The sequence below is a fragment of the Sideroxyarcus emersonii genome (assembly GCF_021654335.1).
Taxonomy (GTDB): Bacteria; Pseudomonadota; Gammaproteobacteria; order Burkholderiales; family Gallionellaceae; genus Sideroxyarcus; species Sideroxyarcus emersonii.
In genome coordinates this window covers 449,858-680,543 of record NZ_AP023423.1, presented here as the reverse complement: position 1 = coordinate 680,543, position 230,686 = coordinate 449,858, and the positions used below count along the sequence as shown (strand labels likewise).

Sequence of the window (230,686 nt, the reverse complement as noted above, 5' to 3'; positions counted from 1 at the left end):
ACCTTCAAACGCGAAGTGATGCGCAAATGATCGACCCCAAAGATTCCCTTATCGAATACCCTTGCGATTTCCCGCTCAAGATCTTCGGCGCGACGCAGCCGGATTTTGCGCAGGCCATCGCCAAAGTGGTGCAGGCGCACGCGCCGGATTTCGACAGCGCCACCATCGAGATGCGCAGCAGCAGCAATGCGAAATATCTCAGCCTCACCTGCACCATCCGGGCCACCTCGCGCGAACAGCTCGACAACCTGTACCGCGACCTGACCGCGCATCCGATGGTTAAAATGGTGCTCTGACGACCCGGCCCCCGGCTGGACACAGCGAAGGATAGAGCCATGCAACATCCCGCCATACACATCAAGGCACTGGGCCAGGTCGAGTACGAACCGACCTGGCGCGCCATGCAGCAGTTCACCGCCGAACGCACCGCCGATACCGTGGACGAGATCTGGCTGTTGCAGCACCCGCCCACCTACACCCAGGGCCAGGCTGGCAAACCGGAACACCTGCTCAACTCGGCCGGCATCCCCGTGGTGAAGATCGACCGCGGCGGGCAGATCACCTATCACGGTCCCGGCCAGATCGTCGCCTACCTGCTGCTCGACCTGCACCGGTGGAAGATCAACGTGCGCGAACTGGTCCGCCTGATGGAACGGGCCGTCATCGACCTGCTGGCCGAATACGGCGTCGCGGCAGAAGGCCGCGAAGACGCGCCCGGCGTATATGTCGGCGACGCCAAGATCGCCGCGCTGGGCCTCAAGATCAAGCATGGCTGCAGCTATCACGGCCTGTCGCTCAATGTGGACATGGACCTGTCGCCGTTCGACAACATCAACCCCTGCGGCTACGAAGGATTGCGCGTCACGCAATGCATCGAGCTCGGCATCACCATCCCGATAGAAGAACTGCAGGCGCAGCTCACGCAGAATCTGGTGCACGGATTGCAGCGCCACCTCGACAGCAAGCGCCGGCTGGAACAGTGACTGCATCCCTCCCGCCCTCGCTCACCAATGCAGTGCATCGGGCCGCTTGTTGGTGCAGTACTCCGCATTTCGCAACGCCACTCCCCGGCTAAGCCGTTGATAAATAGCACTGCCCGATCTGGCATGCTGCTTGCTCACTCCCTGATTGAAAGTTGCATGGATAGGCTCTCTGCGACTTTCATGTGTCTCTTCCCACCTTTGGGCATCCTCCGGGATGCCCGTTTTTCATCGGACAAAGGACCCGTTCATGAATCGCAGCGATCTGATCATCAAACTGGCCGAGCAAACCCCGAACCTGCAAGCGAAAGATGTCGAGCTGGGGGTGCGCATCATCATCGAGCAATTGGCAACGACCATCGCCAACGGCAACCGGGTGGAGGTACGCGGCTTTGGCAGCTTCGGCCTGAATTACCGCAAGCCGCGCAACGGACGCAACCCGAAGACAGGGGAAAAAATCGCCATCTCCGCCAAATACCATCCGCACTTCAAACCGGGGAAAGCGCTGAAGGAACTGCGCCGCCAGGAAGCAAAATGAAAAAAGCACATGCCCGATTGGTCGAGATTTTCTGCCGGCTGATGGAAAGCAGCATGCCCTTGATAACGGCCATCACGCTGGCCGATGCGATCAACCTGCCCGAATGATGCCCACCTATCCTGGCTAGAACAGGCTCTGCTGCCCGCTCGCACTCGGCCTGATGAATCTCGACGTATCGAGCAGCACAGGCTCGCGATTGAAGCCCAGGCGTTCGCACGCAAGGTGAAAACGTCTGGACAACAGCTGCGCAAACAGGCCCTGGCCGCTGAAGCGCGAACCGAACTTGGGATCGTTCTCGCGCCCGCCGCGCATTTCGCGCAAACGGCCCATCACATGCTCCGCCTTCAGCGGGTAATGCACGGCAAGCCAATCCTTGAACAGGTCTTTCAACTCGTAGGGCAACCGCAACAAGGTATATGCCGTTGTGCGCGCACCGTGCTCGTATGCCGCCTGCAGCACGCTCTCCAGCTCCGCGTCGGTGAGGAAGGGAATCACCGGCGCAACCATCACCCCGCACGGCACCCCCGCCTCGTTCAGCCGTTGGATGGCCTGCAGCCGACGGCGCGGCGAAGCAGCGCGCGGCTCCAGCTTGCGCGCCAGCTCGGCATCCAGCGTCGTGACAGAAATGAACACCTGCACCAGATCCTCGCGCGCCAGCTGCGCCAGCAGGTCGATGTCGCGCTCGACCAGCGCCGACTTGGTGACGATGGACAGCGGATGCCTGCACTCCGCCAGCACCGCCAGGATCTGCCGCGTGATCTTCCATTCGCGTTCGATCGGCTGGTAGGGATCGGTGTTGGATCCGAGCGCGATGGGTGAACATCGATAAGCGGGTTTCGCCAGCTCCGCGCGCAGCAGCTTTGCCGCCTCCGGCTTGGCAAACAGTTTCGTCTCGAAATCCAGTCCCGGCGAAAGATTCAGATAGGCATGCGAAGGCCGCGCATAACAATAGATGCAGCCATGCTCGCATCCGCGATAAGCGTTGAGCGAATGATCGAACGGCAGGTCCGGCGAAGCGTGGCGCTGGATCACGCTTCTCGCCTTTTCTGCCGTCACTGTCGTCCTGAAGGGCGGCAACTCTTCATCCGCCGCGCCCCAGCCATCATCGACACGCTCGCGCGCAACATGCTCGAAGCGCCCCTCGATCTGCAGCGTCGCACCACGCCCTTTTGTTACTTTATGTTTCACCCGATCCTGCACCGCCGGTAGTTTTGCCGGCACCTCCCCTATTCCCGACCAAACAGAACGTTCGTTCTGCTGCGACTATAGGGCGCACAGGACGGTGATGTCAAACTGTATATGAATGGAATGCCGGTTCAGCCGTATAAGAATCAGCACTGAGTGGCGAATAGATGGCAGGTTCAACAAACGTCTCCAACTCGGCCAAAGCGGACTGCGGTGATTTGCTAGAAGTGCTGTTTGCGCAGGTTGGGGAGAGGTCCGTTTATCACTCAGAAGCGGACATTGCCTGGCAGTGTTTTGATGATGTTCGAGTGTCGCTTCCTAACCCACAACGGCCCTTTAGCACCCAAAATACGCTGCCTTATAACGGTCACTCACTATGTGCAGATTTGCGTCAACGCTTATTCGGAAGCAGATATTCTTTTGTTGATCGTCAGCAATATTGTATGCAAATTATTTGATCGCTGCCCACTCGGCGACACCGTCTCGCAAATGAACAGCCTTGTAGCCCTCCTGCTTGAGCAATTCGACTGCATCCGGAGCCATCAGACAATAAGGACCACGGCAATAAGCAACGATGGCTCGGTCTTTAGGCAGCTCCGACAATCTTTGCCGCAATTCATCCAGAGGAATCGAACGGGCAAACGGCAGGTGCGCGTTTAGATATTCTTCTGTCGGCCGGACATCAAGCACCACAATTTCACCCTTGCGCGCAGCCTTTAACAGACTCTCACGGTCATTGGCTACCAGATCATCCGGCTGAGCCGCAATCTTCTGCAATGCCAGCTGCAAATCGACCAGGCGTTCTTCTGCCAGCATATGAACCTGCACCCACAGGTCGGCCACCGATTTGTCCGCAAGGTGATAAACAATATTTTTCCCCTGCCGTTCGGTTTCGACCAGCCGAGCCATGCGCAACTCGCGCAGATGCGAACTGGCTAGCTTCAAACTAATTGAAGCTTCCCGCGCCAAGGTTTCAACCGTTTTATCGCCTTGGCAAAGCAATTCGATTAGTTCTAGCCGCTTGGGACTAGAAAAAACCTTACCAATCCGCGCCACTTGCTCATACAGCAGATCTTTGATCTTGCGTCCGCCTCTCATTTATTCGGTCCATTAAGTATTGGAATAAATTTGCAACACTCTAAACCAGATTGACATGAGTAAACAATAGGTGCTTTAATCATTCCAGCAATTGTTGGAATGTAATGCATTCCGGGGGGGTACCCATGAAAACTCTGTTCATCCTCAACGAGGCTCCTTACGGGAGCGAACGCACCTATAACGGCCTGCGCCTGGCAGGAGCACTTTCCAAGCAGGAAGGAAGTTCGGTCCGCGTCTTCTTGATCGGCGATGGGGCATCTGCTGCACGCAAGGGGCAGAAAGTCCCGCAAGGATTCTACAACGTCGAGGTGATGCTGGGTAACGTGAGCCGGCATGACGGCGAAATCGGTATCTGCGGCACTTGCATGGATGCGCGCGGCATAACCGATGGCGACATTGCCGACCAGACACATCGCAGTACCTTGGCGGAATTGGCCGAGTGGACGGCGTGGGCAGACAAGGTTCTGGTGTTTTAATTTCAGGGAGAGCGTTATGTTTTTCAAGCAATTGGCAACGAAAGAAGCTTCACTGTCGTACTTCTTCGGCTGCGGCACCAAGGGTAAATCCATGGCCGTGGATGTGGTCGCGGGCGATGAGGAATGGTTCATCGAGGAAGCAAAGAAGGCCAACGTCACCATCAATTACGTCATCGACACCCATGTCCATGCGGATCACTACTCCGGCGGCAGAAAGCTTGCTCAGATGGTCGGTGCGCCGTACTGCCTGCATGAATCCGATAAGGGGCTCGTGAAATTCGACTTTGAACCCTTGAACGACGGGCAGTCGCTCAATCTTGGCAACGTCAATGTCGAGGTGCTGCATACGCCAGGCCATACGCCGGACAGCGTCTGCCTGCTGGTGACGGATATGCGCCGCGGGGAGTTACCCTGGTTCGTTATTACAGGAGACACGTTGTTCGTGGGCTCCATCGGACGCCCGGATTTGTTGGGGCGAGAGAAAGAAATGGCGGCCCAACTCTATGACAGCCTTCATTCCAAGCTGCTGCAGCTTTCCCCTGAAATCGAACTATTTCCCGGCCACCAGGCTGGCAGTGTTTGCGGTGCCGGCTTATCCGGTAAACCGAGCTCGACCATTGGCTTCGAGAAGCGCTGGAACCCGGGATTGTCGATGGAGAAGGAAGCCTTTATCGAATACCTGACCAAGGAAATCCCGCCTCGCCCGGCCGAGATGGACAAGATGGTTGCTGCGAACATCGCGGGCTGATGATGACGCATCACAACCTGACTCACGGCATTCGTGCCAATCTTGACCAATTTCTGCATCAATTGCTGCAAGTCATGCTGGTGGGTTTCACCATCGGCATGATGCGCACGGTGGTACCCGCACTATCCGAATCCGAGTTCGGCGTGCCGAAAAACTCATTCATGTTGCTGACCGCTTTCGTGGTGGCATTTGGTCTGGTTAAAGGTACGCTCAATTTCGTGGCCGGACGATTGTCGGAGCGCATCGGTCGCAAAAAGGTCTTGTTGCTGGGCTGGGCTGCCGCACTGCCCATTCCCTTGCTGGTTTACTTTGCGCCGTCGTGGAGCTGGATCGTCGCCGCCACGGTGTTGCTCGGTATCAACCAGGGGCTGACCTGGTCGATGACGCAGACCTCCAAGCTGGATATCACCCGCTCCGACCAGCGCGGCCTGACCATCGGCCTGAATGAATTCTCTGGCTATATCGGGCTGGCACTCGCGGGCATCATAACTGCATATCTGGCGACCATGCTGGGCGCGCGCACCGGATTATTGGCATTCGGGTTGACGACAATCTTACTGGCGTTGTTGCTTACCATTTTGTGGGTCAAGGACACGCTGCCTTGGGCGAAAAGCGAAGCGGCAAAACACAAGGCCGGCATCGGCACGGGAGCACTGCCACGCTATCCGACCAACATCAGCGCGCAGCCGACGACGTGGGAAGTATTTACGCTGGTGTCGTGGCGCGACAAACGCCTGTTCGCCATCAGCCAGGCCGGACTGGTGGAGAAATTCGTCGATGCGCTGGTGTGGGTGTTCTATCCGGTATTCCTTTATCGGCACGGACTGAGCTTGCCCAACATCGGCTGGATCGTCGGTGTGTACGGCTTCGTCTGGGGTGGTTCTCAGTTCTTTACGGGCAAGTTGTCCGATCACATCGGTCGTCACAAGCCAAACGTCATTGGCATGTGGATATGCGGTGCGGGTGTGGCAATGATGCTGCTTGGCGAGGGCATGGCATGGTGGTCGCTCTCTGCCGCCGTTTCCGGATTCGGCATGGCTTTGCTGTACCCGAACCTCTCCGCTGCCGTGGCCGACATTTCACACCCGGACTGGCGCGGCTCGGCCATTGGCATCTATCGCTTCTGGCGCGATCTGGGATACGGCATCGGCGCACTCGGACTCGGTATCACGGCACATTTCAGCGGTACGGTAGAGGCTGCCTTCTGGTTCGTGGCGGTCTCGATGTTCCTGTCGGGGGGAATTCTTTGGTGGTTTGGTGAAGAAACACATCTGCGAATCGGATAGCTTGAGCAAACTATTTTAATTGCCCAACACAAGCTGCTCTAGAATTCCTCTCGCCATCATCTGATGTTGGGACGCAGCTGAACTCCATTTCGCCAGGTTGCTCGCCGCAAAGCGGACATCCGTATAAGTCTGCTTGTGGCCGACTGGCGTCCTTCGGTCATCCCGTCGGCACATGTCTGCTTCGTTCCGCATAAGTGACGCACGCTACATGAGGGGGCATCAAAGGACAATATGCCGTTTGGCCTAGATATTCTTTTTAGTTGTGCTGTCCGTATGTATATTGCAGGATTCGGACTTTAGAGATGACTGCTTCAGAGCGCAGAACAGACATGCAAGTTAGCAAAGACAAACGGTCGCAAGTCGGCCAGTAACGGTCATTCGCGGGCTTCCTCCAATGTTGACTGCGCTGAAAAAAGGGGCTGTATGAAACGTCTGATTCGGATATCAACGATAGCAATGCTGCTTATCTTGGGAGCATGCTCAGAGAAAGTTCACACAAAAGAAACGTCCGACGGGAAGCCACATAAGGGGAGTATTTTTACTGGAAATTATGCCAACTTGGGATCACAAAATCTAAGAGACGGCGAGTTAAAGGGGACGCCTTATGTGGTTCACTTAGTCGGACAATTTAATACAGCTAGCACAAGAATTCCGACAGATACTGCAACTATGGTCTGGTTAACACGAAAGCTAGAACAGATACCATGTCTATATCCTGATTATCAAAAAGATTGCCATAAGGAATTAATTGTAGATATAGCAACAGTACCGCCTAATAAGCTGATGGGAACAAAGATTGTCATGCCTGAACCTCTACAGGATGTACCCTGTGTTTGGAATAATTCACCTCTCTTAGCTCTTCGCACTAAACCAATTGATAAAGCAACTGGAGCCGTCATTGCGGCTTGGCGTTTCGATATTTCCAATGAACGAATCATACCGGTACAGCTCAATGAAGTTGATTGTAAGAGTAATGATGATGAGGAAGTTAGCAAGGCCCGTGCTTATGAATTCTTGAACAACGGTTGGTTTGGAGATATGAATCACGGAATTACTGGCTTGCGCCAAATTGGTAAAGTAATTAATGAAAGTGTTAGGCAAATACCGCGTAAAGATGATCCATCTATGAAGGATGAGATTCACGATATTCAATTCGATGGACTGACGATCTCTGCATATCTGGCTCATTTTGGAGATGTTGAGAAAATGATGGTTACTGACGTTGTCATAACAAGCCCAAAATGGCCCGTGAAATACAACTTGAATATCGGGTCATCCAGGAAACTAGTTGAGCAGACTCTTGGGACAGATATGAAGCTACATAACATAATTGGCGAGTGGTCTTATGGAGATGGGCCTGAAGATGTTTCTTTTATCTTTGATAAAGAAGATAAAGTCACAACTATCAAATGGCATTCTGACCTAGATTAATGTTTCCTTAGAATAGAAGGAATGTCCGGTTTCGGGAAGTCGCCATGTCCGGTTAGGGTTAGGAAGAGACCTCCGATCACCATCAAAACGCTGCTTGGCAACGACCGCTTTTCTGTGGGAAGCGGACGTCACCTCAACCTTCACAGCAAGCATTTTCAGCAAACCACCGCAGTCTGCTTTGGCCGAATAGCAGGCCACATGGCGCACCCGTCTTGCATGCTGCTCACTGCCACTCGGACAGCCGGTCATTACACCACTTCGCTCAGAACCCCATCCGCGAACACCAGCGCGCAGCGCACCTGCCTGCCTTCATACACCGATTGCATTGCCGATTGATATTCCAGCATCTGCGCACGGTAGCGTGCCGTGCTTTCGCTATCGCCCAGCTTGTAATCCAGCACCCACACCTCATCATCGAATTCCACCAGGCGGTCGATGCGCTTAAGCTCGCCCTGCGCATTGATGTAGGGCATCTCGTTGCAGGCATTGCGGTATTGCCGGGCATCGAAGAAGCGCGCGAGCCGGGGCAGCGCGAGCAGATGCAGGGCTTGCTGCCAGAGTGACTCGATCTCTTCGGCGGGGATGGAGAGGCGCTGTTTCAGTTCTGCCTTGTCCGCCATGCCTTCCGTCAGATGTTGCAGCAAGCCGTGCAGCCAGATGCCGCGCTGTTGTTGCGGTGTATTGCGGGCAGCGCGTTTCCCGGTGGGTATGACGGACGGAAGATTTTCCGTTCGGGCTGCACCCGCAGGGGGCAGGCCATGGCTGGGCGCATGCACCATAGGGCCACGATCTGCCGGCGTGTGCAGGACGAGCGGGTTCAATGTTTCCTGCTGGCCAACCACCGCCGCAATGCGTTCATACCAGGTCTGCGTCTTGTTCTCCCTGCCTCCCTTGCTGCCACTGACAATCAACGCCTGCTGCGCGCGGGTCATGGCGACATAGAGCAGGTTCATTTCTTCGCGCGCCTGCTGTGCTGCGTCCTGCTCGAACAGCGGCGCGCGTTTCTTGCCGCGCGAAGCCTGGTCGGCATAGAGCGAGAAATGTACGGGCCGCTCGGCATGTAGCGGCCAGTCGAGCAGCACATCGTGGTCGTCCCTGGCTTTCTTGTCCGCATTCGCATCCAGCAGCCAGACGATGGGCGCTTCCAGCCCCTTCGATTCGTGCACGGTATAGATGCGTACCGCGTTGCCGGCCGTGCCGAGCCTGCCTTCGTCCGGCGCGTCGTCGGGGCTGTCGCGCAGTTCGCCCAGTTCCTGCAGGAAGCGCGGCAGGCTGGGATAGCGGCCCGCATCCACGCTCAACGCTATCTCCATGAACGCATTGAGGTTGGCGGCGACCTTGGCGCGCATCTCGGGTGGCAGCACGGCGGTGTAGCGCGCGATCACCTCGCCCTCGAAATAGACGCGATCGAGCAGGTCATGCACCGGGAGCTTGTCTGCCAGCGCAAGCCAGTTCCGCAACAAGCCGGCAGCGCGTTGCAGGGCCGGCGACGGCTCGGCAAGCTGTTGCAGGCATTGCCACCATGAAGTTCGAGCGCCGGGCGCCGGGGGCTGCGTAACGCTCTCCGCGCCACACTCGCCACTCGGCACTCCGAACCCAGTACTGTTCTTCGACAGTCGCATCAGGTCGGCATCGCTGCAGGCAAAGATCGGCGTGCGCAGCACTTGCGCCAGCGCCAGGTCGGCAAAGGGCGTGATGAGGAACATCAGCAGCGCCTGGATATCCGCAGCCTCCAGCGTATCGAGCAGTCCGCCGCGGCGCGAACTGATGAAGGGAATGTGTTTTGCGCGCAATGCCTCTTCATACACCTGCAGGTGGGTGCGGCTGCGCACCAGCACCATGATGTCGCCGTAAGTGGCGCGCCGCTCTTCCCCTCCGTCGCTCACAGCCCAGTCGCCGACGATGGTCTGCAGCCACGCGGCCAGCTGTTCGGCCTCCTGCTGGCGCGCACCGTCTTCGGCTTCAGCCCTTTTCACAGTGAGCGGATCGCGCAGGGCAAGCGCGCTGCTTTCTGCCGCATCCTCTTCCTTTGCCTCCACGGCAGCCAGCGGCAACACCATCACATGGCCGGGCAGGTCGCGCTGGAAAGTCTGATGCTCGACAAACTCGAAGCCGTCGGGCTGTTCGCGGAACACGGCATTCACCGCATCCACCACGGGCTGCGCATTGCGGCGCGTCAGGCTGTTGCCCAGCGTCGCCGCGCCGAAATGCGCCCTGAGGTATTCGCGCGCCACGCCGAACAGGCGCGCATCGGCGCGGCGGAAGCGGTAGATGGATTGCTTGGGGTCGCCCACGACGAACACGGTGGGCTGCGTCTCGACCGCCACGGCAGCATCGAACCATGCGCGCAGGATCTGCCACTGCAGCGGGTTGGTGTCCTGGAACTCGTCCAGCAGCACATGGCGATAGCGGCTGTCGAGCTTGTATTGCATGGTCTCGGCATGTTCGCTCTGCTGCAGCAGACGGCACAGCTGCCATTCCAGATCGGAAAAGTCCATCTGCTGTTTTTGCGCCTTCAATGCCTGGTAGCGCTCGAGGAAGGCGATGCCGCAATGCAGCACCGCCTCGTTCAGGCGATAGGCCTGCTGCTCGGCGAGCGCGTCGCGCACCGCCTGCAGGCGGGACTGCAGCACGTCCCGCACACGGCAATGCGCATCCTGATCCTGCAGTTTTGTCGGCTTCAATGCCTTCGGCTCGCCCTTTGCCGTGAACAGCAGATTCCACAGCCGCTCGAAACGCTCTTCCTGCGCCGAGTCGGTCCACGCCTGCTCCAGCTCGCTCGCCTGCTTTTTCTGCGTGTCGGTCCCGCTGGCGAGTTGCCGCGTGAAATCGAACAGCGCATCGCGGCTGTCGCTGTGCGCATGCCAGGCTTCGACCGGATCGCTGTCCATGTCCACCGCGAGCTCGTCGAGCAGGTTCTCCAGTGCGAACGTCAGCATCCCGTCCGCCCCCTGGGTATAGGCCCACCATTCCGCGCGCTTGGCGAGGAAGTTGAACAGCAGTTTGCGCGTGTTGCTCAGCCCGCATTCGCCAAACAGCCACTGCATGTTCTGCGCCTCCGGGCTGTCCGGTTGCTTGCGCATCTGTTCCAGCAGCTCTTCCCAGGCTTCTTCCTGCTCGCTGCCTGCACGCTCCAGCAGGCTCATGCCTTGCATCACGTCGGCGTTCAGCGGGGCGCGCTGCATGACCTGCATGAACCAGCCGTGGAAGGTGCTGATGGTGATACCCGGCTGCGCCAGCAGCACGCTGCCGTACAGGCTGCGCGCGCGCTGCAGTTGCGCGGCGTCCGGTTCCTCCACGCCGCGCTCGGCCAGGAAACGCCGCACCGCATCGTCGTCGCCCATCGCCAGGTCGCGCAGCCACTGCTGCAGCCTCGCCTGCATCTCCTGCGCCGCCTTGCGCGTGAAGGTGATCGCCAGTATCTGCGACGGCTGCGCACCGTCCAGCAGCAGGCGCACGATACGCGACACCAGCAGCCAGGTCTTGCCGCTGCCGGCGCAGGCCTCGACCACGACGCTGCGCTTGGGATCGAGGGCGATGTGGCCGGTCATAACCACTCCCCCTTGCGGCAGACGCCGCGCATCTCGCAATGCATGCATGCCTGGTCGATGCCGTTCGCGGGCAGGCAGGCACCGCCGCGCATGCGCTGCATCACCTGCACCAGGCGCTCGGCATTGAGCTGCGCCAGTTGCGCGACATCGTGCGCCGGCGCGACCGTCTTCACCTTGCCGCCCTCGATGCTGACGAACGACGCGTCATCGGTTTCGTGCGCATAGGCATAGCAGGCGAGCTGCACGTCCTCGCCCGGCTCGCGCAGTTTGTGGCGCAGGATCTGGTCGCCCTGCGTCTTGTAATCCAGCACGCGTATCGCCTGCTCCCGGACATCGAGCCGGTCGATGCGCCCGCGCAGCTGCACGCCGTCCAGCTCGATTGAAAATGCACTCTCCGCCTCGGCATAGCGCCAGCCCTGCGCCTCGTTCTCGGCCTGCCAGGCGAGATAGGCCGGCAGCGACCGGTACCAGCGCGCCAGCCAGGCGCGCGCCGCGAAGTCCTGCTGCAGCAGGTCGGCGAACACATCCTCGCTGATGCGGCGCAGCGCGGCCTCCATCTCCGCCGCGTCATGCCCGCCGACTTGCCGATAGCGCTCATGGAAGCGCTGCAGGATGCCGTGCACGCGCTCGCCGTAGTCGCGCTTTTCGATGGCTTCCTGCACTTCGTCCAGCTCGTTCAGGCGCAGGATGTAGCGCGCATGGAACTGATAGGGACAGGCGACCAGGCTGTTGTATGCGCTGATGGAAACCTTCGCTGGCACCGCCTCCGCCGCCACGCTCGGGGCAGGCTGGGCCGCCTGCGACAGTTCGACGCGATGCGCATCCTCCGCCGCCAGGCAGGCAAGCAACTCCGGCTCGCTGCGGTCGTCGCCGTGCGCGCGCTGATGCTCGTCGCGCAATATCTGCAGGTAAGGGCTGAGCAGCCCGTGTTCGCCGTTCTTGTCCTTCTGCCAGGTGACCAGCACGCAATCGTTGAGCGCCAGCAGCCCCAGCAGGTCGTCGTGCTGCCTTGCCGCATGCGAGCCGCGCGTGGACAGGTCGAGCGCGGCACGCACGGCATCGTTGAACCAGCGTCCGCCATTTGCGGCACTGGGCAGGTGGTCGGCATCGCAACCCAGCAGCAGCACGGCATCGAAGGGGCGCCAGCGCGTGGCCGCCAGGTGGGTGAAGCGCACCGTGCTGTCGATGCTGCTGTCGCGGTAGGTTTGCGTATCGAGTTGCTGCGCCAGCCAGCGCCGCCATTCGCTAAAACGGTAGCTGCCCGCGTCCGCCGCCAGTTCACGCTGCCATGTCTCCAGTGCGAGCAGCAACTGCCTCCCTGCATCGTCCTGTTGCAACCCGGCATCGATGCCCAGCACGCGCAGGCTTGCCTGCAACGCCAGCAGCCATCCGGCCAGCGTTTTTTTCCGGTTCTGCTCCAGCAGCGCGGCAGCCTGGCGCAGCCGCACGAGCAGTTGCAGCAACGCCGTCTCGTGCCCGGCGAGATCGATGAATTTCTCCAGGCCGGCCACTATCCCCTGTTTGCGCAGCAATTGTTCGAGCTGGTACACCGCCGACTTGCGCTCGGAGGCCGTCAGGTCGGCGAAGATGAATGGGGATTTGAGCAGGTCGAGCAGGTCGCGATGATAGAAATCGCTCTGCAGCGAAGTGAGCCAGCGGTCCAGCACCGTGCTGACCGACAGCGTGGCGAAGGTCCAGCCGGTCTCGTCCGCCACCAGCACCTCGGCCCGCTCCAGCAACGCCCGCATGCGCCTTGCCACCACGCGGTCCTGCGCCACGATGGCGATGTCGCGCTTGCCCGCGGCCAGCCAGCGGCGCACCTGCATGGCGGCGGCGCGGGCTTCCTGTTCCAGAGAAGTGGCGGCGAAGAACAGCGGCGCACCGATCTGCGCCTCCATCACGCGCAGGTCGAACACCGTCACTGCCGCATGCTGCGCATATTCGTCGAGGAAGCGTTGCTCCAGCGCATCCCAGTCGGAGGCGCGCAGCACATACAGCGGACGATCGGCCTGTTGGGCCAGCCTGGCCAACTGCTGCTGATAGACCCGCGCCTGATCCGATTCGGTGCCGGCCTGCATCGCGTGCCACAGCTCGAACACCAGCCTCGCCTCCAGCTGCAGCGTGCTGTTCTGCCGCGCCTGGTAGGCCTGCTGCACGAGGGCGGCGAAGGATTCGGCATCGCCCGGCAGCTCATGCAGGGAATGCGTCAGTTCGTCGAACAGCTTGAGCAGTTCCTGCGTCATGCTCCACAGGTCGGCCTGTTCGAACCATTTCGATTTGCGCAGCTGCTGGTACAGCAGGGCGCTGCGCTGGCTGTCCGCCACGACAGGCGTGTCGAGACGGACGCTTTGCGCCCAGGCGTTGAGCGTGACCATCTGCGGCAGCAGCAGGGCAGGCCGCTGCGCGCCCCGCATCAGCGCCTGCGCCAGCGGCTGCGCGGCATGGTAGTTAGGCAGCAGGATGGTGACGCCGCGCAGGTCGGGCGCGGGGTGCGCAGTAAGGATGCGCTGTGCGATGCGGTCGAAAAAGGGGCCGGAAACGCTCACCGCTTCAGCAGATGGAGCTTGTCTTTCACATGAAGCCATTCATCCGCATCGGCCGGCGCATCCTTCTTCTCGACGATGGGCTTCCAGAGCTTGGCCAACTCTGCGTTGAGCTTGATGAAATGGACCTGATCCGCCGGCACATCGTCCTCGGCGAAGATCGCGTTTGCCGGGCATTCCGCCACGCACAGCGTGCAGTCGATGCACTCGTCCGGATCGATAACCAGGAAGTTCTCGCCCTCGCGGAAACAGTCCACCGGACACACTTCCACGCAATCGGTGTATTTGCAGCGTATGCAATTCTCGGCAACGACGTATGCCATATCCCCTCCCCTATTTCGCCAGTCCGTGCAGCCAATGCCGGTAGAGCCGATCCGCCACCCGGTGAAGTCCGGGCAATTTGTCGCGCATCTGCGCCTGCATCGTTGCGGCCGATTGTACTGCCGGACTGTGCAGATTGGCAGCGATCTCGTCCGCCCCGTTCTCGCACCAGTCGCGGATCATCTGCTCGGTCATCTCGACATGGCATTGCATGCCCAGGTGCTTGCCGATGGCATAGGCCTGATTGGCGCAATGGGGACTGGAGAGCAGCAGCTCTGCCCCCGGCGGCAGCGAGAAGGTCTCGCCGTGCCAGTGGAAGGAATCGAACTCGCGGATATCGCCGAACCACTCGCGCGCCGTGGCACTTTCCGCCACCGTCACCCTGCCCCAGCCCAGTTCCTTCACCGGATTCTTCGTCACCACCCCGCCCAGCGCCTTGGACATCAACTGCCCGCCGAGGCAATGGCCCAGCAAGGGGATATCCCGGGCATGGGCAGCGCGGATCAGCGCCAGCGCCCTGGGTATCCACGGCAGGTCGTCGTTGACGCTCATCGACCCGCCCATGAACACCAGGCCGGAGAACGCCGCGGCATCCGCCGGCACCGCTTCGCCCTGGTCGATGTGGATCATCTGCCACGGAATGGCATGCTCGGTGAGGAATAGCGCGAAGTGGCCTGCGCCTTCGGTGGGGGAGTGGCGGAAGATGGCGACGGGTTTCATGGCATCGATGGATACATCAGATTGTTTTCAACCAAGCTGCAAGTCCAGCCGCCGGAACAACCTCAACATCAGGCGCAAGCGGATAGACACATTCAACTGGCGCGACAACACAAGCCCGCTCCAGGTCCAGGTCGTTTTTCGCCGACCAAAAGCCTTTGCTCAATACCGGGGCGCTGGAAAATTTAACCTCGAACCCGATCCTGCGTTTTCCTCGTTCGGCGACGATGTCCATTTCCGCCCCGCTTGCTGTGCGGTAAAACGAAAGCTGCCACTGCGGCCCGAGCAGTTGGGCGATTTGTTCGAGCGCCCAGCCTTCCCAGGAGGGGCCAACGACAGGATGTCCGGCCAGCTCATCCAGGCTCTGGATACCGAGTAACGCATGCAATATGCCACTGTCCCGCAGATAAACCTTGGGTGATTTCACCAGCCGTTTGCCCAGATTTGCCTGCAAAGGCGGCAGGCGTCGCAGCATGTAGGTCGCTTCCAGAATATCCAGATAATGCTGAACCGTGGGCGCGGAGGTGCCAAAACTTGATGCAAGGCGCGATGCATTCCAGAGTTGCCCATGCAGGTGGGCAAGCATTTGCCAGAAGCGGCGAAGTGTTGCGCCCGGTACGCGAATGCCGAATGAGGGAATGTCCCGCTCCAGATGGGTGGCGATGAAAGATTCGCGCCATGCAAAAGAAGCGTCTTCGGTTTGAGCAAGCCAGCTCAGCGGGTAGCCCCCGCGCAACCAGAAATTCTGCAACTCGGCATGATCAACCTGAACCTCACTGATATCGAACGGCGCAAGCTCGCGGAAAGCAATGCGGCCTGCCAACGATTCCGAAGCCTGCCGCAACAACTGGGGGGATGCCGAACCCAGCAGCAAAAACCTGCCCGGCCTGCGGTTATCGTCGATCAATGCGCGCAACACCGCAAACAGTTCGGGCTGGCGCTGTATCTCGTCCAGTATGACCAGCCGATCACCCTGCCGCGACAGGAAGAGTTCAGGATCGGCCAGCTTGGCCAGATCGGAAGGCCGCTCCAGATCAAGGCGGATCGCACCCTGCTGCATATCCGCGATGATTCTGGCCAGCGTAGTCTTGCCAGCCTGCCTGGGGCCAAGCAGCGCCACTGCCGGAAATTCAGCCAGCGCACACATCACATCGGGAAGGAGGCGGCGATTAATCATTGCCGCATATTAAATGGCTATCTTTTATTTTGCAAGGTTGAGGCCATCGCATGAAACAGTGCGAAGTGGCAGCGCCTTCGGTGGGGACATAAAAATAACCTTATCTGGCAACGCCAAATTTGTCCATATATCGGTCATGGCTATATATGATTGACGGGCAACTTTGAGAGTAGCTGGTTTAGGTTGGCCTGATTCTCCAGCCCGCACACCTCAAATGAAAACGGACATCCCAAGATGCCCGTTTCCTTTCCAACAGCCAACCCTCACCTCACTCAGGCGCTCATCTCCAGCATCAGCTGGTTCATGCGCTTGACGAAGCTGGCCGGGTCGTCGAGCTGGCCGCCTTCGGCCAACAAGGCCTGGTCGAACAGCACTGCCGCCCAGTCGTCGAAGCGTTTCTCCTCGCCCTTCAGCCGCCGCACCACCGGGTGGTTCGGATTGATCTCGAGGATGGGTTGCGAGGTGGGGGCCTTCTGCCCTGCTGCCTTCATCAGGCGCGCGAGGTTGCCGCTCATGTCGTGCTCGTCGACCACCAGGCAAGCGGGGCTGTCGGTGAGGCGATGGGTGATGCGCACTTCCTTCACCTTATCCGCGAGGCTGGTCTTGATCTTCTCGGTGAGCGGCTTGAATTCATCGGCCTGCTTTTCCTGTTCCTTCTTCTCGGCCTCGTCTTCCAGCGAACCCAGATCGAGGCCGCCCTTGGCAACGGAGGCGAGCTGCTTGCCTTCGAATTCGAACAAGTTGCCCACCAGCCATTCGTCCACGCGGTCGGAGAGCAGCAGCACTTCGATGCCTTTCTTGCGGAACACTTCGAGGTGCGGGCTATTCCTGGCGGCGTTGAAGCTGTCGGCGGTGACGTAGTAGATCTTTTCCTGGCCGTCCTTCATGCGGGCGATGTAGTCCTTGAGCGAGACGGTCTGCTCGGCGGTGTCGGCTTTGGTGGTGGCGAAGCGCAGCAGTGCGGCGATCTTGTCCTTGTTGGCGAAGTCTTCGCCCACACCCTCTTTCAGCACCTGGCCGAATTCGCCCCAGAATCTGGCGTATTTCTCCTTGTCGTTCTCGGCCATGTCGGCCAGCAAGCCCAGCACCTTGCCGGTGCAGCCCTTGCGGATGGCTTCGATGTCTTTCGACTCCTGCAATATCTCGCGCGAGACATTCAGCGGCAGGTCTGCGCTATCCACCACGCCGCGCACGAAGCGCATGTATTGCGGCATCAGCTGCTCGGCGTCGTCCATGATGAACACGCGGCGCACGTAGAGCTTGATGCCGTGGCGCGCCTGACGGTCGTAAAGGTCGAACGGGGCATGGCCGGGGATATACAGCAGCTGGGTGTATTCCTGCTTGCCTTCGACGCGCGCGTGGGTCCACGCCAGCGGGTCATCATAGTCGTGGCCGACGTGTTTGTAGAATTCCTTGTACTGTTCTTCGGTGATCTCGTTTTTGGATTTGGACCACAGCGCCGAAGCCTGGTTGACGGTTTCGTCCTCGTCGGTGGTGACATAGCCGCCGTCCTTCCACTCTTCCTTCTTCATCAGGATGGGCTGGACGATGTGATTGGAATATTTTTTGATGATCTCGCGCAGTTTGTAACCGGCCAGCAGGTCGTCCTGGCCTTCGCGCAGGTGCAGGGTGATCTCGGTGCCGCGCGCGGCCTTCTCCACCATCTCGACGGAGAACTCGCCGCCGCCGTCGGATTCCCAGCGCACGCCCTGGTCGGCCTTCTCGCCCGCGCGGCGGGACAGCACGGTGACCCTGTCCGCCACGATAAAGGCGGAATAAAAGCCCACGCCGAATTGGCCGATCAGGTGGGCGTCTTTCTTCTGGTCGCCGGAGAGCTTGCTGAAGAAATCGCGCGTGCCGGATTTGGCGATGGTGCCGAGGTTGGCGATCACTTCGTCGCGGTTCATGCCGATGCCGCTGTCGCTGATGGTGAGCGTGCGCGCGGTCTTGTCGAAGCTGACGCGGATGCCCAGATCGGACTGGTTCTCGTACAGCGCATCGTTGTGCAGCGCCTCGAAGCGCAGCTTGTCGCAGGCATCGGATGCGTTGGAAATCAGTTCTCGCAGGAAAATCTCGCGGTTGGAATACAGCGAGTGGATCATCAGGTGCAGCAGCTGTTTGACTTCGGTCTGGAAGCCCAGCGTCTCGCGGCTGGCGGTGGTGGTTTCGGTCATTTTTTATCTCCTGTTGCGAAGTGGTTTGACGACGCGGGGGGAGATGGGGATGGTTGGGAGAATTTCAAGGGGAGACTGGAGGCGGGGCAAAACCTGAGCCCCCTGAATCCCGCATCCCGAACCCTATTCTTTGGTTTTGTCCCGTTCGATCAGGGCGTAGGCCGAATGGTTATGGATAGACTCGAAATTCTCGGATTCCACGACGTAAGCATCGATGCGCTCATCCGCATTCAGCACGGCCGCCACGTCGCGCACCATGTCCTCGACGAACTTCGGATTGTCATAGGCGCGTTCGGTGACGAACTTCTCGTCGGGACGCTTCAGCAGGCCGTACAGCTCGCTCGACGCCTGTTCTTCGGCAACCCGCACCACCTCTTCGATCCAGACCGAGCGCTTGGTGCGCACGGTGATGGTGACATGAGAACGCTGGTTGTGCGCTCCGCGTTCGGAGATCTCCTTGGAGCATGGGCACAGGCTGGTGACCGGGATCTGCACCTTCATGGTGAAGCGGTACTTGCCCTCGACGATCTCGCCGATGAACGTGACATCGTAATCGAGCAGGCTCTGCACGCCCGACACCGGCGCGGTCTTGTTCACGAAATACGGGAAAGCCATCTCGATATAGCCGGACCTGGCCTCCAGCTTGTCCGTCATCTCGCGCAGGATGCTCTCGAACGATTCGACCGTGATCTCGCGCCCGTGCTGGTTGAGTATCTGCACGAAGCGGGACATGTGCGTGCCCTTGAAGTTGTGCGGCAGGTGCACGTACATGTTGAAAGTTGCGATGGTGTGCTGCACCCCCACGCTCTTGTCCCGAACAACGACGGGATGACGGATGCTCTTGATGCCGACCTTGTTGATCGCCAGCTGGCGGGTGTCTGCACTGTTTTGCACATCGGCGATGGGTGTGACGGCATTCATGTCGAATTCTCCGTGTTAGGTCAGGGGAGGAATTATACCCAATGCCCGACTATTATTGTCGGGAAATATTATCCGGCCAGCTTTTCCCGGATGGAACGGACGATGCCCGCCGCATCCAGGCCGCAATCGGCCAGCATCCGGGCTGGATCGCCCTGTTCCAGGAACTCGTCCGGCAGGCCCAGGTGCAGCATGGCCGCAACGATGCCGTGCCGGGCCAGGCATTCGGCCACCGCGCTGCCGGCCCCGCCCTGAATGGCGTTCTCTTCCACGGTGACCAGCAGCGCATGCTCGCGCGCGAGCTGCTGCACCAGTTCCTCGTCCAGCGGTTTGATGAAGCGCATGTTGACGACGGTGGCATCGAGTTGGTCGGCCGCCTGCAGCGCGGGCGCCAGCATGGAACCGAACGCCAGGATGGCGACCTTGCCACCCTTGCGCCGCACCTCGCCCTTGCCCACCGCGATCGCCTGCAGGTCCTTGCGCACTGTCACGCCGGGCCCTGTTCCGCGCGGATAACGCACTGCGGTGGGCGTGTCGAGATGGAACGCCGTGCTCAGCATCTGCCGGCATTCGTATTCATCCGCCGGCGCCATCACCGTCATGTTGGGGATGCTGCGCAGATAGCTCAGGTCGAAGCTGCCCGCATGCGTGGCGCCGTCGGCGCCGACCAGGCCGCCGCGGTCGATGGCCAGCACGACCGGCAGGTTCTGGATGGCGACATCGTGGATGAGCTGGTCGTAGGCGCGCTGCAGGAAGGTCGAGTAGATCGCCACCACCGGCTTGAATCCGTCGCAGGCGAGGCCGGCCGCGAAGGTGAGCGCATGCTGCTCGGCGATACCCACATCAAAATAGCGCTGCGGGAATTTCGCGGCGAACTCGACCATGCCGGAGCCTTCGCACATCGCCGGGGTGACGCCGACCAGGCGCGCATCCTGTGCCGCCATGTCGCACAGCCATTCGCCGAACACCTGCGTATAAGTCAGCTTGCTGCTGGGCTTGGGCGTGATGCCCTGGTTCGGGTCGAACTTGCCGACGCCGTGATACAGCACGCAATCGTCCTCGGCCTGCGGGTAGCCTTTGCCCTTCTGCGTGACGATATGCAGGAACTGCGGCCCTTCCAGCTTGCGGATGTTGCCCAGCGTCTCGACCAGCACATCCAGGTCGTGCCCGTCGATGGGGCCGATGTAGTTGAAGCCGAACTCCTCGAACAGTGTGCCCGGCGTGACCATGCCCTTGACGTGCTCTTCGGCCCGTTTGGCGAACTCCAGCACCGGCGGCATGCCTTTCAGTATCTTTTCGCTGCCGCGCCGCATCGCCGCATAGAAACGGCCGGACATCAGTTTCGCCAGGTAATTGTTCAGCGCGCCCACGGGGCGCGAAATAGACATGTCGTTGTCGTTGAGGATGACCAGCAGGTTAGCATCCATGGCACCGGCATTGTTCAGCGCCTCGAAGGCCATGCCGCCGGACATCGCGCCGTCGCCGATGATGGCGACCGAGCGGTTGTCCTTGCCGGCCAGCCGCGATGCCACCGCCATGCCGAGTGCGGCGGAGATCGATGTGCTGGAATGCCCGGTGCCGAAGGCATCGTATGGGCTTTCGCTGCGCTTGGGGAACCCGGCGATGCCGTCCTTCATGCGCAAGGTGCTCATCGCCGCACGGCGTCCGGTGAGTATCTTGTGCGCATAGGTCTGATGGCCGACATCCCATACCAGCCGGTCCTCCGGCGTGTTGTAGATATAGTGCAGCGCGACGGTCAGTTCCACCGTGCCGAGGTTGGAAGAAAGATGGCCGCCGGTCTTGCTGACCGACTCGATCAGGAAGGCGCGCAGCTCGTCCGCCAGTTGCGGCAATTGTCCACGTTCCAGCTTGCGCAGGTCGTCCGGGGTATCGATGGTCTGGAGCAATGGGTACATCAGAATTTTCTCATCACGATGAAATCGGCCAATTCGCGCAACCGCCGGGCTTCTGCGCCGAATCCGGCCAGCGCCTCCAGCGCATCGCCATGCAGGTCTGCGGCCATCTTCCTGGCCGCCTGCACACCCAGCAAGGTCACATAGGTCGGCTTGTCGTTGTCGGCATCCTTGCCGGCTGTCTTGCCCAGGGTGGCGGTATCGGCCTCGCTGTCGAGGACGTCGTCCACCACCTGGAACGCCAGCCCGACGCACTTGCCATAACGGTCGAGCTGATCGAGCTGTGCCTGGTGCAGGGTGCCGCAATGGGCACCGAGCAGGATGGCGGCGCGGATCAACGCGCCGGTCTTGTATATGTGCATCTGCTCCAGCTCGGGCAGTGCCAGCTGCTTGCCCACGCTGGCCAGGTCGATGGCCTGGCCGCCCGCCATGCCGCGCGAGCCGCTTGCTACCGCCAGCAATTTCACCATCTGCAATTGTTTGGCCGCATCGTCGCTCAGCCGGTGCTCGGACAACAGCTGGAACGCCAGGCTTTGCAATGCGTCACCCACCAGCAGCGCAGTCGCTTCATCGTATTCGACATGGCAGGTCGGCTTGCCGCGGCGCAGCACGTCGTCGTCCATGCAGGGCATGTCGTCATGCACCAGCGAATAGGCATGGATCAGTTCAACCGCGGCGGCGGCGATCTCGACGCGCTCGACGGTCGCCCCCGCCAGCTCACCGGCCGCATAGGCCAGCAAGGGGCGCACGCGCTTGCCGCCCTCCAGCACGCTGTAGCGCATGGCGGCATGCAGGCGCTGCGGCAGCACATCGGCCTGCGGCAGCAGGCGCATCAATACTTCTTCAAAACGGGATTGGCGGGCGGAAACCCAGGAGGAAAAATCGGACATTATCTATCTGCGCCGGCATCGCCAGGTACGGTGAAATCCTTGAGCGTTCCTTCTTCCAGCATGCGCACCTGCTGTTGCGCCTCGTCCAGGCGGGTGCGGCAGAACGACAGCAATTCGGCGCCGCGCTTGTAGGCAGCCAGCGAATCTTCCAGCGCCAGCTTGCCGGACTCCATCTCCGCCACTACGTGTTCCAACTCTGCCAGCGCCGCCTCGAAACTTTGTGTCTTGCCGGATTTTGCCGCCATCTCGATTCCCATACACGTCAATTTTGCGTAAGGGCGGCATTTTACCCAAGCCCCCGACGCAGAGCCAATTTTTATTGCCCCCCCCTCGAATTTCGGGGACAATCCCACCCCCCTGAAAATCGTATTCACAGAAAGAGTGGGTATGTCCGAAATCGCCAAACCGCAACAGTTCGCTCCGGTATCTGCGCAACCGCCATTGAGCTGGTATTTCGATCCGAAAGTGCTGGAGGTCGAGCAGCGCGTGCTGCTCGATGCGGGGCCGAAATACGTCGGGCATGAATTGATGGTACCCAACCTCGGCGACTATCACGTGGTCGAATGGATGGACAAAGCCAAGATGCTGGTACGCAACGAAGGCGGCGTCGAGTTGCTTTCCAACATCTGCCGCCACCGCCAGGCCACCATGCTGGAAGGCCGCGGCAACGCGAAAAACATCGTGTGCCCGCTGCATCGCTGGACCTACAAGACCAGCGGGGAACTGATCGGCGCCCCATATTTCCCCAACAACCCCTGTCTGCACCTGAACAAGACCCCGTTGCAAAACTGGAACGGACTGCTGTTCGCCGGGCAGCGCGACATCGCCAAGGACCTGGCGACCATGCCGGCATTCAAGGAGATCGATTTTTCGGGCTACATGTTCGATCGCGTGGAAGTGGATGAATACAACTTCAACTGGAAGACGTTCATCGAGGTCTACCAGGAAGACTACCATGTCGTGCCATTCCATCCCGGCCTCGGCCAGATGGTCGATTGCGACGACCTGAAGTGGGAATTCGGGGAGCAATACAGCGTACAGACCGTGGGCATCCACAGGGATCTGCGCAAACCCGGCAGCGCCGTGTACGGCAAATGGTCGGAACAGATATTGCGCTACAACAACGGCGAACTGCCGAAGTACGGCGCGATCTGGCTGACCTATTACCCCAACATCATGGTCGAGTGGTACCCGAACACGCTGGTGGTGAGCACCGTCGTGCCGCGGGGCACCGATGCCTGCACCAACATCGTGGAGTTCTACTACCCGGAAGACATCGTGCTGTTCGAGCGCGATTACATCGAAGCCGAGAAGAAGGCCTACCACGAGACCGCGGTGGAAGACGACATCATCTGCATGCGCATGCACCAGGGACGGCGCGCCCTGTACAAGCAGAGCATCGAGGAAGTCGGCCCCTACCAGTCGCCAACCGAGGACGGCATGCTGCATTTCCACGAATTCCTGCGCCGCAACCTGGGACCGCACCTGAAGTAATTCGCAGTGGGCGCGCTATGGATGCTGGTCGCCGGTTTGCTCTTCGCCGGCATGGGTGTGCTGGTCAAGCTCGGCGCCCAGCAGTTCTCCAGCAGCGAGCTCGTCTTCTACCGTTCTTTCTTCGGCCTGCTCATCGTCTATGCCATGCTGCAGCGCGCCCGGGTCACCCTGTATACCCGGCACTGGCGCGGCCATCTGTGGCGGGGCCTGTCCGGATCGGTTGCGATGATGCTGTTTTTCTATTGCATCAGCACGCTGCCGCTGGCGACAGCCATCACGCTGAACTACACCTCATCGCTGTTCCTCGCGGTGCTGACCGTGCTGGTTTTGAAGGAAAAGTTCCACATTCCCTTGAGCAGCGCCCTGGCGCTCGGCTTCGTCGGGGTCGCGCTGTTGCTGCACCCGACTCTGGCAAAGGACCAGTTGCTGCCCGGTTTGCTCGGACTGAGTTCCGGCCTGCTCGCCGCAGTGGCGATTCTCAATGTGCGCCAGCTCAACGAACTGGGCGAGTCGGGGATGCGCATCGTGTTCTATTTCAACCTGATCGCCTCGCTGTCCAGCGGCGCATGGGTGCTGCAAGACCAGCTGCACGCGGTTGCGGCGAGCGACCTGCCGCTGCTCGTCTCCATCGGCGCTTCGGCCACCTTCGCCCAGCTCGCCCTGACCCGCGCCCACCGCACCGGGCAGACACTGGTGGTCGGCAGCCTGGCCTACAGCACCATCGTGTTCTCGGCACTATTCGGGCTGATCATCTGGCATGAGCTGCCGAGCTTCAGCGCATGGATCGGCATCGCGCTCATCATCGCCAGCGGCATGTTAAGCTTACGCCTAGCACCCACCCACACAGAGGCCCGCAAATGATCACCATCGAAGAAGAAAACAACCTCGTCAACATCGCCGTGATGGGCGAATTCACCATCGCCGATTTCAAGCAGTTCGAAGAACACGCACTGTACAAGCTCACGACGCCCGGCAAGGTGAACCTGCTGTTCGATTTGCGCGGGATGCTCGGCTATACGCCCGATGTCGCCTGGGAGGAGCTCAAGTTCTTCCGCCGCGAGCATAACCACGACTTCAACCGGATCGCCGTGGTCACCGACGACCAATGGCTCGCCTGGCAGGCATGGCTGTCGCGCCTGTTCGTCGATGCCGATATCCGCGTATTCGACGATTACAGCGAAGCGCAAACCTGGGCCGAACAATAGCGCCCCGCCCTCGCGCCAGATGGGCATCCTGAGGGCACTTCCGGTCGGCTTGCTGGCGCTCCCGCTGGCGGCCTGCGTCGTTGTCCCGGTGGTCGACCAGGAAGAGGCGATGAATTCTTCGTGCGAGACCTACACCAAAAGCATGACCCTCAGGGCGGTCGATTTCAATCCGAACTGCTCCAGCAACAACGGCGATTGCCTGGCTGCCGCGCTGGCCGTTTCTGCGGGAAGCGCCATCATCTCCGGCAGCATCGTTCTCACCAACAACACCGTTCACTGGCTGGAATATCAGGGCTCGTGCAGCGACAGCTACCTGAATGCCGCCAAGCAGAAGTTCCTCGCCACCTTCAGCAGCACGAAGCCTCCCCCCGCCAGCGGGCAAAAGCAATAAAAAAGCCCGCAATGCTGCGGGCTTTTTCCGGATTCAAGCCTGGATCACTTCAGCTTGGTTTCCTTGTATGCCACATGCTTGCGAGCCACCGGGTCGAACTTCATGAATTCGAGCTTTTCCGGGGTGGTGCGCTTGTTCTTGTTGGTGGTGTAGAAATGCCCCGTACCGGCGGAGGATTCCAGCTTGATCTTTTCGCGTGCGCCTTTTGCCACAGTATTTCTCCTTTATACCTTCTCGCCGCGGGCACGCATCTCGAACAGGACAGCGTCGATGCCGTTCTTGTCGATGGTGCGCAGTGCAGCATTAGTCAGGCGCAAAGACACCCAACGGTTCTCAGATTCCACCCACAAGCGGCGACGTTGCAGATTCGGCAAGAAACGACGCTTGGTTTTATTGTTCGCGTGGGAGATGTTGTTGCCCACCATGGGCTTTTTCCCAGTTACTTGACAGACGCGTGCCATGACAATTTCCCCAACCAGTTTTTCAAAGAGGCGCGATTCTACCTAAAGCCCCCCAAAGACACAACCCTACTTTCCTTTTCTGTACAGGGCGGACTGGGCATGGGCCTGCAAACCCTCCCCAAAAGCCAGAATCGAGGCGATTTCGCCCAATTTTTGGGCACCCTGGGGTGAAACCTGGATCAGGCTGCTGCGTTTCTGGAAGTCGTACACCCCCAGCGGCGAGGAAAACCGTGCCGTGCCGGAAGTCGGCAAAACGTGATTCGGCCCGGCGCAGTAATCGCCCAGCGACTCGGAGGTGTAACGCCCCATGAAGATGGCTCCGGCGTGTTTGAGCTTGGGCAGCCAGGTCTTGGGGTCGCCCACCGACAGTTCCAGATGCTCTGGGGCGATGCGGTTGCTGATCCGGCAGGCCTCGTCCATATCCGCCACATGGATCAGCGCCCCGCGGTTCTGCAGCGCGGTGCGGATGATGTCCTTGCGCGCCATCTGGGCCAGCAACTTGTCGGCGCTGGCCGCCACCGCCTCGATGAAGGACTCGTCCGGCGACAGCAGGATGGCCTGCGCCAGTTCGTCGTGTTCGGCCTGCGAGAACAAGTCCATCGCCACCCAGTCGGGGTCGGTCTTGCCATCGCAAATGACCAGTATCTCGGACGGACCGGCGATCATATCGATGCCGCACACCCCGAATACGCGACGCTTGGCCGATGCGACATAGGCATTGCCGGGGCCGACGATCTTGTCCACCTTGGGAATGGTGTCCGTGCCATACGCCAGTGCCGCCACAGCTTGGGCGCCGCCGATGGTGAACACGCGATCCACGCCCGACAGGTACGCTGCCGCCAGCACCAGCTGGTTCTTCACGCCGTCCGGCGTGGGCACCACCATGATCAGCTCGGCCACCCCGGCCACTTTGGCAGGCAAGGCGTTCATCAGCACGGAGGAAGGATAGGCGGCCTTGCCGCCGGGCACATACAGGCCGACGCGATCCAGCGGTGTGACCTGCTGCCCCAGCATGGTGCCATCGTCGTCCAGGTAATTCCAGGAAACCTGCACCTGCTTCTTGTGATAATCGGTGACGCGCCCGGCAGCCTGTTCCAGCGCGCCTTTCTGGTCCGCCGGCAGGCCGTCGAACGCGGCTTTCAGTTCGGCTTTCGGCAGTTCCATCGCAGCGGCATCGGCCAGCGGCAGGCGGTCGAATTTGCGCGTGTATTCCAGCACGGCCTCATCGCCGCGTTTCTTCACATCGGCAAGGATGGCGGCGACGGTCGCTTCCAGTTTCTCGTCTGCAGTTTCTTCAAAGGCCAGCAGCTTGCCCAGCCTGGCTTCGAAATCGGGTTGCCTCGATGATAGTCTGGTGATGTTCATGACGGGCTCGCTTATTGTTTGACCGCTTGGGCAAAGGCATCCAGCATCGGCTGGATCGTCGCCCGCTTGAGCTTCAGGGAGGCCTGGTTCACCACCAGCCGCGAAGAAATCGGCGCGATCTCCTCCACTGCCTTGAGGTTGTTGGCCTTCAGCGTACCGCCACTGCTCACCAGGTCGACGATGGCATCGGACAAGCCGACCAGTGGCGCCAACTCCATGGAGCCATACAGCTTGATCAGATCCACGTGCACGCCTTTGGCGGCGAAGTGTTCGCGCGCGGTCTTCACATATTTCGTCGCCACGCGCAGGCGCGCACCCTGTTTAACAGCCGATTCGTAATCGAAATCGTTGCGTACCGCGACCATCATGCGGCACCTGGCAATATTCAGGTCGATCGGCTGGTACAAGCCTTCGCCGCCGTGCTCGTTGAGCACATCCTTGCCCGCCACTCCCAGATCAGCGGCACCGTACTGCACATAGGTGGGCACATCCGAGGCGCGCACGATGATCAGGCGCACATCGTCGCGGTTGGTCGGCAGGATGAGCTTGCGCGAAGACTCCGGGTCTTCCAGCGCAGTCACGCCGGCCGCCTTCAACAGCGGCAGCGTTTCCTCGAAGATGCGTCCTTTGGATAAGGCGATGGTGATCATTTCCCTGCTTCCAGTCATTTCAAACGGCGCCCGCAGCGCCCAATTGTGTTATTTGATCCGGCGAATGTTAGCACCGAGCTGCGACAGTTTGCTTTCGATGTGCTCGTAGCCGCGGTCCAGGTGGTAGATGCGGTCGATGACCGTCTCGCCCTGCGCCACCAGTCCGGCGATGACCAGGCAAGCGGAAGCGCGCAGGTCGGTCGCCATCACCGTGGCGCCTTCCAGCCGCTCCACGCCGCGCACCACGGCGGTGTTGCCTTCCACATCGATCTGCGCACCGAGTCGGCGCAGCTCCTGCACGTGCATGAAGCGATTCTCGAAGATGGTCTCGACCACCATGGCGCTGCCAGCGGCGATGCAGTTGAGCGCCATGAATTGCGCCTGCATGTCGGTGGGAAAAGCCGGGTGCGGTGCGGTGCGCACGTTGACGGCTTTCGGGCGCCCGCTCATCTCCAGATGGATGGTGTCGCCCGCGACCTTGATTCGGGCTCCCGCTTCTGTCAGTTTTTCCAGCACCGTTTCCAGGATATCGGCGCACGTTTCGTGCAGGGTGACGCTGCCGCCGGTCGCCGCTGCCGCCACCAGGAAGGTGCCGCTTTCGATGCGGTCCGGCATGATGCGATGTGTCGCACCGTGCAATTTTTCGACGCCGGTGATCGTGATCGTATCGGTTCCGTCGCCGCTGACTTGTGCACCCATGGCGCGCAGGCAGTTCGCCAGATCCACCACTTCCGGTTCGCGCGCGGCGTTCTCCAGCACGGTCACGCCGTCCGCCAGTGCGGCCGCCATCATCAGGTTCTCGGTGCCGGTAACGCTGACGATATCGAAGAAGATGCGCGCCCCCTTGAGCCGCTTGGCCTTGGCATGGATGTAGCCGTGTTCGATGGCGATCTCGGCGCCCATCGCCTGCAGGCCCTTGATATGCAGATCGACCGGGCGCGAGCCGATGGCGCAGCCGCCGGGCAGCGACACCTTGGCATCGCCGAAGCGCGCCACCAGCGGCCCCAGCACCAGGATGGCCGCACGCATGGTCTTCACCATGTCATACGGCGCTTCCCAGCTGTCGACCTTGTCCCCCCTGAAGGTGATCTCGCCCGTCGCCGTGTCTGCCGCGACCCCCATCTGCTGCAACAGCTTGCGCATGGTACCGACGTCGTGCAGGTCCGGCAGATTGGTCAGACGCAGGGTCTCCGCAGTCAGCAGGCTGGCGCACATGATGGGCAGGGCTGCATTCTTGGCACCGGAGATGCGCACTTCGCCGCGTAACGGGATGCCGCCTTGAATGGCTAATTTTTGCATTGGGTGATCTTCTTCGCCGTCGACGCGGCGCTTATGGTGTGGATGAGTGGCTCAAAGGCAGCGTGTCGGCCACCCCATACAAGGCGGCGAGACTGCGCAACCCGTCGGGAGCGTTGACGATGACCAGTTTCGCCTGATGGCGCTGGGCGTTGCGCAGCCACCCCAGCAGCAGGCTCACCGCAGCAGAATCGGCCGCTTCGACCTGGGCCATGTCGATGGTCCAGTCCTTGCCTTCCAGCGGCTGCATGGCCTCGGCAAAGCTGGCGCCGATGGTATCCATCGTCAGCCGGCCGGACACCCGCATCAGGCTGCCTTCGCGCTGGATCACTTGTTGCCCGCCTTCTCGGCCACCGCAGCATTGGAGGCGGCGGACTGGTTCTTCTCGACCAGCGTCTTGATCAGGCCGTCGATGCCGGCCTGCTGGATCTGGTCGGCGAATGTGCTGCGATAGCTGGTCACCAGGCTCACGCCTTCCACGGTCAGGTCATACACCTTCCAGCCGTTCGGCATCTTTTCCATGTCGTAATCCACCAGCACCGGCTGTTGCGAACTGCCCGGCTTGACGATGGAAGTCTTGACGGTCACTTCGGTCGCAGCGGCATCCAGCTTGAGCGGCTTGATCTCGACAACCTGGTCGCGATAGGAAGTGAATGCCTTGGTATAGGTGCGCACCAGCAGGATGCGAAATTCGTTCATCAACGCCTGCTTCTGCTCCGGCGTCGCGGTACGCCAGGACTTGCCCACCGCCAGGCGCGTCATGTGCTCGAAGTTGAAATGGGGCAGGACCTTCGCATCCACCAGTTCCAACATTTTTTTCTGGTTGCCGGCGCGCAGCTCCTGATCCTTGCGCACGACATCCAGCACCTCGCGTACCGTTTCCTTGATCAGCACATCGGGATCAGGCACATCGGCGCGCACCGTCTGCGCCAGAGACAGCAGCAACACACCGGACAACAGCACGAACATCTTTTTCATGGTCTTCTCTTTCCGTTCCGTAAATCACTTCTTCGAGTCGGTACTGTTATAGAGGAACTTGCCGATCAGATCCTCCAGCACCACCGCCGATTGCGTCTTCTTGAATTCGTCGCCATTCTGCAGCATCTTGTCGTCCCCGCCGGGGATCAGCCCGATGTACTGCTCGCCCAGCAATCCGGAAGTCAGGATATTGGCGAATGTGTCCTTGGGGAACTGGTAACGCTTGTCGATGCTCATGGTCACCTTCGCCTCATAACGGTCGGTATCCAGCACGATGCTGGTCACGCGCCCGACCAGCACGCCGGCACTCCTGATCGAAGCAGTCGGTTTCAGGCCGCCGACGTTGGTAAAGTGCGCCTGCAGCTGATACGTATCCGACACGTTATACGTGCTCAGATTGCCGACCTTGAGCGCCAGCACCACCAGCGCCGCAATGCCCGCCACCACGAATGCGCCTACCCATAAATCCAATGTAGTCCGTTCCATAACACTAATCCCCTCGAAACATGAACGCGGTCAAAATAAAATCCAGCATCAGGATGACCAGCGACGATTGCACCACCGTGCGCGTGGTCGCCCCCGAAACACCCTCTGCCGTGGGCGGCGCGTCATAGCCCTCGAACAGCGAAATCACCGTCACCGCCACGCCGAACACGAAACTCTTGATGACGCCGTTCAGCACGTCATGCTGGAAATCCACTGCCGATTGCATTTGCGACCAGAACGAACCCTCGTCCACGCCGATCAGCACCACCCCCACCACGTAACCGCCGAACACCCCCATCGCGGAAAACATGGCGGCCAGCAAGGGCATGGAGATCACCCCCGCCCAGAAACGCGGCGCCACCACGCGCGCGATCGGGTTCACCGCCATCAGTTCCATCGCGTCGATCTGCTCGGTAGCCTTCATCAGGCCGATCTCGGCCGTCATCGCCGACCCCGCACGGCTGGCAAACAGCAGGGCTGCCAGCACGGGCCCCAGTTCGCGCACCAGGCTCAGCGCCACCAGCGACCCCAGCGCCGATTCGGAACCGTAGCGCTTGAGCGTCTCATATCCCTGCAGCCCCAGCACCATGCCGACGAACATGCCGGCCACCAGGATGATGATGAGCGACATCACGCCGGAAAAGAACATCTCGCGCACCGTCAGGCGGAAGCGGCGGAAGCTCATGCCGGAGTAGAACAACGTCATCAGGAAGAACCGCGCGCCGTAACCGGTACGCCAGACGGCGTTGATCACGCGTTTTCCGATGCCACGCAGACTGCGGACTATAGCCATCAGGCATGCACTCCCAAATCGGTGTTGAAATCGTTGCCGGGATAATGGAACGGTATCGGCCCGTCCATCTCGCCGTGCACAAACTGCTTCACGAACGCCTCGCCGGAGGCGCGGATATCGTCCGCCGAGCCTTCCGCGATGATCGCGCCGTTGGCAACAAAATAGACGTAATCCACGATCTTCAGCGATTCCTGCACGTCGTGCGTCACCACGATGGAGGTCGCTCCCAGCGCATCGTTCAGCTTGCGGATCAGCTCGCCCACCACCGTCAGCGAGATCGGGTCCAGCCCGGCAAACGGTTCGTCGTACATGATCAGCATCGGGTCCAGCGCGATGGTGCGCGCCAGCGCCACGCGTCGCGCCATGCCGCCGGAAAGCTCGCCCGGCATCAGGTCCTGCGTGCCATACAACCCCACCGCGTGCAATTTCATCATCACCAGGTCGCGGATGATCTCTTCCGGCAGATCGGTATGCTCGCGCATCTGGAACGCCACGTTGTCGTACACCGTCATGTCGGTGAACAGCGCGCCGAACTGGAACAGCATCCCCATCTTGCGACGCATCGCGTACAGCCCCTCCCGGTCGAGTTCGTGGATCACCTGTCCATCCACCTTCACATACCCCCCGGTCGGCTTGAGCACCCCGCCGATATGGCGCAGCAAGGTCGTCTTGCCGCAACCGCTCAGCCCCATGATGGCGATCAGCTTCCCTTTCGGAAAGGACATGTTGATGCCTTTCAGGATCGGACGGCTGTCATAGGCGAAATTGACGTCACGGACTTCCACCAGAGGTGCGGACACTGGATAACCTATCGCTCGTTGAAAGAGGGGCGCATTCTAAACTACGCCACCGCAACTTGGAAACACGCCGAAACTTGAGCTCCATGCGATTGCGGGCTATCCTGCATGCGTTACACATATCTCATTGGCCACTTTCAGGATAACAGCGTGACACTCCCTGCCCTACTCATCGTCGATGACGATCCGCTCATCCGTGATTCCTTGCGGCTCATTCTGGCCGATGAATTCGACATACACCTCGCCGAAGACCGCGCGCAAGCCATCCGCCTGCTGCGCGACATGAGCAGCCCGCCGCAACTGGCGCTGGTCGATCTCGGCCTGCCGCCCACGCCGCACCGCCCGGAAGAGGGCTTCCGCCTCATCACCGAACTGCTGGCGCATGCACCCAACATCAAGGTCATCACACTGTCCGGACAGAACGAGGAAAGCAATGCGCGGCACGCACGCACCCTCGGCGCCATCGAATTCGTCGCCAAACCCTGCGGGCCGGAGACCTTGCGCGCCCTGCTGCGCGATGCGCTGCGCATCCAGCAAAGCGAACAGTCCGGCCTCACCGACAGCCAGTCGCTGTTCGGCATCATCGGCAACAGCCAGCCCATCCAGGCGATGCGCAGCCAGATCGAGCTGTATGCCCAGACGCCTTACCCGGTGCTGATCGAAGGCGAGTCGGGCAGCGGCAAGGAGCTGGTCGCTGCCGCCCTGCAACGCCTGAGCGGCAAACCCGACACGTCCTACGTCGTGCTCAACTGCGCCGCCATCTCGCCCAACCTGCTGGAATCCACGCTGTTCGGGCATGCCAAGGGATCGTTCACCGGCGCGACCAGTGCGCAACCGGGCTTTTTCGAAAGGGCCGAGAACGGCACCCTGTTCCTCGACGAGATCGGCGAGATGCCGCCGGAACTGCAGGCCAAATTGCTGCGCGTACTGGAGAACGGCGAATACCAGCGCGTCGGCGAGGCAATCACGCGCAAAAGCAATGCGCGCATCGTCGCCGCCACCAACCGCGACCTGAAGCTGGCAGTACGCAGCGGGACCTTCCGCAACGACCTGTATCACCGCCTGAGCATCTTCACCATCCAGGTGCCGCCGCTGCGCACACTGGGTGAGGACAAGATGCTGCTGCTGGAGCACTTCAGCAGCTTCTACGCCATGCAGGCGCAGCGCCCGCCGTTCAAGCTCGATCCGTCCGCGCAGCAAGCCTGGAAGCTTTATTCCTTCCCCGGCAACACCCGCGAACTGCGCAACATCGTCATCCGCCTGACCACCAAGTATCCCGGCATCGAGGTCAATCTGCATCAGCTGGAGGCCGAATTCGACCCGCAGCCGGAAGGCGCGGGAAGTACTCCGTCCGACCAGTCCGCCGAAGCCCGGCAAGTCTTGCTGCAAGGCGGATTCGATCTGGACGACCTGCTGATGGGCTATACTTCCCGCTATATCGACGCCGCCATGGAGCTGGCGCACGGCAACGTCAGCGAGGCGGCCAAGCTGCTGGGAATAGCGCGCACGACGCTGTACAGCCGCATGGAAGCGGTGCAAAAACACAAAGCGCAGAAATCACAGTAAAGCAGAATTCACAGCATAAAGGGGACAGCAGATGTATCTGGAGCATTTCGGCCTGACCGAGCCGCCTTTCAAGATTACTCCCGTCACCGAATTTTTCTTCTCCGGCGCCAATCGCGGCGAGATACTCGATGCCCTGGTCTACGCCATCACCGACGGCGAAGGCATCGTCAAGATCAGCGGCGAAGTCGGCAGCGGCAAGACCATGCTGTGCCGCATGCTGCTGGAACGCCTGCCCGCCAACATCAAGGCCATCTACCTGGCCAACCCCAGCATGTCGCGCGACGAACTGCTCTATGCCATCGCCGACCGTCTCGACCTCAACCTCGAGGGACAGCGCGTCAACGTCATCCTGCAGTCCCTGCTCAACCAGCTGGAAGCCATGTACGAACGCGGCGAGCGCTGTGTGGTGCTGGTGGACGAGGCGCATGCGATGCCGCTGGAAACGCTGGAAGAGTTGCGCCTGCTGTACAACCTGCAGGTCGGCAAACACAAGCTGATCCAGATCGTGCTGTTCGGGCAGCCCGAGCTGGACGAAAAGCTGGACCAAAGCAACATGCGCCAGCTGAAGGACCGCATCGTGCACCACTTCAGCATCCTGCCGATCTCGCGCAAGGTAATCGACGACTACCTGATGTTCCGCATGCGCGCCGCCGGTTACAAGGGCCCGGACATCTTCTCTCCCGCCGCCGTGCTGCTCATCGGCAAGGCCTCGCAGGGACTGATGCGCCGGGTCAACATCCTGGCCGACAAGGCCCTGCTCGCCGCTTTCGTCGAAAACACGCACAAGATCGAAGTGCGCCACGTCCAGGCCGCCATCCGCGACAGCGAGATGGTGCCGATGAACAGCTGGCTCAACCGCAAGAGCATCTCGATGGCAGGCGGCACCGCCCTGTTCGCCGCCACCCTGGCGGGGGCAGGCTGGTTCATGGGACAAAGCTCCCACCATCTGGAGCCGGCAGAAACGCAACGCATGGCCGCAACGCAGCCGATCACCGTCACTCCCTCCCAGCCTGCACCAGCCGCTTCCTCGGTCATAGCGGCTTCCGCTGCAGCCCCCGCGTCCGAAGTTGCACCAGCCTCCGCCGTCGCCGAGGTTGCCAATGTCGTACTGCCCCTCGACCACACGCTGACCCTTCCCGCCGAGCAGGAGCATGCGGCACAGCAACGCAATGCCCAGCCCAGACAGGCTGCCGCAGCCGTCGCAGCAAAACCGGCAGCCCACAAGGACATCTCGCTCATGCAGCAGCGGCTCGACGCAACGCGCGACGCACTGTCGGCGGCCACCGCAGGAGAGACCAGCATCCAGCTGTTCTATACCGATGACGTTCGCCCAGAACGCATGGAACGTTTCCTCATACGCGCTCAAAAACTGGGGATACTTGCCAAGATATACATCGTACCGATCAAGCTCAGCGGCAAGGATGGATACCGCGTGCTATATGGGCTCTACGGCAGCAGCAACGAAGCACGCGCAGGCATGGAACACTTGCCGCAACGATACAAGGAAGCTTTCGCACCGACCCTGTACTTGCTAGATGGCTCGCAGAATATGCCCTAAGCGATTGTATATAGGCCAAATGACATATTGCCCTACTCGGAAAATGATGTTACTTTGCGCCATGTCAAGGGGGATATCGAAAAAATGAAGTTCACGCGCGTACCATTGTATCTGGCCTGTATCTCGCTCGCCGCCTGCGGCACCAAGACGTTTACCCCATCCGACAAACATCTCCAGCAGAGCGACGAAGCCCATATCCCGGCTGGCGCCATCCCCCCCACCAGCAAGCTTTCAGTCGTCCTCCCGCCCCCCAAACCCGCAGCGAAAGTCGAAACCTACAGCGTAGTCGTCACCAGTACCCCGGCGCGCGAAGTGCTGTTCGCACTGGCGCGCGATGCCAAGATCAATATCGATGTCGGCCCCGGCATCGAGGGCCTGGTCACGCTCAACGCCATCGACCAGACCCTGCCGCAGATACTGGATCGCATCTCCAAACAGGTCGACATGCGCTACACCATCGAGAACGGCAACCTGTTCGTCGAGGTGGACAAACCGTTCCTGAAGACCTACAAGATTGATTTCATCAACATGTCGCGCTCGGTCTCGAGCAAGATATACACTTCCAGCCAGATCGGCGGAACGGCCGGCGGCGCTGGCGGAACTGCGGGATCCACCACCGGCGGGAATACGGCGTCGACCATCGTTTCCAGCGAAACCAAGAACAACCTGATGGACAGCCTGGTCGAGAACGTCCGCGCCATCATTGCCGATGAAGACCGCATCCGGTACACCGAAAGAGTCGAGCTGCGCAACGAAATGGCTGCCGCCGCCCGCGGCACCGGCGGTGTCTCCGCCAACAGCAGCATCGCCTCCGGTTCGGGCAGCGGCAAAGGTCCGGCCAGCAAGACCGGCGGCGGCGTTTCCGGCTCCGGGAACGAGGACGTGAACAGCCAGGCATCGACAGTGCAGCAGACCGCCAAGTACGAGCCTGCCGTGAACATCAATGCCAACAAGGAAACCGGCGTGCTGATCGTGCGCGCCACCGCTCGCCAGCACAAGAAGATTCAGGAATTCATCGACAAGGTCATGTCGACGGCGCGCCGGCAGGTGCTGATCGAAGCGACCATCGCTGAAGTCACGCTGAGCAGCAACTACCAGCAAGGCATCAACTGGTCCGCGCTGGCCACGGGCGGAAAAGGCTTCTCGCTGGTCCAGCAAGGCACGGCCGCTCTGCCGGCCGCCAATACCGGCAGCATGGCGGTGTTGAGCTACAGCAATCCCACCTCCAAGTTCGGCAATTTGTCCGGCGCCGTGCAGTTGCTCGACTCGTTCGGCGATGTGAAGGTGCTCTCCAGCCCCAAGCTGAGCGTGATGAACAACCAGACCGCGACCCTCAAGGTGGTGGACAACAAGGTCTATTTCTCCATCACCGTCACCCCCGGCATGACCTCGGTCAACGGCAATACGCCGCCGGTTTATACGACCACCCCGATTCCGGTTGCGGTCGGCTTCACCATGAACGTGACCCCCGAGATCAATGACTCGGACTACGTAACGATCAATGTGCGTCCGACCATCACGCGCATCATCGACTATGTGAACGATCCCAATCCGAGCCTGGCATTTCCATGCGGTACCGGCACAACATGCTCCGTAGCCCCCATTGTTAACAGGGTCCCGGAAATCCGCACCCGCGAAATGGAATCCATCATCCGCGTGAACAGCGGCCAGATCGCCGTGCTGGGCGGCCTGATGCAGGACGAGATCAACAACCTGTCCGACGGCATCCCGGTGCTGGACAGCATCCCCTTCCTCGGCAACCTGTTCAAGAACCGCAATGACACCAGCGCCAAGACCGAACTAGTCATCTTCCTGCGCCCGGTGATCATCAAGGATGCCAGCATGGAAGGCGATTACAGCGCATACCGCAGCAACCTGCCGGATGCGAACTTCCTCAAGCCTGAAGACGAGAAAGCGAAGCCATGAGCCTGCTACTCGACGCACTCAACAAGAAGTCCGGAGACAAATCGCAAGGCACCGGCCTTTCCAACCTGACGCTGGAGGATGCCCCTGCACCGCGAGCCGCGGCCGCCTCGACCTCATCGTCGGCCAGTGCATCGAGCCGCAGCGCCGGCGAGACCATGTTCGCCGCCAAGAAGAAGAAACCGGCCGGGCGCAGCTGGAAGCTGGGACTGGTGCCCACGACCCTGCTGATCGCGCTGGTGTTCGGCTCCGGTTATGGATATTACGTCTGGCTGCAGATCTCTCCCGCCAGCCAGCCCAAGCTGGTACAGCGCGCTGCGCCCCCGCCAGCGCCGCCCGTGGCAGCAGCAGCGCCCGCACCGGTCAAGGTCGCCACGCAGGCACTGGTTCCGTTCATTCCGCCACAGGAGAAGACGGCGCCGGCCGAGCCCGATCAGCCGATGGTTGCAGCTCGCAACGAGGAATTCGATGCGCCGCGCAACAAACCGAAAGTCAGCACCCCCTACAACAGGCCCGCGACAAATGACATCGTAGTCAAGCGCAAGGTGGAAACGGACACGATCACGCCGGCACTGCTCGACGCCTATCAGGCCTACCAGCGCAGCGACTACGCCACAGCCACGCAAGGATACCGCGAGGTACTGAGCAAGGACGCGCATAACCGCGATGCCCTGCTCGGCCTGGCCGCCATCGCACAACAGCAGGGCCAGAACGAAACGGCACAGCACTATTACCGCGAACTGCTGGTGCTCGATCCGCGCGACCCCGCAGCCCAGGCCGCCTTGATGACTTATTCGAACGATACCGGCAATACGGAAAGCCGCCTCAAGCTGTTGCTGGCCGAACAGCCACGTTCCGCCGCACTGCATTTCGCGCTCGGCAACTACTACGCAGAACAGTCGGGATGGGGCGATGCGCAGCAATCCTATTTCAACGCACACACGCTGGAACCGGCCAATGCCGAATTCACTTTCAACCTGGCGGTCAGCCTGGATCATCTGGGACAGCGCAAACTCGCTGCGCAATACTATCAGCAGGCATTGCAGCTCGACGTTTCCGGTCGCTCCGGCTTCGACCACGCACAGGCACAACAACGCCTGAACGAGTTGACGGCCGCCAAATAAGGAAGAAGATGGCTGCACCGCAACAACAGACCCAGCAGCCCATCGGGCACCTGCTGATAGCGAAGGGGGTGATCAGCGAGGATCAGCTTCGCATCGCCACCCAGGAACAGAACAAAACGCCGCAACCGCTGGGGCGCCTGCTGGTTCGTCTCGGCTTCCTTTCCGAAGCGACCATACGCGACGTGCTGTCCGAGAATCTGGGGCAGGAAAGCGTCGACCTGGCCAATGTCCTCGTCGATCCCGCAGCCATCGGCCTGGTACCCAAGGAAATCGCCCGCCGCTACATCCTGTTGCCCCTGTCTGTCGACGCAGCCAACAAGATCCTGACCATCGCAATCGCCGATCCGGACAACATCATCGCGCTCGACCAGGTGCGCGCCCTGCTGCGCGACGAATACCGACTCGTCACCCAGCTCGCCAGCGAATCGGACATCCTGCGCTCCATCGACCAGTACTACGGTTTCGAGCTTTCCATCGACGGCATCCTGCACGAGATCGAGCCGGGCGAGATGGACCACCAGAACCTGCAGCAGGGCGTGAACGAGTTCAGCCAGCCGGTGGTCCGCCTGATCGACGCCCTGCTCACCGAAGCCGTCCAGATGGGGGCCTCGGACATCCACTTCGAACCGGAGAGCAGCTTCCTGCGCATCCGTTATCGCGTCGACGGCGTACTGCGCCAGGTGCGCAGCCTGCACAAGAGTTTCTGGCCGGCGATGGTCGTGCGCCTGAAAGTGATGAGCGGCATGAACATCGCCGAGACGCGTGCGCCGCAGGACGGACGCATCTCGCTGCGCCTGTCCGGACGCCCCATCGATTTCCGCGTCGCATCGCACCCCACTTCCTACGGCGAGAACCTGGTGCTGCGTATCCTCGACCGACAGAAAGGCATCGTGCCGATCAACCAGATCGGGCTGGATGAAGCGGCCCTGAACACGCTCAAGGCCATCGTCGCCAAACCCGAAGGCATCGTGCTGGTCACCGGCCCGACCGGCAGCGGCAAGACCACCACGCTGTATTCGGTGCTTAACCACGTCAACACCGAGTCGGTGAACATCATGACGCTGGAGGACCCGGTGGAATATCCCATCCCGCTGATCCGCCAGAGCTCGGTGAACGAAGCGGCGAAACTGGATTTCGTCAGCGGCATCCGATCCCTGATGCGCCAGGACCCCGACATCATCCTGGTCGGCGAGATCCGCGACCAGCCGACCGCCGAAATGGCGTTCCGCGCGGCCATGACGGGCCACCAGGTGTATTCGACACTGCACACCAACTCGTCCATCGGCGCGATCCCGCGCCTGCTCGACATCGGCATCCTGCCCGACATCATGGCGGGCAACATCATCGGCATCATCGCCCAGCGCCTGGTGCGCGTGCTGTGCAAGCATTGCAAATACCCGTACCACCCGGACCACTCCGAATGCAAGATGCTCGGCGTGCGGCACGACGAGAACATCACCATCTATCGCGCCGCCGGCTGCGACATCTGCCAGCACCAGGGTTATACCGGGCGCCAGGCGATCATGGAGATACTCAGGATGGACAGCGACCTGGATGACCTGATCGCGCGCCGCGCCAGCATCCGCGACCTGAAGAACGCCGCGCTGGAACGCGGCTTCCGGCCGCTGGCCCAGGACGGTATCCGGCGCATCCTGCAAGGCGTCACCTCCATCGCCGAAGTGGCGCGCGTGGTCGACCTCAGCGACCGGATGTAACCAGGATCATGGCGCTCTACTCCTACAAGGCCATCGACAGCAACGGCAAGTCCGCCAAGGGATTGCAGGACGCCGCCAACCTGATCGACCTAGAGCAGCGCCTGAAGCGCGCGGGACTGGACCTGATCAGCGGCAAGGAAGAAGAGAACAAGGTCAGCTTTGGCAGCAGCAGGATCAAGCGCGCCGACCTCATCACCTTCTTTTTCAACCTCAACCAGCTGGTCCGTGCCGGCGTACCGCTGCTGGAATGCCTGGCCGACCTGCGCGACACCATGGAAGAAGCCACTTTCCGCGAGATCATCGCCAACATGGTGGAATCCATCGAGAGCGGCAAGAAACTCTCGCAGGCCATGGCGGAGCATCCCAACGCCTTCGACAAGATCACTGTCAGCCTCACGCGCGCCGGCGAGGACAGCGGACGCCTGGTCGACGTGTTCAACCATCTCACCGAGTCGCTCAAATGGCAGGACGAGATGGCCTCGCAGACCAAGAACATGATGATCTATCCCGCCTTCGTCGGCACGGTGGTGCTGGCCATCACCTTCTTCCTGATGATCTACCTGGTGCCGCAACTGGTCGGCTTCATCAAAGGCATGGGCCAGGATATCCCGATACAGACGCGCATGCTGCTGGCGACCTCCGCCTTCTTCGTCAACTTCTGGTACGTCATCCTGCTGACGCCGCCAGTGCTGTTCGGCATCTACAAGGCAGCCCTCATCACCAATCCCGGCCTGCAGTACCACCTGGACAACCTCAAGCTGCACATCTGGCCGACCGGCCCCATCCTGCGCAAGATCATCCTGGCGCGCTTCGCCAACACCTTTGCCATGATGTACAGTTCCGGCATCACCATCCTCGACTGCATCGCCAACTCGCGCGACCTGGTGAACAACCAGGTCATCGCGCAAAGCCTGCAGAACGTGATGCGGGAGATCGAGGCCGGCAAGAATCTGACGCAAAGCTTCCAGCAGACCGGCATCTTCCCGCCGCTGGTGGTACGCATGCTGAAAGTGGGCGAAGCCACCGGCCAGCTCGACCAGGCACTGCTCAATGTCAGCTACTTTTACGACCGCGACGTGAAAGACTCGATCAAGAAGGTACAAGTGATGATCGAGCCGACCATGACCATCATCCTCGGGGCACTGCTGGGATGGGTTATGCTGTCGGTGCTCTCCCCCATCTACGACATCATCAGCAAGGTGAAAATCTAAATGGCCCGCACCCTGCTCTTCCTCAGCGCCGATTCCTTCCACGCCTCCATCTGGCAGGGCGGCAAGCTGGGCGCACCGCAATATTTCGCCAACAACTCGAACGGACGCGAGGATTTCTCCAATTTCCTGAAAGATCATCGCGACCCGGCCTACCTGCTGGTGGACGTAATCGAAGAAGACTTCCGGCTGGAAGTCGTACCGCACCTGTCCGGATCGGCCCGCAAGAGCCTACTGGAACGCAAGTTCGAACAGTTCTACCGCGGCACCCAGTTCCACCAGGCCACCCTGCTACAACGCCAGGCAGAAGGCCGCCGCGACGACGAGATGCTGTTCTCGGCGCTGACCAACCCGCAGCGCATCTCGCCCTGGCTGGACGCCCTGCAGGCGAACCACATCCCGCTGATCGGCATCTATTCGCTGCCCAACATCAGCGCCCCCCTGATCAAGGCCATCCACTCGGACCATGTGCTGCTGCTCTCGTGGGAAAAAGATGCCGGACTGCGGCAAACCTACTTCAACGCCAAGCGGCTGCATTTTTCGCGCCTGATCCCGATCAACAGCAATAGTTCGTTCAACGAATCCGTGGTGAACGAAACACCGCGCACCCAGCAATACCTGAAGAGTCTGAGCCTGCCCCCGCCGGGAGAAATCCTGGACGTCTACATCATCTGCGATGCCAACGACCGGCTCGTCTTGCAGGGACGCCTCGAAGACGACAGCGAACTGCGCTACACCTATCTCGACATCCACGATCTCGGCAAGCGCTTCAAGGCGAAGAACGATTACACCGATTCCGATGCCACACCGCTGCTGCTGCACCTGCTCGCCAGCAAACCGCCGGCCAGCCATTACGCCAATTCCGAACATACGCACTTCCATTGGTTATGGCGGTTGCGCCGCATCCTGTTTGGCACTGCCGCAGCGATCACGCTGGTCAGCCTGCTGCTGAGCGGCACCGAATTCATGCAGAGCCGCGACTATATCGCGCAGACTGAACCGCTCAACATGCAGACGGCGCACGTCAAACAGCAGACGCAGGAGATTCAGCGCACGTTCGCCAACACCACCGTTCCCGCCGCCGACATGAAGACGGCCGTACTACTGGCACGCAAGCTGAATCAGTATGCGGCGTCACCGGCCGACATCCTGCGACCGCTGACGCTCACGCTGGACAAGTTCACGCAGATCAAGGTCGACAAGCTTGCCTGGCAGAGCAGCGCGGCCGATGCCGCTCCTTCCGCCTACCCGGCACAGGTAATCACGTTCGACGGCAGCCTTGTCGACTTCGGCAGCGAATACCGCAAGGCCATCAACTACCTCGACAGCTTCCAGCAAGCGCTCACCGCACAGGGGTATACTGTCAGCGTGCTGAAACAGCCGCTGGATGTCAGCTCGAAAGGCAGCATCAGCGGGGACGCGCAAAAGAACGATGGCAGCCCCGCACAGTTCACGCTGAAGATCATCTGGAGACAGAAAGAATGAAACTCTCCAAAGCCGACCTGCCGGAACTCAAATGGAGCCTGCTCGCCTTCCTGCTCAGCCTCGTGCTGGCCGGCGCGCTCATTAGCGCCAGCGAAGGCTATCTGGCGCAATCGCTAAAGGACCGCCAGGCCGCACAGAAACAGCTGACCGATGCACGCACCCAGCTCATCGCCGCGCAGAGCGACCAGGAAAACATGTCCTCCTACGCCATGGAATACAACGCCCTGCAGGCACAGAAAGTCATCGGAAACGAACAGCGGCTGGACTGGATCGAAGGGTTGGAGAAACTGCGCCTGCAAGGCACCGTGCTCGACCTCAAATACACCATCGCGCCGCAGCAGGCTTTCGTGCCAAAACCGCCGCTGGATAGCGGCAACTTCCAGCTCAGCCGCAGCAGCATGACGCTGCATCTCGACCTGCTGCATGAAGAACAGCTGCTGCACCTGCTGAACAACATGCAGCAGCAGATGAGCGGCTGGTTCATGCTGGACGGCTGCACGCTCTCGCGCAACGGGACGGCGGACGAACTCGCGCCGCTCAAGGCCGAATGCACGGGCGGCTGGTTCACCATGAAGAACAAGGGGGCGCCATGAATAACCTATGTCATTCCGGCCCTTCGACAAGCTCAGGACAGGCTGCCCTTCGGTCAGGCCGGAATCCAGCGAACAAAACAATGCTTCTGGCTTTCATGCTAATAGCGGCTTCCATATGGCATGAAAGTGTTAACGCGGCCGAGCTCGGCCGCCTGTTCTATACCCCGCAGCAGCGCCAGCAACTGGACGTCGGTGAACGCAACAGCGGCGGCGGTGGCAGCACTTCGGACAACGTGCGCCGCAACTACATCATCGTCAACGGCGTCGTGCAGAAGAAGGGCGGCAACCGTACCGTATGGATCAACGGCACTGCGCAGGCTGCCGAACGCGGCAACGACAGGAACCCGGCCAGCGTGCCCGTCACCGTACCCGGCAAGCCGCGGCCTGTGCAGCTCAAGGTGGGCGAACGGCTCATGCTCGAAGCACCCGCACCTGAAGAGCCTCAATAAACAGGGCGCGCACCATGCTTTACTTGCGCACATCTCGGCTCGTTCAGCGTCAACATGGGGCGGCATTCATCATCATGCTGGTCATCCTGATCATGGGCGTGTCAGCATATCTGGTCAGCGCCCTCAGCAAAGTTACCCTACAAACTGCTCGCAACGAGAAAAGCAGCGATCTGCTTGCTCAAGCAAAAGAAATCGTGATTGGTTATGCCGTCAATGGTACCGGCGGAACGCGGCCCGGCGATCTGATGATACCGGATGTCTTGAGCTCAACAGAAACACCACCATACAACTACGATGGCGCAACCGAAGGCGGTTGTCTTGATGCCAGTAAGACCTCAAGCACGCCCATTCCCGGATTGCCCGTCATAGGCGGCGGGGCGTCCAATTGGACCAACATGCGTTGCCTGGGCCGCATGCCATGGAAAAGCTTTAATGTCCCCCTTGGATCGCCCTCCGAGAATGACCCAACTGGTTTCATGCCTTGGTATGCCGTTTCAGCCAATCTGGTCGATCCCACTCACGTTACCCCCCTCAACTCAGAGCTGCTAAATACCGACAACACCCTGCACGGCCCCAACAATTACCCGCCCCCTCCCCATCCCTGGCTGACCGTGCGCGACATGAACGGCAATGTACTCAGCGATCGCGTGGCTTTCGTCATCATGATCCCGGGAGCCACACTGCCCGGCCAGTCGCGCCCTCTGTCGGCCAGCCAGGGGGGGCCTGGACTGGGAGGAGCGAATCAGTATCTCGACAGCATCACTGTTCCACCGACCTGCACTGCACCCTGTGTGCCCGGAACCTACAATAATTTTGACATGGACGATGATTTCATCATGGGGGACGAACACCGCTGGATAGCCTCCCCATCCAACCCCAGTCAACAGATTGAAGATCCCAACTATCATTTCAATGACAAGTTGCTCTACGTCACCATCGACGAATTGATGCCCCTCATCGAGAAGCGTATTGCCCGTGAAGTGAAGGGTTGCCTGGATAGTTATGCATCCGCCATCGGCAATACGAATTACAGATACCCTTGGGCGGCTCCTGTCACTGATAACACCCTATTTCCAGTAAATCTTGGTGACCCGAGTCGCCCTGGTGCATATGGCACGAATTTCGGCAGGATTCCGGAAAGTCTGGACACTAGCACCGGCGGCGGCGGCCCCCCTCCGACCGGAATCTTGCTCACTTACATTCAAGCCGTGCAAACCGCGTTGAACAACTATCTCGCCAATCCGAATTCGACGACGCTATCAACTCTTCGAAACAAAGGCGATACGTTAAAAGACTACGCACAGTCAATAGGCCAAGCCACCACCGATCCTGCACGCGCAGCCGGAATCACGGCCGACAATTGCACAGGCATGTCTTGCACCTCGACACTCCAGAGCCAACTCAATACAGCCATGGGTGGCGGAACACCGGACTCATCCATGCCTGCAAACTGGACCACAACGGCGTGCATCTCATTATTCACCTCACCGGGATCATATTGGGCTGACTGGCGCAACCTGGTTTTCTATCAAGTTTCCACAAACTACCAGCCGGGCGGTGGAGCAAATGCGCTATTGCAGATTAGTGGCTCAGGCAATCCGAATGGCGGGAACGGGACCTACCGCGCAAGCGTTATCCTGGCCGGGAAGAAACTGGGAACGCAAACACGCGCCAACCCTTACGTCGACCCACCGAATGACTATCTCGCAAATCCAATCTCGGAATTTTCAACCGACCCGCTATTCGTGACCAATGCGCACAGCGATTCGACCCTGACAACCACATTCATAACCTACAAGACTTCCGATCCCTATTACCAGAACGTCAATGATTTGGCGTTATGTCTGGATGGCAAAGGGATAAATCCGACTTCACAATGTAACTGATATGAATCTGAGACCTGCTCCCCCCTGGCACCAAAAAGGATTTAGCCTCATCGAGATGGCGATAGTGCTAGTCATCGTCGCCGTATTGCTTGCCGGATTGCTGCCCACGATCTCCGGCCAGATGGAACAGCAGCGCCGTGCGGAAACACGCAAACAACTGGAGGAAATACGTGCGGCCCTGATCGGCTATGCCGCCACCCAGACCCCTCCCAGACTGCCTTGCCCAGCAAAACCGACACTTGCCACCGGTACTACCGGCGCTGGGGTGGCCGATTGCACCATTACCCCAACAAGAACGGGAGTACTGCCCTGGGTAACGCTGGGAACCAACGAAACCGACGCCTGGGGCAGACGATTTACTTACACTGTTGCATATTCCGGGGGGGGGGATTTCGCTACGTCGTTCACTCTCTCATCAACAGGCAATCTGAATGTGTTGAGCACTTCAACCGGAGTGTGCCCGAATGTTGGCTGCGTAGGCAGCAACATACCGGCCGTCATCATTTCGCACGGCCCCAACGGATTGGGCGCCTACACCCCGCAAGGAACCAAGCTCCCGAACAGCACCGACACTGGCGAACAAACCAATTATGCGGGTGGAATCACCTTTGTCAGCCAGGATCCCTCAGCAACCTACGACGATCTGGTCGTCTGGGTTTCACCCAACACGCTGTTCAACCGCATGGTCTCGGCCGGCAAGCTGCCTTAGGCCTTGCGCCAGACGGTGCCCTGCGGCCTGTCTTCCAGCACGATGCCCGCCTCCAGCAGCTCCTTGCGAATACGGTCAGCCTCGGCGAAGTTCTTGGCTTTCTTGGCGGCGATACGCGCTTCGATCTGGACACTGATCGAGGCGTCATCCAGCCCGCCCGCATTGGTCCCGCCTTGCAGGAATTCCTGCGCATCGCGCTGCAGCAGGCCCAGCACGCTGCCCAGCGCCTTGAGCTGAGCAGCCATTTGCGCCGACTGGCTGCGATTCGCTTCGTTGGCCAGGTCGAACAGCACCGCGACTGCTTCCGGCGTGTTGAAATCGTCGTCCATCGCAGCCTTGAAACGTTGTGCGTGTTCCTCTTTCCAATCCACTGCCGGTGACGTGGCAGGCGCCAGCTTCAGCGCAGTATAAAGCCGTGTCAGCGCACCCTTGGCATCGTCCAGATGCGCATCGGAATAATTCAGCGGACTGCGGTAGTGCGCACGCAGGATGAAGAAGCGCACCACTTCGGCATCGTACTTCTTCAGCACTTCGCGGATCGTGAAGAAATTGCCCAGGCTCTTGGACATCTTCTCGTTGTCCACGCGCACGAAGCCGTTGTGCATCCAGTAGTTCACGTAGTGGCACTGGTGCGCCCCCTCGGACTGCGCGATCTCGTTCTCGTGATGGGGGAACTGCAGGTCGGCACCGCCACCGTGGATGTCGAAATGGTTGCCGAGGATGTCGGAAGCCATGGCCGAACATTCGAGATGCCAGCCGGGGCGCCCCTTGCCCCACTTTGAATCCCATTTCACCTCGTCCGCTTCGCTGTCCTTGGCATGCTTCCACAACACGAAGTCGAGCGGGTCGTGCTTGCCGGAAGCCACCTCTACCCGTTCGCCGGCGCGCAGGTCTTCCAGCGATTTGCCGGAGAGCTTGCCGTAGCCGTCGAACTTACGCACGGCATAATTCACGTCGCCGTCGGCCGCCTGGTAAGCCAGCCCGTTCTTTTCGAGTTGCGCAACCATCTCCAGCATCTGCGGCACGTACTGCGTGGCGCGCGGCTCATGATCCGGGCGCTGCACGCCGAGCGCATCGGCATCCTCGTGCATCGCGGCTATGAAGCGCTGCGTCAGCGCATGAATGGATTCCCCGTTCTCCGCCGCACGCTTGATGATCTTGTCGTCGATGTCGGTGATGTTGCGCACGTAGGTCACGTCGTAACCGGAAGCCTTGAGCCAGCGATAGACCATGTCGAACACCACCATCACGCGGGCGTGACCGAGGTGGCAGTAGTCGTACACGGTCATGCCGCATACGTACATGCGCACCTTGTTCGCTTCGATGGGCCTGAATTCCTGTTTGTCGCGGGCGAGGGTGTTGTAGATCTTCAGCATTTCTCTTTCCTGTGCCGTCATTCCGGCGCAGGCCGGAATCCAGCGGTTTTGATCAATATGCAGCTGGTTTTGTCCGTGCGTTGCACGGGTTGTTTTTATTGACTGGATACCGGCGTTCGCCGGTATGACGGGCCTAACATATCGAGTCGTACAAATCCTTCCAGTCTGGGTTGCTCTCTTCGATCAACTTCAATTTCCATGCACGCTGCCATTCCTTGATCGCCTTCTCACGCTGGATGGCCGACTCCATGGCTTCATGCACTTCGTACCAAACCAGTTGATCCACACCGTACTGTTTGGTGAAACCATCGACAACATGGCTCTTGTGCTCCCACACCCGTTTCACCAGATCCGAAGTGACTCCGACATACAAAGTGCCATTGCGTTTGCTGGCTAGCAGGTACACGCACGGCAGTGTGTTCATCAAGCCACCTGTCGGCAATTCCGTCATACCGGCGCATAACCAGCGACTTTGCTGGCGTTGTCTGCCAGCTTAGTCGAATGGCTAGTAGTTCCATCAGGCCGGTATCCAGCGGTTTTATTCAAAATGCAATTGGTGTTGTATCCGCTTCGCGGATGTACTTTCTTTCTAACTGGATTCCGGCCTGCGCCGGAATGACGATTACACCTGCTCCTTGGTCCACGAATCCTTCAGCGTGACGGTACGATTGAACACCAGCTTCTTGCCGGGCTGGTGATCGCGGCGGTCGGTGCAGAAGTAGCCCAGGCGCTCGAACTGGTAACGTGTTTCCGGCGCAGCATCTTTCACGCAGGCTTCTACCCAGCCCTGCACCACTTCCAGCGAATGCGGGTTCATGAACTCGAGGAAATCCTTCTCCTTGTCGGCATCCGGTTCCGGCACGGTGAACAGGCGGTCATACAAACGGATCTCGGCGGGCAGCGCATGCTCGCGCGACAGGAAATGGATCACGCCCTTCACCTTGCGGCCTTCCGGGTTCTTGCCCAGCGTGTCGTGGTCGATGCTGCACTTGAGCTCGACGACCTTGCCGGAAGCATCCTTCACCGCTTCGTCGCAGCGCATCACATAGCTGTGGCGCAGGCGGATCTCGCCGCCGAGCGTCAGGCGCTTCCAGCCGGCAGGCGGCACTTCGGTAAAATCGTCGGCCTCGATGAACAGTTCGCTGGAGAACGGCACCACGCGCTTGCCCAGCTCGGGCATGTTGGGATGGAAATCCGCCTCGCGCGTCTGCGCGCCGTCGGCATTGGTGATGGTGACCTTGAGCGGGTTGATGATGGCCATCACGCGGGGCGCGCGCAGCTCCAAATCCTCGCGGATCGCGCCTTCCATGATCGCCATGTCGACGATGTTCTCGCTCTTGGAAACGCCGATGCGCCTGGCGAATTCGCGGATGCCTTCCGGCGTGTAGCCGCGACGGCGCATGCCGCTGATGGTGGGCATGCGCGGGTCGTCCCAGCCGCTCACCTTCTTCTCGTTCACCAGTTGCAGCAGCTTGCGCTTGCTGGTGATGGTGTAGTGCAGTTCCAGGCGCGAGAACTCGTACTGGCGCGGGTGGCAGGGGATGGTAATGTTGTCCAGCACCCAGTCGTACAGCGGACGGTGATCCTCGAATTCCAGCGTGCAGATGGAATGGGTGATGCCTTCCAGCGCGTCGGAGATGCAATGGGTGTAGTCGTACATCGGGTAGATGCACCACTTGTCGCCGGTGCGGATGTGGTGCGCGCGGCGGATGCGGTAGATGACCGGGTCGCGCATGTTGATGTTGGGCGAACTCATGTCGATCTTGGCGCGCAGCACCATGGCGCCGTCGGCGAATTCGCCCGCCTTCATGCGCGTGAACAGGTCGAGGTTCTCGGCCACCGGACGGTCGCGGTTGGGGCTGTTCTTGCCCGGCTGGATCAGCGTGCCGCGGTATTCGCGCATCTGCTCCGGCGTCAGGTCGTCCACATAGGCCAGCCCCTTGTTGATCAGCTCCACCGCGTAGCTATACAGCGCATCGAAATAATCGGAGGCCCAGCGCACTTCGCCGTTCCACTGGAAGCCCAGCCAGCGCACGTCGTCCTGGATGGACTGCGCGTATTCCTCGCTCTCCTTCTCCGGGTTGGTGTCATCGAAGCGCAGGTTGCATTTGCCCTTGTAATCCTGCGCCAGACCGAAGTTCAGGCAGATCGATTTGGCATGACCTACGTGCAGGTAGCCATTGGGCTCCGGCGGAAAACGGGTGACGATGCTGTTGTGCTTGCCGGAGGCCAGGTCGCCGTCGATGATCGTGCGGATGAAGTTGGAAACGGGTGCGGCTGGAACGGGGGCATTGCTGCTCATGTTGTCTCAAGAAGTATCGACGATGAAGGTGCGGAATTCTACCCGAAAACAGCCCCAGCCACGCCGTCGCGCAAACCGTGTAAGGACGCCGCTTATTTGATAGAATCGCCCCCTCTTTGAATCGGCAGTGCCATTGCAACTTTTCCGGAATTCACCAACGATGAAAATGCTTAACCTGTTTAGCCGCGTCGCCGCATTGGGCATCCTGTTAGCGATCGCCATTCCCGCCCAGGCAGATGACCTGCAAGACGCCAACAAACTGTTCAAGCAGGGGCAGAACGCCCAGGCGCTGGAGAAGGTCAACGCCTTCCTCGCCACCAAGCCCAAGGATGCCCAGGGGCGATTCCTCAAGGGCCTGATCTTCGCCGAGCAAGGCAACACCGCCGACGCCATCACCGTCTTCAACGGCCTCACCGAAGACTATCCCGAACTGCCCGAACCCTATAACAACCTGGCCGTGCTCTATGCCGGCCAGGGCCAGTACGAAAAGGCCAAGAACGAGCTGGAAATGGCGATCCGCACGCACCCGAGCTACGCCACCGCGCACGAGAACCTGGGCGACATCTACGCCAAGATGGCCAGCCAGGCCTATGACCGCGCGTTGCAGCTGGACAAGGGCAACACCAACACACAGACCAAGCTGGCGCTGATCCGCGAACTGTTCAGCAAGAACGCACGCACCTCCGCCAAACCGGCCGTGATCGCAGCGGCCGATCCGGCACCGGCCACCGTCCCTGCTGCCGCGGTTTCTGCGCCGGTCGCCGTACCTGCCAGCGCGGTGACCGTCGCGCCGGCCGCAGCGACTCCGGCAGCCTCGCAGGTGGCCGCAAAACCGGCGGTGGCAACCGCAGTGGCCAGCGCCGATCCGGGCGCGGACGTGCTGAAAGCAACCAGGGACTGGGCCACCGCCTGGTCAGCCAAGAACAGCAAGAAATACCTGGCCTTCTACGCCAGGGAATTCAAGGTGCCGGGCGGCGAAAGCCGCAGTGCATGGGAAGCACAGCGCAAAGCGCGCATCGCCGCCCCCAAGACCATCCATGTCGAAGTGCATGACGCCAAGGTCAAGATGGCAGACGACAGCCATGCCAGCGTCAGCTTCAGGCAGACCTATCGCGCCAGCCACCTGAACGTCACCTCCAGCAAGACGCTGAGCTGGGTGAAGTCGGATGGCGCATGGCTGATTGCAGAAGAACGTTCCGGCAAGTGAACATGCCCAGCCGTTTGCTTCCGCTCCTGCTGCTCTGCTTTGCCGCACCCGCCCTGGCTGGGGAGTCGGTGTCGCGCGAACTGGAGCAGGGATTGGCCAAGAGCCTGCAGGCCGTAGGCGAGAACCACCTCGATGTGGCGCTGAACGAAGTCGATTCGCTGCTCAAGATCAATCCCAATTTCAAGCTGGCGCAACTGGTCAAGGGCGACCTGCTGCTGGCGCGCGCCAAACCGATCAGCGGCTTCGGCGATGCCCCGAACGCACCGCGCGACCGCATCCAGGACCTGCGCGAGGAAGCCGAGGCCAGGCTGCAACGCGTACAGCAGCAGCAGCCCATCGCCGTGCCCAAGTACCTGTGGCAGCTTTCACCCAGGCAGCGTTACGCAGTGGTGGTGGATACCGGCAAGTCCACGCTGTACCTGTTCGAGAACGTGAATGGCGAACCGCGCTATGTGTCCGATTTTTACATCAGCGTGGGCAAGAAAGGCGCGGACAAGGTCTCCGAGGGCGACCAGAAGACGCCGCTCGGCGTGTATTTCGTCAACGGCCGCCTGACCAAGGACAAGCTCACCGATTTCTACGGCCCCGTCGCCTACCCGCTCAGCTACCCCAACGAATGGGACAAGCGCGAAGGCCGCGACGGGCACGGCATCTGGCTGCACGGCACCCCCAGCGACACTTTCAGCCGCCCGCCGCGCGCCAGCAACGGCTGCGTGGTGCTGGCCAACAACGACCTCAACGAGATCGGCAGCCATCTGCAGATCGGCATCACGCCGGTGATCATCGCCAGCAAGATCGACTGGAGCAACGAGGCGGACCGCGCGGATCGCGCTTCCCTGCTAAAGGAAATCGAGCAATGGCGCAACGACTGGGCCAGCCGCGACACCGAAGCCTACCTCGCGCACTACGCGCATGACTTCTCCGCCGGCAACATGAACCTTGCCGCATTCGCGCAACAAAAACGCCTGGTCAATTCCGGCAAGACCTGGATCAAGGTCAGGCTGTCGGACGTCAGCATCTTCCCCTACCCCAGCCAGCCGGATCTGGTGGTGGTGAACTTCGAGCAGGATTACGACAGCAACAACCTTTCCAACCACATGAACAAGCGCCAGTACTGGATGAAACGCAACGGACGCTGGCAAATCGTCTACGAAGGAGCCGCCTGAAATGAACCTGATTCGCATCGCACTCGCATTCCTGCTGGCCGGACTGTGCGTCCTGCCGGCCCAAGCCGCATCTACACCCGCAACCAAAGGAAAAATGAAAATGGTAAAACTGCATACCAACAAAGGCGACATCACCCTGCAACTCGACGCGGAGAAGGCCCCCGTCACCGTCCAGAACTTCCTCGACTACGTGAACAGCGGCTTCTACAGCAACACCATCTTCCATCGCGTGATCCCCAACTTCATGATCCAGGGCGGGGGTTTCGAGCCGGGCCTGATCCAGAAAAAAACCAATGCTCCGATCAAGAACGAGGCAGCGAACGGCCTGAAGAACGACATCTACACCATCGCCATGGCGCGCACCGGAGATCCGCATTCCGCCACCGCACAGTTCTTTATCAACACCAAGAACAACAGCTTCCTCGACTATCCCGGCCAGGACGGCTGGGGCTACTGCGTATTCGGCAAGGTGGTCGCGGGACAGGAAGTGGTCGATGCGATCGGCAAGGTGAAGACCGGCAGCAGCGGCTTCTATCAGGACGTGCCGAAAGAGGACGTCATCATCACCAAGGCGGAAGTCATCCAGTAATCACAAACGGCGCCTCGGCGCCGTTTTGCTTTATGCCGCACAGCCTGTTCATTTCCGACCTGCACCTGAGCCACGACCATCCGCACAGCACGGAGATGTTCCTGCGTTTCGCCGCCGATATCGCACCGGCAGCCGAAGCGCTCTACATCCTGGGCGACCTGTTCGAATACTGGGCCGGCGACGACGACGCGGACGACCCGTTCCATCTGCGCATCACCGGCATGCTGCGCCAGCTGGATGCGCAGGGCACGCGCATCTACATCATGCACGGCAATCGCGATTTCCTGATGGACGAGGAACTCGGTGCCGCCTGCCATGCCACGCTGCTCGACGACCCAACGCTGCTCGACCTGTACGGCACCCCCACCCTGCTCACCCACGGCGATGCCTTGTGTACCGACGACATTGAGTATCAGCGCTTCCGCAGCCTGGTGCGCAGCAGCGATTGGCAGGGGCAATTTCTCGCGCAACCGCTGGCCAGGCGCAAGGCCCAGATCGAACAGTTGCGGATGCAAAGCAGGGACGAGAAAAAGCTCAAGGCGATGGACATCATGGATGTGAACGTGGCGGCAGTAGACGACCTGCTGCGCCAATACCATTACCCGCGCCTCATCCACGGCCACACCCATCGTCCGGCAAAACACCTGCACCATCCGGACGGCCACACCTGCGAACGCTGGGTACTGGGCGACTGGGACAGCGGCAAGGCAGCCATCCTGCGTTGCGATGCGAACGGAATCGAGTGGCTGCAGGTGTGAACCTGCGCTTTACAGGAATCGATCCAGCAAGCGCCGGCTGTGGCGATCCAGGGCGCCGGTATCCCGGATCATGAACGACATCCCGTATCCGTCGGTGATCAGCAGCGTCGCATTTGCGAGGCGGCGGATGTGATCCTCTGCCTTGAGCAACAGTTCGGTATCGCCGCGATTGGTCGACACCTGCCATTTGCTCGGAGTGGCAAAGCTGGAAACCTGCCTGATATGGGTGATTTCCGGCATGAACTCGCGCAAGGCGAGTTCGTCTTCGATCAGCTGGCGCAAGGATCCGGGCAAGTCGATTGACCGACTTATCCATCGCAACTCGTGCCCATCCTCGCCGAGCAATGAAACGCCCTCTTCCGGCGCGCTGATGGGAAAGGCTCGCACCGGAAAAACTCCCTCGTGAATATCGCCTTCCGCACCGGTGAGCACGAGGCGCCCGGCGGCATTTCTGGTCAGGTTGAAATTCGGGCCGTTCGTCATGCAACTGCCTCCTTGATATCGTCCGGAGCCAAGGCGTTCTGGTCATCCAGGTCGGTGTCGACGTTGCGTGCCTGCGCCTGGTACAGCCGGAAGTAGGCGCCTTCCTTGCGCATCAGTTCCTCGTGGTTGCCTACTTCGACGATCTCGCCGCGATCCAGCACCACAAGGCGGTCTGCCTTGCGCAGTGTGGACAGCCGGTGCGCGATCGCGATCGTGGTGCGACCGAGCACCAGGTTGTCCAGTGCTTTCTGGATCTCCTTCTCGGTCTCGGTATCGACCGAAGCCGTGGCTTCGTCGAGGATCAGGATGCGCGGATCGATCAGCAGGGCACGCGCGATGGAGATGCGCTGGCGCTCGCCGCCCGACAGGCCCTGCCCGCGTTCGCCCACCAGCGAATCGTAACCGTGCGGCAGGCGCAGGATGAATTCATGCGCATGGGCAGCCCGTGCCGCGGCGATGATCTCCTCGCGCGTCGCATCCGGTTTGCCGTAGGCGATGTTCTCTGCGATCGAGCCGAAGAACAGGAACGGCTCCTGCAGTACGAGGCCGATATTGCTGCGGTATTCGGCGATCGGCAGCGAGCGGATGTTGATGCCGTCGAGGCTGATGGAGCCTTCGCTGACGTCGTAGAAACGGCATAGCAGGTTGACCAGCGTGCTCTTGCCGGAGCCGCTGTGTCCAACCAGGCCGATCATCTCGCCCGGCGCAATGGTCAGGTTGAAATTCCGGATGACGGCGCGATTGCCATAACGGAAGCCGGCGTCGCGGATATCGATGCGCCCCTCGATGCGCTCCAGATGCTGCGGCCTGGCGGGTTCGGGCACGCTGGAGACGCGATCGAGGATGTCGAAGATGCGCTTCGCGCCGGAAGCGGTCTTTTGCGTCACCGAGACGATACGGCTCATCGAATCGAGCCGGGTATAGAAACGGCTGATGTAAGCCAGGAAGGCGGTCAGCACGCCCACGCTGATGCGGTTGTGCGTGACCTGCCAGATGCCGAAAGCCCATACCACCAGCAGCCCGATCTCGGTGAGCAGCGTCACGCTGGGGGAAAACAGCGCCCAGATCCGGTTGATGCGGTCGTTGACGGCCAGGTTGTGCTGGTTCACCTGGCGAAAGCGATCCGATTCGCGTTTCTCCTGGGCAAAGGCCTTGACCACGCGGATGCCGGGAATGGTGTCGGCCAGGATGTTGCTGACCTGCGACCAGACGCGGTCGACCTTTTCGAAGCCGGTACTGAGCTTGTGCCGGACTTGATGGATCATCCACACGATCAGCGGCAACGGCAGCAACGTGACCAGCGCCAGCCACGGATCGATGGTGAACAGGATCACCGCCGTCATCAGGATCATCAGAACGTCGGTGGCGAAATCCAGGAGGTGCAGCGACAGGAACAGGCAGATGCGGTCCGATTCGGAACCGATGCGCGCCATCAGGTCGCCGGTGCGCTTGCCGCCGAAGTACTCCAGCGAGAGGTGCAGCAGGTGATCGTAGGTGATCGTGCGCAGGTCGGTGCCGATGCGTTCGCTGACCAGGGCGAGGATGTAGGTCTTGGCCCATCCCAGCGCCCATGCCAGCAAGGCCGAGAGCAGCAGTCCGCCGAGCAGCAGTTCCACCATGTCGACATTGATGGCTTTGCCGTTCTCATAGGGAATCAGCACATCGTCCATCAAGGGCATGGACAAGTAGGGGGGAACCAGCGTGGCGGCGGTCGAAGCCAGCATCAGCAGGAACCCTGCCAGCAGTTGCCAGCGGTAGGGCCGGGCAAAACGCCACAAGCGCAGCAACACCCAGCTCGATGGCGGTGCTTCCGCTTCGATGTTGCAGTATGCGCATTCCTCCTGATCCGGCGCCAGCGGAGCCAGGCACTGCGGACACAGCCGGGGTTGCGCCACATCGGCGGGACGGCCACCGAGCATACCGTTGAGCGCCTGCTCGAACTGGCGGACGAAACGCGTCGCATCGGCGCCATGCGCCATGGTATAGCGCCAGCACGCCAGCCGCGTCCCGCCGGCAAACAACCCGATGCTGCCGACACCGGCATGGTCGTATTGCCTCAGGGTCTGCCCTGCCGCCAACCGGTATTCGCTGCACTCCTGGGTCGCCGATGCCAACGCAAGTACCCGCCGGTCGGTAAGCAGCAGCAGGCCCTTGCTGAAGTTCAGCCGGTCGTCCAGGTCGATCTCGAACCAGGCATGAATCCGCTCCTGATCGGCCAGACGCGTTTGCAGCGCCTGGTGCCATGCATCGGGAATCGGACTGCCGGAAGAAAGGGGAAAAATGGTAGAGACGTCCACAGGGTTTGAAGTTTACTACAGGCGCCATCTTGGATAAACCGCAAACCCTCTGTAAACTGGATACCTTTTTGAATGCATTGCCCTATGGCGCTCCGAGTCGCGCTTGCGGCCAATCCAAGTTCGCCCGGGAAGTTCGATGGAGTTTCTTAAAATTTTGCCGCTGCGCGGCCCGAACATCTGGACCTACCGTCCCGTTCTGGAAGTCTGGCTGGATATCGGCGATCTGGAAGACTCGCCGTCCAACACCATTCCCGGCTACTACGAACGCCTGTCGGCCTGGCTGCCTTCGCTGATCGAGCACCGCTGCAGCATCGGTGAGCGCGGCGGTTTCCTGCAGCGGCTGCGCGAAGGCACCTGGCCCGGACATATCCTCGAACACGTCACCATCGAATTGCAGAACCTGGCCGGCATGCAGAGCGGTTTCGGCAAGGCACGCGGCACCTCGGTGCGCGGCATCTACAAGGTTGTCGTACGTTCGCGCAACGAACAGGTAACGCACGCCGCCCTGCATGCCGCCCGCGACCTGATCCTGGCTGCGATGCAGGACAAGCCGTTCGACGTGGCGGGGGCGGTCGCCCAACTGCACGAGATGGTGGATTCCCTGTGCCTGGGGCCCAGCACCGCGTGCATCGTGGAGGCGGCCACCGACCGCGGCATACCTTCGATACGCCTGAACGACGGCAATCTGGTGCAATTCGGCCACGGCGTGCACCAGCGCAGGATCTGGACCGCGGAGACCGACCAGACCAGCGCCATCGCCGAGGGCATCTCGCGCGACAAGGACCTGTCCAAGAGCCTGCTGAGCGCCTGCGGCGTGCCGGTGCCGGAAGGCCGCATCGTGGACAGCCCGGCGGATGCCTGGGAAGCCGCCGAGGAGATCGGTGTGCCGGTAGTGGTCAAACCGAGCGACGCGAACCACGGGCGCGGCGTCTCCGCCGAATTGACGACGCGCGAAGAAATCGAGGCCGCCTTCCATCTCGCCGATGCGGAAGGCAGCGAGGTGATGGTCGAACGATTCATCCGCGGCAACGAGCATCGCCTGCTGGTGGTGGGCGGCCGCCTGGCGGCGGCAGCGCGCGGAGAATCGGTATCGCTGGTGGCGGATGGACACTCGACCATAAGGCAACTCATCGATACCCAGATCAACACCGATCCGCGGCGCGGACCGAGCGAAGAGTTTCCGCTCGACCTGATCATGCTGGATGAGGACGCGGCGATCCGGTTCGAGCTTGAACGGCAGGGCTACACTGCCGACTCGGTCCCGCCGCAAGGCAAGCGGGTGCTGGTTCAGCGCAACGGCAACGTATCTATCGACGTGACCGACGCGGTCCATCCGGAAGTGGCGGCAACGGTCGCCCTGGCGGCGCGGGTCATCGGCCTGGACATCGCCGGCGTCGACCTGGTGGCGGAGGATATCTCCCGCCCGCTCGCCGAACAGGGCGGCGCCGTCGTCGAGATCAATGCCGGCCCCGGCCTGCTCATGCATCTCAAGCCGGCCGAGGGGCAGCCGCGCCCGGTCGGCAAGGCGATCATCGACAATCTGTTCGCGGAAGGCAGGAATGGACGCATCCCGGTGGTCGGCATCAGCGGCACCAATGGCAAGAGCCTGACCGCCCGCATGCTGGCAAGGTTGCTGCATCTGCGCGGCAGCCATGCCGGCCTCGCCTGCGCCGACGGCCTGTATTTCGCACAACGCCTGATCGACCAGCACGACGCCGCCAACTGGGCCAGCGCGCAAAAGGTATTGCTCAATCGCAGCGTGGAAGTCGCGGTGATCGAGAACGGCAGCGATACCATCTTGACCGAGGGGCTGGGCTACGATCGATGCCAGATCGGCATCGTCACCAATATCGATGCCGCACGGCATTTCGGCAAGTACTACATCGAGACCCCGGAGCAGGTATGCAATGTGTTCCGCACTCAGGTCGACGTGGTTCTGCCGGAAGGTGTCGCCGTGCTGAACGCCGCCGATCCGCTGGTCGCGCCGCTGGCCGAATACTGCGATGGCGAAGTGATCTTCTTCTCGCGCACTGGCGAGACCGAATTGATCGCCAGCCACTTGCGGCAAGGCGGCCGGGCGGTGCTGGTCAAGGCAGGCCATATCGTCTGCATCGCGGGCATGGACGAATCCGAAGCGATCGGGCTGGCACAGGTACCGGTGCTGGCGAACATGCCCGACCCGCAGCAACTGGACAGCGTACTGGCCACAGTCGCGGCGGCCTGGGCGCTGGCCGTGCCGGTGGAACTCATCCGCGGCGGCCTGGCGACGTACACACCTTAGGATCGCCAACGGCCATGATCAATGCAAAGGGTATCGTCTGATGGAAGTGTCTCGCATCCGCGCGCTACGCGGCCCGAATTTGTGGAGCCGGCACACCGCCATCGAGGCCATCGTCCACTGCGACGAGGTGGAGCAGGATATCGCCCGGATAGACGGCTACGAAAAACGCCTGCGCGCCCTGTTTCCCGAGATCGCCTTCCTGCAAGTGGCAGGCCGCAAGGAAGCGGTCCCGTTGGCCCGCGCCCTGGAACTGGCCGCATTGGATTTGCAGGCGCAAGCCGGTTGCCCGGTCACCTTCAGCCGAACCACGGCCACCTTCGAAAAAGGCGTCTATCAGGTAGTGGTCGAATACAGCCAGGAAAAGGTCGGACGCAGGGCTTTCGAATTGGCGCAGCAGTTGTGCAACGCCGCATTGCATAACGCCGACTTCGACCTGGCTGCCGCCCTGGCCGAATTGCGCGAACTGGACGTGGATGAACGCCTCGGCCCCAGCACCGGCGCGATCGTCGAAGCGGCCATCGCACGCGGCATTCCCTTCCGCCGCCTGACTCGCGGCAGCCTGGTGCAGTTCGGCTGGGGCAGCAAGCAACGCCGCATCCAGGCTGCCGAAACGGATCGCAGCAGCGCCATTGCGGAATCGATCGCCCAGGACAAGGACCTGACCAAGAAACTGCTCGATGCGGTCGGCGCTCCCGTGCCCGGCGGCCGCCCGGTGTCCAGTGCGGAGGATGCCTGGGCAGCCTTGTGCGAAATCGGCGCGCCGGTGGTGGTCAAGCCGCAGGACGGCAACCAGGGCAAGGGCGTCACCGCCAATGTTGTCACGCGCGAGCAATTGAACATCGCCTACCATGCGGCGAACGAGATCAGTTCGGAGATACTGGTTGAACGCTATATCCCCGGCTACGATTTCCGCCTGCTGGTGGTGGGCAACCAGGTCGTGGCTGCTGCGCGCCGCGACCCGCCGATGGTCGTGGGCGATGGCGTGCATACCGTGCGCGAATTGATCGACCAGGTGAACAGCGACCCGCGCCGCGGCGATGGGCACGCCACCTCGCTGACCCGGATCCATATCGACGAGATCGCGCTGGCAAGGCTGGGTGCACAGGGCTACAACACCGACTCCATCCCGAAGAAAGGCGTGCGCGTCGTGCTGCGCAACAATGCCAATCTCAGCACCGGCGGCTCGGCCACCGACGTCACCGACGACGTGCATCCGGATCTGGCCGCCAGCGCAGTCGCCGCGGCGCAGATGATCGGCCTGGACATCTGCGGTGTCGACGTGGTGTGCAACAGCGTGCTCAAACCGCTGCAGGAACAGGAAGGCGGCATCGTCGAGGTGAATGCCGCCCCCGGCCTGCGCATGCACCTGCAACCCTCGTTCGGCAAGGGCCGTGCGGTGGGCGAAGCGATCATCGCCATGATGTTCCCGCAAGGCGAGACTGGCCGCATCCCGCTGGTGACCGTGGCTGGCACCAACGGCAAGACCACTACGGTGCGGCTGATTGCACACTTCCTGGGGCGCAAGGGCTTGCGCGTCGGCATGACCAATTCCGACGGTGTGTACATCGACGGCAAACGCATCGATACCGGCGATTGCAGCGGCCCGAAGAGCGCGCGCAACGTGCTGCTGCATCCCGACGTCGACGCGGCCGTGCTGGAAACCGCGCGCGGCGGCGTATTGCGCGAGGGACTGGCGTTCGATGCCTGCGATGTCGCGGTGGTCACCAACATCGGCATGGGCGATCACCTGGGCCTCAACTACATCAGCACCGTCGAAGACCTCGCCGTGGTCAAGCGCGTGGTCGTGCAGAACGTCGCGCCGCATGGCACCGCTGTACTCAATGCCGCCGACCCGATGTGCGTGCAGATGGCGAATGTGTGCCCCGGCAGCGTGACGTTCTTCGCCCACGACCGGCATCACCCGGTCATTGCCATGCACAGGGCACGCGGCCAGCGCGTGGTCCACGTCCACGACGGCCATATCGTCGCTGCCCAGAATACCGAAGAACACCGCTTCCCGCTCTCCGGCATCCCCCTGACACGCAACGGCACGATCGGCTTCCAGGTGGAGAACGCGATGGCCGCGGTGGCGGCGGCCTGGGCAGCGAAGGTGGAGTGGGAAACGATACGCGCCGGCCTGGCCTCGTTCGTCAACGATGCGCAAACCGCTCCCGGCAGATTCAACTTCTTCGATTATCGGGGCGCCAGCGTCATCGCCGACTACGGCCACAATCCGGATGCGATCCTCGCGCTGGTACCCGCCATCGAGAGCATTCCGGCCAACAAACGCGTGGCGGTGATCAGCGGCGCCGGCGACCGCCGCGATGTCGACATCATCCGCCAGACCGAGATCCTGGGCGATGTGTTCGACGAGATCGTCCTGTATCAGGACCAGTGTCAGCGCGGCCGCGCAGACGGAGAGGTACTGGCGTTGCTGCGCCGCGGACTGGTTCATGCCCAACGGGCCAGGCTGGTGGACGAGATCACGGGAGAGTTTCTGGCGATCGATACCGCCCTGTCGCGCCTGCAACCGGGCGACCTCTGCCTGATCCTGATCGATCAGGTCGACGAGGCGCTTGTTCATATCGCCAGGAGAGTAGCAGAAGCCTGACCGACAGCATCATGTCCATGCGGCATCCGGGGAAACCTGCGGAGCGACCGGATTCCGATCCGGCAAGCCGTCAAACCGTCAAACCGCAACGACAGTCAAACGAGATGCCCCCAGGGGTCTCCCGTATCAATCTCGGGCATCAAGGTGGCGTGATGCTCATGCAGCCGTATCAATGCAGTCAGCACATGCAACGGGAAGCCCTGGCGCCCCCCGCGTTCGTCAAGGATGACCCTGCTGAGGTAATTCTGCAATGCGACCGCGCCCCACATCTGCGAAATCTTTGCACCGATGTTCGGGAAATGCTGCTGGACCAGCGAAAGATCGGATGCCAGATCGGCCGGCAATACTGGCGGACTGGGTGCTTTGGGCGCGACGATCTTGATAGCCATAATAACCTTCCTCTTCATCTGACTGGAAACAGAAACCGGCGCACGGGCGCCTTTCGTCATGAGGAGATGCATGGGAAATTACGACATCATCTGGCGGCCCGGCCATTCTCCCGCATGAACCGCCATGAATCTAGCACCAAGAGCGATATCAGGGTATATGCCAAAAGATATAGTCCGGGGTATATACCCTCGCCGCCCCGCAGCGGACGGCATGCAGATCAAGCGACTCCGGTCTCAAGCTTCAGCCGTGATGTCCGACTTGCGCCTGCGCTTGTTGGCGTACATGCGCTCGTCGGCAATGCGCATGAGATTGTCTTTGGCCGGGTTCTCGTGCACATGGACCGACCCGAAGCTGGCACCGGCGAACTCGAACCCTTCGCGGCGCAATTCGCCCATCGTGGCCTCCATGATGGCGTCGATGGCGAAGAGATCGCCGTTCCGGCAGGTGATGGCAAATTCGTCACCGCCCAGGCGATGCAGGTTGGCATGCTTGGGCAACCGCCCATCGAGCACGTGGGCAAAGCGTCGCAACAGCTCGTCACCGCGCTCATGCCCGAAACGATCATTGTAATACTTCAGGCCATCGAGATCGATGAAGGTCAGGCTGCCTTGCAGCGGCAACTGTTCCAGTTCGTTTTCCAGCACATAGCGGTTGGGCAAACCGGTCAGTGTATCGGTACGCGCGATCTGCTGGCTACGATGGAGCCGTTGCAAGGCATCCTCCTTTTCGCGGTGGAGCCGGGCAAACTGCTGCGCCAGCACCAGTGCCAGCAATAGCGCCTCCACGGTGACCGCTGTCAGGCCGAGGTGCTCCATGTAGATGGTATAAACGTCCTGCAGCCTGCTCATGGAGATCGAGACCGCACCCAGCGCAAAGAAGGCGAGTATGGCAACCAGATACATTCGGGCCAGGGGATGCCCCTGCCGTGCCCGCACAATGCCGGCAACCAGACCATAGCTGAGGAACAGTCCAACGCCATAGCGATCGAGCTCCAGCGACCAGTTCGGCGCCAGCATTGCCAGCACGATGAATGCTCCCAGCAGATACAGCAGTCCTCTGCCCGCCCGATACAGGAAGGGGTTGGAATCGCGCCCGATGTTCAGCAGGGCGATGACGAACACGACATAGGCGCAATTCGAAAACAGGATGGGCAGGCTGATCAGGTAGAACCAGTGCAGGCCGAACAGATCCGGATACACCAGCAGTGCGGTACCGTTGTAGAACAGGTTGCCCAGGATGAACAAGGCATACATGCCTTCCACGGCACTATGGCGAGCCAGTGCCAGTATCGCGTAATAGATCCCCAGTCCCAGCAAGACACCCAGACTGGTGAGTACCAGCGCATTGCCCAGTTTTATGCTTTGCTGGTAATGCGGCAGGTCGTCGAGATAGGGTTGCGGCTGCGCAAGGAAGAAGGGCGAGGAGAGTTCGCTGACCAGCCTGTACCGGCCGGGCGGCAATTGCAGAACCCGGCCGTGACGCAACAGGAAAGGATTGTTTGCCGTGCTTTGGATGCCCCCTTCTGCCACCGCAACCTGCCTGCCCGCGCTGTCGAATATCCAGTGATGGAACCGGCCGATGACGCTGGAATTCTTGAAATCCAGCACGAGGGGCTCGCCGGCCTGGATCTCGAAATCCGCCCGATAGATGAAGCGTCCGCCGGTATGCGCAACTTCGCTCACCGCCGAGAGGGAAACTTCATCGGGCCGGGATTCGCCGTGATAGCTCCAATGCTCAGGTTCCTGGAACCAGCTTCCATCGAGTCTCTGCGGGTAGGCCTGGCATGCGGTCGATGTTGCCACAACAGCAAACAGCACCAAGCCGAGTGGCGCTGCGAAGCTGAAAATGGAACGTGCAAGTCTCAAAAACATCCGGGCTTTATGCGTACCGCAAACCATCCTTGCGGCGGTCAGGGGCAAATTATAGAACCAACAGGGCTGCGTCGCCCAATCCCAGCAATTACGACAATGAAACGGATAACTTTAATTATTCCGAACGGATGACATTGACATGAACGAGACGAGATGCCGCCGCATGCCAAGTCAGGCGCTTTTGCATTCTGCCGCAAGGAGCGCCGTCAGAACGTGCCGGTGATCATGACCCTGCCGCCATAATCCGGGCTGCCATCGGCAAAACCTTTCAGCAGGCTGGCTTGCACGCTTGTTCCGCGGGAAAGGTCCTGTGATGCATATACGGTCACATCCCGCTGAGCGCCGCCGGTCGCGAATGCGCTTTGTGCCGCGTTGACCATCGCTCCTGCGTTTGCACCGTCGCGCAACTGCTGGTTGACACCCAGCGTACCGAAGGCCACGTTGTTCGTGGCAATGCCGACCGGCGCGCCCACCACTTTGTACCCCGCCGTTGCAAAAAGCGAAGTTCGATCATGCAGCCGGAAAGAGCCATCGACTTGCGCCGAATAATCGTTCTGGCCGGTACCCAGCCCCTTGTTTTCATCGGCCGTACCGAACTTGATCTTGCCGACCACATCGAGCGACAGCTCATCGGCTGCGTAGACCAGATAACCGGCCGAAGTGACGACATCCCCCAGTCCGGAATTGGTAGTGGTGGCAAGGCCGCCCCCTCTGGCAGAGCGTCCGAAGCCAGTGCCGCCCGCGGGAGAGACCACCCGCCCGTAGCCTTGAATGACGCCTCCCGGGCCGGTAACGCTGATATACGGGAGCGTCAGCATCAGGCTCAGCCTGTCCGCCGTATATTTACCGATGACGGGGACATACAGGATATCGGTCGATACAGCATTGCCGTATTTGCCCGTGCTGTAATCCAAGCCGGCACTCAGACTGAAACCATCATCCGCCAGAGCCCGTCCGGCAATTATCAGCAACAACAAACCAGCAAGCAGTTTCTTCATATGCGACCGATTGACTCCATAGTAAGGTGCAGCAGGCCCGCTGACCGATGAGCAATGAAACATGGCGCAACTGCCTCCTTGCCTGCGGATGCCATTGTTGCACAATCAGGCCCCGCGGGAAGACACGCAGCGTCCGCACCTTCCCGCCACCTGGCCACATCCAGCCGGGAACGAATCACGGACGGCTGCTTCCTCCCATGCCACCACCAGGCCCCATGCCGCCGCCTGGCCTCATCCCGCCTCCGGGCCCCATACCGTTCCCCCTCGCCGGCGGCATATCCGGGAGATTCACGCCACGTTCCCTGGCGCGCGCTTTCATGCGTTCGTGATGTTCGTTGCGGATCTGCTCGCGCTCCTGCTCCGTCTTTGCTGCACGGATCCGGGCACGATATTCGGTACGCTCCTGCCGAGTCATCAATTGACTGCCATAGATGCGATCCTGATCCCGCAAACGGTCCTGGGTCTGGTCCCGATCCTGAGTCTGGTCGCGAAGACGATCGCGATCCTGATCCGCAGCCAACAGCGATCCTGCCGAAAGCGCCAGCGCACCGGCCAATACGGACATCGAAATAGCCTTGTTCAACATGATCTTCTCCTTTAGGTTAATGATGCAGCCCCATACTTCACGCGCACCCCGAGATGCAGACCGATGTCACAATCGCTGCAGCAACAAGGCCGCGGGTGCAAGGATTGTCCGGTGACCGGCAGCCCCGAACAATACGTAGAAGTATCTAGGCCACACCAGAATCCATATAGGCTGTTGTACTTGCAGACTCTTTTTTAGCTGTAGACAAGCGACCTTCGACAAACGATCGCCCACAGTTTGACCCCGGCAGTAATTGTGACACCCTGCAGATCCTGGAAATAATCACCTGAAGGCTGGCAAATGCGATTCGTCCTGATGGCGGGGCTGGCGGCGTACTCGACCTGTCTGATCGTGAAGAGCATGAACAAATCAGACCAGCGCCGACAGGAATCAGTCGTGCTCGGCTAGCTGGCCTCAATCTGGTTGCCGCCGACCGACTGCTGCATGGACGAAGCCGAAGAGGCGCCCCGTGCCCGATAAAAATAGCGGCCGGTAATCAGGAATGCCGTAAATACGGCCACGGCAAATGACAGGCTGCTGACGGCCAGTTGCATCCCGCCTGAAATAACATGTCCAGAAGTGCATCCACCGGCCATGCGCGCACCGAACAGCAGCATGAAGCCGCCGATAAATGCCCAGAAGAAACGCTTGCGCGGATTATCCCCGTAGTAGCGCTGCCATAATTCCGGCACACTGCTAATGCGGAATGTGCCGTTGTATATGGAAAACACCAGCCCAGCCAGGAAAGCTCCCGCGAGGAACCACAGTTCCCATGCCCCCGGCCCCGCAATCTTGTGCCAATAGGATTCTGCCCCCATGCCAGTCAGGAACATGGCGACATAAGGGAAAGCCGTCGATGCCCCCATGGGATGGTTCGCAACTGCAGGCAAAGCAAGCAACAGGTTCAGCAATGCCAGCCCCATCGCAGCGTGCAGCCAGCGCCAGCCCTGGGGTTGCAATCGATGCAGGAACAACGCCACACCCATGAACAGGATGGCTATCACGCTGGTTGCAACCCAGAACGCGGCATCGCCGGGCAACAGGCTGCGGACGGATAGCGCACCAAAATCCGGGCCGAGCATGGATGTCATGGCAGGGTAGGCGATGGCAAATACCAGCGATCCGCACACGCCGCCGAGAATGCCGACCAGCGCGTCCAGATTGCCCTGTCCCAGCGAAATCACGACGGTACCCGGGCAATAGCCGAGGATGGCCATGCCGATGCCGAACAGCAAACCGCCCGCTACGACACCGACCAGGATGAACGGTTTGACATGGTATTCCGCCCAGCCGAAATAGATCTCCGCCTGCAACAAGATCGCCCCCAACCCCATGGCAAACGAAATCGTCTTGGCAATGGTCAGATTCTGCAGCACCGCCATCCCGGCGATGGTATCGAATCGATTCAAGCGTGCGTATTGCAGGATTGCTCCAAATGCAAATCCCCAGATGATGGTTCCCATACGCCACTCCTTCCTGTTATCCAAAACGCATCCATCATTTCCCCGGCCTAACGATGCACACACCATCGTTTGCAGGACACGCACGCCCTGCCAGGTCCCGCTTCTCGCAGCTGCGACGACGCCGCTGCGGATTCTTGCAGCGACATTCCCGGGTCAGTTCACCGGGTCCACCACATAGTGTTTCCTGGCCTGCAGATAGGCCACTTCGGCAAAGCCGGAGGGAACGATGTCAGCCTCGGTCACGTGGTAAAGATTATGGAAGTCGATACCTTGCTCACGCAAAGTGTTGTCGCACACCTTGAACTGAACGCCCATCGCTTTGAGTTCATCGATCTTCTTCTGAACCTGCTCGTCCGGATTCTTGAGCAAGGTCACCCCCTTGGCATACAGCACCACAGCGACGTTCATCTTGCCCTTCCAGGTATCGACCGCCTTCAGGCCGTTGGTGATGTTGCGCAGTTTCATGCCCTGGATACCTTTGTCGTCCGATGTCAGCGGCACGACGATGTTCATCTTGCCGAACGAATCATGCTTGACGTTCGGCTTGACATATTCGCTCTTGACCTCGGCAGCTGGAGCCGCCGCAGTTGCATCGGCGGCGAATGCGGCGGGGACGAACAGCGCCGCCAGTGAAGATGTGATGAAAGCGAGTGCCAATTTTTTATGAGCTTGCATGTGTTTCTCCTCGTTTATGACGTTTAAGAACATCGACCGCCGTGCAGCGATACTCCCCGGTCGGCCAGTCAGCGCCGATCCTTACAGCGGCGCCCCCGGGACTATTTCGGTGTTTCACCTTGATACGACTTGAAGCCGAAGCGCCCGAAGATCTGCTGCGCCTCAGGCGACTTGAGGAAGTCGATCCACTTCTTGCCTTCGGCGCGATGCGGCGCTCCCTTGACCATTGCCACGGCGTAAATGCCGGTGGCATTCTGCTCGTCCGGAATGGCCACGTGGCCGATCGGATTGCCCGCCTGCTCCTGGAAGATCGCCTCGGACTGCCAGGTGACGCCCGCATCCGCCTTGCCCTGCATCAGGTAAAGCGGGGACTGGCGATGGTGGATGTGGGTCAGCAGGGTCTCGCCATTCTTGACCTTCGTCTCATACACGGCACGCACCAGCTCTTCGCCACCGGCCTTGGCCAAGCTGTTCTTGATCTGGCGACCGATCCCCTCGAATGCCGGATTGGGCATGACCAGGCGCACACCGGGTTTGCCCAGGTCGCTGAGGCTGGATATCCGGGCGGGATTGCCCTTGGGCACCATGATGGTGAGCGTATTGGTCGCATAGGGAATCGCCGGGCCTGTCGCATAGCCGTCCTTGATCGTGCTGTCGATCCTTCTCAATCCTGCGGCATACACATCGGCACGGACGGTCCAGGTCATGTTTCCCACGGTGATGGTGCCGCCCTGCCTGATTTGTTCGGCAAGCAGGCCGGGTGGAATGGTTTCGTAGTAGATCTTGCCCTTGAGTTCGGGATGCTTTTTCTCGAACGCCTGAATCAGGGGAGCCATGGCAAAGAAATAATTGCCGCCAACAAAAATCGACAGCCGCGGATTGATCGGGTTGCCGTGGAAGTCAGGCAGGTTGTCGACTTCAGGCACCGTGAATTCCAGCCCCCTGGATTCGACCGGATTGTTCTCGCCATGGCTCCAGGGCGGATACACACCCAGATCCTGGTCAGCCGCACAGGCGGATGAAACCCCCCAAATGGATTGGACCAGAACACCGGCCGCAATCACTGGCAGGGACGCTGCAACGAGTTTGCGACGGAATGCATTTGTTGCCGTGAAGACTACGCCAGCTGAAATCATGAACTTCCTCCGTTCTACATTGAATGATGAACAATCACCGACCGCTCAATAGCGAGCGTCCGTCGGCTTGCCGCCTTTCGGCCAGTCCTTGCGTTTATCCGCGAAATCCGGCCGCGACATATGCGTGAAATATTGCGCAACGTCGACCGCCTCCTGGTCGGTCAAGCCGCCTTGGCCAAGCGGGAAACTCTGGGTATTGGATATCGGCATGTTGTTCTTGACGAAGGCTGCTGCGGTATAGGTCTTCGCGATACCAGCACCAATGTTGAATGACTGCTTGCCCCAGAGCGGCGGGAACACATACCTGCCGTTCGCCTGCTTCATTCCTTCCCCCTTGTCGCCATGGCACACGGCACATTGATCCTTGTAGATCTTCTTGCCGTTCTCCACATTGGGCACGATCGACTTGTCGATCTTGCCGACCCCGCGCCCCGGAATTGCCTCGTTCTCCTTGAAGTTTCCTTTCATGTTGTCCATGTAGGCGATCATGGCCAGCATTTCCCTGGAATCCTTGTCCAGCGGTTTTCCGTTCATGGAGCGGCGCATACACCCATTCACCCGGTCCTTGAAATCGATGATCTTGCCGGCACGCGGCGCATAGGATGGAAACAAGGCTGCGATCCCGACATAAGGCGCCGCATGCTCCATGGTGCCGCCGTTCAGGTGGCAGCTGTTGCAAACGAGCTCGTCGCCCACATGCGTGGGCAACAGCGCCTTGGTTTCCGTCATCAACCGCATGCCATAGATCAACTGGTCGGCATTCGGGCTCGACAGCATCGCGGCATAGCGCGGCACGTTGAACTTGGTTGGCTCTGCAGGTTTGATACCGATCGCTGCACGCACTTTCCTGATTTCGTCAGCAGTGACAGGTACGCCCTGATTGCCCCACTGGGTACGCACGAAGGACACAATCTCCGCCAGCTCCTCATCGGTCAGCTTGTTATAGCTGGGCATGAAGAACGCGCGTTTGGCATCGGCCGTCTCGGCCGATTTCCAGCCGCTCAGGACCACATGGATGACCGATGTCGGATCGTGGGACTGCACCGAAGAATTGTTGGCCAGCGGCGGGAAGAATTTATCCATGCCGCGCCCATCGTTCTGATGGCAGGTGGCACAGAACTGCACATAACCCAGGCCACCGCGCGTTTTATACAGGTCGCCTTCCCCGATTTGCGCAACCGTTTTCGGCTTGATCGCATCCGACTCCGCATTGGCCGGCAGGGCGTTCAAATACTCGCCGATGGCGGACAGATCTGCATCGCTGAAATGCTGGGTGCTGAAATGCACGACTTCGGTCATGGTGCCATAGGCGGTGGCATGACTGTTATGACCAACCTTGAGGAACCTGGCGAACTCGGATTGCGGCCACTGGTTGCGCAGATTGACCGCATGCCAGTTTTCGATGGTCGATCCGGCAAGGAAATCCTTGCCACCATCGCCATCCTGCGTCATGGTTTTTTCCTGCATCGCAAACCCGCGCGGCGTGTGGCAGGAACCGCAATGACCCAATCCCTGGACGATATAAGCCCCTCGATTCCATTGAGCCGATTTAGCCGGATCGGGTCTGAAGGGCTTATCGTCGAGGAATGCCGCATTCCAGAATTTCAGCCCGAAACGCATGCTGAACGGCCATTGCATATCGTTCTCTTTATTCTGCTGGCTGACCGGGCTGACCCCATGCATCACGTATGCATATAGCGCCTTCATGTCCTCCACATCGATCTTGGCAAAGGAAGGGTAAGGCATCGCCGGGTACAGGTTATGGCCATCAGCCGCCACGCCTGTGCGCATTGCGCGATCGAATTGCTCGAAGGTGTAATTACCGATCCCGGTTGCGGCATCAGGAGTGACATTGGTCGAATGAATGACGCCGAAGGGCGTCTTGAATTCCTGCCCCCCCGCCATCAGCTTGCCGTCCTTCGCCGTATGGCAAGCGATGCAATCGCCCAGACGGGCAAGGTATTCGCCGCGCTTGACCTGCTCGCCCGACGGCACTTCCTGCGCTGCGGCAAATGCCGGCTGTGCCGAGAGGATGGTCATCAGCAGCATGCCCGCATAGTGTGTTCGCCCAATTTCGAATGCCATTTGTCTCCCCTTGTTTTTTCACGACCCGACATGGGTGTTGCACGATACTCCGGGAGAAATTCAAGCCAGCACCAGGCGCACACTGCACAACGTCCGAAGCGATTTATTTTCCTGCTTGACCGACTTGCCTGCATCGACCCGCCTTGCCGCAATCGCAGCTGTCAATGCGATGGAACCGAACGAAACCTCCCGCAATGCGCAGACACCTGCATATTCGTTTCTTATTTTCTCCCTTGCTGCGGACCGGCATGTTAGGTAATCGAAATACCGCGGGTCTGTGACATACGTCACACACTTGCCCTCAAATGATCGATTACCCGTGCAGCGTAACAAGGTCATTCCGGGCTGAAGGGCAATGAATGGAATGAGAGCGTGAAGATTTGGTAAAGAGCTCGTTAAGGTCGCAACCGGGATGCCGAACGACAGATCGCGCGAACAGCACAAGTCGAAGCTCGACATGCTCGCACCATCCAGATGCAACAATAAATCCTATTGAAGAGAACAGTATTCAGTCAGGGAATTCGCCTCGACTATCTCGATCTGTTCGCGCTCCAATCTGATCCAGCCTTTCTCTGCAAAGCTCTTCAACAACCGGCTGACAATCTCGCGCACGCTGCCGAGTTCGTCGGCCAGCGCTTGATGCGTGGTCTGGAACGGACTGGGCTTATTGGCCAGAAGTGCAGCGAGACGCTGATCCAGCTTCTGGAAAGCGACGGCAGAAAGCAATTGCATCAGGTCCGCCAGTCGTTCGGAAAACATGCCGAAGATGTAATCCTGAAATGGTTTGTGTACCGCGAGCAGCTTCTCGAACATGTCCGGCGATAAGGCCACCATCACGGTATCCAGCTCGGCTATTCCGCGCGCCTGATAATTCGCGCGCCCCAACAGGCAACTGCTGGAAAGAATGCAACTGTCGCCGGGAGATACGCGATACAAAGGCAGCTCGCGACCATTTGCCGACGCCTTGATGATGCGAATATTGCCGGACAGCAGCAATGGAAAGCCCTGACACGGCTGACACTCGTCGAATACGATTGCTCCGGCAGGGACGTTCACCACGTTTGCCGTTGCAAACAATGCATCCCGGTCTGCAGTACTCAGTTCGCGCAGCATCGGGTATTGCGACAACAAGCGGGATGTTGTATCGATATCAAGCATGGCAACCCAATCTCATGTGGCGGTCATGGCAGCCCAGGGGATCTGGGGCCGCAAAGTGGATGATGATATGACATTGCCGAGGCCAATAGAAGTTCGACACCTCGCGCAAACGCGCATCGCCCAGGTGGTGGAAATGGAGAAGCAGAATGAGTTCCCAGAATTGCAAGAATGCGAACATCCCATGAATGTCTGCATATCAGGGCTGAAGCCGTCGATGAATCCGGAAATGAACTTGCCGGCTGATCAAGCCGCAGTCACGCTCTACCGGTATAGCGCAATCAACCCTCGATCGCCTTGATCTTGGCCACGGTCTGATCGATGGCATCTTCGCTCAAGCCGAACGCCTTGGCGATCAGATCGCGGTGTTCCTCGATCAGGCCCAGCACATCGTTGATGGATGTGCAGGCCTGGATCTCGGCCTTGATGCTCATGATCTTGGGCAGATCGAATAGCCCCGGAATCTTGTCGCCGCTCTTGAGTGCATTCTCGATGATGCGGGTGATTTCTTCCCTGTTCATATTTTGCTTCCCGTACGTTAGATCAAAAAACATTTCCCGCTACCGAATCGGCAAGTCCGCATCCCATTTGCCACCCGGCTGGAAAGGTTGTCCAGCGCAACCGCTAACGCCCTTTCGACCCCGGCGGGGCGGCGCGCAGGTATTGCGGCGGCCATGATGCCACATGCCCCAATGCCTGTGCGGCCCCCAGCGGCCAATAGGGATTGCGCAGGATCTCGCGCCCCAGCAACACCATGTCGGCCTGCCCGCTGCGCACGATGTGATCGGCTTGCGCCGGTGATGTGATCAGCCCGACGGCCGCGGTGGCGAGGTTCGCCTCGCGTCGCACCCGCGCCGCGAATTCTGTCTGGAAGCCCGGCCCGGCGGGAATCTGCGCGGTCGGCAGCAGGCCGGCGGACGAGACGTCCGCCATGTCCACGCCCAATCCCTTCAGCACACGGCATAGCTCGACCGTTTCGTCGGCATTCCAGCCTCCCTCGATCCAGTCGGTGGCCGACAAGCGGATCAGCAGCGGCAATCGCCCGGGCCATTCCGCGCGCACCGCAGACACGACCTCCCGCACCAGACGGGTACGGTTCTCGAAGCTGCCGCCGTAGGCATCCTTGCGCTGGTTGGAGAGCGGGGACAGGAACTGGTGCAACAGGTACCCGTGCGCCGCATGTATCTCCACGGCCTGGAAACCGGCCTCGCGAGCACGGCAAGCTGCGGACACGAATTGCGAGATCACCCGGCGGATGCCGCTCTCGTCGAGTTCATCCGGTACGGCGTAGCCTGTACCGAACGGCATTGCCGACGGCGCGACCGTCCGCCAGCCGCCTTCGCTCTCGCTCAGCGATGCCTGCGCCTGCCATCCCAGCCCGACACTGGCCTTGCGGCCGGCGTGCGCCAGCTGTATGGCCATGACGCAGCCCTGCTGCCGGGCGAAGCTGGCGATACGGGCCAGCGGCTCGATCTGCCGGTCTTCCCAGATGCCCAGATCGCCCAGGCTGATGCGCCCTTCCGGCGAGACTGCCGTGGCTTCGACGATCAGGAGCGCAGCACCGCCCACCGCACGACTGCCGTAATGCACGAAATGCCAGTCGGACGCCATGCCGTCATGCGCGGAATACTGGCACATGGGCGGGATGCCGATGCGGTTGTTGAAGACGATGTCGCGCAGCTTGAGCGGCTCAAACAGATGGGCCATGGCTATCCTGCCAGACGATCGATTCCGATGCCCTGCCGTTGCGCCACGCTATTGACGGCATCGACGATGCGTTCGTCCATCTCCGGACTGCGCACGGCGTCGGCAGGCAATGGAGCCAGTACGTCATGGGTAAATTTCCTGATCGTCTCCGGGTAGTTGCCGGGATCGTCGGATACAGCCTGCGTCCCATGGAAATGGAGCATGCCGTTGCGGCAGGAGATCGCCAGCAGATACACATCCTTGTCGTTTCCGCTGACCTGCTTGTCGCGTACCGCAAAACATTGTGTCTCGCTGTTCTGCATCGCCCCTCCGGGATTGCCAACGCGTTGCGCAATGGCCTCGATGAACGGTTGCGCCAGATTCAGTTTCGGCGCCAGAACGATCTGATAGCGTCCGGGCCGCTCGATCGTCAGTCGGCTTTCCAGCGGCGGAGTCTTGCCGGGACGGAAAAAGATCAGGAATAGAGTAGCCAGGGTAATAAGGGTAAGGGTTTCAATCATAATGGTTAAAGATCAAACAGCCACAGGGAACTGGCCTGACTCAATGGTTGGAAGACATGATCACGGGTTGTAGCAACTAACTGGCTGCAAGCGCCACGAAGGATATTGTGCCATAAACATCGCGCCATACATTTATGGCAATGTATATCGTCTAAATCCGCCCTGCAAGACATATAATGATCGCGTGCACACAGTAGTCATCAGCACAAAGGGGAATAAATTGGCCCGTCGCAGCAAGAACCAGCTTTCGCTTCAGGTGCTCAAAAAGTTCCGGATCATCTTCGGCTCGGTGCGCCAGCATTTCCGCGAGGTCGAACAGACCTGCGGCGTCACCGGTTCGCAATTGTGGATACTGCAGGAAATATGGAAAACCCCGGACATCGGGGTATCCGAACTGGCCGAGCGCCTGTCGATCCACCAATCCACCTGCAGCCAGCTGGTCGAAAAACTCGTCGCCCGCAAGCTGATCGTCAAGGAGCGCAGCAAGGAAGACCAGCGCAGGGTGGGCTTGCGCCTGACCGCAACCGCGGTAGGCATTCTCGAGTCCGCTCCCGGACCTGCGGAAGGCATCCTGCCGGAAGCGCTGCAGACCCTGCCCGAATCGGCATTGCTGAGCCTGGACAAGTCGCTGGTTGAACTCATCGGACAGCTGCGCATACGCAACGACAAGCTGGCGGACAAACACCTGTCGGACCTGTGACGCCGCGGATCGCACCGACGGCACCGCGGACCCGCCCAGTCGACACCTGCCTCAACCGGGACCGGCTCGACTCAGTGGTTGCTGCCGCACAGATCCTCGCACGGCCTGCCGTCGTGATTCCCGTCCAGCGTCGCCACGCCGCAATAAGTGAAGTAAAAATACGCCTCGTCGCATGACCCCATCTGCGAACAGCGGCGCTTCCTGCCGCAACCCGCGTCGTAGAACATCGTCGGCATACTGCGACTGGCACCGTACTGCCTGGCCTGCGGGGCCGGTTGCATGGGCGGATGATGTTTGCGCCACAGCCATGGCGCCTGCGGGCTGGCTTGTGTCCACAGGCCGCGATGTGCCTGCTGCGCCTCCCGTTGCAAGGCAACATAGGTATTGTCGGCATGGTAATGCGAATATTCCCACGCCATGCCGCGCCGGACCTGCTCCTGATTGACATCGCGGCCGTCCACCGACACCAGGGCCACGGTGCGTCCGTATTGGTCTGCAGCGAGGCTGTCGATCCGTACCTGTTTCCCGCCCAGCATCTGCAGCAGCGAATCGCGCGATTGCATGCCGAAGGCCTGGTCCTTTTCCGGCGCATCGATGTTCGCCAGGCGGATCTTTATCTTCTGCCCTTGCCGCAGCACCATGACGGTATCGCCGTCCATCACCGCGATCACCCTGGCGCTGAAGGTCTCGGCCTGCGCATTCAGCGCCAGGCAGAACAACAACACCCCCAGCCGTTTCATACCAGGACGCTCTTGATCGCCGCCAGGCACAGCAACGCATACCCCGCAGCGAGGATGTCGTCGAACATCACGCCGAGGCCGCCATGCCAAGTCTGGTCGAAATGGCGAATGGGTTGCGGCTTGACGATGTCGAAGAAACGAAACAGCGAGAATGCCAGCAACTGCCAGATCAGTCCTTCCGGCGTAAAGAACAGCACCAGCAGGAAAGCGACAATCTCGTCCCACACGATGCCGCCATAATCCGCCACCCCCAGCGCCTTGCCGGTCTTGTCGCATACCCAGACACCGAAGGCGAATGCCCAGATCAGCACCAGGATGAACATCGCATCGTTCAGCCGCGGCGCCAGATACCAATACATGGGAAAGGCAACCAGCGTACCCGCCGTCCCCGGCGAACGCGGGAACAGGCCGGCACCGAAACCGAAGGAAAGGAAGTGTGCCGGATGGCTGAACAGGAAACGCCAGCTCGGCTGGAACTTCAGTTGGTCATGCGAAGTGGTCATAGCCTGCTTCCTTTGTGGTCATCACGCTGCCATCCGTCGAACGCACCGTGCAGCCCTGCCCTGCCGCAATAGCTCCGATGCGCGCGAGCGGCAGCGACAGCTTCGCCGCAAGCGTTTCGACCTCGCCGCGTTTTGCTGCGGGCACGGTGAAACATAATTCGTAATCGTCGCCACCCGACAGCACGCAATGACGCAGCAGCGACTCGTCGACACCGCGCAATGCATCCGCCGGAATGGCCGCATATTCGACCTCGGCAGCAACATGCGAAGATTCCGCTATATGCCCGAGGTCGGCAAGCAACCCGTCGGAGATATCGATTGCGCTGTTGGCGATGCCGCGCAATGCCAGTCCCAGATCGACCCGCGGCTGCGGCCGATGCAAGGCGGCAAGGCAGCGGCTACGGACATCGCCGGCCAGATCGATGCGGCCTTGCAGGTGCGCCAATCCCAGCGCCGCCCGGCCCAGCGCCCCCGACACCCACACGTCGTCGCCGGCCCTGGCACCGCTGCGCCGCAATGCCATCCCCTGCGGTACTTCGCCCATGATGGTGACGCTCAGGTTGAGCGGGCCGCGCGTGGTGTCGCCGCCGACCAGTTCTACGCCGTACTCATCGGCCAGGGCAAAAAAACCGTCGCTGAAACGCTGCAGCCATCCATCATCCGCATCCGGCAACGACAAGGCCAGCGTAGCCCAGCGGGGAACCGCCCCCATGGCCGCCAGATCGGACAGGTTCACCGCCAGCGTCTTGTGGCCCAACAGGAACGGATCGGCATCGGGAAAGAAGTGCGTGCCGCTCACCAGCATGTCGGTGGAAACCGCCAGCTCCATGCCCCCGGCCACATGCAGCAAGGCCGCATCGTCGCCCACGCCGAGGACCGCCCCGGAAGCGGGGCGGGTGAAATAACGGCGGATGAGATCGAATTCCGACAAGGCGGCCCCGATGGATTATTTCGCGGCGACCTCGGTCGCGCGCACCTGCGCCGCCAGCTTGTCCAGCACGCCGTTGACGAACTTGTGCCCGTCGCTGCCGCCGAAGGTCTTGGCCAGTTCCACCGCTTCGTTGATGACCACGCGATAAGGCACCTCGGGATGATGGACCAGTTCGTACGCACCAAGCAGCAGCACGGAATATTCGACCGGGCTCAGTTCGTCCAGTTTGCGGTCCAGATGCGGCGCGATCTGGGCCGACAACGCTTCGTGCTGGGTGATCGCGCCTTTCAGCAGCTGTCCGAAGAACTCCGTGTCGTACCGCCCCAGGCTCTTTTCGTCGCGCGTGCCCCGTTCGATCAGCGTTGCGCTCTTGCCGGAAAGACGCCATTCGTAGACGCCCTGCATGGCCAGTTCGCGCGCACGATGGCGCAGGCTCTTGGCCGGATTGTTCTGCTTGACGTCGCTCATGCCAGCGCTTTCAGCAGGTGCACCATCTCGATGGCGACCAGCGCCGCTTCAGCGCCCTTGACGTTCATGCGCACCTCCGCCTGCTCGTCGGTATCGGTGGTGAGGATGGCATTGGCGACGGGCACCCCGCAATGCAGCTGCACCTCGCCGACGCCGCGCGCGGACTCATTGGACACGACCTCGAAATGATAGGTATCGCCGCGGATCACCGCGCCCAGCGCGATGAGTGCATCGAACTTACCGCTCTGCGCCATGGCTTGCAGCACCAGCGGTATCTCCAGGGCTCCGGGTACGGTGGCCAGGGTGATGTCGCTCTCGCCGACCCCGCTCTGCACCAGTTGCGCACGGCAGGCGGCCAGCAAACCTTCGCACACCACTTCGTTGAAACGGCTCTGCACGATGCCGATACGCAGGCCCTTGCCGTTCAGGTTCTGTTCGATCTCTCTCATTTGTTGTCCTTGCTTTGACAGTAACGCACAACTTCCAGGCCGAAGCCCGCCATGCTGGGCAGCTTGCGCGGGGTGGCGATAAGGCACATCTTGCCCACATTCAGGTCGCGTAGGATCTGCGCGCCGATGCCGTAGCTGCGCGGATCCCACTGCGCATGGCCGGATTCGGGTTTGGCCGCCGCACGCGCCAGCAGGCTGGCCGAAGTCTCGGTGTGGTGCATCATCACCAGCACGCCGGCTGCGGACTGGCTGATCTTCTTCAGCACGTCATGCACGCTGGTGGTATTGGGCAGGCTGACCTGCTCCAGGAAGTCCATCACCGACAGCGGCTCGTGCACGCGCACCAGCGTCTCGTTCTGCGGCTGGATGTCGCCCTTCACCAGCGCCAGGTGGGTACGCTGCGTGGTCTTGTCGTTGTAGGTCACCAGGTCGAATTCGCCATACGCGGTCTGTACCGTACGGCGCGCCACGCGTTCCACCAATGCCTCATTGTGCATGCGATACTCGATCAGGTCGGCGATGGTGCCGATCTTCAAGCCATGCTCCCTGGCAAACGGGATCAGGTCGGGCAGGCGGGCCATCTCGCCGTCCTCCTTGATGATCTCGCAGATCACTGCCGCCGGCATCAGCCCTGCCATGTGCGCCAGGTCGCAACCCGCCTCGGTATGTCCGGCGCGCACCAGCACGCCGCCCTGCCGCGCCATGATCGGGAAGATGTGGCCGGGCTGGACGATATCCGCGGGGCCGGCATTCTTCTTCACCGCCGCGCGGATGGTGGTGGCGCGATCGGAAGCCGAGATGCCTGTGGTCACCCCTTCCGCGGCCTCGATGGAGACGGTGAAATTCGTGCCGAGCGGACTTTTGTTGTCCCGCGCCATATGCGAAATGCCAAGCTGGCGGCAACGTTCCTCGGTCAGCGTCAGGCAGACCAGGCCGCGCGCGTGGCGGATCATGAAGTTGATCGCTTCCGGCGTGACGAATTCGGCGGCGAACAGCAAGTCGCCCTCGTTCTCGCGATCCTCTTCGTCCACCAGCACGACCATGCGCCCGGCACGTATTTCGTCGATGATCTCGGTTATCGGTGCGATGTCTGTCATGTGTGCGGTTCTGTCTGTTGTGTCGCGAAATCGCGGGGGGCCGATTTTAACACCATCGGCGGCAATCCTCCCCGCCTACGTCCGAACCATTGGCGGCGATGCCACAACCATGGCGCCGGATGCTTTTCCTGCTGTGCCGCGCCAGCCTGATCCCCCTATAATCCGCCCATCTGTCTCAACGACCGTTTCCATGCCGCAGCTCAACCTCTCAAAATGGGCAATCCGCAACCGGGCCATCGTGCTCTACCTGTTGCTTGCCTTGCTCATCTCCGGCGCCACGGCCTACCTGGAATTGCCGCAAAACGAGGATCCCGCCTTCACCTTCAAGGTGATGACGGTCAAGGTGCAGTGGCCGGGCGCGACGGCGCGCGAAGTGGAACAGCAGGTCACCGACCGCATCGAGCGCATGCTGCAGGAAACGCCATGGCTGGACAACGTCTCCAGCATTTCCAAGCCGGACGAGGCGGTCATCTTCGTCACCCTCAAGGAAGGCATGCCGCGTTCGGAACTGCGCAATGCCTGGGCAACGGTACGCAAGAAACTCTGGGACATGCGCCGCTCGCTGCCCGACGATGCCGGCAGGCCCATCATCAACGACGAATTCGGCGATACCTATGGCTCCATCTACGCCTTCACCTCGGATGTGATGAGTCCGGCGGAACTCGAACGCGAAGCCAGCTTCGCCCGCCAGGAATTGCTCAAGATCGCCAACGTCGACAAGGTCGACCTGATCGGCGAACAGGAAGAGAAGATCTATATCGAGTTCGACAGCAACAAGATCGCCGCCTTCGGCATCGATCCGATCAGGATTGCGACCATCCTCAAGACGCAGAACGCGATGGAGCCGGCCGGCGAGATCGTCTCCCATGCCGAGGTCATGAAATTGCGCGTCAGCGGCGATTTCCACTCGGTGAGGAGCATCCAGGACATCGGCATCCCTGCCGCCCACGGCAAGGTGTACCGCCTGGGGGACATCAGCCGCGTCTATCGCGACTATGAGGATCCCCCGCACTTCAAGATGCGCTACATGGGCAACGAGGCAGTCGGCCTCGCGATCTCCATGACCAAGAACGGCAACGTGATCAAACTCGGCAAGGCGCTGGACAAGGCCATGGCCGGCATCCGTACCCAGCTGCAGCCCAAGGGCGTGGAGGTACACCAGGTCTCTGACCAGCCCAAGGTCGTCAAGCAGGCCGTCAGCCGGTTCATGAAGTCGCTGCTGGAGGCATTGCTCATCGTGCTCGCCATCAGCTTCGCCAGCCTCGGCTGGCGCGCCGGCATGGTGGTTGCGCTCTCCATCCCGGTGGTGATGGCGGGTACCTTCCTGCTGATGAAACTGTTCGGCATCGACTTGCAGCGGGTCTCCATCGGCGCACTGATCATCGCCATCGGCCTGCTGGTGGACGACGCCATGATCGCGGTCGAGATGATGAAGGTGAAGCTGGAGCAAGGCTGGAACAAGAGCAGCGCCGCCATCTTTGCCTACTCCAGCACCGCTTTCCCCATGCTCATCGGCACCTTGATCACCGCCGCAGCCTTCCTGCCGGTGGGCCTGGCGAAATCCTCGGCCGGCGAATACACCATCTCGATCTGCATCGTGGTCACCATCTCGCTGCTGGTCTCCTGGCTGGTCGCAGTCGTGTTCACCCCCTATATCGGTTACCGGATCATGGCCGAACACCCCAATGTGACGGAGAAGCTTTACCAGAACTGGTTTTACACACGCTTCAGGAAGCTGCTGGTCACCTGCATCGAATACCGCAAAACGGTGATTGCCGCCACGTTGCTGCTATTCGTCCTGTCATTGCTGGGTTTCGCCAAGGTCGAGCAGCAATTCTTCCCGCCGTCGGAACGTACCGAGTTGCTGGTGGATGTGTGGCTGCCGGAAGGAACGGCGTTCTCGTTGACCGAAGGCGTGACGCAGGAGATCGAACAGAAACTGAAGGACGACCCGAATGTGTCGAGCTATGTCAGCTATATCGGCGGCAGCACTCCCCGGTTCTACCTGCCGCTCGACCTGCAGCTGCCGGCCTTGAATTACGCGCAGATCGTCATCACCACGCGCGACCTGCAGGCCCGCGAAGCCGAACTGAAAAAACTGCGCAATATCCTGGATAGCGAATACGCCGCCCTCGGCATCCGCGTATCGCGCCTGGAAAACGGGCCGCCGGTCGGCTATCCGGTGCAGTTCCGCATCATCGGGCAGGAGCTGGACAAGGTGCACGAGATCGCCGATCAGGTGCTGCAGACCGTCAAGCAATCGCCGGATACCAAGAACGTCAGCCAGGACTCCAGTGAACCGATCAAAACGATCGACATCGAACTCGACCAGGGCAAGGCGCGTGCGCTCGGCATCTCCTCCCAGGCTCTGTCGCGCTACCTGCAGATGCTGCATTCCGGCATCAGCGTGACCCAGTACCGCGAGGGCGACAAGCGTATCGAAGTGGTGATGCGTGCCGAGGAGGAAGACCGGCGCAGCGAGACATTCCTCAAGCATGTCCGCATCCCCACCGCCAACGGCAAGTTCGTGCCGCTCTCGGACATCGCCACCCTGAGCGAACATACCGAGGAGGGGATCGTCTGGCGCCTGAACCGTATGCCGGTAGTGACCGTCCGCGCCGACGTGACCGATAACGTCCAGGCCTCCGAAGTCAGCCACGCCATCGAACAGAAGCTCGACCTTCTTCGCGCCAGCCTGCCCAGCGGCTACCGTATCGAGACCGGCGGTGCCGACGAAGACAGCGACAAGGCCACCGAGTCCATCATCGCCGTGCTGCCCTTGATGAGCTTCATCATCCTCACCTTGCTGATGTGGCAATTGCGTCAGTTCAGGCTGGTGGCGCTGGTGTTGCTGACCGCCCCGCTCGGCCTGATCGGTGTCTCGGCGGCATTGCTCGCCTTCCACGTGCCGTTCGGCTTCGTGGCCATGCTCGGCATGATCTCGCTGGCCGGCATGATCATGCGCAACTCGGTGATCCTGGTCGACCAGATCGAACAGGACATCAAGCTGGGACTGTCGCGCTACGCCGCCATCGTCGACTCGACGGTGCGCCGTGCCCGCCCGATCGTACTGACGGCCGCCGCCGCCATTCTGGCCATGATCCCGCTGACTACCAGCGTCTTCTGGGGGCCCATGGCCATCGTCATCATGGGCGGCCTGTTCGTCGCAACCCTGCTCACGCTGCTGTTCCTGCCGGCACTGTATGCGGCATGGTTCAACGTCAAACGGGAATGACGGGACGGATCGCGCGACGACAGTCCGGGTTGCGGGATAACTTGCGTTTGACCAGCGGCAGGCACTGGTAACGTGCGGCCTGCATTGCAACTCCCGAAGCCGGGCCGGCTTCCGGTTATTTCGTTTCCGCTGTCAACATGCGCTCGACGTAACGGGCGATCAGGTCGATCTCCAGATTCACCTTCGCCCCGATCTTCAGTTCATTGAGCGTCGTCACTTCCAGCGTATGCGGGATGAGGTTCACCTCGAACTCGGCACCCGATACCCGATTCACCGTGAGGCTCACGCCATTGATGGTGATGGAGCCTTTCACCGCAATATACTTCGCCAGTTGCCTGGGGGCTCGCACCACCAGGCGCCAGCTTTCGCCGATATCGTTGAAGGCGACCACGTCGCCTACGCCATCGACATGCCCGCTGACCAGATGTCCGCCCAGACGATCCGACAGGCGCAGCGCCTTTTCCAGATTGACATGGCCGCCCTGAGCCTCAAGCCCGGTGGTGCAATTCAGGGTTTCGCGCGACACGTCGACCGTGAAATCATTACCCGCTCGCTGTACCACGGTCAGGCATACGCCGTTCACCGCGATACTGTCGCCCAACTGCACATCGTCCATGCCGAGCATCTCGGTCGCAACGGTCAGGCGCAAGCCCCCCTCCCTGTCCTGTGCCGATTTGATTAGGCCGACATCGGCCACGATCCCGCTGAACATGGTCACTTCCCCTTGTTAATTGTCGCAATGATGCGCAAATCATCGCCTACTTGCCGCACATCCTGCCATTTCAAATCCGTGCCCTGCTGCAACTGCGTCAGCGCGCCCAGTTCCGCCAGGCCGCGCGCTGCGTCGCCCAGCAGTTTCGGCGCGAGGTACAGCACCAGTTCGTCCACCAGTCCGGCTTCAAGCAGCGCACCGTTCAGGGTACGTCCCGCTTCCACCAGCACCTCGTTGATACCGCGCCGGGCAAGGTCCTGCAGCACGGCAGCCAGATCTACCCTGCCCCGCTCTCCCGTCAGCAACGCCACCTCGGCACCAACGGCCTGCAGTGCCTGATGCCTAGCGGCATCCGGGATTGCCGTGTAAACCAGCGTCGGTCCGCCGCGCAATACCCTGGCCTCGGGTGCAATGTGCAGGCTGCTGTCCAGCACCACGCGCAATGGTTGCCGCCCGACCTCGACCTCTCGCACATCCAGCCGGGGATCGTCTGCCCGCACCGTCCCGCTGCCGGTCAGCACCGCGCAGGAACGCGCCCGCCAGTGCTGTACGTCGCGCCGCGCCGCCTCACCGGTGATCCATTTGCTGACCCCGTTGGCCAGTGCGGTGCGGCCATCCAGACTGGCCGCGATCTTGCTGCGCACCCAGGGCATGCCGCGGGTCATGCGCGAAATGAAACCGATGTTCAATTCCCGTGCTGCCGCTTCCATCAGACCGCATTCGACCGCGATCCCGGCGGCGCGCAGTTTATCGAGTCCCTGTCCGGCAACCAGCGGATTGGGATCCTGCATCGCCACGACCACGCGCCGGATTCCCGCCGCGATGAGCGCATCGGCGCAGGGCGGAGTACGTCCGTGGTGGCTGCAGGGTTCCAGTGTCACATATGCGGTCGCGCCCCGTGCCGCCGCACCCGCCGCCCGCAGCGCATGCACCTCGGCGTGCGGTTCGCCGGCACGCACATGCCAGCCTTCGCCGATGCTCTTCCCCTCCTTTACCAGCACGCAGCCGACACGCGGGTTCGGGCTCGTCGAGCACAGCCCCCGCTCTGCCAGACGGAGCGCCCGCGCCATCCACTGGCTGTCCGCTGCATTCATTGCTTGTCGCTCTTGCGCCGCCTGGTGTTCTTGACGGCATCGATGGCTTCGGAGAAATCCCCGACGTCCTGAAAGCTTTTGTACACGGAGGCAAAACGGATATAGGCGACCTTGTCGAGCTTCAACAGCTCCTTCATCACCATCTCGCCGATCTGGCGCGAACCGATCTCGCGTTCGCCGACGGCAAATATCCGCTGCGTGACATGGTCGATGGCAGCATCAACCAGTTCGGTGGGGACCGGGCGTTTGTGCAACGCCCGGGTGAAACTGGTGCGCAACTTCTCTTCGTCGAATTCGCTGCGCATGCCGTTCTGCTTGACCACCTGCGGCATGCGCAGTTCCACTGTCTCGTATGTGGTGAAACGCTTGTCGCACGACAGGCAGCGGCGGCGGCGGCGGATGCTGTCGCCTTCCTCGCTTTCACGCGTATCCACCACTTGGGTATTGGGACCTTTGCAGAATGGACACCGCATGATTGCAACTCAGGCGCCGTAAACCGGGAATTGCGTGGTCAGCTTCTTCACTTCGCCAACCACGCGTGCGATCACTGCGTCGTCGTTCGGCGCATCCAGCACGTCGGCGATCAGGTGCGCCAGTTTCTCGGCTTCCAGTTCCTTGAATCCGCGCGTGGTCATGGCGGGCGAACCGATGCGGATGCCGGAGGTCACGAAAGGCTTCTCGGGATCGTTCGGGATCGCATTCTTGTTCACGGTGATGTGTGCCTTGCCCAATGCGGCCTCGGCATCCTTGCCGGTGAGCTTCTTGGCGCGCAGGTCGACCAGGAACACATGACTGTCGGTGCGACCGGAGACGATGCGCACGCCGCGCTCGGTCAGCACCTTCGCCATCACGCGCGCGTTGTCCACGACCTGTTTCTGGTATTCCTTGAACTCCTTGCTCGCCGCTTCCTTGAATGCGACCGCCTTGGCTGCAATGACGTGCATCAGCGGGCCGCCTTGCAGTTGCGGGAAGATGGCGGAATTGAGCGCCTTCTCGTGCTCCGCCTTGGCCAGGATCAGGCCGCCGCGCGGACCGCGCAGTGTCTTGTGCGTGGTGGTAGTGACAAAGTCGGCGATGCCGACCGGATTGGGGTAATAGCCCGCCGCCACCAGGCCCGCGTAATGCGCCATGTCCACGAACAGGTAGGCACCCACACTGTCGGCGATGGCACGAAAACGTTTCCAGTCGATGACCAGCGAGTAGGCGGATGCGCCCGCCACGATCATCTTGGGTTTGTGCTCGTTGGCCAGTTTCTGCACCTGGTCGTAGTCGATCTCTTCCTTGTCGTTCAGCCCGTACTGGACGGCGTTGTACAGCTTGCCGCTGATGTTCACCGTGGCGCCGTGGGTCAGGTGTCCGCCATGCGCCAGGCTCATGCCCAAGATGGTGTCGCCGGGTTTGAGAACGGAAACGTACACGCCTTGGTTGGCCTGCGAACCGGAATGCGGCTGCACGTTGGCGTATTCCGCGCCGAACAGCGCCTTGGCGCGATCAATGGCCAGCTGTTCCGCAACGTCCACATATTCACAGCCGCCATAGTAGCGCTTGCCGGGATAGCCTTCCGCATACTTGTTGGTCAGCTGGCTGCCTTGCGCTTCCATCACCGCCGGGCTGGTGTAGTTTTCCGAGGCGATCAGCTCGATGTGATCTTCCTGGCGGCGGTTTTCGTTCTGGATCGCGGCCCACAGTTCGGGGTCGGTCACGGCGATGGTGTTTTTGCTGGAGAACATGGATTGCATCCCTAAATAGTTGAAAAACAGGAAGGCGCGGATTCTACCATGCCATGCCGCAGGCCTTACTGGCGCGCTTGAATAAAGAGGAAGACAAGTAGCCTAAGATAATCAAAGCATTCAAATATGCCTGATTATTCCTTATCTCTTGTAAAGGAGGAGACACACGACAGGTGATTCAGCCAAAATAGCCCGTCAACACCACTTCGATGCTTGAGCCCAATTTCGGCCATTTTCTGCCCCAATAGCCGACTTTACACTATGGGGTTTTCTGCCGATCAATGAACCCTATACCGCCGCTAAGATCTGAATCCTTGGGGATACATACTCTTCGGGCCTAGTCTTTCTCGCCAAGACCTCACCAAAGAGTTTCTTCTGGGGGGATTGCCGAGTTTGCGTTTCTTCTGCCTTTTGCCTAAGGCTCGCTGTTCCTTCAAGCCACTCTTCGACGGTCTCTGACTTGCAGACTTTGTGGTAAAGATTTGCCAGATCGCCTTCCAGCACAACAGGAGATGCGAGACGTACAAAGCCGGCACCATGCAACTTTGCACGAAAGGTAACTGGGTAATGCTTTTCGGGCAGTTCATCACAGGCTGGTTGATATCGAACAACTGCCGTGACCTGAGACGCGCCAAGTGGATTTAGACTGGCAAAATTTTTTGCTCTATTTGCGTCAATTACACCCAGATTCACTGGAACGGTTATGTCGCGCTGCCCCTCACACAGTAGAGCGTAATGAGAGCGCCGTCCCCCAACTCGCCCTTGGCTTCCTCGGCTTGTTATTACCATGTGACTTGGCAGCCGAGTCTCAACCCCATCTTCATTATGGTAACCAAGCCATAACAACACTTGAGTCGGTGAAACATCCGCATGCTTTGCCGCACTTCGCATGGGCGTAAATAGCACCTCTACCCCATTACCCCGCGCCTCTTGCCTCGCGAGCGTTGCTGCAACGCCAAGTGAATTCCCAATACCCCAAGCAAAAAGCCCTTGGCCAGATCTTCTTTCCAGTTCCTTGCGACGCAAGATCAGATCCAAGGACTGACCTGCTTCCGTTCCCATCTTCGTCCAACAAAAAACGGAGGGGATACCTTCGTGCGCTACTTCTTGGCTTGTCGCGTTCAACGCGGGACGAAGGTCAGAGAGATGCATAGTCATTCCTTTATTTGCAATTTTGCGCTATTGTAGCATCCGATTATGAAAAAAGTGCAAAGAAATTGGCCCGACGTAGCCAGGGAATTAAATGAGCAGCTAACCCAAAGCAAATTGAGTTATGACAAACTCGCAAGTGCTTCAGGCGTTGGCTATTATGCAATTCGCCGCTTTAAGTTGAACGGTGTGCACAATCAATCAACCAATGCCACGAAGCTTTGCAGTTTTTTCAATATAGCTCTTGAATTTGAAGTAAAAGTGCAACCAGACCAATTCACGAAGCTTGTATCGGAATTGGCATCCGTATGGGACGGATCAGAGTCACATGCCAAGCTACTCGCCAAGTTGATTCGCAGTACGAAATCATTTAGGGTTGAGGGCCGCAAGGAAGTCTAGAATGTGGCGCTACAAACAATCTTGGACTATAGGTGACCCCTTTCCCAAATAGTGCTGACGAATTCAAAAGAAGGCTTATTAAGTCTACCGGGCTGACTGAGTCCATGATTTCGGCTGCCTGGCCGGAATGGTGGAGTGAGGCCGCTGACGCGTCACCTTCATCACAAGCAGACCTGCGATTTACACTTGCGCGCAAATTAGGCCTCGACCCCCGCTCCCTTCTGGAAGATGAGACGCCAAAATTCATATGGGAAGACGCCGCCAAGTTCAAGAATTTCCGCGGCGACATGCAGGCCGCTCGACCGGCGATCAGTTCCTTTGGAATAGCTTTCGGCAGAATGCTCATCAATGGTCTCCCGCACTACACCCCCCTGCATGAGCTCGATCCCATCGGGTTAAGAAAAAGCATCCTGGCTTCGCGCCGATTTGTTGATCTCACCGGATTGATTGGATTTTTGTGGGGAGTTGGTATTCCCGTGATTCATTTGCGCGTTCATCCGCTTGCCGCCAAGAATATGTGCGCGATGTCTGTAAGGATCGGCGATCGCTATGCGGTACTTCTCGCTAGGGACGCGAGCTACCCGGCCTCAACGGCTTTTCATTTGTCCCATGAAATTGGACATATTGCGCGAGGACATCTTGCAGATGGCGGCGCACTAATTGACATGGATGATCCGACTGAGAGAGTTGAAGAAGTAGACCCAGAAGAAACTGAAGCAGACGAATATGCACTGAAGCTATTAACAGGCTACCCGAAACTTGAAGTGGAAAATACCGGGGCTGGCAGGGGTGCGCGTCAACTTGCAAACGAGGTTATGCGTGTTGCAGACCAATCCCGTATTGAACCAGGGACCTTGGCATTGTGCTACGCCTACACAAACAAGGATTGGGCGACTGCGCAAAAATCCCTGCAGTACATTTATGAAAAACCTTTGCCTGTATGGGAGGGGGTAAACAAAATTGCAGCGACGCAACTCAAGTGGGATTTGATGAGTGACGAAACGTCCAATTTCGTCAGAGCAGTAATGGGAGGCCTATAGATTGGTCACTTCCCTAATGGACAACGATGTTCTCCATAAAACAACTGCATATGGATTATTTGCCGACATGCTTGCGATACCGCGACTGCAAAAAGAAGTTTATGGCGCACTTGGTACAGCCAAGTTTGTTGTTCGCAAGAAGCTAAGCAAACGTCCACCCTCACGTGGTGTAGATGCAGCACTTACTGAGTTTACTGCTGCGCTGGGGATGCTGAAAGAGATTGAGCCGACCCCCGAAGAAGTGGAAACGGCTGCTAATATTGAACGCTTGGCGCAACTACAAAATCTGGAACTTGATACGGGCGAAAGTATTCTTTGCGCGGTATTGCTTGCGCGTCATCTCGGCCACATTCTTACGGGTGATAAGCGCGCCATCAAGGCCCTGGAAGTGCTGAACGCCGCCGAGCCGTATTTGAACAATTTCAAATCAAAAATAATTTGTTTGGAGCAATTATTCTATTGGCTCGCAAACAACCATGAAATTCAGAAAGTCCGGAACGCAGTGTGCGCCGACAAAACCGTCGACAGCGCATTGGCAAGCTGCTTCGGTTGCTATTCTCCCGAGGTACAGAACGAAACGTGTATTGAGGGGCTTAATAGCTATATTCAGGACCTGAGACAGGATGCACCCAACGTTCTTGCGTCAGAAGACTAATTTTTCAAGAAGACCGCAAAGGGATCACAAAGCTCCGCCACCAAGCTGATTTGTATATTGGTTGCCTCTTCCGGCGCTGAAGGGATGTCAATCTGATCCGACAAATCAAGACATGCTTTATCAACGCGGCCAGCAATGTAGTTATGGCCAAACGTTCCCTTGCTATTCCCAACTGCCACCCTTGTTTTGTCCAGCGGCAGTATAAATTTCTCTTCGTGCAGATCCTTAATCGCCAGAGCAAATCGGGAGCCCAATACATTAATTGCCTCCGGTACATCTTGCCAATGGTCACCGTCGACCGAGTACTGCTCCGCTCTGACCGGCTCGGCAAAATGGTGGGACTCCATCTCCTGCATGCAAAGAAATATCTTTCCACCCATCGCCTGGTGCATCTTTGCAAATGGCTGAACCATCGAGCGCGGATGGCAGGTATTACCCCCATAACCCCAGAGCGCAAAGCCGGCCTGTTCAATTTCCAAGGTTTTTCTCTGGATAATATCTTCCAGAGACTCATTGGCGTGGACGCCGACTTTCATGAAGAGAACACCCTGCTGCGGCGTAAGTATTTTGGTCATTTCGGCTCCTCAAAATATTCGTATTTGTATTCGTCGTCGTGTGCTTTCCCATAATCGACGCGCTTCTTCTCACGCACATATTTAATCCTGGGGTGCTGGTCTTGTCCGTAAAAGTTTGCTAGCCGTACAGGATCGACGACAGCCACTGATTTTCCCGGCGGGGTTATCCCTGGCAATGACTTAAAAACCAGATTGCAGGATCGCAGGTTGGGGTTGTCATCAAGGTGGTACAAGTGCAATTTGGAAGACATCTTTTGCACATAGAACCCAGACTCAAGTGAAAATGATTGGGTTGCTGCAAGGACCCGCTGTGGCCACTCCAACTCGTGGTCATCAGCTATGACCACCGTACCCTCTCCTTGGTAGCCGACGGCTTCCATACCCCGCTGAACGAATACGTTTACACTCGCACCATCGTTACTCGCACCCCATGGGGGATTAGTGTAGTAACAGTCGAACTTTCCTTCTTCCGGGAAAGCATCCAGGCAATTGTAGAGTACGGAGCGAAGATTCGTGATTTTCTCTTTATCGGCGAACCTTGCTATCGCTCCGCAAATTCTCTCGTCGAAATCAAATACCGCGATCTCAGTGGGACCGAAATCGAAAATTTCGCGATGCTTAAGGTACGCAACGCAGATACTGATCGCGTCACCGTCGCCAATAAAAGCAAGTCTCTTACCATCAGCCCACTTGGCAATCAACTCGGACTGCAGAACCATATCCCCAGTCTTCATGTAAATTTGATCAAGTTCACGCAATGGACGCGGCCTATTCTGAACCACATCCGATATCGCATTGATCGCCGCGCGTAAATCTATATTGTTTTTCTTTGACATCCAGCCCCCTGGAGTTGAAATTACTATTTGTTGTTCGGACTTCCAATTCCCGTAACGCTCATAAAATTACCGAGCAAGTCGTCTGGCGAGCACGATGCGTTCAAGTAGTAGAGCGATGCTCCCGTCTCAATGGCGTAAATACTGGCAACCTGACATTGAAGTTGAGTATGCAAATCGATCTCATAGTGAGACGGCATTGGACGACCTGCGGCATTCCTTGAAATGCGCTCAATAATTGTCTCGGCGTTGGCGTACAGACAGACGATCACATCGGGAGCAAGTGCACCGAGCTGTTTCTTTGTAAATAGAGTTACCCGAAATCCGAATTCCTCGATCGTAACCGGGTGGGAATCAACTACCACCGTTCGCTGCCCCCTGCAGGAATTGACCAGCTCTACGAGCTGACTATCCACAGCCTGCACATCTTCTCTCGTGATCATTTTGGCGGACTCACGCCTTAGGTCATCTTGAGTGGCAATCAGCTTTGTGCGCTTTTGGACCCAATCCAGCAATTCCTTGCTATAGGTAAACACTGCCGCGTCAGGTAGCTGCTGACTCAGATTTTCGGTAAGTGTCGACTTTCCTGTGGCAGGCGCACCAGTCAGATAGATAATTTTGTTTGTCAGGGCAACTCCCGCAACAGCAAAAATACAAATTTGGAATCCAAAGCCTTAAACGCAGACGATTAACCCTTTGCTATCGCAGGACAGGGCGCCTAGTCGAATAAGAATTCGCTTGAACGAGATGCAATAAAGGCGACCGAATAAAGCTAGCATTAAAATATTCGTTTGGGTATATGCCATTTGGCCTATACATTCTCTATATAACCCAGTCTAGCGATATGCCATGAGCGTCTTTTTCTTGGCCCGGTTTATGCACGTTTCTCTACCCAATGTTCAAATTGGGTATCGATGAAGGAACAATGAAAGCCAGAAAGACATTGGCGGCAATCTGCAACCGGGAATGGCGAAGAATAAATCTATTAGACTCCCGCTTTATTACTCATCCTTCGTTTCAAGGAATATCTGTTGACTTTAATGGAGTAAGCCGAAGAATGTCTTCCCGCAACAAATTAAATCTTGAATGTCGGCGGCTCTGTCCTAGGTTTCGGGGCTTCTCGAGTACAACAACAGATATGTCCGCAATTTGGACAAGCGCAGGACTGTAAACAGGATGGCATGCCACGAGGTGGCGTATGTGTCTGTAAGTGCTCTTCGTATAGATGTCCGTTACAGGCAGAACAATAGCAGTTACCGCTATCGTCATACAGACACTCACTAGATGGCTCATTCATCATTAGTCCTTTCAAGTCTGAAAATCATCACAAGCCCAACTCATGGATAAGCATTAAATAATACCAAGGACGCAATGCATCTCGCTTCATGCTTTGGTGGTAAGTGCCGCTATAGATTCAACTCGCCTAATACTCCGTCGAAATGCTGAACGCGCCAAATTGGTCGCTCCCACCCTGCGTTTTGAATTCTCGCGTACGCACAACGTGCGTGTAAGTCAAATGCACTCCGTTCCACACCGTGACGACTCCCCATTGAAAATCGCTAACGAATGGCTTCTTTTCTACACTGCGGCTACTCTGAAACGTATTGCCATCGAGAAAGATATTGCGGGCAACTGCACGCATTTCGAACCCAGTGAATAAATACCAAGTGAAATTTTCCTTCGTTGCAAAATAGCCAGTGCCAAGCGGGCTCGGTTGGATCCGAGGCGGACCATAATCCATAGTAAGGTTCTTGCCATAGCGCAATGTCAATCCCGCGCTTGCATAGGTATACACGTTGCCGAGCGCAAACCCAGCGTCAGGGGTCAGATCGATCGCCAGCCCATCCAAGGTCGAGTCTGCCAACGCCCTCCAGCTACGCTGATATGTCAACAGAATTCCGAGTTCATTCTTTAGTTGGGTGTTCCAGCCTTGGGGCTGGGGTGATCCGACAATCTTGTGAACAGCCTTCTGAGCTTGTTCGGCTTGCGAGGCCGGCCCGACCACTCCCAGCGTCAGAGTGACCAGATCAAGCTGGCGTCCTGTCTCAGTTCCCATTCCCATGCTCCCATACAGCCATCCCCCGTACGGGCGATCATTGAGCGGAGGATTGGCGACCGTAATATCACGTGGCGTATACATGTTCTGCCCGATGGTATAACCATGGCCAACTTCGCCTTCCTTGGGAAACCAGGGTACCAAACGAGCCATGGTCACTGCCCAATCCGGCGTAGGCTCCGGCGACGGTCCCCATACCAGCGCTATCCCGTTCGTATAGTCTCGGTCGCTGTGGTAAAAGAGGTCGTTCTCCACCATGAGAGTCAGTACACTTGTCTTGGTTGTCTCTGAGGCAATTGCTGGAGGCGCGGTAAAAATGATCGCCAGTGAAACTGTCAGGATTGCGGTTGATTGCGAAATCACTCGCGTCCGCGTATCCCAAGATGTCATATTTCTACGATGCCACTCTATTCCACAGCGCATAGTTCTCATCTCTTTTGTACGCTGTCGACCGATTTGCCCAGCTGTTCTTTCAGGATGTTTATGACGTAGGGCCGGGCAGCCTCGCTGAGTACTTGGTACAGCGTCGTTCCCTGTTGATTTACGGCAGCGAATAGTGACTGTACCAAGGGCTCAAATGCTGTTACCAGAGCCGGGTCAAAATGCTGCCCAGCCCCTTGGTGCAGTATCTCCCAGGCTTCCCCGGGCGTAACAGCTTTCCTGTAGGGGCGTCTCGATGTTAGCGCATCGAATACGTCAGCGACGGCGAAGATCCGCGCGGTGATGGGTATGGCCTCACCTGCCAAGCCATTCGGATAGCCACTGCCGTCATATTTCTCGTGGTGGCAGCCGACTACTTGGACGGCGTCTGCCAGCCATTCCGAATTTCCGAGGATTTCCAGTCCTTGTTGGACGTGGCTTTTCATCTCAGCGAATTCATTCTGGTCCAAGCTGCCAGACTTTAGCAGGACAGAGTCACGTATAGCTATTTTGCCGACGTCGTGTAGAAAGGCTCCCTTGATCAGGCTGCGGATGGCGGTCTCGTCCAGCCCAACTGTTTCAGCCAGACGTATTGAATACACCGTTACGCGATAGTTGTGAGCGTCAGTATCTCTGTCCCGTTTGGCGACAGCGCTACCCAACACCTTGATAGTGTCAAAATTAGCATAGGCCAACTGGGTGGCCTGCATTTCCAGCTTCACTATGAGCCCACGGATGACGGGGTAGATGATCAAGGCAGTGATAAGCACGAATAAGACGGCCAGCAATGACGCTCGCTGCCCGGCGCGGAGAATGTCAGCTTCTGTTTTTGGCGACGGCACGAAGATACCTTTGATGTAGCCGATGGTCTGTTCATGGTCATCGGCAATAGCCAGGACGAACGGCATGCCGTGTTCCTTGCCGATGCGGAACACACTCCCTAATTCAACGTGTGTCGGCGAGCGGCCCGGCTGAAGCTGAGCGAGTATTTCAGTAAAGCGCTGGATATCCGCGTTGCTGCTGTCAGTTGCGTATCCCACCTCGCGTTGCGAGGTGTCAGAGAGAGTCGCGAACGCGAAGCGGCCGAGCTCTGTGTGCGGCAGAAAGTGGGAAAGGTTACCCATATCTTGCTTGGTCGATTGCATGGCGCTGGCATCGGCCATAGCAGCTAACTCCCTGGAAATCTCGGTCCTGCGCACCTCAATCCCAATCTGCGCCATTTCCATTATCTGTCCTTGCAGTTGACTCCGCTCGTATAGGAAGGCGACTGTGCCAAGTACAGTCGCAAGCAAGACGGCAGAAAAAAATACCCGGAAAATCAGTTTTCGGTGAATTGCATTGAGGTGGGTAAACATGGCCGATTAGAACCTAATTGACTGATATGAAATATCCATCGACACTGGCATGACAACTTGGAATGTGTGCTCACGCCATCGTTGCCAGCGTCTTCCGAAAGCGCGCGAGCGACAACACGAACAAGACCGTCCCGATCACGGCAAGCGCGGCGAATTGCGGCCACACCACCGAAAAGCCCGCGCCGCGAAACAGGATGGCTTGGCCTAGGATGACGAAATGTGTATTCGGCGCCGCAAGCATCAGGGTCTGCACCAACTCGGGCATACTCTCGCGCGGCGTTATGCCGCCCGAGAGGATTTGCAACGGCATGATCGTCAGGAACAGCAGCAATCCCAACTGCGGCATGGAGCGTGCGATCGTGCCAAGGAATATCCCCATCGAGGTGGCCGCAAAGACGTGCAGTGTCGCACCCACGAGAAACAACAGGACGGACCCTTCGATGGGCACCGAAAGCACGCCCTGCACGATGAAGACCAGTGAGAATGCGGCGGCCAGCAACACCGCGAGCCCCATCGACCATACCTTGGCGGCCATGATCTCGAAGGGGGTGACCGGCATTACCAGCAGGTGCTCCACCGTGCCGTGCTCTCGCTCCCTGAGCAGCGCGGCGCCGGTGAGCATGATGGAAAGCATGGTGATCTGGTCGATCACCTGCATCATCGCGGCGAACCAGGAGGCGTTCAGTTCGGGGTTGAAGCGCGCCCGCAGTGCAAGATCGACAGGCAGCGTTGGAACAGTGCGGTACCTCTGTGCAAATTCACTCACCTCGCCGTTGATGATCGCCTGAATATTGCCGCTGCCCGTGAAGGCTTGGGACATGCGTGTGGCGTCGACGTTGAGCTGGATCGCAGGGCTGCGACCGGCCAGAACATCACGCTGGAAGTTGGGAGGAATGTCCAGCGCGAAGGTGTAGAGCCCGGCATCCATGCCGCTGTCGACCTGGGTGGCGGTAATCATCGTCGGTGGCATAAAAGCAGGCGGATAAAATGAGCTTGCGATGCGTTGCGAGAGCTGCGAATGATCCTCGTCAACGATGGCAATGGGCGCCTTGCTCAGGACCTCTGGCGCTGCTGTCGCGGCCGCATAAACGGAGACTGTGAAGATGAGGATGATCAGCGTGAGCAGGATCGGGTCACGCAGCAGGCTGCGCAGTTCCTTGATGCCCAAGTGCAGAATATTGTGTGCCGCTCGCATGCCTAGCCCTCCTGTTTCTTGAGCAGGACCGTGCCGAGCCCGATCAGAACCGGGATCGCGATCAACAGTGGAATGAACGATGTTTGTAGGTCCGCAAAATCTAGCCCTTTGGAAAAAGTGCCACGGGTGATGGTCAGGAAGTAGGTGGTGGGGAATATATCCCCGATCACGCGGCCTATCCCTTCCAGCGATGAGACCGGATTGATCATGCCGGAAAACTGTATGGCGGGAACGATGGTAAAGATGGCTGCCCCGATCAGCGCTGCGATCTGGCTGCGCATGAGGGTCGAGATCACCAGCCCCATGGCGGTGGCGGTAATTACGTAAAGGAATGCCGCAAACGTGAGCGTGAGGATGCTGCCCGTGATCGGTACGCGAAACAGATAGACCGTCATTGCAACGAGTACCACGAAGTTGAACATGGCAAGCACGATGTAGGGAATCTGCTTGCCGAGCAGGAACTCCAAGCGCGTGACCGGCGTGACGTAGAGATTGACGATGGAGCCGAGTTCTTTTTCGCGCACCACCGACAGGGCGGTGAGTATCGCCGGAAGCATGAGCAGCAGCAGCGGGATCACCGCCGGCGCCATGGCCGGCAGGCTTTTCACATCGGGGTTGTAGCGGAAGCGAGTCTCGATGCTGACCAGTCCCTTGGTGGCCGCCTCACCATAGGCTTCACGCATCTTGGTGGCAAGCCAGTGGTAGTGCATGCCCTGCACGTAGCCGCTCGCTGTCTCGGCGCGCATGGGCATGGCGCCGTCGAACCAGGCGCCGATCTGCACCGGCGTGCCACGTGCGATGTCGCGCGCGAAACCGGGCGGTATTTCCAGCGCAAGGCTGAGCTCGCCGTCGCGCATGCGCTGGTCCAGATCGGCGTAGTCGCGGATGGGTGGACGTTCGATGAAGTAGCGCGAGCCGGCAAGATTGAGGGTGTAATCACGGCTTACCGAAGTCTGGTCCTGATCGAGCACAGCGAACCTGAGGTTTTCGACGTCCATGCTGATACCGTAGCCCAGCACCAGCATGAGCAACACGCTGCCCAATCCAGCCAGCGCAAGACGAATCGGATCACGCCGCAGTTCCAGCGACTCGCGCCGCGTATAGCTGAGCAGGCGACGCAGGTTGAAAAAGCCTTCACGGCTGGAGACGGTTGCTGCTGCAGGAGCCGGCGCTGCTACAGTGACCGATTGCGGTTGCGGTATGTCTCCCCCTGCCGCCGCCTCTTCAAGATGACTGATGAATGCTTGTTCGAGGTTGTGCGCTCCGCGCTTTGCCACGATGGCCGCAGGAGTGTCGCTTACCAGCACGCGCCCCGCATGCATCAGCGATATCCGGTCGCAGCGCTCGGCTTCGTTCATGAAGTGAGTCGAGATGAAGATGGTGACATTGTCTTTGCGCGCCAGTTCGATCAGCACGTTCCAGAAGTTGTCGCGTGCTACCGGATCGACACCCGAGGTTGGTTCATCCAGGATCAGCATCTCCGGCCCGTGGATCATCGCGACAGCAAGCGATAAACGCTGGCGTTCGCCTAGGGGCAGTGCATCGGGGAGGCTGTCCATGATCCCGGCGAGATCGAAACGGTCGGCCATCTCCTGCACCCGCAAGGCGATGCGCTCAGGCGGTATAGCGAAGAGCCGTGCATGCAACACCAAGTTCTGCCGCACTGTGAGTTCGCCGTAGAGCGAAAACGACTGGGTCATATAGCCGACGCGGCGGCGCGTGTCGATATCGTGCGGATTCACTGGATGGCCGAACAGTCGTGCCTGTCCCTCGCTCGCGGGCAACAAGCCGGTGAGCATCTTCATGGTGGTGGTCTTGCCGCAGCCGTTGGAACCGATGAAACCGAAGATCTCGCCGCGACCGATGCGGAAGCTCACGTGGTCGACCGCAGTAAAATCGCCGAAGCGCATGGTGAGATCGTGCGCTTCGATAGCGGCCTCCCCTCCTGGACTGGCCTCGCGAGGCTCAATCATCACGGGCCGATAACCCTCTCGCTGTACCGAGGGCAGCAACGCGATGAAGGATTCTTCCAGCGTGCGCGTCCCGGTGCGCGCCAGAAGTTCATTTGGCGTGCCACTGGCAAGCACTTTCCCGTCATTCATGGCGATCAGCCAGTCGAAGCGCGCAGCCTCTTCCATGTAGGCGGTGGCAACCAATACGCTCATGCCGGGGCGATTGGCGCGGATACTCTCGATAAGCTCCCAGAATTGGCGGCGTGACAGCGGATCAACACCGGTGGTGGGCTCGTCCAGGATCAACAGGTCGGGGTCGTGGATCAACGCGCAACACAGGCCAAGCTTCTGCTTCATGCCTCCGGACAGCTTGATTGCAGGGCGGTCGGCAAAAGGGGCAAGCCCGGTGGCGTGCAACAGCTCATTGATACGACGTGCGCGCTCGCGGCGGCCATGACCGAACAGGCGGGCAAAGAAATCCACGTTTTCGGCAACCGAGAGCGTCGGGTAGAGGTTCCTGCCCAGTCCCTGGGGCATGTACGCGATGCGCGGGCAGACATTCTTGCGGTGCTGTGGATCGGCCATGTTGCCACCCAGAACCTCAATTGTTCCTGATTGAATCGCCCGCGCACCGGAGATGAGTGAAAAGAGACTGGACTTACCTACCCCATCCGGCCCGATGATCCCCACCATGCAGCCGGCAGGCAGGTCAAGCGTTATCCCGTCCAGCGCCTGCACTTTGCCGTAGCGCAAGCTGAGTTCATTTAGTCGAACAACAGATGTCAGGTGCGGAGACGAAGCCACTTCGTCGCTCCCGTTCATTGCGGCAGTTTCACCTTGAGGCGATCAGGCCAAGCCGCGTTGGCGTCTTGTCGGACATAAGCAACTCCGGGCAACCCCGTTTTTACCTGGAGAATATATTTCTTCAGTAATTCGGGAGCGATCTTCGCCCTGACCCGGAACATCAGTTTCTCACGCTCGCTTGCTGTTTCCACCGTCTTGGGAGTGAACTGCGCGACGTCGGCGACAAAGGAAACCTGTGCAGGTATCACATATTGGGGTGCGGCATCGAGTACGAGGTGAACCTCGCTACCGATCGTCACACGCCCGGCGGCCGCGGTGGGCAGGAAGAAAGTCATGTAGACGTCACTGAGGTCGACTAGGTTCAGGACCCTGCCGCCGCCGCTGACGATTTCCCCCGGATGGGCAACCAGATATTGCACGCGACCATCGCGCGGGGCCTTCAGCGTGCTGTCGTCGATGTCAGCCTGAATCTTCGCGACAGAAGCGCGTGCGGCGGCTGCCGCTGAAAGTGCGCCGTTGATCTGGCTGCGTGCGGTCGTAATCGCGGAATCCATTGCAGCCGCCTGCGCACGAGTGGCACTCAGCGCAGCATTAGCACTGCTCACTGATGCACGAGCGTCATCTGCCGCCTGTGCAGTGACAACGCCTTTAGAAGCAAGCTCCATGACGCGCGCTGCGCGCTTGCTGACCAAGTCAACCTCGGTTTCCCGCTGTGCCACGATGGCCAGCGCTGCCGCTTTTTCGCTTTCCCGCTGGGCCAACTGACTGCGTGCAGTCGTGACGGCATCCTGAGCCTGGCGCAACTGGGCCTCGGCTTGTTGACGTTGCGCATCCAGCGACTGCGTATCCATCTGCGCGACCACTTGCCCTGCCGTGACGAACTCACCTTCTTTCACGAAGATGTCTCTCAATCGGCCTGCCGCTTTCGCAGCAATATCGATTTCCACCCCCTCGATGCGACCATTACCGCTGAGGATTCCGTCTTCGCGACTATTGGTACCAAACTTTTGCCAGCCCAAGCCAGCAATCACGGCTAACAGAATTACGCCGGCAGATAACCGTAACCAGAGTTTTTGTTGTCTATTCATGGCCGTGCGTGCTCTATAGAAAAGTAGTCAAATTGCAGCTTGTTACCGTCGACGCGCTAGGCAAGTCGCTCCTATTTACATCCTCAAGCTGCGCTAAATCACCCTGCGACTAACTACATCACCTCCAACACCTCTCAACCGGTCGGTAGCCTTCCCGACAAGACAAAGAGTACCACCACGACAAAGACGCAATTCAAGTTCCCATGCTTAAGTGGTAAGTATAATATATCTACTATATATAATGTATATTATCGAAAGAGGAATGTATGTTTTCTGAAAATTTGTGGTTCGTGCTGAGAAATACATCACAGCTACTGGCTCGTAACATTCGGCAGGACATATCTGGCATGGCGCTTACCTTTTTGCAGATACGGGTCTTGATAGGCATCTCCTATCGAGAAGGTATACGCCAAGTTGACCTTGCAGACGGGATGGATGTTCAGCCAATCACATTGGTGCATGCAATCGATCAACTCGCGAAGATCGGACTGGTCGAACGCCGCAAAGATCCAGATGATCGGCGCGCCTACCAACTGTTTCTGACCCCAGCAGCATCTCCATATTTGTCTGCCATCGAGGAAGTCGTGGCAGCAATCCAGACAGATATGCTTCGCGGCCTCAGCAAGGAACAGGTCTCTCTGCTTTCTTCAGCCCTGCAAATCATGCGTGACAATCTTGCGTCGCGGCTTTTAGAGCAGGCTAAGTAAAGGGGTGAATCATGGCACTTCATGTTCAGGCAATAAGAAATCTCGCTCCCGAAGACTACTTGCTAATCGAGGAAGAACACTTACGATTGCATCGTTTCCTAGAGAACCTTCGCAGTACTTGTCGGAACCTAAACAATCAACAAAATTGCCAAAGCTGCCCCCGTGAACAGTTGGGCACGTGCCGAGGGAGATTAGCTTCGTTCTTCCTCAATATTATCGATATCTCCTTCAATCATTTCACTCACGAAGAATCCGTCATGTTGAGGCAGGGTAGCGTTACAGAAGAACATGAAGACTTTCGCACTCATCAGCAAGCACACAGAGAAATTTTGCATGCGTTGGATACGATCATTAGTGAGTGTGCTTCGCTTGACGCCCAAGGTAAAACTGCTGAAGCCTATCGCCAACTCTACAGAAGGTTGTCAGAAATGTTTAATGAGCATGATCGCTTGTTTGACAACCCATTTATTCAGTCGACAAAACCTCTGGAACAGTGAAGCCGAAGTCAAAACTGCATACCCTCTCCGAAGCCGCTCCGCCACTTGCAGTTCAGACTCAACGTCTCTATTAAAAACGGTAAAGATAACCAACTGCAACCAGGTGGGTCCTCTTTTATATGGACGAGGGGGCTATCCGTTATTCCTTTGCCAAAGGCAGTCGGGGACGATGCTCCCCAAGACTAAATAAAAAAAGCGACCTCAGTCTACTCAGGCGGGCTTTGAAGTGAGCATTTTTTATTGCTCACCATTTATTCCTTCATTACGTATCTCAGTGGGTGCGCTTCAACTGCCAGCATGGCAGTACCTAAGACCTCATTTGCGGTTAGACCGAGTTCAGCCAATTGACACTGGTATATTTCTCTTGCGCGGTTGAATATTGAAAATGTTTCCTCGGTCCATTCAGCATCAAGTTGCGAAATTGCTCTAACTATTTCAGTATTGCTTGCGTCCAACGGTTCTGAGGTGAAAAAAATTTCCTCGAACGCTATCCAATAGATCAGTTCGTCAGGCATTAAATCATCAAAGGTTGTATATCGATCAGACCAAGCTAAGGCATGCATCGCTAGAGCGGCAGTTGCCAGGTCAAGCGACCAAGTAACCAGCCGATCCGCTTTCAAGAATCGTGTATCTGCCGCCAATGAAAATAGAGCCTTGTAAATATGCGTTGAAGACACATCAGCGCCTATACCAGTTCTGGCCCAAGCAGGATGAGGAACTTGATTTAATGCATTCTCAAATAGATCTGGCTTGAAGCGCGCATAACCCTTGCGAATTTCGGCGCGCCTATCAGCGTCGGCCGCTTCCCAATCCAAGCTTAAGTCAGAGGAAAACTCCAAATAGGCTGTGCCATGTCGAGGCCCCCATCGTTCGGCCAATATACTGAGAATTCTTTCAGCACCAACACGCTTAACCGTTTCCCATGAGATATCACCATAGCCTTCGGAAAGTGCATCCACCTCGATCGCATCAAGGTGCAGATGTAATGGGGAGATTGGTTTGTAACTCTCCGCCCTGTCTCTTAACGCAATCAATGGATGTTTGGATTTGGAAGCTTGCATCATCCTTTTAACCAGACCGCCATGAACCAACTGTCCAAAGAATCCGGATGGCAGCGCTTTCTCTTCGCCATCCCTCTCGGACACAACGCGAATGGCGCAAGAAGCGAGCGCATCCAGAGTTCGGATAGTCTTTAATCGAGGGATTATTTGAGGTTCTTCAAACCATGACTTCCATGTCTTTTCCGCGATATTGACATCCCTGCATCTCGGGGCAAGCTTCTTAAATACCTCCGTTTCCTGGTGAACGGCGGCAACATGCAGATCCCCCAACAATAGGTGTTTGAAATGATTAACGGCCACCTTCATGCGTAGCATCGCAATGTCCACCTGTAGCCCTCCTGCTTCTTTAATCCGTATCCAATAGAGCCGACACTCACTTCGGAAATATCCCTCGCCCAAATTGCCCAGATACTTCCTACCGTACCCCAAAGAACCGAACTATGCTGGCGACGGAATGCATTTTCAACAGAAAAAGGAACTGTCGTGGCCAATCAAACAGAAATCCAGATAGCCTTGAGTCAACGGCTTAAGCGCCGTCGCCTTGAACTCGATAAGACACTAGCCGAAATTGCGACAAAGTCCGGGATTTCGGTCAGCTATTACTGCGAAATCGAAAACGGACGGGGTACGCCACCTCCTACCAGCAGAATGGAAAAGATCCTCTCTGCGCTTGAGTTTTGTGAGACTGAAGCATATGAGCTCTTACAACAGTCTTCAGTCTTGAGGGGGCTTGTCTACGGAGAATCAGAGTTATCTCCAGATATACAGGCGCTCATACGTGACATCAGGCTTCATGCAAACCAATTGCCCGCAAGGTTCATCAAGGGATTGCGAACAACAATTCGGGAGGTCGTTAGCTGAATAGCGCTGCGATCCATTGCCACCCGCCAATTGCCTAGAAAGGAAAACATCATGGACTAAAAACAAAAGCCGCACCCATTTTCATGGCTACGGCCTTGGTCACTCGAGAGACGCCCTGCGCTAACAGGACGACATACTGAAAGGACATTAAAAGTATCTCTCTCTTTGTGCCCGAGGTCAAGGGGACTCCTGTCCCTAATCCAGACCCCATGAACATCGCGGATGCGCCAATTCCGCGCCAGCAATTTGCCGGCACCCGGATATCCGCATGTTCGTTGGAGCTAAACACTTCGGAGGGAGATATGCATCGCGCTGCGATTACAGAAACACGCTTGGTCAATTGGCTCAAGGATGGCCGTGGCCAGGGCATTGGCAAGAATTACCGCTCGTGGATCCAAGTCACCAAACAAGACTATTCGTCCCACGGACAGTCCCACATCCTGTTTGACCCCTTCATCAATCGGCAACATCACCTGGTGTCCAACCTAGAGCGAGCCCATTGCGTCCCAAATATGGCTCAGCCCTGCATCACGGATATTCGCGAGAACTATCCACTGTGGACGGCCACCCATCCCCATCCGATGCTGGAAATCCTGGATTCTAAGACGGCCGCATCTCATGATCTTTGGCTGGACAGCCCTGGCACGGTGGCCATTGCGCAGGAGTTGAAGTTTCGCCATGCGAAATACGTGGGCCTTAAAGTGCCGTTCATTTATTCGACAGATCAGGTGCTGACAGTTGAACTTCCGCGTAAGGCTCCTTTCCTTGTCGCGGTTTCGATCAAGTACTGGAAAGACATGCGAGGGGATCCCAATAGGGAGCCTTCCAAGGAAAAGCGCGTCCGACGGCGTAAAAAGATATTCCGGATTCTCAGGCTGGAAAGAGCGTACTGGACGTCCCTTGGCATTCCCTGGCTCCTGGCGACCGACCGAATGGTCAATCAGCAGGTGTATCTCAACCTGGAGTGGGCCTTGAGCGGCGCTATCCAGCGCTTCTCTGAACGTGATGTTGAGTTACTGAACAAGTTCCTGTCTGCATGGAAAGCCGCTCCTTGGCGTGGTCGCTGCATCGAGCAAGTCGAAATGGTCAGCCACGCCATGGAAATTGATTTTCACACCGCTGTTCGACTTCTGAAGTTCGGGATCATGCGCGGCTTGATTCCTGTGGACCTCACACGTCCAGTACATCTCCAGTTGCCATTCCCTCATGGTGAAACACGCTCGCCCATGAGCATCCCAAGTTGGTCCATTCTGAATAAATTAAGGAGGCTGCCATGAATGCAAATGACAAATTCTTCAGGGACGGAAATCATTTCCAACCGACTACGATGACGGAAAGACTTGGCCGTCATAATGTCATCAACGTCATCAAACCCACTGAGCTACCAATCGATCCCGGCCTATACAGAATCGTCTGGGCCAATCGCGTCAGCGATTGTGCATTTGTCCTGAGATTTCCTGATCGATTGCCGGAATCCGAAGTCAGCACCGGCAACAAGCGTGTGAAGCTAAAGCTTCACCGTCCTACACGTGTCAGCCTCTCAGTTCTTGAGGATGTGTTCAGCAAACGCCTGATCGTCAAAACGCGCGCTTTCGTTCCGAAGCGCCTGAACAAGAAAGAACATGAGCTTTCCGCCGCCGAAAAGAAGGTTAAGGGACGCCGCAAGGGATTCACTGACGACTTCCTGCATGAAAAGGATCTCATCCGCATATTCGAGAGTGGCGAGTTGGGGCGCTATGTCGCGCGGACCGTGGAGCACCACAATAAGACACTATCGCAGGATCAGAAAAAGCTAACGCGTTATACGGTCTACCAAATCGTCTATCGGCTCTGGCTCTATGAGTGCAAAGAGTCAGCGTTAATCTCGGACAATGCAAATTGTGGTGCCCCGGGGAAATACCGCAATCCGGGTCTGAGGAAGCGCGGCAGGACTCCAAAACGCATCAAGACAGGCCACGCGCCAGAACGAATCGGAGTGAATACAGGTCCGGATGATAGGGCACTAATCTGGCTGGCATGGGACCTGTACGGTGGCAGCCTCGGCAAGTATGAACACGCCTATCACAAAATGATCGAGGATCACTTCACGGACGGCTGGTGTGAGAACGAACAAGGAGTCTATGAGCCCAGCAAAACGTTACTTGAGAAGCGTCCGTCCCTTGAAACGTTTCGCTATTACGTAAAAAAAAAATACACCCCGGTGGAACTGCTCAAGCAGATGATTCCAGCTATCACTTGGGAGCAGACCAAGCGTGCCATTCTAGGCAAGGCGTTTGACAGGTTGTTCGGCCCTGCGCAGGCCTACATGATCGACTCCACAGTGGCGGATGTGTACCTCGTCAGCTCGTTCAACCCCTTTTGGATTATCGGCAGACCTGTTGTCTATCTGGTGAGGGACGTCTGGAGCGGAATGATAGTCGGCGTACATGTCGCGCTTGAAGGCCCCAGTTGGCACACGGCACGACTGGCACTGTTCAATGCCTTTTCTCCCAAGGGAGAGTTCCTGAGATCATTGGGATTTAAAATGACCGATTCAGACTGGCCATGCGCTCATGGATGTTTGGACATCGTACATGATCGCGGCGAGCAACTTTCGATTCCCAGCACTGACAGCGCCCATGACCTCAGGTTAAACCTGAGTCCCTGCCCTCCATTCCGCCCTGACAAAAAGGGACCGATCGAGACCCTGTTTCACTGGCTTCGCGATCTGACCGTGAAGTGGATGCCGGGTGCAGTGCTCTCCCGGGCACGTGAACGTGGCCAAAGGGATTGCAGGCTGGACGCTACCCTCACCCTTCACCGCTTTACCCGCATCCTGGTTCACGCCATTCTCACGTTCAACAAAACTACTGATGTTAGTGATCGCCTAGTCGGTCCCTTGAGTGGACTGGAAATCAAGGCAACGCCAATCAACCTGTGGAACTATGGCCTCGACAATCTTCACGGGTCTCCACCCCAGTGGGATCAGGACACCCTATACACCGCCCTGCTTCCCAGCGCCAACGTATCTGTTCGAGAAGCTGGTGTGCACTTTGCCGGGCACGCCTACAGGGGCCACATGGTGGACAAGCAACAATGGCAAGAGTTTGTCCGGACGTTTGGCAACAAGAAACTCAAGATCAAATACCACCCCAATGATCCGCGCCGCATCTTTTGCCTGAATGACACGACCGGGAATTACGAAACCCTTACAGTAACCGTTCCCTCAAAAATTCCGGAACATGCCCGCCTGGAGGAGATTTTTGACTGCATGGTGTACCGAGATTTGGTACGGGAAGACGACGCTGACATTCGCCTTCTGGACCGGGTTGCCCACAATCGCTTCCGGGACGAGGAGATCAAAAAGGCCGCCGAAGCACGAGATCAGGCAATTCCTCCCGCATCGAAGGCCGAGCACCTGTCTGACATCAAGGACAAACGAGCATTCGAGGCAGAGGTGGAACGCGTAAGGGAAGCTGTCCAACGCAATCGCCGGGATGTCGATGAGTATGTCGTTGCCGAAGATTCAGACGGTTCCGACGCACCGCCCGACCTGCTATCCAAGCTCTTGGCTCAAACTGAGGAGTTGATCGATCATGACTAAACCACTTAAACAAATCACGGCCGAGTATCATTCGATTGCTGCACCAGCCGCCTATGCCGGTAATCCCTTGATCGAGGCCCTCCCCAATATCTTCAGCGAAGATTATGTAACGAAGGAACTGCGTTACATACCAGATGTTGGCACCGCACTCGAACTAGCTCTTCCGCCACACGAGCGTATTCATTGCGTTTCCGCCATCGAGGACCTGGTCATTCCTCTGCCGCTTGCATTCGACGTCGAAGTCGCCCTTTCGGTTCTGATCCGTCGTGGCTATGCCGCACGGAACCCTTTCAACCGCGAGTGGCGTCGTCTGCACTGCAAGATCAAGAAGACCATGAGCGAACCACTTGAGGAGTATCAAGTGAGGTCCAAAAGCGTGCCTGCAATCATGACTACAGCAGTGAGCGGAAATGGCAAGACTACCCTCATTGAATCTCTGCTGGAGATGTATTCGCAAGTTATCATCCACACCGACTACAAGGGTGAGTCGTTTGCCGTCAAGCAATTGGTTTGGATCGGCGTCAACGCAAGCTTCGATGCCAGCCTCAGGGGGTTGATCCTGTCCATGTTTGGAGCTGTCGATGACGCACTAGGTACAGATTACCGGCAGCAATATGACAAGGGCACGCGGACCCGCGACACGATGATTGGCAATCTGGCGCAAGTGTTCGCCACCCACCATCTGGGTGTACTGTTCGTCGACGAAATTCAGTGCCTGTTGCTGCGAGGCGACCATGAGGCTGAGCTCGCCTTGAGCTTCTTTCTCAAGATCGCCAACGTATGTAAAGTACCCATCGTTTTCAGCGGAACCTATGCCGCTGTCAGGCTGTTTTCCAAGGTCGCCCGCAATGCGCGCCGTGTATGCAGCGGCGGGTATTTCGATCTGGCGCTGCCATCCAGGTTCGATGATGTAGTGTGGGACAAACTGGTCGTAGAAGTGGTCTGGAAGAAATTTCAGTGGGTGAAGAAACCAGCCCCGCTGACGGATGAACTGCGTAAACAGATATTCAATCTATCCCAGGGCATCATGGCGATCTTCATTGCCCTGCATCGCGCTGCCCAAGTTTATGCAATCCGCCACAACCTAGATACGGTCGACAGCAAGGTTCTGAAGGACGTCTATGACCGACAGTTCATTCCCATGCACCAAGCCCTTGCTGCATTGCGTTCCGGGAAAAAGAACCGTCTGGAGAAGTTCGAGGACCTGCTTCCTCCAAAGGAGCAATTGGATGCATTGCTTCGACCAGACAACAGCGAACTTCTGGCCGAACGTATTGAGCGTCTTTTGGCGGCCAATCATAAGGCTGCTGAAAATGCTTCCGCCCAGGCCCCCAGTCCGGAACTCAAAAAGCAGAACGATGCAGCGCAAGCTACGGCTGAACTGCTAAAAAAAATCGGCTCCAATGCAGATCTCCGGGAACTCGCGAGACGAGCCGGATTGATGGAAGGATGAAATGGAGATGCTAACCGCAGAAGAAAGGATCAATAACACATTGGCTCTGGCCTTTGCAGGACTGAGGCCTCTGGGACACAGGATGGAATCCATTGTGTCCCAGAGGCTGAATATTCACGATTCTTTTCCAACTTGAAGTCAGGAAGTAATTGAGTGGCATTGAACGAACGACAAATTGATACAAAATCTGCCGGGAAAACGAACGGAAGCCAGATATCTCTTTACCCTCTGATTCTGCCAGACGAACTGCATATTTCGCAGGTATCCAGATATCACCATGACAGTGGCAATCTATCCACCCGAGTCAGCTTTCAACAGCTCTACGATTCGGCGCCATTCCGTCTGACACACTGGATTCCAAAATATCTCGAACGATTCGCGGCCAAGCTTCCAGGAGATGCTACCCAGAATGTCGAGAGGTTGCTAAGGGATACGACACTCTTCCCTCTATTTGAAGTGTACGGCAATGCGCGTCTCAGTCTTTCTGGTGACGCGATACCCATCGCAAACCAAATCATCAACATGCCCAAAAGGATCGTTGGAGAAAGCGGAGAGACACATCTATGTGTCGATTGCCTGCGATGCGACGCGGATGAATGGGAACAGCCTTACATTCACAGGGCACACCAGATCCCGGGGGTTCAGGTCTGCTGGCGCCACGAAGCCCGACTGCTCTCGAGTTGTCCCAATTGTGGCTGTCCGTTCGAGCGCAAGAATGAATTCATTCTTGCGCCATGGGTGCCTTGTGAAGGTTGCGGGCTAAGCCTCACCGAAGGCGTCTTTTATACACCGGTTCATGATGCAAGCGCTTCAGAGTTGCGTTATGCCCAATTCGCCCGAGACATGTTGCTTGCACCCACGGTGCCTCTGGATGCCGCAACACTGGCGTCCGCCTATAAGGCTCGGTTGGTTGAGTTGGGATTTTCGAGAGGATCCACGATCAATCGTAAGGAGATTGTTGAGGCTCTTGAAAAACACTTTGGGAAAGAAACGTTAGGTCGCATTGATTCAGCTTATCGCCTCAATAAGAACCAACATTGGTTCCGTCTTGCGGGAGAATCTACCGTTTTCGATGCCCCACTGCCACGGCACTTGGCTCTATCCCAATTTCTTTTTGGTAGTGCGGCAGCATTCTGGGAGTTTGCCACGAAACCTTCTCCGCAGCAGCCAGCGCCAGCCACTGCAATCGAGACCATCGCCATACCTGCGACACAAGATATTGGCTCGGCGGCTATTCCACGTATCGAAGCCCAAGAGTCATCCCATGAATTTGCGTCAGAGCGCAAAACCTCCCGTACTCGAATCGAGGAAATTCTCCGCCAGCACCCGAATTGGGCTATGGATGATCTGTGGAAAACATACTCCAGTTTGATGAAGAAGCTGCTGCGGGACAACGATGACGGGTTTGTCTGGCTAAAAGCCATTCTTGATAACAGAAATTCAAAGGATGGTATAAAGCCTGCGTCGTTGATAGTGACGCAACATCCCGATGACTTGCGGTGGGCACGGAATTTCGCCAGCACTGCAGTTGTTCTATACAACTCAACCGACATGCCAAAGAAAATCACCCGCAACTTCCTGATGCGCGAAGCGGGTTGGAGTCGCACGAACATGCCGGATCCAGCAAGATATCCGTTGGCACGGCAGCAGTTAGAACTTCTCAAGGAGTCCGACTGGCATTTCTATGCAAGGCGAATGCTTTGGGCGAAGTTGTGTGCAGGAGCAGTCGGTGCGTCAGAGCGTAGCGTGCTAGGTGCTTCTGGAATCGAACACCATCAGGGCCTTCTGGTGCTTCAATACTTCTCGTTTGTAACGCCAACTCGCATCTTCAGCCCCGGCACGATCATGGAAATTCTTATGGAGTATCAAATTTCCAAGGATTGGGCTGGACCCGCACGAGAACTGGAATTTCTCAAGCCAGGGCGGAACTCTACCCGTGGAGGACGTCTAGTTGGCTAGGACTTAACTGTCTGATCTAACATCCTTCGAAGATCGATAGATATCTTTTACAATTCGGCCAAGCGAGCGCCGTTGCCACACAGAATGTTATGCAATATAGGGAAGCGAATTGGACTAATGAAAACTTTCGATATAGGTGATATCCGTAAATACACAAAGAGGTCCGCACCTTTGGCCAACTTTGATGGCGCATATACGTTTTACTATGATGAAACGAACAACATAAGGAAATTTCACGTAAGAGAGTTTGATTTTAATTCCGCGTTCACAGATAACTTTGTGTTAGGTGGGCTAGTACATGAAGGAACTGCGCCAGATGTTCAATCCCTAATTGATAGTTTCAATCTACAAGACTCCGTCAAAGAGGTTAAGTTCAAGCATATTGCTAAAGGGGACTTTCTCGATTGTATGAAGTCGCAAAGACTTACATCCTTCTTCAGATTCATCGGCAGTAACGATTTGTACGTCCACTACTCAAGTATAAATATCCTTTATTGGTCGATTGTAGATATTGTTGACTCAGCAATCTCGCATTCTGAGATAAGCCAACAATTGGGACCTCCATTTGCGAACATGCTAAAGAATGATTTGTATAAGCTGTCAAAAATTGAAATTGATTCGATGATTTCGCTATTCCGCAGATTTGGATACCCAAACATCAAGCAAGATGAGGTCTTGCCGTTTATCGAATCAATAAGCAATCTGTTTGTCGACTATCTCGATGACATGGAATTTCATTTGGGCCTTGAGTCGCTCAGGCAGATATTAAAAGAAGCAAAGAATAAAGGCTCTCTGCCATTTGTTACGGGTGAGGAGGACTTTGTTCTAATAAGAGACTTTTCTCAATTCTATTTGCGCCCAATTTGTATTTTCAAAAACTCTACACATATTTTCGATAACGAAAACTCTATAGCGGAATCGTTGGCCGAATACAAAATTTTGGATGGTTCGCAAGAAATTAGAAACTATTCATTTGTTAACTCACAGTCAAACCAGTTTACCCAGTTGTCAGATATATTGGTTGGGGTTGTTGGGAAATTGCACAGCTACTTAAACACTAGCACCAGGGATAAAATCCAATCCGATTTCTGCAAATTGAACACGACTCAAACCGAAAACATTGACTTGTTTCTGAATTCAATCGATGAGTCACATGATAAGAATATGGGATTTCTACATTCAACGGACAGTTATGAAGAAATGTCCAAATTCGAAGTAATCCGGGAAAGCAGGATTAGAGCCTAACAAAGCGTCAGTTGGATCGCTCATTTCGTTGCGCGCCTACAGCATAAGCGTTTGTGATCCTCATCCTCGGCAAATGCGAAGGTCCGCCAAGCTGGATAGCGCAGTCCTTTAGCAATCAAGGTGCAGAGTCCGATGCGGCCAAAGACTGGAATCTCGGCCGAAGCGGAACTAAGCGGCGATACTTTGGAACTTCCGCTTTGCGCGCAATATCGGCATCATGTTGACAGATAGCCAGTCCATTTCCAAAGTCCAGATAGCAGTAAATTTACTCGCAGCTGCGAACCTATGATGTCAGCAATAGCTGAGATTTGCCGCCAAGCCCAAATCGATAGCCCCGGGCTTTTCCTATTAGCTCGGTAATTAACATCTTGCCACCTGTTCCTAGAGTAAGTCTCCCTTGAAATAGGTCAATAAAAATCCGCACCCCATCTTGGGAGATATAGGTAATCCGTGTATTTGGCTCATCATCCTCCAGCGTCCCTCCATGCTGTTCTTCCAAATTCTCAAACATGTCGACCAATTCGTCGTAGTCGTTGGCGTCAGGTTTGACTTCTATGACAACAAGCTCAAACATCTTGCCGAAGATAAGGTCAATTTCTTTGGATTTGGCTTCCCATCCATTCCGCAAAATCAAACGTCGAACAAGTTCGTAGTCGGCAAAGTCTTCGCTATGCTGGTGTACCTCCACTGAAAATCGAAAATAGTCGGTGTCAATACTACCTTCACCATCACCACAAGACTGGTCAACTTCTTTATGTCGCAATCCGAGCTCTGATTTTATCGACTGATAATAATTCTGAATCTCTTCATCGATTTGATCCCCTATCAGTGTTCGTATGAATGTAGTAGCACTCTCACTCTTATATGTGGGAACAAAATGGGTTTTTCTATTAAAACCAGGCAGCGATTTAATACTGCCTGTCTTGACTGACTCAAGATATTCTTTCTTGGCGACCAATCGAATTGCAGTTAGATCGCTTGCGTCACTAACGGTGATGGTTGGTTCTGGAATGTATCGGATTGAAAACGTATTACTTGCGTTGATTAATGCGCACGGCTTTTGCACCTCACTTACCGTCATAGATTTTGTCACATAATTACGGACAGCAACCTGTAAATAATCCCTCAGGCTAATATCGGTGAGGTGACGATTGTGACCCAACGCCTCTTCGGATTCGCCCCGCAAAGCCTTGAGCAAGAAGTACGTCCATAGCCCGTGCTGATGCTCATTAGATGGATAGGACTTCTGGCCAGGTTCACATGAAAGAAATGTGGCGCAATAGGTAGCCGAATTCAGGAACATCTTGAGTTCGTTTTTATCAAACGCCGTTAGTACATCGCGAGCATGGATACTGTTGTTGAGTTTTGTTGCGCACGCGTCAATGAAAATCAGAGCTCTCTGACAAGGGCTTCGCCCTAACGGATCGATAAGAATTTCGCGCAACGAGAGAGTGGTTCCATCGAGTCCCCCAGCATGAGTATCCCATGCTGTGATGCGGTTTCCCTGCGAGTCATGAAAACCATGGCCTGCATAGTAAAAAATGAAAAGGTCATCTGCCCCCAAAGACTGAATTGCTTGCTTTAGACCGTATTGGAGATTTCCAAGTGTCGCATCACTGTCCAAGTTCACGACAATATCGAGCTGATCTCCTTGGTAAATTCCACTTATCGCGTCGGCGAACTCGTTAGCATCGTTGTGCGCAAAATCCACACTAGGCAACGTCGGTCCGCCGCGCTTTTGGTAGTGCTCTATTCCAACGACAAAGGCAATGACTCGAGCACCGTCAGGCAATTGCACAGGCGGGGTATTCGACGGTGCAACTGATTTCTTTCTTGTAACCATAGTCTATTTCGTCCCTAAACAACCACTGTGACAGTTCGAACGTCCTTGAAGGCTTCGCTGGTTTGAATCGCAGCTGCCCTCCGGTCACCCATATCCACGAGGGCGTCCAGCGCTCGCAGTAGCGCCCTTGCCATTTCTTCAGATAGCGGATGGACCTTTTCAGAGAACAGTTGAATAATTCCCGCAAGCCGTGCAGGGACGGTTGTTCCCCGCCAACCGAGCGGCATTCCACCGCCTCCGCCGAGTACCATAGGGAGCTTGGCAACGAACAGTTCCAGTGGATAAGCCTGATAGGCGCGCTCGCATAAGGTCAGATAGGATGAGATCACCGTCGGATTCTGACCTTGGGCCGCGAGGATGGGGTCTATGACCGAATTGATGTTCGTAACATCGGTCCAATCGCCGTTCGCAAAACGCGCGGCACCCATCGCCCTTTCAACATCAATAAAGAACAGTGCCCGAATCATGCTGTATAGGTCGGAATCGTGTATCTCCCCGTCATTCCATCTTGATTGTTCCCACCTTCTATGTGCCAGTACTCTCGGAACGATCTTTTCCAAAAGGACTATCAGGTTTGTCGGGAATACCGGCTCATCCATTATGGTATGCGTAATGTATGAAACATACGATGACATGAGCGAACCGAAGGTGTCGTCATTGGTTCCCGCCGCAGGTTCCACAAAACGACGGGCGCTTTCGTCGGGATCGAGGTGCAGCGACACCCGAGCAAAGAATCGAAAGAGATCGCGCCGCCATTCGTAGTGTTCGGAAGACGCGGCCTCGAAATCCTGCCCGCCTTCCTGCCGCGCCCACGAAGGATGAATTCGTTCGATAGTCCAGCCGACGAGTCCGTCACACCACGTAAGGAACTGGTCGCGCCGCGGAACGTCCCCCATCGCAGAATCTGCGGGGATTTTAGTCAAGACTTTTGCGAGAAACTGAGTATGAACGTCAGTCGACGGATGCTCCCACTCGATTATCACCTCCCTGCCGCGACGACCACGTGCGATTCTTCGTCCGTTGGTAGCGGGCACCCATGCCGGAGGCATTCCGGGCAGTGGGTGGGGCGGTTCATCCAGAGCGTCGAGTCGGGAAAGGGCCGTGGCTACCTTCTCCCAGATTCCGCGTTGAATTTGTTCTTCGATCTGTTCTCTTGGAGTGTCATATGACGGACGCTCGAAGATTGACAGGGATGCCGCAAGTTCGAGAGCGAGCCAAGCTACTTCGGGACATAGCCCCCACAGAGCCAATAATCCCGCCAGTGCCTCGACCATTATCTGTTCGTATGGATGACCAGCTAGTTGTATCAGCGCTTCCAGAGCGTCACGCCGTGTAGGGTCATGATTGTCCATCGCAGCAAGTCCGTAAGTCGCGAAGAGCGTGGGATGGTTGAGCAGGATGGAGCCGCTGAAGAACATGTCGTCACGAACCTCCCGCGTTCTCCAAGCCCTTAGGCATACATCTGTGGACCAATCCAGATCGGCAAGCGGGAGGGCCCGTCCATAACGGAGCGCAACGGCGGCAACACAGGATACGGCGGCCTGTCGTTCGTGTCCGGGACTGACGTGTTCGAACGCCTCTTCAAACAGGTCCGCAGAATCCAGTCTTCGAGCACGTTCGACCGCCTGTTCGAGCGTCAATGCATTGTTTAGCACGCCATTCTGAAAGGTGGCATTTGCCCAATTGAGCAGGGGGAGGTGCTCCGCCATCTCTGCTTGTCGTTGGTTGATGGCATCGATATCGGGGCCTTGGGCTACCGGGTTGTCCAGCTGGATGATCAAACCATCACCGTTCTCGGTTGGTGTCGCACGGTAGTTTGTGCGTCTACCCACTTCGGCCCAGATTTCTGCCGTTCTCCGAAGTTGCCGTACAGTTTCGGGGTTCTCCCGTTGTTCCGCATATCCGAATGGGAGGTCGTCGGTGAATCTAATGATCGCTTCGGATGTTCTGGTTCCCAAGTCGCCGCCACCGATAACGCACATTGATGCAAGATCACGCACATCCATCCGACGCCCCCGACGCTCGTTCCCTTCTACTACTGCCTGGTAGTGACGTCTGTCATGCGGTAGGAAACCCATGAGATTTACATTGAAGCCAAGATCAGATGTATGTCGCTGGATATCCCAATCCCATAACCGCTGACTCGTGAGCAGTGGCAGGGTAACCTCGGAGATGTGCTTGCTCTCCAGCATGACAGCGATGGCAACCCCAAGTGCCGCAACGCTCTCGTGCCCCTCCAGCACATCGCGAATGACATCGTCTACAGGACGCCCATTTTCGACTTCTTTCAACGCCCACAGCTCAAGTGCCATCAGGCCCGAACCGACGGCGTGCGAGCCCCAAGTGCCGCGTGACCAGACATATTGCTGCGCTCCACCCCAGAAGGTTTGCTGCCCCCAAGGGAAATCGAGCGTCAGCGGAATCGGTGTTCCGCGTTCCTCGTAGTCGTAAACGTGAAGCTGACGCCAGGCGGTAATCGCATGGTTGGTGATTTCCCGCACCAGGCGTCTGGCCTCATCGGGGGCGTGTGCGAACAGAGAGGGAAATGGTTCCCGCGTGGGGGCGCAGGGGAAAAACCCGTGCTGGTCATCGATGGATAGGGATTGCCAGTCATGGCTACTGATCCCAATTCCGAAAGGTGAATCCGATGAACGGCGCACCACCTCTTCTGGAAGTGGACGAATCATTATGCTCAACATGAAGTCGACGAGTTGGTCTGGGCAAACCTCACTAATGATGAAGGCATATGTCATCACCTGTTCAACCGCCTGCCGTGGCAGATATTCCAACGTCATTAAATGCGATAGGTGTTCGCGCACGGGGGTGCGGTAGGCGCGTCCCGCCCGCAGGATCACCGCCCTCAATCGTTCACCCAGCTCCTCCAGCTCTCCATGCCTAAGCCGGTCCCATCCGGTGCGGGAATTTGCTTGAGTGCCATCCTGTTCACGGGCCTCGATGTCCGCAAGCCACAAACCGGCAAGTCGAACTATTTCCTTCGATACCGGATTGACCAGATCGGCGAATGCGTTCTGCCAGACCTCGAAAACTGCCACCACGTCGGGAAGAGTCGACGTAGGAATATTGTGGATCCATCGTATCAGCCAAGAATTGAAGCGCGCCCAAGTGCTCATGTCTGAGGGCCAAGCCATGGAATCGGCAAGGCGGATGCGCTCGATCAGGCCGAGATCTGGAAGGGCTCCATTGCCCAATATGTTCGGATTCGCCTTGGTCTTTTCCGCCTGGAACCAGACGACGAGCTTGGCAACCCTTCTCGCCCCCTCGGCAAACATCGCTGCGTTATACGTTTGCTCGTAGTTCTGAAACGAAGACAGGCCGAACGGACCGACCATCCATGCCCGCAACCACTGCGATCGGACATCGGTCGCGCTTTCAAGCCGTTCCAGAAATCCTTGCCAGTCGTTTCCATCTTTGAGCTCGCTTTGAGAGAACAGCTCGACCGTTCGCCCCAGTATGGGGGGCTCGCCTACCTGACGGATAACATCGAGCCATTGCCCACCTTGGGACACCAGAAGCTGGAGAAATGACCATTCAAAATAGATGTCGTGTACGAAGTCGACAGTGTGTCCTGCTCTAACTTGCCGGATGATTCCATCGGCTTCGAGTTCAACCAGCACCTGAGGGTCCACTCCCAATATCTGGATACGTTTGCCCAGTGTTGGAGCTCCGCGTCTGGCGAGTTCGACGAGCACAATGCGACGGTGTCCCGCACGGGTGGGGTCTGCGCCATACCCGCCACCCGTCCACCAGGCTGTGGCAAGTTCTATCTCCGAACTCGGGGCGTTCGTGTCGGCCGGATGTCGCCTGATCAGGACTCCAGCAAAGAACGGCCGGCGCACGATGGCTCTGACCTGCTCCGTTCCGAAGAGAAGCGGCTTCAGTGCGGGTTTGCTTTGGGCCAACGATGCGGCCTCGTCGTCGTCGAACCCGGCCACATCTATCACGGCAGCACCAACGACCAGAAGCTTGCGGGGCAGCCAAGTCCGGACTGGTTCGATGCCCGTATCCCTAACGGTGGCAACCACCTTCCAGTTCGCGAGGAGATCCGAGTCCAGTATGGTGTTGAAGATGTCCGTGAGGATTCCGCGATGGTGCGCATCAATTCGGTCGAGACCATCGACGAACACGACCGGAGTCCCCACCGAAGCAAGCTCGACCAGGAGATCACCCAACGGGGTGGGACCGATACCCTGACTGGTCGAGTATTGTGACCATGTCACACCATTCAACCGGTCGGCCTTGAGGAAGAGCACGGGTCCGTCTTTGAGCGCCTCTTCGACGAGGGTCCGAAGCACAACCGATTTACCGGTTCCTGGCAGTCCACCTATCTGAACGAACCGATGCTGGGTAAGTGCCGTGCGCGAGCTTTGGACGAAACGCCCACGGGAGATGCTCACGCCACCGATGTCGTTCGGAATCTCGTTGGCGGCATGGCGCGCCTCGGTCCCGATCCGGGCAAGAGCTTCCTTCAGGGAGGGAGCGCCTGCGAGTCTGAAGGCTCCGTTCAAGCGAGCGACTAAGGTCTTCCTGTCGAATGAAGCAGCGTGTCCCTCGGCTACCCTAACCAGTGCGAGGAGTCGTCTCCAAAGGTCGTCCGCTCGAGAGCGCTCGGATGGTTGAAGGTGATTCGCCAGGCTTGCGACGGTCTGCGGTTCTGTCACCGAGCCTTCATGCATCAGGTCGAACCGTATCAAGACGAAATGGGAGAGCAGGCTATGGGTGGCGGCGTCGAGCTCGCCTTCGGGCAGCTTGGTGGAAAGGATGCCCCGGACGGCATCGAAGAAGGTTTGCTTCTTCCCCGCAACACCATCGGTGTGGAGCTTCGTCCTAAACTGGGCAGTGTCATGCTCTGACCGTGCCCATTCGCATAGGGTCTCGAAGTCGCGCTTGCTGCCCTCGGAGATCTCGCCCGTGGCTATTCCCACCCGGTCCAGCCGGACGTGAAATCCCGCACCTGTAGCGGTCGCATGGGCGCGCAACACGGTGTCCCTGAAGTCAGTGTTTGTGGCTGCGGCACTTATGGTGATGGAGCGCTTGACTTGGAGGCTGAGACGTATTGAGACTCCGTCGGCTCCCTCGCCCTCGACGATCACGTCATCAAGAGGATGGCCGAGTGGTCCATGTTGAACTGACAAACTCCTCACCAGCCTGCCCGGGAGTCCGGGTGCGGTGGTCTCGGAAAGAAGTGCCGCCGCGTATACGGCGGCCACACCATCTTCAAAAGTGAATCCTGCTCCGCCGGTTAGTTCGGGACTTGCAGCAGCGGTTAGGCCGCCATCAACATGGCCTTGAGCTTGCCCATCGGCAGCAGGAGTAGTTGGAAGATCGGTTGTCATCTCAAAAGTATATCTTGTCGACTAACCACCGCGATAAATTATCAATCTAGAAATTATTCAGAATAGCGCATTCTAAACTTTGAAGAGCGGACGCTTGAGAATGACATTTCTCGGTTAGTTACCACTGTCCGCTAAGGCTGAGGAGCGATTTTCCGCAATCGCTCCAAATCGATTTTGTAATGCTGGACGAACTCTTCGGTCGCTTCCTCCATGACCAATTCGTTCCTATGAATCCAGGCATCCAACGTATATTGGGCATCCGGATTTACTCCAGGCAGGCCTAATAGCTGATAAACACGACCGCTTCGCGTAACTCCGCACATCGTCACCGGATCAAATTTATCAATCTTGCTAGAGACTGCTCCATGACCACCACGAATATCGTAGCCAACAAAGTGATATCCGAAGAGTTCTGGCTGGATTCTCGCTTCGACTGTTTTGTAAATCTGCCAGCTGCTTAACCATTTTTCAGGCTCAGATTGGACAGAGCTTGCGCTCCAAATGTTGGGAATACTAGACAAAGCCGATACTAGTGCGGCCAACTTCCTGCTCTTTTTCTTAGCTGCTTTCATGGGGCTATCTCCTTAGGAATTCAATTGCGGCCCACCAATCTCATGCATCTATTGATCTTTCATATGCCTTTCGAAATGTCGCCCAATCTCCAAACAGCCAACCAATGATCAACATCCACTCCAAGGGGTGTGTACGGTGCTCGTTGCCGCCTAGAAGGAATAGGACGGGCTCAATTGACCGTTGTAAGGAAGAGGTAAATTCTGGGAGTCCCTTGAGAGGGGCGTAGTGGTCCCCGTAGTCTCGCAATGCATGTGAAAGGTCCAGTGATCTATCAGTCGCGATCAGATTTCGTTCTTGTAGGGCCGATAGGCAAGTGTTCCTCATCTTCTGCATTGAATACCCGCCGTCCAAATGCCCTCCTGCCATGTCTGCGGCAAGTTGCGCGAGGTGCTGCAACGCATTCAGCGTTGCATCCGACCAGTTCAGTATTAACTGAGCTTCCCTTAAATTCCAGTCATCGTTTGGCCATAGGAATATTTCTCTTTGAACTGAATCTCGGCCATACGGTAATTCCAAGAGTGGCTTTCCATGTGTCTGACATACCAGTACCCCAGGCAATTGATGGTCTCGCCTCCAGTAAGCAAACCCGTATTTATCTTCGTCGGCGAGAACACATTCATTGCAGCTACGCCTTGGAGGATGTGCGGTGGATGCCGACCTGGTCATCCCAATATCCCTAGCCAGTCCTCCGATGCTGTTACGTCTGACCTGATCTAAAACATTGGCTGCAACGCTTGGGTCACGAAACTGGGTGTAATAAGGGATTATGGTTGCGTCCCGAACTATGATCTCAGGCGTACCTAAACGTAGCTGGGTGCTCGAGCACAACTCGTTCAGATGTGATGGGATGTGGAAATCCCATCTGCCTCTAGCCGTACCAAACAGCTGTAGGCGCGTTTGGTCGACGGTTGAATTCCCTGACATCTCATGGAAGACTGATCCCCAAGAGTAAATAGTCTGGTTTGGTAACAGAGGCGGCACAAATGACAACATTGGGCGTTTTGAAGTCATAGCAACGCCCCCATTCGTCCAACTTCCCGCCATGAAATCATGCAATTGCTATGCGTTTTCATGGCAGCCAAAGGGAGACAATTGTCTTCCACTGTATTTTTTTGTCTTCCGCTGTATTTTCGCGGGCCACTTACAAATGGCCCCCCGCCCGGTTGCCATCGAACTTTTTCGATTTCTGGCACTCGAATCGCCCGAGTGCTAGAATTGCTTTAAGAGGAGGAAATGCCATGAATTCAGCCATGAGTCTACCAATACCGTCCGCCATCGGCAGTATTGAGGGGTATGTGCAGGCGGTGAATCGCTTTCCCGTACTTACCCATGAGGAAGAGTTGTCTTTGGCAACACGCCTCAAGACACAAAACGATCTGGACGCAGCGCGTCAGTTAGTGCTTTCTCACCTGCGCGTCGTCGTCAGCGTCGCACGCGGGTATGCCGGCTACGGCCTGCCGCAGGCGGATCTTATCCAGGAAGGGAACGTCGGCCTGATGAAGGCCGTGAAACGCTACGATCCGTCGCGCGGGGTTCGTCTGGTGTCGTTCGCGCTGCACTGGATACGCGCCGAGATCCACGAATACGTGATCCGCAACTGGCGCATGGTAAAGATCGCCACGACCAAGGCCCAGCGCAAGCTGTTCTTCAACCTGCGCAGCATGAAGGAAGGTCTGGAACCGCTGCGGCCGCAGCAGGTCAGCGAGATCGCTACTCAGCTCAACGTGAGCGAGCACGATGTGGTGGAGATGGAAGCACGCTTTGCCGGGCATGAAGTGGCACTCGAGCCGCTGGCCGGCGAAGAGGACGACAGCTATGCCCCCATCAACTATCTGGCCGACAATGCCGAACATGAACCTTCCAGTATCCTGGAGGCGGCCGAACGTGAGCACCTGCATACAGCGGGATTGGCGCAAGCCCTTGCCAGCCTGGATGAACGCAGCCGCCGTATCGTGGAAGCTCGCTGGTTGCGCGACAACGATGAGCATGCCGCCACGCTGCATGAGCTCGCTGCCGAGTTTAATGTGTCCGCCGAACGCATCCGCCAGATCGAGCAGAAGGCGTTGAGCAAGATGCAGACGCTGCTGAGCTTGCCCGCTGCCGCCTGATCCGGTTGTTGCACGATAAAAAAAGCCGCAGAGTCTTCTGCGGCTTTTTTGTTACTTCACCACCCTCAGGGTCGGCTTGCCTTGTGGCTGCGGATCGTCAGGCGGCTCGTCCGGGCTGGTGACCGCCGAACCGATGGGAGAGGATTCCTGCCCCTGGAACACTAGGCCCTGTCCCGTTTCCTTGGCGAAAATACCGATCACGGCGGACACTGGAACGATGAGCTGGTGTGCGACGCCGCCGAAGCGGCCGCCGCAGGTGATGTCTTCATTCCCCAGCTGCAGGTTGCGCACGGCATCCATGCCGATGTTCAGCACGATCTTGCCATCCTTGACGTAAGCCATCGGTACTTGCGTGTAGTCGTCGACCTGCACCGCCAGATAAGGCGTGTAGCCGGCGTCGGCACACCAGTCGTAGATGGCTCTGATCAGATAAGGCTTGGTGGACGGTTCGCTCATGCCGAGCCTGCTGCGATCACTTACGCATCGCCTTTTCGGCAGGCGTCATCGCCTCGATGTAGGCAGGGCGCGAAAACAGCCGTTCGGCATATTTCATCAACGGCGCCGCTTCCTTGTCCAGCTGGATGCCGTAGTGGTCCAGGCGCCACAGCAACGGGGCGATCGCCACATCGAGCATGGAGAACTCGTCGCCCAGCATGAATTTCTGCTTGGAAAACACCGGCGAAATCTGCGTCAGGTTCTCGCGTACCGCAGCCCGCGCCTTCTCCGCAACCTTGGCGTTGCCGCTCTCCAGGCCGGGGATATGGCAGAACAGCTCATTCTCGAAGCGATGCAGGAACAAGCGCGCCCGCGCCCGCATCACCGGATCCGGCGGCATCAACTGCGGATGCGGGAAGCGCTCGTCGATGTATTCGTTGATGATGTTAGCCTCGTACAGGATCAGGTCGCGCTCGACCAGCACCGGCACGGTGTTATACGGGTTCATCACCGCCAAGTCTTCCGGTTTGTTATAGACATCCACGTCAATGACCTGGAAATCCATACCTTTTTCGAACAAAACAAAGCGGCAACGGTGGCTATAGGGATCGGTCGTCCCCGAATACAAAGTCATCATGTAGCAAATTATCCTTTTATCAATTGGTTACGCACCATTGTGCTGCGCACCAGTTGATACCCTACCATGATGACACCTATGCTGACCAGTCCTCCCCACAGAACCGGTATGGATCCGGTGCCGTTGACGCCCGCGATCCAGACGAAACGCTCAAGCAGCGTGCCGACGATGATGCCGGCGGCAACCGCCACTGTCGCCTTCGGGCTGTGGCGCGTTACCGGGAAGCAGAGCGACACGAACGGGATGACGAATTTCAACGCAATCATGGACCACCACAGCACGCTGAAGTCGCCGTTCTGCATGGCATCTATGCGATCGCGCTCGTCGCCGAGGTTGCCGTACCAGATCGTCAGGTATTGCGCGAAGAAGGTGTACATCCACAGCAAGGTGAACGCCAGCATCATCTGCGCCATATAGTTGTAGATGAACTCGTCGACCCGCTTCACCAGCCTGTCGCGCGTGTTCAGCACGTAGATCCAGATCACCAGGAAAGACAGGAACATGCCGAAGTTGCTGACCAGGTTCTGCATGCCGTAGATCGCGCTGTGCCAGGAAGGCTTCAGCGTCATCTCGAAGTCCCACGCCACCATGGTGGCATACAACACGGTGAAGAACGGGACCCAGCAGGCCACATGATGGAACTTAGCACGATCCTCTTCGCTGCGATCCATGACTGCCTGACGCTTGATGAAGGTGCGCCACACGAACATGATCGTGAGCATGCCGATCACTTCGCGCGCAGCCAGCAGAGGCAGGGTGTACCAGCCCGGCATGTGCACGTTTTCGCCATGCGAAACGTGGCCGATCCACGGGAACGTATGCTCGCCGCCGATCAGCAGGATCACCAGCAGCACGAACGCCAGCGGGAACAAGGAATACAAGGACACGCCCAGTTGCCCGACCTGCAAGCGCCACTTGGCGCCGACCAGATACAGCACCGAACACAAGGCCACGCCGCTCAACGCCAGGTAAGTGACCACCACAAAACTGGCAGTCAGGACCGACCAATTACTGTAAGAAAGCATACTCAATTCCCCCTTGGTTACCGGCCGTTAACGTTGGCCTGCACAGTGCCACCCTGTTGCAGCACCTTGCGCACATAGTTGACCACATGCCAGCGCTCGGTCGGCGACAGGTCGTTGGCATACGGTGGCATCACCGCGCCGCCGAACGTCATCATCCCCCAGATGAAACCATCGCTGCGCTGCTTGGTCTGGTCGGCGGTCAGGTTGTAGGGCTGCAGCACCAGCTTCTGCCCCACCAGCCCGTCACCCTTGCCGGCATAGCCGTGGCAGGGAGTGCAATAGATACCGAACAGGCGGCCTCCCAGCTCGACCGATTTCTGCGTGGCCGGCACGGGATTCTTCTGCTTGTCGGCCGCTTCCATGTCCTTCACGAAGCTGGCCGTGCCTTGCACTGGCACCGAATGTTCCGGATAGGTTGCCATGCCGGGATTGGCCGGATTGACGCTCTCTTGCGGCTTGACGCTGATCTGCTCCGACATGTCCTTGGACCAGGGCCATGCTTGAGCCACCGCAGGTGCAACCAGTAACGCAATTGCTAAAGTTATTTTTTTCATCTGCCTGCCTCTTCCTGAATTTCCAATGCCTTGTGCTTGGTGAAGATCTCCCTGAGCTTGGCCACGGAACCGTCTTCGGCCTTCACCAGGATACCGATCTGGTCTTCCGACACTTTGGCGCTATACAGCGGCGAACGGCGCGCCGGCAACCCGGCACAGATCAGGAAGCCCAGCACCGTGATATACACCCCGCCCAGAATGAACATCTCGTAGGTCAGCACCAGATCCGGGGGGATCGGCACGATCGGTTTGCCGCCCTTCATCTGGGAATAGAAACTGGCCTGCGAACCGGCGATCAGCGTGAATGCCAACAAACCGCCCGTCAGGGCTCCGCCCAAGGTAAACCACTGCACTTTCACCGGTTTCTCGCCGAGGAATTCCTCGACTTCCGGATGTTCGATCGGCGACTTCACCACCAGGTCATCGGCTGCGTCAAAACCCTTGATATCGGAATTGCGCAGTTCGCTGACGACGGCTTCGGCTTCGTCGAAATTGTTATACAGGGCAAGCAAGTAACGTTTGCTCATTTAGTTGGCTCCCTTCACAGCGAGTTCTTCCTTTACAGCCTGCTCTTCTTTCTTTTTCGCCAGACTGCGGTGATACACCATTTCCTTGACCTCATACATGGAAACCGACGGCACGACCTTGCAGAACACCATGAACAGCAGGGTGAACCAGCCGAAGCTGCCGAACACGATGCCCCATTGCACCATGCTGGGCCACATGTGCTCGTCCCATGTCCACGGGTAATAGCCATGCGAGAAGGTCGGTGCCACGATCATCCAGCGCTCCAGCCACATGCCCAGGTTCAGCAACAGCGACACGGCGAACATCACCGGGATGCTGGTCTGCCATTTCTTGACCATCAACGCGAACGGCACCACGGAACCGCAGAAGATCATGCCCCAGAAGAACGGTGCAAAGCGACCGGTCGCTTTCTCGATCAGCACAGCCTTGGCTGCCTCATCATGGCTGTACCATGTCGCGGCAAATTCGATGCAGTTCAGGTAGGTCCACACCATCGCGATGGCGAAGGTCAGGCGCACCGTCTTCCTCAGGATCGGCAGCGTCATGTATTCCTCGAACCTGAACACATAGCGCAGGATGATGAACAGCGTGATGATCGCCGCGCAACCGGAGTACAGCGCACCAGCCACGAAGTACGGCGGGAACGAGGTCACGTGCCAGCCTGGCTGCTGCGACATGGCGAAGTCCGATGCCACGATGGAGTGCACCGACACCGCCAGCGGGATCAGGAAGCATGCGATGGTCAGGTAGGTGATGCGGAAGTTGCGCCACTGGCGGTCGGTACCCTCCCAGCCCAGCGCAAGCAGGGTATACAGCTTCTTGCGCCAGCCCTGGTGGATGTTGTCGCGGCAGATGGCCAGATCCGGGATCGAGCCGATGTACAGGAACAGAACGGACGAACTCAGGTAAGTGAAGATCGCCATCGCATCCCACAGCAGCGGGGACTGGAAGTTGGGCCAGACCCAGCGCTCGCTCGGGTAGGGCAGCGCATAGTAAACCTGCCACAGGCGCCCCAGGTGCACCATCACGAACAAGCCGGCCGTCATCAGCGAGAACGTGGTCATCGCTTCGGCGAAGCGGTAGATCGGCTTGCGCCAGTCGGCATGCATCAGGTGCAGGATCGCCGACAGCAACGTGCCGGAGTGGCTCATGCCGATCCAGAAGATGAAGGTGGCGATGTACAGCCCCCACACATTGGGGTTATCAAAATTGCCCACCCCAAGGCCGACGTTGTACTGATAGATCTCGCAGCCCACGGCCACGCCCACCATGGCAATGGCCACCAGCAAAATCACCCAATACAGTTTGCGAGGCGATTCAAGGCTCTTGAGCACATCCTTGTTGATCTGTGCCCAGGCGATGTCTTCGCGGATATCTTTTCCCATTTTCTCTTTTCCTTCCCTTGTGCCTTATACGGCGCTTTCGCGCACCCGCTCCAGATACATCACCGAAGGATAGGGCCGCAGCTCTTCCAGGATACGGTAGCCGCGCAAACGGTTGCCTTCCTTCTCGTCCTTGTCCTGCACTTCCTTGGTCAGTTCGACCTGCTGGCTCTGCCACTGCTTGGCCACCTGCGATTCCGGGTTGAACAGGTTGCCGAACGTGATCGCACCGACCGGGCACGCTTCCTGGCATGCGGTCTGCACGTCGCTGTCCTGTACCGGGCGGCCTTCCGTCTTCGCGTTGTTGCGAGCAGTGTAGGTGCGCTGCTTGCAGAACGTGCATTTCTCCATCACCCCCTTGGTACGCACGGTCAGGTCCGGATTGAGCTGCTGGTTCAGCGGCGAAGGCCAGGCGTTTTCCTGCTCCGGGTAGTTGTACCAGTTGAAATAGCGCACCTTGTACGGGCAGTTCGCCGAGCAGTAGCGCGAACCGATGCAGCGGTTGTAGATCTGCGAGTTCAGGCCGTCCTCGGTGTGGTTGGTGGCGCCGACCGGGCACACCGTCTCACACGGTGCCGCTTCGCATTGCTGGCACATCATGGGCAGGAAGCGCGCGCCTTGGTCGGCGCTGAATTCGCCCACGCCGGCAGTTTCGTCCCAATAGCGCTCGATGCGCATCCAGTGCATGGCCTGGCCGTGCGAATATTTCTCCTTGCCCACCACCGGCAGGTTGTTCTCGGCATAGCAAGCCACGCTGCAGGCGTTGCAGCCGGTGCAGGCATCGAGGTCTATGCTCATCGCCCATTTGATGTCGGACGGATACGCCTCCCAGTCCGGATGCCCCTTGTCATCGACCGGATGGGTATGGCGAAACTTCGACCAGTTTTCTAGCAAATTGGAAACTGACATGCTTTAGACCTCCTTCGAAAGATCAACTTTGTCGGCCGCTACCTGGACCGCAATCTTCTTCTTGCCCGCCTGGCTGCCGCCGACAGGCCCCTCCTCCTTGACGATGAGAACGCGCTGACCGGTCTTGCTGATCTTCACGCCGGTCTCGTTGAGCGCCAGTTCGCCGGTCTCCTTGTCGAACACCGCATCCAGCATGGCGAACACGTTGGCACCCACGCCCTTGGCATAGCGCCCCATCGCTTCGTGGCCATAGCCGACCGGAACGGAAACCGCATCCGGATGGATGCCAGGGAACAGGTAGGCCTGCGTCCTGATGGTTCCGCTTCTGGAGGTCACCTCGACGATATCGCCCTCAACGATCCCCAGCTTGGCTGCGGTCTTGGGGTTGATCTCGACCCAGGAATCCCACACGATCGTGGTCAGCGGATCGGGCGACTCCTGCAACCAGGGTTCGTTCGCGTTGCGGCCGTCGCGCATGCTGGCCGATATGGACGGGATCAGGCGCAGCGGATAATCCCGGTCTGCCGCCGCCGACGGCAACTTCAGGTCGGAGGCCGAGGCCTTGGCCGACACGGTGCCGGCGATGCCCTTCATCGGCAGGAAACCCTTGCTCAGCGTCTCGTCCCAGAATGCGTCGTCGTCATCGGTGGCTTTGCCGCCGAGTGCCACCTTGTTCTTCAGTACCGCACTGCGCAAATAGGCGTAGAAATCGTCGAATTCCTTGTACTTGTCAGCCTTGCGCTGCTTGAGCAGGGCCAGCAGGATGTCGCCGATACCGCGGGTGTCCGGATACAGCTTGTCCATCAGCGGCTGGCGGAAGCTCATCTGCGCGTAAGCGGCGGAACCCGCGCCTTCCGGTGTGACCATGTATTCCGGCACCACGGTGGCCCAGTCTTCCATCGCGGAATCCAGCGGCAGCACCAGGTCGGCCGCCTGTGCGGTTTCGTCCAGGTACTGCGCGAACGCCACCTTGAAGTCGGCCTTGGCGTAGTTATCCTTGAACTTCAATGCCGCCGGGGCACTGAACACCGGGTTGACACCATAGCTGAACACCACCTTGTACTTGCCGGCGGCCAGGCCATCGTTGAGGCTGACCAGCGAGGCACGGTTGCCCACGGTCGGCGCGATCTGCGGGAACGGCACGCTGGCGCTCGCTTCCACGGTCTTGCCGACGTTGCCCAGCACCCGGTTGAGCAGCGCGATGGCGGCCGCATTCTGCGAGCCGTGCGCATAGCCTTCCGCCGCGCTGCCCGCCAGCACCAGGCTGGGCGTGCGCTCCTTCAGCAGGGCAGCCAGTTTTTCGATTTGCTCGGCGGAAACATCCGTCTCGCTGCTCACGCGCTCGGTCGTATACGCCTTGCTTGCTGCGGCGATATCGGCCGGAATAGCCAGGCCGGCCTTGCCCAGGGCGTTGATGATACCCAGCGCCAGCACACCTTCCGAACCGGGGCGGACCGCGATCCAGCGATCCGCGTTCGCGCCGGTCAGCGTCATCTTCGGCTCGATCTGCACCAGCACGCCGCGCCCTTCCGGACGGTTGCCTTTGCGGAACTGCGCATATTGCTGCGAGAAATGTACCGGGGAAACCCAGGCGCCGAGGAAGTCGGCACCGAACGACACCACCACCCTGGCCTTGTCGATGCGGTAACGCGGCATCGATACGCCGTAGGCTTTCTTGTTGGCAGCGCGCAGCACGGCCGGGGAGATCGCCTCATAGGAGAAATGGTTCTTGCTGCCCAACTCGTCCATGTAGTTGCCCAGCAGCGCCTGCACATGGCCGCTCATGTTGCCGGTCAGGAAGGCGACTTCGGCGCCCTTGACGCCATTCAGCTTGTCGGCAATGACGCCCAGCGCCTTGTCCCAGGCGATCGCCTCGCCCTTCAGCAGCGGCTGGCGCACGCGATCCGGATTGTAGTGCGCCTGCACGCCCGACAGGCCCAAGCCGCACATCCTGCCGCGGTTGATCGGCGAATTCGGATTGCCTTCCGCCTTCAGCACGCGGCCTTCGCGCACACGCCCCATGATGTTGCAGCCGGCTTCGCACTGCGCGCAGGTCGAATTGAAGTAGTTCGAAATGCTGGGAATGACGTAGGAAGGCAGGGTCACATAGGAAGTGACGGTTTCCTGGCCATCCTGGATCGAGGTATTGCCGCAGCCGCTCAAGGCGACGGCGGTTCCGCCCCAGCCCAGCACCTTCAAAAAATCACGCCGATTAAAATCGTTCTCTGTCATCACATAATCCCCTGATATCTTGCTTGTGTTAATCGTCACGCGCTTACTTGTGGCACGTGAAGCAATCGTTCGGACCATGCCCGGTCTCGGTCGAGTTGGCACTGACCGGATGATCCTTCTGATGGCAGCTGGCACACCAGCCCATTGTCAGCGGTTTCTGGCGCTGCGCTACCGTCATGGCCTTCACATTGCCGTGGCAGTAACCGCACACCTCCTGATAAGGGCGATCCTGCTGGAAATAGAAACGCTGGATGTGGCGCTCGTGATTGAAGCGCACGAAATCGGGAAGGTCATGCACCTTCTTCCAGGGGATCGGCTTCTTGGCATCCCAGTATTCGAACAGCTTCTGGATGCGCGGCTTGTCCCGGACCGATTCGATGCTCTGATGGCAACCGATGCATTTCTGCACCGGCGGGATGCCCGCCACCATGCTGCGACGCGCATAGGTGTGGCAATACATGCAGTTGATCTGCATGCCACCGTCCTTGGCATCGCCGGCATGGCGGAAATGGGGAAATTCAATCGGTTGTTCGATCTGGGGACCCAGATCGTCCGGCGTGGTCAATTTTGGCGCGGCGTCGGCAGCGTAACTTCCCGTACCCGCAAACAGCCCGACAAGCAGAATGAACAAACGCAAAATATGCTGCATCGTAAGTAGCCCCCTGACAAAACCTGGATGATTATTTATATATAACTGTCCGCTTATGCACGGCCAGCATTCACTGCTCGCTAACATCTTCCTTCGGCGTCCATTTCCGCAAACCGCAATGGCGCTTCCGATAAGGCACCGCATCTTCAACAGTTCAAATAGTCGTGTCAACACAACGGCCGGCGCGTCGGCGCTCCCGCGAAAAAAAGGCCTTTGGGTAAAAGTAGTTGCATTAATTTCAGAAATCCTTGAAAGTACGAGAATGGAAATGGAACACCTTTCAGACACCACCTGGCGCTTCATACATCACTTTGGGGAAATGGGAAGCCGCTGGGGAATCAGCCGTACCGTTGGCCAAATCTACGCGCTGCTCTATATCTCGCATGTCCCGCTGAACGCCGACGACATCACCTACCTGCTGTCCTTTTCCCGCTCCAATGTCAGCATGGGGCTGAAAGAACTGCAAAGCTGGCGCCTGTTGCGTTCCGAATACCGTGCCGGCGACCGCCGCGAATACTTCAAGGCGCCGGAGGATGTGTGGGAGATCTTCCGCACGCTGGCGGACGAACGGCGGCGGCGCGAAGTGGAGCCAACCCTGTCGGTGCTGCGGGAATGCCTGCTCGATCCCAAGAACACGCCGGAGGACGAGCATTTCCACAAGCGCATGCAGGAAATGTACGACCTCATCTCCATGGCCAACGAGTGGTTCATCGACATCCAGAAACTGAGCGCGGAAGATCTCACTTCGCTGATGCATCTGGGCGCACAAGCGAAAAAGCTGCTGCACGCCAAGAATCGCCTGCTATCATTCGCAGGCCTGACCAAGGAAGAAGTTTCCGAATAACGCGGGCAACCGCCCCGCAGATCGTCCGCCATCCGAATGTACGGCAACCAGCCATTTCACCGGCGGGCGGGCGCATTGATTGAAGACCTGACATGAACGAAGAACAAGCCGTCCTGGATTTTTTCTCGCAGGAAGAGAACCTCCCATTGGCAGTGATCGCCGCCGAACACCTGGATGCGATCCGCCTGCGCCTCAACAACGAATTCTGGCTGGCCCTGCGCGAACGGCTGGACCGTTGGCTGGAACAACAGTCGCTGCCGTGGAGCACGCAGGTGACGGAAGACCGCAACAACGACGCTTGCCTGGTCGGCGTGTACCTGCAGCCGAACGCCGAACAAGCCGTTTTTCTGCGTGCGTTCATGGAACAGCAATTCCTCGGCGACCACTACCGCGTCTTCTACGGCCTGATGTGGAACAACGCGCCGGACGCATCGAAAAAAGCCCTGCCCGCCGTGGAAGCCCTGCGCGCCCGTCTGGGCGATGCAGGATTCAAGCACAGCGACAGCTTCCTGGGATGGCAATGGCTGCCCTGGCACCCGCGCCGCCGCGACTTCCTGCTGCCCTTCATCACCCGCCGCGAAGAATTGCTGGACGACGCCATGCGCCCCTGGCAATCGCTGCTGCTGGAACACGGAGAACAGTTGCGCCTGTCCAACCTGGCCTTGCAGGAAGCGCCGCGCAGCGCCGTCGTTTCGCTCGACCAGTTGCGCGGCAGGTCGAAATCCTGAGCGGATTCGGCGCCGACATCGAGCGACGTGTCTCGCCAGCCGCAAAATTTGCTCGCATCGCGCCGGCGCAGCGGCAATGACTGCCAGATTCTTGTAAACTCCATAGCCGGTAAAAACAGGGAATGGGAATGGATGCACTAACGTTTGCGAAGCTGTCGGCTTACTGGTCCGCCCCGGAAGTGGCGACCAACCTGATCGTATTTTTCAACCTGTTTGGCGCGCTCATCCTCGGCCTCATCGTCGGCTACGAACGCTCCTACCATGGCCGCGCGGCCGGCATGCGCACCTACGGCCTGGTCTGCATGGCCGCCGCCGCCGTCACCGTCATCTCCGGTTATCCGAGCTACTGGTTCGGCGGGCAAGTGAATGCCGCCCTTGCCGGCGACCCCACGCGCGTCATCCAGGGTATCGTCACCGGCATCGGCTTCCTCGGTGCGGGCGTCATCATGCGCGAAGGCCTCAACATCAGCGGCCTCACCACTGCCGCCTCGATCTGGACCTGCTCCGCCATCGGCATCATGGTCGGCGTCGGCTTCTATGCCTCTGCGATCATGCTCACCCTGCTCTCCGCGATGTGCATGATGTGGATATCCAGACTGGAAAGCTGGCTGCCCTCGCGGCCGGCCATTGCCGTCACGCTCGAATTCCAGAAGAACTTCGTGCCGCAGGAAAATACGCTGCGCGAAGTCGTCTATTCGCACGGCTACGAGATCGCATCGGGTTCCTTCGCCATACGCTCCAGCAACGAGAAACTCGAGTGGCATTTCGTCGCCATCGCGCTGAGCAAGAGCAGCGGCGCGGCAATGAACGAATTGGCCAGCGGATTGAGCACACTGCAGGGGGTCGAGGACTTCTCGCTCATCCACGCCAGGAACTGACGCCCCGCCCGACCTGCAGGCAGGATCGGCCACGCACTGGAGACACCATGCAAAATGCCGCCGACATCACGACCGTTGCCCACGTCATCCAGCTGGCGGTCGCTCCCGTCTTTCTGCTGACCGGAATCGGCGCGATACTCGCGGTGATTACCAACCGTATCGCCCGCATCGTGGATCGCTCCAGGGTGTTGGGCAACCTGAACGATCAGTCGCCAGAAACCGTGAAGAACGAGATGCTGATGCTTGCGCGCAGGGCCCGCTGGGTCCACTGGTCGGTCAGCCTCTGCACCATGTCTGCGCTTTTCATCTGCATTGTGATTGCCGCCCTCTTCGTGGGCTCGGAGACGGGCATGGACCCATCGCGCGTGGTTTCGCTGTTCTTCATTTCGGCCATGCTGGCACTGATCTTCGGCCTGCTGTGTTTCCTGCGCGAGATATTCCTCGCCACCGGGAATATAGAAATGAGGAAGAACCGGCATTGAATCCCGGGGATTGCGCTTGCGCGCAGCCCGGAATACCGCACTGACAATTCTCAGACCGGATTGTCCTGGTCAAAGAAACGGTGTTCCAGCCCGAAACGCGCAGCCAGATGCTGGCCCAGCGCCTGGATCCCGTAGCGTTCGGTGGCGTGGTGTCCCGCTGCGATGAAGGCGACGCCGGTCTCCTGCGCGACGTGAACGTTCTGTTCCGAAATCTCGCCGGTCAGGAACGCGTCCACCCCCAGCGCCACCGCCTGTTCGAAATAACCCTGCGCTGCGCCGCTGCACCAGGCGATGCGGACGATGTTGGGATTGGCGTGGCCGATGACCTGGGGCGCGCGCTGCAGGGCATGCTGGACATGCTGGGCGAGTTGCTGCAAGGTCTGCGGCTGCGACAGGACGCCGTGCATGGCAAGGTCCTGCTCGCCGAAGCGCCCATGCTCGACAAAACCGAGCCGTTGGCCGAGCTGCGCGTTGTTGCCGAGGACGGGGTGCGCATCCAGCGGCAGGTGGTAGGCGAGCAGGCTGATATCGTGCTTCAGCAGGTGTGCCACACGGCGCCTCTTGATGCCGGTGATGGTGGCATCCTCGCTGCGCCAGAAATACCCATGATGTACGAGCAGGGCATCCGCCCCCCAGGCTGTTGCCGCCTCCAGTACGGCCTGCGAAGCGGTGACGCCGGTAGCGATGCGCCGCACCTCCGCGCGCCCCTCCACCTGCAGCCCGTTGGGGCTGTAATCACGAAAACGGCCGATTTCAAGCTCGCTTCCGATATAATCGCGCAATTCGTCCAATCGCATTGTTTTCGTACCATTAATTAGCAGCGGCTCAAATCATATCATGCGCAAATTCTGGCTCCTGTTCGCCCAAGCCACCACTGTCGGTCTCGCGATGCTGTTCGTCATCCATACGCTGAGACCTTCGCTGCTGCCCAATGCGGCGCGCAGCGGCGTGGTGACCTTGTACGAGAACAATATCGGCAGCAGCGGCGAGCTGCCTGCCGAGGGATTCAGCAAGGCCGCCCAGAAAGTGATGCCTGCCGTGGTGAACATCTTCACCAGCAGCGAGGTGAAAGCCCCGGCCGCGCCGTTCATGGACGACCCGCGCTTCCGCTTCTTCTTCGGCGACGAATTCGACAACAATGTCCCGCAGCAGAGCTCCAGCCTGGGCTCGGGCGTCATCGTCAGCCATGATGGCTACATCCTCACCAACCACCATGTCATCGAAAGCGCCGACCAGATCGAAGTGGCCCTGTCGGATGGCCGTACCGCCAAGGGACACATCGTCGGTTCCGATCCGGACACCGATCTCGCCGTGATCAAGGTGGATATCGGCAATAACCTGCCGGCCATCACGTTCGGCCAGTCCGACCAGGCGCACGTGGGCGATATCGTGCTCGCCGTCGGCAATCCTTTTGGCGTCGGCCAGACCGTCACCATGGGCATCGTCAGCGCACTGAAACGCAACCACCTCGGACTCAGCACCTTCGAGAATTTCATCCAGACCGATGCCGCCATCAACCCCGGCAACTCGGGCGGCGCGCTGGTGGACAGCGAAGGCAACCTGCTCGGCATCAACAGTGCAATCTATTCCCCCAACGGCGGTTCGCTCGGCATCGGCTTCGCCATCCCGGTGAGCACGGCGAAGAAGATCATGGAGCAGATCATCCAGAACGGCTCGGTCATCCGCGGCTGGATCGGCGTCGCGGTGCAGGATCTCACGCCGGAGCTGCTGGAATCGTTCAAACTCGGCGACGTGAAGGGCGTGCTGATCGCCGAAGTGGTGCGCGGCAGCCCTGCGGACAAGGCCGGCGTCAAAGCCGGCGACATCCTGCTCAGCATCGCGGACAAGCCGCTGACCGATTCCACCATCATGCTGGAGACCATCTCCTCGCTGCCGCCAGGCAAAGTCACCATGCTGAAGCTGCTGCGCAACCAGTCGGAAGTGGTGGTACAGGTGAAGGTGGGGAAACGTCCGAAAGCCAAGGCCCAGGAATAAGCCGGCCGCCGCCACACCACATAGCGGCGGCATCGGCAATGGATTGGCAATGCAGGAAACACGGGCGACCTGGTTCGAACTTCCCCACCTGCAGCGGATGCCTTAGTTACTCCGGCCTGTTCTGTCCCACCCAACCCGCCACCACGATACCCGCTTCGTAGAGCAACCACAGCGGCAGCGCCAGCATGCACTGCGATACCACATCCGGCGGGGTGAAGATCGCACCGACGACGAAGGCGCCGACGATCACATAGGGCCTGACCTCGCGCAGCTTGGCTGTGCTCACCATCCCGGTCTTCACCAGCAGCACCACCGCGATGGGCACCTGGAACGCCAGCCCGAAGGCCACGAACATGCTCAGCACGAAGCTGAGATATTTGTCGATGTCGGTCATGACGGCCACGCCGTGCGGCGCAGCGGCAGTAATGAAGCCGAACACCACCGGGAACACCACGAAATAGGCGAAAGCCATACCGCTGAAGAACAGCAGCACGCTGGCAACCAGCAACGGCAATATCCAGCGCTTCTCGTTCGCATACAGCCCCGGCGCAACGAAACGCCACGCCTGATACAGGATGTACGGCAACGCGATCAGGAAGGCCGCCATCATCGCAACCTTGAGCGGCACGAAAAACGGCGTGGTGACATCGGTCGCGATCATCTGGCCGCCTGCCGGCAGCTTGGCCAGCAACGGATGCGCCAGTACGCTATAAAGATCGGACGCCCACGGGAACAGGCAGATGAACACCAGCAACAGCGCGATGGCGGAATTGAGCAGGCGCTTGCGCAACTCGATCAGGTGGGAGATTAGACTTTCGCTGGTGCTCACGATTCAGGGCGGGGCTAGTCGATCGGGAACTGGCGCTGTTCGGGTGTTGAGGGAGCTTTCTGGACACCGCTGCCACCCGTAGCAGGCACGCTGCGCGACGGATTGCCCCGCTCGACTGCCGCCCGCCCCTCGTCCTGCAGCGACTGCAGATGGTCGTCCACCGTCCGCACCGCCTGATTGGCGGTTTGCGCAGCCGCAGCCGCTTCCTGCTCCACCTTGAGCTTGAGCTGTTTCAGCTCTTCCATCTGCATGTCGCGTTCGATATCGGCCCGCACGCCGTTGACATAGCGCTGCGCCCTGCTCCACAGCAGCCCCATGGTGCGGGCCACTTTAGGCAGCCGCTCCGGGCCGATGACGACCAGCGCCACCACCATGATGACCACGATCTCCGAAAAGCCGATATCGAACATAAATCCCTGTCAGGCTCAAACCTTGGTCTGGTTCTTCTCTTTCACTTCGCCTTCGATGGTCTTGCCGTCCTGGGTGACCTGCTTGTGCGCCTCTTCGTCGCTCTTCATGCCATCCTTGAAGCCTTTCACCGCCCCCCCCAGGTCTTCGCCGATGTTGCGCAGCTTCTTGGTGCCGAAGACCAGTACAACGATCAGCAATACGATCAACCAATGCCAGATACTCAATGAACCCATGATGCGCTCCTTGTCGATTAACTACGCTTGACCATCGGCGGAATGTTGCCGCCGCCGATGACATGTATATGCAGATGAAACACTTCCTGGCCGCCGCCTTTGCCGCTGTTGATGACGGTGCGGAAACCGTCCTGCAGCCCCTGATCGCGTGCCAGCCTTGGGGCCAGCAGCAGCATGCGGCCCAGCAGGGCCGCGTGCCTTTCCTCCGCATCCAGCAGGGAGACCAGATGCTGCTTGGGGATCAGCATGAAATGCACCGGTGCGACCGGATTGATGTCGTGGAAGGCGAACACCTCGTCGTCCTCGTACACCTTGCGGCTGGGTATCTCGCCGCGCACGATCCTGCAGAAGAGGCAGTTGTCGCTCATTTCCGGCCCGCCTTCTCCGTGATGCCGGATACGCCTTCGCGCCGCGCCAGTTCCTGCAGCACGTCGTCCGCGCTCAGGCCCTTGTGCGCCAGCAACACCATGCTGTGAAACCACAGGTCCGCCACCTCGTACACCAGGTGCTGCCGGTCGCCATCCTTGGCCGCCAGCAACACCTCGCCCGCCTCCTCGATCACTTTCTTCAGGATCGCATCGTCGCCCTTGCTGAACAGCTTGGCGACATAGGACGACTCCGGCGCAGCGTTCTTGCGTGCCTCGATGGTTCCGCTCAGCCGTTGTAAAGTATCGTTGCTCATTTCCTGTATATCTCGTCGGGATCCTTCAGCACCGCATCGGTCTCCACCCACGCGCCGTCTTCCAGCTTGCTGTAGAAACAGCTTTCGCGCCCGGTGTGGCAGGCGATCCCGCCTTGCTGCTCCACTTGCAGCAGGATCACGTCGGCATCGCAGTCCAGCCGGATCTCCCGGACCTGCTGGATGTGGCCGGATTCCTCACCCTTGTGCCACAGCTTCTTGCGCGAACGCGACCAGTATATCGCCTCGCCGGATTCGGCGGTGCGTTTCAATGCCTCGCGGTTCATCCAGGCCACCATCAGCACGCGACCGGTTGCCGCATCCTGGGCGATGGCCGGCACCAGGCCGTCGTCCGACCAATTGACTTTGTTCAACCAGCTCTCGGTCACAGTCTCACCTCGATACCCTGCTGCGCCATGAACTGCTTGGCTTGCAGCACCGTGTATTCGCCGAAATGGAAGATGCTGGCGGCCAGCACCGCATCCGCGCCGCCAATCTTGACGCCGTCGGCGAGATGCTGCAGGTTGCCCACGCCGCCGCTGGCGATCACCGGAATCTCCAGCGCATCGGTCACGGCGCGCGTCAGCGCCAGATCGAAACCGCGCTTCTGCCCGTCCTGGTCCATGCTGGTCAGCAGGATCTCGCCCGCGCCCAGGGTTTGCATCTTCTTAGCCCATTCCACCGCATCCAGCCCGGTGGCCTTGCGTCCGCCGTGGGTGAACACCTCCCACCTGTTCGGCCCGACCTGTTTGGCGTCGATGGCGACCACGATGCACTGCGAACCGTACTTTGCCGAGGCATCCGCCACCAGTTGCGGATTGACCACCGCCGAGGTGTTGATGCTGACCTTGTCCGCTCCGGCGTTGAGCAGGTTGCGCACATCCTGCACCTCGCGCACGCCGCCGCCCACCGTCAACGGAATGAAGACCTGTTCCGCAACCTGCTCGATGATGCGGAAAATGATGCCGCGATCATCGGAACTGGCGGTGATGTCGAGAAAGGTCAGTTCGTCCGCCCCCTGTTCGTCGTAGCGGCGCGCGATCTCCACCGGGTCGCCGGCATCGCGCAGCTCGACGAAGCTGACGCCCTTGACCACGCGACCGGCAGTCACATCGAGGCAGGGAATGATGCGTTTGGCCAGCATCAGATCACGGCTGGCGACAGTTCGTCCGCCAAGGCCTGCGCCGCCTTGAAGTCCAGCGTGCCCTCGTAGATGGCGCGCCCGGTAATGGCACCGGTGATGCCTTCGGCGCGCACTGCACACAGCGCGCGCACATCGTCCAGATTGGTGATGCCGCCACTGGCGATGACCGGCACGTGCAATGGCCGCGCCAGCTCCACAGTCGCTTCGATGTTCACGCCGGTCATCATGCCGTCGCGCCCGATATCGGTATAGATGATGGCTTCGACGCCGTAACCTTCGAAGCGCTGCGCCAGATCGGCCACATCGTGTCCCGTCAGTTTCGACCAGCCGTCCACCGCGACCTTGCCGCCCTTGGCGTCCAGCCCGACCATGATGTGGCCGGGAAAGGCATCGCATGCCTCATGCAGGAATCCCGGCACTTTCACGGCAGCGGTGCCGATGATGACGTAAGTCACGCCAAGGTCGAGATAGCGCTCGATGGTCTCCAGATCGCGGATACCGCCGCCCAGTTGTATCGGCATATCGCCGCCGACCGCCTCGACGATGCTGCGCACCGCCGCTTCGTTCTTGGGTTTGCCGGCGAATGCCCCGTTGAGATCCACCAGATGCAGACGACGCGCACCTTGCGCCAGCCAGTGTTTGGCCATCGCGGCGGGATCGTCGGAGAACACCGTTGCGCCCTCCATCACGCCTTGCCGCAGGCGCACACATTGTCCGTCTTTCAAATCGATCGCGGGGATGATCAGCGTTTTAGTATCCATGATTTAAGGTCACACAGGATTCCAGTTGATGAAATTTTGCAGCAGCCTCAAGCCGGCCGCCGCGCTCTTCTCCGGGTGGAACTGAACGGCAAATAAATTATCACGCGCCACCGCACAGACAAAGGGCTGCGGATAGTCGCTGGTGGCCTGCACCAGCCCTGCATCGCGCGGCTGTACATAGTAGCTGTGGACAAAATAGAAGCGCGCATCCTGGGCGATGCCGTCCCACAAAGCATGCTTGCCGTGATGCACCTGGTTCCAGCCCATGTGCGGCACCTTGAGCTTGTTGCCCTGCGCATCCTGCAAGCCGGAGGCAAAACGTTTGACCGGCCCGGCGAACAGCCCCAGGCAAGGCGTATCTCCTTCTTCGCTGTGCTCGAACAGCACTTGCAGCCCCATGCAGATACCGAGGAACGGCTTGCCTTCCCCGACCACATCGGCGATCACCTTGTCCAGGCCGCGGGAACGGATCTCGCGCATGCAATCGGGTGCCGCCCCCTGGCCGGGGAAAACCACCCGTCCGGCGGCAGCGATCACCCCGGCCTCGCCCGTCACCGCGATGTTCGCTTGCGGTGCGACCTTGCGGACAGCCTGTTGCACAGAGCGCAGATTGCCCATGCCGTAATCGACGATTGCGATATCAACCATGATTGAGACGTTATAACGTTCCCTTGGTGGATGGCATGACGCCGGCCATGCGCGGATCGATCTCCAGCGCGATGCGCAGGGCCCGACCGAACGCCTTGAAGATGGTCTCGGCCTGGTGATGCGCATTGTCGCCGGCCAGGTTGTCGATGTGCAACGTCACCAGGGCGTGGTTGACGAAACCCTGGAAAAATTCGCGGATCAGGTCGACTTCGAATTCACCGATGTTGGAACGCACGAAATCGACATTGAACACCAGACCGGGACGGCCGGAGATATCCAGCACCACGCGCGACAGCGCTTCATCCAGCGGCACATAGGCATGCCCGTAACGGCGCAACCCCTTCTTGTCCCCGATCGCCTGGTTGAGTGCCTGCCCCAGCGTGATGCCGATGTCTTCCACCGTATGGTGTGCGTCGATATGCAGGTCACCCTTGGCGTCGATGTCCAGATCGATCAGTCCGTGCCGTGCAATCTGGTCCAGCATGTGCTCGAGGAACGGCAGGCCGGTATCCAGCTTGACCTTGCCCGCCCCGTCCAGATTCAGTTCGACCGCAATCTTGGTCTCCAGGGTGTTGCGACTGACTTTTGCGCTACGCATGATTCGCCTTATGCGGGTTGGTTATTGGTTAATGGTATCTTGTAACGCTGCCATGAACCGCTCGTTTTCCTGCTGCGTCCCTACCGTAACGCGCAGGCAATCGGTCAATGCCGGGTGTCCCCCGTTCAGGTTCTTGATCAGCACACCGCGCCGCTTCAGCCCTTCGAATACCTGCGTGGCTTTTGCCACGCGGAACAGGATGAAATTGGCTTCACTGGGATAAGCATGCACCCCTTCGATCCGGGTCAATGCGCGCAACAGTCCAGTGCGCTCCTGTTTGATGCTTTCCGCCTGCGCCAGCAATACATCGTGATGCTGCAGTAACTTTGCCGCGACCAATTGCGGCAGGACGCCCACATTATACGGTAAGCGCAGTTTTTCCAGCTGCTCCAGCCAGGCGGGCGAACCGGCCAGGAAGCCGAGGCGCAACCCTGCCATGCCGAGCTTGGAGAAAGTGCGCATCACCAGCAGGTTGTCATACCGCGCCAAATGAGGGATGAAACTGTCACGCGCAAAGGCGTAATAAGCCTCGTCCACCACGACCAGCCCCGGCGCCGCCTCGACCACCTGCCGGATCGCTGCGGCATCGAACAGGTTGCCGGTCGGGTTGTTGGGATAAGCGAGGAATACCAGTGCGGGACGTTCGCGCCGGATAGCCTCCAGCGTGGCCGGCAGGTCGAGCGAAAAATCCGCCGCCAGCGGCACGCCGACATACTTCATGCCGGCAAAAGTGGCAATCATCCTGTACATGACGAACGACGGCTCCACGCTCAACAGCACCGCGCCGGGTTTGGCGACCGCCAGCGCCAGCAACTGGATGATCTCGTCGGAACCGTTGCCAAGCAGGACCTCCATGCCGGCCGGCAGGCCGCTCACCTTGCGGATATCGGCCTTGAGCTGACTTGCCGCCGCATCCGGATAGCGGTTGATCTCGGCATCCGCCACCACTCGCGCGATCTCCTCGCGCAGCACCTGCGGCAGCGGATAGGGATTTTCCATTGCGTCCAGCTTGACCATGCCGCCTGCGGGAGGCACATGATAGGCATGCAGACCCAGCACTTCCGGGCGGAGCAGATTCTCGGGAACAACGGCAGGACGGGCGGAAGACATAAGGTGGCAGGTTCGGTAACAGCCGGTATTCTACCGAAATTCCGGCCTAGTGCACGGCACAGACGCCGCTTATAATCCCAATAATCGTACGGGAAAACAGAATGACTGCCAAGAAACTCCGCGCCTTACTGGTCGAATCTTCCAGCGCCGACGCGCAACGCACCCTGGACAAGCTGTCGCAAGCGGGTTACCAACTTGACCATCTGCGGGTGGGCAACGCAAGCGACATGAGATCGGCGCTGCTCAAGGAACAGTTCGATGTCGTGCTGTGCAGCTATGATCCGCCCGGCTTCGGTGGCCTGCCCGCACTCGAGCTCATGCAAAGCAGCGGGGCGGACATCCCCTTCCTGTTCCTCTCCCACGACTTGCGCGAGGAGACCATTATTCACACCATGCGGCATGGCGCCGACGATTACATCTTCAAGGGCAGCCTGAACCGCCTCGCCCCTGCAATCGAACACAACCTGCGCGAAGCGCGCATCCGCCAGGCGCATCGCAGCGCACAACTGGCGCTGCAGGAAAACCAGACCCGCCTGCATGCGTTCATCGCCGACCTGCCCGGCATGGCGTACCAGATGCTGCTGCAAAATGACGGCCAGGCGAGCTTCCCCTACGTCAGCGAAGGATGCCACGCATTGCTGGGGATCGCGCCGCAGGACCTGGCCCGCACCTCATCGCTGTTCGAATCCATGCTGCACCCGGAAGATGCTCCTTCCTACCGGCAGAGCATGCAGGCCTCCGCAAAGAACCTGTCGTTCTGGAACTGGGAAGGCCGCGTGCTGACCTTGCCCGGCAACGAGATCAAATGGATCAACCTTCGCTCCAGTCCGCGCAAAACGCCCAACGGCATCCAGTGGGAAGGCATCATCTTCAACATCACGCAGAGCAAGGAAGCCGAGCTGGAGATCCGGCGATCCAAGGCGCAGCTGCGCGAGCTCTCTTCGCACATACAGGAAGTCAGGGAGCAGGAACGCATCGCCATCGCCCGCGAAGTGCACGACGAGCTCGGCAGCACGCTCACCGCCATCAAGCTGGACATCGCATGGCTGGGCGGCCGCCTGACCGAAAAACCGGCGCTGGCGGAAAAGGCGCAGAACATCGAAGCGCTGGTGGACAGATGCATCGCGGCAGCCGGCAACATATCGCGCAGCCTGCGCCCCAGCGTGCTGGACACCTTCGGCATCGTCGCCGCCATCGAGATGGAAGTGGACGAGTTCGAGCAACGCACCGGCATCTCCTGCGTCTTCGAACACGACAAAATACCGGACGAAATCCCGCCCGACATCTCCATCGCCCTGTTCCGCATTTTCCAGGAGACGCTCGCCAACATCACCAAACATGCCCAGGCCAGCAAGGTCGAGGTCCGCATGCATGAACGCGATGGCGGCATCGAGCTGAAAGTGCACGACAACGGACGCGGCATCACCCAGACCGACCGCGCCAAACCCCGTTCATTCGGCTTACGCGGCATCCGCGAACGGGTAGAATACTTCGGCGGCAAGGTGAATATCGACAGCCCAGCCGGACAGGGAACGCAGATCGGCGTATTCATCCCGCGCGAAACGGGGCGCATCACCGCAGACGACCTGCTGGCACAACAGAACCTATTTTGAGAAGCGATACCGCAATGATAAAAGTGCTGATAGCCGACGATCACGCACTCATCCGCAAGGGCCTGAAGCAATTGCTGGACGACACCGACGACATGCGCGTGATCGGCGAAGCGGAGAACGGCATGCAGGCCATCCGCATGGTGGAGGAGACCGACTACGATGTGGTTCTGCTGGACATCAGCATGCCGGACAAACATGGGGTCGACGTACTCAAACAGCTCAGGGCCAACCGTCCGCAGCTGCCGGTGCTGATGCTCAGCATGCATCCGGAAGAACAATACGCCCTGCGCTCCATGAAGGCCGGCGCGGCCGGCTACCTCAACAAACAAAGCGCACCGCTGCAACTGGTCACCGCCATCCGCCAGGTCGCCAGCGGGAAGAAATACATCAGCACCGAACTGGCGGAACAGCTGGCCAACGGGCTGTCGCAGGGCTACCAGGAATTGCTGCACCAGACGCTCTCCAACCGAGAATACCAGACCCTCTGCCTGATGGCCTCGGGCAAGAAATTGAGCGAGATGGCGGAAATCATGTCGCTCAGCCCCAAGACGGTCAGCGTATACCGCTCGCGCCTGCTGGAAAAGATGAAGCTGAAGAACAATGCAGAAGCGATCCATTATGCCATCAGCAATCACCTGATCGAATAACCGGGCCAAATAGAACCGGAAACTGCCGCTATTCCGAGTTTAACGACCGCCGCGTTACCGGATAATCCCCGCATCGACTACCGCCACCTTCGCCCCATGAGCAAAACCAAGTCACCTTCCGAAATCGCCCGCGAAACGTTCACCACCCTCGCCGCGCGCAAACTTGCGCCGACACCGGAAAACTATGTGCAGATGTATCGCGAGATCAGCGGCGAACCGGCTCCCGCACCGTCGGCCGACGACATCGGCGCCACAACCAGCAAAGGCAAACTGGTGCCTGCCTGGGCGGAACTGATCCGCGACCTGCTGCGCCAGCTGGAGACGCCGCACAAGGGCATCACCGTCACCCGCAAGAAGGACGGCGTGGACACCGTGCTCACGCGCTTTGCCAGCGACCCCGAGGTGTTGTTCGGCAAACTGCAAGGCCTGCTGCGCTCGTGGTCTACCGCCCCCACCGGCCCCAGCGCCGCAGACCTGGTTCCCGCGGTCCAGCCGGATGCCTCCCCCACCGCAGGCGGCGCGGCGCCAGCACTGGCCGACCATCAGGAGTTGCTGGGGCGACTGCGCGAACTGCTGGCGCAGTCGCTGGAAAGCACGCTGACCTCGCAGCCAGAGATGAACGACGAGATCCAGGCGCTGGTATCGCTGGTGCGCAGCACCGACAACAAGGAACGCCTTAACGACCTCGCCAAGCAGCTGCGGCAGTTCTGGCTCAAGCTGGAACTGCGCGGCGGCGACAAGGCGAAGATACAGGAAGGCCTGGTGCGCCTGCTGCGCCTGCTGGTGGAAAACGTCAGCGAGATGGTGGAAGACGATAAATGGCTGCACGGCCAGATCGCCGCCCTGCAGGAGATCATCGCCAACCCGCTGGACAAGCGCTCGATTGCCGATGCGGAACGCAACCTGCGCGATGCCATCATCAAGCAAAGCACGCTCAAACAAAGCCTGACCGACGCCAAGGCGACATTGAAGAGCCTGATGACCACCTTCATCGACCGCCTGGGCGAATTGACCGAGAGCACCGGCGAATACCACAGCAAGATCGAAGGCTACAGCCAGAAGATCGGCAAGGCGGACAACCTGACCGAGCTTAGCCATATTCTCAAGGATGTGATGCACGACACCCGCGTGATCCAGACCAGCGTCATGCGTTCGCACGAAGAGATGCTTTCCTCCAAGAAGCAGGCCGACGAGGCGGAAGCGCGCATCAGGGCGCTGGAACAGGAACTGGAGCAGGTCAGCGAACTGGTACGCGAAGACCAGCTCACCGGCGCGCTCAACCGGCGCGGGCTGGACGAGACCCTGGATCGCGAACTCAAACGCTCCGATCGCAGCCGCACAGCCGTCAGCGTCGCCCTGCTCGATATCGATAATTTCAAGCAATTGAACGATACGCTGGGACATCAGGCCGGCGATCACGCCCTGGTGCACCTGACAAAAGTCATTAAAGAAACGTTGCGCCCTGCCGATACAGTAGGGCGCTACGGCGGTGAAGAGTTCCTCATCGTATTGCCGGACACCGACCTGCAAGCCGGGATTGAGGCATTGCAGCGTCTGCAGCGCGACCTGACCAAGAAGTTCTTCCTGCACAACAACGAGCGGATCCTGGTCACCTTCAGCGCCGGCGTGGCGCTACGCGGCGAGAACGAGGATGCCGAGGACCTGATCGGCCGCGCCGACAAGGCCATGTACAAGGCCAAGCAGACCGGCAAGAACCGGGTGGTGGCGGCAGAATGAACCTGTTTAATCGCCTGCAAATTTCATTCAGCACTAAAGTTTTCCCATAAAGCTCCGATAACTGATCCAACGGCGGCTGCCAAGCTACATAAAACGGCAAACCAAAGTGAGCGGCGAAACAGCCGCAAGTAAGTCAAGTTAAAGGAGAACTAACATGGCACAAGTCATCAATACCAACGTTGCGGCCCTGTTTGCCGGAGCAGCCCTGAACAAATCGGCTCTCGCCCTGCAAACCGCCCAACAGCGCCTGTCTTCGGGTCTGCGCATCAACAGCGCCAAGGATGACCCCACCGGCCTGGTCATTGCCACCGATTACGACAGCAAGATTCGCGGCACCAACATCGCCATCCAGGGCGCCAACAACGCGATCTCGACTGCCCAGACCAATGACGGCTATGCAGGACAGATCGTAGCCAATCTGCAGCGCCTGTATGAGATCGCCGTGCAGCTGGGCGGCACCGCTTCCGGCGCCGAGACTACCGCGCTGCTGGCCGAAAACAAGCGTATCGCCGGCCTGACCACCGCCGCAACTGCAGTGACGGTCGACGGCTCCGGCAACACTGTGACTGGTGTCAGTGCAGCCATCACGGCACCCACCGGCACTACGGTCTCCACCATCACGACCGACCTCTCCACCGTGAATACCGCACGATCCAACTATGGTGCCGACATGGCGACCTTCGGATCGGCCGTTGCCACCATGCAGGTCGCCTCGGTGAACCTGTCCGCCGCCTACAGCCGCATCATGGATACGGACTATGCCGCAGAGACAACCGCGATGACCCGCAACAACATCTTGCAGCAAGCGGGCTCGGCAGTGTTGGCACAAGCGAACCAGACACCGAATTCCGTGCTGACCCTGTTACGTTAACCAGTAAAAATGTAGGCGCCTGACCGGTATTCCGGTCAGGCACCAGAAAACCAGCAGCAAAATGCAGTTAAATAACCAAGGAGCATAAAATGGCACAAGTCATCAATACCAACGTTGCGGCCCTGTTTGCCGGAGCAGCCCTGAACAAATCGGCTCTCGCCCTGCAAACCGCCCAACAGCGCCTGTCTTCGGGTCTGCGCATCAACAGCGCCAAGGATGACCCCACCGGCCTGGTCATTGCCACCAATTACGACAGCAAGATTCGCGGCACCAACATCGCCATCCAGGGCGCCAACAACGCGATCTCGACTGCCCAGACCAATGACGGCTATGCAGGACAGATCGTAGCCAATCTGCAGCGCCTGTATGAGATCGCCGTGCAGCTGGGCGGCACCGCTTCCGGCGCCGAGACTACCGCGCTGCTGGCCGAAAACAAGCGTATCGCCGGCCTGACCACCGCCGCAACTGCAGTGACGGTCGACGGCTCCGGCAACACTGTGACTGGTGTCAGTGCAGCCATCACGGCACCCACCGGCACTACGGTCTCCACCATCACGACCGACCTCTCCACCGTGAATACCGCACGATCCAACTATGGTGCCGACATGGCGACCTTCGGATCGGCCGTTGCCACCATGCAGGTCGCCTCGGTGAACCTGTCCGCCGCCTACAGCCGCATCATGGATACGGACTATGCCGCAGAGACAACCGCGATGACCCGCAACAACATCTTGCAGCAAGCGGGCTCGGCAGTGTTGGCACAAGCGAACCAGACACCGAATTCCGTGCTGACCCTGTTACGTTAACCAGTAAAAATGTAGGCGCCTGACCGGAACAACGGTTAGGCGCCTAGATCAAAGGAGATCCAAAATGATCATCCAGAACATAAGCAGCCAAGGTACGCTGCCAGTCAGGCCAGTCAGCAATGACGGGCCTGCTGTTGCCGTTCCGCAAACTGCCGCCGCAGCATCCGTTACTCAACCGCCTTCGGCCGAGCAGTTGAACAATGCCATCAACAAGATCAACAGTGCGATGCAACAATCGAACCAGAGCCTGGAATTCGCAGTAGATCCCGGCACCAAAACGCCTGTAGTCAAGATGATGGACACGACAACCGGCAAAGTGGTCAGTCAGTTCCCTTCCGAAGCCGTGCTAGGAATCGCGGAATCGATAGACCAGTACCTGAATACGCATAAACTGCAGCAGGGTATACTGCTGAAACAGCAAGCTTAGTATAGGAGGTTGCCATGGCATCAGTAGCGGCATCAACAAGCGCGGGGACCATTGACGTTCCAAGTCTGGTCTCGCAGCTGATGTCGGTCGAGCGCCAGCCGATCAACACGCTCAATACGCAGATCGCCAGTTATCAATCCCAGATCTCCTCCTTGGGGACAATCCAGGGATTGATCTCCAGCTTCCAGAGCGCGGAACAAAGCCTCACTACCAGCTTGCAAGGGTTCAGTGCGGTATCGTCGAACGCGGGCATTACTGCCACTGCAACCAGTTCTGCAGTAGCGGGAACTTATTCGCTGAACGTGAGCGCTCTGGCCCAGGCGCAAAGTCTGGTTGCGACCGGCCAGACCAGCACTACTGCAACGATCAATGCGGGTACCTCGACGACGGTAACTTTCGATTTCGGCACCACCAGCGGCACCACGTTCACCTCCAATGGCAGCGGCACGAAAAGCATCACCATCGACAGCACCAACAATACGTTGCAAGGCATCAGGGATGCGATCAATACAGCGAATATCGGCGTGACGGCCACTATCGTCAATGATGGCAGCGCCACCCCTTATCGTCTTGTCATCTCTTCCAGCACCAGCGGCGCCAGCAACAGCCTCAAGATCACCACCAACGGGGCCGGCAACGGTGTCGATACGCTGCTGGCTTATGACCCCGCCGGCACGAAGAACATGACCCAGACGGTTGCTGCGCAGAATGCGAGCTACACGATGAACGGCATCGCGATGACCAGCTCGACCAACACGGTTGGCGGCGCCATCCAGGGCGTCACGTTTACGCTAGGTGCGATCACCACAGCCCCTGCCACCCTGACGGTGGCCCATGATACCAATGCGATCAACACCGCCGCATCCAATTTCGTCAGCACTTATAACGCCTTGTACGCCCAACTGAAGTCCAGATCGGCCTACGGCACCGCCACGTCGACCGCAGGCTCATTGGCTGGCGACGGAACGGTGCGGCTGATGATGGGACAGCTGCAAAGCATTTTCATGACGCCAGCAACGCCTGCAGCCGGAGGCAGCCTGACCTCCCTTGCGCAGGTCGGCATCACCACCCAGACGGACGGCACCCTGAAACTGGATAGCGCAGCGCTTAACACCGCCCTGACGAACAACTACAGCGACGTGACCAATCTGTTCAATTCTGCAACAGGATTCGCCACCCGCCTGGATGCCTGGGCCACTTCAACCATCACCGCCGGTGGCCTGATATCCCAGCACATTTCCGACATCAACACATCCATCACCGGGCTCAACAACAAGATCAGCCAGCTGAACATCCGGATGAATGCGCTTCAGGCCTATTACACCACCCAGTACAGCAACCTGAACATGATGCTGTCGAGCATGAACAGCACCAGTTCCTATCTCACCCAGGCATTAACCAGCACCAAGTAAGGGGCATGATCATGAACGCAAACCTAGCTACCAATGCTTACGCAAAAATCGGGGTCGAATCCAGCCTGCATGCGGCCGACCCCCATATGCTGATCACGATGCTCTATCAGGGCGCTTTGCTGGCCATCGCCAATGCCCGGAACGGCATCCTGCGCAACGACGTCCCCGCCAAGAGCAAGGCCATCTCGCATGCCATCCGTATCATCGGCGAAGGATTGCAGGCCAGTCTGGACAAAAACGTCGGGGGACAACTGGCACAAGACCTGGATGCATTGTATGGATACATGTGCATACGCCTGACTCAAGCCAACCTGAAGAACGATGTCGAGGCACTGGATGAAGTAACGCGACTCTTGGGTGAAATCAAGGGAGCCTGGGATAGCATCCGTCCCGTCAAGGAAGTATCGTTGTCTGCGGTACCGCAACAGCCGGTACCAACAAGCAAGCAACCCGCACTTGTTTACGGAAGGGGCTGAGCAATGTCCATGCTGCTGGAAGAATACCAACGCCTGTCCGGGATCACCGGACAGATGCGCGATGCGGCCGTGGGTGGCGAATGGGACCGGCTGATCTCGCTGGAACAGGAATGCAAGCGCAAGGTAGAGGAGATCAAACCGCGCGATGTCGTGCCATCCAACCCGGAAGAGCGTGCGCAGAAGATCGCCTTGCTCAAGAAGATACTCGCAGACGATGCAGACATCCGCAGCCGCACCGAGAGCTGGATGGAGCAGCTGCAGCGCATCATGCAGAGCAACCGCAGCGAGCAACGGCTGCAGCAGGCCTACCTCGTCAATTCCTAAGCATTTCCATGATGCATGCTGCCTGCCAACCTGATCTCCACGCTCAAGGCGCTGTCGCTCACCGATAAGCCTCTCATCACGGCAACACCGGCCAAGGGCAACGCCAATCCAGCCGGGCAATTCGAGATAGGCCAGAAAGTACAAGGTACCGTGCAGGCGCAGGTCGCGCCCAGCACATTCAACGTCCGGGTCGCCGACCAGTTGCTGCAGATGCAGTTGCCGAACTTTATCCGTCCAGGCGATACCCTCATCCTGCAGGTCGCCTCACTGCAGCCACGCCTGACCTTTACCCTGGCAGCCTCCTCCAATCCGGTTTCCACCCCCGAGTCGCTCAGCGCCGCCTCGCGCCTGCTCTCCTCGCTCTCGCAGCAGCCGCTGGAAAGAAGCTATGTGCGCCCCATCCAAAGCGCCCCGCTGTGGACCGGCGAACGAGTACTGCCCGACACCACGCAACTCGCGAATAAGCTGCACGATGCGCTGAGCCATAGCGGCCTGTTCTATGAATCGCACCAGGCTCAGTGGATCGCCGGAACACGCCCCACCACACAATTACTGCAGGAGCCGCAGAACCAATTGGCGCAAGCCCAGCCGAAATCCGGGCACCCGCAACCGGCCCAGCAAATGTCGGCCCAGCCGCAACAGACCGCGCTCGCCAGAAGCATGGAAACCATCAACAATACGATGCCGAATCCCACCGCCGCGAGCGGACAGCGCAATACAGTCGCGCATATCCCGGACCACCTGCAAACGCTGGTGCAGCAACAGATGAATGCGCTGGAAACGCACCAGGTCCTTTGGCAAGGCCAGGTATGGCAAGGCCAGGAGATGCGCTGGGAAGTGCGTGAAGAATCGCAGCAACGCAATGGACAGCACCAGGAAACCGGGCAATGGACTACCCGGATCGACCTCGACCTCCCCCATCTGGGCAGCATTTCCGCCCGTCTGGATTTCAACGGCAATGCCTTGAAACTGTCTTTTTCCGCCCCCGATGCGCAAACCCGCGACATGCTGAACAGCAGCAGTTCGCAATTGATCGCCGCCCTGTCGGAACGCGGCATCAACGTCACCCATAGCCAGATCACCCCCAATGAACACGCCGGATAAACCGCCATCCCGGCAAATGGCCGTCGCACTGGCCTATAGCAAAGGCGACGCCGCCCCCAAGGTAGTGGCCAGCGGCAGGGGGCTTATCGCCCAGGCCATCATCGAGCGGGCCAGGGAACATGGTGTGTATGTGCATGAATCCGAGGAACTGGTCGGCATGCTGATGCAGGTGGAACTGGACCAGCATATCCCGCCGCAACTCTACCTGGCAGTGGCCGAGCTGCTGGCCTGGCTATACCGCCTGGAACGGGGAGAAACCACGTCAATTCCAGGTACTGCGCCGATTGCAAACCCGTTACAATCGTCAAAGGTGAAACCACGTTGACGATTAAGGCCCCATGCGTACCAAAGAGATCCCGCTGAAAATAGAACTGTTCTCGAACGACGAGGAAAACGACTATCTCATCAGCAATCCCAAAGAGATCATCTCCATCCTGCAAACCATCGCGCAGCGCAAATCGCGCGTCGCCCTGTACTACAACGAAGGCAACAGCATGGTCCTGACCATGATCCTTGCAGTCGATGAGCATGGGGTCTGGATAGATGCCGCCTCCAATCCGCTCGACAATCGGCACATCGAACGCAGCAAGCGAGTCATCTTCGTCACGACGCACAATCAGGCCAAGGTACAGTTCGTCGCGGGCGATGTCGTGCTGGGACTGTATGAAAACGCAGCCGCATTCAGCCTGGCCCTGCCGCGGAAACTGCTGCGCCTGCAACGACGCGACTATTACCGGCTGGTCACACCGGAGGCCAACGCACTCAAATGCATCATCCGTCCGGTTCCTGAAAAAGCGCACATCCAGCATGAAGTGACCGTGATGGATATCAGCATCGGCGGTGTGGCGCTGGTATGCGAAGCGACCGGGATCGAACTGCAGCCTGGCATGGTGTACGATCATTGCGAGATCGACCTGCCCGGGATCGGCAAGCTGAAAGCAGCCATCGAAGTGAAGAACGCTTTCGAGATCACCGACCGCTCCGGCAGGGTGAAACGCCGGGTCGGCTGCGTTTTCGTCAACCCGGATGGAAAAACCACCATGCTGCTGCAGCGCTATGTGGCCCAGATGCAGCAGGCAGCGATTAAAACACTAGAATAAATTTGGCCAGGGTCAGTGGTTAAAATTATGATTGGATATTAACCTTGCAAACATCGTCAAATAATACGCAATACCTTCGGGGCGATCTTTCCCCCAAACTGGAAAAGGCTGCCTGGTTTTTATTAACACAATGCTGACTGAATCCCTCAGGCGGAACTTGGTAATAATAGAAATTATTAGAAAGATCAATAATGTCCGCGACCATTCCAACACCGCTTTTTGTTCTTGAAATGGCGAACAATCACATGGGCGACGTCCAACATGGTTTGGATTTAATCCACGCGTTTGGAAAAGTGTGCAAAGATTTTCCTTTCAATTTCGCACTCAAATTGCAATACCGCGACCTGGGTACCTTTATTCATCCAGCGGCCAAGGGGCGCGACGACCTTAAATATGTCAAACGTTTCGAGGAAACACGATTGAGTCGGCCGGAGTTTGATCGACTGGTAGCAGCAATGCGTGAGCAGGGATTTATAACCATGGCAACACCGTTCGATGAGCCATCGGTTGATCTCATTGATGAGCAGGATCTGGATATCATTAAAATCGCCAGTTGCTCGTTCACTGACTGGCCGCTATTGGAGCGTATTGTGCTGAGCGACAAGCCGATTGTCGCTTCCACAGCGGGCGCACGACTGGAGGAAATCGACCGCGTGGTCAGCTTCTTCGCGCATCGACATAAAGAATTCGCCATTCTGCACTGCGTCGGCGAGTACCCGACGCCGGATGACCACATGCATCTGTCGCAGATGGATTTCCTGCGAGCTCGCTATCCGGGCGTACGAATAGGATTCTCCACACACGAACAACCGGACAATATCGACATCGTCAAGCTGGCCATTGCCAAGGGCGCTACGCTCTTCGAAAAACATGTCGGCCTCCCGACCGACACCTATACGCTCAACGCCTATTCTGCCAACCCGGAACAGGTACGGGCATGGCTGCAGGCGGCGCAGCAAGCCTGGATTCTGTGCGGCACAGGCGACGCCCGACTCCCCGCAAACCCGCAGGAAATTTCCAGTCTGCGCTCGTTGCAACGCGGCATTTTTGCTCGACGGGCAATAGCTGCAGGTGAAACCATCAGCAGCGAAGATGTGTATTTTGCCTTCCCGCCCCAGCACAATCAGTTTACCGCCAACAACTGGTTCAAATATGCCGATTTCACAGCTACTGCCGACATTGCACGTGATGAGGCAGTTGCCCCATCCAACACAAACTGCGTAGATCGCCGCGCCCGCATCTGGGATATCGCTCGTCAGGTCAAAGAGCTTTTGTCACGCACCCAGATCGTCGTGCCAGGAGGGGCCGACCTGGAAGTATCGCATCATTACGGACTCGACCGTTTCGATGAGGTAGGTCTTGTGATCATCACCGTGATCAACCGTGGTTATTGCAAAAAACTGCTTGTCAGCCTTCCTGGCCAGATACATCCAGAGCAATATCACGAAAAGAAAGAAGAAACCTTCCATATCATTTATGGCGAAGTCATGCTTGAACTGAATGGAGTGGGAAGACTGTATCGACCAGGAGATGTCGTAACCATTGAGCCCGGCGTACGCCATGCATTCAAGGCGGAGAGCGGCGCAGTCATCGAAGAAATATCGACCACACACGACAAGAATGATTCGTTCTACACAGATCCTGCAATCATGGCAAACAAACAACGCAAGACCCTGCTGACTTACTGGATGGATTGAGGAAATTGGGCACACAATATCGGGTTGCTGATTATATTGCCGACTTTATTGCGAAGTTGGGCATCAAACATGTCTTTCTCCTCCCCGGCGGTGGTGCCATGTACCTGATGGATGCTGTCGGCAAACATCCTGACATCGAAGCGGTGGCCTGTCTGCATGAGCAGGCAGCTGCCATCTCAGCTGAAGCCTACTCGCGCATCAACGAGAATCTCGGCGTAGCCATGGTGACCACCGGCCCCGGAGCGACCAATGCGATCACAGCCGTCGCCGGCGCCTGGATCGAATCCGTGCCGTTGCTGATCGTTTCAGGCCAGGTCAAACGTGCAGACATGCTGCGCGATTCGCCGTTGCGGCAGAAAGGTGTACAGGAAGTCGATATCGTCAAGATCGTCCAGAGCATCACCAAATATGCAGTGACGATAGAGCGTCCCGAAGACATCCGAATCGCAATGGAGCGTGCCGTCCATTACGCGCGTAGCGGCCGGGCCGGACCGGTATGGATCGACGTTCCGCTCGACGTGCAGGGCGCTCCCATCGATCCATCAAACTTGCCTGGCTGGCAGAGCGAATCGCCCGACGCAACGCAGAAGTCATTCACCGGTGGGATCGAACAGTTGCAAACTCTGCTTAACTCCGCCAAGCGTCCATTGCTGCTGGCAGGACACGGGGTGCGACTTGCCGGAGGTGTGCCGATGTTCCGCGAGCTGGCCGAAAAGCTGGGAATACCTGTGGTCACCACCTGGAACGCACTCGACCTGTTGCCTTACGATCACCCACTTCTGGTCGGACGTCCCGGAGTTGTCGCTTTACGTGCACCCAATTTCGCCGTGCAGAACTGTGACTTGCTCATCAGCGTCGGCAGCCGGCTGGACAACATCATCACTGCCTACAACCCGCGCAGTTTTGCCAGGAATGCAAAAAAGGTCGTGGTCGATGTAGATCACAACGAGATAGATAAACTCGACATGAATATCACCCTGGCGTTGGCTGTGGATGCGAAATCTTTCCTGTCCAAATGGCTGGATGCGAAACCACAGCCCCAGCCAGGCTGGGAACCATGGAAAGAGCGCTGCACGGACTGGAAATTGCGCTACCCGGCGAACGATGGCACCCCCTTCCCGGCCACAGGCCCCATCAGCCATTACCAGTTGATGGATGCTTTATCCGACGCCATTCCCGAAAACACCATCGTCAGCACTGGTAGTTCTGGTCTGGCCGTCGAAGCCTTTTACACCATCTTTCGTAACAAACCGGGACAGCGCGTCTTTCTGACCTCGGGCCTTGGCGCCATGGGATACGGACTGCCTGCGGCTATCGGCGCTTGTTTCGCAGGTGACCGCAAACCGATGGTCGCGATAGAAAGCGACGGCAGCCTGCAACTCAACATCCAGGAACTGGCAACAATGCGCGCATTCGACCTGCCCATCTGCCTGATCGTGATGAACAACGAAGGTTATGCCTCGATCCGCAACACGCAACGCAGCTATTTCAACGGACGCTTCGTCGGCACCGGTCCTGAAGCCGGGCTGCTGTTGCCCGACCTGGAAAAAGTCGCGGCGACCTACGATCTGCCATTCCTGTGCATCAGCGACGCTTCGGAATTGAAACAGAAGCTGCAACAGGCGCTATCGCAACCGCGTCCTTTATTGGTCGATGTGCGACTGACCGCCAATGAAGCACTGGCACCGAAAGTATCCGCCCTGCCCCAAGCCGACGGCTCCATGTTATCAATGCCGCTGGAAGACATGACTCCGCTGCTGCCACTGCATATATTACAAACCGAGATGATTGCCGGTTTGTCCGAACAATCGTTAACCGCCAGAAAACACTAGGTCAGCCGTATGTCCCGCGCGTTATGCAGAATGTGCTCACTACCGCTCGGCAGCGAACGCCTGTTGCATTTCGGAAACATGCCCAAGGCTGCGCAGTTCCTGCCAAATGCTGACTCCTTGGCGCAAGATGCGGGCGTCGACCTGGACATCTATCAGTGTGCCGCCTGCGGTCTGGTGCAGACCGGAAACGCACCGGTGCCCTATTACAAAGAAGTGGTGCGTGCCGCTGCGTTTTCTGCCGAAATGAAAGAGTTCAGGCACGAACAATTCGCTGCTTTCGTGCGCAAACATGGGTTGCTGGGGAAAAAACTGCTCGAAGTGGGCTGTGGACGCGGCGAATACCTGAGCCTGTTCCAGGAAGAGGGCGTTGATGCTTATGGTATCGAATATGCCGAACCCTCGGTTGCGCACTGCATGGCACAGGGCCTGAATGCAGCATGCGGTTTTATCGATAGCGCAGATTACGCCGTGCCACACGCACCGTTCGATGCTTTTGCCGTCCTGAGCTTTCTCGAACATTGGCCGGATCCGAATGCCGGATTGCGCGGCATTGCACACAACCTGAGCGATGACGGTATCGGCTTGGTCGAGGTACCCAACTTCGACATGATCCTGAACAAAAACCTGTTTGCCGAATTCATCAGCGACCACCTATGCTACTTCACGCGCGATACGTTGCAAACACTGCTGCGACTGAACGGTTTCGAGGTGATTGAATGCAACGAGGTCTGGCACGGCTACATCCTGTCCGCCGTGGTGCGCAAACGCAAACCCTGCGACGTTTCTGCCTTTGCTGTCAGCCGGCTAAAACTGCAACACGAATTTCGCGACGTCATTCGACAGCACGGCGCGCAAGGCATCGCCATCTGGGGGGCGGGACATCAGGCACTCGCCATGATCGCGTTACTGGAACTGGCCGGCGAAATCGACTACGTAGTGGATTCGGCACCATTCAAACAAAACAGGTTCACTCCGGCCAGTCACATTCCCATCGTCGCTCCGGAACGTTTGAACACTCATCCCGTCGCCCTTATCATCGTGATGGCGGCGAGTTACTCGGATGAGGTTGCCAGATATATTCGACGCGAATGGGGGAATTCCATGCGCGTGGCGATTCTGCGCGAAGACGGCCTGCAACTGGTATAACCAGCACTTGGCTATTCGTTTATAAATATGGAGCAAGTGTCCTGCATGATTTCTACTGTAAAAACGACGGGCAGCCAGCTGAGTCCTGCCGAACAAGCCAAGCGCGAGGGCCTGAAAGCCAGGAAACCCTACATCGCTGCCAAGCTTGCCGCCATCTCCGAAATGGAAGAACGCGGCGAGATCAGCCCAATCATCAGGCTGGAGAAAAGCTATCTGTGCAACTTCCAGTGCACGCACTGTTCGGCCGAATACTACATGGATCGCCACCAGAAGAAGGTGTTCAAGATCGAAGACACGAGAAGGAAGATCGACCTGGCGGACATCCGGGAGCTTTCGCGCCAGGCTGATGAGCTGGGACTCGCCCGGTTTGTGATCACCGGCGGCGAACCGTTGGTGATGAAGGATTTCGATGCCGTGGTCGAAGCCATCGATCCTGAGAAGCATTACGTCATCACCGACACAAACGGCTGGTTTCTCGATGATACGAAAGCCAGACACCTCAAGTCGATCGGCGTGGAGAAAGTGCAATTGTCGCTGGACAGTTTCATCGAGCAGGAACATGACGCATTCCGGAACAAGCCCGGTTCGTACAAGAAAGTGATGCGCGCGATCGACGCTTCGCTGGATGCCGGCCTCAATCTTCTGCTTTCGACGGTACTGATCAAGGGCCGAGCGAAGACTGAGGAATTCCGCAACCTGTGCAAGTTCGCAACCGACCGCTGTATCGGACTGTACGTCTCTTACGCAAAGCCCACTGGTTCCTGTACCGATCATCCGGAATTCGTCATCGCCAAGGAGGACGCGGACGTCCTGCGCGAACTGGAGAAAGAGTACAACGTATTCACCCACATGACCCCGAGCTACGGTTCATTCAAGGGATGCATCACAGTAAAGGGAATCATCACTGTAACTTCGACATTTCAGGTCACCCCCTGCCCGTACATCGATCTTTCGCTCGGCAATTTGCGTGAAACGCCGCTCAAGGAGATCCTCGCACGCGGCATGCGCAACCCCTGGCTGGGTCCATACCGGCCAGATTGCATCATTGGCGAGGATCCGAAATTCATCAAACTGCACATGGAAAAGACCAAAGGAGCCACTCTCCTGCCCGTGCCATGGGGGCAGGGATTCTCGGATGCTGACTCCCTGGTCGATTAAGGACATAGCGTTGTTCGATCTAATTGAAATGAGATGTCCATGAACCCCACCGAAGTTGTCGCAAAAGAACCTGGATTGACGGCAACAGCCTCATCGTTCTTCGATGAACATGGCCGCTGCATCCCGTCAGGGCTGGCGGCAGCGGCTTACCTTAAGTCGCGGCATTATTTCGCGTTCGCGCAACCGTCGATCAATTACGCGGATATCCATGCACGGATACAAGAACACTTTGGAGTTGTAAATGGCATCTCGGCAGCAGAGTTCGAACAGCGAGCCGAAGCCATCCTGCAAACATTGCGTAACGCCCCCGAGACCAAAGGAATCGCCGACGGCGTGCGAGTCCCATTCCTCCTGCCCAAGGCCAGTTACCCTGATTATGGCGAAGCGTTGGAAAAAATTTATCTGCCGGCGGTGCAAAACGCCTTTGCCAAAAAGTTTCCCACATATGCTTTTGTCAACCATCACAAGGGAGGGCTCGTCGGCAAGCTTGGCATTTCTCCGCTATCACGTCACCAGCGACTGCTGGCCGCCATGCATGAGGGGCCGGTCGTGGGATATCTCTTCCCCTGTCTCACGGAATACTCGATCCCTGCTGCACTCGAACAAACAAGCAGGCTGCCCGAGCAATTCCTGCTTGCCGGCGGGTTCGACACCAGCGCTGCCTTGACCGGTTCACCTGATATGCTGCTCAGGACCGATGGCTACCCGCCCCTCCTCTGGCTGGCTGCATTGACCGGTGAAAAAGAGAATGTCGGCTATCACTTTGAAGCCTACGGCTACAACCTGACCTTCAATCGCAGACCGCATTTCGGACAAGCGGCCGAATACTGGGCCAGCGGTCTCGTTGTGCTCGGCTAGCAATTGCAGAGTTGATAATGTCGATGCGCAAGACATTGGTTTTCGATTTCGATGGCACGCTCGTCGATTCCGCACCGGGAATACTGCGCGCCTTTTCTGAAACGCTGCGCGAGGCGGGTATCAAGCCCAGCGCCCCCCTTGATACGAACCTGATCGGCCCGCCATTGCTGGAAACGCTGACACGGCTGAGCGGCAGCAACGATACCGCGCTGCTCCAGTCATTAACCGAGCGGTTCAAGCGGCATTACGACCACACCGGCGTATCCACCACTTCCGCCTATCCGGGCATCGAAACCATGCTGGCGCATTTTGCAGCGGCTGGCGTAACCATGCACATCAGCACCAACAAGCGCTATTCAGTTACCCATGCCATTCTTGAAAACCTGGGCTGGAAAGACCGCTTCGTTTCTGTATATGCATTGGACATGGTTGAACCGCGCCTGCCGGGAAAGGCGCAACTACTGGCGAAACAGATCAGCGAACTGGGGCTTGCTGCAGATACCACGGTCTACGTGGGTGATAAACGCGAAGACGGCGAGGCTGCAAGTGCGAACAGTCTCATGTTCTATTATGCTGCCTGGGGTTACGGCGACCTGCGGCAGGAGCAATTGGCAACGGGATGGAACTGGCTGAACCAGCCGCACGAGCTGCGCATCACATCCTGAACCGAATGAATAATCCCATCAAGCAAACATGATTTCTACCGCCCCGAGCAACATCCTCCGGCATGATTTAGACAATATCCTTTCGCGCATGGAAGGACAGTGGGAAGCATTTCGCAACGAATCCATCTTCATGACTGGTGGCACCGGTTTGTTCGGGCGCTGGCTGCTCGAAAGTTTGCTGCGGGCGAATGAACAGTTTGAGTTGAATCTGAAGATAACCGTGCTCACACGGAACCCGCGCGCGTTCAGGAAAGAAGCGCCGCATCTCACGCAGTCGCCTGCCATCGATTTCCATATTGGCGATGTCCGCAATTTCGTCTTTCCCGCACGGCGCTACACCTACCTCATACACGGAGCGGCCACCTCTGCCCATGAGACTTTTCAGGGAGAAGACCCTCTGCGCAAATTCGATACTGTGGTGAACGGAACCCGGCATACACTCGATTTTGCCGCACAAAGTGGCATCAAGCGCCTTCTGTTTCTCAGTTCGGGCAATGTGTACGGTGTTCCCGCAGCGGGAATGAGCACTATTCCGGAGGACTATTCTGGCGCACCGAGCACAACCAATGTGAACTCAGCCTTGGCCGAAGCCAAACGTGCGGCCGAGTTTCTGACTGCGTACTACGCGCAGAAATTCGGCTGGGAGTTTGTGGTTGCCCGCTGCTTCTCGTTCGTCGGCCCGTTTATGCCGCTGGATATTCACTACGCCATCGGAAACTTCATCAGACAAGCTCAATACGATGAATGCATCACGGTCAGCAGCGACGGAACATCGGTTCGATCATATCTGTACATGGCGGATCTGGTGGTTTGGCTGCTGACGCTGCAGCTTCGGGGACGCAATGGCACTGTGTATAACGTCGGATCAGATCGCCCTGTTTTCATAATGGATTTGGCTCGTCTGGTGCAATCCGTTGTGGCCCCCGAAAAAAACGTTAAAGTACTCGGCCGGACAGCCGATAGCATTGGCAATGAGCATAGGAAGATTTATGTACCGGATATTTCAAAAGCACGGAATGAATTACAGCTTGATGTTTGGACCGATTTGAATACAGCCATTAGACTGACAGCTGCCAGTCTGAAACGCTGACCTGCTTGCCTCACATAATGTTGGAGAAGTTTTTTATGAAAGTATTGTTCACAAATCCTCCCTGGTACAAGGCCCCGACACCGACGCAACCCGGCTGGCGCGGCGTGCGCGCGGGTTCCCGCTGGCCTCATACCTTTGAAGTGCATTCTCACACCATCCGCGACGGACTGATAGCGGAACTGGTTGGGGGGTACCTTCCGTTTCCGGTCTGGCTGGCAACCGCGGCGGCTTTTGCCAAACGCGAAGGCTTCGATACCGTCATTCGCGATTCGCTTTCCATGGGGGAAACCTATGAAAGTTTTTACGCATATGTAAAACAATTCAGCCCTGATTTTGTGGTACTCGAAAGCTCCACACCTACGGTGCGCATTGATCTGGAAATCGCCGCGCGCATCCGTGCGCTGGTTCCGGAGGTCAAAATACTGTTCACCGGACTGCATGTCGAATTCGAGCAGGAGGATTTTCTGGAGCAGCATGCTGAAATCGATTTTCTGATTTACGGCGAATATGAAGTGCCGACGCTTCAGCTGCTGTGCGCGTTGCGCGACGGAGGCGATCTCAGCGAGATTTCCGCATTGATCTACCGCGCCGACGGCATGGTAAAAAAGAACAAGGACGAACCACCGGCGTCCAAGCAGAATGTGATCAAGATCCGCAAAAACCCTTTTGCCAAGCTGCCGGATCTTTCATCCTTCCCTTGGGCGGACCGCGAGGGATTGCCAAACCTCAATTACTTCGATGGCGTGTGCGGACTGGAACGCCCACAACTGCAATTGATGGCAACGCGCGGCTGCCCCTACGGCTGTATCTTTTGCGCCTGGCCGCAAATGCTGTTTCGCGGCCCGCGCTACCGCAAGCGCTCTGCGCAGGATGTGGTGGACGAAATCAAAGCCAACCTTGCGAAGGTGCCGTACAAGAGCATTTACATCGATGATGACACTTTCAACATCAGCAAAGAGTATGTGATCGAGCTGGCGGGCAAGCTGAAAGAAGCCGGCATTGGCGGAGTCATTCCTTGGTCGACCATGGGACGTGCCGACCTGATGGACAGGCCCACGCTGGAAGCACTGCGCGACGCCGGGTTGTTCAGCATCAAATATGGCGTTGAATCAGGCGACCAGGACATCATCGACGAAATCGACAAGCGCATGAATGTCGAAAAGAATGTCGCCATGATTCGCCTGACCAAGGAATTGGGTATCCGCGTACATTTGACTTTCACCTTCGGTTTGCCAAGCGACACCGCGGACACTATAGAGGAAACGATCAAGCTTGCCTGCTCCCTGCCGGCCGACACAGTACAGTTCTCGATCGCCACCCCCTTCCCGGGCACCGAGATGTATCGCATGTACGATGAAAAAGGCTGGATCGTTTCGAAAAACTGGGACGACTATAACGGCTCCACCGTGGCTGTTTCGCGCACTGAAAACTTCACCGCAGCGCAGCTCGAGAATTATGTAAAGGAAGCCTACCGCCGTTTTGACCAGGCGCAGGTCGAGCGCAGCTTCAATTCAGGCGATGCGATCAACAAGCTGCGCACGGCGGCAGCTTCTCTGAAAAAGGGTACGCCGGTAGTGGTCATGCAAACCTCGCGCGTACATCTGACGCGCTGGATTCTGGGTGCGCTGCAGGATTTCGGGCTGGACGTGCATCTGGTCACACCGCTGCGCTTCAAGGATGATTTCTCCGCGCTTCTGCCCAAGGACAAGATACATGCCTTTAGCGGCAACAGTCACTTCAACTACGCGCAGCAAAGCGACTGGGCGCGCCAGCTGAAAAACAGTCAGGGCTTCAAGGGAGCTTTCATTCCCTATACATTCGAGTCGCGCGATGGTTACGACGACGTGGAACGTTTGGCCGGAGAATTGGGCGGGTGCATCATTGCCGGGATCACGCAACGCGGCAATTTGTTTTCTTATACAGCATGAAGATATTGGCACTGGGCGCTCTCTGGGTACCGTACATCCGCGACAACTGGTTTGATGCCATCCGCCACGTACTTGGCGACGATGCAGTTTGCATCAATGCTGGCCCCTTGCTGGCAGGCAAAGAGAAACATGCGGGACAGCCGGAGGGATACCACTGCGCCTACATCTACGATCTGCTGCGTCGCGAAAAATTCGATTACCTGTTTTTCTATCACGACTGGATTTTCGGAGATTTCCCGGATGTGTTTTTCGAGAAGGTGCGTTTGGCCGGTATACGCACCGTTGCCTTTCATCCTGACGATGAACCGGAACACTGGTATACCCGCAACGCAGGCTACGACCATCATTTCGATGTGGTTGCCTCCCACTCCACTGCAGGCGTCGCACGCCGCCAGCAGAGCGGATGGGGAAATCGCGCCATGTATCTGCCTTGGGGATACAACCACAGAAGCTGTTACGCCATTCCCGATTCGCGGAAGCGCTACGACGTGGTATTCATCGGCAAGCACAAGGTCAACGATGCACTGGGGAAAGTGCATGTGGAGGACGGAGCGCAACGCGAACAGGTACTGGTGCGCCTGGCCGAAGCCTGCGCCAGTCGTGGCTGGACATTCCGCGTATTTGGCTTCGGCTGGGATCAGCACCCGCAGCTGAAGCACTATGCGGGAGGTGTACCATCGCAGGAAGAAATGGTGCGCATCTACAACGAAACCCGCGTGGTGTTCAATCCCGCCTGGTCTTCGGACGGCAATCCACTTGCCGTGCAAACCAAGCTGCGCCATTTCGAAGTGCCGGGTTGCGGCGCATTCCAGATCACGAACGAAAATCCCGAGCTCGCGCGGCTATTCGTTTCGGACGAGGAGATCGTGTTTTACAGCACTGACGACGACCTGCTGAAAAAAGTCGAACAGTATGTGAGTGACGACACGCGCCGCGAACAGATCGCCGCTGCCGGATACGCAAGAGCCTTGCGCGAACACACGCTAGACCACCGCGTGCAATCGCTGTTCCGGCATGTGGACTCCGTTTATCCAGCCCAAGCCCCTGTCCCTTCACAGCACATCCGGGTAAAAACACTGGAACTGAAGGACAAGGCAGCCTTGGCGGAGTTGCGCAGGCAGCTTGATCGGGATGAATCGCCGCTGGACAATGCCGACTGGGTACACATCGTCGCTGGCTCATTCCTTCAAGCGACAACCGACTATTCGGTGCTCGAACCGTTCTTTCGCAACACCCCCAACGAGATACTGGCTGTCGGCACTTATATCGACTTTGCAGGACTGGCCTCCAATCCGCTGCAACCCAAGCTCATTGAGAGCGGCAGCTGCGTTCTCGCGGGTGATATCAACGTTCTCGATTTCAATTTTCCTCTGCTGGAAGAACAAGGAGGTTGTTTCACCGGTTTCCGCCGCGAGGAATTTGCGCGGCTGCTCGTGAATTATCTGGCTCCGCGCCGGCGTGTGCACGACCTGCTGGACACCTTTAGCACGGGCACCCTTGAGGCTATCCACCAACTCAATGCTGTACCGACGGGCCGGATCGTGACCGAGATATTGCTGCAAGTTCCGAAGGGCAATCCGCACCGCATAGGCATGCGCAATGCAGAATATGTGCGGCGTCTGCAGGTACTTTTGCCGCGCTTCGCCGCCCAGCATTGGCGTGTCGTGATCTACGGCATTTCCGGCATGGGCGAGGTGGCGTTGGAGTTGGCTGAGAACACGCCCGGTCTTGAATTGCAGGCCATCGTCGACCGCTCGCTGAAGGTTTCAAGCTTCAACGGCACGCCGGTGGTCACTGCCGCACAGCTGACCGAGCTGCACCCGGACGTGGTCATCCTCACCGCTGGCGCTTCGGGCGCAAGCATCTATTCGAGCATCGCTCATCTTGAGGCTTCAACTTGCATTCTTCCCCTGTATGATTTGAACCACCCAGTTTGGAGCGTAGTTTACGGATGAAAATCTTACTCACGGGATCAACCGGTTATGTCGGCAAACTCATCAATGCCGGACTGGGACACCGCTGGGACATCACCGGTGCCAGCGCCCATGCCATCCCGGATGCAAGAAACTTCCAGTGCAATCTGGCGGATGCGGAACAGGTGCGGCAACTGAGCAAACAAATTTCACCCGATGTGATCATCCATGCGGCGGGCGACAAAAACCTTGCGCGTTGCGAAGCCAATCCTGCCGGAGCCTATCTGGCCAATGTGCAGACCACGATCAACCTCGCGCAGAGCTTTCCCGATACCCGCACGATTTACATTTCGAGCGACTATGTTTTTTCCGGCGATCGCGGGAGCTATCGCGAAGACGATGCGCTCGGCCCGGTGACGGTCTATGGGCGCACCAAGGCCTGTGCCGAACTGGCCGGTCTCACGCTGAATCCGCAGTTCTGCGTGTTGCGCCTGAGCGCCCTGTACGACGAGAAGGCTACGTTCCTGCGTTTCCTGCGTGAATCGCTGACACGCGGCGAGGCCGTCAATTGTTTCGAGGATGCGTTCTACTCCCCTACTTACTTTGGCGACTTCCTGATCGTATTGCAGCATCTCGTGGAAAATCCGGTACTAGGCAGGCGCATCTATCATGCCTGCGGACAACGAATCTCTCGTTATTTCTTCGCCAAGCTGTTTGCGCGCGCGGCCAACCTTGAATCTTCATTGATACAGCAAGGCAGCAGAATCACGGAAAACGCCCCGTTCATCTTTGCCGACATCTCTCTGGAAAATACCCTGACCTGCGAATCGCTGGATGTCTCTGTCGGCCGTCATCAGGAATACCTGAGCTTCCTCGGACTCACGCGATGAAAAAGATCACCCCCTACCAGACGCGCGAAGACAACCGGGGACGGTTGGTCGGCCTCATGAACGAGGGTACGTGGGAAGAGTTCAACTATCTGGAAACCAGGGCAGGACAGACGCGCGGCAATCATTACCACAAGCATACGGTGGAAGTGTTCTTCATCCTTGATGGCAAGATCGATGTCGATATCGTTCGGCCGGATGGAACGCAACTGCGCGACCACATTGCGGCCGGTGACATCGTGCTCATCGAGCCGGGCGAGATTCACACCTTTCACTGCCTGACCGCGACGCGCTGGATCAACGCCCTGTCGAAACGCTTTGAACCGGGGAATCCCGATCTGCATGCCGCATAAACAAACCGACATCAAACCGGACACAACACATCATCACCGAAATCAATTGAGAGAAAAAACATGAACATTCTCGTATTTGGAACTGGCGGATCGTCTATCGGAATCGAGCACGAATGCGTGCTGTACGGTTTTAACATCGTCGCGTTTCTGGACAATGACCCGGCCAAGTGGAATACGCAGCGCGACGGCAAAAGCATTCTCCCTCCCAAAGCGGCGACCGAGCTCAAGTACGACCGTGTCATCACCGCCACCATGCTGTACCACGACGAAATGCGCCAGCAATTGCTGGATCTGGGCATACCGGATGAAAAGATTTTTGCCACCCGCACGGGGGGGCGGCACTGGACCGAGGGCTGCCGCTTTCTGATTCACCGCCACCATACGGTGGATGCCGCCACATCAAAATTGCATACCGAAACCATTCACTTTGAAGTCGGCGCAAAAGCGCTGGACGATGTTCCCACGCCCATGGCCGATGACAAACATGCTGCACTGGTTGAGCGCTTGTGGGATGCCTTGCTGGCCGCCGAACGCGATGGCTCGTCCGCTGCGGAACCCTATCAGGTAGGCAGCAACTGGCGGGATTTTCTGCGTAACACGCGTCCCGAATATTTTGCCATGCGCCAGAGCGGCGACCTCGGCACGCTGGGCGAGTTGCTGAAGAATTTCTGCCGCAACAACATGAGTACCGGCATTCTGGGCGGGCGCGCCGCCTACAACGACTATGCCGCGCATCCCGATATGATCAGCGGCATCCGCCAGAATTTCAACGTGTGGGCCTACAGTATCGGCGATGCACCGGTGCGCGAGTTGGCCTCGCCGCCTATCGGCAATCCCTTCGGGCATTGGATAGAAGGCGTGATCGTTCACCCCAACACTTTCCTCAATCATTACCGCGGCCGCTTTGCCCAGAAGCTGCTGACCAACATCAAACGTCCCGTGATTGCCGAGATCGGCGGCGGCTACGGCGGCTTCGCCTACTATGCGCTGAAGTTCATTCCCGGCTGCTGCTACCTGAATTTCGACCTGCCGGAAAACCTGCTGATCTCATCGTACTATCTGTCTCTCGCTTACCCCGAACTGAAAATTCATCTGTACACCGGCAAGGAAGACATGCAGTCGCTGATCGGCGAATATGACATCATCCTCATGCCGCAGTATGTCCTGCCGCAGTTGCCGGATCGTTCGGTCGATTTGTTCATCAACACCATCAGCCTGTCTGAAATGAGTTACCCCACCATTTGCGAATATCTGAAACAGGTTGAGCGGACGACCGATGGCTACTTTTATCACGAGAACCTGATCGCCAACGGCACGGGCTATTTGTACTACCCCATCGACACCTTCCCGAAATTGAAGGGCTTTCAGGAACTCACACGCCAGCCTTCGCGCTGGCCGTATTTCTCGGCGTCCTCAATCCAGCATTGCCATATGGAGCAGTTGCTTGTACGCAGTGACCGCTGCATGGTTGGCACGCATACCAAATAGCAATTTGCGGAGTGCAAATAACAGCCACCCCCGAGAGAGCACCATGCCAGACATCAATATCCGTGTCGTCACCTTCGCCGCCAATCACCCGGCGTGCTACATATCGCTACGCTTTTTTATGGAGGCGTGGAAGCTCAACTCGGGGGCGCATTACGAAAAGACGCGCTTCACCATCATGCTGCCGGAGCAGCCTTCTGCCGAGTGCCTGAACGTTTGCAATGAACTCGCGGCGCACTACCCAGCAGACCTGCTGCAGGTATCGGCACAGGACAGCGCAGACTATCGCTACTACTGGCCCATGAATTTTCTGGATCACGAGTTCGCCGAAGACCTGCTGGTTTACTGCCCTCCGCACACGCTGGTGTCGGGCGATCTGTCGGCGCTGCTCGAACAATCTCATCTTGAACAAAAGATCGTTGCACCCGCTTTCATCCAGCACGCCACACTCGCACCGCGCCTGCAGTCCGCATTGCAAAAGGCAGAGAGTGAAAAATCGGATGATGTTTTGTCGATGTGGTTTGCCGTTTTCCCCAAATCGGTACGCCCGAAATTTTCAAACTGCTTCGCGGCAACCCTCGCGCAACTTGGTTTCCCCGAACGCAACCCGCCCACGTATCACGATGTCATGGGGCTGCTGGCCAGCGCGTTTACCTATTTACTCCGCGAAAAAAAACTGGACTACCGCATTGCCGACCCGGAAATTTTTCATGAGCTATGTGCCGAAGACGCGCACTCAACCAACGACTTTTCTCGGCAAACATTGTTTGCCATTACCGATGATGCAGCGGCCGACTTCACCTGGGATGGCGTATTCCACGGCATTGAGACCGTGCAAGCCTTTCTGGATGAAAGCAACGTATCGAGCGCCTGGCTCTACTACCAGCGAAATCTGCGCCGCATTCGAAACGTGCTGCAACTGACCCAGTTTTCCAAACGCGATCTGTTTCAATCCAAACGCAATCCCTATTACATCTTCGCCATGGATTACATTCAGCAATCGGCGGGCATTCGCGCTTTGCATTACCTGTGCCATGCATTGAATGAAAGCGGGCAGGAAGCTTATGTGACTTGCGAGGGGACGATCCCGCACCTGAGAACCAACGTATTAAACGAAAAAATCATGCTCCAGCATCATGAAACAGGGCGCGTACCCATCATGGTCTATCCGGAAATCGTTTCCGGCAATCCCTTCAACGCCCAAGTGGTTGCACGCTGGCTATTGAACAAACCCGGGCTGATCGGGGGGGACACGTCTTTTGACAAAAGCGAATTAATGTTTACTTTCGATCCGCTTTATCTCGCCAATGGCATGCAGGGGGAAACGCTGCACATCCCGACCAGCGATCTCTTCCTGTTCAACAACGAAAACAATCCCGACGACGATAAGCGCGAGTCGGTCTGCTTCTACGCTCACAAATACATCTTCAAAGGCGGGAAACTCACCCCGCACGTGGAAAACGCAATCAGCCTCGGCAAGGATCAAAAACTAAGCCATGCGGAAATTGCCTCAATCCTGCGCAAATCGAAACTGTTGTATGTATACGAACCGACTGCGCTCATTGAGGAAGCCCTGCTCTGCGGCTGCCCGGTTGCAGTCATTGTGACCGACTATTGGCGCAGCAACATGCCCGGTTTTTCTTATCCCTCGGATTACGGGATCGCGATGAGCGATTCGGCGGAAGCGCTCGCACTCGCCAAATCGACAGTGCACAACTATCGGAACATCTATGAATCGACTGTCTTGAAGAATGCCTGGAAACAAATCGATCACTTCATCGAACTAACGCAAAGAGCCGCCAGCAAAAAACGCGTCCCGCATTAAGGACGTTTACCTGAACTCCGCTCGCGCCACATGGCTTGGAGCGCCGCGGCGAAGTGAGTTGCAAAACGTTGGCCATCCATAATCGGCGACGACTCCATCTGCTGACGCAACCTGCTGCGCAACGCAGCCAATCCCTGCGGGTCTTTCGCATGCTCCTCTGCCTTTTCCACGTAGCCATCCTGCGTTCCGGCAATCCATTCCGGCAATCCGGCATTGGAGAGGAACCCTGCCCCCTGACGAAACAGGAAACTCTGCCCCGCCAATGTCAGCACCGGAACCCCCATCCACAGACTCTCAACCGTCGTCGTGCCTCCAGGATAAGGAAAGGGATCCAGCGCTATATCCACCCGATGATAGGCGGCAAAGTACTTCGCACGCGATTCGGCGCCTTCCAGTATCAATCGCCCCTGATCGATGCCATGTGCGGCAAATCGCTCCGCAGTCTTTTGCCGAACCGAGTCCTCGCCCAGTTGCTTTGATTTGAGAAACAATCGGCTGTCCGGCACGGTCGCCAGCACCCTCGACCACAGCGCAACGACATCATCGTTCATTTTGGCGAGATTATTGAAGCAACCGAAAGTGACATAGCCATTGCCGAGTGCAGGAAGCGGCGAGACATCCATCTCGATATCTGGTGGCGTAAAACACAATCGCGTTTCAGGTAGTCGCCATATCTTTTCGGTGAAATACCTCTCTTCCGTTTCCGGCAATGTATGTGGGTCGGCGATGAGATATTCGATCTCGGCGACCCCGGTAGTGGCAAAGTAGCCCAACCAGGACACTTGTACCGGTGCAGGTTTCCACGCGAAAACCGGCAGCCGGTTGTAACGCGAATGACCGGACAGGTCGATCAATATATGGATGCCATCGCCATGTATTAGGCGTGCGGCCGTTTCATCATTCATTCCATATAGCGGCTTCCATACATCAAAGTACGGCTTGATTCGCTCCGTCAAATCATCGACCCACGGGTCGGACGGGTAAGCTACCAACTCAAACGATGCCGGATCAAGATTTTTCAGCAGGCTCTCGAGAAAATATCCCACAGGATGGTTCCTGAAGTCTCCCGATACAAATCCGATGCGAAGTCGGGTGGAGGCCGATGCACATGACCATTCCTCAAAGGGTGATGTCACCCTGCCTGCGACCTTCCGGCCAAACCGGCAGGCTTCCTCAAAGGCAAATGAAGGAGCAACCTTGGGATTGTAGTTCAGCAGGAACAACAGGTTGCTGTGCGCTTTGTCGTAATCAGGCTTGAGTTCTACCGCCTGGCGATAGCTGGTTTCAGCCTCATCCAGCCGTCCCATATCCTGAAGCAGGTTGCCCAGGTTGTTGTGTATCTCGGCAAGTCGTGGCGCCAATGCCAAGGCCTGACGATAACTGGCCTCGGCCTCGTTCAAGCGCCCCAATTCCTTGAGCACGTTGCCCAGATTGCTGTGCACTTCTGCCTGCCCCGGTTTGATCTCCAGCGCCTGGCGCAGCGTCTTTTCAGCCTCATCCGGGCACCCCAGATCGTTAAGCACAGCCCCCAGATTGCACATGGCCTGGGCGAAAGACTTCCTGATCCGCAAAGCGTCACGGTAGCTTTCGGCAGCTTCGGCCAAACGCCCCATCGCCCTGAATGTGTTGCCCAGATTGTAATGCGCCTCGGAAAGGTTCGGATTGATCTGCAAAGCCCGGCGAAAACAGGTCAGCGCTTCATCAAGGCGCCCCATTTCCTGAAGCGCCGAACCCAGGTTGCAGTACGCATCTGCATACTCCGCATCGATCTGCAGCGCCTTTCTGAAGCTTGCCTCCGCCTCATTCAGCCTGCCCATATCCTGAAGCGCTATACCCAGATTGCTGTGCGCTTCTGGATCGTTCAGCGACAATGTTGCCGCCACTTGCAAAGGATCCACTGCCTCGGCATTCCGTCCCATCTGTTGCAGCACTGTCCCCAAAGCCTTCCAGCCAAACCCATAGTACGGGAAACGCTCCACCATCGTCCTGGCGAGAATTTCGGTTTCTGTAAATCGACCAGCCGCAAACGAAGCCATCAGCGCATTGATCTCTTGCGAACCTGGATCTGCTGGCTGTTGCGAACTGGACTTACCAGTTGATCGAACAAGCTCAGCCTTGAGCTCGCGCTGGGGAGTCTTGGGAACCGCAGATGAATTGCCCTGGGTTTGTTTGGTTGCAGGCAGTGGTACTTCAGATGCATGTTCAGCAGTCTGCGCATCAGCCTCCAAGCGCGCGGCCAGCATCTTCACTTCTTCTCCAGCCAGACCGTGCTCCTTGGCCAGTTCCAGCACCTGTTTGGCAGCTTCAACCAGTCCAGCAGAAAACAATGCATCAATGTAGCTCAACCAGTATTGCCGCCGTGCCGGGTCGGCCTCCAGCGCAGCCACAAAATGCAACAACCCATCGGCAGGCAGGTTCGACTGGACGGCCAGTACGCCAAGATTATGATTCGCCTCCGGATGGTCCGGAACAATCTTCAGTATCTCGCGATAAAGGCGCCCAGCCTCCTCCAATTTTCCTTCTTGATGAAAAGCAACAGCTTGCTGCAACAACTGATCCGGCGTCGGCGATATAACCTCGGCCTTTGGCTTCATCCAAAGGCCGATATGCCCCTTGATCGGCTTGCCATGTTCAGTGCGAATCTCGGTCGCCCTCATTTCTTTTACCAGCAACCCATTGGCAGATGCCAGCCGTTCCAGGTATTTGACTGACTGGCCATAACGGCCGGTGTTCTTCAGCTGGTAGTCCGGGCCATCGCCCTGAATATCACTGCCCGGCTGGACTTCGCAATCCTCGACAGAAAACGCAAACAATCCTCCCGGACGAAGCAATCTTTTGACTTCCGCGATCACGTCATCAAGCTTGCCCAGATAGATGAAAACATCGGCCGTCGCAATCACATCGAAACTGGATGCGGGTTCAGCTTGCATCATCGGCAGCAGGTCCGACAGTACCAGCCGCTGGTACAAATCTCTCGCCCGTGCCCGCTCCAGCATTCGCGAAGACAGGTCGACCCCCACCAGGCTTCTTGCAAACGGTGCGAATGCAGCCCCGACCAGGCCTGTTCCGCACCCCAGATCGAGAATGTCGCATTTTGCCTCTGGCGGTAAATGGCGCGAAATCAGCTGCGCCAGCTTTCCGGGGGCATCATAATGAAGTGCCTGCTGCAAATGGGTATCAAAACTGTCGGCGTAGCTGTCGAAAACGTCCTCGACATATCTGATGGGCGCGCGCTCGGTATTTTCCCCGGTCAAGGACGCGATCAAGTGCTGGTCCACGGCATTCCCGGGCATTAATCTGGCTCGCTCCTGAATGTGTGCCAATGCTTCCGGCAGGCGCCCCATGGACTGCAAGACAACGCCCAGATTACCGTGGGCCGCGGCAAAATCCGGTTTGATCTCCAGCGCCCGACGGTAGCTCTTCTCCGCCTCTTCCAGCCTCCCCAGAGTCTGCAGCGTAACGCCCAGATTCAGATGGGCATCGGCATTCTTCGGGTTGATCTGCAGTGCACGGTTTAAATTGGCCACGGCCTCATCCGTCCGTCCGAGATCCTGAAGATTGCCCCCCAGATTGCTGTATGCCTCGGCATCATGCGGCAGCAACTCGGCCGCCTTTTGCATGGGCGCCAGCGCCTCGGCGCTCTTTCCCTGTTGCTTGAAAGCCGCCCCCAACACCTTCCAGCCGAATCCGTACAGCGGGAATTGCTGCACCATTGCCTGCGCCAAGGTCGCCGCCTCGGCGCTTCGCCCTTGGGTAAAAAGCGCCATCAATGCGTCGATTTCTTCCTGAGCGGGGTTACCTTCGGTTTTCCCTGCAGGCTTTACAGCGGGTTTTTCGACAGGCATTGCCGCAGGCCGAGCTTGTCTTTGCAGTTCGGAGGGACCCGCCTGACAGCTCTCGTCGAGCGGCGTATCAGTTTCCAGAAGCGCAGCCAGCCTATCGACATCTTCGCCCTGCAGCCCGCTCTGCTTCGCAAGCGCCAGCACCTGCCGCGCCGTTTCCGGTTGACCGGCCTGGTGCAAGGCATCGATATAGCTCAACCAGTATTGGCCATGGGCCGGATCGGCCTCCAGCGCGGCGCCAAAGAACGGCAATGCCGCAACCGGCTGCTGCAGCTGTACGTACAGCGCGCCCAGATTGTGGTTGGCCTTGGGATGGTGCGAATCGCTCTGCAAAATGGCCCGATAGCATTTCTCGGCTTCTTGCAGTTCGCCTGCCTGATGGTGCGCAATAGCCTGTCGCAATGCCTGTCCTATCGCCTGCATCCCGATCCCCGGTGAAATTCCAAAGGTAATTGTACCTGCTGCGCTTCAAATACCCATATCCTGTCATCCTAACATCAGCGCACGCAGCCAATCACACCGGCATGTTCATGATGTCATTGTAGGCCGCAACCACTTTATTGCGAACCTGCACTGTCGTCTGGAACGAGATATTCGCCTTCTGCATGGCGATCATGGTATCGCTCAGGCTCACCTTGTCGTCGCCCAGCACAAAGGCTTTCTGCATGTCTTCTGCCTGGTGCTGGGCCTGATTGACACTGTCCAGGGAAGACTTCAACATATCGGCGAAGTTCGCGCCACCCGTCGCAGCAGGGGCCTGGAGCGGCTGGCCCTGGGCTGCGGCCATGGCTGACCTCATCTGGCTCAACAGGCTATCCACATTGGAAACATCCATGCTCATGATCCACCTCCTTCTTCGATGGAGGCACTGTACCCGCCCGCCCGGCCCGGCCAGCAGGGGAAAAGCGCCCGATTTCCCCCGCTTTTCGGCATACTGAACTTGTCTTGCGGGCAGATAATGCGCAGCGTGAGGGATTGCCCCTGGGTTCATCTGGAAGAAAAGCATGGCAGACACGGACATCAATACGAACGCTTCATTGACAAGGCTGCTCTTCGGCATGCCCAATCAGCAAAAGCTCGGCCTGATCGTGGCCGTCGCCGCCACCGTGGCGCTGCTGGCGGGGCTGTTCATGTGGGGACAGACCCCGGATTACCGGGTGCTTTACGCAAACATGTCCGAACGCGACGGCGGCGCCGTCATCGAATCGCTGCAACAACAGAACATCCCCTACAAGTTCACCGAGGGCGGCACCTTGATGGTCCCGGCCGATCGGGTGCATGAAGTGCGCCTGCAGATGGCGGCCAAAGGCCTGCCCAAAGGCGGCACGGTCGGTTTCGAACTGATGGAGAACCAGAAGTTCGGCACCAGCCAGTTCCTGGAACAGGTGAACTACCAGCGCGCGCTGGAAGGCGAGCTGGCACGTTCGGTCGAGACCATGGCCTCGGTCGCCAGCGCGCGTGTCCACCTGGCCATCCCGAAGCAGACCGTGTTCGTCAAGGAACAGCAGAAACCCAGCGCCTCGGTGGTGCTTTCGCTGCGTGCCGGCAGCTCGCTGGACGCCGGACAAGTCAGCGCAATCGTGCACCTGATCTCCAGCAGCGTCCCCAACATGCCAGCCCAGGCCGTCACCGTGGTCGACCAGAACGGCACGCTGCTGAGCCTGGCGCGCGACAGCAGCGCCGAACAATTGATGGATGCGACGCAGCTCAAATACGTGCGCCAGATCGAGCAGGATTACGTCAAGCGCATCGAGGATATCCTGATCCCCATCACCGGCACCCAGAATGTGCGCGCCCAGGTCACCGCCAGCCTCGATTTCGCCCAGACCGAGCAGACTGCGGAGACCTTCCGTCCCAACCAGCCGCCCAACCAGGCCGCTGTGCGCAGCCTGCAAACGCTGGAAACGCAGAACGGCACCAGCGGCACCGGCGGTATCCCGGGAGCGCTGACCAACCAGCCGCCCGTCCCGGCCACCGCTCCTATCGCGGCGCCGGCCAGCGCGGTATCCGCTGCAGCCAGCCTGGCCAGCAGTTCGCACAAGGAACTGACCACCAATTATGAAGTGGACCGCACCATCCAGCACACCAAGCTGCCGGTGGGCAGCATCAAGCGCCTGTCCATCGCCGTGGTGGTGAACAACCCCAGCACCACCGACAAGGATGGCAAAGTCACGTCCCGCCCCTACACCGATGCCGAGAAAGCGCAGATCACCGCCTTGATCAAGGACACCGTCGGCTTCGACGAACAGCGCGGCGACAGCCTGAACCTGCTCAACAGCGCCTTCAACGAGCAGCAGGAAGTGGTGCCGGAAACGCCGATCTGGAAACAGCCCGACACCATCGCGATGGCGAAAGACCTCTTCAAATACCTGCTGATCGCCGGCGGCATCGGTTTCCTGCTGTTCGGCATCATCAAGCCGGCCTTCAAGACCATCACCGAGCAGACCGCCGTCCAGGAACAAGCGATGCAGGCGATGGCTCAACACAGCCCGGTCCAGCATGCCGGCAGCGCCACCGGCGCATATGCCGCCCAGCAGTCGGCCAGTTCGTACGAAGACAACCTGCAGCTTGCCAAACAACTGGCAAAGGACGATCCCAAGATCGTCGCTACGGTGGTCAAGGAATGGGTGAACAAAGATGAGTGATGCCGGCATCAACAAGAGCGCCATCCTGCTCATGACGCTCGGCGCCGACGAGGCCGCCGACGTGATGAAATACCTGGAGCCCAAGGAAGTGCAGAAGATCAGTGCCGCCATGGTGGCGCTGAAGAACCTGTCGCGCGATGAGATCGCCAACGTGTTCGACGAGTTCCACGTCATCGCCGCCGAGAAAACCACCATCGGCATGGACTCGGACGAATACATACGCAACATGCTGACCAAGGCGCTGGGCGACGACAAGGCCGCCGGCCTGCTCGACCGCATCCTGCACAACAGCGATACCAGCGGCATCGAGAGCCTGAAATGGATGGACCCGGCTTCCGTCGCCGACCTGATCGCCAACGAACACCCGCAGATCATCGCCACCATCATGGTGCACCTGGAGCCGGACCAGGCTGCCAGCGTGATGGCGCTGATGACCGAGCGGACCCGCAACGACGTCATGCTGCGCATCGCCACGCTGGACAGCGTGCAGCCGACCGCGCTGCATGAACTGAACGACGTCCTGATCAAACTGCTCTCGGGCAACGCCGTCGGCAAGAAAAGCATCAAGGGCGGCGTCAAGACCGCCGCCGAGATCCTCAACTTCATGGGCAACCAGGATGCCGTACTGGATTCGGTGCGCAGCCATGACAGCGAACTGGCACAGAAGATGATGGACGAGATGTTCGTGTTCGAAGACCTGCTGAATGTGGACGATCGCGGCATCCAGCTGGTATTGCGCGAAGTGCAGTCCGAGTCGCTCATCGTCGCGCTCAAGGGCGCCAGCGAGGAGCTGCGCGAGAAGATCTTCAAGAACATGTCGCAACGTGCGGCCGAAATGCTGCGCGAAGACCTGGAAGCCAAGGGCCCGGTCAAGCTCAGCGAAGTGGAATCCGAACAGAAGGAGATCCTCAAGATCGTGCGCCGGCTGGCCGACGAAGGCCAGGTGGTGATCGGCGGCAAGGGGGAGGAAGCCTATGTCTGATGCCGTGGCACCGGAAAAACTTACTGCCTGGCAACGCTGGGAACTGCCCACGTTCGAGGCCAACCGCGTCATCCGGCCGGGCGAGGTGCAACTGCCGACCGCCTCGCAAATCGAAGACATGCAACGGCAGGCGCACGCAGAAGGATTCCAGGCAGGTCATGCGGAAGGCCGTGCAGAAGGGCTGCAGAAAGCCCTGCAGGAGAACCAGCGTCTGGCCGAACTGCTGGGAGCGCTGGAGCGCAATGTCGACGAACAGGTCGCACGCGAACTGCTCGACCTGTCCCTGGACATCGCCCGCCAGATGCTGCACCAGGCGCTCAAGGTCAACCCCGAACTGCTGCTGGGCGTGATCCGCGAAGCCATCGGCACGCTGCCACATTTCAGCCAGGGCGCGCACCTGGTGCTGCATCCGGACGATGCCGTCCTGGTGCGCGAGCGCATGGGCGAACAATTGACGCATTCCGGCTGGAAGATCTTCGAGGATGCCCGTATCGAGCGCGGCGGAGCCCGCGTCGAGACCGCCAACAGCCAGATCGACGCTTCGCTGGAGACGCGCTGGAAGCATGTCGTCGCCGCGCTGGGGAAAAATACGGAATGGCTGGTACAGGAATGAACAAGAACCTGGCCGCAGAGCACGCAGGGACTGCAGCGAATGCAGCGGCCGGCTCTGCCGTCTCGGGCATCTCTTTGGCAATAAAGGTTTTCCAATGAACCTTCATCAACAGAACTGGCAGAACGTGCTGCGCCTGAACCGCGACCTGGTCGCGCAGGCCAACCCGCTGCAGGTGAGCGGCCGCCTGACCAAAGTCACCGGACTGGTGATGGAAGCCGTCGGCCTGCGCATGGCGGTGGGCGGAACCTGCTGGATCGAGTTGCCCAACAACCGCATCGAGGCGGAAGTGGTCGGCTTCGCCGGCGACAGGCTGTTCCTGATGCCGGAAAACGATGTGCAGGGCCTGGTTCCCGGCGCTCGCGTCACGCCGGCGGAGCCACTGCGCACGCCTGCCGCGATCGGTACCCGCCAGCAGCCGCGGCGCCGCACCTCCGACCTGGCGCGCCACCTGCCGGTCGGGGAATGCCTGCTCGGGCGCGTGCTGGACGGCGCCGGCCGCCCGCTCGACCAGTACGGCCCGCTGCTGGAAAGCAAGAGCGCGCCGCTGCAAAGCCGCCCGATCAACCCGCTGGAACGCGCTGCGATCAAGGAGGCACTGGACGTCGGCGTGCGCGCCATCAACAGCCTGCTCACCGTCGGGCGCGGCCAGCGCATGGGCCTGTTCGCCGGCTCCGGCGTCGGCAAGAGCGTGCTGCTCGGCATGATGGCACGCTACACCAGCGCCGACGTGATCGTGGTCGGCCTGATCGGCGAACGCGGCCGCGAAGTGAAGGAGTTCATCACCGACATCCTGGGCAAGGAAGGCCTGAAGCGCTCCGTGGTGGTCGCTGCACCTGCCGACACCAGCCCGCTGATGCGGCTGCAGGGCGCGGCCTACGCCACCACCATCGCCGAATATTTCCGCGACCAGGGCAAGAACGTGCTGCTGATCATGGATTCGCTCACCCGCTACGCCATGGCACAACGCGAGATCGCGCTGGCCATCGGCGAGCCGCCCGCGACCAAAGGCTATCCGCCTTCCGTATTCGCCAAGCTGCCGCAACTGGTGGAACGCGCAGGCAACGGTGCCGAGGGAGGTGGCTCGATCACCGCGTTCTACACCGTACTGACCGAAGGCGACGACCAGCAGGATCCGATCGCCGACAGCGCGCGCGCCATCCTCGACGGGCACATCGTGCTGTCGCGCCGCCTGGCCGAACAGGGCCACTACCCGGCCATCGACATCGAGGCCTCGATCAGCCGCGCCATGAACCATCTGGTCAGCCCGCAGCATTTTTCGCAAGTGCAGCGCTTCAAGCACCTGTATGCGCACTACCAGCGCAACCACGACCTGATCAGCGTCGGCGCTTACGTGCAGGCCAGCGATCCGCTGCTGGACCAGGCCATCAAGCTGTACCCCTTCTTCGAACATTTCCTCAAACAGGGCATGTACGAGTCGGAGGTTTATACTGCCAGCATGGGCAAGTTCTCCAGCTTGTTCCCGAACGAAAGTTAATGGACGAACATGATCAAGCCGTTCTCACTGCAACCCCTGGTCCATCTGGCGCAACAGAAGAATGATGCCGCCACCAGGAAACTCGGGCAGCTCAACCAGCAGCACCAGTCTGCCCAGGAAAAGCTGGATGCGCTGCAGCAATATCGCAGGGATTACCAGCTGAAATTCCAGGAAGCCGCCAAGACCGGCATGGCACCGGACGACATGAAGAACTTCCAGGATTTCATCGGCCGCCTGGATCAGGCCATCCAGCAGCAGAAATCGGTGATCGAGAAGGCCCAGGCCGGCGTACAGAACGGGCGCAGCGAGCTGATGGACACGACACGCCGGATGAAATCCTTCGACACGCTGGCACAACGCCATGCCGAAGCGGAGAAGAAACAGGAAGCCAAAAGCGAGCAACGCTCGCAGGACGAACATACCGGACGTTTCGCCGCCTACCGCGCGGCTGAAAAAGACAGCAACGATTAATCACAGGAGTACATGCCATGACCAACCTGCCCATCACCCTCAGTGCACAACAACCCGCCGCCGCTTCCAAGCAGGCCGCGAATGCGTCCGATAACAACGGCGATGCACAGAATAGCCAGCCGTTCGGCGATGTGCTGGCGCGCCAGATCGGCACGCCGGCGACGAAAGATGCCAAGGCCGACGACAAGCTTCCGGTCGATGCACTGGCGCAACTCGGCACGGATTCCACCAGCATCAAGAAGGGGACTGCCGACAACAAGAAAGATGCCACGGACAACAAGAAGGCAGCCGCCCCTGCCACGGAGACGGCCTCCACGCTGCCGACCGACATGCTGGCCGCGCTGTTGCCGCAAGCCATGCAGACCGCAGCAAACACAAGCAATACGACCACCAAGTCTGCGGGTACGCCATCCGACCCGGCAGCCGCCATCGCGGCCGGCTCGTCGCAGGATAAACGCGCCGCCACGGCAGTCAAAACCGATATCGTTGCCGCTCCCCAGAAAAATGCCGCGCCGCAAACCGCCGGCGCCGCCCCCCAGGCCAAGGCATCTTCTTTTGCCGCAGCGCTGACGGAGTCGGTCAACCAGCCCAGCGAAAAGATGGTGGCGAATATCGCCACGCATGATGCGATTGCCGCACAAGCAGGCGCACAATCGAATGCGGCGGCGACCGCCGCTTTGCAAAACGCGGCAGCCAGCATCGCCGCCCCCCTCGTTCAGCCGATGCAGGCCACGGTCAACACCCCCGTCGGACAAGGCAAGTGGGGCGACGAATTCAGCCAGAAGGTCACCTGGATAGCCTCTTCCGGCAAAGACCAGACCGCCGAACTGCATCTCAACCCTCCCCAGCTGGGACCGGTCGATGTGGTGATCAAGGTCAGCGGCGACCAGGCCACCGCATTGTTCACCTCGCCCCATGCCGCGGTGCGCGACGTGATCGAACAGGCGCTGCCCAGGCTGCGCGACATGCTGGCCGACAACGGCATCATGCTGGGCAATGCCACCGTCAGCGATCAGGCCGCGCGCGACCAGAGCCAATCGCAATCCGGCATGCAGCGCGCATCCGCTTCGAACGACAACGACATCCGTCCGGCATCGCTGGCTGCCAATAGTGCCGCCCGGGTATCCCAAATCTCGCGTCATAACGGTATAGTGGACACATTCGCCTGACAGCCGAATTAGGGTCGGTTTCCAGCCTTATTCCCCGGATGGTCGGCGATAGATCAACACGATAATGCCAACCAACTAAAAGGAATTGCGAGATGTCCAAACCTACCGCCAAATCCGCTGCTCCGGCCGCCAAAGAAGAAACCCCGGTCGCGGCGCCGCCAAAAAGCAAGAAGATGCTGATCATCGGCATCGTCGTGCTGCTGGCAGCCATCGCTGGCGGCGCGGCCTGGTTCTTCACCAGGGGACACGCTCCGGCAGAGGGGCATGCCGAAGCTGCGAAGGAAGAGACTCCGCATGCCGCAAAGTTCGTCCCGCTGGGAGAAAACTTCACCGTCAACCTGCAGCGCGAAGAAGGCGACCAGTACCTGCAGGCCGGCATCACGCTGAAAGTACTGCAGCCGGAACTGGAAGAAAAGATCAAGGCCATGATGCCGGAGATCCGCAGCAAATTGCTGTTCCTGCTCTCCAGCAAGAAGCCTTCCGAATTGCAGACAGTGGAGGGCAAGAAGAAACTGATCGCCGAAATCATCGCCGAAACCGATACGGTACTCGGCGTGGCCGCACCGGCCGCCAGCATGCCGGCGCATGAAGCCGCGCACGACAGCGCCGCTTCGGGCGCGGCCTCCGCGCCGGTTGCCGCTTCGCAGGTGGCCCCCGCTCCGGTGGTCGCCCCCAAAACCACGGGCGTAGTGGATGTGCTGTTCACTTCGTTCATCATCCAGTGAAGATGAGTTGATGCCATGAGCAAGGAATTCCTCTCCCAGGACGAAGTCGACTCGCTGTTGCGAGGCGTCACGGGCGAAGCCGAAGAAACCCAGTCGGATACGCCCGAGGGAGGTGTGCGTCCTTACAACATGGCGACGCAGGAGCGCATCGTGCGTGGGCGCATGCCCACCATGGAGATCATCAACGAGCGCTTCGCACGATTGTTCCGCATCTCGCTGTACAACTTCATCCATCGCAGTTCCGAGATATCGATCGGTCCGGTGCGGGTGATGAAGTTCTCCGAATTCATCCGCAACCTGCCGGTCCCCGCCAACCTCAACCTGGTGCAGGTCAGACCGCTGCGCGGCAACGCCCTGTTCATCTTCGATCCGAACCTGGTCTTCATGGTGGTGGACAGCCTGTTCGGCGGCGACGGACGCTTCCATACGCGTGTCGAAGGCCGCGAGTTCACCCAGACCGAACACCGCATCATCCAGAAATTGCTCGATGTGGTGTTCCAGAGTTACGGAAAATCCTGGGAGACCGTGCAGAAGCTGGACTTCGAATTCGTCCGCTCGGAAGTGAACCCGCAATTCGCCAATATCGCCACGCCGAACGAAGTGGTGGTGGTGACGACCTTCGAGGTGGAATTCACCGGCGTCGGCGGTTCCATCCATATCTGCATGCCTTACGCGATGATCGAGCCGATCCGCGAACTGCTGTACAGCACCATGCAGGGCGATCACGTCATCGCCGACAAGCGCTGGCTGCACATGCTGTCCAAGCAGATCCAGCTGGCCGAGGTCGAGCTCACTGCCGTGCTCGGCCACGCCATGACCAATGTGGAGCACGTACTGAAGATGCGCGCCGGCGATGTCATCCCGCTGGAAGTCGCCGACACTGTCCAGGTGCTGGTCGATACCGTGCCGGTGATGGAATGCAAATATGGCGTGTCGAACGGGCAATACGCGCTGAAAGTCGAGAAGATGCTGGCGGCGGAACAGGTCGAATCACTGAATGGAGGAAAAAATGGCTGAAGAAACCACAGAACAGATCAGTGCGGACGATTGGGGTGCCGCCATGGCGGAGCAGAACAGCGCCGACGCCGCCGCACAACCCGCAGTCCAGCCGCATGTGTTCGAACAGTTCGGCGGCGCCGGCGGAGCGACCGCGCACAACGACCTGGACATGATCCTCGACATCCCGGTCAAGCTCACCGTGGAACTCGGACACACCAAGATGCCGATCAAGAACCTGCTGCAACTGGCGCAAGGCTCGGTGGTCGAGCTGGCCGGCATGGCCGGAGAACCGCTGGATGTGCTGATCAACGGTTTCCTGATCGCGCAGGGCGAAGTGGTGGTGGTGAACGACAAGCTGGGCATCCGCCTCACCGACATCATCACGCCGTCGGAGCGATTGCAGCGCCTCAACAAGTAGCAAGGTATCCATCATGCACATTCGTTTCCTTGCTGCCCTGGTCGCAGCAACCTTCTCCCCGCTCGCCTTGGCCGTCGATGCCGTCCATCCGGCCTATGTGCCACCCCCCGCAGCGGCCGTTTCGCCCGGCAGCGTGCTGCAGGTCATCCTGAGCCTGCTGCTGGTGCTGGCGGCGGTCGTGCTGGTCGGCTGGCTGCTCAAGCGCATCAACCTGCCGCAGCAAGGCGCGGGCAATGCGCTCAAGGTCGTCAGCGGCGTCGCCGTCGGACAGCGCGAACGCATTGTGCTGGTGGAAGTGAACGACACCTGGCTGGTCGTCGGCGTCGCCCCCGGACAGGTGAATGCATTGCACACGATGGCCAAAGGCACCCTGCCCTCCGCAACCAACACAGCGACAGCCGACGACAGCAAGTTCCAGGTCTGGCTGAAGCAGATGATGGAGAAGCGCAATGTCCGTTAGAAGGTTTTTGCTCGCTGCATTCATGTTTGCGGTGAGCACCTCGGCATTCGCGGCCGAATCCGGCCTGCTGGCGTTCAACAGCACGCCAGCACCCGGCGGCGGACAGACCTATACGTTCAGCCTGCAGACGCTGATCCTGGTCTCGTCGCTGGCTTTCCTGCCCGCCATCCTGCTGATGATGACCGGCTTCACCCGCATCATCATCGTGCTGGGCCTGCTGCGTTCCGCCATCGGTACCCCATCGTCGCCGCCGAACCAGGTACTGATCGGGCTGGCGCTGTTCCTCACCTTCTTCGTCATGGCACCGGTGTTCGACAAGATCTATACCGAGGCCTACCTGCCCTACAGCGAGAACAAGATTTCGCTGCAGCAGGCCTATGAGAAAGGCAGCGTGCCGCTCAAGGCCTTCATGTTGCGGCAGACGCGCGAAGCCGACCTCGCCCTGTTCGTGCGCATCTCCCACAGCGAACCGCTGGAGAGTCCGGAAACCGTCCCGATGCAGATCCTGGTACCGGCCTATGTCATCAGCGAACTGAAAACTGCCTTCCAGATCGGCTTTGTGGTGTTCATCCCCTTCCTCATCATCGACATGGTGGTGGCCAGCGTGCTGATGTCGATGGGTATGATGATGGTATCGCCCGCCGTCTTTTCGCTGCCGTTCAAGATCATGCTGTTCGTGCTGGCGGATGGCTGGAACCTGCTGATCGGCTCGCTGGTGCAGAGCTTCTATACGTGAGGACGATCCCATGACCCCCGAATCGGTAATGACCCTGGGACAGCAGGCGATGGAACTGACGATCATGGTGTCGGCACCGTTGCTGCTCACCGCCCTGATCGTCGGCCTGCTGGTCAGCATCTTCCAGGCGGCAACGCAGATCAACGAGATGACGTTGTCGTTCATCCCCAAGCTGCTCGCCTCATTCGCCATGCTGATCATCTCCGGTCCATGGATGATCGGCCTCCTGCTCGACTACATCACGCGGCTGTTCAACAGCATCCCGTACATGGTCGGGTGATGCCGTGATCAGTTTTACCAGCGCGCAGCTCTCCGCCTGGCTTGCCGCCTTGATCTTCCCGCTGGCCCGCATCCTCGCGCTGATCGCCAGTGCGCCGATCTACGGCATCAAGGAAGTCCCGGCGCGCATCAAGGTCGGGCTTGCCCTGGCGATCACCTTGGTCATCGCCCCCACCCTCGACATCCCGGCCGGCCTCGATCCAGCTTCGGCACAAGGCCTGCTGGTCCTGCTGCAGCAGATGGTCGCCGGACTCGTCATCGGGCTGTCCATGCAACTCATCTTCTCCGCCGTGGAAATGGCAGGCGATATCGCCGGACTGCAGATGGGCCTGGGCTTCGCCAGCTTCTACGATCCGCAGAATGCCACCTTCACCCCGGTTGTCGCGCAGTTTCTCGGCATCATCGCCACGCTGGTGTTCCTGGCTGCCGATGGCCATCTTTACATGCTGTCCGCCCTGGCCGACAGCTTCCAGGATTTCCCGATCGGCGCGAGCGTACCCGCCGCGCACGCCTTCCGTACCATGGCCGAGTGGGGCGGCTCGCTGTTCAGCCACGCGCTGCAATTCTCCCTGCCGATGATCGGCGTGCTCCTCATCACCAATCTGGCACTGGCCATCCTGACCCGCAGCGCGCCCCAGCTCAACATCTTCGCGGTCGGCTTCCCCATCACCATCACCGTCGGCTTCGTGACGCTGCTGCTCACACTCCCCTACCTCAGTCCGCTGATGGAATACTTCACCCATGTCGGGCTGGATAATGCATCGCGTATCATGCGCGAACTCGGTTCGCATTAGCGCGACACGACATCCCGTCCCGCCACCTGAATTGCGGAGTTCGACATGAGCCACCTCCTCATCGCTGTGTTCCTTGCAACCATCGCACTATCCGGTGTCGCGCATGCCGCGGAGCCTGCGGCAGCTGCCACCGAACAGCCTGCACGAGCCGACGCCAGCTACGTGCCGGGCATGGGCGAGATCATGGCCGCGACGCAGATGCGCCATGCCAAGCTATGGTTCGCCGGACAAGCTGGCAACTGGCCGCTGGCGAGCTATGAACTCGACGAGATCGAAGAAGGGCTGGCCGACGCGGTCAAGTACCATCCGGTCTTCAAGCAGGACGCACCGGTTGCGGCGATGCTGGACAAATACACCTCCCTGCCGCTGGACGAACTCCGCCACGCCATTGCGGCGAAGGATGCCTCGAAATTCAGGGCGTCCTTTCATCGCCTGACGAATGCATGCAACGGCTGCCATGAGGCAGCCGGCCAGGGTTTCATCGTGATCAAACGGCCAGCCGCGACGCAATTCGGCAACCAGCGCTTCGCCCCCGGTGGCAGATAGCCCCCGATGCCACAATCGGTATGCATGGACGATGTTCCCCCACAACGGCACGATGATAAAAATGGATCAAACCATGGAGATACGCCGCGCTGCCGAAGCCGACTATCCCGGCATCTGCGCTTTGGCCGGCAGCTACTACCGGGAGAACCCCACGCCTGCGGATCGACAGCAGGGTTTCCTGTCGGCCCGGTTCGGCCTGCAACAGATCGCCGACATGGCGAACAGCCTGGGCATCGTCATCGCCAGCGATGCCGGACAGGTGGCTGGATTCGTATGCGCATCGCGTTGCGACTGGACCGGCCAGCCGGACATTGTCAGGCACATGGTCGACAATCTGCCGCGATACCGCTTCCACGAGCGCGCAGTCGACGAGAACAGGGTTTTCGTTTACGGCCCGGTGTGCATCGATGTCGCCTACCGGGGGCGCAGCATATTGCGCAACATGTACCGGCACCTGCACCGCGAGATGGATGGCCGGTATGCTGCGGGCGTGGCTTTCGTGGCCAACGACAATGAAGCATCGCTGCGCGCGCACATCGACGGCCTGGGGATGTCAAGAATCGGCGAATTCCGGTATCAGGAGCGCTCCTGCCAGGTCCTGGCTTTCGATATCGAGCCTGCAGAGATAGCTGCTATATCTCGGCAAACTCCAGCGTGACCCAGTCGGACGCCACGGCAAGGAAGACCTTGCGGGCAAAGTTCTGCTGCGCCGGGTGGTTCTGGTAGACCTCCAGCGCAGCCGGGCTGGCCAAGGTGATTAGCCAGCAGTGATGGTATTTCCCGTCCCGCTGCAGCGTCCGTCCGATGCGGATGTTGCGCACCCCGGGAATCGCCCGCATCGTCTCCTTGCCTTCGCGCATGAGCGCGGCGGCATCGCTGTCGGACACTCCGTTGCCCGCAGCGTAAAGCACGACGTGCTCCACCTCCTGCCACGGACGGCATTGCGCCAGCACCTCCGCCGCCCGTCCGCCGCACCCCCAGATGCGAAAGCAGCGCTCGACCTCTTCGCGTACCGCATCGCGCACGCCGGCCTGCAAGGCGTTGTAACCGCCGCTCTTGTCGGCGGCGGCATTCTCGCGGATACGCCGGCCGGCCGCATCGGCAAGACCGGTGTAGTAGTTGATCTTCGACACGCCATGCGAAATCAGCCGCCTGAACTGCTCGTCCGTCAGGCCGGTACCGCCATGGATGACCAGCGGCACGTCGACCGTCTCGTGGATCTTCGACAGCCGGGCATAATCGAGCTTGGGCGAGCCCTTCATATGGCCGTGCACCGTGCCGATCGAGATGGCCAGGCAATCCACGCCGGTGCGCTCGACGAACGCCTTAGCCTCGACCGCCGACGTATAGGCAAGCTCGCCCGGATGCTCCTCGGCGCTCTCCCCCTCCACACCCGGCACATAGCCCAGCTCGCCCTCGACCGCCACGCCGCAGGCATGTGCCATGGCGACGATGTCGCGGGTCTGCTGCAAATTCTCAGAGAAGTGCAGTGCGGAAGTGTCCACCATCACCGCGTTGCAGCCAGCCGCGATGGCGTGTTCGGCTTTCGCCCGACTGCTGCCATGGTCGAAATTGATCGCCACCGGCACTGCAGCCCGGCGCGCCGCCGCCACCACGGTCGGCACGAACAGGTCGAAGTCATGGGTCTCGAAATGCGACTCGATCAGGTTCAGGATCAATGGCGCACGGCTGTTCTCCGCAGCCTGCATCACTCCTTCCAGGAAATCCTGGTTGTGCACGCCGAACGCCCCCACCGCGTAATTGTGGCGGTGCGCATGATTGACCATATCTGCCAGGTGGACGAGCGGCATGGCGGTTCCCTTATTTGTTGGCGCGCAACTTCGACAGTGCCTCGTCCGCGGACTGCTCGTAGCGTGCGCGCTCCTTTTTCGCCGCCGCTTCCAGCGCGGCGTTGATCTCCGGGAATTTCAGCGCCAGGATGCGGGCGGCCAGCATGGCGGCATTCCTGGCACCGTCCACCGCCACGGTGGCGACGGGCACGCCGGGCGGCATCTGCACCGTGGACAACAGCGCATCGAGACCGGACATGACACCGCCGGAAAGCGGCAGGCCGATCACCGGCAAGCGCGTATGGCCGGCAATGACGCCTGCGAGGTGCGCCGCCATGCCTGCGCAGCCGATGAGCACCTGCACATCCTCACGATGCGCGCGTTCGAGATAGGCCAGCACCTTGTCCGGCGTGCGATGGGCGGAGGCGACCACGATCTCGCTGGCGATGCCGAGCTCGGTCAGAGTGTCGCGTACCTTGGCCACGACCGGCAGATCGTTGGGGCTGCCGGTGAGAATACCGACCAGTATTTCTGGATTCTTCATACATTGTCTCCATGGGTTGTATACAGCTTCATTTTCCTACCGCGTATTCATCAGGACCGCTCAAGCATGGCTATAATCATTTCAGCCCATCCACAATCAGGAGTGCGCATGGAAATCATCTGTTACCGCGATCCCGAACTGGCGCGCGAGTCCCGTTCCCTGCCTGCTGCGATCTACAACCTGGCCCATACCTTGCTGGCCCGCAGCACCGGCGGCTGCGTGTTCGTCCCGATACGCGCGATGCAGTATCTGGCGATACTGGATGCAGAGGAGTTCGTATTCATCGACGGCGCACGCAAATGCTGGGTCGACATTGCCTGGCGCGATTTCCATCCCCAGTCGCGCAACGCACTGGACCAACCGGTCCCCTATCAGGCGCTCTATTACCGGCCCGATTCGGCACAGCTGATGTCCCGCCTGCAAGCCGAACTGCCTCGCGCATTGCACGAAGTGGCCGGCAAGGAACGCATGGACGGCCCGGCGCGGGTACTCAAATTCCCCGCCCCCGGGTAAGCGACTTATTCATCCTCGCCCAGTTCGGGATCCCATCCCTCTTTGCGCGCAGTCGTGATGGCCTGCGAATAAAAACGCGCGTGCCGCTCGCGCAGGGCCTCCGGAAGACTGCTGGGCAGATGCGCATAAGGCTCCCATGCGGCATAAACCCGTTCGTACAGGCCCTGCATGCGGGCCGCATCCCAGCCTGCACAGGTTTCCGTTTCGGGCAGGAGCCCGAATACCCAGGCATCCCGCACCATGCGCCCGAGGTGGGTCAGGCCGCCGTTCTCATCCTCGTCCACACCGACATAAGTTTGTTGTGTCATTTCGCCCATCCTGCATCAATTGGTTACGGCCGCCACGCCAAATTTTGCTGCACAAGCCGGCCTGCCGGGATCTTCCGCCACACATTCATTTCCATGCCTGCCCGGGCAAGACCATTCGCCCTACCGTGTCAGGCCTGCATAAAGCAACGGGAGCTTCTCCGGCAACCTTTCGACATGGTCCACCACCATGTAATTCCTGGCCCCGAAAATCCGCGAGACATATTGGTCGGCACGGGGATCCAGGCTCATGCAATAAGTGGTAATGCCGCTGCGCGCCATCTCCTCCACCGCCTTCTTGGTATCGTAGCGCAGGTATTGCGGATCGCGCACGTCGATATCCGCCGGCTCGCCATCCGTGATCACCAGCAGCAGTTTCTTGGCCGACTTCTGCAGCTTGAGGTAATGGCCGGCATGGCGGATGGCCGCGCCCATGCGCGTCGACAGCTGGCCGCGCATGCCGGACAGCCGCGCCTTGGGCGCTTCGTTGTAAGGCTGGTCGAAATCCTTGTAGCGGAAATATTCCACGTTGTGACGCCCGTCGGAACAGAAACCGTGGATGGCGAACGGATCGCCGATCTTGTGGATCGCGTCGGCCAGCAGCACGGTGGCCTGGCGCTGCAGATCGAGCACGCTGTAGTCCTGCCCGCTGACTTTCTCGTTGGTGGATTCCGACAGGTCCAGCAGCACCATCACCGAAATGTCGCGCACCTTGCGCACCGAGCGCATCATGATGCGCGGATCCGGCTGCTGCCCCATGCGCATGTCGATCATGGCGCGGATGGCCGCATTGACATCCAGTTCATCGCCGTCTTCCAGCTTGCGGATGCGCGTCACGCCCTGCGGCTGCAGCGCATCGAGCAGGAATTTCAGCCGACCGATGGTGCGCTTGTGCTGCGCGGCGATATCGTCGATCAGCTGCAGGTCGCCCGCCTTGGGCCGCTTCTCCAGCACGGTGGCCCAAGCCGGACGCTCCAGCTGGATCTGGTAGTCCCACTCCGGATAGTGGTAGGGCTCGGAGACAGGTTCCCTGCCTTCCAGTTCGTTGAACGACTTGCCCATGTCTTCATAGGGGAACAGCTCGGTGCCGAGCACCCAGATCTCTTCCGCATCGTCGCCTGCGGTCTCGACATCGAGTTCGTTGGCGAACTCCATCAGACTGACGTGCTTGCGCACCTGCTTCGGCGCTTCATAGCCGGCAGCCATCGCCTTGTCGAAATCGAACTCCTCGAATTCCCAGAAATAGCGATTGTCGTCGCGGTAGGGTGCAGTCAGCACATCGCTGCGCGGATTGAAGGCGATGCGCTTGCCGCGGAACTCGTGCGCCAGCTGCACGCCGATGTCCCAGGAGACCTGGTTGCTGTCGAGGCGATCCGCGGCCTGCTTGAACAGCACGCGTCCCTGCGCGATCCACGGATCGTTGTCCGCATAGCTTTCATCCAGCAGCGCGCGCGCCAGGCGGTTGAGGTAATCGCCCGCCGTATTGCCCTGTTTCGCCTCGATGGCATGCAATTGCACCCACAATTTCTTCAGGCCGGGGAATTTGTTGACTGCCAGCGTTTCCACGCGGGCGTCCTCGATCACCCCTATCACCGCCATCTGCCATGGATTGAGCGCCTCGGCCGAGATCGGCTCGCGCGTGTAGACGATATGCGCCGCACTGTGCGCTGCCGCGGCACGGTACATCTCCAGTCCCGGCAGCTTGTGCCCACCGATGGCGTAATCGTCATACGCGTCCGGCAGGTGGATGAAGTAGCCCTCCACATAGGGACGATAGCCTTCGCGCGACTCGAAATCGCCGGAGGTCGGCTTCATGAAGAAATCCCTGGCCCACAGGGCACGCAGATACATGTTGATGCGGCGCTGCACATCGATGAAGAGCGTGCCCTTGCGCTCCTTCTGCAGCATGGCCTGGGATTCCCTGGACTGCAGGCTGAAATAGCTGGCCTGCTCCGGATAGTTGGTACGGTGTGCATGCGCGCCCCACAGCGCCCATCGGCGCAGGCCGCCCAAGGTGAGCTGGCTGAACAGCGTTTCCAGGTTTTCCAGCATCGGCCGCACGCCGCGCGGAGCCTGCGCCAGCAGCTGGGCGAGGAATTGCAGGTAGGCACGGAACAGCGCCTCGTCGCCGAGGCGGTTGGCGGCGGTGGGGGCGGTACTGAGCACCAGCTCGATCACCGAACCGGAGGTCTTGGAAGCCAGCGCCAGTGCGGATTGCACCAGGTCAGGCACGGCATCTTCGCCGATCTCCTTGGCCACCAGCGGGACATGGTCGATCCAGGTGGCGACCAGTTCTTCGCCCTTGCCCAGGCTCTGCAGCGCAGCGGCACCCTTGAGGTAATTGTCCAGGCCGCGTGCGCTGAAGACCTTGCCAGCTTCCAGCCAGGCTGCGCGCAGGCTTTCCTGCACGTCCGGCGAGAGCGTGTCGAGCAGTTCCTGATAGTCTTCGAAATTGATAGCCATGGTTACTCCACCATCCTGAACGTGGCAAAACAGCCTGGGCGCACAATGCGCTTCTACTCAAGCCGCATGATCAAAAGAACGTGGTGACCGCCGCGTCGAGCGCATCGCGCATATCGGGATCGTCCGTGATCGGGCGTACCAGCGCCACGCGGCAGGCCTTCACCGGATCGACACCGGCGGCGATCAGGCTGGCCGCGTACACCAGCATGCGCGTCGAGATGCCTTCATCCAGGCCGTGCCCCTTGAGATTGCGCGCACGCTCGGCGATGGACACCAGCTTGCCCGCCACGTCGGCGCCGACCCCGGTCTCATGCGAGATGATCTCGGTCTCGATCGCGTGCTCCGGATAATTGAAGTCGAGCCCGCCGAAACGCTGCTTGGTGGATTGCTTCAGGTCCTTCATCAGACTCTGGTAGCCGGGGTTATAGGAGATCACCAGCTGGAAGTCCGGATGCGCCTGGATCAGCTCGCCCTTCTTTTCCAGCGGCAGCACACGGCGATTGTCGGTGAGCGGGTGGATCACCACCGTGGTGTCCTGGCGCGCTTCCACCACCTCATCCAGATAACAGATCGCGCCATGGCGCGCGGCGATCGCCAACGGCCCATCCTGCCAGCGCGTGCCGTTGGCATCGAGCAGGAAGCGGCCGACCAGGTCGGAAGCCGTCATGTCCTCGTTACAGGCCACCGTGATCAGCGGCTTGCCCAGCCGCCAGGCCATGTGCTCGACAAAACGGGTCTTGCCGCAACCGGTCGGGCCTTTCAGCATCATCGGCATGCGCACACTGTAGGCGGCCTCGAACAGTTCCACCTCGTCGGCAACCGGACGGTAGTAAGGCTCTTTTTCGATACGGTATTGCTTGATGATGTCGCTCATGAATATCTCCATCTGTCATTCAACACAGGGGCGGAAGCGCCGTCGCCGAAGGCGCTTGCGTCCATGCGCTGCCGGCCCGGAAGACCCCGCCGTGCCGCAGGACACGGCGGGAACCGGTTCGATCAGCCGGACTTAAACCGTCTTGCCGCGGAAGATCACCATCGCGGCGCCCTGGGACTGGTTGAAGTTGTTGTAGCCGATCAGGCGCACGTGGTTGTTGGGGTTGGCCTTGTGACAGGCTTCCGCTTCGGCCAGCACCTTGGCCACGTCGGTCTCGCCGAACATCGGCAGCTTCCACATGTACCAGTAGGAGTCCATCAGGTATTCCGGCTCGATATGCTCGATGGCGGGATTCCATCCCTTGGAAACCAGGTACTCCACCTGCTTCTTGATCTGGTCGGCGGTCATTGCCGGCAAGTAGGAGAATGTCTCGAACTTGCGGCTGGCAGGGTCGGACAAACGTGATTTGTAATCCATTACTTCGCTCATGATTCCATCCTTTTGTAGCTTGGGTCAGGCATGGCCGTGACCCAACGTTGTATGAATTGCCGAGTACCGCTTTCGCGCTACCCGACCTGCATTTTTACTTGTGGGCCACGTCCAGCTTGTCGACGGTGTCGAACTCGAACTTGATCTCTTTCCACGTTTCCATGGCGATCTTCAGTTCCGGGCTGGATTTGGCGGCTTCGGTCAGGATGGACTTGCCTTCCTTCTCGACGGCCACGCCCTGGTTGCGGGCTGCCACACAGGCTTCCAGCGCGACACGGTTGGCTGCCGCGCCGGCAGCGTTGCCCCACGGGTGACCCAGCGTACCGCCACCGAACTGCAGCACGGAGTCGTCGCCGAAGATGGTCACCAGCGCGGGCATGTGCCATACGTGGATACCGCCGGAGGCGACCGGCAAGACGCCGGGCATGGAGCCCCAGTCCTGATCGAAGAAGAGGCCGCGGCTGCGGTCTTCCTTGATGAACTCGTCGCGCATGGTGTCGATCCAGCCCAGCGTCGCCTGGCGGTCGCCTTCCAGCTTGCCGACCACGGTGCCGGAGTGCAGGTGGTCACCGCCGGACAGGCGCAGCACCTTGGTCAGCACGCGGAAGTGGATGCCGTGGTGCGGGTTGCGGTCCAGCACGGCGTGCATGGCACGGTGGATGTGCAGCAGCATGCCGTTGTCGCGGCACCAGTTGGCCAGGCCGGTGTTGGCGGTCAGACCACCGGTGAGGTAATCGTGCATGATGATCGGTGCGCCGATCTCCTTGGCGAACTCGGCGCGCTTGTACATCTCTTCCGGCGTCGGCGCGGTCACGTTCAGGTAGTGGCCCTTGCGCTCGCCGGTCTCGCGCTCGGCTTTCAGCGTGGCTTCGTGCACGAACTCGAAGCGGTCGCGCCAGCGCATGAACGGCTGGCTGTTGACGTTCTCGTCGTCCTTGGTGAAGTCCAGGCCGCCGCGCAGGCACTCGTACACGGCACGGCCGTAGTTCTTGGCGGAGAGCCCCAGCTTGGGCTTGATGGTACAGCCCAGCAGCGGACGGCCGTACTTGTTCATCTTGTCGCGCTCGACCTGGATACCCTGGGGGGGGCCGCCGCAAGTCTTGACGTAAGCGATGGGGAAGCGCACGTCTTCCAGGCGCAGGGCGCGCAGCGCCTTGAAGCCGAACACGTTGCCGACCAGCGAAGTCAGCACGTTGACCACGGAGCCTTCCTCGAACAGGTCGATCGGATAGGCAACGAAAGCATAGAAACAGGTATCATCGCCGGGCACGTCTTCGATGCGATAGGCACGGCCCTTGTAATAATCCAGGTCGGTCAGCAGGTCGGTCCACACCGTGGTCCAGGTGCCGGTGGAAGATTCAGCCGCGACCGCAGCAGCGACTTCTTCGCGATCCACGCCGGGCTGCGGGGTGATCTTGAAACAGGCGAGAATGTCGGTATCCAGCGGGGTGTATTCCGGCGTCCAGTAAGTTTGCCGGTATTCTTTGACTCCGGCGTTATAGGTCTTGACTGCCATTGCAATCTCCTTCTTTCAGGTTGAACAGATATCCTCCGCTATGGAAGACCGATGGCTCCGAAGAGCGTGTCGCTACTGTAGACAAGACCAACCATAAATAATAATTGTAATTTTCGATGCTAACGATAGACTCCCATCTATGATCAACCGGGCATGACACCATGATGAAAAACGCCACCTTGCGCCAGCTCAAGGTATTCGAATCCGTGGCGCGCAACCTCAGCTACACCCGCGCCGCCGAAGAGTTGTATCTGACCCAGCCGACCGTCTCGATACAGCTCAAGCAGCTGACCGACATCGTCGGCCAGCCGCTGCTGGAACAGATCGGCAAGCGGATATACCTCACGGACACCGGGCGCGAATTGCTCAAGGTCTGCCGCGACACTTTCGAAGGGCTGTCCCGTTTCGAGATGCTGGTCTCGGACATGAAGGGAGTGAAAGCCGGGAAACTGCGCGTGGCGGTGATCACCACGGCGAAATATTTCGTGCCGCGCCTGCTCGGCCTGTTCTGCCAGCGCTATCCCGGCATCGACGTCTCGCTCAAGGTGACCAACCGCGAACGGATCCTGCAGCGCATGGCCGACAATCAGGACGACATCTATGTGCTCGGCACGCCGCCGGAGAACATGGACATCCAGATCGAACCCTTCCTCGAGAATCCGCTGGTGGTACTGGCGGCCAGCAGCCATCCGCTGGCGAAGGAGAAGAACATCTCGCCCCAGCGGCTGGCCGAAGAGCCGTTCCTGATGCGCGAACCCGGTTCCGGCATCCGCCTGTCCACCGAACAGTTTTTCGCCGAACGCGGACTGCAACTGAAGGTCAGGATGGAGCTGGGCAGCAACGAGGCGATCAAGCAGGCCGTGGCCAGCGGCCTCGGCATCGCCGTGCTGTCGGCCCACACCCTCGCGCTGGACCGCAACAGCGATGAGCTGGCCTATCTGGATGTGCAGGGCTTTCCGATACGGCGCAACTGGTATTGGGCCTATCCCAAGGACAAGCAGCTGTCGGTAGTCGCCCAGGCTTTCCTGAAATTCCTGCACGAGGAGAGCAAGCAGATCGGCGAGAAATACCTGCAGGGCCTGCCGGGCTTTCCCGCCCAGAAAGACGACAAGAAGAGCAGGAAGAATGCGAGCTGAACCGACCGGCCAGACAGGACGCCCCGGCGGTCACTCCCTCCGGCTGACACAGACGAACTGCCCTTCGATCGGGCAGCCGGATTCGTTCCTGATCGCGACATCCTCCATCTTCCGGATCGTGAAACCGGCCGCATCCGATACCGCCGCCAGATAATCCTGATGATGGCTGTAGCGGCCGCTGATGTTCAAGCGATAATCGCATGCATATGCACCGGACAACTTTTCGGTGCTGAAGAGCAATAGGCCGCCGGGCACCAGAGTGCGCCGGATCAGCGCGAAAACTTCGTCCAGCTTGCCGAAATAGGTCAGCGTGTCCATGCAGGTGACCAGATCGTAGCGGTCGTGGCCGGCACGCAGGAACCCGACGATGTCGGAGCGGTGCAGCCGCCGGTACAGCTGTTTGGCGGCGGCCTGATCCAGCATGGCCTGGCTGAGATCGACGCCAACCAGTTCGCGCGCATGAGGCTGCAACACTTCGCCTACCAGGCCGGTGCCGCAACCGAGATCGAGCACGCTCAGGCTGGCTGCAGGAATGTCGAGCGCGGCCAGATACTCCTGTACCAGGCGCGGTCCGCTGTATTTCAACCTGCCCAGCACGTTCTCGAAAGTCTCTGCGAAGGCATCGAAGGTCTGCTCGACATATTCGCTGCTGCATTGTTGCGGCACCTGCTGGCCGCGATAGGCGGCCAGCAGGTGTGCGGCTACCGCATTATGCGGTTCGCTCCGCAACCAGCCCTCGAACAGTGCGATGGCATCGTCTGTCCGGCCCAATTCGTAATACGCCTGGCCACGCATCAATTTCGAAGTGCTGTCCGCCGGCGCCGCCACGATGCCGCGATGATTGAAATGGCGCGCCTCACCGAAGCGCTGCTGCTGCAGGCACAAGGCCGCGAGCAGATAGTACGCGTCGGGGCTGTCCGGATCGATGTCCATCGCCACTTTGTAGCATTGTTCGGCGCGGGCCAGTTCCTGGTTCGCTTCGAATGCGGCCCCCAGGTTGGTCCAGTAGAAATACTTGCCCGGATCGATGGCGATGGCGTGATTCAGCGCCTCGATGGAGGCGGCAGCAAGCCCTTGCCGCAACAGCACGATACCCAGGTTGAAATGCCACTCGGCATGACTGTCGTCCAGGGCGATGGCGGCCGTCAGCTGCTCGAACGCCTCCTGCAGCCGGCCGCTCTGCTGCAGCAGGAACCCCAGATAGTGCCTGGCTTGCGGCTCATCCACAGCGTCATGGATGAGTTGCCGGTAAATCGCCTCTGCTGCCGCCAGGTCACCGTCGAGATGCTTGCGCAGTGCCCGCGAAAATGACGCGCCATCCTGCCCCTGCCGGCTCATCGCTTTGCTTCCACGGCCGCCTGGCTGACCGACGCGGCGGCAAATTCCTGCCATTGTTGCCGCGTCGTCCGCGTCATCGTAGTTGCCGCACCCAGCATCTCGGCCATCCAGCCATCGCCTTGTGCGAAGGCGATCAGTTCGTCGGCGCATGCCGCACCGGAGCGGCCCGAAGCGCGCAACTGGTCCCATGCCAGGATGCGCCCCATGGTCGCCACCACCTCCTTCAGCCGCTCCAGCTTCTTGCCCCACTCCCCGATGGACACCCGGTCTTCCGTCGGCTGCAATCCTTTCAGGATGCAGGGCAGGCTGCCGAGCCGGACCGGCTGCAGGAAGGCATGGTTCACCGCCTGCATCCGTTTCTGGGCAGCCACCACGCGGCTCGCTTCGTCAGCCCAGGCCGGCTGCCCGATGCCGATGCGAGCGAGATGCGGCGCCATCGCCGACGGCCTGGCCTCCTTGATGTCGAGCAGATAGTTGCCGTCGGGCGAACCTTTGCCCTCCACCAGCACCACGAAGCGTTCCACACCGAGGCTGCCGGTTCCGGCGATGCGGCGTGCGACATCGAGGACCTCGAAGAACCCCGGCTGCGGCTGCGCAGCGGCAAAATGCGCCATGAATTCGGTGACCGCCTGTTTCTGCATGTCGGATGCCGGCAGTGCTTTCACCCCATCCACGATCAGACTGCGCCGGCGCGCCTTGCGTACCGTGCGCTTGTCGAGGAATGCGGCGCGCTCGCGCCCCTGCAGGTTGGTCAGCAGTGCATTCACCAGACCGCTGGAAGTTTCCCGCTCGACCCAGAGCGGTTTGCCGTTGATGAGCGCATTGCGGTATGCCTCCAGGCAGCTCTGGCTGGCCGCCAGCGCTTCCGCCTGTGTCGCATGCAAGGCATCCGCGCCGCACTGGATGCTGGTCAGCAGGCGGACGATGTCCCAGGTGCATGGCGCCAATGCGGCCTCGTCATAATCGTTGATATCGAAATACACCAGCCGGTTGTCGCCCTTGTAGCTGCCGAAATTCTCGAAATGCAGGTCGCCGCAACACCAGGCCAGCGGTGCCGCGCGGAAAATCGGCGTGTCCGGCAGCGCCTCGTAGAACAGGTGACAGGCACCGCGCAGGAAGATGAACGGACTCTGCGCCATCTTGGCGTATTTCATGGCCACGCGTTCGGGATCGCGCCCCGCGTTGCTGGAAAAGATTGCATCGGCGATAGCGGAGGAGCCTGATCCGGTTTGCTTGTTCATGCGGGACTGTCTGGCTGGAATATGGGAGTGCATAATATACACAAATATGAACATCGACCCGCCCGACAGATTTGCGATCCACACTTCCGGACTGACGCGCCGGTTCGGCGATGTGATCGCGGTCGATCACATCGCATTACGTGTTCCATATGGTGAAATTTTCGGCCTGCTCGGTGCGAACGGCGCCGGGAAAAGCACCGTCATCAAGATGCTCACGACCTTGTTGTCTCCAAGTTCGGGGATGGCCGAGGTTGGCGGCTTCAACATCATCTCATCCCCGGCAGATGTACGCCGCCGCATAGGCTATGTATCGCAACTGCTGTCTGCCGATGGCGCCTTGACCGGCTACGAAAATCTGCGCTTGTCCGCCAAGCTGTATGACCTGCCAAAGAGCGAAAGGGAAGAGCGCATTCGGAGCGCGCTCGAATTCATGGGCCTCGTCGATTCAGCCAACAAGCTGGTCCGCACCTATTCCGGCGGCATGATACGCAGACTCGAACTGGCCCAGGCCATGCTGCACCGCCCTGCGATCCTGTTTCTGGACGAACCGACGATCGGTCTCGATCCAGTTGCGCGTCACACGGTGTGGGAGCGGTTACGCGACCTCCGACGCGATTTCGGCATGACGGTGCTTATCACCACGCACGACATGGAAGAGGCTGAATCGCTGTGCGACAGGCTGGCGATCATGCACAAGGGGCAGATCAGTGTGGTCGGCACGCCTGCAGAACTGCGCGCCGAACTGGGTGATGGCGCCAACATGGACGACGTGTTCGTGCATTACGCCGGCGGCTCCATTCAGGAGAGCGGCACTTTCCGCGAGATCGTGCAGAATCGCAGAGCGGCTCACCGACTAGGCTAGAGGCAGATCAAGACATGAAACGATTCGTCCGGGAAAGCATCGCTATCGTGCAAGTGGAGTTGATCAAGCTCGTTCGCGATCCGACCGAGATCATCTCGCGGGCGGTACAACCGGTGTTGTGGCTGGCGGTATTCGGCCAGGTACTTGCACAGGTTCGTGGCATCCAGACAGGACAGTTGAGTTATCTTGCATTCATCACGCCGGGCATCCTTGCACAGAGTGTCCTGTTCAGCGCGATCTTCTATGGCATCGCAATCATCTGGGAGCGCGACCTTGGCGTGGTGCACAAATTGTTGGTGAGCCCGGCTCGACGCGCATCCCTGGTATTTGGGAAAGCTGTGGCGGCCGGGTTCCGCGGCATCCTGCAGGCCAGTGTCATCTATGTCATTGCGCTAATCATGCACGTCCCGCTCAATCTGGATGTCCTGGCGATTTGCGCGGTACTGGCCAGCGTCATGCTGGGATCCGGAATCTTTGCCACGTTCTCGCTGGTCATCGCCTGCATTGTCAAAACGCGCGAACGCTTCATGGGTATCGGCCAACTGCTGACCATGCCCCTGTTCTTCGCAAGCAACGCAATCTACCCGCTGGACATCATGCCGGACTGGCTTCGCGCAGTGGCTCAGCTCAATCCTCTTACTTACCTGATCGATGTACTGCGTGGACTCATGATCGCAGGAGGATCAAACATACATGGCTACGCTGTCGATTTCGCCGTGCTGTTCGCAGTGTTCGGTGCGTTGCTATTGATCGCCGTCAGGCTGTACCCGACGCTGGCCGAATGAGCTGCTGCTGTCTCCACTGTTCCAGCGCAACCGCCACGTCGGCGACGACAGGATCCCAGCCGCCCGTCACGGGCTGGCGGAAGAGGCGCATGACACCCGGATACCACGGCGAATCGGTGCGCCCGGTCAGCCAGCGCCAGTCCGTCTTGTAGTCCGGCAACAGCACCCAGCACGGCTTGCCCAGCGCACCGGCGAGATGGGCGACGGCGGTGTCGACGCAGATGACCAGGTCGAGATTCATCACGGCTGCAGCGGTATCGGCAAAGTCGGTCAGCTGCGAACCGAGAGGGGTGAGACGCATGCCTGCGGGCGGTTGTAGCGCTTCGTCCTCGCCTGCGCCTTTCTGCAAACTGTACAGCTGCACATCGGCCACCCGTCCCAGGGGAGCCAGCAGTTCGAGCGAGAGCAGCGAGCGCTCGGCATCATTCTCGAAATTCGGATTGCCTTTCCACACTAGGCCGACACGCAGCCCGCCGCCCGGCATCACCGCCCCCCATTTTTCGATGAGGCTGGCCGGAACATGCAGGTAGGGGATATTGTCCGGAATGGAATCGAGACGCGTCTTGCAGTAGCGCGGAATACTCATCGGCAGCGTCCAGACATCCCAGCCGGACGAGGGCAGCGGCTCGTCGAGTGCAATTACGCGATCCACCTCCGCCAGGGACGCGAACAACGTCTTTAGTGCCGGGTGGCAAACCAGGGTGATCGATGCAGCCCCCAGTTCCTTCAGTACCGCCGCATAGCGGCAGAACTGGATCATGTCGCCGTGGCCTGCTTCATAACCGATCAGCACCGATTTGCCGAGCAGCGGCTCGCCCTGCCAGGGAGGGCAGTCGAGCTGACCGGCGAACGCGGGCAGCCAGTTGCGCGCGCCCAGGCATTCCCAGCCCTCGTCGAGCCGGCCCTGACGCAGCAGCAGGTAACTCAGGTTGAAACGGGCCTTGCTGTAGGCGGCATCCAGGGACAGCGCGGTGCGATAACATTGCTCCGCTTCTACTTCGCGTTTCGTGCAGGCATACAGCACTCCCAGATTCGACCAGCCGACAGGCGAATCCTGCCGTAGCATGATCGCTTGCATATAGGCCAGCTCGGCTTCCCTGAAGCGCTTCCGCTGCGCCAACAGCACCCCGAGATTGAGGTGGGTCTCGGCATAGGCGGGGTTGAGCGCGATGGAGCGCCAGTAGCATGCTTCCGCGTTTTCCAGATCGCCTTTCCGTTCCAGCAACAGCCCCAGATTGGCATACGCCTCGGCAAAGTCGGGCGCCACCTGCACGGCTTGCCTGAAGCAGGCTTCGGCGGCGGCATCGTCGCCGTTCTGCATGCACAGGTTGCCCCTGAAGAACAGCGCTTCCGCTTCCGTTCGTTCCCGCTCGGTCATGACAGCAGCAACCGGGTAGAGTCAATCATCATCCGTTTTTTCATTTGCATATTCTAGCCGCTGGAGGCGGCACCCGTTCATCACTCCACTTTGCTTCCAGCGCGCATCATGCCGCCTGTGCAGACATCGGCAAAAGACCGAAATAGTGCATTTTCTTCATCCTGTTCCACCCAATAAAGCAATGGAACCGGGGATAAACTCCCTGCATTGGGTAATCACGGCAATCCAGTTCCCCATTCAATTTTGCGGAGAAATACCATGAGTTCAATCAACAACATTTCTGGCTTGAGCAACACGTCATATCTGCAACAGACAGCCGCTGCATCGCCGCAGGTCGGCATGACAGACTCTGACGGCGATAGCGATGGCAGCAGCGGGGTCCGCAAGGCGGGCAAATCGAATTTCCTCAGCGCCATCGAACAGGCATTAGGACAAAGCCTGCCGGGCAACTCGACAACCTCGTCTGCCGGCACATCGGCATCCAATACAACTTCATCCACCACTGATCCGCAAGCGGCGTTGCAGGCATTCATGCAGAACCTGTTTGCCGCACTGGGCCAGATCAATGGCGGCCAAGGCAGTGGAGGAGATTCGGATGGCGACAATGACGGCAGCAAGTCGATCTCCGCAACAGGCAAGCATGGCTCGCAATTGGCGGCCAAGCTGCAAACCCTGCTGCAGCAGTTATCGGCAAACAGCCAGGCCAATTCGACCGGCACACAGGGCAATGGCACTGACCCGCTGAGCAATCTGAACACCAGCTTCCAGAATCTGGTCGATTCGATGAATGCCGCCCAGGGCCAGAATGTGCCTGCAAGCAACACGCCGACACTGCAGTCGTTCCTGCAGAACTGTCGGGGAAAACGGCTCGTCCCGGCATTCACGCCGCACCGATCTCCAAAAATATCAACGGCGTGCAGGACATGCCTGCACGCCGTTCATGCCGGCAAAAACGATTAGAGGTAATTGAACAGCGACAGCTTGGATACCTGCGCAAACGATTGCTGCGCCGCTTGCAGCACCAGTTTCTGCTGCGACAGGTTGGTGATGGCCTTGTTGTAATCGGTATCCTGGATGGATGAGAGTGTCTGCTGGTATTGCAGACTCAGCTGGGTATCGGTGGACTGCAACGCGGTCAGCTCGTTCATCCGCGAACCGATGGTGGCGCGCACGCCCAGCACGTTGTTCAGATCCTGCGTCAACGCGTTGATGCCATCGCTCATGGCCTGGCTGTTTGCCGCCACGGTTGCCGCAGTTGCCCCGGACAAGGGCGTGCTCAGCGTATTGATGAGCTTGTTGAGCGTGTCGAATACACTCTGGTTGCTGCTGGGCGTCACGTTGAAGGTATCGCCTGCGGCCGGGGTACCGGTGATGCTGAACTGGATGCCGTTGAAACTGATGGCCTGCCCGCTCACGTAAGCCACGCCGGTCTGTCCGGCGACCGCGACTCCCGGCGGCCCGGCCGTGACATCCTTGATGCTGTACGTGGTGCCGCCTGCGCCAAAGGTGACCTGATAGCTGTTGCCGCTATACAGGCCGGCATTGGTCACCACGCCCTGGCTGATGGTGCCGGTACCCGTATTCCCGGCAGCGAGCCCCGTCTGGAACGTTCCATTGCCGTTGCGGATGCGCATGAAGAGATCGGCGCCCGAATCGCTGCTGGCTATCTGGCGCGATGGCGCCACCTGCATTTTGCGCTGTACGTCGTCGCCCTGGTAGACCACACCGGCGGCGGTATTGACGAAGGGCTGCACGCTGCCCTGCCCCCCCGAATACAGGTAGTTGCCGTTGCCATCGGTACTGTTGGCCAGCCCCAGCAAGTCCTGCAAAGCTCCCTGCAGGCTCTTCGCCAATGCCAGGCGGTTCCCGTCAGACAAGGAATTCCCGTTGGCTCCGGTGATCGCGGTATCGTGCGCGCTCTGCAGCAGCGAGGTCACGTTCTGCAGGATGCCGTCGGAAAGCGACAGGGTGTTGGTCGCAGCGGTGTTGTTCGACGCGTATTGCGTGGTGGTCGCATTGGACAACGTCAGTTCGGTCGCGCGCGCCGCACCGACCGGATCCATGGCCGGGTTCAGGATGCTTTGCCCGGACGCGATCTGCTGCGTCGTTTGCGCGATCTGTACCTGGAGATTGTCCAGGTATGAGACGTTCGTGCTGTAGATGGTGCCGGTACTGATACGCATGATCCGCTCCTACTTCAGATTCAGGATGGTGTCGAACATGGTGTTCGCCACCTGCATCGCCTTGCCTGCCGCCTGGTATGCCTGCTGGTAACGCACCAGGTTCGCGGCCTCTTCGTCCAGGTTGACGCCGGAAACGGCCTGCTGCGAGGCGGTCACCGAGTTCAACAGGGTAGTCTGTGCCTGGCTGGTCACCGTCAGCTGGTTGGTCTGGGTGCCGATCTGGCCGATCAACTGCCCATAGGCGCCCTGATAGCTGGTCGTGTTGTTTGCCAGGGTGTTGGTGGTCTGCAATGCCGCCATCAGCAGGCTGTTGCTGCCGTCGGTGGTGGCGTTCAAGTTCTGCGAGACGGTGAAGATATCGCCGGCGGCAGGCGTGCCGCTGATCTGCGTCGTCCAGCCGTTATAAGTGATCGCCGCGCCCGGGGTATAGGGCACGTTGGTCGGATTTCCCGTTCCCGTGCCCGTCACGTTGAAGGTCGTGGGAGGGTTGTTGAATGTGAGGGTGACCGGCTGCTGCAGGTTCGCATTCAATGGCACGCCGCCGGACACGGTGGCCGCCGCGATGGTGCCCGTCCCCAGGTTGCTGGTCGGCGCATTGGAACGGATCGGCGACGCCGCTGCAATCTTGGTCGGGTCGGTGATATTGAGGGCAAAACTGCCCGCCCCGTCCACTGTCGGACGCACGAGGAACGAATCCCCCGCCGTCGCGGCACCGCTGGTCAGCTGCAGCGTGATGCCGGTTCCCGTCACCGTCTGGCCCGCAGCCATCTGTGCCGGCGTGAACGACTGCACCAGGCTGTTGTTGGAGGTGTTGTAAACGTTGTAGTTGGTGCCGTCGAACTGAACGCTGTAATCGTTGCCGGTCAGCGCCGAGGTACTGCTGACGGTCGCAGCGATCACGCCGTTGCCGGCATTGGTGGTGGCCGCCGTCACGCGCGGCACTGCCATGGTGAACATGTTGGTGCCGAGCGCACCATTCAGGTCGATACCTTGCTGTTGCTGCTGGTTGAAGGTGCTCGCGAAACCCATCGCGATGCGACCGAGCGCATTGATCGCCGGATCGAGCATGGTCTGGCGGAAACTGATATATCCGCCCAGGCTGCCGCCCTGCAGCGAACTCTGCTGGATCCGGTTTACGGTGCCGTTGTTGGTGTAAGCGACTTCGAGCGCAGTGGGATCGGTGGTGGAGGGAACTGCCTGCAGCGTCGTCGTCTGGTTGCCGAGTACCAGCGACTGGCCGTTGCCGATGAACACATCCATCGAACCGTTGCCCTGCTTGATGGTGGAGACGCGTATCTGCTGACTGAGCTGGTTGACCAGCTGGTCGCGCTGATCCAGCAGATCGTTGGGCGGCTGGTTCGGGTTGTTGGCCTGCATCTGCACGATCTTGTCGTTCAACGAGGCGATCTGCGTCGCATAGCTGTTGATCTGGGCTACGCTGGAAGTGATCTGGCCGTTCAATCCATCGCGGATCTGGTTCAGGCTCTGGTTCATGGTCTGGAAACCGTTCACCAGGGACTGTGCGCTGCCGATCATGGTCTGTCGCGCCGGGACCGATTGCGGGGCATTGGCGACGGCATTCACCGCGGTGAAGAAATCCTGCATCGATGGAGTCATGCCGCCGTTGGTGCCTCCCAGCAGGTTGCTCACCTGCTGCGCCAGACCCAGTTGCGTATTCAGGCTGGACGATTGCGTCTGCGCTTCGAGCACCTGCGCGCCCAGGAACTGGTCGTACCGCCGCACCACTGTCGTCACATTGACGCCCTGGCCCAGATAGCCCGAACCCGTGTTCTGCGGCTGCATCGCAGCCTGGATGATCTGCTGGCGGGAATAGCCGGGCGTGTTGGCATTGGCGATGTTGTTCGAGGTCGTCGTGAGACCCGCTTGTGCCGCATTCAGCGCGCTCACTGCAATACCATAGATGCTCATATCCGGATCCTTCCGCCCTTATTCAACTTCACGCCATGGGTATCGGCACAATAATCAGAAACTTTAGGCGCGCGCGCTGACGCTGCCGATCACTCCAGCCAGCTTGTCGGCATAGCGAGGGTCGGTGGCATAGCCGGCTTGCTGCAACCCCTGCGCGAACATCCTGGCATCCCCCTGCCCGATCACGCCGGCATACCTCGGGTTGCCGCTCAACAGATTGGCGTAGTCCTGGAACGATTCGGCATATGAGCCATAGGCACGGAATCGCTCCACCTGCTTGCTCGCCACGCCGTTGTGGTATTCGGTGGTGGTCACCTCCGCCACCTTGCCGTTCCAGTCCTTGCCCGCCTTGATGCCGAACAGGTTGTGGCTGTTGCTGCCGTCCGCCATCCTGATCTCGCGCTTGCCCCAGCCGCTTTCCAGCGCAGCCTGCCCAAGGATCAGGTGCGCCGGAATGCCGGTGCTGCGGCTGGCCTGCTCGGCCGGCGCTTTCATCCTGTCGACGAAAGCCTGCTGGACATCGCCTTGATAGGCAGACGGCACCGCCCCCGGCACGGCTGAAGTGGCTGCCGGTGCCGGCGCGCTGCCGGAATGGGTACGACTGAGCTGTTTCACCATGAGGTCGGCCAGGCCGATGCCGCGCGCCGACATGTTCTGCGCCAGTTGCTGGTCGAGCATGCCGGTGAACATCTTGGTCTGCTCGCTGTCGAGCGCCCCATCCTGCGGTGTCGCATCCCGCATGCTCTTCAGCATCATGTTCAGGAACACCGTCTCGAATTGCTGCGCCGCCGCCTTCAGCGCCTGATCGGGAGCCTGTTTCGCCTGCAGGCGCAGCTTGTCCAGGCTCTGGCTGTCTGCCGCCAAACTGCCGATGTCGGTACCGGGGATCGCCATGACCGCAGCCTCAGATCACCTCGAGGTCGGCATGCAAAGCACCCGCCGACTTCATCGCCTGCAGGATCGCCAGCATGTCCTGCGGGGTCACGCCGATGGAGTTGAGCGCCTTGACCACATCGTTCAGGTCGACGCCGCGTTTCAGCCGCAGCAGGTTGCCCTTGTCGGCATTGATCTCGATCGTGGCATTGGTCACGGCCGCAGTCTGCCCCTGGGAAAGCGGTGCGGGCTGGCTCACCGTATTCTCCGCATTGACCACCACCGTCAGGTTGCCGTGCGCGACCGCGCAGTCGTCGAGCGAGACATGCTGGTTCATCACCACTGAGCCGGTGCGTGCATTGACGATGACCTTGGCGCTGCCCGCCGCCACATCGACATCCAGATTCTCGATCTGCGAGATAAAGGCAACGCGCGCGCCGCCTTCCGGCGCCTTGATCTGGATGGTGCGCGCATCCACGGCCATGGCGATTCCCTGGACAGGCGCGAGGTTGTGATCGATCGCTTCCGCCAGACGCATCGCCGTGGTGAAGTCGGCATTGTTCAATTCGAGATAGACGTACTCGCCCTGGCCCAGAGCGGTCGGCACGGAACGTTCCACCGTCGCACCGCCGGGGATGCGGCCCACGCTCAGGTGGTTCACCTGCGTCTTGGAACCGGCTGCCGCGGCACCCGCCCCGCTCACCAGCATGTTGCCCTGCGCCATGGCATACACCTGCCCGTCTGCGCCTTTCAGCGGCGTCATCAGCAAGGTGCCGCCGCGCAGGCTTTTCGCGTTGCCGATGGACGACACCGTGATGTCGATGGTCTGGCCGGGACGCGAGAATGGCGGCAACGAAGCCGTCACCGTCACCGCGGCCACGTTCTTCAGCATCATGATGCTGCTGCTGCCCGGCGGCATGTTGACTCCCATCTGCAGCAGCATGTTGGTGATGCTTTGCACCGTGAACGGCGTCTGCATGGTCATGTCGCCGCTGCCGTCCAGGCCGACCACCAGGCCGTAGCCTATCAACTGGTTCTCGCGCACGCCCAGCACGGTGGCAATGTCTTTGATGCGCTCCGCCGCTGCACTCATGGAAACGAGCATCAGCAGGGCGAACAGAAACGATCTGATATTCATGATTTCACCTCGTCAGAACGGCAATATCGAGTAGAAGATGCGGTTGAACATGCTGAACACCGACGCCGTATCGATACTGTTCGCCCCCTTGTATTCGATATGCACATCCGCCACCTGGGTCGATTGCACGGTATTGCTGCCGCTGATGGTGATGGGATTCACCACGCCGGAGAAGCGCACATATTCCTGGGACAGCTTGATGGCCACCTGTTTTTCCCCGGCGACGCGCAGATTGCCGTTGGGCAACACCTCGATCACCGTCACCGTGATCGCACCGGAGAAGGAATTGCTGCCGGAACTGTCGCTGGCACTACCCGACTTGACACCGCTGCTGCCGGTCACGCCGCCCGTCGCACCGGCCAGAGCCGGGGCGGTCATGGCCAGACTGCCGGTATTGGTATCGTCATGCCCGGACTTGCCGGAAGCCGCTGTCGCCTCGACGATGTTGATGATCAGCACGTCGCCGACCCGATGCGGACGATAATCCTCGAACATCGGACGGTCGTTCACCCCGGCCTGGAAAATCGCCCCCTTGTTGTCTGCCGCCGCCGCCGGCTCCACCGGACGCGCGGTCAGGGGGTCCTTGATGCTGGTCGATGGCACACAGGCCGCCAGCGACGACGCCAGCAACAGCAGGTTAATCATTCCAATGATCTTGCGCATGGCGTGCCTCACTTACATCTGTGTCAGTTTCTGCAGCATCTGGTCCGAAACGGTGATTGCCTTGGAGTTCATCTCGTAGGCACGCTGCGTCTGGATCATGTTGACCAGTTCTTCCACCACGTTGACGTTGGAGGTCTCCACATAGCCTTGGCTCACGGTACCCGTGCCGTTGGTGCCAGGCACATTGGCCAGCGGGGCGCCCGACGAACCCGTCTCCTGGTACAGGTTCTGTCCCATGCTTTCCAGGCCGGTCGGGTTGATGAATGTCGCCAGCTGTATGCTGCCGACCTGCACCGCCGTTGCCGTACCCGGCTGCGTGACCGAAACCACGCCATCCTGGCCGATGGTGATCGAAGTCGCATTGGCCGGAATGGTGATCGACGGTTGCAGCGGGAAACCGTTGGAAGTGACGATCTGGCCCTGGTTGTTGGTCTGGAAGGAACCGTCGCGGGTATAGCCGGTGGTACCGTCGGGCAGCAATACCTGGAAGAAACCCGCCCCTTGGATCGCCACATCCAGCTGGTTGCTGGTCTGTTGCAGGTTGCCCTGCGTCTGCAGCCGTTCGGCGGCGATGGGTCGCACCCCGGTACCGACCTGCATGCCGGACGGGATCTGGGTCAGCTGCGACGACTGTGCGCCCGGCTGGCGCATATTCTGGTACAGCAGGTCCTCGAACACCGCACGCGAACGTTTGAAGCCGTTGGTGCCGACGTTCGCAAGGTTGTTCGAGATGACATCCATCTGCGTCTGCTGCGCTTCCATACCGGTCTTGGCGATCCACAGGGAACGAATCATGATAAATATCCTTTTTAAAATTCAGCCGGTGACACTGAGCACACCGCTGGCCTGCTTGGCGTTGTCGTCCGCCGTTTGCAACATCTTCATCTGCATGTCGTACTGGCGCGCCAGCGAGATCATGTTCACCATCGACTCCACCATATTGGTGTTGCTGCCCTCCAGGTTGCCGGAGACTACCGTCACCTGCGCATCGGCATCGGCAGCTTTGCCGTCCCGGGTGCGGAACAGGCCGTCTTCGCCGCGCACCAGCTGGTTTTCCGGCGGGTTGGTCAGCTTGATGCGTCCGACGATCACCTCCTGGGCTGCCATCGTGCCGCTGGGCACGGTCGAGATGGTGCCGTCCTTGGCAATCGTCACCTCGGTGTCCGGCGGAATGGTGATCGGCCCGCTATCGCCCATCACCGTCATGCCGTTGCGGGCCTGCAGGATGCCGCCGGGCAATACCTGCAGGCTGCCGTTGCGGGTATAGGCCTCGTTGCCGTTCTCGTCCTGCACTGCGATCCAGCCCTTGCCGTCGATGGCCACATCGAGCTTGCGCCCGGTCGCCTGCATGACGCCGGGCGTGAAGTCGGTGCCGGCGGTCGAATCGACCACGAAGGTACGGGTCGGCAATCCTTCCCCGACCAGCGGCACGCTGCGGAAAGCGTCGATGGTCGAGCGGAACCCCGGCGTATTGATGTTGGCCAGGTTCTGCGCCACCGATGCCTGCTGCTGCATGGTGTGCGAAGCCCCGGTCATCGCGGTGTAGATCAGCCTGTCCATATCGCCCTCCTCGCCTTGTTCCGCTTAACGCAGGTTGACGATCGTCTGCATGATCTGGTCCTGCGTCTTGATCGTCTGTGCATTGGCCTGGTATGCGCGCTGGGCGGTGATCATGTTCACCAGCTCGGCGGTCAGGTCGACATTGGAATCTTCCGTGGCCGAGGTCTGCAGCACGCCGAGGCTGGAAGAACCGGGGACGCCCACCAGCGGAGCGCCCGAGGTTGCGGTCTCCACCCACTGGTTGTTGCCCTGCGGCTGCAAGCCCTGCGCATTGCTGAAATTGGCCAGCACGACCTGGCCCAGCGGCTTGGTCTGTCCGTTTGAATAGCGCCCGGTCACGATACCGTCGGAGCCGGTGCTGAACCCGGTCATGTGCCCCGAGGTATAGCCGTCCTGGGTGAGCGAATTCACGCCGAAGGTGCTGCCGAACTGCGAGGTGCCGGCGAAATTGAAGCTCAATGTTTGCGCCGCCCCCCCGCCCGACGGCGTGAACGATGCGGAAGTCACCGCCGCCGCTGGTGCCGTCATTACGCCGCTGGTACTGAAGGTCATCGCCGTCAGGGGAGCCACCGGGGTAGGAACCGAAGCTCCGTCCACCGTCAGATAGGTGTTCCAGGCATTGGTGGCCGTCTTGACGAAATAGAGCGAAGCGGTATGGGCGCCGCCCAGGCTGTCGTAGACTGTCGCCGAGGTGGAGTTGTTGAAGGTCGCCGAATTGTTCGGATCGAATGGAGCTACTGCCGGCACGGCCAGACGTGCGTCCAGATTGAGTCCGGCGGTGACGCTCGCGGTCGGCTTGGGCAGCAGGTCGGCGGTGGAAATCTGCAAATCTGCGGGAGCGGTCGCCACGATCGTGCCGGCGGCATTCGGCAGATACCCGGTGAGTTTGTAGCCCTGGCTGTCGACGATGAAACCGTTCTTGTCCATCTGGAACTGGCCGTTGCGGGAGTAGGTGATCGATCCGTTGTTGTCCATGCGGAAGAAACCGGCACCGCTGATAGCCATATCCAGCGAGTTGTTGGTGGTCGTGATATTGCCCTGGGTGAATTGCTGCGCCACCGTGGCCACCCTGACGCCAATACCCGCCTGCCCGCCGCTGGAACCGGCCATCGAACTGGCGTAGACATCGGCGAATTGCGCCTGCGAACCCTTGAAGCCGACCGTGCTGGCGTTGGCGACATTATTGCCGATCACGTCCAGACTCTTGGATGCTGCATTCAGACCGCTCAGACCTTGTTCGAAACCCATGACAACCTCCTGTTAATATCGATCACGTGCGCCTTGCGCAACATTCATTACAAAACCTGCCGCACCGCGCTCAGCGCCACATCGCCGAGTGCCCCCATGCCCAGCGCCGGCCCGTTGGAAGTCAGCGAAACGCTGTTCACCATGCCGTAAGACAGTGTCGTCGGGCTGCTCTTGCTTGTCCCGACCATGGCCGTGGCGCTGAATTGATAAGTGCCGTCCGCCACGGTCGCACCGGTATTATCCTTGCCATCCCAGGCAAAGTTGACCACTCCGGCCGCGCTTTGCTGACCCAGCTGCAGGGTGCGCACGACATTGCCGCTGGCATCGGAGACATTCACCGTGACACTGTCCGCCGGCTGGGTCAATTCCACCGCCGCGGTTCCCTGCGAGTTCGCCAGGCTGATCTGGCTGCCCGGCACCAGCGCGGCATGCCCGATCATCGACGTCGCCTGCAGGGATTGCGACGTTGCCATGCTGGAGCTCAGCGCCTGCACCGTGGCGTTCAGCTGATTGATGCCGCTCACCGTGGAAAGCTGCGCCATCTGCGAAGTGACCTGCGAATTGTCCATCGGATTGAGCGGGTCCTGGTTCTGCAGCTGGGTCACCAGCAGCGTCAGGAAACGATCCTGGGTCGCCGCCAGCTGGGAGCTTGCTGTCGACGTGATCGATTGCGCAGCCGTGGATGAAGTACTGCTCTGCACTGAAGTGGTCATGGCTTTAGCCTCCTTTATTGTCCGATGGTGAGCGTTTTGATCAGCAGGTTCTTGGACGTGTTCATCACATCCACGTTGTTCTGGTAGGAGCGTGAAGCTGAGATCATGTTGACCATCTCGTCGACCGGGTTCACGTTGGGCAGCGTCACATACCCCTGGGCATTGGCCATCGGATGCTGCGGGTCGTACACGACCTTCATCGGCGAACTGTCTTCCACGACAGCTGCGACCTGCACTCCCTCGCCTGCCTGGCCGGCGATCGGAGTGGTGCTGAATACCACCTGTTTGGCCCGGTACGGCTTTCCATCCGGCCCGGTGGCGCTGTCGACGTTGGCGAGATTGCTGGCGACCACGTTGAGGCGCTGCGATTGCGCCGTCATGGCAGAGCCGGCAATGTTGAATATATTGAATAGTGACATCTTAACCCTCCTTGCTGCCTGTTTCCCGAATCCCCAGCCTTCCGCACACGACAACAGGGACCGCCGGAAACAGTTTTCTAGAACCCTTGTAAAGCGCTCAACACATCCTTCACGTCTTCGCTGATGAATTTCAGGCTGGCCTCATAGCGCAAGGCATTGTCGGCGAACTGCGCCTGCTCCACATCCATATCCACCGTATTGCCGTCGGCGCTGGGCTGCAGCGGCTTGCGGTACAGCACGGGAGCACCCATCACGCTCTCGCCCGTCGCCCCCGCCAGATGCTGCGGCGAAGTGGCCGCTACCGGCAGTTTCCCGCCGCTGCCGGAAAGTGCCCCCTGCAGCGCACTGGCAAAGTCGATGTCCTTGGCCTTGTAGTTCGGCGTGTCGGCATTGGCGATGTTGGACGCGATCAGTTCCTGCCGCACGGCGCGCAAATTCAGCGCCGTCTGCTGAAACTGGAGCATCTGATCTATCCTGCCAGCCATCTTTCCCTCCTGCCTCCGTAGCGGCCCTCTCGACCGGCCCTGTTTTCCTGCGTATGCTTGCGCAACCGGGGCCTTACGCGCTGTTTCCTTGACTGGCCCCCACGGCTGCTACTCTTTTCATGGCTTGCATACTAATCACGGCTTGCCCCCCCCTATCTGTCGATTAAGGGCAGAAACCCGTTTTATTTCCCGCTTTCAAAAAACCGGCCCGGTTCCACAATATCGCCATGAAATACCTGTGTTCAACATTGTGCGTCTTGCTAGTCTGCGCCCCCCCCGCCTGGGCCATGGAGAAGCAGAGCCACGCCCTCATCCGGGACACCGCCCTGGCATACGCCCGGGCGCAGACGCAGTCCCTGCCCGGCAAGGTCAGCATCCAGATCGAGAACATCGACGCGCGCACCGCACTGCCGGCCTGCACCCCGCTCGAGGCTTTCCAGTCCGGCAACTCGCCGTTGCTCGGCAAAACCAGCATCGGCGTACGCTGCAACGGCAACCCTGGCTGGTCGATCTTCGTACAGGCGACCATCCGCGTCAGCGCCACACTGCTCGTCGCCAATCACCCGCTGCTGCAAAACAAAGTATTGAATGCGAACGATTTCAGCCTCCGGGATGGCGAACTGGGACAACCCGGCATCCTGACCGATCCAGCCCAGGCGGTCGGCAAGATGCCCAGGTTCGGCATCGGGGCGGGACAGGTATTGCGGGAAGACATGCTGCGCGCGCCCTTCGTGGTGATCCAGGGCAAAACGACCGAAGTCCGGGTTAACAGCGCGGGGATCTCCGTCCGCACGTCCGGCGAAGCGCTCAATAACGCCGCCGAAGGGCAAGCCGTGCAGGTACGCATGCCTTCCGGCCAGGTCGTCAGCGGCATGGCAACTGCGGCAGGGGACGTGGAAGTACGCCCCTGAAATGCATATAATGCACAACATTCAAGCAGCCACCCTAAAGTTTATCGATCAACTGCCGATGTAGTAAGCGAACGTGCCAGTGTGAAGGGGAATACCCAATGAAGATCGAAAAGACCAGCAAGCCGCTACCCACCCCATCAGCCGGGGAAGCGGGTTCGCGCAATACGGCTGTACAAACCACGGACGGCAAGACCAGCTCCACGGGAAATAGCGCAACCAGCGTGCATCTGGGTTCGACCACTGCGCAGCTGCGCAGCATGGAGAGCAGCATCGCCAGCACACCGCTGGTGAATGTCCAGAAAGTGGCGGAGATCAAGCAGGCCATCAGCGAAGGCCGCTTCAAGGTGAATTCGGGCGTTGTAGCCGACCGGTTGATCAATTCCGTGCAGGATCTCATCACCGCGAGCAAACATTGACGCACCTGAAAACCGCTACCAGCACGACGGAACTCCTGTCCAACCTGAACGACGAATGCGAAGCTTTGCGCGCATTCGTCGTTTTGCTTGAAGACGAGCGGCGCGCATTGCTCGGACAGCACACCGAAAAACTCCTGCCCCTCTCCGAAGCCAAGATCCAGCTCACCGACAAGATCACGGCGCTTGCCAGGGCACGGCAGGAACACTTGCAGGCTAGCGGCCTCGACATGGCGGCATGGCTGAAAGAAAATGCGACGCAGGGACTGCCCACATGGCAGGAGACTCGCCGCCTGGCTGCGCACCTGCAGCGCCTGAACCAGACCAACGGCGAACTGATCCAGATCAAGCTGCGTTACAACCAGCAGGCGCTCGGCGTGCTCTACGGTGCAGCCCAGAGTACAGCCGGCCTCTACGGCGCGGATGGGCAACCCAATCAGCCCAGTGCCAGCCGCATTCTCGGCAGCGTCTAACCCCTAATCTTGCTGGCTTACTGCTGCTCTGGCGCCGGTGGCTGCAGGGCGGATTCCGTTTCCGGCTCAGGTGTCAGCACGGTGATGGTCACGCGCCGGTTGCGGGCGCGCCCCTCCGGCGTATCGTTCGACAGCACCGGCTGATTGTCGGCCTCCCCGACCGCCCTCAGACGCTGTGCGCCGATTCCCTGCTCGATGAACAGCCGCACCACGCTGCTGGCGCGCGCCGACGACAGCTCCCAGTTGGAGGGAAATCTCGCGGTACTGATGGGCAGGTTATCGGTATATCCCACCACTTCGATGGCGAATTCGTTGTCCGCCAGCACTTTCGCCGCATCTGCCAGCGTCTTGCGCGCGTCGGGCTGGATGTCCGCTTCCCCCTGGTTGAACAGCGCACTGGCATTGATCTCCAGTTCCACACCGCGGCCGGTCTGGGAGACGTTCATCTGCCCGCTCTTCACAAAAGCCGCCATGGATTGATTCAGGCTGTTGGCCAGATTCTCCATGCGCTCGTTCTGTTTACGCTGCTTTTCGGCCAGCCGCGCGTTGCGCCTGTCGACCAGCGATTTGAAGTACATCTCATCCTCGCTCAGGCGGACTGCGCTGCCCTCACCTGCCTTGCCGTTGGCACCGAACGCCTGGTTGACGGCCACGCTGAACACCTTGTATTTGCCCTCGTTCACCGAGGAGATGCCGTACATGACCACGAAGAAGGCGAACAGCAGGGTGATGAAGTCGGCGTAGGAGACCATCCAGCGCTCGTGGTTGTCGTGCTCGGCACGTTTCGGGCGGCGCGCCATCAGCCGGCCTCCGGACTGTAGCCCTTCAGCTTGTTCTCGATGAAGCGGGGATTCTCGGCATTGGCGATCATGCACAATCCGTCGATCAGCATGTCGCGCATGTTCACCTGCTGCGCGATGAGTATCTTCAGCTTGCCGGCGATCGGCAGGAAGATCAGATTGGCCGAGCCGACGCCATAGATGGTGGCAATGAATGCCACGGCGATCCCCGCGCCCAGCCTGGCCGGATCGCCCAGGCTCTGCATCACATGTACCAGCCCCAGCACAGCGCCGATGATGCCGATGGTCGGGGAATAACCCGCTGCGGACTCCCACACCCGGGCGGATTGCCAACGCAAGGTTTCGTAACTATGCACATCGATATCCAGTATCTCGCGGATCTTTTCCGCGCTGTTGCCGTCCACCAGCAGCTGTAATCCCTTGGCGACAAAAGGATCGTCGACATGCTTGAGCTGGGATTCCAGCGCAAGGATGCCATCCTTGCGTGCGATGCCGCCCCAGACGGCGATCTGCGTAGCCAGCCGCTGGGTATCGACCACCGGCGTGACGAACACCCAGCTGCCCATCTTGATCCCGGTCATGAACACATTGAGCGGATGCTGCAGCATTACCGCACCGATCGTGCCGCCGAACACGATCATGAAGGCCGCCAGTTGCAGCAGCACATTGATTGTGCCGCCTTCGAGCAGCTGTCCGCCGACGATGCCGGTAAAACCAAGCAGCAGGCCGAACAGGCTGAGTTTGTCCATCAATATCCCTTCATCGAGGCCCGCAAACGGGCCACCGCCTGGCTGTGCAACTGGCACACGCGCGACTCGGAGACTCCCATCACCTCGCCGATCTCGCGCAGGTTCATGTCCTGCTCATAGTGCATGCCCATCATCATCCGTTCGCGTTCCGGCAATCGTTCGATCGCCTGTACCAGCGCCTCGCGAAAACGCCCGTCCTGCAACAGTTCCAGCGGGTTGCTATCGCTGGAGAACTCGAACCGTTCGAAGAAATCCTCGTCTCCCTCACCGTGGAAATCCTCGTAATACAGCAGTTGCGCCCCGCGCCCCTCCTGCAGCATCTCCTGGTATTCGGGCAGGGAGACGCCCAGCTCCCGGGCAATCTCGGTCTCGCTCGGCGCCTTGCCCAGCTTCTGCTGCAAACGGCTGACCGCCACCTCGATACGGCGCATGTCACGGCGCAGGCTGCGCGGCAGCCAATCCGCACCGCGCAATTCGTCCAGCATGGCGCCGCGTATGCGCTGGGCGGCATAGGTCTCGAACTGCGCACCGCGCAATTCGTCGTAGCGGCTGGCGGCATCCAGCAGGCCCATCATGCCCGCCTGGATGAGGTCGTCCACTTCCACGCTGCCCGGAAGCTTCAGCATCATGTGATGCGCGATACGCTTCACCAGAGGCGCATACTCCTTCAGGCATTCTTCCTTGTCGCTCAATCCGTTCGGCGTATACATGGCCTTCATCTTCAGGTTGCTGGCGATCCTCATGTCATCGTCGCCATTATGTTCTTGGCCGGGCGCGCCTGGCGCATCAGGCGTTGCATCACGCTGCCCAGCACATCATGCCGCTCATCCGAGGCCTGCGGCACCCGCAGCAGGCCCTGTGCGATCTCGCGCATGGCATAGGATGCCTGGGCCGCCGGGAACGCCTCGATCACCGGACGGCATAATTGTGTCGCACGTTTGAGCTTTTCATCAACCGGAATATGGCCCAGGTACTCCAGCCGCACCTGCAGGTGGCGGCTCGCCACCTGTGCCACATTGTCGAACACCGCCAGCGCTTCGCGTTCGCTGCCGACCTTGTTGACCACGATATCGAATGCCTGCCTGCCATTATGCATCGCCATCTGCTTGAGCAGCGCATAACTTTCAGTGATCCCGCTGGCTGTGGCATTCAGCACCAGCAACAGCGGCTCTTCGCCGGACAGGCTGGCGCAGACGGAATGGCCGGCACGCGCCGCGTCCACCAGCACCACATCCATATCCCTGGCAGCCTCGCTCAATGACTGCAGCAGCCGCTCGCGTTGCGCCTCATCCAGCCTAGGCAGGCTCTGTATCGCGCGAGCCACCGGCAGCACATGCACGCCTTGCGCATCGCGCAACATCACATCCTGCCAGGTCCTGTCGCCGCGCACCACATTCAGCAGATCATAACGGGCTCTCAGCGCCAGCGTGTTCGCCACGTTGTCCTGCGACAGGTTCTCGTCCAGCACCAGCACATCCTTGCCGGAATTCGCCAGTACCGCGGCAAGGTTAACCACGATGCTGGTCGCCCCCAAGCCGTCGCGCGCGCCGACCACCGTCACCACCCGCGAAGTGGTGCGCGCCAGCAGGCGGCGCAACCCTGCGGCCTGATCGGGGATAAAAGATTGCCGTTCTGGTTTTTCTGCTCTCCCGCTGGCGGGCATAGTCGAATGGCCAGTTATTCCACCAGCGGATTGAGGAAAGGAATTGTTTGCCGGATTGTCAGATCGCATATTGCTCTCCCATCGTCCGCGCGCTGCCAATCCCGGCCATAAAAGCGGGCAATTCGGTTTCCCGCATGGAGAATGCCGTACCCGCCTTGCCCACATCCTTGAATACCCGGTGCAGCAGGTATTCCAGGTTCACCTCGTGCAGGTCCTCCGGTACGCGCTGGCCGCTGGCGATGTAATGCATGGTCAGTTTGTGGCGCACCACCACATCCAGCACCGTGCCCAGGGTCACCGCCTCGTCCAGCTTGGTCGGGATGCAGCCGATCACGCCGGTGCCGCCGTACATCTTCACCACATCGTCCAGCGTGCCGCCGGAACTGGTGGCATTCAGCAGCAGCAGGCGCTGCACGCCCACCGCATCGAACATGCGCGCCTGGTCGGCCACGCGGCTGTCGCGCTGCCCCACACCCATGGTATCGATCAGCACCAGATGCTTGTGCTTCAGGCCGGACAGGGTCAGTTTGAGATCCTCGGTGTCGCGCACCGCATGCACCGATACGCCAAGGATCTTGCCGTAGATCTTCAATTGCTCGTGTGCGCCGATGCGATAGCTGTCGGTGGTCACCAGCGCCACCTTGTCGGCGCCGTAGCGCACCACGGCACGCGCCGCCAGCTTGGCGGTCGTGGTGGTCTTGCCCACGCCGGTCGGACCGACCAGCGCATACACGCCGCCGCGCGCCACCACATCCTCCTGCAGCGTAGCCACGCGCAGATTGTGTCCCAAGATGCTGCGCAGCCAGTCGAGACCGCCGCCGGCAGGCATCTTGTCGAGCAACTGCCGCGACAGCATCGGGCTGAAACCCGCGTTGAGCATGTCGCGCAACAGGCCGCCACGGGCCGGATCGCGCTGCTGCATGTCCGACCACGAAAGGCGGGCCATCTGTTCCTGCATCAGGTTGCGCATGGTCTTGATCTCGGACAGCAGTGTCTGCTGCTCCGTGCCTGTCTCCCTGTTTTCGCGCTTCGCTTCCTGCTGACGCATCTCGTTCGCTTCCAGCACTTTCGCGCCGAGCATCGCCGCCTGGTTGGCGCCTTGCGGGCTCAGCTTGCCGACGGCTGCCGCCTGCCTGGTTGCACCTTCGCCCCCCTTGACTGGCGATCTGCCGCGCGGCTCTGCGGCACCATCGTTCAGGCGTGTTTCGCTCAGATGCGCGAGTTCGGAACCGGCCATCGCCACGATTTCCACGCCCTCCGCCACCTTGCGGTTGGACAGGATCACGGCATCCTCGCCGAGCTCGATACGCACCAGTTTCAGCGCATCGCGCGAACTGGCTGCAATGAATTTTCTAGCGTTCATGCCCTACCTCCCACCATCGATGTGAACCTTACCGTCTTGAATCCCGGCACTTCCTCCTGCGAAATCACCCGCAGCTGCGGCAGCGAACGTTTCAGGAAGCGCGCCAGCAGGTCGCGGATATGCCCCGGCACCAGCAGCACCGTGGGCAGCCCCATCTGCTCCTGCGTCTGTGCGGCGCTGCGCGCCTCGCGCAGCAGGGTGCTGGCCAAGCTGGGCTCGATCGCCGAGCCGCCTGCCTGCAACGCCTGCGCCAGTACGTATTCGAGTTCCTTGTCCATGCCGATGACCTGCAGTTCCTGCGCCGAGGGATAGAACTGCTGCACGATGGCGGGGCCAAGCGCCACGCGCACCAGCCCGGTCAGTACCGCAGTATCCTGGGTCTGCGGCGCGTGCTCGGCCAAGGTCTCCAGGATGGTGCGCATGTCGCGGATATGCATGCCTTCGTCCAGCAGGTTCTGCATGACCTTCTGCACCGTCGCCAGCGGCAACAGTTTGGGCACGAGGTCTTCGGTCAGCTTGGGGGCGAACTTGCCCAGATGGTCCAGCAGCTGCTGCAGTTCCTGGCGTCCCAGCAGTTCGGCCGCATGGGTATGGATCAGATGGCTCATGTGCGTCGCCACCACGGTACCGGCATCGACGACGGTGTAGCCCATGGCTTGCGCCTGTTCGCGCACGGATCCGTCCACCCAGACGGCAGGCAGCCCGAACGCCGGGTCTTTGGTCTGCGCACCCGGCAAAGTCCCGCTCACCTGGCCGGGGTTGATCGCCAGGAACATATTGGGATAGGCCTCGCCGCTGCCGATCTCCGCGCCCTTCAGCGTGATGCGGTAGCCGTTCGGGCGCAGGTCGAGGTTGTCGCGGATGTGCACGGCGGGCGGCAGGAATCCCATATCCTGGGTGAACTTCTTGCGGATGCCCTTGATGCGCCGCAGCAGGTCGCCGTCCTGCGCCTTGTCCACCAGCGAGATCAGGCGATAGCCGACCTCCAGGCCCAGCACGTCCACCTGCGCCACATCCTCCCAGCTGGCTTCGGGCGCTTCGGTACTTTGCGCGAGAACCGGGTTCGCCACCTCAGCCGCCTTTGCTTCCGCCTCCCTGCTCCGCTGCAGCAGGAAGAAGGCGAACCAGCCCAGCGCACCCGCCAGCAGCAGGAATGCGAAGTGCGGCATGCCGGGAATCATGCCGAGCATGCCGATGATAGCGGCCGTCAGCACCAGCACTTGCGGGCTGGCGATCAGTTGCTTGGTCAGCTGCTGGCCGATGTTGTCCTCGCTGGAAACACGGCTCACCACCATGCCGGCAGCAGTGGAGATCACCAGCGCGGGGATCTGGGCCACCAGCCCGTCGCCGATGGTCAGCAGGGTGTAATTCTTGGCGGCGGCGGCGATGTCCAGGTCGTGCTGCACCACGCCGATGACCAGCCCCCCGACCACGTTGACGAGCATGATGATGATGCCCGCCACGGCATCCCCTCGCACGAACTTGGATGCACCGTCCATCGCACCGTAGAAGTCGGCTTCCTGCGCGATCTCGGCACGGCGCTTGCGCGCCACATCTTCGCCGATCAGGCCGGCATTGAGGTCGGCATCGATGGCCATCTGCTTGCCGGGCATCGCATCCAGGGTGAAACGCGCGCCCACTTCGGCGATACGCCCGGCACCCTTGGTGATGACCACGAAGTTGATGACCACCAGGATGACGAACACCACGATGCCGACGGCGTAGTTGCCGCCGACCAGGAAATGGCCGAACGACTCGATCACCTTGCCGGCCGCATCCGGGCCGGTGTGGCCCTGCAGCAGCACCACGCGGGTGGAGGCGACGTTGAGCGACAGGCGCAGCAGCGTCGAAATCAGCAGCACGGTGGGGAACACGGCGAAATCGAGCGGCTTGGTGGTGTTCATGGCCACCAGCAGCACCATGATGGCCATGGCGATGTTGAAGGTGAACAGGATATCGAGCAGGAACGGCGGCAGCGGCAGCACCATCATCGACAGGATCATCACGATCAGGATTGGGCCTGCCAGACCGCGCACCCCGCCGCGCATCATCGCGGCTTTCAACGTTTCCAGGATATCCATACGCACCTCTTGCACTCATTCTTGCGGCCTGCCGAGACCGCTTCTCTTGTGCGTATTATCTGAAACGGGCGTCGAATCGATGACGTGAATAGAGGGGGATTTCGGCGGCAATTCCGGCCTGTCGGAAATCGACCTACAGCGCGGCGTTGGCCGGGTCGAGCTCTTTGGGAACCGGCAATTCGTGCGGTTCCTGCGGATAGGCGCCGCCGACCTGCTTGTAGCGGCGCAACTGGTAAACATAGGCCAGCACTTCGGCGACCGCGGTATAGAGCGCCTCGGGAATGGTCTGTCCCAGCTCGCAGTGCCTGTGCAATGCACGCGCCAGAGGCGGCGCCTCGAGTATCGGCACGTTGTTTTCCCGGGCGATCTCCTTGATCTTTGCCGCCATCAGATGCGAGCCCTTGGCCACCACCATCGGCGCGCGCATCTTGTTGTCGTTGTATTTCAGCGCCACGGAATAGTGCGTCGGGTTGGTCACCACCACATCGGCCTTCGGAATCTCCGCCATCATGCGGCGGCGCGCCATCTCGCGCTGCATGCTGCGGATACGCGCCTTGACCTGGGGATCGCCCTCGGTCTCCTTGGCTTCCTGGCGCACCTCTTCCTTGGTCATCTTCATCTTCTTGTTGTGTTCCCACAGCTGGAACGGCACATCCACCGCCACGATCAGCAGCATGCCGCCCATGATGGCGGCAAAGCAGCCCCATATCAGGCTGCCGAGATGCGGGATGGCAAAGGCGAGAGGTTCGCTCACCAGTTGCAGCACCGCGTCCTTGTTATGCCAGATCACCCAGGCGCCGACGAGGCCCACCACCAGCGACTTGGCGATCGCCTTCGCCAGTTCCATCAGGCTGTTGGTGGAGAACATGCGGCCGATCCCGGTCAGCGGATTGAGCTTGTTCAGGTTGGGCTGCAGGGGTTTGAGCGAGAACAGCCAGCCGTTCAGCAACAGCGGCGAGGACACGGCAACCAGCAACAGCAGGCCGAGCAGCGGCAAAAAGGCGAGCAGCGTCGCCATGCTCAATTCATGCAGGCGCGGCACCAGCAATTCGGAATGGAAGGCCAGGTTGGTATCCAGCGTCAGCCCATCCTTGATCAACGCGATCAGATGTTGCGACAACGCCGAGCCCATCAGCCAGATACCCGCACCGCCAGCCATCAGCACGGCGAACGTGGACAGCTCGCGCGAACGCGCGACCTGCCCTTCTTCGCGCGCCTGGTCGAGGCGTCGTTGCGAGGGCGATTCGGTCTTTTCTAGGTCACTGTCTTCTTCGGCCATGGCAAGGTCCTTTGCTCATGGCGATTATCGCGATCCGGGGGAAAATCAAACCGCAGAACAGCGGGTGGAATACGGCTCTATCCGGCGAGCGCGATGTGTGCCAGCACGCGTTCGGCCATCCTGGGCAGGGGCACGACCTCGTCCACCGCACCGAGTGCGATGGCTTCGCGCGGCATGCCGAACACCACGCAAGTCGCTTCATCCTGGGCAAAATTGTAAGCGCCCGCTTGTTTCATCTTCAGCATCGCCGCGGCGCCATCCTTGCCCATGCCGGTCAGCATCACGCCGACGGCATGCGCACCGAGATGCCTGGCCGCGGACAGGAAGAGCACCTCGACCGACGGGCGATGGCGGTTCACGGGGGGATCGCGGCTGAGTACGGTACGGTATTTCCCGGCCACCTGTTCCAGCAGCAGGTGCGAATGGCCGGGTGCCAGATAGGCGCGTCCTGCCACGATCTCTTCATGGTGTTCCGCTTCCCGTACCTGCATCGCACTCAGGTGATCCAGCCGCTCGGCAAAGGATCTGGTGAACAACTCAGGCATGTGCTGGGCAATGAGGATGGCTGGTGCGTGCGCGGGCATGCCGGACAGGAACACCTTGAGCGCTTCGGTGCCGCCGGTGGACGAACCGACCACGATGACCTTGCCGGACATCATCCGCTCCTGGCCTGGTCCGCCAGTTCGTAGACGGTGTGCCCGCGCAACTTGAACCAGGCGGCGGCATGGTAGAAATTTTCGGAATGGCCGGCAAACAGCAGGCCATCGTCGCGCAACAGCGGCGCGAACTTCTTCAGGATGGAAAGCTGCGTGGCCTTGTCGAAATAGATCATCACATTGCGGCAGAAAATCACATCCAGCGGCGGATGGACAGGCCACGCCGCATCCAGCAGGTTGATGCGGCGGAAATCGATCATCTTCTGCAATTCCGGCCGCACCTGCATATCGCCGGCATGGTCGCCGCTGCCGCGCACGAAGAAACGTTCGATCTGGTGCGCGGGCAGCCTGCTCACGGCATCGGCCTTGTAACGCCCTTCGCGCGCCGTTTGCAGCACCCTGGTATCCAGGTCGGAAGCGATGATGTGCACCGGATGCTCGTACCCCCCCAGCGTTTCCACCGCCGTCATCGCCATCGAGTAGGCTTCTTCGCCGGTGGAACAGGCTGAGCACCACAACACCAGCGGACGACCGGCGTCCTGTTTGCGCAGGTGTTCGGCCAGCAAGGGGAAGTGATGGGGCTCGCGGAAGAACGAGGTGAGGTTGGTCGTGAGCGAATTGGTGAATGCCTCCCACTCGGCACCGTCGCCGCGCTGCAGGCGGTCCAGGTAATCGGCGAAACTTGTGATCCCGGTGGCTCGCAAACGCCGCGCCAGACGGCTATACACCAGTTCCTGCTTGTTCTCGCCCAGCGCGATGCCGGCGTGCTCGTGGATCAGCTTGCGGATGCGCTGAAAATCGTGATCGGTGAATTGGAACTCGCGTGGATGTGCGCTGCTCATGCCGCCATTCTAGCGTGCGGAATGGCATAGCAGATCGCTATCGCGTTCCCCCGCCACGGCGATGCGTTCCAGGCCGCCCAGCACCTCCATGCTGTCCGCCTCCATCCTGGCCACCAGTTCCATGCCGCGCAAGGCCTCGCCGGCGCGGAACGCAGCCACGGCATCCTTGCCGTGCTGGTGGAAGGACTGGTGCGGGTTCGCCACGGCCGTATAACCGTCCAGCCTGGAATAGCAGTCCTTGCCTTCGCCCTCGAAATACCATTTGCCCAGCCGGCAGGCGGTATGCGAAGCAAAACTGTCCGGCGTATTGTCCGATATCCCCATGAACACCTTGTAGATCTCGAATTTGTACAGGATATGGTCGATCTTGGCGACCTCGATGAAGCTGCGCAATGCCGCCGCCGAGATGGCGCCTTCCATGGTTTGCGACAGGTCGAGCAGCTGCTTCATGTTCTGCATCACATGAGTGACTTCGCTGCTGAACATCTGCGATTTTCCGGACCACTCGTGCATCTGGGTCTGCGTGCGTTCGGTCTCGCCCTGGATGGCCACGACGATGGTGGAGATCTCGCTGGTGGCCTTGGCGGTGCGTTCCGCCAGTTTGCGCACTTCATCCGCCACCACGGCGAAACCGCGTCCCTGCTCGCCGGCCCGCGCCGCCTCGATCGCGGCATTGAGCGCCAGCAGGTTGGTCTGGTCGGCGATCTCCTTGATCAGCTGCACGATGCTGCCGATCTGCGCCGCCCGCTCGGTCAGGTTCTTCACGTTCTGCGAAGTCCGCATGGTATCGCCGGAAAGCGATTCCAGACTGCCGGCGATCTTCATGACTGCTTCGCGGTTGCTGGCGGAAACCCTGGCGGCATCGATCGCATTCTCCTTCTCGTCGCGCAATGAACCGGCCGCCTGGGCTTGGGATTGCTGCAGTTCGACGAAGGAAACGCCGAAGTTTTGCATGTTGCCGAATATCTCGCGAGCCACATCGCATTCTGTCCGTGCCGCTGCCGCTGCAGCCTGCGCGGCAGCGCGCTCGCCCTCCACACGCGCCAGTTCGCTGCGCAGTGCGGCGATGTCGCGCTCGGCCTCCGCCAATCTGCTTTGCAATGCCAGATTGGCTTGCCTGGTCTCCCCCCCGAACATGCTCTTCTCCTGATCTGTCGATGACGCTCGTTGTCGTCACCCTTGTTTTTTGATGGCTATGAACGCCTCACTCAATGACCGCCACGTACGTCGCTGAGCAACTCCTTGATGTCGAGGATCAGCACGATGTCGCCTTCGCTGGACATGGTGACGCCGGCCACACCCTTGGGCCGGAAGGTATCCAGCGATTTGATCACCACATCCTCGTGGCCGACGAAACCGTCGGCGGTCAGGATGAAGCTGTTGTTGCCGAACTGCATCAGCACGCCGACCTCCGACTTGTCGCTGCTGCCCCAGCCGATCAACTGCGACAGCGGCAGCACCGGCAGCACTTCGCCGCGCACCACCATGGTCGCCTTGCCCGAAACCTGCTGCAGTCCTTCCTGCGTGACCGGCAGGATCTCGCGCACCATCGACAACGGCACGGCAAACGACTGGTCGGCCAGGCGCAACACCAGCACCGGCAGGATTGCCAGGGTCAGCGGCAGGGAGATGGAGATGGTCGTCCCCTTGCCCTCTTCGGACTGGATATTGACCGTGCCGTTCAGCTTCTGGATATTGGTCTTCACCACATCCATGCCGACGCCACGGCCGGAAACGCTGGAGATCTGGTCCTTGGTCGAAAATCCGGGCAGGAAGATCAGCTCCAGACAGCGGGCCTCGTCCAGCGTGTTCGCTATCTCGGCCGTAATGAGGCCTTTCTCGATGGCCTTGTTGCGTATCACCTCGGGGCGCATCCCCTTGCCGTCGTCGACGATGGTGATCAGGATATGATCGCCTTCCTGACGCGCCGACAGCTCGACTACGCTTTTCTCTGGCTTGCCGGCGGCGATCCGCTCCTCCACGGTCTCCACGCCGTGATCCACCGCGTTGCGCACCAGGTGCACCAGCGGATCGTTCAGATCCTCGATCATGGTCTTGTCCATCTCGGTCTCTTCGCCGTTCAGCACCAGCTCGACGTCCTTGCCCAGCGAACGGGCCAGGTCGCGCGCCAGGCGCGGGTACTTCTTGAACAGGCGGCCGATCGGCTGCATGCGCGTCTTCATCACGGCATTTTGCAGGCTGACCACCAGCATATCCAGCTGGCTGACCGACTGGTCGAGTTCGCGCAAGGTATCGGGATCGCTGTGCCCCTGCAGGATGTCGGAACGCAAATGGGTCAGGCGGTTTTTGGTCAGGCCGATCTCGCCGGACAGGTTGAGTACCTGGTCCAGGCGGTCGGTATCGACGCGGATGGTCGTTTCTTTCGCTTCGGTAGCCGGGACATCGCCGGCACGGCGACCGACGGTCGTTCCCGGCACATCGGTGGAACGGCGGCCGAACGCCTTCCTGGTAGACTCTTCTTCGTTGATCGCCGCCGCGATCTGCTTTTCGTCCCGCACCGCGCCGACATCCTTGACGATGTCCGCACCTCCGGTGAGTGCGTTGTACAGCGCATCCCAATCGACGTTCTCAGCGCCTGCCGGTGCTGCGGCTGTTGCAGCCGCAGGGGCAACGGCAGTTGCAGCGGCTACCGGCGGAGCACTGGCCGCTGCCGGCTTTGCCGCAGACTTGACGATGGCGGCGACGGCTTTCCCGCTCAGCGCATTCTTCAACGCTTCGATCACTTCCGCCGGAGCGGCTGCGGGCTGCATGCTTTGCTGCAAATCGCCGAACATCTTGCGCACCTCCGCCGTAGCAGCAAAGATCACGTCCATCAACTCGGCACTCAGCGTCAGTTCACGGTTGCGCAGCTTGTCGAACAGGTTTTCGGTCAGGTGGCACAGCGTCACCAGTTCCGCCGCATTGAGGAAGCCGGCTCCGCCCTTGATGGTATGGAAACCGCGGAACACCTCGTTCAGCAGCGCGCTGTCGCCGGGATTCTTTTCCAGCTCCATCAGTTTGCTGTCCACATCGGACAGCATGTCGCCGGCCTCCATCAAGAAGTCCTGCAGCAACTCTTCCATTCCCACGAAATCGTTCATATCCGTCTCCCTATCGGGGAAGAGAGAAGGGCAACGGGGGAGGGGTCATCACCTCCGCGCCGCATATCCCCCTCCCTTCCCACCTCTCCCTTCCCCGTCAGAATCCCAAACTTTCCAGCAAATCGTCTACCTGGTCCTGGCTGGTCACCACGTCCGTGCGGCCCTGCGCATTGACCACTGGGCCGTTCAGCAAGCCGGTGTTCAGATCCGCCCTCACCGATGCCGGTACATTCTCCAGCAGCAACGCCAACAGCTGCTGCTCCATGCTCTGCGTCAGTTCGATGATTTTCTTGATGACCTGGCCGGTCAGGTCCTGGAAGTCCTGCGCCATCATGATCTCGGTCAGCTGTGCATTGGTCGCCCTGGTCTGCCTGGGCGTCTCATGCAGGTAAGCATGGGTCTGGGTGACCAGATCCTTGAACTGCTGCACATCGAGTTTCTTCTCGAACAGCAGGTCCCATTGTTTGGCCAGATGCTGGGCCTGGCTGCCCACCTTCTCGACCACGGGCTGCGCCTCGTCGATGGCGTTCAGCACCCGCTCGGCGGCCTGCTGCGTGAGCGTCGCCACATAGTTCAGGCGGTCCCGTGCGTCGGGAATGGTCGATGCCGCTTTTTCGATTTCCTTGTTCAGGCCCAGTTCGCGCAGCGTGTCGTGCAAGGCGCGGGCCATGTGGCCGATCTGGTTGATGACCTTGGCGGGATCGCCATCGCCTGCCAGCGCAGGGGCGTTGGCCGCCGTCACCGCGGCCGGCTTGCCTTCATTCGCATTCGCCGCAATGATGCTGTCGAACAGTGCTTCGAGGTCGTCTGAATCCTGGGTTGCAGTATTGGTAGCCATGCCTGCCTCACTTGTTGAGTTGCGGGAACGCCGCAAATATCTTCTTCAGCTTCTCGTCCAGAGTCGCCGCGGTGAACGGTTTCACCACATAGCCGGAAGCGCCTGCTTTTGCTGCCTCGATGATGTTTTCCTTCTTTGCTTCCGCCGTCACCATCAATACCGGCAGGTGTTTGAGATTGTCGTCTGCACGGATCGCGCGCAGCAGATCGATGCCGGTCATGTTCGGCATGTTCCAGTCGGACACGACGAAATCGAAGGACTCGCCGCGCAGTTTGTTCAGGGCATCCACACCGTCCTCGGCTTCCTGTACATTGGAAAAACCAAGCTCTTTAAGAAGATTCCGCACGATGCGCCGCATCGTGGAAAAATCGTCCACCACCAGAAATTTCGTATCTTCTATGCCCATTACTTTCTCCTAAACACAGCTGTCAGTTTCCATATCGCCCGTCGGCAGCATCGCCGACGATGTCAACCGGCAACTATCGGTCATCCAGCACCTTCACGTCAACAACGGACGCAGCGTCGACGACAACACGATCGAATCGAATTTCGATACGTAATAATCCACCCCTACGCGCTTGCCCATGGCGCGGTTCGCATCAGACGACAGCGACGAATGCATCACCACCGGGATGTCGTCAAAACGCTGGTCGCCCTTGATATGCTGGGTCAGCACATAGCCATCCATCTCCGGCATTTCCGCATCGGTGAGGATGACCTGGATCTGGTCGTGCAGGTTGATGCCCGCGCTCTGCGCCGCATCTGCCATGGCTTTCAGCCGGTCCCAGGCCTCGCGTCCGTTGTTGGACTGGATGTGCTTGACCCCCATCTTGTCGAGCACCTCGACGATCTTGCGGCGCGCCACCAGGGAATCGTCGGTGAAGAAGACGCACAGCTCGTGTTCCGACTCGATCCGCTCGACATTGCCGACCACGGCCTCGCCGAACGCATCGGCCAGGATCTGCTCGACATCGAGGATGGACACCAGCGTGCCGTCCTCCAGTTCGGTGATGGCGTTGATCAGCGCACCTTTGTCCGACAACATGCCCTCGGTGGGATGGACCTTGTCCCAATCGACGCGGATGATGCGATCGACCCCCTCGACGAGGAATCCCAGGATGTGGCGGTTGAATTCGGCCACCAGCATGGTCTCGTGTTTCTTCTCCGGCTTCATGCCGAGGAAATTGGCCAGGTTCAGCACCGGCATGACATGGCCGCGCAGGCTGACGATGCCGTCCACGCCACCCGGCATGTTCGGCGTGCGCGTGACCTTGCCGATCTGGCATACCTCCTTGACCTTGAACACATTGATGCCGAATTTCTCGTTGCTGCCCAGATTGAACAGCAGGATCTCCATCTTGTTGGTGCCGGCCAGATTGGTGCGCGCATCGATCTGGTCCATCAGACCGTCATGCCCGCCACTCACCATGTCTTCAGCATAAGTCATCTTTCCCTCCTCACTAGGCCAGCAACCGGGTCAACGTCTGGGCCAGTTTCTGCGGCTCGAACTTCGATACATATTCGTCCACGCCCACCGCCTTGCCCAGCTGCTGGTTGGACGAGCTGGACAGGGACGAATGCATCAGCACCGGGATGCCGGAAAAACGCTTGTCCGACTTGATCTTGCGGGTCAGCATGTATCCATCCATTTCCGGCATCTCGACGTCGGTCAGTATCACCTGCACCATATCCTTCACCGAGGTATGCGAGGCATCGGCATAGTCGGCCATCTTGGACAGTTCCTGCCATGCCTGCCGCCCGTTGATGGCGGCGATGGCCTTGACCCCCATCGCATCCAGCGTGCGCTGGATCTGGTGCCGGGCCACGGAAGAGTCGTCGGCATAGAACACCGTGCGATCCTTGCCCAGCGGCTTCACGCTCTTGAAGATCATCTCGTCGGTGTCGAAGCGCCCGGTCTCGGACAGCACCTTCTCGACGTCCATCATCATCACCAGCCGGCCATCCTTCAACTCGGTGATCGCCGTCACCAGGCCGCCCATCTGCGCCACCAGCATCGCGGGCGGTACGCGCATCGCCGACCAGTCCAGGCGCAGGATGTTGTCCACCGCCTTGACCAGGAAACCCTGGGTATGACCGTTGTATTCGGTGACGATCATGATGTCCGCCTTGTCGTCGGTCTCGATGCCGGCATATTTGGCCAGATCGATCACCGGCACCAGGGCGCCGCGCAGGCTCACCATGCCCTCCACCGACTCCGGCATGTCCGGCGCACGGGTGATGGCCGGGATACGCATCACTTCGCGTACCTTGAACACGTTGATGCCGTATGTCTCCTCGCGCCCGGTGCGTTTATCCAGGCCGAGCGTGAACATCAGTATCTCCAGCTTGTTGGTGCCCGCCAACTTGGTGCGGGCATCGATGTTCTTCAACAGATCAGACATATATATCTCCTTCGGATGACGGGGATAAAGCCTCCCGCCTCCTGATTCTCAATTGCCTGGCCGCATATTTCGTACGCGGATAGCCGGCCTTGCCAGCTTCATCGGCAGATTTCGCCGTTTCTTCAGTGCCGGACCGGATATCCTGCGCGAACCGGCTATCCTTGTCCACCATACTGCTGTCTCTCCCCGGGTATCGAGCCCCGCAGGCGCATGCACGATCCCTACGCCCTGAACCGTGCAACGGCGCCCTGCAGTTCTTTCGCCAGGCTTTCCAGCCGCACGATATCCTGAGCGTTGGAATCGACGGCGGCGTGGTTCTCCTCCGACATCTGCGCGATCTTCTCCACGTTGCGCGCGATCTCGGTACTGGCCAGGCTCTGTTCGCCCACCGAAGCGGCGATGTCGCTTACGCCATCCCTGGATTGCCTGACCGCATCGCCCGTTCCCGCCAGCACCTCGGCGACCCGCTCGACCTGTTCCTGGGTGGTATGCAGGGAGCGCAATCCTGCCTGCACCGTCGTTTCGACGTGCGTTGATTTCTGGTTCAGCGAATTGGTGACCAGGTCGATTTCGCTGGCCGACTGGGCGGACTTCTCCGCCAGTTTGCGCACCTCGTCCGCCACCACGGCGAAGCCGCGCCCCTGTTCGCCGGCACGCGCCGCCTCGATGGCGGCGTTCAGCGCCAGCAGGTTGGTCTGGTCGGCGATGTCCTTCACCTGCTGCGTCATGCTGGCGATGGCGCGCGTGCTCTCGACGAACTCCTTGACCGAACTGGCGATCTGGTTGACGGCGTCCTGCACATTATCGATCTCCGCCATCATCACGGTGACGCTCTCATTGCCCTGCGTAGCCTGTTCCAGGCTGCGTTCGGCTATCTTGCGCACCTCCTCGGTGTTCGACGCCACCGAGGTGATGCTCACGGTGATCTCTTCGATCGCTGCCGCAGTCGAGGCGGCGGCCTCGCTCTGCACTTGCGATCCCTGGGTGATCTGGGTGGAAGAAGCGGCAAGCTGGGTTGCCGTCGACATGACGGTATCGGCGCTGTTGTGGACCTGGCGGATGGTCTGGCGGAAGCTATCCATCAGCGCGTTGAAGGATCTGGCGGCCTGTGCCAATTCGTCATTGCCGTGGATGGCGACAATCCGTGTCAGGTCGCCATCGGCTGCTGTACGCGTCATCGCATCGCTCATCTCGCCGGTGGAACGGACAATGCTCGAGATGATGGAATAACCGAGCCCCACACCGACCGCGAGCGACAGCAACATGCCGAACAGCATCAGCATCTCCATCCGGTGCGCAGCGGCCATCGCCTCTTCCAAGGCCTGTTTCGACATATCGTCCTCGAACTGGGCCATGTCGCGCCCGCGCTCGACCACCGCTGTCACCAACGGATTGATCTTGAGCAGCACCAGATGTTCCGCGTCGTACCAGCGCTCGCTCTTGATTGCTTCCACTGCCGGATCCAGCCCCTCCTCCAGGAAGGCGCGACGGGCTGCGGAAAACTCCTTCAGCTTGGCACGACCTTCGTCGGTATTGGAATTTTTTTCCATCTCCTCGACGTATTGATTCAACTTCACCTTGTTCGCGGCAATCTGGTCCAGATGCTTGCCGATCGGATGGTCGTGCAGTTTGCTGGCCGAATTGGAAGGATCGTGCATCAATCCCAGCAGCACTTCCGTGCGCTGGTCTGCCAGTGTGAACATGATGCGATTCGCCAGCCGGATCAGCAGGATGTGCCGTTTGGCGATGTCCTGCGTTGCGTTCTGCAGCTGGGTGATGGCGTAGTAACTGGTCGCCTGGTTGAACACGATCACCGCCATGATGGCACCCACCAGCAGGACCAGCCTTGCCTTGATTGTCATATTGCCCAGCATTTCATTCTCCTCGCCATCCAGTTTCAGTCCCTTAAACCTTGAAGCGCGAAACCGCACTGTTCAGTTCAGCTCCCATGCGCTCCAGTTCCGCAATGTCGTGAGCCGTCTGCTCAATCGCCCCATGGTTCTTCTCGGCCATACTGGCGATCTGCTCGATGTTGCGCGTGATCTCGTTGCTTGCCGCCCCCTGCTCGCCCACCGCCACGGCGATTTCGCCCACGCCGACATTCGATTCCCTGACCGCCGCGCCGGCCTCGTTCAGCACCGCCGCCATCGATTCGACGTGCTTGTGCGTGATCTGCAGCGACTGCACGCCGGACGCGATGGCCTGTTCAACGCGCGCGGATTTCTCGTCCAGCTTGCTGGTCACCTTGTCGATTTCGCTGGCCGACTGGGCGGACTTCTCCGCCAGTTTGCGCACCTCGTCCGCCACCACGGCGAAGCCGCGCCCCTGTTCGCCGGCACGCGCCGCCTCGATGGCGGCGTTCAGCGCCAGCAGGTTGGTCTGGTCGGCGATGTCCTTCACCTGCTGCGTCATGCTGGCGATGGTGCGTGCGCTCTCCACGAACTCGCCGGCGGCGGATGCGATCTGTTGCACGGCATTCTCGATGCTCTGTATCTCGCGCACCATCTCCTCCACGCTGCGGTTGCCGCGTTCGGTCTGCTGCAGGCTCTTCTCGGACAGTCCGCGTACCGCCCTGGTGTTCTCCGCGACCGAGTTGATGCTGGCGGTGACCGCCCCGACCGCCGTCGCAGTGGATGAGACCGCCTTGCTCTGTTCGCGCGAGCTGTTCTCCACTTCGGACGAGGTGGCCGCGATATGGCCGGTGGTCCTGTTGATCCTGCCGACGCCGTCCAGCACCTGGCGGATGATCACGGTAAAACTGTCGATCAGGGCGTTGAACGCCGCCGCCGTCTGGCCGACCTCATCCTTGCTGTGCACCGACACCCTGCGCGACAGATCGCCATCCGCCTGCATTGCCAGCATCACCTGCTGCAATTCGCGGGTCGGGCGCGTCACCTGGTTGATCAGCCAGCCGATGACGAAGAACAGCACCATCTGCACGGCGATCTGCCCCACCCACAATGCCGCGCTGGCCCTGTTCATCGCCGCGTATTCACCGGTCATGTCCAGGCTGACCGTCACTGCCCCGACCACCGTGCCCTCGTCGACCATGTGGCATTGCATGCAGTTCGTTCCGGTGCCGCGAAAATTCTTTGCAGCGGCGATCGGCACCACCACGCGCAGGATGCGCTTGCCGTTCCTCTCGAAAAACTGGCTTTGCTGCTCGCCCCCATTCAGCGCCGCGCGATCAAGATCGTCCTTGATCTGCTCTTCGTCCGTGCCGGCGCCAAACTGCTTCTGCACCGCTGCCCCGCGCACGATGCGCAGCTCTTCCGCCTGGCTGGATGCCGTCATTTTCCTGACGAACAGGCGC

Annotated in this window: 223 protein-coding genes (2 of these 223 cut by a window edge); 98 read left to right on the top strand and 125 right to left on the bottom strand. The window is 59.2% G+C overall.

Going from position 1 to position 230,686, the window contains the following annotated elements; genetic code table 11:
* From L6418_RS03240 to L6418_RS03225, 4 genes are all read left to right on the top strand, one after another.
* Nucleotides 1–30, top strand: partial view of a D-amino acid aminotransferase gene (locus tag L6418_RS03240; protein ID WP_237248046.1) — the end only. The gene continues 837 nt to the left of window position 1, outside the view; the window shows 30 of its 867 coding nt (coding positions 838–867); the start codon falls outside the window, past its left edge; the stop codon is at nt 28–30.
* A complete protein-coding gene (locus L6418_RS03235; RefSeq protein ID WP_237248045.1) occupies nt 27–296 on the top strand; it encodes a YbeD family protein in 270 nt (89 codons plus the stop codon). The genes L6418_RS03240 and L6418_RS03235 overlap by 4 nt, the downstream gene beginning before the upstream one ends.
* A gap of 39 nt (nt 297–335) precedes the next feature.
* Nucleotides 336–983 carry a lipoyl(octanoyl) transferase LipB gene (gene lipB, locus L6418_RS03230; protein WP_237248044.1) on the top strand — a complete coding sequence of 216 codons (648 nt, stop codon included), beginning with the start codon at nt 336–338 and terminating at the stop codon, nt 981–983.
* Between the two features lie 247 nt (nt 984–1,230).
* A complete protein-coding gene (locus L6418_RS03225; RefSeq protein ID WP_237248043.1) occupies nt 1,231–1,518 on the top strand; it encodes an integration host factor subunit beta in 288 nt (95 codons plus the stop codon).
* Nucleotides 1,519–1,641: 123 nt separating this feature from the next.
* Here the strand turns inward: L6418_RS03225 and L6418_RS03220 are convergent, their stop codons facing one another.
* Nucleotides 1,642–2,706: a PA0069 family radical SAM protein gene (locus tag L6418_RS03220; RefSeq protein ID WP_237248042.1), complete on the bottom strand. Its 1,065-nt coding sequence runs from the start codon at nt 2,704–2,706 to the stop codon at nt 1,642–1,644.
* 164 nt (nt 2,707–2,870) lie between these two features.
* Between L6418_RS03220 and L6418_RS03215 the strand changes: the two genes are divergently transcribed.
* The gene (locus tag L6418_RS03215; protein WP_237248041.1) at nt 2,871–3,161 is read left to right on the top strand and encodes a hypothetical protein; all 291 of its coding nucleotides are present in this window, start codon (nt 2,871–2,873) and stop codon (nt 3,159–3,161) included.
* On the opposite strand, the gene L6418_RS03210 is transcribed toward L6418_RS03215, so the two are convergent.
* The gene (locus tag L6418_RS03210; protein WP_237248040.1) at nt 3,154–3,801 is read right to left on the bottom strand and encodes a metalloregulator ArsR/SmtB family transcription factor; all 648 of its coding nucleotides are present in this window, start codon (nt 3,799–3,801) and stop codon (nt 3,154–3,156) included. The genes L6418_RS03215 and L6418_RS03210 overlap by 8 nt on opposite strands.
* A gap of 125 nt (nt 3,802–3,926) precedes the next feature.
* On the opposite strand from L6418_RS03210, the gene L6418_RS03205 reads away from it, so the two are divergent.
* From L6418_RS03205 to L6418_RS03190, 4 genes are all read left to right on the top strand, one after another.
* Nucleotides 3,927–4,277 (top strand): DsrE/DsrF/TusD sulfur relay family protein, encoded by a 351-nt coding sequence (locus L6418_RS03205; RefSeq protein WP_237248039.1) that lies wholly within the window; start codon nt 3,927–3,929, stop codon nt 4,275–4,277.
* A 16-nt stretch (nt 4,278–4,293) separates the two neighbouring features.
* The gene (locus L6418_RS03200) at nt 4,294–5,025 is read left to right on the top strand and encodes an MBL fold metallo-hydrolase (RefSeq protein ID WP_237248038.1); all 732 of its coding nucleotides are present in this window, start codon (nt 4,294–4,296) and stop codon (nt 5,023–5,025) included.
* Nucleotides 5,025–6,311 carry an MFS transporter gene (locus L6418_RS03195; protein WP_237248037.1) on the top strand — a complete coding sequence of 429 codons (1,287 nt, stop codon included), beginning with the start codon at nt 5,025–5,027 and terminating at the stop codon, nt 6,309–6,311. Before L6418_RS03200 ends, L6418_RS03195 begins: the two co-directional genes overlap by 1 nt.
* Before the next feature lie 423 nt (nt 6,312–6,734).
* Nucleotides 6,735–7,742, top strand: a complete 1,008-nt coding sequence (locus tag L6418_RS03190) for a hypothetical protein (protein WP_237248036.1) — start codon at nt 6,735–6,737, stop codon at nt 7,740–7,742.
* A gap of 248 nt (nt 7,743–7,990) precedes the next feature.
* Here L6418_RS03190 and L6418_RS03185 read toward each other — a convergent pair whose 3' ends face one another.
* The 10 genes from L6418_RS03185 to L6418_RS03140 all read right to left on the bottom strand — a co-directional run bounded on the left by L6418_RS03185 (nt 7,991) and on the right by L6418_RS03140 (nt 22,191).
* Entirely contained in the window at nt 7,991–11,293 is a 3,303-nt protein-coding gene (locus L6418_RS03185) for an exodeoxyribonuclease V subunit beta (protein WP_237248035.1), read from the bottom strand.
* Nucleotides 11,290–13,839 (bottom strand): PD-(D/E)XK nuclease family protein, encoded by a 2,550-nt coding sequence (locus L6418_RS03180; protein WP_237248034.1) that lies wholly within the window; start codon nt 13,837–13,839, stop codon nt 11,290–11,292. Before L6418_RS03180 ends, L6418_RS03185 begins: the two co-directional genes overlap by 4 nt.
* Nucleotides 13,836–14,159 carry a ferredoxin FdxA gene (gene fdxA, locus L6418_RS03175; RefSeq protein ID WP_237248033.1) on the bottom strand — a complete coding sequence of 108 codons (324 nt, stop codon included), beginning with the start codon at nt 14,157–14,159 and terminating at the stop codon, nt 13,836–13,838. Before fdxA ends, L6418_RS03180 begins: the two co-directional genes overlap by 4 nt.
* A gap of 10 nt (nt 14,160–14,169) precedes the next feature.
* Nucleotides 14,170–14,877 (bottom strand): type 1 glutamine amidotransferase, encoded by a 708-nt coding sequence (locus tag L6418_RS03170; protein WP_237248032.1) that lies wholly within the window; start codon nt 14,875–14,877, stop codon nt 14,170–14,172.
* 16 nt (nt 14,878–14,893) lie between these two features.
* A complete protein-coding gene (locus L6418_RS03165) occupies nt 14,894–16,051 on the bottom strand; it encodes an ATP-binding protein (protein WP_237248031.1) in 1,158 nt (385 codons plus the stop codon).
* 272 nt (nt 16,052–16,323) lie between these two features.
* On the bottom strand, nt 16,324–18,225 hold the full coding sequence (gene htpG, locus L6418_RS03160; RefSeq protein ID WP_237248030.1) for a molecular chaperone HtpG: 1,902 nt from the start codon (nt 18,223–18,225) through the stop codon (nt 16,324–16,326).
* Between the two features lie 123 nt (nt 18,226–18,348).
* Nucleotides 18,349–19,146, bottom strand: coding sequence for a GTP cyclohydrolase FolE2 (folE2, locus tag L6418_RS03155; RefSeq protein ID WP_237248029.1), 798 nt, complete (start codon nt 19,144–19,146; stop codon nt 18,349–18,351).
* Between the two features lie 68 nt (nt 19,147–19,214).
* Nucleotides 19,215–21,059: a 1-deoxy-D-xylulose-5-phosphate synthase gene (dxs, locus tag L6418_RS03150; protein ID WP_237248028.1), complete on the bottom strand. Its 1,845-nt coding sequence runs from the start codon at nt 21,057–21,059 to the stop codon at nt 19,215–19,217.
* Nucleotides 21,059–21,946 (bottom strand): polyprenyl synthetase family protein, encoded by an 888-nt coding sequence (locus L6418_RS03145; protein WP_237248027.1) that lies wholly within the window; start codon nt 21,944–21,946, stop codon nt 21,059–21,061. The genes dxs and L6418_RS03145 overlap by 1 nt, the downstream gene beginning before the upstream one ends.
* Nucleotides 21,946–22,191, bottom strand: a complete 246-nt coding sequence (locus L6418_RS03140; protein ID WP_237248026.1) for an exodeoxyribonuclease VII small subunit — start codon at nt 22,189–22,191, stop codon at nt 21,946–21,948. The genes L6418_RS03145 and L6418_RS03140 overlap by 1 nt, the downstream gene beginning before the upstream one ends.
* A gap of 142 nt (nt 22,192–22,333) precedes the next feature.
* Between L6418_RS03140 and L6418_RS03135 the strand changes: the two genes are divergently transcribed.
* The 4 genes from L6418_RS03135 to L6418_RS03120 are packed head-to-tail and all read left to right on the top strand — an operon-like array spanning nt 22,334 to nt 25,036.
* On the top strand, nt 22,334–23,440 hold the full coding sequence (locus L6418_RS03135) for an aromatic ring-hydroxylating dioxygenase subunit alpha (protein ID WP_237248025.1): 1,107 nt from the start codon (nt 22,334–22,336) through the stop codon (nt 23,438–23,440).
* A gap of 6 nt (nt 23,441–23,446) precedes the next feature.
* A complete protein-coding gene (locus tag L6418_RS03130; RefSeq protein WP_332875548.1) occupies nt 23,447–24,301 on the top strand; it encodes a DMT family transporter in 855 nt (284 codons plus the stop codon).
* Entirely contained in the window at nt 24,298–24,645 is a 348-nt protein-coding gene (locus tag L6418_RS03125; RefSeq protein ID WP_237248024.1) for an STAS/SEC14 domain-containing protein, read from the top strand. The genes L6418_RS03130 and L6418_RS03125 overlap by 4 nt, the downstream gene beginning before the upstream one ends.
* 19 nt (nt 24,646–24,664) lie before the next feature.
* Nucleotides 24,665–25,036 (top strand): hypothetical protein, encoded by a 372-nt coding sequence (locus L6418_RS03120; protein WP_237248023.1) that lies wholly within the window; start codon nt 24,665–24,667, stop codon nt 25,034–25,036.
* Between the two features lie 44 nt (nt 25,037–25,080).
* On the opposite strand, the gene rpmG is transcribed toward L6418_RS03120, so the two are convergent.
* The 10 genes from rpmG to L6418_RS03070 form a co-directional block, all read right to left on the bottom strand.
* Nucleotides 25,081–25,248 carry a 50S ribosomal protein L33 gene (rpmG, locus tag L6418_RS03115; protein WP_013028837.1) on the bottom strand — a complete coding sequence of 56 codons (168 nt, stop codon included), beginning with the start codon at nt 25,246–25,248 and terminating at the stop codon, nt 25,081–25,083.
* A 12-nt stretch (nt 25,249–25,260) separates the two neighbouring features.
* Nucleotides 25,261–25,497: a 50S ribosomal protein L28 gene (gene rpmB, locus L6418_RS03110; RefSeq protein ID WP_013028836.1), complete on the bottom strand. Its 237-nt coding sequence runs from the start codon at nt 25,495–25,497 to the stop codon at nt 25,261–25,263.
* A gap of 66 nt (nt 25,498–25,563) precedes the next feature.
* On the bottom strand, nt 25,564–26,862 hold the full coding sequence (hisD, locus tag L6418_RS03105; protein WP_237248022.1) for a histidinol dehydrogenase: 1,299 nt from the start codon (nt 26,860–26,862) through the stop codon (nt 25,564–25,566).
* A gap of 11 nt (nt 26,863–26,873) precedes the next feature.
* Nucleotides 26,874–27,512 carry an ATP phosphoribosyltransferase gene (gene hisG, locus L6418_RS03100; RefSeq protein WP_237248021.1) on the bottom strand — a complete coding sequence of 213 codons (639 nt, stop codon included), beginning with the start codon at nt 27,510–27,512 and terminating at the stop codon, nt 26,874–26,876.
* A 48-nt stretch (nt 27,513–27,560) separates the two neighbouring features.
* The gene (gene murA, locus L6418_RS03095; protein WP_237248020.1) at nt 27,561–28,811 is read right to left on the bottom strand and encodes a UDP-N-acetylglucosamine 1-carboxyvinyltransferase; all 1,251 of its coding nucleotides are present in this window, start codon (nt 28,809–28,811) and stop codon (nt 27,561–27,563) included.
* Nucleotides 28,812–28,842: 31 nt separating this feature from the next.
* A complete protein-coding gene (locus L6418_RS03090; RefSeq protein ID WP_237248019.1) occupies nt 28,843–29,139 on the bottom strand; it encodes a lipid asymmetry maintenance protein MlaB in 297 nt (98 codons plus the stop codon).
* Entirely contained in the window at nt 29,136–29,786 is a 651-nt protein-coding gene (locus L6418_RS03085; protein ID WP_237248018.1) for a phospholipid-binding protein MlaC, read from the bottom strand. The genes L6418_RS03090 and L6418_RS03085 overlap by 4 nt, the downstream gene beginning before the upstream one ends.
* A 24-nt stretch (nt 29,787–29,810) precedes the next feature.
* Nucleotides 29,811–30,272 carry an outer membrane lipid asymmetry maintenance protein MlaD gene (gene mlaD, locus L6418_RS03080; RefSeq protein WP_237248017.1) on the bottom strand — a complete coding sequence of 154 codons (462 nt, stop codon included), beginning with the start codon at nt 30,270–30,272 and terminating at the stop codon, nt 29,811–29,813.
* A gap of 4 nt (nt 30,273–30,276) precedes the next feature.
* Entirely contained in the window at nt 30,277–31,065 is a 789-nt protein-coding gene (mlaE, locus tag L6418_RS03075; RefSeq protein ID WP_237248016.1) for a lipid asymmetry maintenance ABC transporter permease subunit MlaE, read from the bottom strand.
* The gene (locus L6418_RS03070) at nt 31,065–31,865 is read right to left on the bottom strand and encodes an ABC transporter ATP-binding protein (protein ID WP_237248015.1); all 801 of its coding nucleotides are present in this window, start codon (nt 31,863–31,865) and stop codon (nt 31,065–31,067) included. Before L6418_RS03070 ends, mlaE begins: the two co-directional genes overlap by 1 nt.
* A 147-nt stretch (nt 31,866–32,012) precedes the next feature.
* On the opposite strand from L6418_RS03070, the gene L6418_RS03065 reads away from it, so the two are divergent.
* The 11 genes from L6418_RS03065 (at nt 32,013) to L6418_RS03015 (ending at nt 46,078) form a co-directional block, all read left to right on the top strand.
* The gene (locus tag L6418_RS03065; RefSeq protein WP_237248014.1) at nt 32,013–33,428 is read left to right on the top strand and encodes a sigma-54 dependent transcriptional regulator; all 1,416 of its coding nucleotides are present in this window, start codon (nt 32,013–32,015) and stop codon (nt 33,426–33,428) included.
* A gap of 31 nt (nt 33,429–33,459) precedes the next feature.
* Nucleotides 33,460–34,986 (top strand): ExeA family protein, encoded by a 1,527-nt coding sequence (locus L6418_RS03060; RefSeq protein WP_237248013.1) that lies wholly within the window; start codon nt 33,460–33,462, stop codon nt 34,984–34,986.
* Nucleotides 34,987–35,070: 84 nt separating this feature from the next.
* Nucleotides 35,071–36,912 carry a type II secretion system protein GspD gene (locus tag L6418_RS03055; RefSeq protein WP_237248012.1) on the top strand — a complete coding sequence of 614 codons (1,842 nt, stop codon included), beginning with the start codon at nt 35,071–35,073 and terminating at the stop codon, nt 36,910–36,912.
* The gene (locus L6418_RS03050; RefSeq protein WP_237248011.1) at nt 36,909–38,033 is read left to right on the top strand and encodes a tetratricopeptide repeat protein; all 1,125 of its coding nucleotides are present in this window, start codon (nt 36,909–36,911) and stop codon (nt 38,031–38,033) included. The genes L6418_RS03055 and L6418_RS03050 overlap by 4 nt, the downstream gene beginning before the upstream one ends.
* An 8-nt stretch (nt 38,034–38,041) precedes the next feature.
* Nucleotides 38,042–39,748 (top strand): GspE/PulE family protein, encoded by a 1,707-nt coding sequence (locus tag L6418_RS03045; RefSeq protein WP_237248010.1) that lies wholly within the window; start codon nt 38,042–38,044, stop codon nt 39,746–39,748.
* Between the two features lie 8 nt (nt 39,749–39,756).
* Nucleotides 39,757–40,959: a type II secretion system F family protein gene (locus L6418_RS03040; protein WP_237248009.1), complete on the top strand. Its 1,203-nt coding sequence runs from the start codon at nt 39,757–39,759 to the stop codon at nt 40,957–40,959.
* Nucleotides 40,960–42,441 carry a hypothetical protein gene (locus L6418_RS03035; RefSeq protein WP_237248008.1) on the top strand — a complete coding sequence of 494 codons (1,482 nt, stop codon included), beginning with the start codon at nt 40,960–40,962 and terminating at the stop codon, nt 42,439–42,441.
* Nucleotides 42,438–43,034: a hypothetical protein gene (locus L6418_RS03030; protein ID WP_237248007.1), complete on the top strand. Its 597-nt coding sequence runs from the start codon at nt 42,438–42,440 to the stop codon at nt 43,032–43,034. Before L6418_RS03035 ends, L6418_RS03030 begins: the two co-directional genes overlap by 4 nt.
* A gap of 95 nt (nt 43,035–43,129) precedes the next feature.
* Complete coding sequence (locus tag L6418_RS03025) at nt 43,130–43,483, top strand: hypothetical protein (protein ID WP_237248006.1); 354 nt, start codon at nt 43,130–43,132, stop codon at nt 43,481–43,483.
* 74 nt (nt 43,484–43,557) lie between these two features.
* Entirely contained in the window at nt 43,558–45,369 is a 1,812-nt protein-coding gene (locus L6418_RS03020) for a hypothetical protein (protein WP_237248005.1), read from the top strand.
* Between the two features lies 1 nt (nt 45,370).
* Nucleotides 45,371–46,078, top strand: a complete 708-nt coding sequence (locus L6418_RS03015) for a type II secretion system protein (RefSeq protein ID WP_269807821.1) — start codon at nt 45,371–45,373, stop codon at nt 46,076–46,078.
* Here L6418_RS03015 and cysS read toward each other — a convergent pair.
* The 3 genes from cysS to L6418_RS03000 form a co-directional block, all read right to left on the bottom strand.
* Nucleotides 46,075–47,454 (bottom strand): cysteine--tRNA ligase, encoded by a 1,380-nt coding sequence (gene cysS / locus L6418_RS03010; RefSeq protein ID WP_237248003.1) that lies wholly within the window; start codon nt 47,452–47,454, stop codon nt 46,075–46,077. The two genes, L6418_RS03015 and cysS, sit on opposite strands and share 4 nt — an antisense overlap.
* 133 nt (nt 47,455–47,587) lie before the next feature.
* Nucleotides 47,588–47,878 carry a GIY-YIG nuclease family protein gene (locus tag L6418_RS03005; protein WP_237248002.1) on the bottom strand — a complete coding sequence of 97 codons (291 nt, stop codon included), beginning with the start codon at nt 47,876–47,878 and terminating at the stop codon, nt 47,588–47,590.
* A gap of 198 nt (nt 47,879–48,076) precedes the next feature.
* On the bottom strand, nt 48,077–49,756 hold the full coding sequence (locus tag L6418_RS03000; RefSeq protein ID WP_237248001.1) for a glutamine--tRNA ligase/YqeY domain fusion protein: 1,680 nt from the start codon (nt 49,754–49,756) through the stop codon (nt 48,077–48,079).
* A gap of 160 nt (nt 49,757–49,916) precedes the next feature.
* Between L6418_RS03000 and L6418_RS02995 the strand changes: the two genes are divergently transcribed.
* From L6418_RS02995 to L6418_RS02980, 4 genes are all read left to right on the top strand, one after another.
* Complete coding sequence (locus tag L6418_RS02995; RefSeq protein ID WP_237248000.1) at nt 49,917–50,963, top strand: tetratricopeptide repeat protein; 1,047 nt, start codon at nt 49,917–49,919, stop codon at nt 50,961–50,963.
* Nucleotides 50,964–50,965: 2 nt separating this feature from the next.
* A complete protein-coding gene (locus tag L6418_RS02990; RefSeq protein ID WP_237247999.1) occupies nt 50,966–52,129 on the top strand; it encodes a L,D-transpeptidase family protein in 1,164 nt (387 codons plus the stop codon).
* 100 nt (nt 52,130–52,229) lie between these two features.
* Entirely contained in the window at nt 52,230–52,718 is a 489-nt protein-coding gene (locus L6418_RS02985) for a peptidylprolyl isomerase (RefSeq protein ID WP_237248694.1), read from the top strand.
* A gap of 32 nt (nt 52,719–52,750) precedes the next feature.
* Nucleotides 52,751–53,476, top strand: a complete 726-nt coding sequence (locus tag L6418_RS02980; RefSeq protein WP_237247998.1) for a UDP-2,3-diacylglucosamine diphosphatase — start codon at nt 52,751–52,753, stop codon at nt 53,474–53,476.
* Nucleotides 53,477–53,485: 9 nt separating this feature from the next.
* Here L6418_RS02980 and L6418_RS02975 read toward each other — a convergent pair whose 3' ends face one another.
* Together L6418_RS02975 and L6418_RS02970 are read right to left on the bottom strand one after the other, a co-directional pair.
* Nucleotides 53,486–53,959, bottom strand: a complete 474-nt coding sequence (locus tag L6418_RS02975; RefSeq protein WP_237247997.1) for a DUF1854 domain-containing protein — start codon at nt 53,957–53,959, stop codon at nt 53,486–53,488.
* Entirely contained in the window at nt 53,956–56,256 is a 2,301-nt protein-coding gene (locus tag L6418_RS02970; RefSeq protein WP_237247996.1) for an ABC transporter ATP-binding protein, read from the bottom strand. The genes L6418_RS02975 and L6418_RS02970 overlap by 4 nt, the downstream gene beginning before the upstream one ends.
* Before the next feature lie 136 nt (nt 56,257–56,392).
* On the opposite strand from L6418_RS02970, the gene cphA (L6418_RS02965) reads away from it, so the two are divergent.
* Together cphA (L6418_RS02965) and cphA (L6418_RS02960) are read left to right on the top strand one after the other, a co-directional pair.
* Entirely contained in the window at nt 56,393–58,537 is a 2,145-nt protein-coding gene (cphA, locus tag L6418_RS02965; RefSeq protein ID WP_237247995.1) for a cyanophycin synthetase, read from the top strand.
* A 40-nt stretch (nt 58,538–58,577) separates the two neighbouring features.
* Nucleotides 58,578–61,148: a cyanophycin synthetase gene (gene cphA, locus L6418_RS02960; protein WP_237247994.1), complete on the top strand. Its 2,571-nt coding sequence runs from the start codon at nt 58,578–58,580 to the stop codon at nt 61,146–61,148.
* Nucleotides 61,149–61,243: 95 nt separating this feature from the next.
* Here the strand turns inward: cphA (L6418_RS02960) and L6418_RS02955 are convergent, their stop codons facing one another.
* The 10 genes from L6418_RS02955 to L6418_RS02910 form a co-directional block, all read right to left on the bottom strand.
* Nucleotides 61,244–61,537: a hypothetical protein gene (locus L6418_RS02955; protein WP_237247993.1), complete on the bottom strand. Its 294-nt coding sequence runs from the start codon at nt 61,535–61,537 to the stop codon at nt 61,244–61,246.
* A 234-nt stretch (nt 61,538–61,771) separates the two neighbouring features.
* Nucleotides 61,772–63,340 (bottom strand): diguanylate cyclase, encoded by a 1,569-nt coding sequence (locus L6418_RS02950; protein ID WP_237247992.1) that lies wholly within the window; start codon nt 63,338–63,340, stop codon nt 61,772–61,774.
* Between the two features lie 275 nt (nt 63,341–63,615).
* The gene (locus tag L6418_RS02945) at nt 63,616–64,407 is read right to left on the bottom strand and encodes a hypothetical protein (protein WP_237247991.1); all 792 of its coding nucleotides are present in this window, start codon (nt 64,405–64,407) and stop codon (nt 63,616–63,618) included.
* A 175-nt stretch (nt 64,408–64,582) separates the two neighbouring features.
* Entirely contained in the window at nt 64,583–64,993 is a 411-nt protein-coding gene (locus tag L6418_RS02940) for a hypothetical protein (RefSeq protein WP_237247990.1), read from the bottom strand.
* A 404-nt stretch (nt 64,994–65,397) separates the two neighbouring features.
* Nucleotides 65,398–66,456: a YeeE/YedE thiosulfate transporter family protein gene (locus L6418_RS02935; protein WP_237247989.1), complete on the bottom strand. Its 1,059-nt coding sequence runs from the start codon at nt 66,454–66,456 to the stop codon at nt 65,398–65,400.
* Between the two features lie 153 nt (nt 66,457–66,609).
* Entirely contained in the window at nt 66,610–67,131 is a 522-nt protein-coding gene (locus L6418_RS02930; RefSeq protein WP_237247988.1) for a DsrE family protein, read from the bottom strand.
* Between the two features lie 101 nt (nt 67,132–67,232).
* Complete coding sequence (locus L6418_RS02925; protein WP_237247987.1) at nt 67,233–68,120, bottom strand: extracellular solute-binding protein; 888 nt, start codon at nt 68,118–68,120, stop codon at nt 67,233–67,235.
* A 192-nt stretch (nt 68,121–68,312) separates the two neighbouring features.
* The gene (locus L6418_RS02920) at nt 68,313–70,352 is read right to left on the bottom strand and encodes a c-type cytochrome (protein ID WP_237247986.1); all 2,040 of its coding nucleotides are present in this window, start codon (nt 70,350–70,352) and stop codon (nt 68,313–68,315) included.
* Nucleotides 70,353–70,412: 60 nt separating this feature from the next.
* The gene (locus L6418_RS02915; protein ID WP_237247985.1) at nt 70,413–70,811 is read right to left on the bottom strand and encodes a hypothetical protein; all 399 of its coding nucleotides are present in this window, start codon (nt 70,809–70,811) and stop codon (nt 70,413–70,415) included.
* Between the two features lie 30 nt (nt 70,812–70,841).
* Nucleotides 70,842–71,465, bottom strand: a complete 624-nt coding sequence (locus L6418_RS02910; protein ID WP_237247984.1) for a Crp/Fnr family transcriptional regulator — start codon at nt 71,463–71,465, stop codon at nt 70,842–70,844.
* Nucleotides 71,466–71,508: 43 nt separating this feature from the next.
* On the opposite strand from L6418_RS02910, the gene L6418_RS02905 reads away from it, so the two are divergent.
* Entirely contained in the window at nt 71,509–71,808 is a 300-nt protein-coding gene (locus tag L6418_RS02905) for a hypothetical protein (RefSeq protein WP_237247983.1), read from the top strand.
* Here L6418_RS02905 and L6418_RS02900 read toward each other — a convergent pair.
* The 3 genes from L6418_RS02900 to L6418_RS02890 form a co-directional block, all read right to left on the bottom strand.
* Nucleotides 71,789–72,028 carry a hypothetical protein gene (locus L6418_RS02900; RefSeq protein WP_237247982.1) on the bottom strand — a complete coding sequence of 80 codons (240 nt, stop codon included), beginning with the start codon at nt 72,026–72,028 and terminating at the stop codon, nt 71,789–71,791. The two genes, L6418_RS02905 and L6418_RS02900, sit on opposite strands and share 20 nt — an antisense overlap.
* Before the next feature lie 103 nt (nt 72,029–72,131).
* Complete coding sequence (locus tag L6418_RS02895; RefSeq protein ID WP_237247981.1) at nt 72,132–73,214, bottom strand: NADH:flavin oxidoreductase/NADH oxidase; 1,083 nt, start codon at nt 73,212–73,214, stop codon at nt 72,132–72,134.
* Nucleotides 73,215–73,216: 2 nt separating this feature from the next.
* Nucleotides 73,217–73,714 carry a hypothetical protein gene (locus L6418_RS02890; protein ID WP_237247980.1) on the bottom strand — a complete coding sequence of 166 codons (498 nt, stop codon included), beginning with the start codon at nt 73,712–73,714 and terminating at the stop codon, nt 73,217–73,219.
* A gap of 220 nt (nt 73,715–73,934) precedes the next feature.
* Here L6418_RS02890 and L6418_RS02885 point away from each other — a divergent pair, with 220 nt between their 5' ends.
* Complete coding sequence (locus tag L6418_RS02885; protein WP_237247979.1) at nt 73,935–74,414, top strand: MarR family winged helix-turn-helix transcriptional regulator; 480 nt, start codon at nt 73,935–73,937, stop codon at nt 74,412–74,414.
* A gap of 71 nt (nt 74,415–74,485) precedes the next feature.
* Here the strand turns inward: L6418_RS02885 and L6418_RS02880 are convergent, their stop codons facing one another.
* Genes L6418_RS02880 through ribBA form a run of 6 tightly spaced genes read right to left on the bottom strand, consistent with a single transcriptional unit; the run spans nt 74,486 to nt 78,602 of the window.
* The gene (locus L6418_RS02880) at nt 74,486–75,154 is read right to left on the bottom strand and encodes a thermonuclease family protein (protein ID WP_237247978.1); all 669 of its coding nucleotides are present in this window, start codon (nt 75,152–75,154) and stop codon (nt 74,486–74,488) included.
* A complete protein-coding gene (locus tag L6418_RS02875) occupies nt 75,151–75,657 on the bottom strand; it encodes a phosphatidylglycerophosphatase A (RefSeq protein WP_237247977.1) in 507 nt (168 codons plus the stop codon). Before L6418_RS02875 ends, L6418_RS02880 begins: the two co-directional genes overlap by 4 nt.
* Complete coding sequence (thiL, locus tag L6418_RS02870; protein WP_237247976.1) at nt 75,641–76,588, bottom strand: thiamine-phosphate kinase; 948 nt, start codon at nt 76,586–76,588, stop codon at nt 75,641–75,643. The genes L6418_RS02875 and thiL overlap by 17 nt, the downstream gene beginning before the upstream one ends.
* Before the next feature lie 15 nt (nt 76,589–76,603).
* Nucleotides 76,604–77,056 (bottom strand): transcription antitermination factor NusB, encoded by a 453-nt coding sequence (nusB, locus tag L6418_RS02865; RefSeq protein ID WP_237247975.1) that lies wholly within the window; start codon nt 77,054–77,056, stop codon nt 76,604–76,606.
* Entirely contained in the window at nt 77,053–77,505 is a 453-nt protein-coding gene (gene ribH, locus L6418_RS02860) for a 6,7-dimethyl-8-ribityllumazine synthase (protein ID WP_237247974.1), read from the bottom strand. The genes nusB and ribH overlap by 4 nt, the downstream gene beginning before the upstream one ends.
* Nucleotides 77,502–78,602, bottom strand: a complete 1,101-nt coding sequence (gene ribBA, locus L6418_RS02855; protein WP_237247973.1) for a bifunctional 3,4-dihydroxy-2-butanone-4-phosphate synthase/GTP cyclohydrolase II — start codon at nt 78,600–78,602, stop codon at nt 77,502–77,504. The genes ribH and ribBA overlap by 4 nt, the downstream gene beginning before the upstream one ends.
* Nucleotides 78,603–78,792: 190 nt before the next feature.
* Here ribBA and L6418_RS02850 point away from each other — a divergent pair, with 190 nt between their 5' ends.
* Nucleotides 78,793–81,837 carry an efflux RND transporter permease subunit gene (locus tag L6418_RS02850; protein ID WP_237247972.1) on the top strand — a complete coding sequence of 1,015 codons (3,045 nt, stop codon included), beginning with the start codon at nt 78,793–78,795 and terminating at the stop codon, nt 81,835–81,837.
* A 115-nt stretch (nt 81,838–81,952) separates the two neighbouring features.
* Here L6418_RS02850 and L6418_RS02845 read toward each other — a convergent pair whose 3' ends face one another.
* From L6418_RS02845 to L6418_RS02825, 5 genes are all read right to left on the bottom strand, one after another.
* Nucleotides 81,953–82,549, bottom strand: a complete 597-nt coding sequence (locus tag L6418_RS02845) for a riboflavin synthase (protein WP_237247971.1) — start codon at nt 82,547–82,549, stop codon at nt 81,953–81,955.
* Nucleotides 82,550–82,551: 2 nt separating this feature from the next.
* Nucleotides 82,552–83,643 (bottom strand): bifunctional diaminohydroxyphosphoribosylaminopyrimidine deaminase/5-amino-6-(5-phosphoribosylamino)uracil reductase RibD, encoded by a 1,092-nt coding sequence (ribD, locus tag L6418_RS02840; RefSeq protein WP_237247970.1) that lies wholly within the window; start codon nt 83,641–83,643, stop codon nt 82,552–82,554.
* The gene (gene nrdR / locus L6418_RS02835; protein WP_237247969.1) at nt 83,640–84,116 is read right to left on the bottom strand and encodes a transcriptional regulator NrdR; all 477 of its coding nucleotides are present in this window, start codon (nt 84,114–84,116) and stop codon (nt 83,640–83,642) included. Before nrdR ends, ribD begins: the two co-directional genes overlap by 4 nt.
* 9 nt (nt 84,117–84,125) lie before the next feature.
* Entirely contained in the window at nt 84,126–85,373 is a 1,248-nt protein-coding gene (gene glyA / locus L6418_RS02830; protein ID WP_237247968.1) for a serine hydroxymethyltransferase, read from the bottom strand.
* A 288-nt stretch (nt 85,374–85,661) separates the two neighbouring features.
* Nucleotides 85,662–86,411 (bottom strand): hypothetical protein, encoded by a 750-nt coding sequence (locus tag L6418_RS02825; protein ID WP_237247967.1) that lies wholly within the window; start codon nt 86,409–86,411, stop codon nt 85,662–85,664.
* Between the two features lie 159 nt (nt 86,412–86,570).
* Between L6418_RS02825 and L6418_RS02820 the strand changes: the two genes are divergently transcribed.
* The 3 genes from L6418_RS02820 to L6418_RS02810 are packed head-to-tail and all read left to right on the top strand — an operon-like array spanning nt 86,571 to nt 88,616.
* Nucleotides 86,571–86,921 carry a hypothetical protein gene (locus tag L6418_RS02820; RefSeq protein ID WP_237247966.1) on the top strand — a complete coding sequence of 117 codons (351 nt, stop codon included), beginning with the start codon at nt 86,571–86,573 and terminating at the stop codon, nt 86,919–86,921.
* A 32-nt stretch (nt 86,922–86,953) separates the two neighbouring features.
* A complete protein-coding gene (locus L6418_RS02815; protein ID WP_237247965.1) occupies nt 86,954–87,961 on the top strand; it encodes a hypothetical protein in 1,008 nt (335 codons plus the stop codon).
* 16 nt (nt 87,962–87,977) lie between these two features.
* Entirely contained in the window at nt 87,978–88,616 is a 639-nt protein-coding gene (locus L6418_RS02810; RefSeq protein WP_237247964.1) for a hypothetical protein, read from the top strand.
* Here the strand turns inward: L6418_RS02810 and L6418_RS02805 are convergent.
* The 8 genes from L6418_RS02805 to L6418_RS02770 all read right to left on the bottom strand — a co-directional run bounded on the left by L6418_RS02805 (nt 88,613) and on the right by L6418_RS02770 (nt 98,894).
* Nucleotides 88,613–89,191 carry a hypothetical protein gene (locus tag L6418_RS02805; RefSeq protein ID WP_237247963.1) on the bottom strand — a complete coding sequence of 193 codons (579 nt, stop codon included), beginning with the start codon at nt 89,189–89,191 and terminating at the stop codon, nt 88,613–88,615. The two genes, L6418_RS02810 and L6418_RS02805, sit on opposite strands and share 4 nt — an antisense overlap.
* Nucleotides 89,188–90,027 (bottom strand): bis-aminopropyl spermidine synthase family protein, encoded by an 840-nt coding sequence (locus L6418_RS02800; RefSeq protein WP_237247962.1) that lies wholly within the window; start codon nt 90,025–90,027, stop codon nt 89,188–89,190. The genes L6418_RS02805 and L6418_RS02800 overlap by 4 nt, the downstream gene beginning before the upstream one ends.
* Before the next feature lie 23 nt (nt 90,028–90,050).
* A complete protein-coding gene (locus L6418_RS02795; RefSeq protein ID WP_269807838.1) occupies nt 90,051–90,632 on the bottom strand; it encodes an ATP-binding protein in 582 nt (193 codons plus the stop codon).
* A gap of 815 nt (nt 90,633–91,447) precedes the next feature.
* Complete coding sequence (locus L6418_RS02790; protein WP_332875547.1) at nt 91,448–92,470, bottom strand: lipid A deacylase LpxR family protein; 1,023 nt, start codon at nt 92,468–92,470, stop codon at nt 91,448–91,450.
* A 38-nt stretch (nt 92,471–92,508) separates the two neighbouring features.
* Entirely contained in the window at nt 92,509–93,855 is a 1,347-nt protein-coding gene (locus tag L6418_RS02785) for an HD-GYP domain-containing protein (protein WP_237247961.1), read from the bottom strand.
* 70 nt (nt 93,856–93,925) lie between these two features.
* Nucleotides 93,926–95,050, bottom strand: coding sequence for an ABC transporter permease (locus L6418_RS02780; protein ID WP_237247960.1), 1,125 nt, complete (start codon nt 95,048–95,050; stop codon nt 93,926–93,928).
* 2 nt (nt 95,051–95,052) lie between these two features.
* On the bottom strand, nt 95,053–97,824 hold the full coding sequence (gene rbbA / locus L6418_RS02775; protein WP_237247959.1) for a ribosome-associated ATPase/putative transporter RbbA: 2,772 nt from the start codon (nt 97,822–97,824) through the stop codon (nt 95,053–95,055).
* Nucleotides 97,821–98,894 (bottom strand): HlyD family secretion protein, encoded by a 1,074-nt coding sequence (locus tag L6418_RS02770; RefSeq protein WP_237247958.1) that lies wholly within the window; start codon nt 98,892–98,894, stop codon nt 97,821–97,823. Before L6418_RS02770 ends, rbbA begins: the two co-directional genes overlap by 4 nt.
* 266 nt (nt 98,895–99,160) lie before the next feature.
* Here L6418_RS02770 and L6418_RS02765 point away from each other — a divergent pair, with 266 nt between their 5' ends.
* Complete coding sequence (locus L6418_RS02765) at nt 99,161–99,601, top strand: MarR family winged helix-turn-helix transcriptional regulator (protein ID WP_237247957.1); 441 nt, start codon at nt 99,161–99,163, stop codon at nt 99,599–99,601.
* A gap of 11 nt (nt 99,602–99,612) precedes the next feature.
* On the top strand, nt 99,613–100,098 hold the full coding sequence (locus L6418_RS02760; protein ID WP_237247956.1) for a hemerythrin domain-containing protein: 486 nt from the start codon (nt 99,613–99,615) through the stop codon (nt 100,096–100,098).
* A gap of 251 nt (nt 100,099–100,349) precedes the next feature.
* Here L6418_RS02760 and L6418_RS02755 read toward each other — a convergent pair whose 3' ends face one another.
* Complete coding sequence (locus L6418_RS02755) at nt 100,350–101,474, bottom strand: hypothetical protein (RefSeq protein WP_237247955.1); 1,125 nt, start codon at nt 101,472–101,474, stop codon at nt 100,350–100,352.
* Between the two features lie 168 nt (nt 101,475–101,642).
* On the opposite strand from L6418_RS02755, the gene L6418_RS13490 reads away from it, so the two are divergent.
* The 6 genes from L6418_RS13490 (at nt 101,643) to L6418_RS02730 (ending at nt 110,260) form a co-directional block, all read left to right on the top strand.
* On the top strand, nt 101,643–102,020 hold the full coding sequence (locus L6418_RS13490; RefSeq protein WP_408641567.1) for a helix-turn-helix domain-containing protein: 378 nt from the start codon (nt 101,643–101,645) through the stop codon (nt 102,018–102,020).
* 209 nt (nt 102,021–102,229) lie between these two features.
* Entirely contained in the window at nt 102,230–103,297 is a 1,068-nt protein-coding gene (locus L6418_RS02750) for a TnsA endonuclease N-terminal domain-containing protein (RefSeq protein WP_237247954.1), read from the top strand.
* Nucleotides 103,294–105,603: a hypothetical protein gene (locus tag L6418_RS02745; RefSeq protein WP_237247953.1), complete on the top strand. Its 2,310-nt coding sequence runs from the start codon at nt 103,294–103,296 to the stop codon at nt 105,601–105,603. Before L6418_RS02750 ends, L6418_RS02745 begins: the two co-directional genes overlap by 4 nt.
* A complete protein-coding gene (locus L6418_RS02740) occupies nt 105,596–107,056 on the top strand; it encodes an AAA family ATPase (protein ID WP_237247952.1) in 1,461 nt (486 codons plus the stop codon). Before L6418_RS02745 ends, L6418_RS02740 begins: the two co-directional genes overlap by 8 nt.
* 153 nt (nt 107,057–107,209) lie before the next feature.
* A complete protein-coding gene (locus L6418_RS02735; RefSeq protein WP_237247951.1) occupies nt 107,210–109,015 on the top strand; it encodes a TnsD family transposase in 1,806 nt (601 codons plus the stop codon).
* Between the two features lie 117 nt (nt 109,016–109,132).
* The gene (locus L6418_RS02730; RefSeq protein ID WP_237247950.1) at nt 109,133–110,260 is read left to right on the top strand and encodes a DUF3800 domain-containing protein; all 1,128 of its coding nucleotides are present in this window, start codon (nt 109,133–109,135) and stop codon (nt 110,258–110,260) included.
* A gap of 283 nt (nt 110,261–110,543) precedes the next feature.
* On the opposite strand, the gene L6418_RS02725 is transcribed toward L6418_RS02730, so the two are convergent.
* The 4 genes from L6418_RS02725 to L6418_RS13485 all read right to left on the bottom strand — a co-directional run bounded on the left by L6418_RS02725 (nt 110,544) and on the right by L6418_RS13485 (nt 119,023).
* Nucleotides 110,544–112,103, bottom strand: a complete 1,560-nt coding sequence (locus tag L6418_RS02725) for a caspase family protein (protein ID WP_237247949.1) — start codon at nt 112,101–112,103, stop codon at nt 110,544–110,546.
* 14 nt (nt 112,104–112,117) lie between these two features.
* Complete coding sequence (locus tag L6418_RS02720; protein WP_237247948.1) at nt 112,118–117,256, bottom strand: hypothetical protein; 5,139 nt, start codon at nt 117,254–117,256, stop codon at nt 112,118–112,120.
* A 332-nt stretch (nt 117,257–117,588) separates the two neighbouring features.
* Nucleotides 117,589–118,029 carry a hypothetical protein gene (locus L6418_RS02715; protein ID WP_237247947.1) on the bottom strand — a complete coding sequence of 147 codons (441 nt, stop codon included), beginning with the start codon at nt 118,027–118,029 and terminating at the stop codon, nt 117,589–117,591.
* 40 nt (nt 118,030–118,069) lie between these two features.
* On the bottom strand, nt 118,070–119,023 hold the full coding sequence (locus L6418_RS13485) for a TniQ family protein (protein ID WP_408641572.1): 954 nt from the start codon (nt 119,021–119,023) through the stop codon (nt 118,070–118,072).
* 245 nt (nt 119,024–119,268) lie between these two features.
* Between L6418_RS13485 and rpoH the strand changes: the two genes are divergently transcribed.
* On the top strand, nt 119,269–120,138 hold the full coding sequence (gene rpoH, locus L6418_RS02710) for an RNA polymerase sigma factor RpoH (protein ID WP_237247946.1): 870 nt from the start codon (nt 119,269–119,271) through the stop codon (nt 120,136–120,138).
* Nucleotides 120,139–120,189: 51 nt separating this feature from the next.
* Here the strand turns inward: rpoH and L6418_RS02705 are convergent, their stop codons facing one another.
* From L6418_RS02705 to L6418_RS02665, 9 genes are read right to left on the bottom strand one after another with little or no spacing between them, the layout of a single operon-like run.
* Nucleotides 120,190–120,594: a ClpXP protease specificity-enhancing factor gene (locus L6418_RS02705; RefSeq protein WP_237247945.1), complete on the bottom strand. Its 405-nt coding sequence runs from the start codon at nt 120,592–120,594 to the stop codon at nt 120,190–120,192.
* A 16-nt stretch (nt 120,595–120,610) separates the two neighbouring features.
* Nucleotides 120,611–121,210 (bottom strand): glutathione S-transferase N-terminal domain-containing protein, encoded by a 600-nt coding sequence (locus L6418_RS02700; protein WP_237247944.1) that lies wholly within the window; start codon nt 121,208–121,210, stop codon nt 120,611–120,613.
* A gap of 8 nt (nt 121,211–121,218) precedes the next feature.
* On the bottom strand, nt 121,219–122,235 hold the full coding sequence (locus L6418_RS02695; RefSeq protein ID WP_237247943.1) for a hypothetical protein: 1,017 nt from the start codon (nt 122,233–122,235) through the stop codon (nt 121,219–121,221).
* 17 nt (nt 122,236–122,252) lie between these two features.
* The gene (locus tag L6418_RS02690) at nt 122,253–122,744 is read right to left on the bottom strand and encodes a cytochrome c (RefSeq protein ID WP_237247942.1); all 492 of its coding nucleotides are present in this window, start codon (nt 122,742–122,744) and stop codon (nt 122,253–122,255) included.
* Nucleotides 122,745–122,785: 41 nt separating this feature from the next.
* Nucleotides 122,786–123,316 (bottom strand): DUF3341 domain-containing protein, encoded by a 531-nt coding sequence (locus L6418_RS02685; RefSeq protein WP_237247941.1) that lies wholly within the window; start codon nt 123,314–123,316, stop codon nt 122,786–122,788.
* Nucleotides 123,317–124,702, bottom strand: coding sequence for an NrfD/PsrC family molybdoenzyme membrane anchor subunit (nrfD, locus tag L6418_RS02680; protein ID WP_237247940.1), 1,386 nt, complete (start codon nt 124,700–124,702; stop codon nt 123,317–123,319).
* 24 nt (nt 124,703–124,726) lie between these two features.
* Nucleotides 124,727–125,608: a 4Fe-4S dicluster domain-containing protein gene (locus tag L6418_RS02675; protein WP_237247939.1), complete on the bottom strand. Its 882-nt coding sequence runs from the start codon at nt 125,606–125,608 to the stop codon at nt 124,727–124,729.
* Between the two features lie 3 nt (nt 125,609–125,611).
* The gene (locus tag L6418_RS02670) at nt 125,612–127,840 is read right to left on the bottom strand and encodes a molybdopterin-dependent oxidoreductase (protein ID WP_237247938.1); all 2,229 of its coding nucleotides are present in this window, start codon (nt 127,838–127,840) and stop codon (nt 125,612–125,614) included.
* A gap of 43 nt (nt 127,841–127,883) precedes the next feature.
* Nucleotides 127,884–128,489: a cytochrome c3 family protein gene (locus tag L6418_RS02665; protein WP_237247937.1), complete on the bottom strand. Its 606-nt coding sequence runs from the start codon at nt 128,487–128,489 to the stop codon at nt 127,884–127,886.
* 268 nt (nt 128,490–128,757) lie between these two features.
* Between L6418_RS02665 and L6418_RS02660 the strand changes: the two genes are divergently transcribed.
* From L6418_RS02660 to L6418_RS02645, 4 genes are all read left to right on the top strand, one after another.
* Nucleotides 128,758–129,333, top strand: a complete 576-nt coding sequence (locus tag L6418_RS02660; RefSeq protein ID WP_237247936.1) for a GbsR/MarR family transcriptional regulator — start codon at nt 128,758–128,760, stop codon at nt 129,331–129,333.
* Nucleotides 129,334–129,425: 92 nt separating this feature from the next.
* Nucleotides 129,426–130,061, top strand: a complete 636-nt coding sequence (locus tag L6418_RS02655; protein WP_237247935.1) for a hypothetical protein — start codon at nt 129,426–129,428, stop codon at nt 130,059–130,061.
* Nucleotides 130,062–130,189: 128 nt separating this feature from the next.
* Nucleotides 130,190–130,939 (top strand): MgtC/SapB family protein, encoded by a 750-nt coding sequence (locus L6418_RS02650; protein ID WP_237247934.1) that lies wholly within the window; start codon nt 130,190–130,192, stop codon nt 130,937–130,939.
* A gap of 47 nt (nt 130,940–130,986) precedes the next feature.
* On the top strand, nt 130,987–131,421 hold the full coding sequence (locus L6418_RS02645) for a DUF2721 domain-containing protein (RefSeq protein WP_237247933.1): 435 nt from the start codon (nt 130,987–130,989) through the stop codon (nt 131,419–131,421).
* Nucleotides 131,422–131,471: 50 nt separating this feature from the next.
* Here L6418_RS02645 and L6418_RS02640 read toward each other — a convergent pair whose 3' ends face one another.
* Complete coding sequence (locus tag L6418_RS02640; RefSeq protein WP_237247932.1) at nt 131,472–132,218, bottom strand: Nif3-like dinuclear metal center hexameric protein; 747 nt, start codon at nt 132,216–132,218, stop codon at nt 131,472–131,474.
* A 40-nt stretch (nt 132,219–132,258) separates the two neighbouring features.
* On the opposite strand from L6418_RS02640, the gene L6418_RS02635 reads away from it, so the two are divergent.
* Nucleotides 132,259–133,416 (top strand): Do family serine endopeptidase, encoded by a 1,158-nt coding sequence (locus L6418_RS02635; protein WP_237247931.1) that lies wholly within the window; start codon nt 132,259–132,261, stop codon nt 133,414–133,416.
* A 106-nt stretch (nt 133,417–133,522) separates the two neighbouring features.
* Here the strand turns inward: L6418_RS02635 and tatC are convergent, their stop codons facing one another.
* From tatC to hisC, 11 genes are read right to left on the bottom strand one after another with little or no spacing between them, the layout of a single operon-like run.
* The gene (gene tatC / locus L6418_RS02630) at nt 133,523–134,245 is read right to left on the bottom strand and encodes a twin-arginine translocase subunit TatC (protein ID WP_237247930.1); all 723 of its coding nucleotides are present in this window, start codon (nt 134,243–134,245) and stop codon (nt 133,523–133,525) included.
* 14 nt (nt 134,246–134,259) lie between these two features.
* The gene (gene tatB / locus L6418_RS02625; protein ID WP_237247929.1) at nt 134,260–134,655 is read right to left on the bottom strand and encodes a Sec-independent protein translocase protein TatB; all 396 of its coding nucleotides are present in this window, start codon (nt 134,653–134,655) and stop codon (nt 134,260–134,262) included.
* Between the two features lie 15 nt (nt 134,656–134,670).
* Nucleotides 134,671–134,889 carry a Sec-independent protein translocase subunit TatA gene (gene tatA, locus L6418_RS02620; RefSeq protein ID WP_237247928.1) on the bottom strand — a complete coding sequence of 73 codons (219 nt, stop codon included), beginning with the start codon at nt 134,887–134,889 and terminating at the stop codon, nt 134,671–134,673.
* A gap of 17 nt (nt 134,890–134,906) precedes the next feature.
* The gene (locus L6418_RS02615; protein ID WP_237247927.1) at nt 134,907–135,257 is read right to left on the bottom strand and encodes a histidine triad nucleotide-binding protein; all 351 of its coding nucleotides are present in this window, start codon (nt 135,255–135,257) and stop codon (nt 134,907–134,909) included.
* Nucleotides 135,254–135,571 (bottom strand): phosphoribosyl-ATP diphosphatase, encoded by a 318-nt coding sequence (locus L6418_RS02610; protein ID WP_237247926.1) that lies wholly within the window; start codon nt 135,569–135,571, stop codon nt 135,254–135,256. The genes L6418_RS02615 and L6418_RS02610 overlap by 4 nt, the downstream gene beginning before the upstream one ends.
* Entirely contained in the window at nt 135,568–135,957 is a 390-nt protein-coding gene (gene hisI, locus L6418_RS02605; RefSeq protein WP_237247925.1) for a phosphoribosyl-AMP cyclohydrolase, read from the bottom strand. The genes L6418_RS02610 and hisI overlap by 4 nt, the downstream gene beginning before the upstream one ends.
* Nucleotides 135,954–136,715, bottom strand: coding sequence for an imidazole glycerol phosphate synthase subunit HisF (gene hisF / locus L6418_RS02600; protein WP_237248691.1), 762 nt, complete (start codon nt 136,713–136,715; stop codon nt 135,954–135,956). Before hisF ends, hisI begins: the two co-directional genes overlap by 4 nt.
* A complete protein-coding gene (gene hisA / locus L6418_RS02595) occupies nt 136,712–137,473 on the bottom strand; it encodes a 1-(5-phosphoribosyl)-5-[(5-phosphoribosylamino)methylideneamino]imidazole-4-carboxamide isomerase (RefSeq protein ID WP_237247924.1) in 762 nt (253 codons plus the stop codon). Before hisA ends, hisF begins: the two co-directional genes overlap by 4 nt.
* Nucleotides 137,474–137,482: 9 nt before the next feature.
* On the bottom strand, nt 137,483–138,121 hold the full coding sequence (gene hisH, locus L6418_RS02590; RefSeq protein ID WP_237247923.1) for an imidazole glycerol phosphate synthase subunit HisH: 639 nt from the start codon (nt 138,119–138,121) through the stop codon (nt 137,483–137,485).
* A gap of 10 nt (nt 138,122–138,131) precedes the next feature.
* Complete coding sequence (gene hisB, locus L6418_RS02585; RefSeq protein ID WP_237247922.1) at nt 138,132–138,719, bottom strand: imidazoleglycerol-phosphate dehydratase HisB; 588 nt, start codon at nt 138,717–138,719, stop codon at nt 138,132–138,134.
* Between the two features lie 21 nt (nt 138,720–138,740).
* Nucleotides 138,741–139,829 carry a histidinol-phosphate transaminase gene (hisC, locus tag L6418_RS02580; protein WP_237247921.1) on the bottom strand — a complete coding sequence of 363 codons (1,089 nt, stop codon included), beginning with the start codon at nt 139,827–139,829 and terminating at the stop codon, nt 138,741–138,743.
* A gap of 101 nt (nt 139,830–139,930) precedes the next feature.
* On the opposite strand from hisC, the gene L6418_RS02575 reads away from it, so the two are divergent.
* The 25 genes from L6418_RS02575 (at nt 139,931) to L6418_RS02455 (ending at nt 167,183) form a co-directional block, all read left to right on the top strand.
* Nucleotides 139,931–141,442, top strand: coding sequence for an ATP-binding protein (locus L6418_RS02575; RefSeq protein WP_237247920.1), 1,512 nt, complete (start codon nt 139,931–139,933; stop codon nt 141,440–141,442).
* Between the two features lie 14 nt (nt 141,443–141,456).
* Nucleotides 141,457–142,089: a response regulator transcription factor gene (locus L6418_RS02570; protein WP_237247919.1), complete on the top strand. Its 633-nt coding sequence runs from the start codon at nt 141,457–141,459 to the stop codon at nt 142,087–142,089.
* 96 nt (nt 142,090–142,185) lie between these two features.
* Complete coding sequence (locus tag L6418_RS02565) at nt 142,186–143,826, top strand: GGDEF domain-containing protein (protein ID WP_237247918.1); 1,641 nt, start codon at nt 142,186–142,188, stop codon at nt 143,824–143,826.
* A 154-nt stretch (nt 143,827–143,980) separates the two neighbouring features.
* Entirely contained in the window at nt 143,981–144,697 is a 717-nt protein-coding gene (locus L6418_RS02560; protein ID WP_237247917.1) for a flagellin, read from the top strand.
* A gap of 89 nt (nt 144,698–144,786) precedes the next feature.
* Nucleotides 144,787–145,503: a flagellin gene (locus L6418_RS02555; RefSeq protein WP_237247916.1), complete on the top strand. Its 717-nt coding sequence runs from the start codon at nt 144,787–144,789 to the stop codon at nt 145,501–145,503.
* A 64-nt stretch (nt 145,504–145,567) separates the two neighbouring features.
* On the top strand, nt 145,568–145,930 hold the full coding sequence (locus L6418_RS02550; RefSeq protein ID WP_237247915.1) for a flagellar protein FlaG: 363 nt from the start codon (nt 145,568–145,570) through the stop codon (nt 145,928–145,930).
* A 14-nt stretch (nt 145,931–145,944) separates the two neighbouring features.
* Nucleotides 145,945–147,342, top strand: coding sequence for a flagellar filament capping protein FliD (fliD, locus tag L6418_RS02545; protein WP_237247914.1), 1,398 nt, complete (start codon nt 145,945–145,947; stop codon nt 147,340–147,342).
* A gap of 11 nt (nt 147,343–147,353) precedes the next feature.
* Complete coding sequence (fliS, locus tag L6418_RS02540) at nt 147,354–147,818, top strand: flagellar export chaperone FliS (RefSeq protein ID WP_237247913.1); 465 nt, start codon at nt 147,354–147,356, stop codon at nt 147,816–147,818.
* A gap of 3 nt (nt 147,819–147,821) precedes the next feature.
* On the top strand, nt 147,822–148,142 hold the full coding sequence (locus L6418_RS02535; protein WP_237247912.1) for a flagellar protein FliT: 321 nt from the start codon (nt 147,822–147,824) through the stop codon (nt 148,140–148,142).
* Between the two features lie 15 nt (nt 148,143–148,157).
* Nucleotides 148,158–149,246: a flagellar hook-length control protein FliK gene (locus L6418_RS02530; protein WP_237247911.1), complete on the top strand. Its 1,089-nt coding sequence runs from the start codon at nt 148,158–148,160 to the stop codon at nt 149,244–149,246.
* Nucleotides 149,230–149,571, top strand: a complete 342-nt coding sequence (locus L6418_RS02525; protein WP_237247910.1) for an EscU/YscU/HrcU family type III secretion system export apparatus switch protein — start codon at nt 149,230–149,232, stop codon at nt 149,569–149,571. The genes L6418_RS02530 and L6418_RS02525 overlap by 17 nt, the downstream gene beginning before the upstream one ends.
* A gap of 13 nt (nt 149,572–149,584) precedes the next feature.
* Nucleotides 149,585–150,346: a flagellar brake protein gene (locus L6418_RS02520; RefSeq protein ID WP_237247909.1), complete on the top strand. Its 762-nt coding sequence runs from the start codon at nt 149,585–149,587 to the stop codon at nt 150,344–150,346.
* Nucleotides 150,347–150,537: 191 nt separating this feature from the next.
* Nucleotides 150,538–152,043 (top strand): N-acetylneuraminate synthase family protein, encoded by a 1,506-nt coding sequence (locus tag L6418_RS02515; RefSeq protein WP_237247908.1) that lies wholly within the window; start codon nt 150,538–150,540, stop codon nt 152,041–152,043.
* Between the two features lie 5 nt (nt 152,044–152,048).
* On the top strand, nt 152,049–153,875 hold the full coding sequence (locus L6418_RS02510) for a thiamine pyrophosphate-binding protein (RefSeq protein WP_237247907.1): 1,827 nt from the start codon (nt 152,049–152,051) through the stop codon (nt 153,873–153,875).
* A 30-nt stretch (nt 153,876–153,905) separates the two neighbouring features.
* Complete coding sequence (locus L6418_RS02505; RefSeq protein ID WP_237247906.1) at nt 153,906–155,021, top strand: class I SAM-dependent methyltransferase; 1,116 nt, start codon at nt 153,906–153,908, stop codon at nt 155,019–155,021.
* A 45-nt stretch (nt 155,022–155,066) separates the two neighbouring features.
* The gene (locus L6418_RS02500; RefSeq protein WP_237247905.1) at nt 155,067–156,179 is read left to right on the top strand and encodes a radical SAM/SPASM domain-containing protein; all 1,113 of its coding nucleotides are present in this window, start codon (nt 155,067–155,069) and stop codon (nt 156,177–156,179) included.
* 39 nt (nt 156,180–156,218) lie between these two features.
* Nucleotides 156,219–157,037, top strand: coding sequence for a hypothetical protein (locus L6418_RS02495; protein WP_237247904.1), 819 nt, complete (start codon nt 156,219–156,221; stop codon nt 157,035–157,037).
* Nucleotides 157,038–157,054: 17 nt separating this feature from the next.
* Nucleotides 157,055–157,702 carry an HAD family hydrolase gene (locus tag L6418_RS02490; protein ID WP_237247903.1) on the top strand — a complete coding sequence of 216 codons (648 nt, stop codon included), beginning with the start codon at nt 157,055–157,057 and terminating at the stop codon, nt 157,700–157,702.
* Nucleotides 157,703–157,730: 28 nt separating this feature from the next.
* Complete coding sequence (locus tag L6418_RS02485) at nt 157,731–158,792, top strand: NAD(P)-dependent oxidoreductase (protein WP_237247902.1); 1,062 nt, start codon at nt 157,731–157,733, stop codon at nt 158,790–158,792.
* A 35-nt stretch (nt 158,793–158,827) separates the two neighbouring features.
* Entirely contained in the window at nt 158,828–160,720 is a 1,893-nt protein-coding gene (locus tag L6418_RS02480; RefSeq protein WP_237247901.1) for a B12-binding domain-containing radical SAM protein, read from the top strand.
* Nucleotides 160,717–162,675: a glycosyltransferase gene (locus L6418_RS02475; RefSeq protein WP_237247900.1), complete on the top strand. Its 1,959-nt coding sequence runs from the start codon at nt 160,717–160,719 to the stop codon at nt 162,673–162,675. Before L6418_RS02480 ends, L6418_RS02475 begins: the two co-directional genes overlap by 4 nt.
* Nucleotides 162,672–163,523, top strand: a complete 852-nt coding sequence (locus tag L6418_RS02470; RefSeq protein WP_237247899.1) for an SDR family oxidoreductase — start codon at nt 162,672–162,674, stop codon at nt 163,521–163,523. The genes L6418_RS02475 and L6418_RS02470 overlap by 4 nt, the downstream gene beginning before the upstream one ends.
* On the top strand, nt 163,520–163,873 hold the full coding sequence (locus L6418_RS02465) for a cupin domain-containing protein (RefSeq protein WP_237247898.1): 354 nt from the start codon (nt 163,520–163,522) through the stop codon (nt 163,871–163,873). The genes L6418_RS02470 and L6418_RS02465 overlap by 4 nt, the downstream gene beginning before the upstream one ends.
* Nucleotides 163,874–163,933: 60 nt before the next feature.
* The gene (locus L6418_RS02460) at nt 163,934–165,361 is read left to right on the top strand and encodes a putative sugar O-methyltransferase (protein ID WP_237247897.1); all 1,428 of its coding nucleotides are present in this window, start codon (nt 163,934–163,936) and stop codon (nt 165,359–165,361) included.
* 43 nt (nt 165,362–165,404) lie between these two features.
* Entirely contained in the window at nt 165,405–167,183 is a 1,779-nt protein-coding gene (locus tag L6418_RS02455) for a hypothetical protein (RefSeq protein WP_237247896.1), read from the top strand.
* Here L6418_RS02455 and L6418_RS02450 read toward each other — a convergent pair.
* Nucleotides 167,180–171,448, bottom strand: coding sequence for a tetratricopeptide repeat protein (locus L6418_RS02450; protein ID WP_237247895.1), 4,269 nt, complete (start codon nt 171,446–171,448; stop codon nt 167,180–167,182). The genes L6418_RS02455 and L6418_RS02450 overlap by 4 nt on opposite strands.
* A 91-nt stretch (nt 171,449–171,539) precedes the next feature.
* A complete protein-coding gene (gene fliE / locus L6418_RS02445; RefSeq protein ID WP_237247894.1) occupies nt 171,540–171,866 on the bottom strand; it encodes a flagellar hook-basal body complex protein FliE in 327 nt (108 codons plus the stop codon).
* A gap of 163 nt (nt 171,867–172,029) precedes the next feature.
* Here fliE and fliF point away from each other — a divergent pair, with 163 nt between their 5' ends.
* From fliF to L6418_RS02370, 15 genes are all read left to right on the top strand, one after another.
* Complete coding sequence (fliF, locus tag L6418_RS02440) at nt 172,030–173,670, top strand: flagellar basal-body MS-ring/collar protein FliF (protein WP_237247893.1); 1,641 nt, start codon at nt 172,030–172,032, stop codon at nt 173,668–173,670.
* Entirely contained in the window at nt 173,663–174,652 is a 990-nt protein-coding gene (gene fliG / locus L6418_RS02435; RefSeq protein WP_237247892.1) for a flagellar motor switch protein FliG, read from the top strand. The genes fliF and fliG overlap by 8 nt, the downstream gene beginning before the upstream one ends.
* On the top strand, nt 174,645–175,265 hold the full coding sequence (locus L6418_RS02430) for a flagellar assembly protein FliH (RefSeq protein WP_237247891.1): 621 nt from the start codon (nt 174,645–174,647) through the stop codon (nt 175,263–175,265). The genes fliG and L6418_RS02430 overlap by 8 nt, the downstream gene beginning before the upstream one ends.
* 94 nt (nt 175,266–175,359) lie before the next feature.
* Nucleotides 175,360–176,760, top strand: a complete 1,401-nt coding sequence (gene fliI, locus L6418_RS02425; RefSeq protein ID WP_237247890.1) for a flagellar protein export ATPase FliI — start codon at nt 175,360–175,362, stop codon at nt 176,758–176,760.
* Between the two features lie 9 nt (nt 176,761–176,769).
* Nucleotides 176,770–177,231 (top strand): flagellar export protein FliJ, encoded by a 462-nt coding sequence (gene fliJ / locus L6418_RS02420; protein WP_237247889.1) that lies wholly within the window; start codon nt 176,770–176,772, stop codon nt 177,229–177,231.
* A gap of 17 nt (nt 177,232–177,248) precedes the next feature.
* Complete coding sequence (locus L6418_RS02415) at nt 177,249–178,400, top strand: flagellar hook-length control protein FliK (protein WP_237247888.1); 1,152 nt, start codon at nt 177,249–177,251, stop codon at nt 178,398–178,400.
* Nucleotides 178,401–178,492: 92 nt separating this feature from the next.
* Complete coding sequence (locus tag L6418_RS02410; protein WP_237247887.1) at nt 178,493–179,125, top strand: flagellar basal body-associated FliL family protein; 633 nt, start codon at nt 178,493–178,495, stop codon at nt 179,123–179,125.
* A 15-nt stretch (nt 179,126–179,140) separates the two neighbouring features.
* Nucleotides 179,141–180,142, top strand: a complete 1,002-nt coding sequence (gene fliM, locus L6418_RS02405; RefSeq protein WP_237247886.1) for a flagellar motor switch protein FliM — start codon at nt 179,141–179,143, stop codon at nt 180,140–180,142.
* A complete protein-coding gene (gene fliN, locus L6418_RS02400) occupies nt 180,135–180,542 on the top strand; it encodes a flagellar motor switch protein FliN (RefSeq protein ID WP_237247885.1) in 408 nt (135 codons plus the stop codon). Before fliM ends, fliN begins: the two co-directional genes overlap by 8 nt.
* A gap of 13 nt (nt 180,543–180,555) precedes the next feature.
* The gene (gene fliO, locus L6418_RS02395; protein WP_237247884.1) at nt 180,556–181,002 is read left to right on the top strand and encodes a flagellar biosynthetic protein FliO; all 447 of its coding nucleotides are present in this window, start codon (nt 180,556–180,558) and stop codon (nt 181,000–181,002) included.
* Complete coding sequence (gene fliP / locus L6418_RS02390; protein WP_237247883.1) at nt 180,992–181,738, top strand: flagellar type III secretion system pore protein FliP; 747 nt, start codon at nt 180,992–180,994, stop codon at nt 181,736–181,738. The genes fliO and fliP overlap by 11 nt, the downstream gene beginning before the upstream one ends.
* Nucleotides 181,739–181,748: 10 nt before the next feature.
* Entirely contained in the window at nt 181,749–182,018 is a 270-nt protein-coding gene (gene fliQ, locus L6418_RS02385) for a flagellar biosynthesis protein FliQ (protein ID WP_237247882.1), read from the top strand.
* A 4-nt stretch (nt 182,019–182,022) separates the two neighbouring features.
* Entirely contained in the window at nt 182,023–182,811 is a 789-nt protein-coding gene (fliR, locus tag L6418_RS02380) for a flagellar biosynthetic protein FliR (protein WP_237247881.1), read from the top strand.
* Nucleotides 182,812–182,856: 45 nt separating this feature from the next.
* Nucleotides 182,857–183,357 (top strand): hypothetical protein, encoded by a 501-nt coding sequence (locus tag L6418_RS02375; RefSeq protein ID WP_237247880.1) that lies wholly within the window; start codon nt 182,857–182,859, stop codon nt 183,355–183,357.
* A gap of 61 nt (nt 183,358–183,418) precedes the next feature.
* Complete coding sequence (locus tag L6418_RS02370; RefSeq protein WP_237247879.1) at nt 183,419–184,015, top strand: GNAT family N-acetyltransferase; 597 nt, start codon at nt 183,419–183,421, stop codon at nt 184,013–184,015.
* On the opposite strand, the gene L6418_RS02365 is transcribed toward L6418_RS02370, so the two are convergent.
* Nucleotides 183,990–185,168: a class II fructose-bisphosphate aldolase gene (locus tag L6418_RS02365; protein ID WP_237247878.1), complete on the bottom strand. Its 1,179-nt coding sequence runs from the start codon at nt 185,166–185,168 to the stop codon at nt 183,990–183,992. The two genes, L6418_RS02370 and L6418_RS02365, sit on opposite strands and share 26 nt — an antisense overlap.
* 10 nt (nt 185,169–185,178) lie before the next feature.
* Complete coding sequence (purE, locus tag L6418_RS02360; RefSeq protein ID WP_237247877.1) at nt 185,179–185,691, bottom strand: 5-(carboxyamino)imidazole ribonucleotide mutase; 513 nt, start codon at nt 185,689–185,691, stop codon at nt 185,179–185,181.
* Nucleotides 185,692–185,799: 108 nt separating this feature from the next.
* Here purE and L6418_RS02355 point away from each other — a divergent pair, with 108 nt between their 5' ends.
* Nucleotides 185,800–186,204, top strand: a complete 405-nt coding sequence (locus L6418_RS02355) for a hypothetical protein (RefSeq protein ID WP_237247876.1) — start codon at nt 185,800–185,802, stop codon at nt 186,202–186,204.
* A 5-nt stretch (nt 186,205–186,209) separates the two neighbouring features.
* On the opposite strand, the gene L6418_RS02350 is transcribed toward L6418_RS02355, so the two are convergent.
* The 5 genes from L6418_RS02350 to L6418_RS02330 all read right to left on the bottom strand — a co-directional run bounded on the left by L6418_RS02350 (nt 186,210) and on the right by L6418_RS02330 (nt 191,851).
* Nucleotides 186,210–186,512 (bottom strand): hypothetical protein, encoded by a 303-nt coding sequence (locus tag L6418_RS02350; protein WP_237247875.1) that lies wholly within the window; start codon nt 186,510–186,512, stop codon nt 186,210–186,212.
* Between the two features lie 120 nt (nt 186,513–186,632).
* Nucleotides 186,633–188,972, bottom strand: coding sequence for a nitric oxide reductase activation protein NorD (locus L6418_RS02345; RefSeq protein ID WP_237247874.1), 2,340 nt, complete (start codon nt 188,970–188,972; stop codon nt 186,633–186,635).
* Between the two features lie 70 nt (nt 188,973–189,042).
* Nucleotides 189,043–189,846 (bottom strand): CbbQ/NirQ/NorQ/GpvN family protein, encoded by an 804-nt coding sequence (locus L6418_RS02340; protein WP_237247873.1) that lies wholly within the window; start codon nt 189,844–189,846, stop codon nt 189,043–189,045.
* A 132-nt stretch (nt 189,847–189,978) separates the two neighbouring features.
* Nucleotides 189,979–190,335 (bottom strand): ribulose bisphosphate carboxylase small subunit, encoded by a 357-nt coding sequence (locus tag L6418_RS02335; RefSeq protein WP_237247872.1) that lies wholly within the window; start codon nt 190,333–190,335, stop codon nt 189,979–189,981.
* A gap of 94 nt (nt 190,336–190,429) precedes the next feature.
* Complete coding sequence (locus L6418_RS02330) at nt 190,430–191,851, bottom strand: form I ribulose bisphosphate carboxylase large subunit (protein ID WP_237247871.1); 1,422 nt, start codon at nt 191,849–191,851, stop codon at nt 190,430–190,432.
* Nucleotides 191,852–192,015: 164 nt separating this feature from the next.
* Here L6418_RS02330 and L6418_RS02325 point away from each other — a divergent pair, with 164 nt between their 5' ends.
* Entirely contained in the window at nt 192,016–192,987 is a 972-nt protein-coding gene (locus tag L6418_RS02325) for a LysR family transcriptional regulator (protein WP_237248690.1), read from the top strand.
* Between the two features lie 30 nt (nt 192,988–193,017).
* Here the strand turns inward: L6418_RS02325 and L6418_RS02320 are convergent, their stop codons facing one another.
* Nucleotides 193,018–194,325, bottom strand: a complete 1,308-nt coding sequence (locus L6418_RS02320) for a tetratricopeptide repeat protein (protein WP_237247870.1) — start codon at nt 194,323–194,325, stop codon at nt 193,018–193,020.
* Nucleotides 194,322–195,566: a DUF2252 domain-containing protein gene (locus L6418_RS02315; protein ID WP_237247869.1), complete on the bottom strand. Its 1,245-nt coding sequence runs from the start codon at nt 195,564–195,566 to the stop codon at nt 194,322–194,324. Before L6418_RS02315 ends, L6418_RS02320 begins: the two co-directional genes overlap by 4 nt.
* A gap of 46 nt (nt 195,567–195,612) precedes the next feature.
* Between L6418_RS02315 and L6418_RS02310 the strand changes: the two genes are divergently transcribed.
* Nucleotides 195,613–196,428: an ABC transporter ATP-binding protein gene (locus L6418_RS02310; protein ID WP_237247868.1), complete on the top strand. Its 816-nt coding sequence runs from the start codon at nt 195,613–195,615 to the stop codon at nt 196,426–196,428.
* Between the two features lie 14 nt (nt 196,429–196,442).
* The gene (locus L6418_RS02305) at nt 196,443–197,213 is read left to right on the top strand and encodes an ABC transporter permease (protein ID WP_237247867.1); all 771 of its coding nucleotides are present in this window, start codon (nt 196,443–196,445) and stop codon (nt 197,211–197,213) included.
* Here the strand turns inward: L6418_RS02305 and L6418_RS02300 are convergent.
* On the bottom strand, nt 197,185–198,591 hold the full coding sequence (locus L6418_RS02300) for a tetratricopeptide repeat protein (RefSeq protein ID WP_237247866.1): 1,407 nt from the start codon (nt 198,589–198,591) through the stop codon (nt 197,185–197,187). The two genes, L6418_RS02305 and L6418_RS02300, sit on opposite strands and share 29 nt — an antisense overlap.
* Nucleotides 198,592–198,849: 258 nt before the next feature.
* Here L6418_RS02300 and L6418_RS02295 point away from each other — a divergent pair, with 258 nt between their 5' ends.
* Nucleotides 198,850–199,551 carry a hypothetical protein gene (locus L6418_RS02295; protein ID WP_237247865.1) on the top strand — a complete coding sequence of 234 codons (702 nt, stop codon included), beginning with the start codon at nt 198,850–198,852 and terminating at the stop codon, nt 199,549–199,551.
* Here the strand turns inward: L6418_RS02295 and flgL are convergent.
* The 11 genes from flgL to flgB all read right to left on the bottom strand — a co-directional run bounded on the left by flgL (nt 199,548) and on the right by flgB (nt 209,802).
* Complete coding sequence (flgL, locus tag L6418_RS02290) at nt 199,548–200,774, bottom strand: flagellar hook-associated protein FlgL (RefSeq protein ID WP_237247864.1); 1,227 nt, start codon at nt 200,772–200,774, stop codon at nt 199,548–199,550. The genes L6418_RS02295 and flgL overlap by 4 nt on opposite strands.
* A gap of 9 nt (nt 200,775–200,783) precedes the next feature.
* Nucleotides 200,784–202,703 carry a flagellar hook-associated protein FlgK gene (gene flgK / locus L6418_RS02285; protein ID WP_237247863.1) on the bottom strand — a complete coding sequence of 640 codons (1,920 nt, stop codon included), beginning with the start codon at nt 202,701–202,703 and terminating at the stop codon, nt 200,784–200,786.
* A 63-nt stretch (nt 202,704–202,766) separates the two neighbouring features.
* Nucleotides 202,767–203,597, bottom strand: coding sequence for a flagellar assembly peptidoglycan hydrolase FlgJ (gene flgJ / locus L6418_RS02280; RefSeq protein ID WP_237247862.1), 831 nt, complete (start codon nt 203,595–203,597; stop codon nt 202,767–202,769).
* 10 nt (nt 203,598–203,607) lie between these two features.
* On the bottom strand, nt 203,608–204,714 hold the full coding sequence (locus L6418_RS02275; RefSeq protein ID WP_269807820.1) for a flagellar basal body P-ring protein FlgI: 1,107 nt from the start codon (nt 204,712–204,714) through the stop codon (nt 203,608–203,610).
* Nucleotides 204,715–204,726: 12 nt separating this feature from the next.
* Entirely contained in the window at nt 204,727–205,377 is a 651-nt protein-coding gene (locus tag L6418_RS02270; RefSeq protein WP_237247861.1) for a flagellar basal body L-ring protein FlgH, read from the bottom strand.
* A 12-nt stretch (nt 205,378–205,389) separates the two neighbouring features.
* Nucleotides 205,390–206,172: a flagellar basal-body rod protein FlgG gene (gene flgG / locus L6418_RS02265; RefSeq protein WP_237247860.1), complete on the bottom strand. Its 783-nt coding sequence runs from the start codon at nt 206,170–206,172 to the stop codon at nt 205,390–205,392.
* A gap of 21 nt (nt 206,173–206,193) precedes the next feature.
* A complete protein-coding gene (gene flgF, locus L6418_RS02260) occupies nt 206,194–206,937 on the bottom strand; it encodes a flagellar basal-body rod protein FlgF (RefSeq protein ID WP_237247859.1) in 744 nt (247 codons plus the stop codon).
* 24 nt (nt 206,938–206,961) lie between these two features.
* Nucleotides 206,962–208,185 carry a flagellar hook protein FlgE gene (gene flgE, locus L6418_RS02255; protein WP_237247858.1) on the bottom strand — a complete coding sequence of 408 codons (1,224 nt, stop codon included), beginning with the start codon at nt 208,183–208,185 and terminating at the stop codon, nt 206,962–206,964.
* Between the two features lie 47 nt (nt 208,186–208,232).
* The gene (locus tag L6418_RS02250) at nt 208,233–208,898 is read right to left on the bottom strand and encodes a flagellar hook assembly protein FlgD (protein ID WP_237247857.1); all 666 of its coding nucleotides are present in this window, start codon (nt 208,896–208,898) and stop codon (nt 208,233–208,235) included.
* Between the two features lie 14 nt (nt 208,899–208,912).
* On the bottom strand, nt 208,913–209,317 hold the full coding sequence (flgC, locus tag L6418_RS02245; protein ID WP_237247856.1) for a flagellar basal body rod protein FlgC: 405 nt from the start codon (nt 209,315–209,317) through the stop codon (nt 208,913–208,915).
* Nucleotides 209,318–209,394: 77 nt separating this feature from the next.
* Entirely contained in the window at nt 209,395–209,802 is a 408-nt protein-coding gene (gene flgB, locus L6418_RS02240) for a flagellar basal body rod protein FlgB (RefSeq protein ID WP_237247855.1), read from the bottom strand.
* 287 nt (nt 209,803–210,089) lie between these two features.
* Between flgB and flgA the strand changes: the two genes are divergently transcribed.
* The 3 genes from flgA to L6418_RS02225 all read left to right on the top strand — a co-directional run bounded on the left by flgA (nt 210,090) and on the right by L6418_RS02225 (nt 211,599).
* Nucleotides 210,090–210,713 carry a flagellar basal body P-ring formation chaperone FlgA gene (flgA, locus tag L6418_RS02235; protein WP_237247854.1) on the top strand — a complete coding sequence of 208 codons (624 nt, stop codon included), beginning with the start codon at nt 210,090–210,092 and terminating at the stop codon, nt 210,711–210,713.
* Between the two features lie 98 nt (nt 210,714–210,811).
* A complete protein-coding gene (gene flgM / locus L6418_RS02230; protein ID WP_237247853.1) occupies nt 210,812–211,129 on the top strand; it encodes a flagellar biosynthesis anti-sigma factor FlgM in 318 nt (105 codons plus the stop codon).
* On the top strand, nt 211,126–211,599 hold the full coding sequence (locus L6418_RS02225) for a flagella synthesis protein FlgN (RefSeq protein WP_237247852.1): 474 nt from the start codon (nt 211,126–211,128) through the stop codon (nt 211,597–211,599). The genes flgM and L6418_RS02225 overlap by 4 nt, the downstream gene beginning before the upstream one ends.
* A gap of 17 nt (nt 211,600–211,616) precedes the next feature.
* On the opposite strand, the gene motD is transcribed toward L6418_RS02225, so the two are convergent.
* The 17 genes from motD to L6418_RS02135 all read right to left on the bottom strand — a co-directional run.
* Nucleotides 211,617–212,399: a flagellar motor protein MotD gene (motD, locus tag L6418_RS02220; protein WP_237247851.1), complete on the bottom strand. Its 783-nt coding sequence runs from the start codon at nt 212,397–212,399 to the stop codon at nt 211,617–211,619.
* Complete coding sequence (locus L6418_RS02215) at nt 212,399–213,148, bottom strand: flagellar motor protein (protein ID WP_237247850.1); 750 nt, start codon at nt 213,146–213,148, stop codon at nt 212,399–212,401. Before L6418_RS02215 ends, motD begins: the two co-directional genes overlap by 1 nt.
* Complete coding sequence (locus tag L6418_RS02210; protein WP_237248688.1) at nt 213,148–213,858, bottom strand: RNA polymerase sigma factor FliA; 711 nt, start codon at nt 213,856–213,858, stop codon at nt 213,148–213,150. The genes L6418_RS02215 and L6418_RS02210 overlap by 1 nt, the downstream gene beginning before the upstream one ends.
* Nucleotides 213,859–213,887: 29 nt before the next feature.
* A complete protein-coding gene (locus L6418_RS02205; protein WP_237247849.1) occupies nt 213,888–214,745 on the bottom strand; it encodes a cellulose synthase operon protein YhjQ/BcsQ in 858 nt (285 codons plus the stop codon).
* Between the two features lie 124 nt (nt 214,746–214,869).
* Complete coding sequence (flhF, locus tag L6418_RS02200; protein ID WP_237247848.1) at nt 214,870–216,174, bottom strand: flagellar biosynthesis protein FlhF; 1,305 nt, start codon at nt 216,172–216,174, stop codon at nt 214,870–214,872.
* Nucleotides 216,171–218,255: a flagellar biosynthesis protein FlhA gene (flhA, locus tag L6418_RS02195; protein ID WP_237247847.1), complete on the bottom strand. Its 2,085-nt coding sequence runs from the start codon at nt 218,253–218,255 to the stop codon at nt 216,171–216,173. The genes flhF and flhA overlap by 4 nt, the downstream gene beginning before the upstream one ends.
* Before the next feature lie 133 nt (nt 218,256–218,388).
* Nucleotides 218,389–219,534 carry a flagellar biosynthesis protein FlhB gene (flhB, locus tag L6418_RS02190; protein ID WP_237247846.1) on the bottom strand — a complete coding sequence of 382 codons (1,146 nt, stop codon included), beginning with the start codon at nt 219,532–219,534 and terminating at the stop codon, nt 218,389–218,391.
* Nucleotides 219,535–219,611: 77 nt separating this feature from the next.
* Complete coding sequence (locus L6418_RS02185) at nt 219,612–220,190, bottom strand: CheB methylesterase domain-containing protein (protein WP_332875546.1); 579 nt, start codon at nt 220,188–220,190, stop codon at nt 219,612–219,614.
* Nucleotides 220,190–221,032: a CheR family methyltransferase gene (locus L6418_RS02180; RefSeq protein WP_237247845.1), complete on the bottom strand. Its 843-nt coding sequence runs from the start codon at nt 221,030–221,032 to the stop codon at nt 220,190–220,192. Before L6418_RS02180 ends, L6418_RS02185 begins: the two co-directional genes overlap by 1 nt.
* A 9-nt stretch (nt 221,033–221,041) precedes the next feature.
* Nucleotides 221,042–222,169 (bottom strand): methyl-accepting chemotaxis protein, encoded by a 1,128-nt coding sequence (locus tag L6418_RS13430; protein ID WP_269807819.1) that lies wholly within the window; start codon nt 222,167–222,169, stop codon nt 221,042–221,044.
* A gap of 71 nt (nt 222,170–222,240) precedes the next feature.
* Nucleotides 222,241–224,133 carry a chemotaxis protein CheA gene (locus L6418_RS02165; RefSeq protein WP_237247844.1) on the bottom strand — a complete coding sequence of 631 codons (1,893 nt, stop codon included), beginning with the start codon at nt 224,131–224,133 and terminating at the stop codon, nt 222,241–222,243.
* A gap of 97 nt (nt 224,134–224,230) precedes the next feature.
* A complete protein-coding gene (cheZ, locus tag L6418_RS02160) occupies nt 224,231–224,971 on the bottom strand; it encodes a protein phosphatase CheZ (RefSeq protein WP_237247843.1) in 741 nt (246 codons plus the stop codon).
* Between the two features lie 7 nt (nt 224,972–224,978).
* Nucleotides 224,979–225,377, bottom strand: coding sequence for a chemotaxis response regulator CheY (gene cheY, locus L6418_RS02155; RefSeq protein ID WP_237247842.1), 399 nt, complete (start codon nt 225,375–225,377; stop codon nt 224,979–224,981).
* A gap of 93 nt (nt 225,378–225,470) precedes the next feature.
* Nucleotides 225,471–226,418, bottom strand: coding sequence for a chemotaxis protein (locus tag L6418_RS02150; RefSeq protein ID WP_237247841.1), 948 nt, complete (start codon nt 226,416–226,418; stop codon nt 225,471–225,473).
* A gap of 13 nt (nt 226,419–226,431) precedes the next feature.
* Nucleotides 226,432–227,373 (bottom strand): chemotaxis protein, encoded by a 942-nt coding sequence (locus tag L6418_RS02145; RefSeq protein WP_237247840.1) that lies wholly within the window; start codon nt 227,371–227,373, stop codon nt 226,432–226,434.
* Between the two features lie 221 nt (nt 227,374–227,594).
* On the bottom strand, nt 227,595–229,247 hold the full coding sequence (locus L6418_RS02140; protein WP_237247839.1) for a methyl-accepting chemotaxis protein: 1,653 nt from the start codon (nt 229,245–229,247) through the stop codon (nt 227,595–227,597).
* A gap of 31 nt (nt 229,248–229,278) precedes the next feature.
* Nucleotides 229,279–230,686 carry the 3' portion of a methyl-accepting chemotaxis protein gene (locus L6418_RS02135; protein WP_237247838.1) on the bottom strand. The gene runs 224 nt beyond the window's last position, so only the last 1,408 of its 1,632 coding nucleotides appear in the window; the start codon falls outside the window, past its right edge; it ends in the stop codon at nt 229,279–229,281.

Coding starts and splice junctions, on each gene's coding strand:
- L6418_RS02375 (WP_237247880.1), top strand. CDS start 182,857: ATGAGCCACCTCCTCATCGCTGTGTTCCTTGCAACCATCGCACTATCC.
- rpoH (WP_237247946.1), top strand. CDS start 119,269: ATGAATTCAGCCATGAGTCTACCAATACCGTCCGCCATCGGCAGTATT.
- L6418_RS02475 (WP_237247900.1), top strand. CDS start 160,717: ATGAAGATATTGGCACTGGGCGCTCTCTGGGTACCGTACATCCGCGAC.
- fliG (WP_237247892.1), top strand. CDS start 173,663: ATGAGTGATGCCGGCATCAACAAGAGCGCCATCCTGCTCATGACGCTC.
- L6418_RS02370 (WP_237247879.1), top strand. CDS start 183,419: ATGGATCAAACCATGGAGATACGCCGCGCTGCCGAAGCCGACTATCCC.
- L6418_RS02660 (WP_237247936.1), top strand. CDS start 128,758: ATGGAACACCTTTCAGACACCACCTGGCGCTTCATACATCACTTTGGG.
- L6418_RS02685 (WP_237247941.1), bottom strand. CDS start 123,316: ATGAGCAAACGTTACTTGCTTGCCCTGTATAACAATTTCGACGAAGCC.
- L6418_RS02940 (WP_237247990.1), bottom strand. CDS start 64,993: ATGTTGAACAAGGCTATTTCGATGTCCGTATTGGCCGGTGCGCTGGCG.
- murA (WP_237248020.1), bottom strand. CDS start 28,811: ATGCAAAAATTAGCCATTCAAGGCGGCATCCCGTTACGCGGCGAAGTG.
- L6418_RS02910 (WP_237247984.1), bottom strand. CDS start 71,465: ATGCTGCGCGAACTGAGTACTGCAGACCGGGATGCATTGTTTGCAACG.
- mlaD (WP_237248017.1), bottom strand. CDS start 30,272: ATGGAACGGACTACATTGGATTTATGGGTAGGCGCATTCGTGGTGGCG.
- L6418_RS02275 (WP_269807820.1), bottom strand. CDS start 204,714: ATGAATATCAGATCGTTTCTGTTCGCCCTGCTGATGCTCGTTTCCATG.
- L6418_RS02980 (WP_237247998.1), top strand. CDS start 52,751: ATGCCGCACAGCCTGTTCATTTCCGACCTGCACCTGAGCCACGACCAT.
- hisB (WP_237247922.1), bottom strand. CDS start 138,719: ATGCGTAGCGCAAAAGTCAGTCGCAACACCCTGGAGACCAAGATTGCG.
- L6418_RS03025 (WP_237248006.1), top strand. CDS start 43,130: ATGCTAATAGCGGCTTCCATATGGCATGAAAGTGTTAACGCGGCCGAG.
- nusB (WP_237247975.1), bottom strand. CDS start 77,056: ATGAGCGACGTCAAGCAGAACAATCCGGCCAAGAGCCTGCGCCATCGT.
- L6418_RS02715 (WP_237247947.1), bottom strand. CDS start 118,029: ATGAAAGCAGCTAAGAAAAAGAGCAGGAAGTTGGCCGCACTAGTATCG.
- L6418_RS02900 (WP_237247982.1), bottom strand. CDS start 72,028: ATGAACAGGGAAGAAATCACCCGCATCATCGAGAATGCACTCAAGAGC.
- L6418_RS03120 (WP_237248023.1), top strand. CDS start 24,665: ATGGGCATCCTGAGGGCACTTCCGGTCGGCTTGCTGGCGCTCCCGCTG.
- L6418_RS03210 (WP_237248040.1), bottom strand. CDS start 3,801: ATGAGAGGCGGACGCAAGATCAAAGATCTGCTGTATGAGCAAGTGGCG.
- cphA (WP_237247995.1), top strand. CDS start 56,393: ATGGAGTTTCTTAAAATTTTGCCGCTGCGCGGCCCGAACATCTGGACC.
- L6418_RS02800 (WP_237247962.1), bottom strand. CDS start 90,027: ATGTCAAAGAAAAACAATATAGATTTACGCGCGGCGATCAATGCGATA.
- L6418_RS02975 (WP_237247997.1), bottom strand. CDS start 53,959: ATGACGAACGGCCCGAATTTCAACCTGACCAGAAATGCCGCCGGGCGC.
- flgA (WP_237247854.1), top strand. CDS start 210,090: ATGGAGAAGCAGAGCCACGCCCTCATCCGGGACACCGCCCTGGCATAC.
- L6418_RS02430 (WP_237247891.1), top strand. CDS start 174,645: ATGTCTGATGCCGTGGCACCGGAAAAACTTACTGCCTGGCAACGCTGG.
- lipB (WP_237248044.1), top strand. CDS start 336: ATGCAACATCCCGCCATACACATCAAGGCACTGGGCCAGGTCGAGTAC.
- L6418_RS02350 (WP_237247875.1), bottom strand. CDS start 186,512: ATGACACAACAAACTTATGTCGGTGTGGACGAGGATGAGAACGGCGGC.
- L6418_RS03020 (WP_237248005.1), top strand. CDS start 43,558: ATGCTGGTCATCCTGATCATGGGCGTGTCAGCATATCTGGTCAGCGCC.
- L6418_RS02495 (WP_237247904.1), top strand. CDS start 156,219: ATGAACCCCACCGAAGTTGTCGCAAAAGAACCTGGATTGACGGCAACA.
- L6418_RS02820 (WP_237247966.1), top strand. CDS start 86,571: ATGAAAAAAGTGCAAAGAAATTGGCCCGACGTAGCCAGGGAATTAAAT.
- L6418_RS03165 (WP_237248031.1), bottom strand. CDS start 16,051: ATGATTAATCGCCGCCTCCTTCCCGATGTGATGTGTGCGCTGGCTGAA.
- L6418_RS03040 (WP_237248009.1), top strand. CDS start 39,757: ATGGCGCTCTACTCCTACAAGGCCATCGACAGCAACGGCAAGTCCGCC.
- hisH (WP_237247923.1), bottom strand. CDS start 138,121: ATGGTTGATATCGCAATCGTCGATTACGGCATGGGCAATCTGCGCTCT.
- L6418_RS02335 (WP_237247872.1), bottom strand. CDS start 190,335: ATGAGCGAAGTAATGGATTACAAATCACGTTTGTCCGACCCTGCCAGC.
- L6418_RS02215 (WP_237247850.1), bottom strand. CDS start 213,148: ATGGACAAACTCAGCCTGTTCGGCCTGCTGCTTGGTTTTACCGGCATC.
- L6418_RS02320 (WP_237247870.1), bottom strand. CDS start 194,325: ATGAGCCGGCAGGGGCAGGATGGCGCGTCATTTTCGCGGGCACTGCGC.
- tatA (WP_237247928.1), bottom strand. CDS start 134,889: ATGGGTTCATTGAGTATCTGGCATTGGTTGATCGTATTGCTGATCGTT.
- L6418_RS02165 (WP_237247844.1), bottom strand. CDS start 224,133: ATGAACGATTTCGTGGGAATGGAAGAGTTGCTGCAGGACTTCTTGATG.
- L6418_RS03005 (WP_237248002.1), bottom strand. CDS start 47,878: ATGAACACACTGCCGTGCGTGTACCTGCTAGCCAGCAAACGCAATGGC.
- L6418_RS02470 (WP_237247899.1), top strand. CDS start 162,672: ATGAAAATCTTACTCACGGGATCAACCGGTTATGTCGGCAAACTCATC.
- flgL (WP_237247864.1), bottom strand. CDS start 200,774: ATGCGTATCAGTACCGGCACCATCTACAGCACGAACGTCTCATACCTG.
- glyA (WP_237247968.1), bottom strand. CDS start 85,373: ATGTTCTCCAGCAAAAACACCATCGCCGTGACCGACCCCGAACTGTGG.
- L6418_RS02150 (WP_237247841.1), bottom strand. CDS start 226,418: ATGACTTATGCTGAAGACATGGTGAGTGGCGGGCATGACGGTCTGATG.
- L6418_RS13430 (WP_269807819.1), bottom strand. CDS start 222,169: ATGTTCGGGGGGGAGACCAGGCAAGCCAATCTGGCATTGCAAAGCAGA.
- L6418_RS02455 (WP_237247896.1), top strand. CDS start 165,405: ATGCCAGACATCAATATCCGTGTCGTCACCTTCGCCGCCAATCACCCG.
- L6418_RS02995 (WP_237248000.1), top strand. CDS start 49,917: ATGAAAATGCTTAACCTGTTTAGCCGCGTCGCCGCATTGGGCATCCTG.
- L6418_RS03035 (WP_237248008.1), top strand. CDS start 40,960: ATGGCCCGCACCCTGCTCTTCCTCAGCGCCGATTCCTTCCACGCCTCC.
- L6418_RS03225 (WP_237248043.1), top strand. CDS start 1,231: ATGAATCGCAGCGATCTGATCATCAAACTGGCCGAGCAAACCCCGAAC.
- L6418_RS02500 (WP_237247905.1), top strand. CDS start 155,067: ATGATTTCTACTGTAAAAACGACGGGCAGCCAGCTGAGTCCTGCCGAA.
- L6418_RS03055 (WP_237248012.1), top strand. CDS start 35,071: ATGAAGTTCACGCGCGTACCATTGTATCTGGCCTGTATCTCGCTCGCC.
- L6418_RS02725 (WP_237247949.1), bottom strand. CDS start 112,103: ATGGTTACAAGAAAGAAATCAGTTGCACCGTCGAATACCCCGCCTGTG.
- L6418_RS02810 (WP_237247964.1), top strand. CDS start 87,978: ATGGACAACGATGTTCTCCATAAAACAACTGCATATGGATTATTTGCC.
- L6418_RS02705 (WP_237247945.1), bottom strand. CDS start 120,594: ATGAGCGAACCGTCCACCAAGCCTTATCTGATCAGAGCCATCTACGAC.
- L6418_RS02845 (WP_237247971.1), bottom strand. CDS start 82,549: ATGTTCAGCGGGATCGTGGCCGATGTCGGCCTAATCAAATCGGCACAG.
- L6418_RS02695 (WP_237247943.1), bottom strand. CDS start 122,235: ATGCTTTCTTACAGTAATTGGTCGGTCCTGACTGCCAGTTTTGTGGTG.
- L6418_RS02295 (WP_237247865.1), top strand. CDS start 198,850: ATGAGTTCAATCAACAACATTTCTGGCTTGAGCAACACGTCATATCTG.
- flhA (WP_237247847.1), bottom strand. CDS start 218,255: ATGGATATCCTGGAAACGTTGAAAGCCGCGATGATGCGCGGCGGGGTG.
- L6418_RS02315 (WP_237247869.1), bottom strand. CDS start 195,566: ATGAACAAGCAAACCGGATCAGGCTCCTCCGCTATCGCCGATGCAATC.
- flgF (WP_237247859.1), bottom strand. CDS start 206,937: ATGGACAGGCTGATCTACACCGCGATGACCGGGGCTTCGCACACCATG.
- fliN (WP_237247885.1), top strand. CDS start 180,135: ATGGCTGAAGAAACCACAGAACAGATCAGTGCGGACGATTGGGGTGCC.
- folE2 (WP_237248029.1), bottom strand. CDS start 19,146: ATGAATGCCGTCACACCCATCGCCGATGTGCAAAACAGTGCAGACACC.
- L6418_RS03135 (WP_237248025.1), top strand. CDS start 22,334: ATGTCCGAAATCGCCAAACCGCAACAGTTCGCTCCGGTATCTGCGCAA.
- L6418_RS03015 (WP_269807821.1), top strand. CDS start 45,371: ATGAATCTGAGACCTGCTCCCCCCTGGCACCAAAAAGGATTTAGCCTC.
- L6418_RS02415 (WP_237247888.1), top strand. CDS start 177,249: ATGACCAACCTGCCCATCACCCTCAGTGCACAACAACCCGCCGCCGCT.
- fliD (WP_237247914.1), top strand. CDS start 145,945: ATGGCATCAGTAGCGGCATCAACAAGCGCGGGGACCATTGACGTTCCA.
- fdxA (WP_237248033.1), bottom strand. CDS start 14,159: ATGGCATACGTCGTTGCCGAGAATTGCATACGCTGCAAATACACCGAT.
- L6418_RS02505 (WP_237247906.1), top strand. CDS start 153,906: ATGTGCTCACTACCGCTCGGCAGCGAACGCCTGTTGCATTTCGGAAAC.
- ribH (WP_237247974.1), bottom strand. CDS start 77,505: ATGAGAGAGATCGAACAGAACCTGAACGGCAAGGGCCTGCGTATCGGC.
- L6418_RS02875 (WP_237247977.1), bottom strand. CDS start 75,657: ATGACCACTTCGCATGACCAACTGAAGTTCCAGCCGAGCTGGCGTTTC.
- L6418_RS02310 (WP_237247868.1), top strand. CDS start 195,613: ATGAACATCGACCCGCCCGACAGATTTGCGATCCACACTTCCGGACTG.
- L6418_RS02185 (WP_332875546.1), bottom strand. CDS start 220,190: ATGTCCGGCAAGGTCATCGTGGTCGGTTCGTCCACCGGCGGCACCGAA.
- L6418_RS02780 (WP_237247960.1), bottom strand. CDS start 95,050: ATGCGAGCGGCACACAATATTCTGCACTTGGGCATCAAGGAACTGCGC.
- nrdR (WP_237247969.1), bottom strand. CDS start 84,116: ATGCGGTGTCCATTCTGCAAAGGTCCCAATACCCAAGTGGTGGATACG.
- L6418_RS02340 (WP_237247873.1), bottom strand. CDS start 189,846: ATGAGCGACATCATCAAGCAATACCGTATCGAAAAAGAGCCTTACTAC.
- L6418_RS02945 (WP_237247991.1), bottom strand. CDS start 64,407: ATGAAGAAACTGCTTGCTGGTTTGTTGTTGCTGATAATTGCCGGACGG.
- L6418_RS02345 (WP_237247874.1), bottom strand. CDS start 188,972: ATGGCTATCAATTTCGAAGACTATCAGGAACTGCTCGACACGCTCTCG.
- L6418_RS03185 (WP_237248035.1), bottom strand. CDS start 11,293: ATGACCGGCCACATCGCCCTCGATCCCAAGCGCAGCGTCGTGGTCGAG.
- L6418_RS02670 (WP_237247938.1), bottom strand. CDS start 127,840: ATGACAGAGAACGATTTTAATCGGCGTGATTTTTTGAAGGTGCTGGGC.
- L6418_RS02610 (WP_237247926.1), bottom strand. CDS start 135,571: ATGAGCAACGATACTTTACAACGGCTGAGCGGAACCATCGAGGCACGC.
- L6418_RS02210 (WP_237248688.1), bottom strand. CDS start 213,858: ATGTATACGCCGAACGGATTGAGCGACAAGGAAGAATGCCTGAAGGAG.
- L6418_RS02145 (WP_237247840.1), bottom strand. CDS start 227,373: ATGTCTGATCTGTTGAAGAACATCGATGCCCGCACCAAGTTGGCGGGC.
- L6418_RS02635 (WP_237247931.1), top strand. CDS start 132,259: ATGCGCAAATTCTGGCTCCTGTTCGCCCAAGCCACCACTGTCGGTCTC.
- L6418_RS02530 (WP_237247911.1), top strand. CDS start 148,158: ATGCTGCCTGCCAACCTGATCTCCACGCTCAAGGCGCTGTCGCTCACC.
- L6418_RS02575 (WP_237247920.1), top strand. CDS start 139,931: ATGACTGCCAAGAAACTCCGCGCCTTACTGGTCGAATCTTCCAGCGCC.
- L6418_RS02915 (WP_237247985.1), bottom strand. CDS start 70,811: ATGTCGAGCTTCGACTTGTGCTGTTCGCGCGATCTGTCGTTCGGCATC.
- L6418_RS02365 (WP_237247878.1), bottom strand. CDS start 185,168: ATGCCGCTCGTCCACCTGGCAGATATGGTCAATCATGCGCACCGCCAC.
- L6418_RS02570 (WP_237247919.1), top strand. CDS start 141,457: ATGATAAAAGTGCTGATAGCCGACGATCACGCACTCATCCGCAAGGGC.
- L6418_RS03195 (WP_237248037.1), top strand. CDS start 5,025: ATGATGACGCATCACAACCTGACTCACGGCATTCGTGCCAATCTTGAC.
- cphA (WP_237247994.1), top strand. CDS start 58,578: ATGGAAGTGTCTCGCATCCGCGCGCTACGCGGCCCGAATTTGTGGAGC.
- cheZ (WP_237247843.1), bottom strand. CDS start 224,971: ATGGCTACCAATACTGCAACCCAGGATTCAGACGACCTCGAAGCACTG.
- L6418_RS02920 (WP_237247986.1), bottom strand. CDS start 70,352: ATGGCATTCGAAATTGGGCGAACACACTATGCGGGCATGCTGCTGATG.
- L6418_RS02410 (WP_237247887.1), top strand. CDS start 178,493: ATGTCCAAACCTACCGCCAAATCCGCTGCTCCGGCCGCCAAAGAAGAA.
- L6418_RS02805 (WP_237247963.1), bottom strand. CDS start 89,191: ATGACCAAAATACTTACGCCGCAGCAGGGTGTTCTCTTCATGAAAGTC.
- L6418_RS02890 (WP_237247980.1), bottom strand. CDS start 73,714: ATGATTGAAACCCTTACCCTTATTACCCTGGCTACTCTATTCCTGATC.
- fliJ (WP_237247889.1), top strand. CDS start 176,770: ATGATCAAGCCGTTCTCACTGCAACCCCTGGTCCATCTGGCGCAACAG.
- L6418_RS02730 (WP_237247950.1), top strand. CDS start 109,133: ATGAAAACTTTCGATATAGGTGATATCCGTAAATACACAAAGAGGTCC.
- L6418_RS02850 (WP_237247972.1), top strand. CDS start 78,793: ATGCCGCAGCTCAACCTCTCAAAATGGGCAATCCGCAACCGGGCCATC.
- L6418_RS02485 (WP_237247902.1), top strand. CDS start 157,731: ATGATTTCTACCGCCCCGAGCAACATCCTCCGGCATGATTTAGACAAT.
- flgE (WP_237247858.1), bottom strand. CDS start 208,185: ATGGGTTTCGAACAAGGTCTGAGCGGTCTGAATGCAGCATCCAAGAGT.
- L6418_RS02140 (WP_237247839.1), bottom strand. CDS start 229,247: ATGCTGGGCAATATGACAATCAAGGCAAGGCTGGTCCTGCTGGTGGGT.
- L6418_RS02565 (WP_237247918.1), top strand. CDS start 142,186: ATGAGCAAAACCAAGTCACCTTCCGAAATCGCCCGCGAAACGTTCACC.
- L6418_RS02480 (WP_237247901.1), top strand. CDS start 158,828: ATGAAAGTATTGTTCACAAATCCTCCCTGGTACAAGGCCCCGACACCG.
- mlaE (WP_237248016.1), bottom strand. CDS start 31,065: ATGGCTATAGTCCGCAGTCTGCGTGGCATCGGAAAACGCGTGATCAAC.
- L6418_RS02760 (WP_237247956.1), top strand. CDS start 99,613: ATGGCACTTCATGTTCAGGCAATAAGAAATCTCGCTCCCGAAGACTAC.
- hisD (WP_237248022.1), bottom strand. CDS start 26,862: ATGAACATCACCAGACTATCATCGAGGCAACCCGATTTCGAAGCCAGG.
- L6418_RS02515 (WP_237247908.1), top strand. CDS start 150,538: ATGTCCGCGACCATTCCAACACCGCTTTTTGTTCTTGAAATGGCGAAC.
- flhF (WP_237247848.1), bottom strand. CDS start 216,174: ATGAACGCTAGAAAATTCATTGCAGCCAGTTCGCGCGATGCGCTGAAA.
- fliS (WP_237247913.1), top strand. CDS start 147,354: ATGAACGCAAACCTAGCTACCAATGCTTACGCAAAAATCGGGGTCGAA.
- htpG (WP_237248030.1), bottom strand. CDS start 18,225: ATGACCGAAACCACCACCGCCAGCCGCGAGACGCTGGGCTTCCAGACC.
- L6418_RS02880 (WP_237247978.1), bottom strand. CDS start 75,154: ATGAAACGGCTGGGGGTGTTGTTGTTCTGCCTGGCGCTGAATGCGCAG.
- L6418_RS02770 (WP_237247958.1), bottom strand. CDS start 98,894: ATGAATAGACAACAAAAACTCTGGTTACGGTTATCTGCCGGCGTAATT.
- L6418_RS02535 (WP_237247912.1), top strand. CDS start 147,822: ATGTCCATGCTGCTGGAAGAATACCAACGCCTGTCCGGGATCACCGGA.
- fliQ (WP_237247882.1), top strand. CDS start 181,749: ATGACCCCCGAATCGGTAATGACCCTGGGACAGCAGGCGATGGAACTG.
- L6418_RS02525 (WP_237247910.1), top strand. CDS start 149,230: ATGAACACGCCGGATAAACCGCCATCCCGGCAAATGGCCGTCGCACTG.
- L6418_RS02985 (WP_237248694.1), top strand. CDS start 52,230: ATGGTAAAACTGCATACCAACAAAGGCGACATCACCCTGCAACTCGAC.
- L6418_RS02650 (WP_237247934.1), top strand. CDS start 130,190: ATGGATGCACTAACGTTTGCGAAGCTGTCGGCTTACTGGTCCGCCCCG.
- L6418_RS03170 (WP_237248032.1), bottom strand. CDS start 14,877: ATGAAACCCGTCGCCATCTTCCGCCACTCCCCCACCGAAGGCGCAGGC.
- fliO (WP_237247884.1), top strand. CDS start 180,556: ATGCACATTCGTTTCCTTGCTGCCCTGGTCGCAGCAACCTTCTCCCCG.
- L6418_RS02765 (WP_237247957.1), top strand. CDS start 99,161: ATGTTTTCTGAAAATTTGTGGTTCGTGCTGAGAAATACATCACAGCTA.
- flgB (WP_237247855.1), bottom strand. CDS start 209,802: ATGGCTGGCAGGATAGATCAGATGCTCCAGTTTCAGCAGACGGCGCTG.
- L6418_RS02270 (WP_237247861.1), bottom strand. CDS start 205,377: ATGCGCAAGATCATTGGAATGATTAACCTGCTGTTGCTGGCGTCGTCG.
- L6418_RS02560 (WP_237247917.1), top strand. CDS start 143,981: ATGGCACAAGTCATCAATACCAACGTTGCGGCCCTGTTTGCCGGAGCA.
- L6418_RS02250 (WP_237247857.1), bottom strand. CDS start 208,898: ATGACCACTTCAGTGCAGAGCAGTACTTCATCCACGGCTGCGCAATCG.
- fliI (WP_237247890.1), top strand. CDS start 175,360: ATGAACCTTCATCAACAGAACTGGCAGAACGTGCTGCGCCTGAACCGC.
- flgM (WP_237247853.1), top strand. CDS start 210,812: ATGAAGATCGAAAAGACCAGCAAGCCGCTACCCACCCCATCAGCCGGG.
- L6418_RS03000 (WP_237248001.1), bottom strand. CDS start 49,756: ATGAGCAGCAATGCCCCCGTTCCAGCCGCACCCGTTTCCAACTTCATC.
- L6418_RS03215 (WP_237248041.1), top strand. CDS start 2,871: ATGGCAGGTTCAACAAACGTCTCCAACTCGGCCAAAGCGGACTGCGGT.
- L6418_RS02615 (WP_237247927.1), bottom strand. CDS start 135,257: ATGAGCGACAACTGCCTCTTCTGCAGGATCGTGCGCGGCGAGATACCC.
- L6418_RS02355 (WP_237247876.1), top strand. CDS start 185,800: ATGGAAATCATCTGTTACCGCGATCCCGAACTGGCGCGCGAGTCCCGT.
- L6418_RS02555 (WP_237247916.1), top strand. CDS start 144,787: ATGGCACAAGTCATCAATACCAACGTTGCGGCCCTGTTTGCCGGAGCA.
- nrfD (WP_237247940.1), bottom strand. CDS start 124,702: ATGGGAAAAGATATCCGCGAAGACATCGCCTGGGCACAGATCAACAAG.
- hisA (WP_237247924.1), bottom strand. CDS start 137,473: ATGGATACTAAAACGCTGATCATCCCCGCGATCGATTTGAAAGACGGA.
- tatB (WP_237247929.1), bottom strand. CDS start 134,655: ATGTTCGATATCGGCTTTTCGGAGATCGTGGTCATCATGGTGGTGGCG.
- flgG (WP_237247860.1), bottom strand. CDS start 206,172: ATGATTCGTTCCCTGTGGATCGCCAAGACCGGTATGGAAGCGCAGCAG.
- ribBA (WP_237247973.1), bottom strand. CDS start 78,602: ATGACAGACATCGCACCGATAACCGAGATCATCGACGAAATACGTGCC.
- rbbA (WP_237247959.1), bottom strand. CDS start 97,824: ATGAACGGGAGCGACGAAGTGGCTTCGTCTCCGCACCTGACATCTGTT.
- fliP (WP_237247883.1), top strand. CDS start 180,992: ATGTCCGTTAGAAGGTTTTTGCTCGCTGCATTCATGTTTGCGGTGAGC.
- L6418_RS02785 (WP_237247961.1), bottom strand. CDS start 93,855: ATGTTTACCCACCTCAATGCAATTCACCGAAAACTGATTTTCCGGGTA.
- L6418_RS02740 (WP_237247952.1), top strand. CDS start 105,596: ATGACTAAACCACTTAAACAAATCACGGCCGAGTATCATTCGATTGCT.
- L6418_RS02675 (WP_237247939.1), bottom strand. CDS start 125,608: ATGTCAGTTTCCAATTTGCTAGAAAACTGGTCGAAGTTTCGCCATACC.
- L6418_RS02460 (WP_237247897.1), top strand. CDS start 163,934: ATGAACATTCTCGTATTTGGAACTGGCGGATCGTCTATCGGAATCGAG.
- L6418_RS02790 (WP_332875547.1), bottom strand. CDS start 92,470: ATGACATCTTGGGATACGCGGACGCGAGTGATTTCGCAATCAACCGCA.
- L6418_RS02465 (WP_237247898.1), top strand. CDS start 163,520: ATGAAAAAGATCACCCCCTACCAGACGCGCGAAGACAACCGGGGACGG.
- L6418_RS02645 (WP_237247933.1), top strand. CDS start 130,987: ATGCAAAATGCCGCCGACATCACGACCGTTGCCCACGTCATCCAGCTG.
- L6418_RS03085 (WP_237248018.1), bottom strand. CDS start 29,786: ATGAAAAAGATGTTCGTGCTGTTGTCCGGTGTGTTGCTGCTGTCTCTG.
- L6418_RS03200 (WP_237248038.1), top strand. CDS start 4,294: ATGTTTTTCAAGCAATTGGCAACGAAAGAAGCTTCACTGTCGTACTTC.
- L6418_RS03045 (WP_237248010.1), top strand. CDS start 38,042: ATGGCTGCACCGCAACAACAGACCCAGCAGCCCATCGGGCACCTGCTG.
- purE (WP_237247877.1), bottom strand. CDS start 185,691: ATGAAGAATCCAGAAATACTGGTCGGTATTCTCACCGGCAGCCCCAAC.
- L6418_RS03125 (WP_237248024.1), top strand. CDS start 24,298: ATGATCACCATCGAAGAAGAAAACAACCTCGTCAACATCGCCGTGATG.
- dxs (WP_237248028.1), bottom strand. CDS start 21,059: ATGTACCCATTGCTCCAGACCATCGATACCCCGGACGACCTGCGCAAG.
- fliE (WP_237247894.1), bottom strand. CDS start 171,866: ATGAGCATGGATGTTTCCAATGTGGATAGCCTGTTGAGCCAGATGAGG.
- L6418_RS03060 (WP_237248013.1), top strand. CDS start 33,460: ATGTATCTGGAGCATTTCGGCCTGACCGAGCCGCCTTTCAAGATTACT.
- L6418_RS03140 (WP_237248026.1), bottom strand. CDS start 22,191: ATGGCGGCAAAATCCGGCAAGACACAAAGTTTCGAGGCGGCGCTGGCA.
- L6418_RS03235 (WP_237248045.1), top strand. CDS start 27: ATGATCGACCCCAAAGATTCCCTTATCGAATACCCTTGCGATTTCCCG.
- L6418_RS02305 (WP_237247867.1), top strand. CDS start 196,443: ATGAAACGATTCGTCCGGGAAAGCATCGCTATCGTGCAAGTGGAGTTG.
- L6418_RS02640 (WP_237247932.1), bottom strand. CDS start 132,218: ATGCGATTGGACGAATTGCGCGATTATATCGGAAGCGAGCTTGAAATC.
- hisG (WP_237248021.1), bottom strand. CDS start 27,512: ATGATCACCATCGCCTTATCCAAAGGACGCATCTTCGAGGAAACGCTG.
- L6418_RS03050 (WP_237248011.1), top strand. CDS start 36,909: ATGAGCCTGCTACTCGACGCACTCAACAAGAAGTCCGGAGACAAATCG.
- L6418_RS03205 (WP_237248039.1), top strand. CDS start 3,927: ATGAAAACTCTGTTCATCCTCAACGAGGCTCCTTACGGGAGCGAACGC.
- flgJ (WP_237247862.1), bottom strand. CDS start 203,597: ATGGCGATCCCCGGTACCGACATCGGCAGTTTGGCGGCAGACAGCCAG.
- L6418_RS03190 (WP_237248036.1), top strand. CDS start 6,735: ATGAAACGTCTGATTCGGATATCAACGATAGCAATGCTGCTTATCTTG.
- L6418_RS02450 (WP_237247895.1), bottom strand. CDS start 171,448: ATGCAGGCGATAGGACAGGCATTGCGACAGGCTATTGCGCACCATCAG.
- L6418_RS02745 (WP_237247953.1), top strand. CDS start 103,294: ATGAATGCAAATGACAAATTCTTCAGGGACGGAAATCATTTCCAACCG.
- L6418_RS02930 (WP_237247988.1), bottom strand. CDS start 67,131: ATGCAAGCTCATAAAAAATTGGCACTCGCTTTCATCACATCTTCACTG.
- flgK (WP_237247863.1), bottom strand. CDS start 202,703: ATGAGCATCTATGGTATTGCAGTGAGCGCGCTGAATGCGGCACAAGCG.
- cheY (WP_237247842.1), bottom strand. CDS start 225,377: ATGGGCATAGAAGATACGAAATTTCTGGTGGTGGACGATTTTTCCACG.
- L6418_RS03145 (WP_237248027.1), bottom strand. CDS start 21,946: ATGTCCGATTTTTCCTCCTGGGTTTCCGCCCGCCAATCCCGTTTTGAA.
- flgC (WP_237247856.1), bottom strand. CDS start 209,317: ATGTCACTATTCAATATATTCAACATTGCCGGCTCTGCCATGACGGCG.
- L6418_RS02330 (WP_237247871.1), bottom strand. CDS start 191,851: ATGGCAGTCAAGACCTATAACGCCGGAGTCAAAGAATACCGGCAAACT.
- L6418_RS02655 (WP_237247935.1), top strand. CDS start 129,426: ATGAACGAAGAACAAGCCGTCCTGGATTTTTTCTCGCAGGAAGAGAAC.
- L6418_RS02905 (WP_237247983.1), top strand. CDS start 71,509: ATGGCAACCCAATCTCATGTGGCGGTCATGGCAGCCCAGGGGATCTGG.
- L6418_RS02665 (WP_237247937.1), bottom strand. CDS start 128,489: ATGCAGCATATTTTGCGTTTGTTCATTCTGCTTGTCGGGCTGTTTGCG.
- motD (WP_237247851.1), bottom strand. CDS start 212,399: ATGGCGCGCCGCCCGAAACGTGCCGAGCACGACAACCACGAGCGCTGG.
- L6418_RS02700 (WP_237247944.1), bottom strand. CDS start 121,210: ATGATGACTTTGTATTCGGGGACGACCGATCCCTATAGCCACCGTTGC.
- cysS (WP_237248003.1), bottom strand. CDS start 47,454: ATGCTGAAGATCTACAACACCCTCGCCCGCGACAAACAGGAATTCAGG.
- fliM (WP_237247886.1), top strand. CDS start 179,141: ATGAGCAAGGAATTCCTCTCCCAGGACGAAGTCGACTCGCTGTTGCGA.
- L6418_RS02935 (WP_237247989.1), bottom strand. CDS start 66,456: ATGGGAACCATCATCTGGGGATTTGCATTTGGAGCAATCCTGCAATAC.
- L6418_RS02955 (WP_237247993.1), bottom strand. CDS start 61,537: ATGGCTATCAAGATCGTCGCGCCCAAAGCACCCAGTCCGCCAGTATTG.
- ribD (WP_237247970.1), bottom strand. CDS start 83,643: ATGAATGCAGCGGACAGCCAGTGGATGGCGCGGGCGCTCCGTCTGGCA.
- L6418_RS02750 (WP_237247954.1), top strand. CDS start 102,230: ATGAACATCGCGGATGCGCCAATTCCGCGCCAGCAATTTGCCGGCACC.
- L6418_RS13485 (WP_408641572.1), bottom strand. CDS start 119,023: ATGTTGTCATTTGTGCCGCCTCTGTTACCAAACCAGACTATTTACTCT.
- fliF (WP_237247893.1), top strand. CDS start 172,030: ATGGCAGACACGGACATCAATACGAACGCTTCATTGACAAGGCTGCTC.
- rpmB (WP_013028836.1), bottom strand. CDS start 25,497: ATGGCACGCGTCTGTCAAGTAACTGGGAAAAAGCCCATGGTGGGCAAC.
- L6418_RS02325 (WP_237248690.1), top strand. CDS start 192,016: ATGAAAAACGCCACCTTGCGCCAGCTCAAGGTATTCGAATCCGTGGCG.
- L6418_RS02300 (WP_237247866.1), bottom strand. CDS start 198,591: ATGACCGAGCGGGAACGAACGGAAGCGGAAGCGCTGTTCTTCAGGGGC.
- L6418_RS02990 (WP_237247999.1), top strand. CDS start 50,966: ATGCCCAGCCGTTTGCTTCCGCTCCTGCTGCTCTGCTTTGCCGCACCC.
- L6418_RS02550 (WP_237247915.1), top strand. CDS start 145,568: ATGATCATCCAGAACATAAGCAGCCAAGGTACGCTGCCAGTCAGGCCA.
- L6418_RS02180 (WP_237247845.1), bottom strand. CDS start 221,032: ATGAGCAGCGCACATCCACGCGAGTTCCAATTCACCGATCACGATTTT.
- L6418_RS02755 (WP_237247955.1), bottom strand. CDS start 101,474: ATGCTACGCATGAAGGTGGCCGTTAATCATTTCAAACACCTATTGTTG.
- hisC (WP_237247921.1), bottom strand. CDS start 139,829: ATGTCTTCCGCCCGTCCTGCCGTTGTTCCCGAGAATCTGCTCCGCCCG.
- L6418_RS02520 (WP_237247909.1), top strand. CDS start 149,585: ATGCGTACCAAAGAGATCCCGCTGAAAATAGAACTGTTCTCGAACGAC.
- L6418_RS02490 (WP_237247903.1), top strand. CDS start 157,055: ATGTCGATGCGCAAGACATTGGTTTTCGATTTCGATGGCACGCTCGTC.
- L6418_RS02895 (WP_237247981.1), bottom strand. CDS start 73,214: ATGGCCCATCTGTTTGAGCCGCTCAAGCTGCGCGACATCGTCTTCAAC.
- L6418_RS03030 (WP_237248007.1), top strand. CDS start 42,438: ATGAAACTCTCCAAAGCCGACCTGCCGGAACTCAAATGGAGCCTGCTC.
- flhB (WP_237247846.1), bottom strand. CDS start 219,534: ATGGCCGAAGAAGACAGTGACCTAGAAAAGACCGAATCGCCCTCGCAA.